The sequence below is a fragment of the Pedobacter nyackensis genome, from assembly GCF_900176505.1.
GTDB classification, from domain to species: domain Bacteria; phylum Bacteroidota; class Bacteroidia; order Sphingobacteriales; family Sphingobacteriaceae; genus Pedobacter; species Pedobacter nyackensis.
In genome coordinates, this window is record NZ_FWYB01000001.1 from 270,414 (window position 1) to 501,099 (window position 230,686).

Annotated in this window: 173 protein-coding genes, 3 tRNA genes and 1 pseudogene (2 of these 177 only partly in view); 117 read left to right on the forward strand and 60 right to left on the reverse strand. The window is 39.4% G+C overall.

The genetic code is table 11. The features are described from left to right. Positions 1–446, forward strand: the end of a protein-coding gene (locus B9A18_RS01180; protein WP_084286838.1) for a quinone-dependent dihydroorotate dehydrogenase. It extends 589 nt beyond the left edge of the window; the window shows 446 of its 1,035 coding nt (coding positions 590–1,035); its start codon lies beyond the left edge, outside the window; it ends in the stop codon at positions 444–446. A 403-nt stretch (positions 447–849) separates the two neighbouring features. Here the strand turns inward: B9A18_RS01180 and B9A18_RS01185 are convergent, their stop codons facing one another. The 3 genes from B9A18_RS01185 to B9A18_RS01195 all read right to left on the reverse strand — a co-directional run bounded on the left by B9A18_RS01185 (position 850) and on the right by B9A18_RS01195 (position 1,927). Further along, positions 850–1,026: a spore protein gene (locus B9A18_RS01185; protein ID WP_084286839.1), complete on the reverse strand. Its 177-nt coding sequence runs from the start codon at positions 1,024–1,026 to the stop codon at positions 850–852. A gap of 28 nt (positions 1,027–1,054) precedes the next feature. After that, positions 1,055–1,128: transfer RNA gene (locus B9A18_RS01190), tRNA-Cys, on the reverse strand. 49 nt (positions 1,129–1,177) lie between these two features. After that, complete coding sequence (locus tag B9A18_RS01195; protein WP_084286840.1) at positions 1,178–1,927, reverse strand: TrmH family RNA methyltransferase; 750 nt, start codon at positions 1,925–1,927, stop codon at positions 1,178–1,180. Between the two features lie 23 nt (positions 1,928–1,950). Here B9A18_RS01195 and tamL point away from each other — a divergent pair, with 23 nt between their 5' ends. Then, positions 1,951–4,317, forward strand: a complete 2,367-nt coding sequence (tamL, locus tag B9A18_RS01200; protein ID WP_449415907.1) for a translocation and assembly module lipoprotein TamL — start codon at positions 1,951–1,953, stop codon at positions 4,315–4,317. Here the strand turns inward: tamL and B9A18_RS01205 are convergent. The 4 genes from B9A18_RS01205 to B9A18_RS01220 form a co-directional block, all read right to left on the reverse strand. Beyond that, complete coding sequence (locus tag B9A18_RS01205; protein WP_084286842.1) at positions 4,314–4,844, reverse strand: hypothetical protein; 531 nt, start codon at positions 4,842–4,844, stop codon at positions 4,314–4,316. The two genes, tamL and B9A18_RS01205, sit on opposite strands and share 4 nt — an antisense overlap. A gap of 26 nt (positions 4,845–4,870) precedes the next feature. Continuing rightward, a complete protein-coding gene (locus B9A18_RS01210) occupies positions 4,871–5,344 on the reverse strand; it encodes a TspO/MBR family protein (protein ID WP_084286843.1) in 474 nt (157 codons plus the stop codon). 18 nt (positions 5,345–5,362) lie between these two features. Next, on the reverse strand, positions 5,363–6,109 hold the full coding sequence (locus B9A18_RS01215; protein ID WP_084286844.1) for a glycoside hydrolase domain-containing protein: 747 nt from the start codon (positions 6,107–6,109) through the stop codon (positions 5,363–5,365). A 61-nt stretch (positions 6,110–6,170) separates the two neighbouring features. Continuing rightward, on the reverse strand, positions 6,171–7,475 hold the full coding sequence (locus B9A18_RS01220) for a response regulator (protein ID WP_084286845.1): 1,305 nt from the start codon (positions 7,473–7,475) through the stop codon (positions 6,171–6,173). A gap of 156 nt (positions 7,476–7,631) precedes the next feature. On the opposite strand from B9A18_RS01220, the gene B9A18_RS01225 reads away from it, so the two are divergent. Continuing rightward, entirely contained in the window at positions 7,632–8,147 is a 516-nt protein-coding gene (locus tag B9A18_RS01225) for a DUF2911 domain-containing protein (protein WP_084286846.1), read from the forward strand. Between the two features lie 45 nt (positions 8,148–8,192). Continuing rightward, positions 8,193–8,264, forward strand: a tRNA-Arg gene (locus B9A18_RS01230). Positions 8,265–9,003: 739 nt separating this feature from the next. On the opposite strand, the pseudogene B9A18_RS25345 reads toward B9A18_RS01230, so the two are convergent. Continuing rightward, positions 9,004–9,786, reverse strand: a pseudogene (locus tag B9A18_RS25345) (recombinase family protein); the annotation flags it as partial. 478 nt (positions 9,787–10,264) lie between these two features. On the opposite strand from B9A18_RS25345, the gene B9A18_RS01240 reads away from it, so the two are divergent. Beyond that, a complete protein-coding gene (locus tag B9A18_RS01240; protein ID WP_159452566.1) occupies positions 10,265–10,882 on the forward strand; it encodes a GIY-YIG nuclease family protein in 618 nt (205 codons plus the stop codon). A 46-nt stretch (positions 10,883–10,928) separates the two neighbouring features. On the opposite strand, the gene B9A18_RS01245 is transcribed toward B9A18_RS01240, so the two are convergent. Then, positions 10,929–11,372, reverse strand: coding sequence for a GNAT family N-acetyltransferase (locus B9A18_RS01245; RefSeq protein WP_084286848.1), 444 nt, complete (start codon positions 11,370–11,372; stop codon positions 10,929–10,931). A 65-nt stretch (positions 11,373–11,437) separates the two neighbouring features. Next, complete coding sequence (locus tag B9A18_RS01250) at positions 11,438–11,671, reverse strand: putative quinol monooxygenase (protein WP_144009361.1); 234 nt, start codon at positions 11,669–11,671, stop codon at positions 11,438–11,440. Between the two features lie 70 nt (positions 11,672–11,741). Here B9A18_RS01250 and B9A18_RS01255 point away from each other — a divergent pair, with 70 nt between their 5' ends. Continuing rightward, positions 11,742–12,071 carry a hypothetical protein gene (locus tag B9A18_RS01255; protein ID WP_084286850.1) on the forward strand — a complete coding sequence of 110 codons (330 nt, stop codon included), beginning with the start codon at positions 11,742–11,744 and terminating at the stop codon, positions 12,069–12,071. A gap of 121 nt (positions 12,072–12,192) precedes the next feature. Here B9A18_RS01255 and B9A18_RS25105 read toward each other — a convergent pair whose 3' ends face one another. From B9A18_RS25105 to B9A18_RS01295, 9 genes are all read right to left on the reverse strand, one after another. After that, a complete protein-coding gene (locus B9A18_RS25105; RefSeq protein WP_159452568.1) occupies positions 12,193–12,345 on the reverse strand; it encodes a hypothetical protein in 153 nt (50 codons plus the stop codon). A gap of 154 nt (positions 12,346–12,499) precedes the next feature. Continuing rightward, positions 12,500–13,219: a DUF4397 domain-containing protein gene (locus B9A18_RS01260; protein WP_084286851.1), complete on the reverse strand. Its 720-nt coding sequence runs from the start codon at positions 13,217–13,219 to the stop codon at positions 12,500–12,502. Position 13,220: 1 nt separating this feature from the next. Beyond that, positions 13,221–13,736: a hypothetical protein gene (locus B9A18_RS01265; RefSeq protein ID WP_084286852.1), complete on the reverse strand. Its 516-nt coding sequence runs from the start codon at positions 13,734–13,736 to the stop codon at positions 13,221–13,223. A gap of 3 nt (positions 13,737–13,739) precedes the next feature. Continuing rightward, a complete protein-coding gene (locus tag B9A18_RS01270) occupies positions 13,740–15,278 on the reverse strand; it encodes a TlpA family protein disulfide reductase (protein ID WP_084286853.1) in 1,539 nt (512 codons plus the stop codon). A gap of 20 nt (positions 15,279–15,298) precedes the next feature. Beyond that, positions 15,299–16,684, reverse strand: a complete 1,386-nt coding sequence (locus tag B9A18_RS01275) for a RagB/SusD family nutrient uptake outer membrane protein (protein WP_084286854.1) — start codon at positions 16,682–16,684, stop codon at positions 15,299–15,301. Between the two features lie 9 nt (positions 16,685–16,693). Then, on the reverse strand, positions 16,694–20,200 hold the full coding sequence (locus B9A18_RS01280; RefSeq protein ID WP_084286855.1) for a SusC/RagA family TonB-linked outer membrane protein: 3,507 nt from the start codon (positions 20,198–20,200) through the stop codon (positions 16,694–16,696). Between the two features lie 142 nt (positions 20,201–20,342). Next, positions 20,343–21,512, reverse strand: coding sequence for a FecR family protein (locus tag B9A18_RS01285; protein ID WP_084286856.1), 1,170 nt, complete (start codon positions 21,510–21,512; stop codon positions 20,343–20,345). Between the two features lie 128 nt (positions 21,513–21,640). Beyond that, complete coding sequence (locus B9A18_RS01290; RefSeq protein ID WP_084286857.1) at positions 21,641–22,234, reverse strand: RNA polymerase sigma factor; 594 nt, start codon at positions 22,232–22,234, stop codon at positions 21,641–21,643. A 69-nt stretch (positions 22,235–22,303) separates the two neighbouring features. Further along, a complete protein-coding gene (locus tag B9A18_RS01295; protein WP_084286858.1) occupies positions 22,304–22,684 on the reverse strand; it encodes a hypothetical protein in 381 nt (126 codons plus the stop codon). Positions 22,685–22,914: 230 nt separating this feature from the next. Between B9A18_RS01295 and B9A18_RS01300 the strand changes: the two genes are divergently transcribed. From B9A18_RS01300 to B9A18_RS01370, 16 genes are all read left to right on the forward strand, one after another. Continuing rightward, a complete protein-coding gene (locus B9A18_RS01300) occupies positions 22,915–23,112 on the forward strand; it encodes a hypothetical protein (RefSeq protein ID WP_084286859.1) in 198 nt (65 codons plus the stop codon). A gap of 10 nt (positions 23,113–23,122) precedes the next feature. Beyond that, entirely contained in the window at positions 23,123–23,293 is a 171-nt protein-coding gene (locus tag B9A18_RS25110; RefSeq protein ID WP_159452569.1) for a hypothetical protein, read from the forward strand. Further along, entirely contained in the window at positions 23,293–23,703 is a 411-nt protein-coding gene (gene mobC / locus B9A18_RS01305; protein ID WP_084286860.1) for a plasmid mobilization relaxosome protein MobC, read from the forward strand. The genes B9A18_RS25110 and mobC (B9A18_RS01305) overlap by 1 nt, the downstream gene beginning before the upstream one ends. Next, entirely contained in the window at positions 23,685–24,944 is a 1,260-nt protein-coding gene (locus tag B9A18_RS01310; RefSeq protein ID WP_084286861.1) for a relaxase/mobilization nuclease domain-containing protein, read from the forward strand. The genes mobC (B9A18_RS01305) and B9A18_RS01310 overlap by 19 nt, the downstream gene beginning before the upstream one ends. Positions 24,945–24,954: 10 nt before the next feature. Then, complete coding sequence (mobC, locus tag B9A18_RS01315; protein WP_084286862.1) at positions 24,955–26,997, forward strand: conjugal transfer protein MobC; 2,043 nt, start codon at positions 24,955–24,957, stop codon at positions 26,995–26,997. A 142-nt stretch (positions 26,998–27,139) separates the two neighbouring features. Beyond that, positions 27,140–27,742, forward strand: coding sequence for an RNA polymerase sigma factor (locus tag B9A18_RS01320; RefSeq protein WP_084286863.1), 603 nt, complete (start codon positions 27,140–27,142; stop codon positions 27,740–27,742). A 96-nt stretch (positions 27,743–27,838) separates the two neighbouring features. Then, positions 27,839–29,086 carry a FecR family protein gene (locus B9A18_RS01325; protein WP_084286864.1) on the forward strand — a complete coding sequence of 416 codons (1,248 nt, stop codon included), beginning with the start codon at positions 27,839–27,841 and terminating at the stop codon, positions 29,084–29,086. Between the two features lie 137 nt (positions 29,087–29,223). Beyond that, a complete protein-coding gene (locus B9A18_RS01330) occupies positions 29,224–32,739 on the forward strand; it encodes a SusC/RagA family TonB-linked outer membrane protein (protein ID WP_084286865.1) in 3,516 nt (1,171 codons plus the stop codon). A gap of 10 nt (positions 32,740–32,749) precedes the next feature. Further along, positions 32,750–34,138, forward strand: coding sequence for a RagB/SusD family nutrient uptake outer membrane protein (locus tag B9A18_RS01335; protein ID WP_159452570.1), 1,389 nt, complete (start codon positions 32,750–32,752; stop codon positions 34,136–34,138). A gap of 11 nt (positions 34,139–34,149) precedes the next feature. Then, positions 34,150–35,616, forward strand: coding sequence for a TlpA family protein disulfide reductase (locus tag B9A18_RS01340; RefSeq protein WP_084286867.1), 1,467 nt, complete (start codon positions 34,150–34,152; stop codon positions 35,614–35,616). A 167-nt stretch (positions 35,617–35,783) separates the two neighbouring features. Beyond that, positions 35,784–36,380 carry an RNA polymerase sigma factor gene (locus B9A18_RS01345; protein WP_084286868.1) on the forward strand — a complete coding sequence of 199 codons (597 nt, stop codon included), beginning with the start codon at positions 35,784–35,786 and terminating at the stop codon, positions 36,378–36,380. 84 nt (positions 36,381–36,464) lie between these two features. Next, positions 36,465–37,628 carry a FecR family protein gene (locus B9A18_RS01350; protein WP_084286869.1) on the forward strand — a complete coding sequence of 388 codons (1,164 nt, stop codon included), beginning with the start codon at positions 36,465–36,467 and terminating at the stop codon, positions 37,626–37,628. A 241-nt stretch (positions 37,629–37,869) separates the two neighbouring features. Next, complete coding sequence (locus B9A18_RS01355; RefSeq protein ID WP_084286870.1) at positions 37,870–41,379, forward strand: SusC/RagA family TonB-linked outer membrane protein; 3,510 nt, start codon at positions 37,870–37,872, stop codon at positions 41,377–41,379. Next, the gene (locus tag B9A18_RS01360; protein WP_084286871.1) at positions 41,376–42,728 is read left to right on the forward strand and encodes a RagB/SusD family nutrient uptake outer membrane protein; all 1,353 of its coding nucleotides are present in this window, start codon (positions 41,376–41,378) and stop codon (positions 42,726–42,728) included. Before B9A18_RS01355 ends, B9A18_RS01360 begins: the two co-directional genes overlap by 4 nt. 6 nt (positions 42,729–42,734) lie before the next feature. Further along, positions 42,735–44,252, forward strand: a complete 1,518-nt coding sequence (locus B9A18_RS01365; protein ID WP_084286872.1) for a TlpA family protein disulfide reductase — start codon at positions 42,735–42,737, stop codon at positions 44,250–44,252. Between the two features lie 624 nt (positions 44,253–44,876). Next, positions 44,877–45,986: a Fic family protein gene (locus tag B9A18_RS01370; RefSeq protein ID WP_084286873.1), complete on the forward strand. Its 1,110-nt coding sequence runs from the start codon at positions 44,877–44,879 to the stop codon at positions 45,984–45,986. 275 nt (positions 45,987–46,261) lie between these two features. On the opposite strand, the gene B9A18_RS01375 is transcribed toward B9A18_RS01370, so the two are convergent. Next, a complete protein-coding gene (locus B9A18_RS01375; protein WP_084286874.1) occupies positions 46,262–47,284 on the reverse strand; it encodes a PDDEXK nuclease domain-containing protein in 1,023 nt (340 codons plus the stop codon). Positions 47,285–48,128: 844 nt separating this feature from the next. Here B9A18_RS01375 and B9A18_RS01380 point away from each other — a divergent pair. From B9A18_RS01380 to B9A18_RS01390, 3 genes are read left to right on the forward strand one after another with little or no spacing between them, the layout of a single operon-like run. Continuing rightward, positions 48,129–49,568 (forward strand): ATP-binding protein, encoded by a 1,440-nt coding sequence (locus B9A18_RS01380; protein ID WP_159452572.1) that lies wholly within the window; start codon positions 48,129–48,131, stop codon positions 49,566–49,568. Between the two features lie 51 nt (positions 49,569–49,619). Next, complete coding sequence (locus tag B9A18_RS01385; RefSeq protein WP_084286876.1) at positions 49,620–51,185, forward strand: FAD-dependent oxidoreductase; 1,566 nt, start codon at positions 49,620–49,622, stop codon at positions 51,183–51,185. A gap of 31 nt (positions 51,186–51,216) precedes the next feature. Then, the gene (locus B9A18_RS01390) at positions 51,217–51,510 is read left to right on the forward strand and encodes a hypothetical protein (RefSeq protein WP_159452573.1); all 294 of its coding nucleotides are present in this window, start codon (positions 51,217–51,219) and stop codon (positions 51,508–51,510) included. Positions 51,511–51,937: 427 nt separating this feature from the next. Here B9A18_RS01390 and B9A18_RS25595 read toward each other — a convergent pair whose 3' ends face one another. The 3 genes from B9A18_RS25595 to B9A18_RS01400 all read right to left on the reverse strand — a co-directional run bounded on the left by B9A18_RS25595 (position 51,938) and on the right by B9A18_RS01400 (position 55,406). Continuing rightward, positions 51,938–52,195, reverse strand: a complete 258-nt coding sequence (locus B9A18_RS25595) for a recombinase family protein (protein WP_317048216.1) — start codon at positions 52,193–52,195, stop codon at positions 51,938–51,940. 190 nt (positions 52,196–52,385) lie between these two features. Further along, a complete protein-coding gene (locus tag B9A18_RS01395) occupies positions 52,386–53,288 on the reverse strand; it encodes a prohibitin family protein (protein WP_084286878.1) in 903 nt (300 codons plus the stop codon). Between the two features lie 180 nt (positions 53,289–53,468). After that, on the reverse strand, positions 53,469–55,406 hold the full coding sequence (locus B9A18_RS01400) for a KUP/HAK/KT family potassium transporter (protein WP_084286879.1): 1,938 nt from the start codon (positions 55,404–55,406) through the stop codon (positions 53,469–53,471). A gap of 160 nt (positions 55,407–55,566) precedes the next feature. Between B9A18_RS01400 and B9A18_RS01405 the strand changes: the two genes are divergently transcribed. The 4 genes from B9A18_RS01405 (at position 55,567) to B9A18_RS01420 (ending at position 59,925) form a co-directional block, all read left to right on the forward strand. Beyond that, complete coding sequence (locus B9A18_RS01405) at positions 55,567–55,956, forward strand: MCP four helix bundle domain-containing protein (protein WP_084286880.1); 390 nt, start codon at positions 55,567–55,569, stop codon at positions 55,954–55,956. Between the two features lie 125 nt (positions 55,957–56,081). Then, positions 56,082–56,765, forward strand: coding sequence for a potassium channel family protein (locus B9A18_RS01410; protein WP_084286881.1), 684 nt, complete (start codon positions 56,082–56,084; stop codon positions 56,763–56,765). Between the two features lie 219 nt (positions 56,766–56,984). Further along, complete coding sequence (locus B9A18_RS01415; protein WP_084286882.1) at positions 56,985–59,492, forward strand: cation-translocating P-type ATPase; 2,508 nt, start codon at positions 56,985–56,987, stop codon at positions 59,490–59,492. Between the two features lie 76 nt (positions 59,493–59,568). Further along, the gene (locus tag B9A18_RS01420) at positions 59,569–59,925 is read left to right on the forward strand and encodes a hypothetical protein (RefSeq protein WP_235005207.1); all 357 of its coding nucleotides are present in this window, start codon (positions 59,569–59,571) and stop codon (positions 59,923–59,925) included. Here the strand turns inward: B9A18_RS01420 and B9A18_RS01425 are convergent. The 4 genes from B9A18_RS01425 to B9A18_RS01440 all read right to left on the reverse strand — a co-directional run bounded on the left by B9A18_RS01425 (position 59,842) and on the right by B9A18_RS01440 (position 65,527). Further along, on the reverse strand, positions 59,842–60,807 hold the full coding sequence (locus tag B9A18_RS01425) for a 2-hydroxyacid dehydrogenase (protein WP_084287418.1): 966 nt from the start codon (positions 60,805–60,807) through the stop codon (positions 59,842–59,844). The two genes, B9A18_RS01420 and B9A18_RS01425, sit on opposite strands and share 84 nt — an antisense overlap. A gap of 130 nt (positions 60,808–60,937) precedes the next feature. Next, positions 60,938–61,879 carry a 1-phosphofructokinase family hexose kinase gene (locus B9A18_RS01430; RefSeq protein WP_084287419.1) on the reverse strand — a complete coding sequence of 314 codons (942 nt, stop codon included), beginning with the start codon at positions 61,877–61,879 and terminating at the stop codon, positions 60,938–60,940. Positions 61,880–61,914: 35 nt separating this feature from the next. Beyond that, positions 61,915–64,473: a cation-translocating P-type ATPase gene (locus tag B9A18_RS01435; RefSeq protein WP_084286884.1), complete on the reverse strand. Its 2,559-nt coding sequence runs from the start codon at positions 64,471–64,473 to the stop codon at positions 61,915–61,917. A gap of 214 nt (positions 64,474–64,687) precedes the next feature. After that, on the reverse strand, positions 64,688–65,527 hold the full coding sequence (locus B9A18_RS01440; protein ID WP_084286885.1) for a universal stress protein: 840 nt from the start codon (positions 65,525–65,527) through the stop codon (positions 64,688–64,690). A gap of 991 nt (positions 65,528–66,518) precedes the next feature. Between B9A18_RS01440 and B9A18_RS01450 the strand changes: the two genes are divergently transcribed. From B9A18_RS01450 to B9A18_RS01475, 6 genes are all read left to right on the forward strand, one after another. Next, positions 66,519–66,962: an HYC_CC_PP family protein gene (locus tag B9A18_RS01450; RefSeq protein WP_084286887.1), complete on the forward strand. Its 444-nt coding sequence runs from the start codon at positions 66,519–66,521 to the stop codon at positions 66,960–66,962. Between the two features lie 74 nt (positions 66,963–67,036). After that, positions 67,037–67,516, forward strand: a complete 480-nt coding sequence (locus B9A18_RS01455; RefSeq protein WP_084286888.1) for a DUF3347 domain-containing protein — start codon at positions 67,037–67,039, stop codon at positions 67,514–67,516. A gap of 62 nt (positions 67,517–67,578) precedes the next feature. After that, positions 67,579–68,154 carry a DUF3347 domain-containing protein gene (locus B9A18_RS01460; RefSeq protein WP_084286889.1) on the forward strand — a complete coding sequence of 192 codons (576 nt, stop codon included), beginning with the start codon at positions 67,579–67,581 and terminating at the stop codon, positions 68,152–68,154. 4 nt (positions 68,155–68,158) lie between these two features. Beyond that, positions 68,159–68,623, forward strand: a complete 465-nt coding sequence (locus tag B9A18_RS01465; protein ID WP_084286890.1) for a heme-binding domain-containing protein — start codon at positions 68,159–68,161, stop codon at positions 68,621–68,623. A 3-nt stretch (positions 68,624–68,626) separates the two neighbouring features. Beyond that, entirely contained in the window at positions 68,627–71,113 is a 2,487-nt protein-coding gene (locus tag B9A18_RS01470) for a multicopper oxidase domain-containing protein (protein ID WP_084286891.1), read from the forward strand. A gap of 14 nt (positions 71,114–71,127) precedes the next feature. Continuing rightward, the gene (locus tag B9A18_RS01475; protein WP_084286892.1) at positions 71,128–73,650 is read left to right on the forward strand and encodes a heavy metal translocating P-type ATPase; all 2,523 of its coding nucleotides are present in this window, start codon (positions 71,128–71,130) and stop codon (positions 73,648–73,650) included. A gap of 126 nt (positions 73,651–73,776) precedes the next feature. Here the strand turns inward: B9A18_RS01475 and B9A18_RS01480 are convergent, their stop codons facing one another. After that, positions 73,777–74,082, reverse strand: coding sequence for a hypothetical protein (locus B9A18_RS01480; protein ID WP_084286893.1), 306 nt, complete (start codon positions 74,080–74,082; stop codon positions 73,777–73,779). 40 nt (positions 74,083–74,122) lie between these two features. On the opposite strand from B9A18_RS01480, the gene B9A18_RS01485 reads away from it, so the two are divergent. The 16 genes from B9A18_RS01485 (at position 74,123) to B9A18_RS01565 (ending at position 95,903) form a co-directional block, all read left to right on the forward strand. Continuing rightward, on the forward strand, positions 74,123–74,803 hold the full coding sequence (locus tag B9A18_RS01485; RefSeq protein ID WP_084286894.1) for a GntR family transcriptional regulator: 681 nt from the start codon (positions 74,123–74,125) through the stop codon (positions 74,801–74,803). A gap of 70 nt (positions 74,804–74,873) precedes the next feature. Next, on the forward strand, positions 74,874–75,179 hold the full coding sequence (locus B9A18_RS01490) for an SDR family oxidoreductase (RefSeq protein ID WP_262497645.1): 306 nt from the start codon (positions 74,874–74,876) through the stop codon (positions 75,177–75,179). A 222-nt stretch (positions 75,180–75,401) separates the two neighbouring features. Beyond that, positions 75,402–78,557, forward strand: a complete 3,156-nt coding sequence (locus tag B9A18_RS01495; RefSeq protein ID WP_084286895.1) for a SusC/RagA family TonB-linked outer membrane protein — start codon at positions 75,402–75,404, stop codon at positions 78,555–78,557. Positions 78,558–78,576: 19 nt separating this feature from the next. Next, positions 78,577–80,433 carry a RagB/SusD family nutrient uptake outer membrane protein gene (locus B9A18_RS01500; protein WP_084286896.1) on the forward strand — a complete coding sequence of 619 codons (1,857 nt, stop codon included), beginning with the start codon at positions 78,577–78,579 and terminating at the stop codon, positions 80,431–80,433. Between the two features lie 10 nt (positions 80,434–80,443). Next, positions 80,444–81,337 (forward strand): DUF5017 domain-containing protein, encoded by an 894-nt coding sequence (locus B9A18_RS01505; RefSeq protein WP_084286897.1) that lies wholly within the window; start codon positions 80,444–80,446, stop codon positions 81,335–81,337. An 11-nt stretch (positions 81,338–81,348) separates the two neighbouring features. Further along, positions 81,349–83,268, forward strand: a complete 1,920-nt coding sequence (locus B9A18_RS01510) for a heparinase II/III family protein (RefSeq protein ID WP_084286898.1) — start codon at positions 81,349–81,351, stop codon at positions 83,266–83,268. Positions 83,269–83,271: 3 nt separating this feature from the next. Further along, positions 83,272–84,456 (forward strand): glycoside hydrolase family 88 protein, encoded by a 1,185-nt coding sequence (locus B9A18_RS01515; protein WP_084286899.1) that lies wholly within the window; start codon positions 83,272–83,274, stop codon positions 84,454–84,456. Between the two features lie 10 nt (positions 84,457–84,466). Then, positions 84,467–88,354, forward strand: a complete 3,888-nt coding sequence (locus B9A18_RS01520; protein WP_084286900.1) for a right-handed parallel beta-helix repeat-containing protein — start codon at positions 84,467–84,469, stop codon at positions 88,352–88,354. 14 nt (positions 88,355–88,368) lie between these two features. Beyond that, positions 88,369–88,521: a hypothetical protein gene (locus tag B9A18_RS25115; protein ID WP_159452574.1), complete on the forward strand. Its 153-nt coding sequence runs from the start codon at positions 88,369–88,371 to the stop codon at positions 88,519–88,521. 75 nt (positions 88,522–88,596) lie between these two features. Beyond that, positions 88,597–89,970 (forward strand): SGNH/GDSL hydrolase family protein, encoded by a 1,374-nt coding sequence (locus tag B9A18_RS01525; protein ID WP_159452575.1) that lies wholly within the window; start codon positions 88,597–88,599, stop codon positions 89,968–89,970. Between the two features lie 16 nt (positions 89,971–89,986). After that, complete coding sequence (locus tag B9A18_RS01530) at positions 89,987–91,258, forward strand: polysaccharide pyruvyl transferase family protein (RefSeq protein ID WP_084287420.1); 1,272 nt, start codon at positions 89,987–89,989, stop codon at positions 91,256–91,258. Between the two features lie 851 nt (positions 91,259–92,109). Continuing rightward, positions 92,110–92,403, forward strand: coding sequence for a hypothetical protein (locus B9A18_RS01540; protein ID WP_084286903.1), 294 nt, complete (start codon positions 92,110–92,112; stop codon positions 92,401–92,403). Between the two features lie 331 nt (positions 92,404–92,734). After that, the gene (locus tag B9A18_RS01545; RefSeq protein WP_084286904.1) at positions 92,735–93,112 is read left to right on the forward strand and encodes a nuclear transport factor 2 family protein; all 378 of its coding nucleotides are present in this window, start codon (positions 92,735–92,737) and stop codon (positions 93,110–93,112) included. Positions 93,113–93,273: 161 nt separating this feature from the next. Beyond that, positions 93,274–93,792: a GNAT family N-acetyltransferase gene (locus tag B9A18_RS01550; RefSeq protein WP_084286905.1), complete on the forward strand. Its 519-nt coding sequence runs from the start codon at positions 93,274–93,276 to the stop codon at positions 93,790–93,792. A gap of 164 nt (positions 93,793–93,956) precedes the next feature. Next, on the forward strand, positions 93,957–94,937 hold the full coding sequence (locus tag B9A18_RS01555; RefSeq protein WP_084286906.1) for a PAS domain-containing protein: 981 nt from the start codon (positions 93,957–93,959) through the stop codon (positions 94,935–94,937). A 441-nt stretch (positions 94,938–95,378) separates the two neighbouring features. Then, positions 95,379–95,903 carry an inorganic phosphate transporter gene (locus tag B9A18_RS01565; protein WP_084286908.1) on the forward strand — a complete coding sequence of 175 codons (525 nt, stop codon included), beginning with the start codon at positions 95,379–95,381 and terminating at the stop codon, positions 95,901–95,903. A 306-nt stretch (positions 95,904–96,209) separates the two neighbouring features. On the opposite strand, the gene B9A18_RS01570 is transcribed toward B9A18_RS01565, so the two are convergent. Beyond that, positions 96,210–96,548, reverse strand: coding sequence for a hypothetical protein (locus B9A18_RS01570; RefSeq protein WP_084286909.1), 339 nt, complete (start codon positions 96,546–96,548; stop codon positions 96,210–96,212). A 116-nt stretch (positions 96,549–96,664) separates the two neighbouring features. Here B9A18_RS01570 and B9A18_RS01575 point away from each other — a divergent pair, with 116 nt between their 5' ends. Then, positions 96,665–96,985: a nucleotidyltransferase family protein gene (locus B9A18_RS01575; protein WP_084286910.1), complete on the forward strand. Its 321-nt coding sequence runs from the start codon at positions 96,665–96,667 to the stop codon at positions 96,983–96,985. Between the two features lie 108 nt (positions 96,986–97,093). On the opposite strand, the gene B9A18_RS01580 is transcribed toward B9A18_RS01575, so the two are convergent. The 7 genes from B9A18_RS01580 to B9A18_RS01610 all read right to left on the reverse strand — a co-directional run bounded on the left by B9A18_RS01580 (position 97,094) and on the right by B9A18_RS01610 (position 107,623). After that, positions 97,094–98,236 carry a TlpA disulfide reductase family protein gene (locus tag B9A18_RS01580; RefSeq protein WP_159452576.1) on the reverse strand — a complete coding sequence of 381 codons (1,143 nt, stop codon included), beginning with the start codon at positions 98,234–98,236 and terminating at the stop codon, positions 97,094–97,096. A 114-nt stretch (positions 98,237–98,350) separates the two neighbouring features. Continuing rightward, a complete protein-coding gene (locus B9A18_RS01585; protein ID WP_084286912.1) occupies positions 98,351–99,814 on the reverse strand; it encodes a RagB/SusD family nutrient uptake outer membrane protein in 1,464 nt (487 codons plus the stop codon). An 18-nt stretch (positions 99,815–99,832) separates the two neighbouring features. Then, a complete protein-coding gene (locus B9A18_RS01590) occupies positions 99,833–103,192 on the reverse strand; it encodes a SusC/RagA family TonB-linked outer membrane protein (RefSeq protein ID WP_144009363.1) in 3,360 nt (1,119 codons plus the stop codon). A gap of 144 nt (positions 103,193–103,336) precedes the next feature. Next, positions 103,337–104,083, reverse strand: coding sequence for a FecR family protein (locus B9A18_RS01595; protein WP_084286914.1), 747 nt, complete (start codon positions 104,081–104,083; stop codon positions 103,337–103,339). A 147-nt stretch (positions 104,084–104,230) separates the two neighbouring features. Continuing rightward, on the reverse strand, positions 104,231–104,455 hold the full coding sequence (locus tag B9A18_RS01600; RefSeq protein ID WP_144009364.1) for a hypothetical protein: 225 nt from the start codon (positions 104,453–104,455) through the stop codon (positions 104,231–104,233). A gap of 184 nt (positions 104,456–104,639) precedes the next feature. After that, positions 104,640–105,239 (reverse strand): RNA polymerase sigma factor, encoded by a 600-nt coding sequence (locus tag B9A18_RS01605; protein WP_084286916.1) that lies wholly within the window; start codon positions 105,237–105,239, stop codon positions 104,640–104,642. Between the two features lie 83 nt (positions 105,240–105,322). Continuing rightward, on the reverse strand, positions 105,323–107,623 hold the full coding sequence (locus B9A18_RS01610) for a S9 family peptidase (RefSeq protein ID WP_235005209.1): 2,301 nt from the start codon (positions 107,621–107,623) through the stop codon (positions 105,323–105,325). A 189-nt stretch (positions 107,624–107,812) separates the two neighbouring features. Here B9A18_RS01610 and B9A18_RS01615 point away from each other — a divergent pair, with 189 nt between their 5' ends. The 18 genes from B9A18_RS01615 (at position 107,813) to B9A18_RS01700 (ending at position 133,647) form a co-directional block, all read left to right on the forward strand. Beyond that, positions 107,813–108,406, forward strand: a complete 594-nt coding sequence (locus B9A18_RS01615; protein WP_084286917.1) for an RNA polymerase sigma factor — start codon at positions 107,813–107,815, stop codon at positions 108,404–108,406. A 78-nt stretch (positions 108,407–108,484) separates the two neighbouring features. Next, positions 108,485–109,636: a FecR family protein gene (locus B9A18_RS01620; RefSeq protein WP_084286918.1), complete on the forward strand. Its 1,152-nt coding sequence runs from the start codon at positions 108,485–108,487 to the stop codon at positions 109,634–109,636. A gap of 348 nt (positions 109,637–109,984) precedes the next feature. Continuing rightward, positions 109,985–113,440, forward strand: a complete 3,456-nt coding sequence (locus B9A18_RS01625; protein ID WP_235005210.1) for a TonB-dependent receptor — start codon at positions 109,985–109,987, stop codon at positions 113,438–113,440. A 59-nt stretch (positions 113,441–113,499) separates the two neighbouring features. Then, positions 113,500–114,936 carry a RagB/SusD family nutrient uptake outer membrane protein gene (locus tag B9A18_RS01630; protein WP_084286919.1) on the forward strand — a complete coding sequence of 479 codons (1,437 nt, stop codon included), beginning with the start codon at positions 113,500–113,502 and terminating at the stop codon, positions 114,934–114,936. A gap of 77 nt (positions 114,937–115,013) precedes the next feature. After that, positions 115,014–115,469, forward strand: a complete 456-nt coding sequence (locus B9A18_RS01635) for a hypothetical protein (RefSeq protein ID WP_144009365.1) — start codon at positions 115,014–115,016, stop codon at positions 115,467–115,469. Between the two features lie 13 nt (positions 115,470–115,482). Beyond that, positions 115,483–116,181, forward strand: a complete 699-nt coding sequence (locus B9A18_RS01640; RefSeq protein WP_084286921.1) for a hypothetical protein — start codon at positions 115,483–115,485, stop codon at positions 116,179–116,181. A gap of 6 nt (positions 116,182–116,187) precedes the next feature. Continuing rightward, the gene (locus tag B9A18_RS01645) at positions 116,188–116,901 is read left to right on the forward strand and encodes a DUF1266 domain-containing protein (RefSeq protein ID WP_084286922.1); all 714 of its coding nucleotides are present in this window, start codon (positions 116,188–116,190) and stop codon (positions 116,899–116,901) included. Positions 116,902–117,000: 99 nt separating this feature from the next. Then, positions 117,001–117,564 carry a hypothetical protein gene (locus B9A18_RS01650; protein WP_084286923.1) on the forward strand — a complete coding sequence of 188 codons (564 nt, stop codon included), beginning with the start codon at positions 117,001–117,003 and terminating at the stop codon, positions 117,562–117,564. A gap of 11 nt (positions 117,565–117,575) precedes the next feature. Further along, a complete protein-coding gene (locus B9A18_RS01655; RefSeq protein WP_084286924.1) occupies positions 117,576–119,108 on the forward strand; it encodes a DUF2931 family protein in 1,533 nt (510 codons plus the stop codon). Between the two features lie 452 nt (positions 119,109–119,560). Continuing rightward, positions 119,561–121,117: a discoidin domain-containing protein gene (locus B9A18_RS01660; protein ID WP_084286925.1), complete on the forward strand. Its 1,557-nt coding sequence runs from the start codon at positions 119,561–119,563 to the stop codon at positions 121,115–121,117. Positions 121,118–121,305: 188 nt separating this feature from the next. Continuing rightward, positions 121,306–121,905, forward strand: coding sequence for an RNA polymerase sigma factor (locus B9A18_RS01665; RefSeq protein WP_084286926.1), 600 nt, complete (start codon positions 121,306–121,308; stop codon positions 121,903–121,905). 105 nt (positions 121,906–122,010) lie between these two features. Then, positions 122,011–123,204 (forward strand): FecR family protein, encoded by a 1,194-nt coding sequence (locus B9A18_RS01670; protein WP_084286927.1) that lies wholly within the window; start codon positions 122,011–122,013, stop codon positions 123,202–123,204. Between the two features lie 197 nt (positions 123,205–123,401). Further along, on the forward strand, positions 123,402–126,836 hold the full coding sequence (locus tag B9A18_RS01675) for a TonB-dependent receptor (protein ID WP_084286928.1): 3,435 nt from the start codon (positions 123,402–123,404) through the stop codon (positions 126,834–126,836). Between the two features lie 11 nt (positions 126,837–126,847). Next, positions 126,848–128,752 carry a RagB/SusD family nutrient uptake outer membrane protein gene (locus B9A18_RS01680; RefSeq protein WP_084286929.1) on the forward strand — a complete coding sequence of 635 codons (1,905 nt, stop codon included), beginning with the start codon at positions 126,848–126,850 and terminating at the stop codon, positions 128,750–128,752. 25 nt (positions 128,753–128,777) lie between these two features. Next, entirely contained in the window at positions 128,778–130,010 is a 1,233-nt protein-coding gene (locus tag B9A18_RS01685) for a DUF5000 domain-containing lipoprotein (RefSeq protein ID WP_084286930.1), read from the forward strand. Between the two features lie 19 nt (positions 130,011–130,029). Then, positions 130,030–130,731, forward strand: a complete 702-nt coding sequence (locus tag B9A18_RS01690) for a DUF4998 domain-containing protein (RefSeq protein WP_159452578.1) — start codon at positions 130,030–130,032, stop codon at positions 130,729–130,731. Between the two features lie 83 nt (positions 130,732–130,814). Next, the gene (locus B9A18_RS01695) at positions 130,815–132,176 is read left to right on the forward strand and encodes a 3-keto-disaccharide hydrolase (RefSeq protein ID WP_084286932.1); all 1,362 of its coding nucleotides are present in this window, start codon (positions 130,815–130,817) and stop codon (positions 132,174–132,176) included. Between the two features lie 43 nt (positions 132,177–132,219). Next, complete coding sequence (locus B9A18_RS01700) at positions 132,220–133,647, forward strand: Gfo/Idh/MocA family protein (protein ID WP_084286933.1); 1,428 nt, start codon at positions 132,220–132,222, stop codon at positions 133,645–133,647. Between the two features lie 362 nt (positions 133,648–134,009). Here B9A18_RS01700 and B9A18_RS01705 read toward each other — a convergent pair whose 3' ends face one another. Continuing rightward, entirely contained in the window at positions 134,010–134,363 is a 354-nt protein-coding gene (locus tag B9A18_RS01705; RefSeq protein ID WP_084286934.1) for a hypothetical protein, read from the reverse strand. Positions 134,364–134,480: 117 nt separating this feature from the next. On the opposite strand from B9A18_RS01705, the gene B9A18_RS01710 reads away from it, so the two are divergent. Continuing rightward, complete coding sequence (locus B9A18_RS01710; RefSeq protein ID WP_084286935.1) at positions 134,481–134,699, forward strand: hypothetical protein; 219 nt, start codon at positions 134,481–134,483, stop codon at positions 134,697–134,699. A gap of 430 nt (positions 134,700–135,129) precedes the next feature. Here the strand turns inward: B9A18_RS01710 and B9A18_RS01715 are convergent, their stop codons facing one another. Then, complete coding sequence (locus B9A18_RS01715) at positions 135,130–135,408, reverse strand: hypothetical protein (protein WP_084286936.1); 279 nt, start codon at positions 135,406–135,408, stop codon at positions 135,130–135,132. Between the two features lie 241 nt (positions 135,409–135,649). Here B9A18_RS01715 and B9A18_RS01720 point away from each other — a divergent pair, with 241 nt between their 5' ends. Both B9A18_RS01720 and B9A18_RS01725 read left to right on the forward strand, forming a co-directional pair. Further along, positions 135,650–137,278, forward strand: a complete 1,629-nt coding sequence (locus B9A18_RS01720) for a glycoside hydrolase family 28 protein (RefSeq protein ID WP_084286937.1) — start codon at positions 135,650–135,652, stop codon at positions 137,276–137,278. Positions 137,279–137,379: 101 nt separating this feature from the next. Beyond that, positions 137,380–137,739 (forward strand): hypothetical protein, encoded by a 360-nt coding sequence (locus B9A18_RS01725; RefSeq protein ID WP_084286938.1) that lies wholly within the window; start codon positions 137,380–137,382, stop codon positions 137,737–137,739. A gap of 16 nt (positions 137,740–137,755) precedes the next feature. On the opposite strand, the gene B9A18_RS01730 is transcribed toward B9A18_RS01725, so the two are convergent. From B9A18_RS01730 to B9A18_RS01755, 6 genes are all read right to left on the reverse strand, one after another. Next, complete coding sequence (locus B9A18_RS01730) at positions 137,756–139,672, reverse strand: glycoside hydrolase family 127 protein (protein WP_200816290.1); 1,917 nt, start codon at positions 139,670–139,672, stop codon at positions 137,756–137,758. Positions 139,673–139,698: 26 nt separating this feature from the next. Next, a complete protein-coding gene (locus B9A18_RS01735; RefSeq protein WP_084286939.1) occupies positions 139,699–141,168 on the reverse strand; it encodes a RagB/SusD family nutrient uptake outer membrane protein in 1,470 nt (489 codons plus the stop codon). Between the two features lie 26 nt (positions 141,169–141,194). Further along, positions 141,195–144,638: a TonB-dependent receptor gene (locus B9A18_RS01740; RefSeq protein WP_084286940.1), complete on the reverse strand. Its 3,444-nt coding sequence runs from the start codon at positions 144,636–144,638 to the stop codon at positions 141,195–141,197. A 98-nt stretch (positions 144,639–144,736) separates the two neighbouring features. Then, a complete protein-coding gene (locus B9A18_RS01745; RefSeq protein WP_084286941.1) occupies positions 144,737–145,873 on the reverse strand; it encodes a FecR family protein in 1,137 nt (378 codons plus the stop codon). Between the two features lie 30 nt (positions 145,874–145,903). After that, entirely contained in the window at positions 145,904–146,488 is a 585-nt protein-coding gene (locus B9A18_RS01750; protein WP_084286942.1) for a sigma-70 family RNA polymerase sigma factor, read from the reverse strand. A gap of 141 nt (positions 146,489–146,629) precedes the next feature. Continuing rightward, entirely contained in the window at positions 146,630–148,345 is a 1,716-nt protein-coding gene (locus B9A18_RS01755) for a hypothetical protein (RefSeq protein WP_144009366.1), read from the reverse strand. Positions 148,346–148,516: 171 nt separating this feature from the next. On the opposite strand from B9A18_RS01755, the gene B9A18_RS01760 reads away from it, so the two are divergent. Next, the gene (locus tag B9A18_RS01760; protein WP_084286944.1) at positions 148,517–149,731 is read left to right on the forward strand and encodes a glycoside hydrolase family 88 protein; all 1,215 of its coding nucleotides are present in this window, start codon (positions 148,517–148,519) and stop codon (positions 149,729–149,731) included. Positions 149,732–149,807: 76 nt separating this feature from the next. After that, positions 149,808–151,202 carry a BNR repeat-containing protein gene (locus tag B9A18_RS01765; RefSeq protein ID WP_159452579.1) on the forward strand — a complete coding sequence of 465 codons (1,395 nt, stop codon included), beginning with the start codon at positions 149,808–149,810 and terminating at the stop codon, positions 151,200–151,202. 108 nt (positions 151,203–151,310) lie between these two features. On the opposite strand, the gene B9A18_RS01770 is transcribed toward B9A18_RS01765, so the two are convergent. Beyond that, positions 151,311–152,843 (reverse strand): RagB/SusD family nutrient uptake outer membrane protein, encoded by a 1,533-nt coding sequence (locus B9A18_RS01770; RefSeq protein WP_084286946.1) that lies wholly within the window; start codon positions 152,841–152,843, stop codon positions 151,311–151,313. A gap of 10 nt (positions 152,844–152,853) precedes the next feature. Then, the gene (locus tag B9A18_RS01775) at positions 152,854–156,129 is read right to left on the reverse strand and encodes a SusC/RagA family TonB-linked outer membrane protein (RefSeq protein ID WP_084286947.1); all 3,276 of its coding nucleotides are present in this window, start codon (positions 156,127–156,129) and stop codon (positions 152,854–152,856) included. 291 nt (positions 156,130–156,420) lie between these two features. Here B9A18_RS01775 and B9A18_RS01780 point away from each other — a divergent pair, with 291 nt between their 5' ends. The 23 genes from B9A18_RS01780 (at position 156,421) to B9A18_RS01890 (ending at position 190,415) form a co-directional block, all read left to right on the forward strand. After that, complete coding sequence (locus B9A18_RS01780; protein WP_084286948.1) at positions 156,421–157,296, forward strand: hypothetical protein; 876 nt, start codon at positions 156,421–156,423, stop codon at positions 157,294–157,296. A 221-nt stretch (positions 157,297–157,517) separates the two neighbouring features. Further along, positions 157,518–158,273 carry an SDR family oxidoreductase gene (locus B9A18_RS01785; protein ID WP_200816291.1) on the forward strand — a complete coding sequence of 252 codons (756 nt, stop codon included), beginning with the start codon at positions 157,518–157,520 and terminating at the stop codon, positions 158,271–158,273. A gap of 206 nt (positions 158,274–158,479) precedes the next feature. Beyond that, positions 158,480–159,595 carry a helix-turn-helix domain-containing protein gene (locus tag B9A18_RS01790; RefSeq protein ID WP_084286950.1) on the forward strand — a complete coding sequence of 372 codons (1,116 nt, stop codon included), beginning with the start codon at positions 158,480–158,482 and terminating at the stop codon, positions 159,593–159,595. Between the two features lie 73 nt (positions 159,596–159,668). Then, entirely contained in the window at positions 159,669–160,664 is a 996-nt protein-coding gene (locus tag B9A18_RS01795; RefSeq protein ID WP_084286951.1) for an alpha/beta fold hydrolase, read from the forward strand. Between the two features lie 22 nt (positions 160,665–160,686). Then, positions 160,687–161,358 (forward strand): hypothetical protein, encoded by a 672-nt coding sequence (locus B9A18_RS01800; protein ID WP_084286952.1) that lies wholly within the window; start codon positions 160,687–160,689, stop codon positions 161,356–161,358. 101 nt (positions 161,359–161,459) lie between these two features. After that, complete coding sequence (locus B9A18_RS01805; RefSeq protein WP_144009367.1) at positions 161,460–162,095, forward strand: RNA polymerase sigma-70 factor; 636 nt, start codon at positions 161,460–161,462, stop codon at positions 162,093–162,095. Positions 162,096–162,175: 80 nt separating this feature from the next. Continuing rightward, complete coding sequence (locus tag B9A18_RS01810; RefSeq protein ID WP_084286954.1) at positions 162,176–163,168, forward strand: FecR family protein; 993 nt, start codon at positions 162,176–162,178, stop codon at positions 163,166–163,168. A gap of 172 nt (positions 163,169–163,340) precedes the next feature. Next, positions 163,341–166,745: a TonB-dependent receptor gene (locus B9A18_RS01815; RefSeq protein WP_159452580.1), complete on the forward strand. Its 3,405-nt coding sequence runs from the start codon at positions 163,341–163,343 to the stop codon at positions 166,743–166,745. Between the two features lie 19 nt (positions 166,746–166,764). Continuing rightward, entirely contained in the window at positions 166,765–168,444 is a 1,680-nt protein-coding gene (locus B9A18_RS01820) for a RagB/SusD family nutrient uptake outer membrane protein (protein WP_084286956.1), read from the forward strand. 400 nt (positions 168,445–168,844) lie between these two features. Next, positions 168,845–169,381 (forward strand): RNA polymerase sigma-70 factor, encoded by a 537-nt coding sequence (locus tag B9A18_RS01825; protein ID WP_084286957.1) that lies wholly within the window; start codon positions 168,845–168,847, stop codon positions 169,379–169,381. Between the two features lie 64 nt (positions 169,382–169,445). Then, positions 169,446–170,513, forward strand: a complete 1,068-nt coding sequence (locus tag B9A18_RS01830; RefSeq protein WP_084286958.1) for a FecR family protein — start codon at positions 169,446–169,448, stop codon at positions 170,511–170,513. A gap of 20 nt (positions 170,514–170,533) precedes the next feature. Continuing rightward, positions 170,534–173,848 carry a SusC/RagA family TonB-linked outer membrane protein gene (locus tag B9A18_RS01835; protein WP_084286959.1) on the forward strand — a complete coding sequence of 1,105 codons (3,315 nt, stop codon included), beginning with the start codon at positions 170,534–170,536 and terminating at the stop codon, positions 173,846–173,848. Positions 173,849–173,870: 22 nt separating this feature from the next. Continuing rightward, positions 173,871–175,388, forward strand: a complete 1,518-nt coding sequence (locus B9A18_RS01840) for a SusD/RagB family nutrient-binding outer membrane lipoprotein (protein ID WP_084287424.1) — start codon at positions 173,871–173,873, stop codon at positions 175,386–175,388. Positions 175,389–175,604: 216 nt separating this feature from the next. Next, positions 175,605–176,273: a GntR family transcriptional regulator gene (locus B9A18_RS01845; RefSeq protein WP_159452581.1), complete on the forward strand. Its 669-nt coding sequence runs from the start codon at positions 175,605–175,607 to the stop codon at positions 176,271–176,273. A 120-nt stretch (positions 176,274–176,393) separates the two neighbouring features. Continuing rightward, the gene (locus tag B9A18_RS01850) at positions 176,394–177,725 is read left to right on the forward strand and encodes a right-handed parallel beta-helix repeat-containing protein (RefSeq protein ID WP_084286961.1); all 1,332 of its coding nucleotides are present in this window, start codon (positions 176,394–176,396) and stop codon (positions 177,723–177,725) included. Positions 177,726–177,785: 60 nt separating this feature from the next. After that, positions 177,786–180,839, forward strand: a complete 3,054-nt coding sequence (locus B9A18_RS01855) for a SusC/RagA family TonB-linked outer membrane protein (RefSeq protein WP_084286962.1) — start codon at positions 177,786–177,788, stop codon at positions 180,837–180,839. Positions 180,840–180,859: 20 nt separating this feature from the next. After that, the gene (locus tag B9A18_RS01860; RefSeq protein ID WP_084286963.1) at positions 180,860–182,347 is read left to right on the forward strand and encodes a RagB/SusD family nutrient uptake outer membrane protein; all 1,488 of its coding nucleotides are present in this window, start codon (positions 180,860–180,862) and stop codon (positions 182,345–182,347) included. Between the two features lie 37 nt (positions 182,348–182,384). Beyond that, complete coding sequence (locus B9A18_RS01865) at positions 182,385–184,511, forward strand: DUF6259 domain-containing protein (RefSeq protein ID WP_084287425.1); 2,127 nt, start codon at positions 182,385–182,387, stop codon at positions 184,509–184,511. Next, entirely contained in the window at positions 184,508–185,257 is a 750-nt protein-coding gene (locus tag B9A18_RS01870) for an SDR family NAD(P)-dependent oxidoreductase (protein WP_084286964.1), read from the forward strand. Before B9A18_RS01865 ends, B9A18_RS01870 begins: the two co-directional genes overlap by 4 nt. 5 nt (positions 185,258–185,262) lie before the next feature. Further along, the gene (locus tag B9A18_RS01875; protein ID WP_084286965.1) at positions 185,263–186,516 is read left to right on the forward strand and encodes an MFS transporter; all 1,254 of its coding nucleotides are present in this window, start codon (positions 185,263–185,265) and stop codon (positions 186,514–186,516) included. Between the two features lie 72 nt (positions 186,517–186,588). Then, positions 186,589–187,755: a galactonate dehydratase gene (gene dgoD / locus B9A18_RS01880; RefSeq protein ID WP_084286966.1), complete on the forward strand. Its 1,167-nt coding sequence runs from the start codon at positions 186,589–186,591 to the stop codon at positions 187,753–187,755. A gap of 34 nt (positions 187,756–187,789) precedes the next feature. Then, the gene (locus B9A18_RS01885; protein WP_394335609.1) at positions 187,790–189,661 is read left to right on the forward strand and encodes a beta-L-arabinofuranosidase domain-containing protein; all 1,872 of its coding nucleotides are present in this window, start codon (positions 187,790–187,792) and stop codon (positions 189,659–189,661) included. Positions 189,662–189,683: 22 nt separating this feature from the next. Beyond that, positions 189,684–190,415, forward strand: a complete 732-nt coding sequence (locus B9A18_RS01890) for an MBL fold metallo-hydrolase (protein WP_159452582.1) — start codon at positions 189,684–189,686, stop codon at positions 190,413–190,415. A gap of 73 nt (positions 190,416–190,488) precedes the next feature. Here B9A18_RS01890 and B9A18_RS01895 read toward each other — a convergent pair whose 3' ends face one another. The 7 genes from B9A18_RS01895 to B9A18_RS01925 form a co-directional block, all read right to left on the reverse strand. Next, entirely contained in the window at positions 190,489–191,805 is a 1,317-nt protein-coding gene (locus B9A18_RS01895; protein ID WP_200816293.1) for a DUF5690 family protein, read from the reverse strand. After that, positions 191,802–192,962 carry a TIGR03364 family FAD-dependent oxidoreductase gene (locus B9A18_RS01900; protein ID WP_084286968.1) on the reverse strand — a complete coding sequence of 387 codons (1,161 nt, stop codon included), beginning with the start codon at positions 192,960–192,962 and terminating at the stop codon, positions 191,802–191,804. The genes B9A18_RS01895 and B9A18_RS01900 overlap by 4 nt, the downstream gene beginning before the upstream one ends. 2 nt (positions 192,963–192,964) lie before the next feature. Continuing rightward, complete coding sequence (phnY, locus tag B9A18_RS01905; protein WP_084286969.1) at positions 192,965–194,413, reverse strand: phosphonoacetaldehyde dehydrogenase; 1,449 nt, start codon at positions 194,411–194,413, stop codon at positions 192,965–192,967. Positions 194,414–194,435: 22 nt separating this feature from the next. Continuing rightward, positions 194,436–195,677, reverse strand: coding sequence for a phosphonoacetate hydrolase (gene phnA / locus B9A18_RS01910; RefSeq protein ID WP_084286970.1), 1,242 nt, complete (start codon positions 195,675–195,677; stop codon positions 194,436–194,438). Positions 195,678–195,824: 147 nt separating this feature from the next. Then, on the reverse strand, positions 195,825–197,315 hold the full coding sequence (locus B9A18_RS01915; protein ID WP_084286971.1) for a SusD/RagB family nutrient-binding outer membrane lipoprotein: 1,491 nt from the start codon (positions 197,313–197,315) through the stop codon (positions 195,825–195,827). A gap of 11 nt (positions 197,316–197,326) precedes the next feature. Beyond that, positions 197,327–200,497: a SusC/RagA family TonB-linked outer membrane protein gene (locus tag B9A18_RS01920; RefSeq protein WP_084286972.1), complete on the reverse strand. Its 3,171-nt coding sequence runs from the start codon at positions 200,495–200,497 to the stop codon at positions 197,327–197,329. 252 nt (positions 200,498–200,749) lie between these two features. Beyond that, complete coding sequence (locus tag B9A18_RS01925) at positions 200,750–201,331, reverse strand: helix-turn-helix domain-containing protein (RefSeq protein ID WP_084286973.1); 582 nt, start codon at positions 201,329–201,331, stop codon at positions 200,750–200,752. 191 nt (positions 201,332–201,522) lie between these two features. Between B9A18_RS01925 and B9A18_RS01930 the strand changes: the two genes are divergently transcribed. Genes B9A18_RS01930 through B9A18_RS01945 form a run of 4 tightly spaced genes read left to right on the forward strand, consistent with a single transcriptional unit; the run spans position 201,523 to position 206,154 of the window. Continuing rightward, positions 201,523–202,614 carry an alkaline phosphatase family protein gene (locus B9A18_RS01930; RefSeq protein ID WP_084286974.1) on the forward strand — a complete coding sequence of 364 codons (1,092 nt, stop codon included), beginning with the start codon at positions 201,523–201,525 and terminating at the stop codon, positions 202,612–202,614. Positions 202,615–202,625: 11 nt separating this feature from the next. After that, positions 202,626–204,224 carry an endonuclease/exonuclease/phosphatase family protein gene (locus tag B9A18_RS01935; RefSeq protein ID WP_084286975.1) on the forward strand — a complete coding sequence of 533 codons (1,599 nt, stop codon included), beginning with the start codon at positions 202,626–202,628 and terminating at the stop codon, positions 204,222–204,224. Positions 204,225–204,226: 2 nt separating this feature from the next. Beyond that, positions 204,227–205,195 carry a metallophosphoesterase family protein gene (locus tag B9A18_RS01940; protein WP_084286976.1) on the forward strand — a complete coding sequence of 323 codons (969 nt, stop codon included), beginning with the start codon at positions 204,227–204,229 and terminating at the stop codon, positions 205,193–205,195. 23 nt (positions 205,196–205,218) lie between these two features. After that, entirely contained in the window at positions 205,219–206,154 is a 936-nt protein-coding gene (locus tag B9A18_RS01945) for a metallophosphoesterase family protein (RefSeq protein ID WP_084286977.1), read from the forward strand. A gap of 73 nt (positions 206,155–206,227) precedes the next feature. On the opposite strand, the gene B9A18_RS01950 is transcribed toward B9A18_RS01945, so the two are convergent. Beyond that, positions 206,228–208,162, reverse strand: a complete 1,935-nt coding sequence (locus tag B9A18_RS01950) for an OmpA family protein (RefSeq protein WP_084286978.1) — start codon at positions 208,160–208,162, stop codon at positions 206,228–206,230. Between the two features lie 27 nt (positions 208,163–208,189). Further along, positions 208,190–210,238 (reverse strand): ice-binding family protein, encoded by a 2,049-nt coding sequence (locus B9A18_RS01955; protein ID WP_144009369.1) that lies wholly within the window; start codon positions 210,236–210,238, stop codon positions 208,190–208,192. A 435-nt stretch (positions 210,239–210,673) separates the two neighbouring features. Between B9A18_RS01955 and B9A18_RS01960 the strand changes: the two genes are divergently transcribed. From B9A18_RS01960 to B9A18_RS01980, 5 genes are all read left to right on the forward strand, one after another. Beyond that, on the forward strand, positions 210,674–211,684 hold the full coding sequence (locus tag B9A18_RS01960) for a ligase-associated DNA damage response exonuclease (protein ID WP_084286979.1): 1,011 nt from the start codon (positions 210,674–210,676) through the stop codon (positions 211,682–211,684). After that, entirely contained in the window at positions 211,685–213,289 is a 1,605-nt protein-coding gene (locus tag B9A18_RS01965) for an ATP-dependent DNA ligase (protein ID WP_084286980.1), read from the forward strand. Between the two features lie 35 nt (positions 213,290–213,324). Further along, a complete protein-coding gene (locus B9A18_RS01970; protein ID WP_084286981.1) occupies positions 213,325–215,886 on the forward strand; it encodes a ligase-associated DNA damage response DEXH box helicase in 2,562 nt (853 codons plus the stop codon). Then, the gene (gene pdeM / locus B9A18_RS01975; protein WP_084286982.1) at positions 215,876–216,523 is read left to right on the forward strand and encodes a ligase-associated DNA damage response endonuclease PdeM; all 648 of its coding nucleotides are present in this window, start codon (positions 215,876–215,878) and stop codon (positions 216,521–216,523) included. Before B9A18_RS01970 ends, pdeM begins: the two co-directional genes overlap by 11 nt. A 72-nt stretch (positions 216,524–216,595) precedes the next feature. Continuing rightward, positions 216,596–217,537, forward strand: coding sequence for a YihY/virulence factor BrkB family protein (locus B9A18_RS01980; RefSeq protein ID WP_084286983.1), 942 nt, complete (start codon positions 216,596–216,598; stop codon positions 217,535–217,537). An 8-nt stretch (positions 217,538–217,545) separates the two neighbouring features. Here the strand turns inward: B9A18_RS01980 and B9A18_RS01985 are convergent, their stop codons facing one another. Then, positions 217,546–217,986: a GNAT family N-acetyltransferase gene (locus tag B9A18_RS01985; RefSeq protein ID WP_084286984.1), complete on the reverse strand. Its 441-nt coding sequence runs from the start codon at positions 217,984–217,986 to the stop codon at positions 217,546–217,548. A 246-nt stretch (positions 217,987–218,232) separates the two neighbouring features. Here B9A18_RS01985 and B9A18_RS01990 point away from each other — a divergent pair, with 246 nt between their 5' ends. Beyond that, a complete protein-coding gene (locus tag B9A18_RS01990; RefSeq protein ID WP_084286985.1) occupies positions 218,233–218,550 on the forward strand; it encodes a YtxH domain-containing protein in 318 nt (105 codons plus the stop codon). Positions 218,551–218,680: 130 nt separating this feature from the next. On the opposite strand, the gene B9A18_RS01995 is transcribed toward B9A18_RS01990, so the two are convergent. Further along, a tRNA-OTHER gene (locus B9A18_RS01995) sits at positions 218,681–218,751 on the reverse strand. A gap of 336 nt (positions 218,752–219,087) precedes the next feature. Here B9A18_RS01995 and B9A18_RS02000 point away from each other — a divergent pair. Continuing rightward, positions 219,088–219,537, forward strand: coding sequence for a DoxX family protein (locus B9A18_RS02000; RefSeq protein ID WP_084286986.1), 450 nt, complete (start codon positions 219,088–219,090; stop codon positions 219,535–219,537). Here the strand turns inward: B9A18_RS02000 and B9A18_RS02005 are convergent. From B9A18_RS02005 to B9A18_RS02015, 3 genes are read right to left on the reverse strand one after another with little or no spacing between them, the layout of a single operon-like run. Continuing rightward, the gene (locus B9A18_RS02005) at positions 219,527–220,765 is read right to left on the reverse strand and encodes an RNA polymerase sigma factor (RefSeq protein ID WP_084286987.1); all 1,239 of its coding nucleotides are present in this window, start codon (positions 220,763–220,765) and stop codon (positions 219,527–219,529) included. The two genes, B9A18_RS02000 and B9A18_RS02005, sit on opposite strands and share 11 nt — an antisense overlap. A gap of 50 nt (positions 220,766–220,815) precedes the next feature. Next, positions 220,816–221,154 (reverse strand): YciI family protein, encoded by a 339-nt coding sequence (locus B9A18_RS02010; RefSeq protein WP_084286988.1) that lies wholly within the window; start codon positions 221,152–221,154, stop codon positions 220,816–220,818. Positions 221,155–221,202: 48 nt separating this feature from the next. Next, positions 221,203–221,682: a carboxymuconolactone decarboxylase family protein gene (locus B9A18_RS02015; protein ID WP_084286989.1), complete on the reverse strand. Its 480-nt coding sequence runs from the start codon at positions 221,680–221,682 to the stop codon at positions 221,203–221,205. Between the two features lie 39 nt (positions 221,683–221,721). On the opposite strand from B9A18_RS02015, the gene B9A18_RS02020 reads away from it, so the two are divergent. The 8 genes from B9A18_RS02020 to B9A18_RS02055 all read left to right on the forward strand — a co-directional run. After that, entirely contained in the window at positions 221,722–222,354 is a 633-nt protein-coding gene (locus tag B9A18_RS02020) for a Crp/Fnr family transcriptional regulator (RefSeq protein WP_235005211.1), read from the forward strand. Between the two features lie 84 nt (positions 222,355–222,438). Further along, a complete protein-coding gene (locus B9A18_RS02025) occupies positions 222,439–223,455 on the forward strand; it encodes an NAD-dependent epimerase/dehydratase family protein (RefSeq protein ID WP_084286990.1) in 1,017 nt (338 codons plus the stop codon). Positions 223,456–223,518: 63 nt separating this feature from the next. After that, positions 223,519–224,406, forward strand: a complete 888-nt coding sequence (locus tag B9A18_RS02030; RefSeq protein WP_084286991.1) for a dienelactone hydrolase family protein — start codon at positions 223,519–223,521, stop codon at positions 224,404–224,406. Positions 224,407–224,489: 83 nt separating this feature from the next. Beyond that, entirely contained in the window at positions 224,490–226,568 is a 2,079-nt protein-coding gene (locus B9A18_RS02035) for a carboxy terminal-processing peptidase (RefSeq protein ID WP_084286992.1), read from the forward strand. Positions 226,569–226,593: 25 nt separating this feature from the next. Then, the gene (locus tag B9A18_RS02040) at positions 226,594–227,142 is read left to right on the forward strand and encodes a sigma-70 family RNA polymerase sigma factor (protein WP_084286993.1); all 549 of its coding nucleotides are present in this window, start codon (positions 226,594–226,596) and stop codon (positions 227,140–227,142) included. 6 nt (positions 227,143–227,148) lie between these two features. Beyond that, a complete protein-coding gene (locus tag B9A18_RS02045) occupies positions 227,149–228,300 on the forward strand; it encodes a FecR family protein (protein ID WP_084286994.1) in 1,152 nt (383 codons plus the stop codon). A gap of 99 nt (positions 228,301–228,399) precedes the next feature. Further along, on the forward strand, positions 228,400–229,800 hold the full coding sequence (locus tag B9A18_RS02050) for a TlpA family protein disulfide reductase (protein ID WP_084286995.1): 1,401 nt from the start codon (positions 228,400–228,402) through the stop codon (positions 229,798–229,800). Continuing rightward, positions 229,779–230,686: the beginning of a M1 family metallopeptidase gene (locus B9A18_RS02055; RefSeq protein ID WP_084286996.1), read on the forward strand. It continues 1,675 nt past the right edge of the window; 908 of the gene's 2,583 nt are visible here — the first part of the coding sequence; it begins with the start codon at positions 229,779–229,781; its stop codon lies beyond the right edge, outside the window. The genes B9A18_RS02050 and B9A18_RS02055 overlap by 22 nt, the downstream gene beginning before the upstream one ends.

Below are 230,686 nucleotides of genomic sequence, written 5' to 3' on the forward strand. Positions count from 1 at the left end.
CATTGATGAATCTTTTAAATACGTTGCAACAACGTAATAGTAAAAACGGAGTATCCAGACCTATACTATTAAAAATTGCTCCTGACTTAACCAATGAGCAGCTGGATGATATTGTAGAGATTGTATTGGAGACCAAAATAGCGGGTGTTATAGCAACGAATACGACGATAGACAAAAACGGTCTGTATAGTCCGGAAAAGGTGACTAATGAAGCTGGTGGTTTAAGTGGTAAGCCTTTAACGGTACGCTCAACAGAAGTGATTAAATACATATCTGATAAATCGAATAAAGCTTTCCCTATCATTGGGGTTGGTGGAATTCATACTCCTCAGGATGCTAAAGATAAGCTGGAAGCAGGTGCATCTTTAGTTCAATTGTATACCGGCTTTATTTATGAAGGTCCTGGTATCGTGAAAAGAATCTGTAAAGAATTAGTGAAGTCTTAGTCTATGGCTGAATGCCGTTCGGCATGGGCTTAAAAAAGAACACCCAGAAGTGCTAAAAGCGCTCCTGGGTGTATATGGCCTCAATATGTAATAGTATCGAAATTAATCAGCAAGCGTTCAATGATTTGAAGCTTAAACGTTTGCTTAACCATGGTGCAAATGTAAGAAAAATATTCGAATAAGCACCATCTGTCCTTCATGTATACTAATAAAAATGCTTTTTCATTGCTTATGCCCTGATTACGAGGAGTGTTTTTTTTGTGAATGTAGTGTTTGAAGGTAGTAGTATAGCGAGCAGTACGAAGACTAAGCTGTTTCCAGGAATTGAAAGGTGGAGTTTTTGAGCATAAAAAAAGCACCTCTGTTTTGCAGAGATGCTTTAATGTTTTTAGTTAAAGAGAACTTATGCTTTAGCAGTAAGTTGAGCTAAAACAGCGTTGTTTTTAGCTAACTGATCTTTACTAGATTGTCTTGATCTGCTACCCAATTCGATGTTAGTAGCTAATTTTAAAAATTTCACATCTAATTTTGCGAAAGTTTTATTTCTTCTGTCTTTTCTTTTTAATCTGGTAACTGCCATGTCAATCTTTTTTATTTATTAATAAATCTGGAGGTCGAGAGCGGATTCGAACCGCTGTAGGAGGTTTTGCAGACCTCTGCCTAGCCACTCGGCCACTCGACCTGTTTTAAATTCAGGTTGCAAAAGTAATGATTTAAAATTAGGATGCAATTTATTTTTGAAAATTTCTGCAGATATCTGCACATAATATGGCGGCAGAGATCGCAACGTTCAAAGACTCAGCGCCTCCGGTGCGTGGAATAGTTACCGGATTTGTAATTAATTTCATCACCTCAGGAGTAATTCCTTGTCCTTCGTTACCTAAAATCACCAATCCTTCCTTGCCCCAGTCTGTTTTATACATGCTTTTTCCGTCTAAAACAGCACCAAATATGGGCATTTTAGTGTTTTTTAAGACTGAAGGCAGGTCTTCGTAGTAAATATTTACCCTGCTTAAGGATCCCATTGTTGCCTGGACTGTTTTTGGATTGTAGACCTCTACACAGTTGTTTGAGCAGATGATTTGCTTAAAGCCAAACCAATCCGCTGTGCGGATAATGGTACCCATGTTTCCTGGATCCTGTATACCGTCGAGCACCAAAGAAAAAGTATTTTTTAGAATTTCTGTATTAAATACCGGAGGCTTGGGGATGTTTACCAAAGCCAATATTCCCTGAGGGGTTTGTAAAGTACTAATCTTGTCCAGTTCCGCGTTGTTTACTTCAAATAACTTTATATTTGCCGGTAGCGCAGGGAGTAACGCATGATATTGGGGCAGGTAATAGATGCTGTGTACCTGAAAATTGGATTGAATAAATTCTTCAATGGATTTTATACCTTCAATAATAAATATCCCGTTTTCTTTGCGGTACTTTTTTTGATGTAACGATTTTATAAAACTTATCTGAGATTTTGAAAGCATACCACGATTATAAAAAAAATGTCTTGTTTCGTGCAATATTACTATTTATTATTGTTTTTGTTACAGCATGTTCATCAACAAAGTACATTGCGAATAACCAGTCGATCGTGAAAAAGGTAGTCATTGACAGCGTCAATAAACAGTTCGAAGAGGAAGTTTACAATTATATTCAAAAAGATATTCGTCCTACGGCCAAGTTCAGTATCAACGTGCTAATCTATAATATGTTCAATACTAAAGATGGACGTTATAAAACAAGTAACATCAGACCTTTGGGTACGCCTCCTCCGATTCTGGACAGTACGTTAGTTGAAATTTCGCGCAATCAGATTGAAAAATACCTGAAGAGCAAGGGCTATTTCAATGCAACTGTTGAGTCGGATATAAAAGTTAAGAATAAAAGGGCTGAAGTTTTTTTTAAAGCGCATCCCGGAACGGCTTTTTCGGTTAACAAGGTGACCTTTGAAATTCCGGATGAACAGGTTAAGTCACTATATTTTTCCAATAAAGGCGTATTCACCCACTTGAAGGAAGGAATGCGGTATGATGACGATTCTTTAGCCTATGAGCGGGATCAGATTCACCAGTTGCTGAGGCAACATGGGTATTTTGATTTCTCTCGTCCTTATGTTAAGTTTTCGGTAGATTCTAATCTAAATGTAAGCAAGGCCAATGTAACATTGATTATTGATAACCCCCTCGATAAACCTAAACACGAGCAGTTTAAAATAGGAGAAATTAATATTTTGGTTGCGCCTAATTCAGATGGTTTCCCTCCGGATTCCACCTATAAAATGAACGAGCGGATTTTTAGGGGACTAAGGTATACTGACCTTTCGAAGAAGTTCCGGAGAAATCCGATTACCAGGTATAATTATTTGCAACAGGGGCAATTGTATGATGTCAGAAATGAGAATTTAACATACGATCGCCTATATGAACTTAACGTTTTTAAAAACGTTAAAATTGATTACAACAGGCCTGCCGACAGTTTGAATGTGGTAAATCCGGTAATTCAACTGATTCCTCAAAAGATCATGAGCAACAGGATTGAAGGAGAGGTGCCTTTTAATGCTGGTACCGTCGGTTTTACGTTGAGTAATACTTATACCAACAATAACCTTTTTAGGGGAGCAGAGCGGTTTGAATTTCAAATTAAGGGAGGTTTGCAGGCGAGACTGGGGCAAGGTAATTCTGTTTTCAGTGAAATTTACCAGCGGGATTTTTCTGTAAGTACAAATCTTAAGGTACCGCGTTTGATGATCCCTTTTATGCGGGCCAGACCGAGTAGAGGAGGAATGCCACATACCGTATTCTCGGCCAGTTATGTTTACGCGTTGCAAAAAGATCTTTTCCAGCGTAAAGTAGTCCTTACTTCTGTGGCCTATGAATTTATGGAAACAAGGTCTAAATTTCACTCCATCACACCTATAAATTTCGAATACAGGGTTGGTGGCTTGTTGTTTGATCCTGAGGATCCGACGAACCCAAATTACGAAATCGTTAATAATAATCTGTACAATCTGGCCTTGTTAACCAGAAGGAATGTGACTTTCGGTATTAAGTATACCTATTCAATGAATGCCGAGAAATTACTTACCACTGGAAATTTCCTATATTTTAGGGGTGATATGGATATGGCAGGTAATATGCTGCAGGGTTTTACGCGTCTTTTAGGGCGTAAGCACTATCCTGAAAATGATGATTTTGCAGAGGTCTTTGGTTTGCCATTTAACCAGTATGTACGACCTGAAGTTGATGTGCGCTGGTATAAAGGGTTGGGTGGAGAACAGCAATTTGTGGCCAGGTTAAATGCCGGTATTGGTTATGCATATGGCAATTCTGTGGAAGTGCCTTTTGAGAAAAAGTTTTACGCGGGTGGATCAAGTGGCGTACGTGCCTGGCAGGCCAGAACCCTTGGCCCTGGAAACTATAACAGAGGGGAAACCATTACAAGTGAAGTGGCAAGAAGAGCGCTTTTTGGTCTCGATCAGATTGGAGAGCTTCATATCGAGTCCAACCTGGAATACCGGTACAAATTGCTGAATAAATTTTTTGGTGCAAAGCTTAAAGGTGCAGTCTTTTTAGATGCAGGAAACATTTGGAATGTCCAAAATGGTTCATCGGAAACAAGATTCAATCTTAAGTCTTTAGGTAATCAGATCGCCATTGGGGCAGGTACAGGATTCAGGTACGATGTTCAGTATTTTGTATTCAGGTTTGACGTTGGTTTAAAGCTTAAAGATCCTCAGTTTAGGGGCTCTGATCAGTGGGTAATCAGTAAGTTCCTGGGGGGCGGAAAAGCCTTTAGGGATGCTTATGATGCAGCCAATACGCCAGATAGTTATCGCTTTGTACAATACAACTTTGGTATTGGCATGCCCTTTTAAAACATCGTCTTTAAACCATCGAATATAGTTTCGAAAAAGGTAGATAAGTTTAGTCCGTTGCTGTGGTTGAAGTAGATGTAAACAATCAGAATAATCACTGCAACAATGATAAACTTTCTGAATGCAAAGGCAAAAAACACAATAAGGGCAGGGAAAATAATGAGCCACATGCTATTGATGGCATAAGGGTTTAATGTACCATCTTTTTTATACACATAAAGTAGTTTGCTATGCGTGCCGGTATCATTTTGGTGTTTGATATAAACAAATGCCGAGCGTTCCAGCTGTAAGGGTAGTATAGCTATCCCATCGTGAAAAGTTACCGGTTGCGTAAAGCCGCTTACACTAAACGTATAAGTGCCATTTATCTTTTCCTGAGGGTTATCTAATGAATCGGCAGCTATGATGGCCAGTTTGCTATTTTTAAGTAGACTCTCCTTAACCACAAAATTATTAATGGCTGCTTTTTGTGCAAAGGCCGAACCACTGATTGTTAAAAGCAGGAACAGGAAATAAATTTGTCTCATTCTATGTAATCGTTTATGATAAGAAATTAGTTCAGTGTATAAATGCTGTAAGTTAATACGGTTGCAAAACTTACCCATAAAATATAGGGTATGAAAAGCAAGCCTGCGCGCTTATCAATTTTGTAGAATGTGATTGCATTTACAATGACTACAAACAGCAGGAATACCGATTCAAAAACAGCTACGCCGATTTGATGGGCATAAAAGAAAATAAAGGACCACATGACATTCAGCATCAGTTGGATGAAATAAATGGCTATGGTGCGGGGAAAACGCGTAATGGTATGTCTCTTTTGCCATACCAGATAAGCTGCTATCCCGATAGTGATGAATATAGCTGTCCACACCGGTGCGAAAATAGAGTTGGGTGGATTGAATGAAGGTTTTGCCAGACTAACATACCAGGTGTTTACAGAACTGGCTGTAAAAAAGGCGCCTAGTGCTCCAATAGCAAGAGGGATGGCAATGTTAATGGCGAAGGCAATGGGATTGAATTTCATGGTAGGTAGATGTTAGCGCTAGTTTGGTGTTGAGGTAATCAGCATATTGAAATTATAATACAATATGTCTCCTTTTTTCATATGGTGTTCGCCGCTATAGTTATCAGCCAGAATGGCTTTCCCTTTTTGTTCGATATGAATACCGCCCTGACCTTCGTTAGACCATGATACAGGCCTATTTTTGTGCTGCTGGTCAGTCAGTTTATATTGCAGGCCGCCGCTTACATTACCAACCCAAACTTCATCCTGATTTACATTGCCTGCATTCCATTTCCAGTCTACCACTTCTGGTCTCAAGCCTTCCTTAATACCTAGTCCTTTAATTGACTTTGCTGCTTCTGTTGTAAAGGGGATATGCAGACGGATGTTTTCGAGGTTTATATCATTTAAAGCCGTGATCTTAACCGTATATGTTAACATGCCATCAGCTTTAATAACACCATTAATGTCCATGTTTAAGCTGTCGGAAGTATTTTTAACTGTCCAGCTTACTTGTCCTTTTTTTGTGCTTTTGAAGTCGGACTCCCCATTTTTCCACTTTATATCTTTATGAGTGGATGCATTTACAACGTGAAAATGAATGGGTTCGGTAACCAGGTTAAACGAGGTTTTGATCATTGCGGGTAATCCATCTGTATTTATATCCAGTTGTTTTCCGGACATTGATATGCTTTTGTCTTTTAAAACAAGCGCGGTAGAAACATTTTGTGCGGCCGCACTTTTAGCCAGCAGTATGAATAGGAATAGGGCAATTGTTCGGTTCATCAGAAATAGCTTGATTAATAAAGTTCTTAAAAGTAGAACTTTTTAGGCATAATTCTATTTTTCAGGATTCAAGTTTACGGGTCAGGTATACGATTTCCTGGATAGATTCGTCCATTTGTATAGCGGTATGCTTCACTCTGGCAAGTAATTCAAGGTTACCAGGGTCATTGGGCTGTTTGATATTAAAGAGCTCTACAAGACCAAGTAGGTTAGATACCGGACCACGAATCTGGTGGGCCTGTACCCAGGCAATTTCTTTAAACTGTCTGTTCTGACTTTCTATTTTTTGCTGATAGCTCTTTTGGTCGGTATTGTCGATAAAGTATATGGCAAGCCCGGTATCAGTAGGGTAGGCATTTACGGAGAGCCAGCGGGAAATAACAGGGTTGTATTCTTCGAAATGAACGGATATATTTTCGTTCATAGCTTTATGGTACTGCGTATAGAAATCCAGGTCGATGACTTCGGGAAAAGCATCCCATAGATTTTTTCCAAGTAATTCTTCTCTGGTATGTTTTAGTATTCTTTCAAACTCTTTATTGATATAAGTAAACTCCCACTGTTTATTAACCGTGAAAAAGCCATCTGTAATACTTTCCAGGATGTTTTCTATTTCTCTGGCTTTTTCCTTTACTGCTTGTTCGGATTTAACACTGCTGTCGATATCAATAGCCATCACCAATTTACAATTTCTGTTTCCGAACATGATCTGGTGGGTGAAAACATGCACATAAAATAGTTCTCCATTTTTGCGTTTATGCTGCCAGATACCGGCATTTGAATACTCGGGCGGTAGTTCACTATTGATTTTATAAAATGCTCCAAGCTCAGTTTCCGGGCGAATATCTTCAGCTGTTAATTGAATAAATTCTGTTCTGGCATAACCATATTGCTTTAAAGCGGCCATATTGACTTCCATAAAACGATAAGTATCCTTTTCGTAAATGTACATAGGGCTTGGATTTTCCCTAAAGATATTGAGATAGTTGTGTGTGTTTTTTTTTCGGTTAATGGACAGTAGAATGGTTTTTTTTAAGAGTATTGGGTCTGTCCAGGATTTTAGTAGCCAATCATCGGCTCCGGCAGGTAGTATTTGCTGTTCCGAAATTGTTGAAGTCACGATAATTATAGGAATCTCAGGAAAACAGGTGTTTATTTTCAATATAGTGGTGGAGGCATCTTCCATATTTTCTGTAACAAACAGAATTACTTCATAACCTGGGTCGGGCTTCTTTTTACATGCGGATGCCAGGCGTGTAAAAAGTTGATCTTTTCGGTATCCAATGTTTAATAGCTGGATGTTGAGCGAATCATCAAAAATGTCGTGATGGTCCTCCTTAACGATTAATACATTTTGATTGAACATGATAGGTTATGTTAACACTAGTTGAGCATCCTACATACGGGTTATGAATTTATCGAAATTAATGTTGAGATCAAAATATGATTATGTAAAATATTCTGGCTCAGATAGTAGATTTTTTTGCAGGGGTTTAGTATCTTGGAAGAAAAAAACTAGATTATGAAGAAAATACTTGTATTGGCATTGGTTGCAGGGATGTTTGCAACCTCAACGGTTTCGGCACAACAGGATAAAAGTAAAAGAGCTAGTCCACCGGCCGTAGTAAAAGAAACCCTTAATTCGGGTACAGTAGTAACGATTGATTATAGCCAGCCTTCTGTTAAGGGCAGGACCATTGGAAAAGAAATTGCTCCATTTGGAAAAGTATGGCGTACAGGTGCTAATGAGGCTACTATATTTGAAGTAAGCAAAGCCGTGAAAGTTGATGGTAAAGCATTGGCTGCCGGTAAGTATAGCCTGCATTCTATTCCTGGTGAAAAAGAATGGACGCTTATTTTTAACAAAAAATGGCAGAAGCCGGGTACTGAGTACAGCGAAGCAGAAGATGCTTTAAAGATTAAAGTTAAACCGGTAAAAGCAGCTTCTTTTACGGAGAAAATGACCTTTACTGTGAATAAATCGGGGAAAGTAGCTTTAGTATGGGGTGATATTTCTGTTCCTTTTACAGTAAAGTAATTTGATGTGGATTTTAATTAAATGAATCCATATATTTGCGCTCCTGTCTCCGTAGTTCAATGGATAGAATTTTGGTTTCCGGTACCAACGATATGAGTTCGAATCTCGTCGGGGACACCCCACGATACAGCGTCTGAAGATCAGGCGCTGTATCTATTTTTATAGCACTCAATTTACTATTAATCAGCCATATAGCTTTGACGATAATGTTGACTCTAGGAGTTCGATGTTCGGTTCCATCAAAGTCGATTTTTTCGGGGAAGAGTGAACTTAATATGTGTCTTTGTTTCATTATCTCGGCATTTTCAAAGATTTTATCAAGCTTCGAAAAGCTGGAAATGATTTTTTCAGCCAATTTATCGATGTCAAGCCGGATCACTTTCTGATCTGATAATTCGTGTAATTTGGCCTCCAAACGGGCTATACTCGCCTCACAGTCCATTTTTATCTCTTTATAGTCGGCAGAGTCAATCTCTTCATCTAGCAACAAACGCCTGGCTCTGACCATTTTTTCATTCTGTTTAGTCAAATCTTTCATCACCAGATCTTTTGCGTTAAAATCGCTTTTAGTTCGATTTCTGTATACTGAGGAAATTGCCAATTTTAACAGCTCCACACCCGCCGGAGTAATCATCCAAGTGCGCAATAAATCCGAAAACAGCTTGTTTGTTTCAACTGCATTATAGCGTACCCCACAAGTGGAGCTGCAATGGTAATAATAGTAATGTTGGTACTTACCTTTTGAAGAGCTGCCGGATAGCATCCTATTGCATTTGTTGCATTTAATAAAGTTCCTTAGCGGCAATTTCTCCAGACATACCATCTTTGCGGCTGGAATGCGCTTTCTTCCCTGCAAAATATCCTGCACATCATAAAAAAGAGATTCAGAAATCAAAGGCTCATGCGCGGCATCAACCGTATAGGCTTCTTCATCTTTATGCTTTTTTATGATCAGTTTTCCACAGTAGACGGGATTTCTTATATTTCTCCAAAAGGTCATTCTTGTGCACTTCAGCCCTAATTTATTCGCTTTTTGCCGGATTTGATCAGGAGCAAAAACATCCCTTGAAATTTCCATAAATATCCATTTCATAATTCCTGCTTCCGGCTCGTAGGGAGCAATGTACTTTCTGCCATCTGGCATTGATAGGTTTTGGTAACCGAGTGGTGCAGTCCCCATAAATCGGCCTTCCTTCTTTGCCCTACGCATACCATAGAAAACATTTAATGCCCTGCGGTCATTGTCTACCTCACCAGCAGCAAGATAGATCGCCAGCATCATTTTACTTTCCGGGATAGTCATATCCAAAGGCTGTTCGATAGATATGGGTTGAACACCGATTTTCGCCAGTATACCAATCATCTGATAGGATTCGCTGACATTCCTGCTAAACCTATCCCATTTGGTAAAGAGAATGGCATCTGGTTTGGATTTAGTCTTGCGAACATCTGCAAGCATCCTACTCCACTGGGGACGGCTGAATGTTTTGGCCGAATGGTCTTCGAAGATCACTTTTAAAATAACAATAGAATTTTGCTCACAATGACGTTGCAGACGTTCGTGTTGATCACGTTGGGAGTACCCCTTGTCTGCTTGCTCATCGGTGCTTACACGGATGTATAAAATTGCTTTTTCCATAAAAAAATAATTAAGTAAACGGATAATGAAAATGTGCCTTTTAAGCTTTGAATCAATGATTTTTATCCTGATCAACTATCTGATCTACAGATAAGTTAGTCAAAAAAAACAAGAAGTCCAAGATGTTTTTTGCTTCATCAATGGTTACTTCTAGACCGTGTTTCTTAAGTATTCGTTGGGCTGTTTCGGGTTTGATTGACCCTGTGTTATAGTGTTCTATTTCCATAGGCGGGCTTATATTGAGTATAGAAGCAAATTTGCGAAGCCTATACAAGAGGTCTTCCCCCTAGGGATAATAATGGGATAGACCTAAGCTTTTTGACAATGGGAAGAAGCTTGATCTTGAACGTATTGAGTCTGGATCGAAAACATCTGAAAGCCCCCTAAGGTAACTGGTGTTTTTCTCCTTATGACTATGAAAGTGTCCTTTAAGAAAACCAAACATCCAACTTTTACGTTTTATGTAAAACACATTCAAATGGAAGAAAGGTACAGCCCGTGGAAAGCCGCATACCCATTAAAGATGCCCGAAAAATTTGAGCTCGAAGCCTATCTTTCGCTCTCCGCAGAAGAACTTTTTAATCTGCTAAATAGTACGTCAACCACACAAGTATTTCGGGCGCTTGCTGCCTTATCACTCAGAAATTTAGGAGATGACATTTTCCGGTCACCTGAAAACCAGGAATTATTGAGGCATGTTGCAGCCCATGGCGTAACCTTTAAAAACAGAAAACTGGCTTACAATCTTTATTGCCAGCTTTATCCAGATCAATTGGAACAAATCGCCCTGGGAGAAAGCAAACAGATCGGCTACATCTATTTCCTGCAAGAAAAAAAATACGGGAGTATAAAAATTGGCCGGTCATTAAACCTCGACCTGAGATTGAGCAGTTTCGTCACTGATCTACCTTACCGTGTTGAGCTAGTCGGTTATATTCGTTCTATTAACTACGAGACGATAGAACTTACATTTCACAAGCATTTTCGACATAAACGACTGGGTGGTGAATGGTTTGAATTGAGTGCAGAGGAGATCACGGATCTTAAACACCATAAATTTCCAAAAGAAATAGAGGAACTGATCATTAGGGATTAATAATAGCCAGGTATTGCACAATCGAATGGAAATCAAGTTATAATAATTAAGCTCTCCTATTTGTCCAATCTTTAAAGGTCAATTCAAATTTAGTTTCGCCATTGGAGTAGCTCCCAAGATTTTTCCAACCCTGAAGCGCATAAAATCTTTCAGCACGGGTATTGGGAGCGGTGCCCAATACAATAGTATCATCGGTCTGGCTGAAGTACCATTCTATCATTAACCGGTGCAATTCCTTTCCAATTCCTTTTTCTGCATGGACAGGATCGACGAATAATGCCCAAACACTTTTATCTTGCAGGTCTAAAATAGAAAAACCTACAATCGTACCGTCGATTTCAGCCACCCATCCCTTTCCTTTTTCGGTGATGTAATAAGCAACATCCTTATCGGGAACCAAATTGGGATCACTTAACGTGTTTTCTTTTACCAGGTGCCTGACCACTTGCATTTGTGCGATATCGGATAAGTCCGCTATTCTAAATTTCATATTTAAAATTAGTGAATAATCTACTAGTACGAACGAAAGAAAATCCGGACATCAAGAATCCTTACTTATTTTGTTGGCTTTAGTGCGATTCCAATTAGGTCCACATCTTCAAGCTTCAGTTTTTTAACCATATGCTCCACTGTCTTTTTATATTTTAGAAAATGAGGCGTTAAGATGTGAGCTTGATATGCTGCTGAATCTGCATAGATTTCAAGAATGGTTATACTGGCTGGCTTTTTCTTATCCGCAACAGCATAGTAAGTCAACACTCCCGGCTCCAGGCGAACCGCAGTCTTCATCTGTTCTTTCAAAGCTGCGTTGCTATCGGGTATGGACTGGCACAAGCGTGTCAAAACTGACTTTCAAGTAATGGGAGATTCTTTCGACATTTTTCCTTATTTTAAAGTACTAATTGAGTGCGTCACTAGAATTCACAATGTGGCTATCAATAATATAGATGTAATCAAATTATTATTATGTGCACAAAGAATGAATACTCATAAAAAATATAGAGATATCGAGGACAAAGAGTTAGTTCTGTTAGGATATTCGGGAGTTAATCAATTAGGTGAGCCAACGAATCTCAATTTTGAACAGTTTCGTTTTAATCTGGCTGATTACCTCATCAAACAGATTAAACCATCTGAATCCAACGAAATAAACGATGTTGCAATAGCGCCAACAGAATCAGGGAATTAGACTAATTCTCCATGCTGGACATCATCAATCCTATTGATCAACTTCCGCATCGCCATGCGTTGCGAATAAAATGTAAATTCGCAGGTGTTCTTCTTCGAATCGCAGCTGATATTGCATTCCATTAAATTTCCATCTCGCTGAGCATCAGCTTTTCCAGCCGTTTCACTTTCTTGGACAAAGAAACAAATTCTGTCTTGTTATTATGATCAGCGGTAATTTCGGCATTAATGATACTTCTTACAAACAGTTCTAAAGATTCAAGTACATATTTCATATTAGTAGATATTTAAGTTAGTCAACAGTAGGATGGGATTCGGATAAAAGGGAGTGGTTATGTTTTCATATTCATTTTTTAATTAAACAAAAAAGCATTGCAGGAAATCCATCCTGCAATGCTTATCATTATTAACTATTTACCTAAATGCTCATTAAAAATAATTCACCGGAAAAACCCCAAAGGCATTTGTTCCTGTTCCACCAACTAAACCTTTAATGACCAACGCTACGTTTTTAAATTTATTTGTTGCGCTAGCGCCAAATGTATAAGTCAACAATAAGGCGTTCGTAGATGCATTCCTGATTTCAAAAATGGTCGTTGTTGCAGCTTTGTTCATATACCGTTTCCATTCACTAATTGACTTATAGCTGAAGTTATCCACTTCGTTCGTCGTACTGTTCCTAATGTTAATCTTTAAGGCAGGACTGTTAGGCGATAGGTTAACAAATCGCAGAGTAGTTACATTATCCTCAATTGCAGGTGTAGTCACGTCAGTTTTGATGAATGGAAAGTTGACTTCACGTCTAAATAGTGTATCTATGTTAGGAGCTTGACCAGCAAGATATAAGGTGTGAAATCCGCCTTCGGAATTGAAATTGTTACTAAACAAAACTTTTGTAGTATCCGCTGTAGAAACCGCAGTCAGTGTTTGTTGCCCGAGCTCTGAGAAATAAAATTTGCTTGTGCCATAAGCCACCACATCTGTTGTTTTAGCGTAGTTAATGGATTTATTTGATGGGTTGACCTTGATAGCTGTTATATCGATTGCAGCATTAACTACATTAATTGAACTGGATGTCTTAAATGTTACCTCATCTTTTTTGCATCCTACAAAAAATAATAAAAATAGGTATATATATAAACTCTTCATGTTAATTAGCTATTTGTTTGTTAAAAACTCCAGTTACTACATAAGTATTAGCAGGATCGTTTTGACTTTTTCTATTATGAATCAAGGTCAATCTCGTCCCATCTTCAGAGATGGTCCATGATTCTTCAACAGTAGTGAGAATTTTGGATTCCGCATCATTTGTTACCAATATTTGTTTCTTAATCAGTCTATTTTTGCTGTCGTCCCAGGCAAAAGAACTAATAAGCTTTTCTTTTTCAGAAATTACTTTTTCTCTTTTGGCACCGGATAGCGCACTTGAGGTTGTTTTTGTCTTAACAAGTTTATCACCTTGGTTAATCACGGAATATTGGAATACTGAATCTTTTGTAAGAGCTAGATTTATAGCTTCTGGGAATTTAAAATCAGGTGATGTTTTAATATCACTTTTTTCTTTATTTAAGACCCAATTCCCAGAATATTTATCATTTGGAGCTGTTCGCCAAGAAATAGCAGTCGCACATATTATCGTTATAACGATTAGTTTAAATATCTTCATGATTTAATTTTTAAGTAGCGCCTTATCAAGCATGTTTATAAACTCTTTTCCGATTGGTGTTTCAAGTAAACCTGATGCCAGAAGTTCTCCATTGTCATTTTTTTGTGCCACCAGAACTAAATTGGGAGGTCTTGATGAAATTAAACTTCCGTCCTTACCTATAATGAGTTGATTGGGTCCACCAATAAAACCATAATAAGTCCAAATGGGATCATCAAAACCTTTTCCATTAGTATATAAATTAACTGTTCCTGGTGATGTATACCTTTCAGTCGGAATGCTTTTAAGCCACTGTTCTTTATTGGTGTCTGCGCTGACGGTTAAAAAGACGATATCCTTATTATCTTTATATTTTTCAACTATTTGTCGCATAGCAGTGTTTAGCCAGATACAACCGCCACATCCTGTAAACCAAAGATCCATCACCACTACTTTGCCTTTGTAGTCACTTAAATTGTGAATAAGGCCGTTTTGATCACTTAAAGCAAATGGATACGCAGAAGAAAATTCCTTTGCTTTCCATGTTGAAAAAGCCTTTTTATTCAAGGGATCAATCGAAATGCTCATTAAGTCATTTATGAATGGCCTTACAAAATCTGAAGGCGCTCTTTTACTTGCAACCAATAATAAGTCCTCTCGGAAAGGGCCAGTGTATTTTCTCTTCAAGATCGGGTATAGGCCTTTGAAGTAATTTTCCTTACGATTAACTGCATTTTTAGCTCCATAAGAATTAAGTTCTCTCAGAAAAATCAAGTCTGTATAAAATGCAGATAGATTTATATATTTTGCATTGAAAGATTCGGGCTGCTTTAGTCTAACGGCATTAGATAACTCATCAGCAAATTCGACGCCGCTTGTGAAATACAGATTTTCTGTAATTTCGATTTCAGTCCTGGACAATGCATCAATCAGTAATATCTGATAAACATCTTCTGGAAGTTCCCCTTTATAGGTTGCAATCAGATTTTTTCTAATGCTATTATCTGTATGTAAGGCGGCAACAAAAGATGGCAAAAGCTCACCAAACTTCTTCTGATTTCTTAAATCGACATACCGTTGGCTTAGACTCTCATATGTATGGGGAAGATTATAAAGGTAGCTTTGTAGCTTGAGTTTTTCAGAACCCTTACCAGTAAAAGACATCTTCCCATCTTTCCATATATTTAATTTTAAGCTATCTCCCCGCTCAAATAGATATAATTCTTCATATTTATCGGCAAACCGAGTTTGACCTTGGATAGGAGTAAAAGCATTTTTACGATTCTTTCCTAATGCCCAAAATGATAAATATACAAGTTTAGAATTAGCAGGAATTTCTGCTTTAAACTTTCTGTCAGGGGTAACGGGCACAGTAATAACTTGCTCATCATTTGTAAGTTTTGACGCGCGATCAAATATTTTAATCTTTATTTCATTTAGTTCAAAATATTTGACGATCGTTGAGTCTATTCTTCCAGAAATTATGATATTTTTTGTCTGAGCCATTGTCGCTCCCGAGCATAGGAAACCAATAGCTGCTATAAAAGAAAGTAATTTTTTCATGTAATATCAATGATGGTTAGTTATCTTATATTTTGTTGTATTCCACTTTGTGCGATTTCATCATTAGGGATTGGTAGCACATATCTTGGATTGTTAGGTTCCAGCGAATAGATTGTTCCTGCAACATTTCTTGTAATTGTAATGTTACGCCCCTCTAAATTGAGCCGTTTTAAGTCAGTCCATCTAACACTCCGCCAGATCAGAGACTTTCTGCGCTCCAATAAAACCTGATCTAAAGCATTTTCAGGAGAAGTAGCGGTAATATTTTGATACGGTTTGGAAGGAACAGTTGCGGTAGCTCCCCAGCGTGTAGAAATCAGTTGGTTTAGTACATCCATGGAGGGCTGCGTTTGACCTTTTCTGGCTAAGCATTCTGCCTTGATTAAAAATAGTTCATCGGTTCCCAAACCAGTAAAGGATTGAACCGCTCCTCCGCTATTAATTGGCTTTGTATTGTAATTTCCTAAGCTGTTTTTTTGAAAATAAATTGGAAATCTTAGATCATTAGGACTATATAAGTTAATAATATCAGGGTTTACACCATATGTTGTGCTTTGGCTACTTATTGTAAACTCACTATAAGAACCGTCTAGTCTGGTGTAGTAAATAATTTCATCACTTTTAAAATTGAATGCATTTGTCGATGTTTTACTTAAGGTAGTGTAGTCTGTCAATTTCGAATAAATACTAAGGGCCTTCTCAGCATTTAACCCCGCTTCATCATATTTTCGCATACCCAGGTAGACTCTAGCAAGCATAGCATAAACCGCCGCCTTAGACGGTCGCGTTCTTTTATCTAGGTTGATATCCTTTTGCAGTAGCTCGCCTGCTTCATTCAGATCAGCTAATATCTGATCATAAGTTTCTTTTACCGTACTTCGTTGTAAAATAACATCGACTCCCGAACTTAATCGTAAAGGAAGACCCAGGTCGGTGGAGGCGGTTGTTTCATCAAAGCCTTTCGAAAATATACTTACCAAATTGTAATAAGAATATGCTCTGGTAAACAAAGCCCAGCCTTTTATACGCTTCAATTCTAAATCGGCATCAATATTCTTGGATTTAATGACATCCAATATGCTATTACAATAAAAGATATTCTGAAACGGAATATTCCAATCTAAAGTTGTCCGTTCGCCATGATATATATCTTTATCCCAAATAGCTGCAGATCTTGTGGTTACGAGAAACGTTGACTGCCAGTCTTGAAGTGATGGAATAAAATAATCATCGGCTGAAACTTGTAAGAATCCAGGAGTGACATTCATGTAGTCATAACTTAAGATTTTTTCGAAATCAGCAATGGTTTCTGGTAGAACAATAGCGGTGTTGGGCTTTAGGTCTAATTTTTTAGTACAGCCATATGAACAACAAATGGCCAGTAGCATAGTAATTATCTTTTTCATTTTATAGAATTAAAAATTAAGATTTAATCCTACAGATCCCGTGAAGGGTGCAGGAATAGCATTGGTTCGAAAGTCTGGATCTATATTTAGTTTATTGGCTCTCCATAAAATACCCACATTTCGTGCGTATAAAAAAATGCTAGCTGATTTGAATTTTAACAGAGAATTATTTTTTAAGTAATATGATAATCGAATATCCTGTAATCGCAAATGATCACCCTTTTCAACTAGGTTCTCACTGTAGGTATTGAAATCAGTCCTAACGGCACTGTTGGGATAAACTAATGCGGGCGTGTTAGTTGTAAACTCGTCTCCAGGTTTCTGCCATCTTTTATTATAATCGGCAAATATATATGCAGGACTCAGTGCAGATCCATAGCTGCTGCCTCCAAACACATTCTCCCGTCTAAAGAAATAACCGAATTTATAAGTGAGGTTGAAGCTTAATTCAAAGTTTTCAAAACCAAATGTATTAATGACGCTTCCATAGTGCTTTGGTGATGCTGAACCATGAAACTTAAGCTGACTAGGGTCAAATACCGAGGTAATTGTAGTATAATCTTTACTGATTTTTCCGTTCAAATAACCTTGAGGTGCTCCTGTTGCATCCAATCCTGCAGTAGGAAAGCTAAAAATTGAATAATAAGGATAGCCCTCAAGTGGGTTTGTTGTATTATTAGAAACAGTTTGTAAATTCGTACTCTGTTTAACCTCATACTTTGTTACTTTGTCTGTATTGTAATTGTAGAGTACCGTGGTGTTCCAAGACAATTTACCTATCAGATTATCGCTTCGAATTAGTACATCAATACCTTTAGTCTGCAAATCGGCCCCGTTTCCTCTGAATTGTGATACCCCCGTTTGGGGTGCGTTAATTAAATTTCCAATTAGATCGTTTGCATTTTTCTGATAAAAATCTAGACTGCCGGTAATGATATTGTTTTTGGAACTGAAGTCAATTCCAAAATTCCAAGTTTTCACTTTCTCCCATCTTAGTGAGGGATTGGGTGGGTTCTGTATTTCAGCTGTAGGATCCCCATAGATGTTGTTTAGTTGTGTCAAACGAGCTGTGAGGTAGGCTGAAACCGATCTATCAACATTGCCGTTATATCCGAATGTAGCTCGAGTCTTTAATTTTGGGAGCCAATCAAAGCTATAAAATGATTCTTTATCCACATTCCATGCTAATCCTGCCGACCACAACGGAACTCCTTTCTGATTTGTTTTAACTCCAAAAATATTAGATTCGTCTCTTCTGGCACTCCCTGAAGCGATATATTTTCCTTTGTACGTATATGAAAAATTACCATAATAAGATTGATTTATGGCAATTGCCCCCACTAAGATTGGAGTGGTATCGATCATTCCAGATAGCCCTCCGTAATAAAATGGGTAGTTGAATTGTGGGTTAATTGTTCCATTTACGCTTGTCATATTCTCGGAATTATACCCATACAATGTCTGAGTAACATTAGTTGTTCTGTTGTCGCTTGCTTCATAACCAAGTATTGCATTGATCTCATGATCACCAGATACTAATTTGTTGAAATTCAACTGTGTCCTGAGTATTTTGGAGTAGTTTGTTCCTGTATTCTGACCAAGGATATCACCAATTGGGATCACCCTATTCACAACCCCATTTGAAATGGTTGAATATTGATTTACGGTGCTCCTAGCTAAGTAGCTTGTAGCCTTTAAATTACTTGGTCTTTCTGAGTTTTCTGCTAAATATTGATAGTTTGCAGAAACAATTAGTCCATCAATTATTTTATAATCAACCCCTGCTTTTATTCTATATTGATTCAGCTTTGCTATAACTGTAGGAGCAAGCTCATCTTTTGGTCTATAATGCCAATCAAGTAGTTTACCATTTCCCACTGTATCTACGTATGACATACGAAATCCTGAGCGAAACACGGTAGGAAGAGAATTTCCATTTTCATCCGCCATGCGCTCGTATGGACTAAATGGGGAATACGTCTGGCCTGCTTTACTAGTGCTTGAAACATAATTAATGTCAGTGTTAACAGAAAGCTTGTTTTTAAACATCGAGTAGTCATTACTAGCATTAAGTGTAATCCTATCATATCTGTCGGAAACTTTACTCTCCAAATTTCTATCAAATCCTCCAGAGAGATAATAGGTATGGTTATCCGTTCCTCCACTTATGTTTACCTGATATTGTTGTTGCACCTTGTTCCGGTAAACATATTTTTCAATATCTTTTCGAACGTCATATCCTTTTAAAGCGTCGATCTTTGAGGCTGAATCGGCTGCCGTTATAATGCCATTTTTGCGCTGATTGAAAATCTCCACAGCGGGGGAAACCGGATTATATGCATTATTAAACCTTGAGTTGTAAAAGCCTTTGGCAAACAAGAATTGTTCAAGATCAATCGTTTCTACAGATGATAGCTGCGGAATATAATATAAGTCCGGTTTATCTGATATTGTCAACGTTGAATTAATTCCAACAGTCAATTTCTGATTTTTACGACCGCTTTTGGTAGTGATGACAATGACCCCGTTGCCCGACCTCGTTCCCCATATTGATGCTGCAGCAGCATCCTTCAATACGTTTATTGATTCGATATCGGCCGGATTTATTTGGTCAATTGTACCATCATAAGGAAAGCCGTTTAGTACAATTAATGGTGCAGCATTGGCAAACAGAGTGCTTCTTCCGTGTATCGTAACTTTAGATGAGTTGCCTGTTAGATTACGTGGATAAAGAAGTAGTCCGCTTGTAACTCCTTCTAATCTATCAAGAATATTCGTTCCAACACCTCTGTTAATTGTCTTATCGTCTACAATAGTAAATGACCCTGTAGCCCTTTCCTTTGGCAAGGTTTGATAACCAGTTGAAACCACATTAACTTCATCTAATTTTCCAGTAGAAATGCTGAGCGCAATCGTTCCTAATTCTTTAAGTACTTTAATTTCCTTATCCTGATAGCCTAAATAGGAAATCACCAATACAGCATTTTTATCCACATTGGACAAGAGAAACTCTCCCTTTTCATTAGTTCTGGTTACCCTGTCCGTGCCTTTTATTTTTACACTTGCACCAATTAATGGTTGGCTATTTTCATCCACAATCTTCCCAGTGATATCAATTGCTTGAAATCGGGCTATCATATTTTCGAAAAAACCTTTCTCTTTTTCCTTTATCATCACCACTTTATCGCCAATTTTATAGGTCAAAGGCTGGTTGACAAAGCACTTGTCAAGTACCTCTTCCAAAGAGGCATCCTTAACATTGATACTTACAGGATTCGTATTTTTAATTAGTTTCAGGTCGTAAAAGAAGTCATAGCCACTTTGCTGGCGTATCTCTTTCATTACCTTTTCCAAAGGCATATTGGTTTTGTTCAGGGTAATTTTCTGTGCGTAGGTGCTTGCACTTACCTGAAGAATAGCTGTAGTTATCAAAAGTACAATAAGCTTCATAACCAGCAGAAATTTATGTAAAGCATGGCGGTTGCCTCCATACTTATAATGTAAGTTTAAATTCATAAATTTGAATTGTTTGGGTTTAGTCTATAAATGTTTGTGTCAACTGATATTTAATCCGATTATCGGAAACGGGTATTCCCAAACACCAGCCAGAGGTGCTAGTAACACCTTTGGCTTCTTTTTGGAATACCGGACTGGGTAATTATTTCTTCACTAAAATCCTCCTTCCCTCGATCTTAAAGTGAATCTTGCCTGTATATTCCATAATGTTCAGCACATCTCTGATATTTCTTGTTCTTGAAACTTCACCACCAAAAGACAATGAATTGTCCGGTTTATCTTCATACACCACTTCCACATCGTACCAACGGGCAATCTTGTTCATTGTACTTTCCAAGTTGTCAGCGAATTTGAAATAGCCATTCTTCCAAGCCACCACATCTTCAATATCTACATCATTGGTAACTTTGATATTGTTAGCGCTAACCTGTGCCTGTTCGCCCGGCTTCAGCAACTGCGTTCTGCCACCATCAGATATTTTAACAGAACCTTCCAGCAAAGTGGTCTTGATTACCTTTTCGTCTGCATACGCCATTACATTGAAATGCGTTCCAAGAACTTCTACCGTCTGACCTAAACTGGAAACCCTGAAAGGCATGGCCTTATTGTGTGCAATTTCAAAATAAGCTTCCCCCTTGATTTCCACACGTCTTTCCTTTCCGGTAAAGGCGGTAGGAAAGGTAATGCTGGACAAAGCGTTTAACCAAACACGGGAACCATCTGCTAAAATGGCCTGCCACTGACCGCCAACCGGAACCTCTATGGTATTGTATTGTGGAGTAGTTTCCGATGAACCGTCCTTAGCCACCTCATAAACCAATTGTCCGTTTGCGGTCTTGGTAATCCGCATACCTGACTGTGTTGCCAATTGGCCGTTAAGCGCATCGTTCAGATTGATTTTTTGGCCGTTAGCTAAGGTTAGGATTGCTTTATTTCCGCCTGGTGCAATCTTATTCGCAAGTATTTGCTGATCTGATTTTGATTGCCTGTTCTGCTGATAAAAGAATATGCTTCCGCTCGCAATCACCAAAAGGACAGCGGCCAATGCCATTTTCCTCAAATTTTGATGGGTGTTGATCTTTCTTAGAGGAACAGCTTCTTGATAAATTCTACTGTTGATGCGTTGGAGCATTTTAGCCTTTGCCTGCAACTTTTCAGAATTTGACATTCCATCGGCATACTTTTCATCAGACGCCGATCCTTCATACCATTGGTCTATTTCACGAAGTTCTGCTTCGGTAGCTTCCCCGCTTTTTAACCTGGTCATGATCTCCAGTAAATGTTTTTTGTATTCTTCCTGATTACTGCTCATATAACTGTACTCGGAGCAGCGGGCAAAAGGTTCTAGTGAAAAACCATTATTTTTGAAAATTTAATGTAATCTATTGATTAACAGAACAATAAATTTTAGTTAATTTTTCAGAAGGAGCAGGTTTCACTTTATTTAGCAAGGAGCAGGAAGCACAAAAGCATCAAGTCGAAATGGTTGCCCTTGAACTCCTCACGTAAAATCTGCATGGCTTTGTGCAGGTGTTTTTTTACCGTACTGGTGGTAATTCCGGTGCGGTCGGCAATTTCCTGATGTGAAAGCTGTTCATAGCGGCTCATCATAAAAACCTCCCTGCATTTTTCCGGCAGTTTATCTGCTGCCTCACGAACACGTCTTTTCAGTTCCTTGATGTCCAACTGGTCATCAGCCGACAACGGGGGCAAGCTTGCTTCCTGTATCAGATTGTCGATGTGGTTATAGTGCAACTGCTGTGCGCGGTAGGCATCAATTACCTTGAACTTCAAGGCTGTTTTTAAATAGGCTTCGATGGTTGATTTTGGATTCACTTCTTCCCTGCGGATGTAGAGGCTGACAAACACTTCCTGTACCACTTCCTCGGCATCTTCACGGGAACGAAGTCGCTGAAAGGCGGCATCGGCCAATTTTTCCCAGTAACGGTTGTAAATTTCCGTGAACGCCGCATGGTCGCCAGACCGCAAAAATGCAATCAGTTGCTCTCCATTGTATGTATGATATACCGACATGTGCGTGCTCCCTGAGAGCTAAGATAAGCAAATGTTAAGATAAAATGAATAAATGGGCCTGATTACCAATTACATTGACATCGCCTGCTGATCATCTTTAGCTTGTTCGGTGGTTTTATCATAGTTCTTCTTTCTTGAAGACGGAACCGACTTTCTTTGGGTACGTGGTTTTATCTCCCTTTGCTTAGTCCTTTGTACCTTATCAGTCCGTTTCTTTTTAGCTTGCTCAATTTCTTCCAGTTTTTTAAGTTCATCTGCTATAATATTGGCGGCTTCCTTTTTGATTTGATTGTAATTCTCCTGCATATCTTCATAGGTCACTTTTCTGATCTCAGGAAGCGGTACATAGCTTGCTTCTTCCTTTGCTATTGCTTCATGATCGTTCTGTATCTCCCCATGAAATATTTTTAAGCTGATCCTTTCACTCGGACTATCGGCGACAATACCCACAAACTCCCCAGAAGATAACGTAGCGATCTTGGATGCAGGAATAGCGGATGATATTTCATTTGCCCAATTTCATTTGACATTTATTTTCTTATTTCCATGTAGATAATTCAAATTTGATTTCAATACTATGGCAATTGTCCCATCATCCCTCATCGAATTCCCTATCCGTTCCCAGCATGGGAATGCAGACCTGCTGCTACTTCAATCTTTGTCGATCACAAATTATTGCCATGAGAACAACAGCAAAACTTAAAGCAGAGGAGCCGTTACCAAGACCGGCTTACATCCAGCGATTACCCAAAAAGAAGATCGTTCAGGAACGAAAGAAAATCCGGCAATTGCTCCGCTCCATGCTCCCGATGGAAGACGAACAACGCCAACTCCAGGAAGAACAAAAACTTTATCACAAACCCGGAAAGGCTCACTAAATCCAGGCAGATGATGATGACTACAAACAGGATTTCTCCGCAGAAGCCCGGGGTAAAATCAGTCTCGTTTGAGCCCAGCAAAGATGTATTTTCGTCTACGAAAATCTCTTCGCCTGCTCCCGCAGGAAACGAAGGGGCTGCGGAACTTGCCCCTTCTAGAACCGGTAAAAGATCAATGTAATGGCGAGGAAAAAATCTGCTGACCCGGAGAAAATACTGAACCGTGTGTTAAGAATTCGCTTAACTGATGCCGCATTTAAAAGGCTCGAAAAGATCAGTAAAAGCAGCGATTGCCGCACGGTGGGAGAAGCGGCACGCAAGATCCTGAGCAAAGAAAAGATAACCCTTTTCTACAAGGACCTCACACTCAATTCCGCTATGGAAGAGCTGGCATTAATTAGAAAAGAGTTACGGGCAATTGGCATCAATATCAACCAGATCACCAAAGCTTTTCACATTGACAAACGGGAAACTTCTCAGATCATCCAGGTCTCAAAAGTAATGCAGCTATACGAAAAGGTAGAATTGAAAACTGATACACTACTCAAAATAATTAATAGGCTCGCGGAGAAATGGTTGCCAGGATCATAACAGGGAAAAAGTTGAGAGGCGTACTGAATTACAATGAAAACAAGGTGCTGGAAGGAAAGGCCGAGCTAATACTGGCCAGCGGATTTGCCGGGGACATCGACCGAATGAACTTCAGCCAAAAACTACAACGGTTTGAGAACTTACTCATGCTAAATCCCAAAGTAAAGACGAACACCCTGCATATCTCCTTAAATTTTGATTCATCCGAAAAACTGAAAGATGAAACCTTGCAACAAATTGCAGTAACCTATATGGAGAAAATCGGTTTTGGCGATCAGCCGTTTTTAGCATACCGACACAACGATGCCGGTCATGACCACATTCATTTAGTGACGACAAATATTCAAGCAACCGGAGAACGGATCGACCTGCATAATATTGGTGCAATCCATTCTGAAAAAGCACGGAAAGAAATCGAGATCGAGTACAGCCTTGTTAAGGCAGAAAGCAAGCAATACAAACCGGAACCGGGAATTAAAGCCATCGACATCACGAAAATAAAATACGGGAGGTTGCCCACTAAACGTGTAATCAGCAACACCGTAAATGCCGTTATCAACGCCTATAAATTTACCTCACTGGCAGAATTAAACGCCGTACTGAGACAATTCAATGTCACTGCCGATAGGGGTGCAGAAGACACCCTGATGTTCCGGAAAAAAGGATTGATGTATAGCCTGCTGGATGAAAAGGGAAACAAAATCGGAATACCCATCAAATCCAGCTCACTATATACTAAACCCACTTTACCTTCATTGGAAAAGCAGTTTGTAAAACATGAACAGGGCAGGCTACAATTCAAACGAGGTTTAAAGGAGACAATTGACAAAGCAATAAAACCAAAAGGAACCAAAGACGAATTTTTACAGGCTTTAAAAGCGCAGGGAATTGCAGCCATTTTTAGGATTGGTGCAAATGGTCAAGCATTTGGAATCACCTATGTTGATCACAAGAACAAAACGGTGTTTAATGGAAGTGATCTGGGAAAGGCCTACAGCGCCAAAGCTATCCTGGATGCTATCGGTCAATCGAAAACTTCACAAAAAGCAAGCGATCATTTACAAAAGTTAATGAAAACCACTCGAATGTCAACTGAATCCGTTGAAAAAACCGAAACAAACCCTATAAAAACTGACACCCCGGAAATCAATTCAAAACTGCTGGAAACTCTAATGAAAGACCATTTCGACCCCTCCGGCCAGCCGCCTAAGAAAAAGAAACGAAAGAAATTAAGAATTTAAACCCTTCACTATGCAAACAGGAGAAAACATACAGGCCTTACGCAAGATCACCGATTTTACAAGACTACTCAGCCTGGTCATTCTTGCCATACATTTTTACATCTTTTGTTACCCAGCCTTTCAACAATGGCAATTGACAGCAGAACCCGCAGATAACATTCTGAAAAAGATCATGCCAATGGCTGTGTTCAAAACGGAACTCCTGTCTAAATCAGCTGCTTTACTTTTACTGATTGTCTCACTAATGGCTGCCAAAGGAAAGAAAGATGAAAAGATCAGAAAGCAGACCATCATTACCTACCTGGTAACCGGCCTGCTGCTTTACTCAATTAGCCACTTCTTCTTAAGCCTAAAATCAACCGAAGACACGATTGCACTTTTATACATGGGCGTAACAAGTACCGGTTACCTGCTGATCTTAGCCGGGGGAAATTTGCTATCCAGATTAATAAAAGTCAATCTCAGTGGTGACACGTTCAATAAGGACAATGAAACCTTTCCGCAGGAAGAGCGGCTGCTGGAGAATGAGTACAGCATTAACCTGCCAACCAAATACTGGTTAAAGGGTAAACAGAGGCATGGCTGGATCAATATCATCAACCCTTTCAGAAGCACTTTGTTGTCGGGATCTGCCGGTGCCGGGAAAACCTATTTTTATATTCGCCACGTAATCGATCAGCACCTGAAGAAAGGTTTTTCCATGCTGGTCTATGATTTCAAATACAGTGATTTAAGTACGCTCACCTATAACAAACTACTCAAGTATGCCAAGAACTATAAAGTTAAACCCTCATTTTATGTGATCAATTTCGATGAGATCATGCATCGCTGCAATCCACTAGAGCCGCAAGGGATGACAGATATTACGGATGCAACAGAGTCATCACGGACGATCATGTTGGGGCTAAACCGGGAATGGCTGAAAAAGCAGGGTGATTTTTTTGTGGAATCGGCCATTAGTTTTGTGACGGCATTGATCTGGTTCCTGAAGAAATATGATAACGGAAGGTATTGTACGCTGCCACATGTCATTGAACTCATGATGATTGATTACAAAAGGCTTTTCACCATCCTCACAACAGAAGAGGAAATTCAGGCTTTACTGAACCCTTTCATTTCCGCCTGGGAGAAAGAAGAATGGGGCCAGCTAGAGGGGCAGATTGGAAGTGCCAAGATTAGTATGGCAAGGCTGGTATCCCCGAAATTGTATTATGTGTTGAGCGGGAATGATTTTACGCTGGACATCAACAATCCCCAGGAACCTAAGATTGTGTGTTTAGGCAATAATCCGCAGAAGTTGCAAACCTATGGTGCGGTACTTTCACTATATGTGACCAGAATTCTAAAGCTGGTGAACCAAAAGGATAAACTCAAATGCAGCTTGATCTTCGATGAATATCCCACATTAACAGCAGATTTAGTACCCACCATCACAACAGCAAGGAGCAATTTGGTCAGCTGTACCATTGGAATCCAGTCCGTAGAACAGCTAAAAAAGGAATATGGTGCGGAACAGGCCAATATCATTGCCGGAATTTCCGGTAACATCATCAGTGGTCAGGTGAGTGGTGATGGTGCAGAGAAGTTATCGAAGACTTTTGGAAAGATCGTTCAGGACAGGGAAAGTTTGAGTATCAACAGCAGTGATACCTCGTTAAGTAAATCCACGCAGATGGATTCAGCGATTCCGGCCAGCAAGATTGCTTCGCTTTCTTCGGGACAGTTTGTAGGAATGGTGGCCGATAATCCGGATCAGAAAATAGAGCTTAAAATGTTTCATGCAGAGATTGTCAATGACCATGTGGCGATAAAGGCAGAGGGAGATAACTACTGGGATTTGCCAAAAATCAGAACAGTAACCGATGAAGAAATTCAGGAGAACTATAAGCAGATCAAGGCGGATATTCAGGAACTGATCAGTTTGGAACTGGAAAAACTGTTGCTTGTAAAACCTGAAACCGAGAAAAAATCACCTACTGTAAATGAGAAACCGAAAGGTAAATCAAAAAATGCACTAAAAAATAATAAGGAAAAAAGGAGCCTGTCTTTATAATTATGGTCGTTTTTTAATCATTTGAATAAAGTTGTCGAAATCTTAATGCCCATAATTTGAGGCTATTGTTGAAATAATTTTACAGCTTTGTGGTCTATTCTCGGTAAATTTAACTAACAAATAAAAGAGTGAATTATTCATAATGGGAAAAACGATTCATAAACTGATTAATGAGGCTGAACTCTTTGCAGGACTTGCGAAAGGGAATGAAAAGGCTTTTGAGATCATTTATCACCATTACAATAAACGTCTGTCTCCTTTTGTTCAAAAAACCGTTAAATTTCCAGAACTTACTGAAGAAATCATTCAGGATATTTTTGTCCAGCTTTGGATTAACCGTCATTTGCTTGCACAGGTCGAGCATCCTACAGCTTATCTTTTTAACATTGCCAAGAACAGAACTTTAAAATATCTAAAAAAGATTGCAAACGACGCAAGGTTATTGGATAAATTAACCTCATCAAGCCCCACATTTAGCAATGATACCGAAGAGCGGGTTATATTTCGGGAAAGTGCCGAGATCATAGAGCTTGCAGTTGCTGGATTGCCAGGACAAAGAAAACTGATTTGGGAGCTGAGCAGAAATGAGGGATTGTCCCACGAACAGATTGCAGAACGGTTGAATATTTCCCGCAATACGGTTAAAAATCAAATGGTTCATGCCTCAAGGCATGTGCGCAGTTTCTTGGATAACAGAGCAAGTCTGCTATCTGTTTCAATTTTTTTCTTACTGAATAACAGTTAGTTATGTTTTTGTTGGTTTTTTGAGTAGTCCTGTTTTGCCTTTGGGAGATCACATCCTTTAAAAGCAGAAATATTCGACCCAACAAAAATCAAGAAAATGAATACTGATCCATCCCGTGTTAAATCACTCTTTCGGAAACATTTGGAGGGTACTGCCTCACCAGAGGAAGTGCGTGAACTATTCAGTCTTATCGGTCAGGACAAGATTGATGAAGAAATACTTTCTTCTTTGGATTCAGAACTCAGTGAGACAGATTCACTAAATCCTTATGATAAGGAGAGATGGGATTTGATTTTTGATAAGATCAAAGATGATTCTGCTGTAATTGAAGAAGATGTGATTCCAGTAAAGAAAAGAACATACAGTTTTCTAAGAACCGGTATTGCTGCGGCGATTGTTTTAGTTGTTGGTGCCGGAGTGCTATTGTATAATCAATCTAACAAGGTTGTACAAACTATGGTTTATGTGAATGATGTAGCTCCGGGATCAAGTGGTGCCACTTTAACTTTGGCTAGTGGTGAACGGATTGCTTTGTCTGATGCGGTGAATGGGGAACTGGCGAAAGAGGCGGGGCTGAGTATTTCTAAAACTGCTGATGGGCAGTTGGTTTATGAAGTTAAAGATCAGGCTAAGGCTGGAGAAAATAAAATCAATACTTTATCTACTGCAAAAGGGGAAACTTACCGGGTGCGTTTGCCGGATGGCTCGTTGGTATGGCTGAACGCCGCTTCAAGTTTGACCTATGCTACCTCTCTAAATGAGCATGGAGAGCGAAGGGTCACACTAAGCGGTGAAGCGTATTTCGAGATTTTTAAGGATAAAAAGCATCCTTTTATTGTGGAAAGTAAGGGGCAGGAGGTGGAGGTATTGGGTACACATTTTAATGTCAATGCATATGGGGATGAAGCAAGCATTAAAACAACTTTGTTAGAAGGTTCTGTGCAGATTACATTGCTTCCTCTATCAACTTCTGGAGGAAAGAGGGATGTAAGACAGAGAGGTGGTGGTGGAGCTGAAAAGGGGAATTGGAATACAATCCTCAAGCCTAATCAGCAAGCAGTTGTAAATGGAGACAAGCTTGATGTTTTTACTGCTAACATAGAACAAACCATAGCCTGGAAAAACGGGTCTTTTGCATTTCATAAACAAAGTCTTAAGGATATCATGCGTAACCTTGCTCGCTGGTACGATGTGGAGGTTGTATACGATCCGGGCTTTAAAGATGCGCTGTTTACAGGTTCGGTATCTAGATTCAAAAGTATGTCAACCATATTGCATATTCTTGAAATAACAGGGAAAGTTCATTTTAAAGTAGAAGGAAGGAAGGTCATTGTAATGGAATAAGAACCAAAATCTCATAATCTATATTAAGGTTCCTTATAAAAAACCAATCCCGATTCGCGGTCGGGACTGGCGGATGGTTTGGAACCAATAAAAGTGCTTTAGACAATTCAATTAAACAACCAAACCAAAACAAAAGTATGAAATTTTTAGATCATATTGGGCTGTTGCATGTTGCATGGCTACCCAATCAATTCGTACGAATTATGAGGCTAACCATCATAATGATTACCATGGCACTGATGCAGGTATCTGCAGCAGGACTTGCTCAAAAGGTAAGTTTACACTTCAAAAATGTACCCTTAGAACAGGTGTTGATCGCCGTAAAACAGCAAACAGCGTATAATTTTGTATATACGGAAGATGTTATTGCAAAAGCAAAAAGAGTAAGTATTAACCTTAAAGATGCAGATCTTAAAGATGCACTTATGCTGTGTTTTGAAAACCAACCTTTAAATTTTACTATTGAACAAGGTACTATCGTGATTAAAGCGAAAGAGCCTTCCTTTCTTGATAAGGTGGTTAAGCGCTTGACTGCTATTGATGTGCGGGGGATTGTGGTGGATGAGAAAGGAGCGCCACTGGTAGGGGCAACGGTGAAAGTGAAAGGGACGGAAAAGAAAGTGGTGACCAATGGGAGAGGAGAGTTTTACTTGCAGTATGTTGAGGAGAAGGTGGTGTTGGTGATTAGTTATCTGGGATATGAAAGTATTGAAATGACTGCAGCCAAAGATTTGGGTACGATTAGGCTAAAGTTGGTTGAAGGTAAGTTGGATGAGGTAGAAGTAGTGAGTACAGGTTACCAAAATATCCCAAAAGAAAGAGCTACTGGTAGCTTTACCTTACTAGATAATGAACTTCTAAATCGTAGAGTTAGTACAAATATTTTAGACAGAATTGACGGAATAGCCAGTGGAGTAATTTTTAACAAGGGTATCATTGATGGGTCAAATAAATCCGATATAACCATACACGGGCGTAGTACCATATTTGCAAATCCTAACCCCCTCATTGTATTAGATAATTTTCCTTATGATGGTGACCTTAGTAATATAAATCCGAATGATATAGAATCTGTAACTATTTTAAAAGATGCTGCTGCTGCATCTATTTGGGGTGTTAGAGCTGGAAATGGAGTAATTGTTTTGACCACCAAAAAAGGAAAAAGAGACAGCAAGCCAATTTTAGATTTCAATTCTAATTTGTCAGTGACAGAAAAACCAGATTTGTGGTATCCTTACCAGATGACTTCCAGTGAATATATAGAGCTAGAGAAGTTTCTATACGATAAAGGAAGATATAAAAATGCCTTATTGAACAATACCGTTGTCGTTTCCCCGGCTGTTACATTAATGGATAAATTGAAAAAAAATCTATTAACAACAGACCAATACAATGAAGAAATATCAAAACTCCAACAACATGATGTAAAGCGTGATTTGAATAAATATTTCTACAGAAATCCATTCCGTCAGCAGTATAATTTAAATATAAGTGGTGGAAACGCTACCCAAAAATACTATTTGTCGGGTGGCTTTGACAGAAATAACAACAGCCAGGTGGCAAATAACTATAATCGCTATACTATAAATGCTAATAACACTTTCAATTTTTTTAAGGATAAACTAGAACTGTTTACAGGCTTGACCTTAACGAAAAGTAAATCAGAAAATATGATCGCAGGTGCTGTTTATACGCCATATACACCGTACGATCAATTGGCTGATAAGAATGGAAATGCATTGGCAATTGTAAATGTAGCTACATTAGGGGTTGGTTATACTGACGCTTTAGGAACTGACCAATTATTAGATTGGCATTATAGGCCTATGGATGAAAGAACACCCAATAACGTTACCAATGCTATCAATTATCGGTTGCTGACGGGAATTTCTTATAAGGTTTTACCATCACTTAAAGCTGAGCTAAATTACCAACATGAAGAAGGCTCTACCGATAGAACTTTGACAAATTCAAAAAACAGTTATTATACGAGGGATATGATTAACCGTTTTACTTCTGTAAATCAGGCTACAGGGGTGGTGACAAGGATTATCCCACATAATGATATTGTGAACCAATGGCTGGATAATTATAGATCGCAGTATATGCGCTTACAACTTAATTTTCAGAAAAAAATAGCAGGCAGACATGACGTTAATGCCATCGCAGGGTATGAATTTAAAGATTATTCGTTAGACAATACCAATCAGACCTATTATGGCTATGATCCTGTAACTAAAAGTAACGTTAACGGCACAATCGATCCTTTAAAATCATACCCTTTGTACTATAATACTTCATTAACCCAAAGGATAGGTACCTCACCTAGTCAATCTGGCAGTATTGACAGGGCTATATCTTTTTATGCAAATGCTTCTTATGGTTATGATCGGAAATACATTCTCAGTCTAAGCGCCAGAAAGGACGAAACCAATATTTTTGGCGTAAAATCGAATCAAAAAGGTGTACCATTATGGTCTGCTGGGCTAAGTTGGATTATAAGTAATGAAGCTTTTTATCATCTGGATTATTTTTCCGATCTCAAACTTCGCGCAACCTATGGATATAATGGCAATGTGGACAAAACATTATCCGCTTATTTAACTTCCCAGATTGCAGGATCGACTTTAATTGGTACAGATTTTTCTCAGGTAGTTAACCCTCCAAATCCTTCTTTGGGTTGGGAAAAGGTGAAGAACATTAATTTTGGGTTAGATTTTTCCACAAAAGGAAATTGGTTAAGAGGAAGTATAGATTATTATGTGAAAAATGGTGAGGATTTGATTGGTGAAAGTCCCATAGCACCTCAAACAGGCGTTTTAGTTTTCAAAGGTAATTCTGCCAATACCCAAACACGTGGAATTGATTTTACAGCGAATATCAAAGCACTTTCCGTGGCGCAATTTAGATGGGACATAAACGCACTCTATTCGTACTCCAGAGATAAAGTGACAGAATACAAAAAACTTCCAGCTATTAATGGAGATCTGGTTTTTGAGAATTATCGAAATCCTTTGGTTGGTTATCCTTACTATTCTGTATTTGCATTTAAATATGCCGGATTGAATAATTCCGGAAATCCATTAGGCTATCTAGATGGTGAAACCAGTACAGATTATGCATCAATATATAACTCTTTAAATCGAGATGATGTTAAATTTATGGGATCTGGAACTCCCACATCTTTTGGCTCAATAAGAAATACTTTTTTTTATAAAGATTGGTCGTTGTCTCTAAATATTATATTTAAACTGGGGTATTACTTCCAAAGAACAAATGTATTTACTGGGGATGTTTATAGTTATAGGCAAGGAGACTATGGCTTAAGATGGAAAAATCCTGGGGATGAATCGAGAACCCGAATTCCTTCACTGGTCTATCCAGCAGATGGTTTAAGAGGGATTTTGTATCAAGGATCAGATGATCTGGTAGAAAAAGGGGATCATATCAGATTGCAGGATATAAGGATTAGCTATAAATTAACAAACAACCTAGCCAAATATCTGCCTTTTAAAAGCCTTGAAGCTTACAGCTATGTAAATAATATAGGAATACTTTGGAGGGCAAATAAGAAAGGCATAGATCCTGATGCCGGCACTCAATTGATCCCATCTGCTAAATCAATTTCAGTTGGTCTTAATGCTACATTTTAATATTAAAAAGATGAAATCAAACGATATAAAATATAGAAATTTAATATTGATATGCATTTGTTTAGTGGGTTTTGCTTCCTGCAAAAAAGATTTTCTTGAAGCAAAACCCAGTACAAGTCTGCTTCTGTTAAGAAGTATTACAGACTATCAATTTTTATTAAATAACACGACTGTTTTTAACCAAACCGGGTCTTTACCATTTGCTTCAACCGATGAAATTGATGTTCCTGACTATGCTACTTATTTAAGTTTTGAAGCGCAAACAACGCGAAACTCTTACATCTGGTCTAAAGACTTATATGGAAGCGATTTAAAAATTGAAGATTGGAATAGACCATACAAGGCAATATTCTTTTCAAACAGCGTTCTTGAAGCACTTCCTAATGATGAACAAGTAGGGAGTAGTGAATGGAGGCGTACAAAAGGGTGGGCTTTATTTGGAAGAGCATTTGCGTACTATGACCTTGTTGGCAATTTTTGTAAGCCATATGATTCTCAGACAGCTCAGAGCGATAAAGGGCTGCCTTTAAGATTGAAGCCGGGAATTGACGATCTTTTGCCCAGAAGTAATTTAAAGGATACCTATGCATTGATTTTAAGTGACCTAATCCAGTCAAAAGAATTATTAACAAATGATTTGTCTGTTAACTTTAGAAACGAACCTTCAAAGGCGGCCGTTTTCGCTTTGCTGGCAAGAATACACTTGAGTATGAGGGATTATAATAAAGCCGAAAGCTATGCTGATAGTTGTATGTTAATTTACAAAAAGTTAATAGATTACAATACAGTAACAGCCAATGTAACGACTCCCTTTAATTTTTTTAATGATGAAACTATTTATCAATCTACACAGATAAATGGCTATAATGAAGTGATTACAACCACTACTGGCCAGTATACGATAAGGACTGAATTATTGGATTCCTATGATGACAATGATTTGAGGAGAACAGTTTTTTTTGTTACCCATGCTAACGGACGTGTTTATAAACGTAGAGGATACAGCGGGAGGGCAAATCATTTTACGGGTTTAGCCACAAATGAAATTTATTTGATTAAAGCGGAATGTGCTGCCAGACGATCTAACGTTACTATTGCTTTGAAGTACTTAAATGATTTGTTAATTAACAGATACAAAACAGATAGTTTCATTCCTCGTGTAGGAACTATCCCTGCCGAAGTGCTCCAGATCGTTTTAACGGAACGAAAAAAAGAATTGGTACGTACAGGACTTCGATGGTCAGATTTAAAACGTTATAACAAAGAGGGTGCTAATATTAAATTAACCCGTGTACTAAATGGGGTGACCTATACTTTGGAGCCAAATGATCCTCGCTATATATATCCAATTCCAAATGATGAAATCGCTTACAGTGGTATTGAACAAAATGCACGATAAAAAACCAAATTATGAAATACTTTAAAAGAATAACTCTTATAAATATATTTTGCGTCCTGATTTATACTGTTCCATTATGTGCTCAGGAAAGAATAAGGAAAGAAATTACGATTACTGGAACGCTTAATGATTCTTTAATTAATGAAATAAAAGGAACACCTATTATTCAGGCATGGACTGGAGAAGATTACTTAACTTATACGAGTGGGCATCCTGTAACTTTTAAAGCTAACAGTTTTACACTAAAGATCAATCCCACTTCTGATTTCATGTATTTTAGGTTTCAGTTTGGATTAAATGACTTACTATATCAAAACTATCTGATCAAGCCGGGTGATTCTATAGCCTTTAAATTACATAACAGCGCTATTAATTACGATTCAAACTCCAGTTTATTTAATTGTCAGTTTGAAATGCAAAAGGTAATCCAGACAATGAATAAATTAAATCGGAATTTTTCACTAATAAAGCAACAAGAATCTTATAACAATAAAATTGACAGCATTCTTTTAATACATGGTAAACAATTAGATGCGACAACAGTAAATCTAATCAGAACCAATTTTCGTAGTAAAATTATATCCTCAATTTGTCAAATATCACGATCTGCACTTTATGCACTTGCAAATAAAACGGATAAACTATTAATTGACACTAATAACTCAAATATCAATGACTTTTGTAATCATGCCAGGTATGCCAATTTTAAACCAGATGATTTTATAATAAGGAATTCTGCCCATTACGTTGATAGCTTTTATAATATTGAAATCTTAAAAATGCTGCTTCAAATGGGGATTTATGAAAATAAAGACAGGACAGATTATGGAAATAAAAAATTCAAGTTTATTCATGACTCGATCCTTAAAAATTATTCGGGCTTGTTAAAGGATAAACTACTAACAATGTTTTATTTAGAGTCCTTTAGGATGTCTCCTAAAGCAATAGATTATTTAAATGCAAATATTTCCAGCATCCATGATAGCAAATGTATTCAAATGCTTAAGGCCTTACAAAGTTCTAAAAGTAGCGGGAATCCTGCTTTTGCATTTGATTTAGCAAGCGATAATGGAAAACGGTATACACTAAATGACCTTAAAGGAAAAGTTATAGTTGCTACCTTTTATTCGACAGGATGTTCACCTTGCAAGGCCTTACATGCCTTTTTGAAAGACTGGAAGAAGCCCTTGCATAACAACCCAAACATAGCATTTGTAAACATAAGCATAGATGCGTATAGGCAAAAATGGATAGATGATTTGAGATTAAACATTTATACCTCTCCTAATGAAATTAATCTCTGGCTGGGTGAATCAAGTATAAGACACCCTATATTTAAGTTTTATAATTATAATGGTGGAGTTCCTGAGATGCTTTTAATTGATAAACAGGGTAATATCATAAGTTCTAGTCCCGTTCGTCCGATAGACCAACAAACACTGGTAAATTTTGATGCATTAATTAGAAAATATCTTTAAATAGAATTAATAGCTTGCCTTGTATGATCATCATATTATTCCCGGTTTTTATTTTTATCTGAACGCATTATACTTTATTGCTGCATTTTAATTAATATTGTCGTAACACTTTGTTAAATTAGTGATAATCAATCACTACACTTTTACTGAATTGAACTAACGATAATATGGAAAAGTATGGTAACCTTACGGATACAGAAATTCTACCCTTATTGAGGGCAGCAGACCGTGATGTTTTTCATATTGTTTACAATCGTTACCGTAACAAAGTCTATTCTGTTGCATTGAACGTACTACGAGATGAATTGGATGCAGAAGAGGTAATGCAGGAAGTAATGCTTAAACTCTGGCTTTCGGTGGGTACATTAAAAGATGACTCTAATTTAGAGGCTTATCTTAAAACGCTGACACGAAATTTAAGTTATAATGTTTTGAGGAGGCAAGCTTTGGTGGCAAAAACTGCAATCTCCAGGGGGCTTAACTGGAAAGACTATCACAATGAGACGGAAGAGCAAATAATACTGAGCGAAACTAAAAGAGTTTTGCAAGATGCAATTGAAAGGTTACCGCCTCAACAAAAAGTGGTTTATCAACTTTGTCAGCAGGATGGCTTAAAATATGAGGAAGCAGCTAAACAACTCAATCTATCCGCTCATACAGTACAAGGTTATATGAAGCTGGCGTTGCGCTCGGTACGTACTTACGTTTCGGTACATACGGATGTGGCAGTTGTGCTGGTTATTTTTGGATTACTTAAAAAATAATTTTTTTCATCTTCAATACCCCCGATCCCTGGGGGTTGGGGGTTTATATAATAAAGGGGGTATAAACACCCACCGGAATTGTATATGGATGAAAACAGATTAAGATATTTATACCAGAGGTTCAATGAAAGAACAGCTTCTGATACCGAAGTCGAAGAATTCTATCTTGCCCTTTTAGAACCGGAAGCCGAGAGGTTGATCAAATCTATTATTAACAAGGAATGGGATAATAGCTCAGTTGTTTATGAGACTGAAGTTGCTCAGTATAAAGCTGAAGAAATTTACCAGCATATCATTTCTAAAACTCCACTAGCAACTAAAACTAAACAGCTATGGCCTCGTATTGCAGCAGCAGCTGCTATTATACTTGCTATTGGTGTGGGTGTATTCTTTTATATGAACCAGTCGGTAAAGGAGACTGTTCAATCTGCAGCTTATGTCAATGATATTGATCCGGGCAAGCAAGGTGCCACCCTTACATTAGCTAACGGTAAAAAGATCAAATTAGCTGATGCAGCAAATGGCGAAATTGCTCAAGAAGCTGGCATCACTGTCACTAAAACAGCAGACGGGCAGCTTGTCTATGCTATTAAGGAAACTAATAACGACCTCAATAAAATCAACACCTTATCAACTGCCAAAGGAGAAACGTACAAGTTGCGTTTGCCGGATGGATCTTTGGTATGGTTAAACGCCGCTTCAAGTTTAACTTACTCTGCTAACCTAAAAGAGCGTGGGAAACGTAGAGTAAGACTTGACGGTGAGGCTTATTTTGAAATAGCCAGGGATAATGCACATCCTTTTGTTGTGGAAAGTAAGGGGCAGCAGGTGGAAGTACTGGGTACGCATTTTAATGTTAATGCCTACAAAGATGAAGTAATTGCTAGAACAACGCTATTGGAGGGAAGTGTAAATATAAATGGTAAAATACTCAAACCTAATCAGCAAGCGGAGCTTTCTGCTATAGGTATAAAAATAAGAGATGTGGATGCACAAGATGCTATCGCATGGAAAGAGGGTTACTTTACTTACAATGGTGAAACCTTATCTGAAATTATGAAACAAGTTGCCCGCTGGTATGATGTTGAAGTGATTTTTGAAGATGCTGGTCTTAAGGAAAAAACATTCCTTGGAAGCATTGGCCGATTTGAGCAAATATCAAAGGTATTGAATATGCTTTCCAGAACTGAAGTCGCATCATTTACAATAGAGGGAAAAACTATAAAAATTAAGAAAAAGAATAAATAGGACTAACCATCCACAGGGACTAATCAATTCCAATTGATTTAATAAATTATCAACTTAACTAAACGAAATATGAAAAATCTGAAAGATATTCCTTAGCATAGACAGCAACAATAAAGGGCTCCGATTTGCCGTCGAAACCCTTTCCTATCTGCTTTCCTGAAAACATTGAATTAACAATATTTTGTAACCTGGTGATTGCTCATCCTTCTAAAAACTTGCAATCATCATAACAGATGTACGAATGTATATAATTTTTACCAGATATGATATGCCGCCAGGCTACATCATAAAACTGCTTGTAATTATGAAACTAACTGTATTCATATTAATTACTACGCTAATGCAGGTAAGTGCCGCTACTTTTGGTCAAAAAGTAATCCTGAAAGAGAATAACCTCACTATCGAAAGGGTATTTAAAGAAATTCATAAGCAAACAGGATACTATGTGCTGATGGAGAATTCGGAGTTTAAGTCCACGAGAGTAAACACAAAGTTTCAAAATACGCCATTGAATGAGGTAATGGATTTCCTGGTGAAAGAAACTGATCTGACTTATACGATTGAAGAAAATACGGTGGTCATTAAGAAGAAAGTGCCTTCCTTTCTGGAGCGCCTGGTTGAGCGCTGGGCTAGTATTGATGTGCGTGGCATTGTGGTGGATGAGAAAGGCCTGCCTTTAGTAGGAGCCACAGTGAAGGTGAAAGGAACAGAGAAGAGAGTGGTGACTGGCGAAAAGGGAGAATTTTATTTGCAGAGTGTGGAGGAAAGAGCCGTGTTAGTGATCAGCTATTTGGGCTATGAATCTAAAGAAATTACTGCCAATAAAGATATTGGAGCGGTTAGGCTGATCTTGAGTGAAGGGAAACTTGATGAAGTGACCATAGTCAGCACAGGATACCAGGAGATTCCAAAAGAACGGGCTACTGGTTCATTTACCGTAATCAATAATCAGCTGATCAATCGTGCTGTTTCAACAAATATAATGGACAGGCTGGTTGGTGTTTCAAGTGGTCTGTTGCAAAATGATGGAACCGGTAACAATTTGGGAATTAGTATCAGGGGAAGAAGTACCATTTTTGCCAATACCCAGCCCTTAATTGTGGTAGATAATTTCCCCTATGATGGGGACATCAACAATATTAATCCCAATGACATTGAGAATGTAACGTTGCTGAAAGATGCTGCGGCAGCATCCATCTGGGGGGCCAGATCGGGAAATGGGGTAATCGTAATTACAACCAAAAAGGGAAGCTACAACGGAAAAACTCAAGTTTCCTTGAATAGCAATGTTACCATCGGGGGTTTGCCGAAATTGAGTTATGTACCTAATATCTCTACTTCCGGGTATATCGAAATGGAAAAACTGCTGTTTTCAAATGGGTTTTATGCTCAGATAGGGGGGTACAATCAACCGGCATTAACGCCAATAGTCGAAATTCTAATTCGCCAAAGGAATAATGAAATAACAGAAGGGGAAGCGAATACCTTGATCGCAAAGTTTAACCATGACTCGCGGGACGATTTTAAAAGGTACCTATACCGAAAACCCGTTAATCAACAGTATGCCCTTAATCTAAACGGAGGGACGCAAAATCAAAAATATTACCTCTCCGCTGGACTGGATAAAAACTTAAATAGCTTAAAAGGAAACGGTTTAGAACGTCTAACGCTCAATGCAAATAACACTTATTCCTTTTTGAACAATAAGTTAGAGATCACTACCGGTATAATGTATATGTATTCAAATGTTCAAAATAATGGAATTTCTCCCGGAAGTATTAAGTATGGGAGTTATAATACCTTGTATCCGTATGCCCGCTTAAGTGATGATCAGGGAAATCACCTTTCCATTCCAAAATACAGACAGATTTATCTGGATACTGCCGGTGGAGGGAAATTGCTGGATTGGAATTACAGGCCTTTGGATGAGCTTGCGCTATCTGATAACACAACAACTCAGAATGATGTTCAGGCTAGTTTTATCACACGCTATAAATTCAGTAAACAACTCTCTTTTGATCTCAAATACCTCTATGGAAGAGGGAACTCCAAAGCTGATAATGTAAATGCACCTGATAGCTATTATACCAGGAATTTAATAAACCGGTACAGCAGCATTTCTGGTGATGTGGTAACACGGCCCATCCCATTAGGCGCTATTCTGAATCGTACTTCAGTAGATTACAAGTCCCAGAACCTGCGTGCACAGGCTAATTACAGTAATGCCTGGGATAATAATAATCTAGACTTCATAGCCGGGGCCGAAATCAAAGATTTGGTTTCTAAAATAGGTGACGATATCATCTATGGGTATGATAAAAAACATACAAACGGCAGTCCGGTAGACAATGTGAGTTTGTTCCCGAATTACGTTACGGGCAACAGTATGCAAATTCCTTATGGTTCATTTGAACAAAATAAGATTGACCGTTACGTTTCTTTCTTTGGCAATATTGCTTATACCTACAAGAAACGCTATATCATTTCCGCTAGTGCCAGACAAGATGCTTCAAACTTGATTGGTGTCAACAGTAACCAGAAATGGGTGCCATTATGGTCGGTAGGAGGGAGCTGGATCCTAAGCGATGAAAAGTTTTATCAGGTAAACTGGCTGAATTATTTAAAGATCAGAGCAACCTATGGCTACAATGGAAATGTAGATAAATCTGTGGCCGCATACCTGGTCACTCAGCAATTGACTAATAATGTTTACGGTAATCCTACTTCATACATCCAAAATTCTCCAAACCCAGACTTGCGTTGGGAACGAATAGGGATGTTAAATCTGGCGCTGGACTACTCCTTATTCAATAACAGGTTATCCGGGAGCTTTGACTATTATTTTAAATCGGGCTTTGACCTGATGGGCTTCTCCTCATTGGCTCCTTCAACTGGACTTACTGTATTCAAGGGCAATACCTCAAATATGAAAGGAAGGGGAGTGGACATCGTGATAAATTCAAAAAACATGGACAATGCCTTTAAGTGGAGTACTTCCTTATTGCTAAGCACCGCCAGGGATAAGGTGACTGCTTACAATGTAAATCCGACAACGATCTCCGATTACATCAGAGGCAGCAGTCCAATTGTAGGGAAAACGGTTTATCCGGTTTTTAGTTATCGCGCTGCGGGGCTGGATGCACAGACTGGTGACCCGATAGGGTATTTAAATGGAGCAGTTTCTAAGGAATATGGTGCCATCCTGCTTTCTGCAAATCATGAGGATATGGTTTATAATGGGAGTTTGTTGCCTACCATTTTTGGGAGTGTGCAGAATGCTTTTACCTATAAAAACTTCAGTCTTTCTTTTTTATTGACCTATAAACTGGGCTACTTCTTTAGAAAGTCTTCGGTTAATTATGACAACCTGTTGAATGGTTTTGGATATGGGCATGTTGATTTCGATAAACGCTGGAAAAAACCAGGTGATGAGCGGATTACATCTGTTCCTTCCCTGATTTATCCTAACTCGACTGAAAGGGATGAGTTCTATAGTTTTTCAGAATCCCTGGTGGAAAAAGGGGACCATCTGAGGTTAAAAGACATTCAGATTGCTTACAGTTTAAATGGTAAGTTCAAAAACACCTCCCTGTTCAACAGCGCCCATATTTATGTATACCTCAATAACCTGGGCATAATCTGGAAAGCCAATAAATCAGGGATAGATCCTGACATGATTCCCACTCCCGGACAATATAGCAGTATACCATTGGCAAAAACCATTGCCTTAGGACTAAAAATAGACTTATGAAAACTTTTAAACTATTAATAATAGCGATTTGTGTATTGCTGAGTACAGCATGTAAAAAGTATCTCGATGCAGTACCCAATAATAAATTAACTGTGCCTTCCAGTTTAGGTGATTATGAAAAATTACTGGACAACCTGGAGGTAATGAACCAAGGTGTAGGTCCAAATTTGCTGGAAATTGGCACTGATGATTATCATATAGGCTTTGATGAGTGGCAATCAGCAAATGCTAAAGTTCGTGCCAGCTATGTCTGGAACAAGGATATTTTTGAGGGTAGCTCAGGTACGGATTGGATCAGCATGTATCGGGCTATTTATTATGCCAATATAGTGCTGGAAGGATTAAATGCGCTGAAAGTTGATCCCTCCCAGATTCAGCAGTATAACCGGATTAAAGGAAGTGCTTTGTTTTTTAGGGCGTTCTATTTTTATCTATTAGAGGAGGTGTACGGTATGCCCTTTAATCCTGAAACGATAGCCCATGAATTGGGCATTCCTTTAAAAATGACTACAAAATTAGAAGAGAAGCTTCCACGCTCGACTGTAAAAACTGTTTATCAGCAGATTGAAAAAGACCTATTGGAGGCCAAAGAGTTGTTGCCGCTTTCTTTGGATTTCTCCATTCCAAACAGACCATCCCGTTTAGTGGTGTACGCTTTTCTTTCCCGCATGTATTTAACGATGCAAAACTATCAGCAGGCTTTTGATTATTCCAATACCTGTTTAAATACCTATGGTGTCCTCACGGATTATAATGAGAAGAATTTAAACTCCAATGTACCATTTCGTGTCAGGATTAAGGAGGTCATGTTTGATTGCTCATCCTCAACTTACGGGCCGTACCCGGTTGATTCTATATTTTACGATGCTTATCAAACTGCTGATCTCCGTAAAATGGCCTACTTCAGACCGCTAAGTGGCAGGTTGGTGTTTAAAGGTACCTATTCAAGATCCGGGACCTCGGCTTTCCTTGGTTTCGCTACCGATGAGCTTTATCTGATCCGTGCAGAATGTGGTTCAAGATTAGGCAATCAGCAATCAGCTGTTGATGATTTGAACACACTGCTCGTAAAAAGATATAAGATTGGAGAGTACATCCCTTATGGCGTGGGAGCTCCAGATGAAGTGTTGAAAAATGTGCTCCTGGAAAGGCGGAAGGAGCTTGTCTTTAGAGGCATGAGGTGGATTGACCTGCGACGTTTAAATCAGGACCCTCAAACGAAGGTGACTTTATCAAGGGAGTTAAATGGACAAACTTATACCCTGGAACCTAATTCCCCAAGATATACCTATCCAATTCCACCCGATGAATTGGTCAATAATCCTAATATTATTCAAACAGAAAGATAAATTAAAATGAAAACAAAATTTTTATACTTGCTTGCACTGATGTTGCTGTCATCAATACTAAGTGTAGCCCAAGCTGGCACCAAAACCAATTTGATCAGTGATGATGCTGATAATTTTATCACCATTACAATCCAAACCGACCACCAATTGAGCTGGAACACCTTAACATTAAGTTATTGGAGTTCTTTAATGGATTACGATTATATCTCCTATCAGGTTAAAGCCCATAGGACAAAGGATAACCAGTTTAATTTTAAAATTCCGGTGTCTGATAACAATAAACTAGGTTATGTAAGTATTGTGAATGAAGAACCGCCCGAAACCCAATTTCAACGTTTTGTGCTCAGTTATTATCTGGTTGAAAAGGGCGATCGTGTAAGGCTACTTATGAAATCAGATTCTCCGGATGGAAAACAGAAGGAAATTCAACAAAATCAGCTTGTTTACGTTTTTTCTGGTGCAGGTTCCGAAAAGTACACGTTTAGGAAAGAAATGGAAAACATAGACAGTGATTCTCCAGCTGATATTATTGCCGCTAATTATGAATATAACGTTGAAAATAAATTTGACAAAGTCTTGACTGAGCAAATGCGTTTACTTGAAAGTTACAGAAGCAAGATTGGAGATCAGGCTTATTGGGTCTTAAAAGCTGATTTAATAGGGGGAAATGAAGCAAACAAATTGTCCTTTATTTCTACCACGCTCAGAGGCGGGGGTGGATTGGATTCTGCTAAAATAAAATATGTGTACGAGAAATATTTAACCAACAGTCCAGGTCAGAATTTGCCATTATTTGCAAAAGGCTCTTCCATGAATTACTGCAATTTCCTATTTGATTACGAGCGCTTGTTTTATCAATTGAGAAAGAAATCAAGGCGGATAAATTATGGCTATGAATTTTATGATTTGATAAAGCGCAAATATACAGGCACTTTAAGAGACAAGTTGATTGCCATGCTATGTGTTAACAATTATGCCCGGTTATCGGAAAACAAGTCTGTTGTAGACGATGCTTTAAAAACTGTTGAGCATCCAGATTTACTGCTGATTTTAAATAAACTTGCATCTAAAAATAAGGCCGTTCTCGCTTATAATTTCAAACTACCGGATAAAAATGGGAGCTTAGTCTCCTTAGCTCAATTTAAAGGGAAAGTGGTGTTCATGGACTATTGGTTTACCGGATGTTCGGGATGCACCAATTATTACAAGAATGTGCTTAAAGCGGTTGAGAAACATTATGAAAATTCAAAAGATGTTGTGTTTATCAGCATTTCCTCAGATGTTAAACGAGCGGAATGGATGAGTAGCATAAAACAAAATTTATATACTTCTCCCAATGCCATTAACTTATTTACTGCAGGAAAGGGGATGGATCACCCGGTAATTAAGGAATATAACATAAGATCGGGACCGACTCCAATGTTAATCAGCAGGGAAGGAAAAATGATCAGCTATAAAGGGCCAGAATTATATAATAAAGAAAGCCTAATTAAGGCTATTGAAGCTGCCAAATCAAATTTATGAGGCGTTAAAAAAGCCATTTTTAGACGAGATAAAGGTTTTAAGGTTTAGGTAATTAATAATAGAAGGGCTATTGACGGATGTCAATGCCCTTTTTGGAAGATTTCTTGAAATAGGTCGTGAATAAAAGATTAATACATAAACTCTCCACATAATCATGCTAATTTAATTTTATACTTACCAACTTTTTTGTTCTAAATCTTGAGTTTAAAGGTGTGTTTTTCGTTATATTAAAAAGTGAAACCGCCTTGGAAATCTTTTAATTATATAAATCCCTTGTTCTTTAAATCGTCAATTATTGGCCCTAAGATCTTACAGAAGCGGTCTAGATGTTCGAAGTATTCATGTGAGTGGACACTTAACTTCCCACCTTGGGAACAACATGGGAAGATTATCCGAAAATTTTTATATCGGATAATAAATTTAAATGAAGGCCTTTGGATTAATTTCTGAGGGCCTTATTTATTTCAAAATCTGGACATATAGAGAATTGGACATTAAAAACTGGACACATATGTGTAACGTGTCCAATTTTTATAAGAATATGAACATGTGTAGTTAATATGTTCATATTTATGCTTTAATTTGCATATATGTCCAGTTTTTAACCATAAAGTGAACACATGTATGGCCTACGATAGAGCTAAACCTTTTAATGATCTTCCATTGCTTCCTCCATCTAAGGACGTAGAGGATATAGAAATTCTAAAAAAACTCGTAACTGCATCGCGGACACTTGCTGCGGCAAACAGCACAGTAAAAAGATTACCAAATCCTTATATGCTGATAAATACGATAGCTTTGCAGGAGGCGAAAGCATCAACGGCTATAGAGAATATTTTTACGACTGAAGACGAGTTGTATAAGGCGGTGTCAGATTCAGTGAAAGAAAGTGATGCTAATGTCGGTACGAAAGAAGTGCTAAGATATAGAGAGGCATTGTGGCAAGGATATGATTTGCTGCATGATAAAGCAACAATTGATCTGGATTGTATTACGGGGATTTTCAGGAAAATCAAAAATTCTACAGATGGTTTACGCGCTCCTCAATCGTTAACAGTAATCAATCGCGGACAAAGCGAATTTCGGGCAGGTGAGGTTATTTACACTCCACCAAGAGGTGTGGGAGTTCTTGAGCCTTTACTGGAAAATCTATTGGAGTATTTAAATGATGATCGAAAACATTCCTCCGACCCTTTGATTAAAATGTGTATCGCTCATTATCAATTTGAGGCTATACACCCCTTTCGTGACGGAAATGGGAGAACTGGTCGAATATTAAACCTGTTGTATCTGGTGCATAAGGGATTGTTGGATCAACCAGTCTTGTACTTATCGAAATACATCATTGCAAATAAAGACGAATATTACTATAATTTGAGTATTGTCACTCAAAGAGGATTATGGAAGCCGTGGATACTTTATATGCTAGAGGCTATAGAGAAGACGTCACTATTAACAAGTCAATTAATCGTTAGTATTCTGGACCAGATGGAAGCTACCCTTGAACATGCAAGGGGGCGAATAAAATGGTACAATAAAGAGGTTAATGAGGCGATTTTTAGTCAGCCTTACATTAAACCTAAGTTTATTGGCGATTTGCTGGGGATTACCTCAAGGACAACCCTTACTAAATATTTTGCCGAACTTGTTGATGCAGGTATTCTGCAACCCGCAAAAGAAGGAAAAGAAGTCTTTTATATTAACGGAGATCTGATCTCCATTTTAGAAGGCTAGTTAGCGGCTCTATCGGCTCACGCAGAGGTTGGTAGGAAATGAAAAGCCAGCAAAAAGAGTGCTGGATTTTAAAGGTTTATGGAGTTAAAGCCCTGTTGAACCGGGAGGAAGCGGGTTAAATGATTCATCCTCTAACCCAGCGGCATTCTGCAAGTCCTCTATAAAAAAGTTCAAGTTCTGTATCTCCGAGAACACAGCAAGTTTAGAAAACCGTCTTTATTTTAATAGAGATGGTTTTTTATTTTAACCTATTTTCCATAGGCATTTAAATGTTACTAATTCACATTTAGGACAATTTCAACTTCTTCTATTAATTGCTGCTTATTAGGTAGTATGGTTGTATATTTTGATGCAAAAACGGTGTTGTCAAATCCACCTAGGATATATTCAGCAGTAATTTCGTCTTTTTCTGCACATAGGATGATTCCAATAGGGGGATTATCATTTTCATCATTGATTTCTGTTTTATAGTAGTTAAGGTAGGTGTTCAATTGTCCCGCATCAGAAATGTTAAGTTTAGTCGTTTTGAGCTCTATAAGAATGTAGCTCCTAAGAATTTTATTGTAGAAAACCATATCTACATAATAATGGGTGTTATTTATGGTTATTCGTTGTTGAGAGCCTACAAACATGAATCCTTTTCCTAGTTCCAACAAGAAGTCTTCTATATGTCGGATGAGTTTTGCTTCCAAATCTTTCTCTAGGAAGGGTTTGTTTTCAGGCATTCCAAGGAATTCAAATACATATGGATTTTTCAACAGGTCTTCAGCTTTAGAAATTTCTTGTCCATTTTGTGCCAATTCCAATACCTTTTCTTTATTTACCTTTCCTGATGAAAGTAATAATCTTTCAAATAATGAACTGTCAATCTGTCTTTTCATTTCACGGATTGACCAGGCAGAATTGATGGTTTCTTTTTCATAAAAGCTCCTTTTCTCTTTGTTCTCAATTATTAATAATTCACAAATATGCGACCAACTGAGTTGTCCAGACAGCGTCTGGACATTAGGGTATTCTATATGAAATTTCCGCATATTAAAAAGGTTGGATCTGGAAAAGCCCCTTCCAATCTCCTTTGTAAGAATTTTTGAAAGATTAAGAATAATTTGTCTTGAGGTTTGGCTATCAATTTTATTTTGATGCTCTGCATTTACAATCTCTTCGCCGATCTTCCAGTAAGTTGAAATGAGCTCACGATTAATGTTTTGGTATACACGTTTACGTGAATCATTAACAATCGATTTAATGGCTTCAAAAAGAACTTTATTAATATTTGTTACCTGGTTTTCATTATTCATCTTAAAACAAATCTAACGATTTTTCATAAGAGGCTGTTAACCATGGTCGGTGAAATTAGGAAGCATTTGACTTTCCCTTTCAGCCTTCCCTAAACGAAGAATGAATGATTTCTCTAAGTTAATGAATGAAGAAATTTAGTAACCTCCTTCATCATTCGAAATCAGTTCACCTAAAGCTACTATACGCTTCAAATCTGCCACAAAAGTGTTCGAGATTTTGACGATAGGGGACACACATAAATCCCACCTTGGGAACAACATGGGAAGATTATTCGAATATTTATATCGGATAATAAATTTACTGAAACTTGCTGACTCGGTACATATACCGGATAGTCATCAATGGATGGAAATTCTAAGTAGATCGACATATTGTTTACAGTAGGGTGTTTACCTCTAATAAGTCATAATTGCTACAAATTGTTTGGACGGAGGAAAATAATTGCTGACAACTTCTTTTACGTGAACAAAACAAGTTGGTTTGATGTTGTAGCTGAAATACAGGACAATGTTTAACTTCTTTGTTAATAGGTATTATGATATTCTTGAAATGGAGGACGGCCTGCTTAACAGGTCAAGGATAGCCATATTAATACACTTGCTTTGTGCATTTTCGGTGCTAAGCATCTTCTTGTTTTGCTTATATTTTTTTCAGGAGCAGAATATTTTGCTTTATCGAATTAGCTTATTGATGGTCCTTTTCATTTTAGGATTAATTATGCTCTTAAGTAAGATGCCCTGGAAAAGAGTTGGACATTATTTCATATTATGCTTAACGTGTTTTATTTGGTCTAACTTACTGATTTTAAAAAACGGTATAAATATCGTTACAGTGCAATACGTGATGATGATTGTTACAGGGGGATACTACATCCTTGGAGCACGTTGGGGGCTGGTTTATTCATTGTTGAATACCATGCCTGTAATGTTGCTAATTGCTATTCAGGAATTTTATAGCGTTGTTCTCCTTTCGGCAACACAAAATGTAAATATATATGCCTATAACTCCTCCATTGTCATAAATTTTCTCCTCCTCATTTTTATCCATTATTATTTTTTTGAGGCATTTAAAAGATCCAGTCAGAAGGAACAACGTTTAACTACTAGTTTAAAACGTTCCCTTTTATCAGCGACAAAGATAGCAGAAGACAAAACCAATTTCCTTTCGACCATGTCACATGAACTACGTACACCTTTAAACGCAGTAATTGGTATGACAAACATTTTATTAGAAAGTGATCCCAAACCCCAACAAAAGGAAAATTTGGAAATACTCCATTTTTCTGCTGAAAACCTAATGGTTACAATTAATGATATCTTAAGTTTTAACAGGCTGGATGCAGGAATGGAAAAACTGGAGTACACTGCCTTTCGACTAGATAAGTTACTTCTGAATGTTTATGGGGCACTAAAGCTCAGAGCTTCTACAAAGGGAATTAAATTTTTTCTGGAAATGGACGATCGTCTAACTGGGGTAACTGTTCGAGGCGATCAAAGTCGGCTAACCCAAATTTTTTTTAATCTTGTCGGAAATGCTATTAAATTTACCTCAGAAGGATTTGTCAAAATCGAAGCGAGCGTAATCCAGGAAGAAAACGAGGCGGTTACAATTAAATTTGAAGTCTCAGATTCCGGTATTGGAATTCCGGAGGATCAGACTGCAAGTATATTTGAACCTTATTTCCGTGCAGTAAACCACAACGAAAGGCAATATCATGGTACCGGTCTTGGATTAAGTATCGCGCGAAGATTAGTGGATTTGCATGGCGGAAAGTTAACATTCAATAGTAAGGAAGGTATTGGTACAACTTTCAATTTTGAACTAACACTTATTACAGTGGAGCCTCCTAAAGAGAACTTAGCTTTAAGTACTGAGGAATCATCTGTTCAGATTGACCACTTACGTATTTTAATAGCCGAAGACAACGCAGTGAACGTTATGGTATTACAAAAAACATTGAAACGCTTTGGCTTGACCGCTGATGTTGCAGAAAATGGTCAGATCGCCATAGAAGCTTTAGAGGCGAAAAACTATGATGTCATTTTTATGGATATCAACATGCCTGTTATGGATGGTTTTGAGGCTTCCAGATTGATTCGACAGATGACGCAAGTAGAAAGGAGGAATGTTTATATTATAGCTTTAACTGCCTCAATTGATATGTCGATCGAACAGCATCCTGAATTTCAGTATCTGGACGATTTATTATTGAAACCTTTTTATCCTGCAGAACTGAAAGAAAAGCTTGAACAGATAGCAAGTAGAAAAATTCCCCCAAGATGATATTTGGGCCTATGCGACCGCTCTTCAAATTCTTTCTAAACTAAATTGATTATGGAAAATAGCAAACAGAATGCTTCATTAAGAGACAGTTGCAGTGTAAGTCCCTGGCAGAACTTTGTGGTTGATTCTTCCGAGAAATTGATCGTAGCGGAGGTTGACCTTGATAAGATGTATGATTGTCTGATTATTGGAGCTGGCATTACTGGCATCACAACTGCGTTGCTATTACAGCGATCTGGACAAGCCTGTATCATTGCTGAGGCGCAACAACCTGGATTCGGAACAACAGGAGGGACTTCAGCACATCTGAATACATTTTTTGATGCTACTTATGCGGAGGTTGAAAGTGATTTTGGAAGAGACTCAGCTACATTGTTGGCTCAGGCAGGAAAAGAGGCTTTAAGTATCATTAAGGGTTTTGTTAAGGATTTGAGTATCGACTGTGACCTGGAATCTAAGTCTGCATGGCTATATGCCGAGAATGAAAAGGAAAGTAAACAACTTAAGGAAATTCTGGAAGCCTCAAAAAGGGCAGGGGTTGAGGTAGAAGCTGATGATAAAAATATAGTACCGGTGCCCTTTGATTCTGTAATCCGGTATGATCAGCAGGGACAGTTTCATCCTTTGAAATATATTCATGGCTTACTGGCGGAATTTATTGCGTTGGGTGGTTTGCTTCTAGAGAATGCCCGGATCAGGGAAAACATTATTGAAGATGGTATACACACCGCAATATCTAATGATTTAACTATTAAGGCGAAAAATCTGGTTTATGCAACACATATTCCTCCTGGAGTAAATCTGATGAGTTTCAGAAATGCACCTTACCGGAGTTATGTACTTGGCCTGAAATTGAAAGACGAAAATTATCCGGACGGGCTGGCTTATGATTTACAGGAACCTTATCATTATTTCCGAACCCATATAATTGACGGACAAAAATACCTGATTGTCGGTGGAGAAGACCATAAAACCGGTCATGAAGATCCGGAACGGGCATTCCAGAACTTAAAGGAGTATGCAAGCCAGTATTATGAAGTGGAATCGGTGGCCTACCAGTGGTCGGCGCAATATTATGTGCCCGTTGATGGTTTGCCTTATATCGGGCAGTTGCCAGGCGTCGCTGATGGGATTTATGTAGCTACTGGTTTTAATGGAAATGGGATGATGTACGGAACGCTTTCCGGAAAGATCATTTCTGATTTGGTTTTAGGGAAGGAAAACGAATATACCAGTTTGTTTAGCCCCTCCAGGCTGAAACCTGTCGCTGGTTTTACAGATTTTGTGAAAGAAACTGCGGATGTGGTCTGGCATTTTTTTTCTGATCGTTTTTCCTCGGAGGAACTTCAGGAGCTAAATGACCTTAAACCAGGTGAGGGAAAGTTAGCGAAATTTGAAGGAAGACAACTGGCAATTTATAAGGATGATTGTGGTAAGGTAACGGCTTTGAATCCCATCTGTACCCATGCCGGATGTACAGTTCAGTTTAATGCTGCGGAGCAGAGCTGGGATTGTCCATGTCACGGTGGTAGGTATGATGTTTCCGGTAAGGTGTTGAATGCCCCCCCGACAAAAGGTTTAGATGCTGTATTAATTAGTTATGATGTCCGGCCGTGAAAATCAGGATGAGTTTTTAATTTATCAGTAAATGTGCTTTTCAATAGGATATATGTGCACGACTGCGTTTTTGACGAAACTGGAAGTGGAATTCGCTTTAAAACCCGTAGGCCTCATGGTGGTGGCGCCGAAAATGGATTTAAAGGACGCAACAACGGAAAAGAATCCTGCGGTCTCCTTATTTGGTGTTGCTGGAATTCCTGCAAAGTTTGTGATCGATGGGAGTGGTCATATTCGTTTCAAAATGAGTGGATTTGGAGGAACTAATGATAGTGCAGTAGCTGAACTTTCAGCAATGATTGAGTTATCACGAAAATCAATTTAGGCTTCGCCAGTCACCCCATCTTCTTCGTCTGAAGTCAGATGATCCAAAGCCACTATACGCTTCAAATCTGACGCAAAAGTGTTCGAGATTTTGACGATAGGGGACACTTTGGAAAGAGGGAATTTCAGCGAGGAGACTCCCTCTTTTTTTTATTTATATATCTGATATTCAGGTTTTTGTGATTTCTGTGGGTTGGTTGATTTTTGACATCTAAAATCGTAGTGTTTTTAGAGATTTTTAAGTGTGATTTTGTTTAATGTACTGATATATAGTTGTTTGATTTGTTTTTTTATCAAAATTCTAAAAAAGGGTTCGATGTCCGGAAGGGTATACTGAGGATATTACCAATTTTAACAGCTCCACACCCGCCGGAGTAATCATCCAAGTGCGCAACAAATCCGAAAACAGCTTGTTCGTTTTAACTGCATTAGCGCAGCCCACAAGTGGAGCTGCAATGGTAATAATAGTAGTGTTGGTACTTACCTTTTGAAGAACTGCCGGACAGCATCCTATTGCATCTGTTGCATTTAATAAAGTTCCTTAGCGGTAGTTTCTCCAGACATATGATCTTTGCAGCCGGAATACGCTTTTTTCCCTGCAAAATGTCCTGCACATCATAAAAAAGGGATTCAGAAATCAAAGGCTCATGCGTAGCATCTACTGTATAGGCTTCTTCGTCTTTTATGCTTTTTTATTTCCGTTTTTTTGTTTTTCAGCAGCATATCGGTAACTCCTGAAAATGCGGATACGACAAAAACCCTGTTGTATAAATCATCATCATTACACTCAAATAAAATGATATTTTTTATGACATCCTGAGGGCACTCATTGAAGTGCCTCCGATCTTTTCTACTGTTAACATGTAGGTATTATTTTCAGTTTCCGCCTAAAATTATGGGGTTTTTCCCATTTCCCATCATTATGATCTTGGCATTTGGGGAAAGTGCTATGGCTTTCTGTGCCTGTATGGATTCGTATTGCAGCTGTTTGTCGCTCAATCCCGTCGACAGGATGCGTTGGTAGTCGGCAATGCCCTGTGCTTCTACACGTTTTCGTTCAGCTTCCTGCTTCTCTTTCTGTAAGACAAATTGCATCTTCTGGGCATCTTGCTCTGCATTGATTTTAGATTCAATTGTTTTTTTGACCGATTCGGGCAGGGTAACATTTCTGATCAGGAGTTGTTCGAGTTGCAAGCCGCGTTTGGCAAAACTTTGGTTAATGGTTGTAAAGATCTTATTTTGAAATTCCTGGCGTTTGGTTGAGTATAGCGCTACTGCCTCATAGGAAACTGCATTGTCGCGTATAGCCGTGCGTGCGATCGGGCGGACAATCTTGTCCAGATAATCATCGCCGATTTCTTTAAGAATCCTGGGCGCATCCTTAGGTTTTACACTAAACAGTACAGAGAGGTCTATAGTTACTTCCAGTCCATCAGAAGTTAAGATACGAATGGCGTCATCGCCTGACTTACTGCCTTCATCGTGGACTGCAGACATGGTGTAATTCTGGGTTTTAACATCAAAAGGGGTGACCTCTACCAGGGGATTAATGAAATTCAGACCGCTGTAAAGTACATCATTATCCACTTTTCCGTATAAGGTCTTTACTCCGACCTGGCCTACACCAACTACTTTAAACATGGAGAGAGCGGCACCCGCTAAAATTATAACTATACCGCCTGCACGGATAAGTGTACTGAACCTGGTTAGCGGACTGTCCCCGCGACCAATGAAATAACTTAAGATGGTGATGAGTACACCTAAGATGATAAGGAACATAAGAGTTGTTTTTATTTGTACCAAGGGCACAGCAAAGCAAGTGCCTGAACCAGTCATCTTCTTAAAACAATAGCTTAAGTGTTCATAATAGCTATTTTTTTCTTGTTGATATCATATGTAAAATAATGAAATCCTTTCAAAATGGAGTGCTTCTTTTCATTTCGAAAAAGTTTTATAAGCTTATTTGATCCTTTTCATTTGAATCGGATCCGGAACATCAACGATCAGGGGAACTTGTTCAATGCTAACAAAACTTGAATCTAGTCCAAAGCCTCTTCTTTCAGAAATACTCAAGAATTTAAGTATTTTATGATAAGAAACGGTTAATCTTTCAATAAAACTAAGACTGCTGGAGTTGGAAAGGATTTTCTCGATGACAACAAAACGAAAATCGCCTGGTATTTTTTGTGCCTTTAAAGACTCATACTTACTGGTGATGTCAATTTCTCCACTTTTTACCAGTTCTTCTACTACTTTTCTGAACAGGACATTTATCCGCTGTTCCACCCTGAAACCTAGTCTGAAATCTATTCTGATAAGCTTTTCCGGAATCATATGGTCTACTTCGTACTCCATTGTATAAGGCTCATCTGTTACATCTACGTGTAACAACCAATATACATCTGCTCTTTTAGGATGCTTTTGAATAATGGAATAGATAACAGAAGATTCAACCTCACTGTTAAAATTGGCACTGGTAAGATAGACTAAGTTAGAGGCATATTTAGCAATAGAGTTATCAGTACTGATACTTTTAATCAAAGGGTAGAACTCTTCGATATCCACAAATTTCATATATCTGTTTCTGATTCTGCGGCCATTGTACCACGCCCACATCACTGAGAATAACACCATACCCAGAATTAAGGTAAACCAGCCTCCATGAAGTATTTTTGCTGCATTTCCCGCCAGGAACGTAAGCTCAATAATCCCATAAATCAAGAGGAATATCGCGATGATATATTTCGGAACTTTTTTCCTCATCAAGAATACAGATACCAGAATGGTAGTCATTAGCATGGCAACTGTTATAGACAGGCCATAGGCTGCCTCCATATTTACAGATTTCTCGAAGATTAGCACAACAATAATACACCCGGCCATTAAGATCCAGTTCATAGAAGGAACATAGAGCTGTCCTTTTTGCTCACTAGGATAATTGATTCTCACTTTTGGCCAAAGATTTAATCTAACGGCTTCAGCAATTAGTGTAAATGAACCGGAAATAAGAGCCTGACTAGCTATTGCAGCTGCAATAGTTGCTATGGTTATTCCATAGATCAGGAACCAGTTTGGCATTAATTGATAGAAAGGATTAACATCCCCCAAATGGGTGCCTTGCAGCTTCCAAAGCCATACACCCTGGCCCATATAGTTTAAGATCAGACATATCTTTACATAGATCCAGCTGGCTCTGATGTTAGAGCGTCCGCAATGACCTAAGTCTGAATACAAGGCTTCGGCTCCTGTGGTACATAAAAACACCGCTCCGATAATTAAAAACGCTTCAGGATTAGTGGTCAGTATGTGATAAGCATAATAAGGATTAATGGCTTTTAATATCTCTGGGAGCTCCATAACGTGTATCAACCCTAATAAAGCGATCATGGTAAACCAAAGCCACATGATAGGGCCGAAGGCCCTGCCCACGAGGGAAGTCCCAAATTGTTGTAAAATGAACAGGAAAATGATAATGGCCAGTACAATAGGTACGGTAGGCAAATCCTTATAGATCAATTGTAGCCCTTCAATAGCTGAAGAAACAGTTACGGCGGGAGTCATTATTCCATCAGCCAGTAATGCAGCCCCGCCAATCATGGCAGGTATAATCAACCATTTTGCTTTACGTTTAACTAAAGAGAATAAAGAAAAAATTCCACCCTCCCCTTTATTATCCGCTTGCAAAGTAATAATCACATACTTAATGGTTGTTTGTAGGGTGAGCGTCCAGAATATACAGGATAATCCTCCAAGTATAAGGTCCTGCGTAATTAGTCTGTTCCCAATTATAGCCTTAAAAACATAGAGCGGCGAAGTACCTATATCTCCATATATTATTCCCAAACTTATTAATAAACCGGCTGCGCTTAACTTTTGAATATTTTTATGATCACCCATGACATTTAATTACGGCGGCAAATGTATAAAATAATATGTTGTTTAGAATCAACAAGGTATAAGCCCGCGATAATTCGTACATTAATAATCGATTTAATAATGAACAGCATAGTTTTTGTGGGAAATATTATTTAGTTGGATAAAATTAATTCATAATGACATGAAAATAAAAACAAAATTGCGCCTTGCATTTGGATTATTGTTCATAATAGTCCTCTCTTTCGGAGGAGTTTCTCTGTACTATATGAATAAGATGGCCTCAAGTTCAAAAAACATTCTAAAGGATAATTACGAAAGTCTGAACTACTTGGGAAAGATGAGAAAGATACTCGACGATAAACAAATGCTTATTATGACCGTTAAAAATTTCATTGCATCTAAAATAAGAAAAATAATGAATACTAGCTATTTCCTTTGCAATATTAGGATTGACAAAATTGTAGAGGAAGATCCTTTTATAATCTCCACCTGTTGTAAATCTAGTGGGGCAATTTGTAATAGGCTTTGGGAATTTAGGCCAACTAAAAATTTAGGCTTTTTTAGTTTATGACAAAATGATTTGACAGTTTGATGTTAAGTTGCAGTAAATGTTTAATTTAGATTGTTTCAGATTTAATAAATATATAAGCTGTTACCTCTATTTTATTCAGTTCATTAATCTAAACCGTACTGCCATTGAAACGGATCATCAATAAAGTAAAGGAGTATTGGCATTCAGACACCAGCTTTATCACGTTATTGGTAATGCTATTTTTTATGGTATTTATTATGCCCGTTTTGTTAGAGGGAGCTGTAGTAAACATTTTGTTATTAAATATTTTATTCTTGACGCTGTATTTTATTGGCATTTTTTCAAGCGAAGACAACTGGAATATATATGTATCGTTATTTCTATTCTTAGTGCATTTGATTTTGCTGATGATTCGATTTAACGATACGCCTAAAGAATACTATTTGATAGAGCGGTTAGTTGGTCTTGTTAATATGGGGCTCTTCGTCTTTATTAATTTAAGGTTGTTATTTCGAAATGCAGAGCGTAATATTTATAGAGTGATAGGGGCGGTAAATGTTTATCTTTTATTTGCCTTAATGGGGGCTTTTGCTTTTGAGATTTTAAAAATTCAAACCGGTAAATCGATAGCCGGAAATATTAGCTTGCAAAATAACGATACTGATTATGCTGTTTATGTTTATTATAGCTTGGTATCTTTAACTACTGTGGGCTATGGCGATATTTATCCCAATGGAATGGCTTCACGCATGCTTTCAGTTTTGCTTTCTGCTGTTGGTATTTTATATCCTGCTGTTGTTATTGCTAGGTTGGTTACAAATAGCATTGTAAGTAACAAAGAACTTTAATCTTAGTTTCCAAAGTTATAATGAGACTTCTACCTTTTCTATATACTTTTTTCAGCTAAACGGGCTATAGAAACGAGCGCTCCGTTGTAGGATCAATAGCTGATTGTAACTCATAATAATAGCTTTGTTGAGAAGTTGGGGAGAATTATCGAAATGGATGACAGCTGGGTTGTGAATTAATATTTGTTTAAATTAGTTATATCTAAACCGTTGTATGCGATGCAATCAAATGAAATAGAAGGCTTAAATGAAAATCAAGTTGATGAATCCAGGAAAAAGCATGGCAGGAATTCATTTACGCATAAAACTGAATATAGTTTTTTAAAAAAAATCATAACGCTACTGACCGAACCAATGGTTATTCTGTTGTTAATAGCCTCGGTTATATACTTCATTACCGGGAGCATTGGTGATGGGCTTTTCTTAGCGATAGCTATAGTTTTAATAACTGCTATTTCATTGTATCAGGATTCAAGGAGCAGGAATGCCTTAGCCGCGCTTCGGGCATTAACTGAACCCAATTGTAAGGTAATGAGGGAGGGGCAAACCATTCAGATTAAAAGTAAAGAGCTTGTTGTTGGTGATATTTTAATCATAGAAGAGGGGGTATTTATTGCAGCGGACGGCCTAATCGTTCGGTCAAACGATTTTTCTGTAAATGAATCCTTACTTACCGGGGAGTCTTTACCTGTCTATAAGGATGCCAACCAGGCAGATAACCTGGTGTATTCGGGTACTACTGTGGCTAGTGGTTTGGCTATTGTAAGGGTTAGTGCTATTGGAAATGAAACAAAACTTGGAAAAATAGGAAAAAGCCTGGACAGTATCAGCGAAGAGAAAACGCCATTGGAATTGCAAATCAACAATTTTGTTAAGAAAATGGTGTTTGCGGGTACTATTGTTTTCTTTATCGTTTGGGCAATTAACTTTTATAACTCAAGAGATGCATTAGATAGTTTAATGAAAGCCCTTACCCTTGCGATGAGTATTTTGCCGGAAGAGATTCCGGTCGCTTTTACCACTTTTATGGCTTTAGGGGCCTGGAGGTTAATGAAAATGGGAATCGTGGTGAAACAAATGAAAACTGTTGAGACGCTGGGTAGTGCTACGGTGATATGTACAGACAAGACAGGAACCATTACCGAAAATAAAATGAGTCTGGCAGGTCTTTATGAGGCAACGCAACAAAAAATTACAAATCCGGAGGACGAACTTAGTTTAGAAGAGAAAGAGCTGGTCAGAATGGCAATGTGGGCAAGTGAGCCTATTCCCTTTGATCCAATGGAGATTGCACTGCATACTGCCTATGCAAAGATGTTTGCTGTAGATGAAAGGCCTCTGTATAAAATGAGACACGAATATCCTTTGGGAGGGAAACCTCCTATGATGACACATATATTTCAAAGCAATGCCGGGGATCGTATTGTAGCAGCGAAAGGAGCTCCGGAAGCCCTATTAAATGTCTCCGATTTAAGTGCTGATTCGAAGGAAGAAGTGGAAAATGCAATTACGCTTTTGGCAAGTAAAGGCTATCGTATCCTGGGGGTGGGGGAAGCGATTTTTTCAAGTGATGATTTTCCTGCCAAACAACAGGACTTTAAATTTGAGTTTAAAGGATTAGTGGCATTTTACGATCCTCCGAAATCCAATATTCAATCTGTTTTTGATTGCTTCTATACCGCGGGAATTGCAGTGAAAATTGTGACCGGTGACAATGCGACTACAACGGGTGCCATTGCCCGTCAGGTGGGGTTTAGGGGGGCGGAAAACAGCATAAGTGGTGATGAGCTGATGAAACTCACGGACCGTGAATTAAGACTAAAGGTAACCGAAGTATCCATTTTTACACGGATGTTTCCCGAAGCCAAACTTAAGATCATTAACGCCTTAAAAGCAAACAACGAAATTGTTGCCATGACTGGAGACGGCGTTAACGACGGACCGGCACTAAAAGCTGCACACATTGGTATTGCTATGGGAAAAAAAGGAACCGAGATTGCCAAACAGGCAGCTTCTTTGATACTTGTTGATGATGATCTGGAGAAAATGGCGCTTGCTGTAGCTGTAGGAAGAAGGATCTATGCCAATCTCAAAAAGGCTATTCAGTACATTATATCTATCCATATACCGATCATTCTTATCGTATTTATTCCTTTGGTGTTAAGATGGGTGTATCCAAATATATTTTCACCAGTTCATGTTATCTTTCTTGAGCTGATTATGGGACCCACCTGTTCCATCATTTATGAAAATGAACCTATTGAGAAAAATACGATGCTGCAAAAGCCCAGGCCGTTTAGCAGTACGTTTTTTAATGGGAAGGAGTTGTTTACCAGTATAATTCAGGGTTTAGCTATTGCCATGGCCACACTTTTTACATACAGGTATACAGTTGATTTGAATTATACTGAGGCCGTGACCAGAACAATGGTATTTACCGTATTGATCACAGCAAATATTTTTTTAACCTTGGTGAACCGGTCATTTTATTACAGCATTTTCACTACATTGAAATACAAGAATAATCTGGTTTTGGGAGTCATTGCCGTAACTGTTTTCATATCAGGTTTTCTGATCTATAATAACACATCATCACGCCTATTTAGATTTGAATCACTTAGTTTCATGCAACTGGGCTTGAGTATGGGAATTGGATTTTTAAGTGTAATTTGGTATGAACTGGTTAAATGGAGCAAGAGGAACAGGATGGAAGGAAATAGTATTTAATGTAGCTTTAGTTATATAAAATGGAATCAAAAATTATTCAAGCTGTTGAGGCTGCCCAATTTTTCGTAGAAATATTTTGCCGATCGATGTAGCACTTGTGCAGGTATCTCCTCCCGACATTCATGGATATTGCTCATTAGGTACTTCAGTTGATATAGCGAGATCTGCTGTAGATACAGCCAGAATGGTGATTGCCCAGGTAAATAAGCGAATGCCCAGAACGCATGGTGAAAGTTTTATTCATGTCGACAAGTTTAGTGCCATGGTTTATCATGATGCAGAATTGCCAGTAGTGGATTATTCCTCAGATGTTGATGATGAATCATCTGCTACTACCATACTGCAAGTATTAGATTTTGATGCTTACACGATCCCAACGGTTCAGAATTTTTATGGTTTGAGTAACGATCTCATGAAGCGCTTCATTGGTTAGAAAGGCCTGATGCGGGCTGATCAGAACATTCGGATATTTTAATAATTCTGAAAGTATTGGATCTCTGACTTCGTCTGCTTCATGGTCTTCAAAGAACAGACCCTTTTCAAATTCGTATACATCTATTCCTAAATAACCTATTTTACCACTTTTCAGACCTTCTAATGTGGCTGTAGTTTTAATTAAATCTCCGCGACCTGTATTGATGATCATTACACCTTTTTTCATTTTACGGATTGTGTTTTCATTAATCATATACCTGGTTTCGGAATTTAGCGGGACATGAAGTGAAATTACATCTGATTTTCGGTAAAGTGTATCGAGGCTAACCCATTCCACATTTTTGATATCTTTTGTTTGGGTGTCATAGCCTAATATTTTACAGCCTAATCCATGGAATATAGGAACTGTTGCTGCCCCAATGTGTCCAAGTCCTATTAAGCCAACTGTCTTTCCGTAAAAATTAAAACCTGTCAATTTATCCAGACAAAAGTTAAATACCCGGCATTGCTGATCTGCCTGAATCAAATGACGACTTAAGGCTAAAGCCAAGGCTACTGCATGCTCAGCAATCGCCTGCGGAGAGTAAGCAGGAATATTAGCAACCTTAATTCCTTGTTTCTTAGCGGCCTCTAAGTTGATATGGTCCATTCCAACAGATCGGGTAACTATATACTTTATTCCAAGAGCAGCTAGTTTGTTGATAACGGGAGCAGTTACATCATCATTTGTAAAAACGATTACAGCATCTTTTTCCTTTGCATATTTACATGTATCTGTATTTAATGTCTCAGAGAGGAATGTAATATCATGTTTTCCTCTGTTAGCCTTGATTAATAGATTTTTTTCAACAAGTTTGGTACTGTAAAATATAGCTTTCATGAATTTTGAATTATAAAGGGTAGCACTCCATTCAAAACTAGCCAATTGGTTGTGCATTCGGAATGATGATCATCACACTGCAAATTGATTAGGCTCATATTTCTAAAGGACAATAGTCTATTTTTAATGATTATATAGCATGTGGTGGTTCCATATTTTGGTATATTTTTTTTACATCATTGAGGTGGCATAGTTCAGTACCTTGATTCATAGTGGCGGCAGTTCCACATGCTACTCCAAACCGAGCGGATTCAACCAGGTCTTTATGGTTTTGAAGACCATATACTATCCCTGCCAGCATACTATCTCCGGCTCCAACTGTACTTTGAACATTTACATTCGGTGGCGTAATCTGGTAGCAGCTGTTTTTTGTAACCAGTATTGCCCCTTGCGCTCCTAATGATACAACGATAACTTCACATTTAAATTTGTTGATAATCTCTTTTGCGGCTTCTTTCACCTGATCAATCCCGAGGATTTCCTTCCCGGTCAACGTAGCCAGTTCTTTCAAATTTGGTTTAATGAGGTAAACACCAGATGCTATCGCCTGGCTCAGTGCTTCACCAGAAGTATCAACAATTAGTTTAGCATTTTTTGATTTGGCAATCCGGGCAATTTTTACAAAAATATCAGCAGGTACTCCAGGGGGGACACTGCCACTAACTACTATATATGCTATGTCCGGTATATTATCCAGCGCTAACAAACATTTTTGATATGCCCTACCAGTTAATCTAACACCTGGCATTCCAAAGCGAAACTGTCGGTTCGTCTCAATTTCTTTTACCACAAGATTTTCTCTGGTGGCTCCTGACGTTTTTATGGGGATGATGTCTATACTTTCTTTATGAAGGAGCTTCGTGAATACATTTCCTGTACAGCCACCTTCAAAGTATATGGCTGTTGCATACCCATCAAGTCTTTTGATCGCTCTTGCTACATTAATTCCACCGCCACCTGGCTCATAAACAGGATCCGAGCATTTCAATTTCTTTTCTGGAATCAATAATGGGACGGAGGTACTTTTATCGATGGCCGGACTGAAGGTTAGCGTTATAATTCTACTATGCATATCGTGATTATTAAATCCAATTGTATAAGTTGAGTTCATCTCTTAAACATAGCCTTCTCGATTTCAACAGCAAAAAAAACTAACGAGGATGAGCCTGCAACTAAAAGAAATTCTTTCATACTCAAAGCCTCAGTTTGAAAAATGGTTTGAAAGAATGGAGTGTAAGTAATTACAAACTGTAAAAATAAAACTATTAATACAGATCCAATAAGTGGTTTATTAGAGAATATACTTCCTTTAAAAAAGGATTGATGTTCAGAGCGAATAGCTAATAGATGGCCCATTTGACTTAGACTTAACACATTGAAAACAATGGTTTGCCAATGTAATCCATTGTTTATAGCCCAACCTTGCATGGTTAAGGTAACACCAGCCATAAGAATACCAACCCATACCATATGAATACCTCTTCCGTTGTCAAAAACGGTCTCCTGAGGGGATCTTGGTGGTCTGTTCATGATGTTTCCTTCTTCTTTTTCGAAGGATAATGAAATAGCTGGTAAACCATCAGATACAAGATTTATCCAAAGAATGTGTATGGGAAGGAGCGCGATAGGCATTCCAAGCATAGGGCCTAACAATAAAACCAAAAGCTCACTTAGATTCGTTGTCATAAGATACTTAATGAATTTAAGGATATTGTCATAAATCCTTCTTCCTTCCCTTACCGCTTTTATAATGGTTGAGAAGTTGTCGTCGAGCAAAATCATGTGTGCTGCTTCTTTAGCAACATCAGTCCCGGTAACACCCATTGCTATTCCAATATTTGCCCGTTTTAGAGAAGGTGCATCATTTATACCATCCCCTGTCATTGCTACATAATAACCTTTCTTTTGTAGCATTTTTACGATTCTTAACTTTTGTTCAGGTGAAACCCTTGCATAAACTTTTATCTTATGGACTTTGGCTAAAAAACTATCCTCATCCAATGCCGTCAGCTGTTGTCCTGTTATAATCAAATCATCCTTATCATCCATTATACCAATACGCAGTGCAATTGTTTTTGCCGTAACGAGATGATCGCCTGTAACCATAATAGGCACAATTCCTGCGGCTTTGCATTCCGTTATTGCCGCTAAAACCTCTTCCCTTGGCGGATCAATAATTCCTGTTAGTCCTAAGAAAAGCAACTCGTTCTCTTGAATTTTGTCGTCTATTTTTAGGGGGAATTCGTCCCAATAGCGATAAGCAAAGCCTAAAATTCGCTGGCCTGTTGCTCCCAGCTTATCTACCTCACGGAGCATGATATCCTGATCTACGTCTATACATCGAGGCAGAAGAATTTCAGGCGCTCCTTTTGTAAAGGAAATTATTCTATCCCTGTGACGATGAAAAGTGGTCATTAGTTTCCTGTCAGCATCAAATGGAATTTCAGCCAATCTGGGCCAGTTTTCAATATTTATGTGATTTTCTTTTGCCACTTCACTTAAGGCAACTTCTGTACTATCTCTTTTTGTATAATCACAATCTAATCCGACATCGTTATTCAGTGCAAATGAATGCAACAGTAAATTTATTTTTTCCTCATGTCTATTGGTATACAGGTCCTTTCGATTATATAGCTTATTATTTATGAAGACTTCCTCAACATTCATTTTGTTTTCAGTCAACGTACCCGTTTTGTCCGTACAGATGTAATTAACAGAACCTAATGTTTCTACGGCAGGCAGTTTTCTGATAAGTACATTAAATCGTATCATTCTCTTTGCAGCAAGGGCTAATGCAATAGTTGTTACAGCCGGCAATGCTTCGGGTAAAGCCGCGACCGCAAGTGAAATGGTTGTGAGTATCATTTTAATTAAGTCTTCACCACGAAGCCATCCTGCAATAAAAAATATAATGCTTAAAAATAAAATCAGGATGGATAGACGTTTCCCAAGAGCGGCTAAACGTTTCTGCAGGGGTGTTAATGTCTCTTTTTCCTGGAGCATCCTCGCTATCAAGCCTAATTCAGTTTGCATACCCGTAGTTGTTACAACTCCCATGCCTCTCCCATATGTAACAAAAGTGCCTTTAAAAGCCATGTTCTTCCTATCACCAATTGGTAATTCGTCAGTTTCTAATGAGTCAGAGATTTTATCGATAGCATTAGATTCACCTGTCAATGCCGCTTCCTCGATTCTTAGATTGATGGATTCAATAATCCGTAAGTCTGCTGGTACTTCATTTCCAGCCTCTAATAGAAGAATATCACCAGGAACTAATACTGTTGCAGGTGCCCACATGATGTTTCCGTTGCGAATCACTCTGACCTGGGTGATTGATGTCTGTTTTAAAGCCTCCATTGCCTTTTCAGCACGGTATTCCTGGAAAAAACCTATAATAGCATTGAGGAAAACAATAATTAAAATAACAATAGTATCAGCAAAGTCTCCAATGATCCCGGAAAAAATTGCCGCAGCCAATAAAATTAAAATCATTAAGTCTTTAAACTGCGCCAATAGCATAAAAAGAATATTATTCGCTTTTTTACTATTCAGTTCATTAGGTCCAATTTGAAGTAGTATTTCGTCAGCCACATTTGAGCTTAATCCGTTCCTATCTGTTCCCAACAATTCAAAAACCTCAGTTATGTCTAATCTATGCCAGTTCATACTGTTTCTATATTTACAATAATAAATTGTACTCAGGTTAATCCTTTAGTGTATGATGACTACAGATGCAAGCTCATTAATTTTTCCAAAGGTCAGACAGGATGGTACTGCCAGTACAATCAAGCCGAGAATCAGAACCGATGCTAATGACTGTTTTTCTTAACAAATTCGAAAAGAAAACCGCAATTAGTCCTATACAATGGATAACTTGTTTTTAATGATGGGCAATAAATAATGGCACATTCAAATTATTCATTAATACATCTGCCAAGCTAGGTTTAAACCATCTTGAGAATTTACTTCTTCTATAGGCACCCAACACAATAAAATCATTTTTTCCAGATTCAGTTAAGTAAGCCAGTATTTTTTCATCAGCGTTTCCATGGAGAAGTTTATAGTTTGAATTTGGGAAATGTCTGCTTATAAAATCTGTCATTAATATAGTGCCAGGTAAATATCCGTTTTCAATATTTCCTTCATTAACACTTAGAATTTCAATGGGAAGATCTCTCCAATCAGTAAACAGATAATTAAACATTTTTATTGCGTAGATGGAAGATGGACTCCCATCATATAGCAATACTATTTTTTCAGGTGCTTTAAAAGTATTAGGGCTTACAACTACAGGACATTGTACATCCGCCAATAACTCTTTTATGAAATTGGTTGGTTTTTGATCATCATGCCAGGTAAATTTCTCACATTCGTTAATGATGATAAGATCTGCAAATATACTTTCATATTGCAGTTCAACTAATGCAAGACTATTATCCCTATGGACGGCATATTCGATTTTAGCCTCTTCACATAATCGTTGAAATTGATGCACTGACTCGTCTCTTTGCAATTGATCTTTTTCATTCAACTCTTTCATATCTTTTTCAGGCTCTGAGGATACTTTTAGTACCTTGGTGAGGTTATAGTTGTGATAAAAAAAAGCATCCAGAAAAACACCCGTTAAGCGACTGCCAGACTTTTTTGCTAATAGCAAAGCATATTCAAAGGTGCTTTTACTTAGGTTGTATCCGTCAAAAATTGCCAGGAAATTTTTCATAATCTATAAGTAAATATTTGATCTCATAGTTCAGGTTAAAATTGGGGAAGCTAAAGTGTTTTTCTCTTGAGTTTAGTAAACTTCTCTGATGTTCCTGCTCTGAAAGTTTGATATTTTGTAAATGAATTTCCATAATGATTGGAATATGTTCACTAATTCTTGTTTTTATTCCATGGAACTGAATAATGAACAAATAATCAGTAAAAAGGTTTGATTACTACATGTCCTGATTTTAAAAAGAGTTAAAGCATATTGCTGAAAAAAACAAATTAGTTTTTCTTTGGCAAGGCCTTGGTTAAAGAGAACCATCTATCTGCTTAGTCTGATTTATTTGCATTGTTTCATGCTGTCTTTCAGATAAGATTTTTCGCTCTGGAAATACGTCAATGTCTTTTTGATAGTATAACTGGGGAGTGGGGTTACGATACTTTATTGCCTTTGCTGGTCATGATTTAATATTTCCTGAACTCAATGATTATATAAAAATTATTTACTAAGTGGCGGGTATTAGTAGGACTGGAAGACCTATCTCAAGAAATACGGCTGTAAGCTATTACGCTAAGCTGAGACATATTTTAAGAATTGCCAATAAAGCTATCCTGACTGGACCTACAATTTGTTACGGGAAGTACGAGGAAGGGAATTTAAGTCGGAAGATCTGAGCGCTAGGTGCTTGGTCAAGGGAAGGACACATATTTACCAAGCCCGGCAGCCAGTTTTGCGACTACTTTGCCTCAAAAGGAGGTCCACACTTTTGACGAAATGTACATACTAGAGATAAACTCTTTTTTTAGCACATCTCTAGTAGAGATAAATGTGTTTTTTTTGTATTTAGAGTTATGAAGGATGGTTCGAATTACGGGAAGGGTGAGTTAACGGGAGTCGAACTAAATAATATTATCTCTGTTGCTCTTATTGCACCATAATTATATAAGAAAATAACACAATTATGTAAATTTAATAAATATAACTTGATGTAATTTTGATATCAATGAAGAGAAGACTGTCCATCCCATTAAAAGCAATGTTTTTACTGGTCGTGTTTTTATTAAACACAGTGGTTGGTTTTGCCTGCGCCGTTGGTATGGAAGATAGAAATACGTCGAATCTAGACTATCATACGGTTAAAGATACGCATACACATGAACATAATGGTCCAGATCATAAGGATCTAACGGATCATCACAGGTCTAAAAAGGAAAAAGATCATTGTTGTAAGGACGAAGTCACAAAACTGTTAAAGGAAGACAAGGTTTCGCCTTCCAAAATAACATTCAGTATACAACCAGTTACCTTTTTCACGCTGCTTCCTACTTATTGTCAGTTAGATGTTTTGGCATCCTCTGTATATCAACCTAGTACTAAATCTTTCGTAAGAAGCTATCATCCACCCATACGGGATATACGGATAAGCATTCAAAGTTTTCAGATTTGATTTAATGATTTCATAGTTTTAACATGAAGGCGCAGTCTTTATGCCTATATTTTCATATAAAAATCAAATCAATCATGAAAAGGATATTTTTTTTAGTTGCATTCTTTGTAACCTCACTTGTGCAATATAGCATTGCCCAAGACCATTCTGGTCACACCCAATCGGGCGACCTATTAAATCTTTACTATAACATTAAAGATGCCCTTGTAGCAGGAAATGCCAGTCTTGCAGCCTCAAAATCAGGTGAGTTGGTCAAGGCACTGAATACTTCTAGTGAAAAAACAGTAAGCAAAACAAACAAAGCTTCATTGTCGGAACACGCAGGTATGATTGCTCAAAGCAAAGACCTGAAAAGTCAACGTGAACATTTTGCAAGTCTTTCGGACGGAATGATTGTGCTTGCTAAATCTACGAAGCTATCTGCTGAACCTCTTTACCAGCAATATTGCCCGATGAAAAAGGCCAACTGGTTAAGCCCCGAGAAAGCAATTAAAAACCCATATTATGGCAGCTCGATGCTGACATGCGGAAAAATTGTAGAAACTATCAAATAAATCATTTTATACTTTGCCCCAAGCTTTTTGCCTTGGGGCTTTACCCACTATAAAAAAACATCATGAAAAATATCATATTAAGCATGGCTACGTCGATCCTTTTTTTAGCCGCTTGTAACAATGAAACAAAGAAAACCGAGGCGACTTCCGGTGCTGACAGTACATCAATAACCGCTGTAGATACTACTTTAAAATCACAAAAGGAATCACCGATCCAGAACATCCTTAGTGCTTATTTACAATTAAAAAATGCACTTGCAAAAGACAACGATAAAGATGCCGCATCTTCAGGTAAGGCATTGGAGACTGCGTTTGCAGACTTTGATAAATCAGCGCTGCCAGGAGACAAGGCTAAATTATATGATGATATAGCTGCCGATGCAAAGGAACATGCGGAGCATATAGGTGCGAATGTTGGTAACATTAAGCATCAGCGTGAGCATTTTGAAACTTTAAGCCAGGATGTTTACGATTTGGTGAATGCATTCGGTGCAGGACAGAAACTCTATGTTGACCATTGCCCAATGTACAATGAGAACAAAGGTGCAAATTGGATTAGTGAATCAAAAGAAATCAGCAATCCTTATCTGGGACAGTCTATGCCAACATGTGGCACTGTGAGGGAAGAGTTAAATTAAAAACATGAAAAGGATCAAAGCTGTAGCGCTGGCCTTTCTGATCATTATCCTTGCCATTCAGTTCTTGCAGCCTGCCCGGAATAAAAACGGGCAAGCTGTAAGTAAGGATTTCAGTAAGGTATTCACAGTACCCGGAAATGTACAAGGGATACTTAAAAAATCCTGTTTTGATTGTCATAGCAATCAAACGGAGTACCCCTGGTATACTTATATCCAGCCTGTAGGTTGGTGGATGGACTCACATATCCGGAAGGGAAAAGAAGAACTCAACTTCAGTGAATTTGGGAGTTATTCTAAAAGAAGACAAATGAGTAAACTGAAGTCAATTGGTGAAAGCATTGAGAATGAGACCATGCCTTTGCCGTCATATACACTCATTCACAAGAAAGCAAGGCTCTCGAACGAAGAAAAAGATCTAATTTTAAATTGGGTCAAAAATACAAGGAACAGTTTATCACTAAAGCCTTAGACCATGAAAAAGATATTAATAATCTTTTTAATTTTTTGCTTCGGTCAGCTGTCATTTGCTCAGCACGAGGGCCATGCACCCTCACAACAAAAGCAACAGCCCGTCATCTATACTTGTCCGATGCACCCCGAGGTTCAGCAATCGAAGCCTGGTACCTGTCCAAAGTGTGGAATGGCATTGGTCAGGAAAAACAAAGCTGATCAATCTAAAACTCCTGTCGAAAATCCAGAGGTTCAAAATGAGCGTATACAAAAGGCAGGACACAAAATCGAAAGCTCAGGTCTGAAAGCCAATCCAAAAACAGTTAGGTATGATCTTTATGTAAAGGATACCACCGTTAACTACTCCGGCAAAACAAAAAAGGCCATTGCCATTAATGGTAGTATTCCTGCTCCAACATTGACCTTTACAGAGGGAGATACCGCAGAAGTTCACGTTCACAACATGATGCACATGGAAACCTCGATACATTGGCATGGGGTATTCCTGCCAAATAAAATGGATGGTGTTCCTTACTTAACCCAAATGCCAATCAAGCCCCATAGCACTTATATCTACAAATTTCCTGTTATTCAAAACGGAACATATTGGTATCATAGCCATACCAAACTACAGGAGCAAAGCGGAATGTATGGGGCGCTAATTTTCAATAAGGTAAATGAGCCAAAAATACCAGCTATCCCCGTAGTATTGAGCGATTGGACAGACATGAACCCACATGAAGTAGAAAGGTTCCTGCATACGGCTAATGACTGGTTTGCCATTCTAAAAGGGACAACTCAAAGCTATGCGGAAGCAATTGGAAAAGGTTATTTTAACGTGAAAGTTAAAAATGAGTGGAAAAGAATGAATGCGATGGACGTTAGTGATGTGTATTATGAAAGGTTCCTTAGCAATGGTAAACCCACTATAGCATATCCTAAGTATAAGGCAGGAGATAAGGTCAAATTACGCGTGGTAAACGGAGGCGCTTCCACTTATTTCTGGTTAACCTGGTCAGGTGGTAAGATCACTGTCGTGGGGAATGACGGGAATGACCTAGAACCTGTTGAAGTTGACCGTCTGATCATAGCGACAGCAGAAACCTATGATGTGATTGTCACTATTCCCAAAGACATGCAGTATGAATTTCTTGCTACGGCAGAAGACCGGACAAAATCTACTTCTCTATGGTTGGGTAGCGGAATGAAAATGCCAGCGAAGCCATTGGGCAAACTGAAGTATTTTGAGGGGATGAAGATGATGAACGGAATGATGAAAATGAACGGGGATATGGAACCAATGGGCATGGAAATGAGCAATCAGCAAATGGATATGAACAATGTTATGTACCCGGAAATTACCGGAACCGATTACGGCAGATCCAAAGCAAAATCCGGAAAGAACAAGAGTATGGACATGAAGGGGCATGAAGGGCATGACATGTCAGCGATGGATACCAAAAGCATGCCTGGAATGGATACGGGGGCAGATGATGCTGACATAGTAACGCTGAATTATGGCATGCTGCGTGCTACAGAAAAAACAACTTTGAGAAAAGGGCCGGAAAAGCTGCTCCATTTTGAGTTGACGGGGAACATGGATCGTTATGTATGGGCATTAGACAACAAAACAGTTTCAGAATCTGATAAAATACTCATCAAAAAAGGTGAAAACGTAAAGATCATACTGTTTAATAATTCAATGATGCGCCATCCCATGCACCTGCATGGCCATGATTTCAGGGTATTGAACGGACAGGGAGAATATGCTCCATTAAAGAATACACTGGACATTATGCCCATGGAAACAGATACACTGGAGTTTGCAGCAACAGAAAGTGGGGACTGGTTTTTTCACTGCCATATTTTATATCACATGATGAGTGGAATGGGGCGGATATTAAGTTACGAAAACTCGCCGCCAAACCCCGAAATACCCAATCCTAAACTCGCACAGCGAAAACTTTTTAGTGATGACAGAATGTTCCATCCTATGTTAACTTTAGGATTGGAAAGCAACGGAAGTGACGGTGAATTTATGTTAGGCAATACCCGTTACCGCTTTTCTACAGAATGGCGTATTGGGCTAAAAAGACATCATGGAAATGAAAGTGAAACCTATTTTGGGCGTTACATAGGAAAAATGCAATGGCTATTCCCTTTTATTGGTTTTGACTACCATTACAATCCTGTCAGGGATGAAAGCGAGGAGAATATGTTTGGACAGCTCAGTAACCAGAAAAACAGAAAGACATTTGTTGCTGGGCTGCAGTATACCTTGCCGATGCTAGTTGTTGCCGAAGCAAGAGTAGACAGTAAAGGGAAACTTCGTTTTCAATTAAAACGAGAAGATGTACCGATTACCAGCAGGCTGCGGTTAAACTTCAGTGCAAATACCGATAAGGAATATATGGCGGGTTTCCGTTATATCGCTGCTAAGTATATTTCCTTATCCACACATTACGATAGCGACATGGGATATGGAGGAGGAATTACTTTAACCTACTAAAGAAATCGAGCATCATGAAACATACTTATAAAATTACAGGAATGACCTGCCAGGGCTGTCGAACCAAGGTAGAAAATGCATTGAATAGTATTAGTGGAGTTTCCGCAGAGGTTACGCTGGAGCCTGCTGAAGCCACGATCACAATGGACAAACACATTTCAACTGAAAAATTACAGGGAGCAATATCCGCAGTGGGAAACTATACCATTGAAATGATTAACCATGCAGTGAAAACAGAAAATCAGCACTCGCATGGGCATGCAACACCAGTTGAAGTTAAGCCACCATATCACTCTGATCTCGGGGATAAATATTATTGTCCTATGCATTGTGAGGGAGAAAAAACATACGATAAGCCAGGCAATTGCCCGGTCTGCGGAATGGATTTACTAAAACAACCCTCGTTAAAAAAGGATGTAAAATATACCTGTCCAATGCATCCTGAAATTATTAAGGATGGGCCTGGTTCCTGCCCGATATGCGGAATGGACTTAGTGCCTATGGCTGGGAATCTTACGGAGGAAGAGGATGAAACTTACGGAAAACTACTTCGGAAGTTTAAGATAGCTGCTTTTTTTACCGCCCCAATTTTCGTCATTGCAATGACAGAAATGATACCTGGTAATCCTCTGTTTAAACTGATGGATTTGCAATACTGGAACTGGGTTCAACTGGGACTTTCAATACCTGTAGTTTTTTATGCAACATGGATGTTTTTCGAGCGTGCATGGCGGTCTGTAGTCACATGGAACTTAAATATGTTTACCTTGATCGGAATTGGTGCGGGGGTGGCCTGGCTCTTTAGCCTTGTCGCCCTACTTTTTCCTGATGTTTTTCCTGACCAGTTCAAAACACATCATGGTACGGTTTACGTTTATTTCGAGGCAGCAACAGTTATCCTCACCCTCGTGTTACTTGGACAGCTTCTTGAGGCCAAAGCACACGGAAGAACCAATAGTGCAATTAAAGAGTTGCTCAAGCTTGCGCCTAATAATGCAACCAAGGTTGTCGGTGACAAGGAAGTTCTGGTATCAATTGATGACATACAAAAAGGCGATATGTTACGGGTAAAACCCGGTGAAAAAATTCCCGTAGATGGAAGTATTAAAATCGGGGAAGGAACGATTGATGAATCCATGATTTCCGGCGAGCCCATTCCAGTAGAAAAGAAGCCCGGTGATAAAGTCAGTTCAGGCACTATTAATGGCAATAGAACTTTTGTCATGTTGGCCGAAAAAGTAGGCTCAGAAACCCTACTTTCCCAGATCATTGAAATGGTCAATTCTGCAAGCCGTTCAAAAGCACCTATTCAAAAGATGGCAGATAAAATTTCCGGTTATTTTGTACCTGTTGTTGTTTTGATTGCCATCGCCACATTTGCAATATGGGCAATTTATGGCCCAGAGCCTGCCTATGTTTATGCTTTTGTAAATGCCATTGCGGTATTGATCATCGCCTGTCCATGCGCACTTGGACTTGCCACCCCAATGTCGGTAATGGTTGGTGTTGGAAAAGGGGCTCAATCAGGCGTGTTGATAAAAAATGCAGAATCTTTAGAGAAAATGAACGCAATAGAGGTGCTTGTTATTGATAAAACAGGGACTGTGACAGAAGGCAAACCTTCAGTGGAAAAGGTGGTCAGTGTAAACCCTGATTATTCTGAAAAGGACATTCTACAGAGAATTGTAGCTTTAAATGGTAGTAGTGAGCATCCTTTGGCACAGGCAACATTAAAATATGGCGAAGAAAACAAAATTGGTATTAGGCCAATTTCAAATTTTGAAGCCGTAACGGGAAAAGGAGTTACCGGGGTATTAGGTGATGAGCATTTAGCTCTTGGTAACCAAAGGTTAATGGAACACGTTAAGGCCGAAATTACATCTGAATTGGAGGGGCAGGTTAAGGAGGCTCAAAAACAGGGTAAGACCGTTTCCTATTTATCTGTAGGCAATAAGGCAGTAGGATTTGTAGTGATTTCTGACAAAATAAAAGAGTCGAGTGCAGCAGCTATTCATAAACTTCAACAGGAAGGCTTAAAGGTTATAATGTTCACAGGAGATAATGAAGATACAGCGAGAGCAGTTAGCGGAACCTTGAATTTGGATGGCTTCAAAGCCGGGATGCTCCCAGAGGATAAGTTGAATGAAATAAAAAAACTACAGGCCGAAGGTAAAAAGGTTGCTATGGCAGGTGATGGAATAAACGATGCTCCTGCATTGTCACAGGCAGACATAGGCATAGCGATGGGCACCGGAACAGATGTGGCAATCGAGAGCGCAGCAATAACGCTCGTTAAAGGCGACCTTAACGGGATTGCTAAAGCTCGCCAGTTAAGTCATAAGGTCATGGGGAATATTAAGGGCAACCTCTTTTTTGCTTTGGGGTATAATGTATTGGGTATTCCTGTCGCCACAGGCATTCTATATCCTGTTTTTGGTATTTTACTTTCCCCAATGATCGCAGCACTGGCTATGAGCTTCAGTTCAGTATCCGTTATACTAAACTCGTTAAGACTTAGAGGTGCGAAAATTGATTAATAATTCTAATAAATTGAATGCTATGGAAGACGATAGAAATTTTAATATAACTATTTTAGCTTAAAGTCTCTACTAAGGGGTTCCTGGGCAACCAGCTCACTAATCCGAGCAATTTTGGTTAAATCATCAATAATTTTTTTTGAGTTCAGTCCGTGGAGGAACCTCACCGGAGTAAAAATCTGCTCCGGTTTTTTTTTGCCTTAAATTTCTGTTAATGTGGTAGATAAGCTGGGCGGCTTCATTGATTTCAGGGGTTCGATGTTTTCCATTCCAAAAAGTCCACTTCTCATAAAATATCGAACTCAATATTGCTCTTTTCCCCTCGATATCTGCGTTTAAATACAAAATATCCAGCTTTTTAAGATTTCCAAGTGCTCTGTAAATTAAGCCCGAAATATCGACCTCGGTCTGTTCCTCTCTGATTGTATACAATATATATTGTATATTCGATGTTTATTTAAAAACTGCGAAATTGAAAGACAAATTACAATCTGATTTAAGCGAACTGGCGAATCCTACTTATTCCAGGGTAAGAGAAAAACTTCGGGAAGATATTCTTTCAGGATATTTTATTTCAGGAGAAAGATTAAAAATAGCAGAGTTGGTTGAGCGGTATAAGGTAAGCCAAATGCCAATTCGGGAAGCTTTGCAACAATTGCAGGGTGAAGGTTTGTTAATTATTGAGCCCAATAAAGGAGCTCATGTGAGAAAGGTAGATAGACAGTTTTTAGAAAGTATCTACGAAATCAGGCAGTTAATCGAGGTATACCTCACTGTAAAATGTATTGAAAATTTAAAAGAGAAAGACCTTAAGCTGCTGAATCAGATCCAAAAAAGTTATGAAGCTGCAGCTTCAAAAGAAGATTATACCACCTGTTTACAATTAAACAGAAGATTCCATTCTACTATCTACGAATTGGCAAATAACAGTGAAGGTTTGCAAATTTTGGAAAAACATTGGCAACTGATTAATACATTACGTCTTACTTATGGCTTTGGTTCGAGGCGGACAACTGAGGTTATAGAGGAGCACAGGGCTATCCTCGAAGCTTTGGAAAGCAGAAATCCGGCAGCCGTGGAAGCTGCAGCGGCAATACACTGTGTGAATGCTAAAGCAGATCTATTAGCTCAGATGAGTGATAAGTTTAAATAGCGTTTCTTGCTGCGGGTATTAAGTTAGTCATAGATCCATATCTAAGTAATTCAATAGAGGAAATCCAAGGATTGAAACGGATGTTGCACATTATTCGGCCAGTAAAAGTGCCATTTTGGGGCTAACCAAAACATTAGCTAGGACAGGCGCACCATTTGGGATAAGGGTAAATTGTATTGCCCCCGGAATTATTGAAACTGATCTGTTAAATAAAACACATGGTATTGATGGGGTCGCTAAAATAGCCGAAGGAGTACCGCTTGGTATTGGACAACCTCGTGACATTGGACTTGCGGTTGCATTTCTGGCAGGAGAGGGTGGTAACTATATTACAGGAGCCACAATCGACATTAATGGCGGTCTATATTTTCGCTAAAAGTTTGAATGTGAAATGCGATAGTTGTTTGTGTTTTTTATTTAAACTGCAAAATATTCAATTTAACATTAGTAAACTCATCTATTTATCGAGTATTTATTAAAATATTCCTATTTATTCAATTATATATTGTATACAATATATAATTTATTAGGTTTGTATAGCGCGCTCTAAGAATGTTGATCAGAGATTGATTTTATTTCAAACTAACCAAATATAAATATGTTCCTTAAACCCCTAAAGCTTTGCGGCGTTATTACTTTCAGGGTACTGTTTTCCTGGATATTGTTAATGGCTTTATCAACCCAAAGTAGTGCACAAAGCAAGAAGATTTCAGGTAAAGTGACTTCTGATGACAATGAGCCGCTCTTTGGTGTCACTGTATTTGAAATGGGTACTAAAACCGGAGCCTCTACTGATGCTGATGGTAAATTTGTACTCACTGTTTCAAATGCAAATGCTACATTATCTTTCAGATATGTCGGCTACCAATCCAGAGATATTCCTTTAAACAATAGGAACACCATCACGCTTGCGCTTAAATCTCTGGACAATGCATTGAATGAAATTGTTGTGATCGGCTATGGTACAACCACAAGGAAAGACCTTACAGGATCAGTTGGCCAGGTAAAAATGAGCGATTTTGAAAAGGCCCCAGTAAGATCATTTGACGAAGCACTTGCCGGTAGAGTTGCTGGTGTGCTGGTCTCAGGATCTGATGGCCAGCCAGGTCAAACGAACAACATCGTGATTCGTGGCGCAGGTTCTATAACACAGGATAACTCCCCTTTATACGTTGTGGATGGTTTTCCTTTGGAAGATCCTAACAGCAATTCTATAAGTCCGGCCGATATTGAGTCTATTGATGTTTTAAAAGATGCATCTGCGACGGCCATTTATGGTGCAAGAGGGGCGAATGGCGTAATTATTATCACGACCAAAAGAGGAAAATCGGGTGAACCTGTGATTGCCTATAGTGGTTATTATGGTTTTCAGAAAAATACTAAGACCATTGATTTAATGAGCCCTTATGAGTTTGTAAAATATCAATTGGAGCTTGATCCAACGGCTGCGGCTGTTGCTTATCTGAAAGATGGAAAAATACTTGAAGATTATCGAAACGTAAAGGGACTTAATTTCCAGGATCAGATTTATAGAACTGCGGGCATGCAGAATCACGACATCTCTATAAGGGGTGGATCAGATAAAACACGTTACTCGATTTCGGGTAACATCATCGACCAGGATGGAGTAATTTTAAATTCAGGCTTCAAACGTTACCAGGGGCGTATTACCTTGGATCAGAATGTAAATCCTAAGCTGAAAATTGGTGCAAATGTGAATTACAGCTACAGTGTTTCTAGTGGAACCATAGTAAAAGATGCTTCTGCCTCACAGTCGGCGAGTACCAATCTTCTTTATGCGGTATGGGGCTATCGTCCGGTAACAGGCAACGATAATAACCTGGACGATGAACTGTTTGATCCTGGTTTTGATTACAACGTAATTGCTGATTACCGCGTCAATCCAGTGATTTCCGCCAAAAATGAACTTCGCAGGAATCTAACCACCGTATTCATTGCCAATGCTTATGCCGAGTATAAAATTATACCATCTTTAACCTTGAGGGTTACAGGTGGTGTTACCAATACTGTACTGAGAAATGAAACATTCAATAACTCTTTAACACAAGCTGGTAATTTCAGAAATTCTAGTGGTGTCAATGGATCAATATATGATAATCCTAGCACAATTTTATTGAATGAAAATACGCTTACCTATAAAAAAGTATTTAATAAAGTCCATAATCTTACCGTTTTAGGGGGATATACCGTGCAAGGAAGCAAAATGGCAAGAAGAGGTTTTAATGCCCTCAATGTTCCAAATGAATCCCTGGGACTTGACGGACTGGATGAGTCTCCTTCTCAGATCGGTACTTCTTTAAGCTCAAGATCGGGTTTGGTATCTTACCTGGGACGTTTAAATTATAATTATAAATCAAAATATTACTTTACTACCTCCTTCCGTTCCGATGGATCTTCAAAATTTGCCCCTGGAAATCGCTGGGGATATTTCCCTTCAGGAGCAATATCATGGCGTATGAGTGCCGAGAATTTTATGAAGAAATTGAAATTTGTGTCTGATGCAAAATTGCGTTTAAGTTACGGGGAAACTGGTAACAACCGCGTTGGAGACTTTCCGTATCTGGATCAGATTACCCAACCAAATTCAGCAGGATATTCTTATGGTAATGGTTCTCCCTCAAAAGGAGCGATATTAACTGCCTTTGGAAATGGTAGTCTGAAATGGGAAACCACAAAGCAGTTAAATATTGGTTATGATTTAAGTCTATTTAAACAACGGGTAGATTTAACGGTAGATCTATATAGAAAAACTACCCACGACCTATTGTTATTGGCCTTATTGCCTTATACAACGGGATTGTCAGATGCTTATAAGAACATAGGCAAAATGCAAAATCAAGGGCTTGAGATTTCGCTGAACACCGTTAATATCAGCAGTAAAGAATTTAGCTGGAGCTCAAACTTTAACATTAGTTTCAATCAAAATAAAGTGCTGGAACTCGCTGAAAACCAGACTTCAATAACCAGTCCGGTAAGTTTTGATCAGAAATGGAACGCACTTTCTCCTTACATCGCTGTCGTAGGGCAACCAGTAGGACAATTGTATGGAGCCATCTGGGACGGGGTTTACCAATACGAAGATTTTGATAAAAGCCCTGCAGGCACTTATACGCTTAAGGCCAATCTCCCAAGAAATGGAAACCCTACGGTACAGCCTGGCCACATTAAGTATAAAGACGTCAATGGAGATGGAAATGTTAATGCATCAGATTTCACTGTAATCGGCCGCGGACTTCCTATTCATACTGGGGGCTTGTCAAATAACTTCACGTATAAAGGCTTTGATCTGAACGTGTTTTTGCAATGGTCATATGGAAATGACATTGTCAATGCCAACCGTATGCTGTTTGATGGTAATGGAAAACAATCCAGATTTTTTAATCAGTATGCAAGTTATGCAGATAGATGGCAGCCTGATAATCCTAGTAATACTTTGTTCCGGACAGGTGGACAGGGACCATTCTATTACTCGAGCAGGGTGGTTGAAGACGGCTCATATCTTAGGTTAAAAACGATTTCGCTGGGGTATAACTTTCCGGCAAAAATATTCAAAAAGGCCAATCTTAAAAGCTTAAGGGTCTATGCTTCTGCTCAGAATATTGCCACCTGGACAAACTACTCTGGACCAGATCCTGAAGTCTCTGTTAGAAATTCAACACTTACACCTGGATTCGATTTTTCTGCCTATCCACGTGCAAGTACACTCATATTCGGATTAAATGTATCGCTCTAACCTATTTAACTATAAAAGTATGAAACAGATAAAATATTTTTACCTCATCATACTGGCAGCGATGACTATTTCCTGTCAGAAAGCTCTGGACACTAGTCCAACTGATTTTATCGATCCGAACGCTTTTTACAAAACACCAGAGCAGCTGCAAAGTGCACTCAATGGAGTTTATAATGCCTTGGGTACAATTGAGGTATATGGAAACAATTACCTGTATATGTTTAATACCAATACAGACGAGTCTTATGGAAAGACAGTAGAGCTAACCCCTTCCTACCAGTACGATGCTGCAGATGCAAAGAACGAACAGTTCTGGAAAGGTCTTTACACGGGTATTCAACGGGCCAATTTATTGCTTTCCAAGGTTGATAATGTGGATATGAACCAGACTGCAAAAAACGTAATTAAAGGGCAGGCCTTGTTTCTGCGCGGTTTTCAGTATTTCATGCTGGTTAGCAATTATGGAGATGTTCCACTGATCCTAACGCCTACAGCATCTGTAACCGAAGTTAATATTGCAAGAACTCCAATGAAGGCAGTATACACACAAATTACCAAGGATATGATCGATGCCGAATCCTTATTGCAAACGCAAACCGCTACAGCATTAGGTATGGGTGGCAAAGTTACTCGCACAGCTGTGCAGGGAATGCTGGCTCGAGTTTATCTTTATATGGCCGGCTTTCCTTTAAACGATACAGAAAAATATAAGGATGCCTTGTTTTGGGCGGATAAGGTGGTACATCCTACAGGGAATGCACCTGAACATGCACTAAATCCTGATTACAGAGATATATTCTTAAAATATGCAAAAGAACAGTACGATGTGAAGGAAAGCATGTGGGAACTGGAATTTTGGGGCAACAATACTGGAGGTGTCAATTTTGGAAATACCTATACAGGCAGGTTTTGCGGAATTACCTGCAATGACGCAAATAAAGGATTCAGCTCCGGATCCGTAAATGCAACCCGGAAATTGTATAACTCTTATCAATTAAACCCATTAAGCACTGTCTCACCAAACAAAGCCTCATTCGACTGGAGGAGGGATTGGAATTGTGCCAATTATACTTGGGGATCAGGGGCAACCGCTGTAAAAACGAATGTTACAAATACATGGCTTATGAATGCAGGGAAATGGCGTAGGGAATACGAACTTGTGGAGCCAAAAGACAAAAACTACACTTCCCAGAATTTCGCATTCCTACGTTATTCAGATGTTTTGCTGATGCTTGCCGAAGCTGAAAACGAAGTTAACGGGCCTGCTAATGCCTATCAATATGTGAATATGGTTCGTAAAAGAGCATATGGTATATTATATGGAAATGTTGTAAAACACATTGCAGTAACTAAAGGGGGAACAGGATATACGAGCGTGCCAACAGTAACAATTACTGGCGGTGGCGGCAGCGGGGCTACTGCTGAGGCAACCATTTCTGCTGGTGTCGTTACTGGTATCATCATTACCTCGCCTGGAACTTTAACCACTGCAGGGCCGTATTATACAACGGTACCTACGGTTACGATTACTGGTGGTGGCGGATCAGGTGCGACCGCTACCGCCACAATCAGCCAATCTACGGATGCAGACCTGTCGACATTAGAGATTTCCAGTAAAACAGCACTGCTTGATGCGATCAAGGAAGAAAGATCAAGGGAGCTTTGCTTTGAAGGCTTAAGAAGAAATGATTTGATCCGTTGGGGAAAATTTGTGGAGGATATGAAAGCTTTCCTGACCTATGCAAATGCCAATGCAGGAACGGCAACGAATATTACCACGGCTGCGACCAAGGTTTCATCCAGGAACATTTTCATGCCTATTCCAATCCATGATATTCAATTAAATAATTTATTAGTACAAAACCCGGGATATTAATCTTCAAATTATGAAATGTATATATATGCTGTTTTTTGCTGGGCTGCTATTTGTTTCCTGCAAAAAAATGGATGTGGCCCAACCTGAGTTCGAAGTCCAGTTGAGCAAGCTTCAATATAAAGTTGATGATACGGTGAGGTTTAACTTCTCTGGCGAAGTAGAAAATATTGTTTTCTATTCCGGGGAACGTGGTTTCAGGTACGCAAATAAAGATGCGGTGACGATTGAGCGTGGAATTCCACAGCTACAGTTTACAACTGCGCTTGCGGGAGTAGCACAAGCCAATTCCCTTAAAGTTTTGGTTACCAAAAATCTGCTGGGAAATACCCCCGAAAATTTAGTGGCTAGCAATTGGACGGATATCAGCGATCAGGTAACCCTGGCTGTCAATTCCACCAGTACTGTATCAGGAATCGTTGATCTGAGTACATATGCTACAGAAGGTACTCCCTTTGCATTGGCATTTAAGTATGAAGCGGTAATGAAACCTACGGTAGCCCAGCCAACCTGGGTTGTCCGTGCCTTTTCCATTAGTAATTTGTTTCCCGACAAGTCATCAGTGCCGCTTGTTTCATTAGCTTCTGGACCATGGACATCCTATAACTTTAAAAATCCTGCTGCGGGCTGGGCTGTTTCAGCAACAGAATTAAGAATGAATGGTGGTGCTGCAAACTCACCAGATAATGAAGATTGGCTGGTTACAGGGCCTTTAAATTTAAATGCAACAAAAGAAGTTGCTGATTTCGGATTATCAATACAGAATATCGCAGGACGCAGATTAACCAATTATAGTTATGTGTATAAAAACCCTGGTGTTTATAAAGTAACTTTAGTTGGCTTTAATAATAATATTGATGGTAATAAACAAGTTGTCAGGGAATTTGAAATTACAATAACCCAATAAAAAAATTGAGGATGAAATTATTCAAGAAAGCTACGCTCTTTTTGCTCCTGATTGGAGGTGGTATGGTAAAAGGGCAAGCCCCTAAAAATGATGTTTATGACAATTCTAAGCCAGTAGTACTACTGCAGCCCCTGGATATGCAAAGGGTTAAGCAAATTGCAGCGATGTTGCCGGAAAAACCTTCTGGTTTTGGGGAAACGTATAAAAATCGTAAAGAGTGGGACAGACTATTTAAGACTGGGAAATACGCTAAACTCCTCAAAACTGCCGATAGTTCATTAAAGGAACCTTTTCCGGCTTGGAGCGATTCAGACTACCTCGCTTATTGGACAAAAGGGACATCTGTTCCCGGAAAGAACATGCTTCAAAAGAGATTACTATGGCTAACGCAGTATGTATTTGCAGAATGCCTTACCGATCAGGGAAAATATACCAAAGCAGCTGAAAATGCAATACTGGAACTATGCCGTCAGAAATCATGGGTAAATCCAACACATGATTATGATAAAGTAAACTTTGAGGGGAAAAAATATCTGGTTGAGCTATCTGCCGTAAGTTATGCCCACCATATTGCGCAGGCTTTATATTTACTGGACGACAAGATCGATCCAAAAGTTAAAGCAGAAGCGATCAAAGCCCTGCAGCTGCGGGTCTTCGATCCTGTCTTAAACTCAGTGGCAACCGGCAACAAGGATAATTTCTTTTTAACGAACACCAACAACTTTAATGCAGTTTGTCTTTCCGGTACGGTTGGCGCTGCCGAAACAGTGATTGATGATAAGACTGAAAGGGCTAAATTTATCGCCATTGCAGAGCGCTATCATAAGAACGGCATTCATGGTTTTCTGCCTGACGGTTATTGTACTGAAGGTTTGGGCTATTACAATTATGGTTTCGGGCACTTTGTGCTTTTACGTGAAACAGTATACAAAAGCACCAATGGTCAGATTGACCTGTTTGCAGATCCCAAGGTAAAATTGATTGCAGAATTTCTTCCTAAAACAGTAATTATCCATGACGTTTTTCCTTCAATTGGTGATTGCCGTCCATATACCCAACCTTCCGCATTTATTCTTTATTACGTAAATCGGAATCTTGGAATAGATATTTCAAGCTTTAAGAAAAGTACTTTCGAAGGACGTACCACAGATCTGGCTGAAAGTATCCTTGCCGTTTTTCCCGAAACAATATCTTCTGCGGAAGTGACCGTAAATACCAAGGGCACTGAACTTAGATCTTACTTTGACCAGGCGGGGGTACTCACCGTGCGCCCAGGGAAAAACTCAGATTTGGATATGGGTGTTGCCATTAAAGGCGGCAACAACAATGAGCACCATAACCACAATGATATTGGCTCCTTCTCTATCGTGATTGGAGATGAAGTGCTGATGGGAGATCCTGGAATTATACCTTATACCTCCAAAACTTTTGGGCCGGAAAGGTATACTTATAAGACCATTGCTTCCTATGGACATCCGGTGCCACTCGTTGCAGGTAAGGAGCAAATACCCGGCGCTATGGCAAAAGCCAATGTTATCAGTACTAGCTTTAGTGATGATCAGGATAAACTCGTGATGGATATTGCTTCTGCTTACCAGGTAAAGGAATTGAAAAAACTGGTGAGGGAATTTACATACAACCGCAAGCCAGGAGGATTTTTGACAGTTAAAGATAATTTCATCTTTGATAGCAATCAAACCTATGAGACGGCCTTAATAACGAGGGGCAACTGGAAGCAGATCAATCCTCGTCAAATCGAAATTACTGGTAAGAAAGATAAGTTATTAGTTACCATAGAGAGTAAAAATGATTTTGAAATTAAAAGTGAAGAGTTGTCTGAAGGAGGGAAGCCTTATACCCGACTGGCCATCCGCTTAATCAACTCAGTTAAGGCGGGTACAATTTCGATGATTTTTAAACCAGTTAGATAAATTATGAGACCATTGAAATCCCTGTTTTATACCTGTGTACTGTTTTTAGGCCTCTGCTTAAGTGCGAGGGCACAAAACAAAATAGATGTAAAAAATGAATTTGAGCTTGCGGCCATGCACTATGAGCTGATGCTTAAAGCCCATCAGGACGTGCAAAAAAGTCCTTTTTCTGTTCATCCTGATGGCACTTTGAAAGATATGCCATCGTCCTGGTGGTGTAGTGGTTTCTTTCCAGGTTCGTTATGGTACCTCTACCAATTTACCAAAGATGACAAGTGGAAAAAAGCCGCTGAGGTCTGGACAGGGGCCTTAACAAAGGAACAATTTAATGTAAGCACGCATGACTTGGGCTTTATGTTGTATTGCTCCTTTGGGAATGGATACAGGTTAACCGAAAACGAGCTTTATAAAAAAACGCTGCTTCAGGGTGCTTCCTCCCTGAGCAGCAGATTTAATCCGAAAACAGGGCTGATCAAATCATGGGATAGTTTTGAGACCATTTATAAATACCCCGTTATCATTGACAATATGATGAACCTGGAGTACTTGTTCTGGGCGGCGAAGGTTTCCCGAAATAAAACATTTTTTGACATTGCGATTTCGCATGCGGACAAAACTTTAAAAAATCACTTCAGAACAGACCACAGCTGTTACCATGTGGTCTGTTACGACAGCACAGGCAAGGTTCTCGCTAGAAAAAACCACCAGGGCTATAATGATGCCTCTGCCTGGTCACGCGGACAAGCCTGGGCATTATACGGTTATACAGTGATGTACAGAGAAACGCGAAATAAGCAATACCTGGAAAAGGCGGAAAAAATTGCGGATTACTACTTACACCATCCTAACCTTCCTACCGACAAAATTCCTTATTGGGATTTCAATGCACCAAATATCCCCTCAGAAGAAAAGGATGCCTCAGCAGCTGCAGTTGTCGCGTCTGCCTTGCTGGAACTGCAGCAATATTCAAAAAAAAACAGGGAAGTTTACATTCAATCTGCAGAAGCCATGTTGGTTTCACTTTCCCTCCCCCCTTATAAAGCTGAGCCGGGGAGCAACAACAATTTTATATTGAAGCACAGCATGGGTTCAAAGACACTGGGCAAAGAAGTAGACCAACCATTAATTTATGCTGATTATTACTACCTAGAAGCACTTTTAAGGTATCAGGGATTAGCCTCTAAATAAACGGACTGTTATGAAAAATCCATATCTGTTATTCGTTATCGTTTTTTTGCTATGGAGTAACTACGCAAAACCAGCTGTTGTGAGCTCAACTTCAAGCGGAGGAAACTGGAACGCCCTATCGAGCTGGGCAGGAGGAATTGTGCCCTTAAGTACCGACAGTGTACAAATCGTTGCTGGAAGTACCATAACCATAAACCTGAGCGGGATTGTCACAGTAAAAAGCCTTGAGATTACAGGAACATTAAATTTTGCTTCCGGATCCGGAGCATTGGTGATCAACGGCTACCTGCTCATCAACAGCGGTGGAAAACTGGATGCTTTTAACGGCACAACCGGCAAAAGTGTAACTGTAAACGGGCATTTGACCAATAACGGATCTATTGAATTTTCAAGGACCGGAAGCATCCTGAAACTCGGGAGCGCGGCTGCTCAAACCAGCATCAGCGGTTCAGGGAACTTTAACATTATCCGTCAATTAACCATAGACAATACAAATGGTGTTGTTCTAAACGCCGCGGTCAGCATCTCCAATACGCTTCTGCTCAATGACGGCACCTTTACCAATGGCACCAATTTAACGCTGAACAATACAGTCATAGGAAATGGCACAGCATCGGCACAATGTATCATCCAGCGGTCCCAGAGTGCAGCACTTGCCAGTACTTACACCCTTGGCGCAACAGCCTCGCTTTATCTTTCCTATGTACACAACCCCTTAATAAGCCCGGCAAGCATTTCAGAGGGAAATGAAATGCCTGTATCCAGGTCCTTATTCCGGATAACCATCAACAATGCCGCCGGACTCCTTCTCAATGATAATGTAACTTTACGTTCCTCCAGTTCTGCTTTGGTACTCACTTTAGGTGTCATCAATTTGCCTGCGAGTAAAACCATCATCTGTAACCATGTGAACAATACGAATACTACTGGTAGCGCAACCAGCTACATAAATGGCGGACTGGCGATGGCCGTCGGAACAACCGCAACCACACGGGTGTTCCCTGTAGGTGCAAACGGTCAAAACCGGAAAGTGACTTTAACAGGTCTCTCCGCTTCATCGGGCACATTAATCGTTAGGTTTGCCATAGCCGCTCCGGGCAGCCCCCTAACCGGATCTGGCCTTACTGTACTTTCAAACCAAAGGGTATGGGAAGGGAGTGTGTTCAGTGGCACAATGAACAACTACACAAAAATAACGATTGACACACAAACAGATGATTCCATTCCCGGATCGGTAGTTGACGCCAGGATAGCCAAATCAGCATCATTAAATGGAACCTATAACAGTCTCGGGGCAGGTTCAAACACATTCACAAGTATAAACTCCCCAGCAGGCAGCTATATCACCCTGGGCTGGTTTGCCCTGGGCACACTGTTGCCAGCCAGCAGCACCTATTATATTGCCGCAGACGGGAGTGACATCGCCGACGGGAAAACAATGGCAACAGCCTGGAAAACCCTGAACAAAGTAAATGGCCAGGTTTTCAATACTGGAGACTCCATTCTGTTCAGAAGAGGAGATACCTTTAACGGCAAATTACTGATCAAGCATACCGCCAACCTTTATATTGATGCTTACGGAACAGGCGCAAAACCTGTAATCAGTGGTTCGGCGCCGATAAATACCGCCTGGACACTTTACGGCGGCAATATTTGGCAAACTACATTTAGCCCGGCGCCTCCGGCTGAAATAAGGTCGCTGATAAAAGGAAACGACTTGCTCCCCATAAGCCGTTACCCCAATCCTGATGTAAACAACGGATACTTAAACTTCGAATCATTTTCCGGAAATACACAGATCACAGATAATGAACTTTCAGGCTCACCGAACTGGACCGGCGCTGAATTCGTTTTAAGGTCGCACCCTTTCCGGCTGATCCGCAGTATTGTAACCACGCATAGTGGAACTACGATAACCTTTCCTGATCCGGTTGACATCAGCATTAAAAACGGTTTCGGCTATTTTTTTGTAAACGATCTGAAAGCTATAGACCAGGAAGGGGAATGGGCATACAAACCATCAACCGGTACAGTTTATGTATATGCCACTTCCGACCCAAACCTGAACAGTTATTCGTATGCCAGGGAAGATATAGTTATACAGACCGACACCGTCAATCAGCTTGTACTCAAAAACCTGGACATTCAATACGCCGGCAAACTGGCGTTACTGTTAAACAAAACGACTGGCGCAATGATAGACGGTATAGACATTTCCTATTCCGGTGGCGACGGAATTATACTGGGCAACAGCAGCCAGGCAAGCATACAAAACTCAAGCATATCCCATGTAAACTGGAGCGGGATCTATAGCCAGGCAAACAGCGACCAGATTACCATCAGTCACAATGACATAACAAACATCGGAAACGCGGCCTACGGGAAGGGGAAAACTTTCGCAGGCATAGATTGCAATTCCACCAACTCTACCGTTTCCTATAATAAAGTAGCTAAAACAGGCTATTCAGGGATCATCTCCGCCGGGGTCAATAACCTCATCCAGAGAAATGTAATCGACAGTGTTGTATTGTTGCTCAACGATAACGGCGGGATCTATACCAATTACAACATTAATAAGACGAACGGAACTATAATTGAAGAAAACATCATCACAAACAGCATTGGTGAGTATCTGGGTGCTCCTGTAGCGAGCCTGTCCAGTGGTATATACCTGGATAACTTATCCGAAGGTATTACTGTCAGAAACAATACAGTCGCGTATGTGAACGGCTATGGCCTTTACGGACATTTGCTGCAGGGGGGCAATAAATTTTACGAAAACACCTCTTTCCAGAGTGCCCTTTCCGAAATGCGCCTTCATGTTCCTGCCAGCATACCAGAAACTGATGTCCGGGGAAATATATTGGTCACCAATGATCCTGCAGTCACCCACAATGTACTGCTGGGCAACTGTCCTGACTATACCTATGCTGAAATTGGTATGTTCAAAGATAATTACGTTGTAAATCCATTTAACGACAAAACCATCCGCTTTAATTATAAAGAAGGTAGCAGCAGTCCAAATATCCGCTACAATTCGGTATATGAATGGGAAGTTGCAGCACCGCAGATCAGTGGTACAACTGCTTCGCCTTTAAAATATCCATCGGGCACTATCCCCTCAGATGTCATTAAGTTTTACTACAATCCGACCAATACTAATCAAAATTTTAGCTTACCTACGGGCTCATTCATAGACGTTAAAAACCAGGCTTATTGCGGAACTTTAACTTTAGCACCCTATACCTCCGTCATACTTTTAAAAGCCAGTCCCGTTAACTGCCTTAGTCCTGATTCCTGTGGAATACCGACAAATATTGTAGTTACTTCCAGCTCCGACACTACAACAACACTTAGCTGGGATGCCGCCGCTAGCGCCATCAATTATGACGTACGCTATAAAGGTACGGGTGATGCCGACTGGAAGTACAACCATAACATTTTTGGCACCTCAGCTTTACTGATCAATCTGGATCCTGAGAAAACTTATGAGCACCAGGTAAGGTGTAGTTGTTACGGAACAGAAAGCGATTGGGTTGCACTGGAAGACAGTACCGCCCGTGCTGCAACTACAGCAGCATCAGCAAAACAAATTCAGGCTACCAATCTAAAAAATACGCCTGTGGTTTTGCAGAAAGCAAACCTGACAGCCTACCCTAATCCCTTTAAAAACCAAACAATAGTGGCTTTTAACCTTCCTTTAACGCAGGACAAAGTAACTTTAGAAGTTTATAATATAATTGGAAACAGGGTGCAAAGGTTATTTGAAGGCAAAGCTAATGGCCAGCAATCCTATGCTTTTGAGTTTGACAGAAAACTCTTACCTGCCGGCATCTATTTTATCCGGCTTATTACTTCACAAAGCATAAAACATTTTAAAATAGTAATCACAGATTAATGACAGCAATATAAATGGAAAGACCAGAAAATAGCCGAAAACATATATTTTACATCGCATTGGCCATGTCGTTATTCCTGATGACGATTAGCAGTAATAACTTTGCTCAAACCTATCAGCCAGAATGGCAATCGCTGGATAAAAGAGCATACAAGTGCCCGCTTTAAATCCGGAAACAATGCCATGCGAATATGTATGGGTATTTAAAGTAGAGAATTTTAATTAGCCTATTGTCAATGTGTATGAAATATAAAATAATTCTGACTCTTGGACTGTTTATCCAAACCCTAAACGGATTTACTCAAGAGGCCAATAAAGCACTTTTCCCTAATGGTAGTAAGGTTTGCTTTGTGGGTAATAGCATCACCAATAACGGGGAATATTACAATGATCTGTGGATGTATTATGCTACACGGTTCCCGAATGAAAAAATCCATTTTTTCAATTGTGGCATTTCTGGAGATGTTGCTGCTGGAATCTTAAAAAGGATGGATAAGGATATTCTCATCCACGAGCCTACTCATGCCGTGATGATGATCGGCATGAACGATGTGAAGCGCGATCTTTATGGGAAGAAAGATGCTAACTATGAATTAAAGCAAAAGGTATTGATGGATTACAACAATAATACAGATGCCGCAGTAAGCATTTTAAAAAAACGTGTAGGAAATGTGATTCTTCTTAAACCTTCAGTTTATGATCAGACAGCAGTTCTAGAAACACCGAATCTGTATGGCGTTAATGATGCTTTGCAACGTTGTGCTGAACAAATGCATTCCCTCTCGGAAAAGTACCAAACTGGCTTGGTAGACTTTCAGACTATTTTGCTCCGTATCAATAAAGAAGAACAGCAAAAAGATTCTGCATTTACCATTATCGGTAAAGATAGGGTGCATCCATTGTCCGCTGGTCATTTTGTAATGGCTTACCAGTTTCTTAAGGACACAAATGCCCCTCAGTATGTCTCGAAACTAGTGATTGGGAACGACCTAGCGGCATCGCAAAAGGCCAGTTTTAACGTAGAAATAAAAAAGCAATCCAATAAAAGTAAGGCGCTGACTTTTGAATGTCTTGAAAAAAGTCTGCCATGTCCGGTCAAAGAATCTGCAAAGAAAGCCCTTAAATGGGTACCCTTTAATGACGAATTTAATACTTCATTGCTGCAGGTAAAAAGTTTAGAATCGGGAAACTACAATCTTTTTATTGACGATGTTTTAATCGCTTCCTTTACTGATGAAGCACTTAAAACGGGAATTAATCTTTCTCTATATCAAAACACACCCCAATATCAGCAGGCTACAAAAGTGATGTATGCCTGTGTAAAATATAGGGATGCAGAATCAGCGATTCGCAATCTTCGGTTTGTTGAATTTAATCAGCTTTCTGGTCTTAAAGACCAATCAGATCTGACTGTGGTGGAGCAATATCTGAATAAAAGACTAGAATCTTTAAAGGATGGGGGACATTATGAATATTATCAAAAGCAGTTTAAAAACTATATTTTAAAGAAGAATGAGGAAGCAGAAGTCTTGAAAAAATTACCTGTGCTTGCTGCGGCTATTTACGAAGTAAACCAGCCAAAGCCCCATGTTTTTAAAATTGAGAAAAAGCCCTAGACCAATACGATTGAAAATGGAAAGAAGGAAATTTATAAAAGATTTGGCGGCCTTTGCTGCGCTTCCTATTGCCGCTCCGCTTATGGGAGCTATCAGTAGTGGTACAATTAAACCTAATGCCAAAATCTTATTACGCTCGTCATGGCAAACGGTAAATATCGGCGATATTGGTCACACTTTTGGGATTATGGAATTGTTTAACACCTATCTGCCAGGGGCAGAGGTCACATTGTGGCCAAATAATCTGGAGAACGGAGTGGATGAGTTGCTAAAGAAGAGTTTTAGTAAGTTAAAACTTGCTCCTGGGAAAATTGATACCACTGGCAAACCAACTACCCCGGAACTGAGGCAGGCATTTGAAACATGCGACATTATGGTGCATGGTTCTGGGCCCTGGATTGTAGTTCCTCAGGACCTAGCTGCATGGCATAAACAAACTGGTAAGCCTTTCGGTATGTACGGTATTTCGTTGGTGGATGGTGATGCAGCATCTTTAGACTTAATCAACAAGTCTTCATTTATATATTGTAGAGATACCGCTTCGTTGGATTATTTGAAATCTTTAAAGTCAAAATGTCCGGTAACTGAGTTTGCTCCAGATGCAACTTTTGCGATTAACCTTAGAAATGATCAGCTTGCAACTGATTATCTGAATCGGGTAGGTCTGAAAAAAGGAGAGTTTATTTGTGTGATTCCTCGACTTCGGTATACGCCATACTGGAAAATGAAGGGGACAAAGCCAACTGAAGAGGATGAAAAGAAATATATGATTTCACAGTATTATAATGAAATGGATCATGTAAAACTTCGTGAGGTCATGATCAGGTGGGTACGGGAAACCGGATTAAAGGTTTTGGCTTGTCCTGAAGTCATTTACCAGGTTGGACTGGCCAAAGAAATACTGGTAGATCCACTTCCTGAAGATGTAAAAAAACAGGTAGTGTGGCGAGATACTTACTGGATTCCCGACGAAGCACAATCGGTTTATGGCCAGGCAAGAGCATTGATCAGTTTCGAAATGCACTCACCAATCATTGCCTTTTCATCAAATGTCCCTGCCATTCACCTCAGACAGCCAACTGATACCCGAAAGGGACAAATGTGGGCAGATATTGGCTTGGCAGAATGGCTTTTTGAAATAGATTTTACCAGTGGGAACCAGATTGGGGATGCACTGATGGAAATTCATGGAGATTATCCCAAAGCGCTCAAGAAATTGGCTAAGGCAAAGGAATTTGTAACTAAGAGGCAAAAAGACTCGATACATAAAATTATAGATTCTATTTGACGATTTAAAGATTGGATCATATTTAACTAACTTTTTTAAACTACTTATGGCGTGATATGTATGTTTATAAACCGCCATAACTCTTGACGTCATTTCCTTGTCTCGTGATATTTGCCGATCAATTCCGATCGTAAGCTATGTTGGAATTCGGAGTATAAAAGCCAGCAAATTTTGCTGGCCTTTCACATGTCTTAACTAAGCAAGGCCTATTAAACCGGGAGGAAGTGGGTTAAATGATTCATCCTCTAACCCAGCGGCATTCTGCAAGTCCTCTATAAAAAAGTTCGAGTTCTGTATCTCCGAGAACACCTCACCGGAGTAAAAATCTGTTAAAGATTTTACTCCGGTTTTTTTATGTCTTAACGTTTTGTTAATGTGGTAGATAAGCTGAGCGGCTTCGCGCTCTTTTCTGATCCGCTGATTATTCGCCCTTGGGTAATACTTGAATCTTCTTAGACCTTATGCAGTAAAACAATGCAATTAAACACCAGATAATTACAAGAATTTTATCGAAGTTATAACCACCTTTAAGTAATTCAAGTGCCTTAATTATGATTGTTGCGATAACACTTAACGAGATTATTATTAAGTAAACTTTATCTTTCATAAGGCTAATTTAAAATTACTAATTGACTATTATCTTATAAACTAAAACCATTTGCGACATTTAGTGTTTAACCACAAACGATAACGTTTAAACGGGAGACAGTCGAGAGACAGCCTCCTTTTTTGTTTAAGATTTAAGTGTCAATTCTGATGATATAAAGTCTTAAAATATGTGCAACATTTTGTACATAAGTTGTAAATCACATGGACACTTCTTAAAGTTAAATTTGAAAAAAAACAACTTTATGAATAAAATCTCTACACATGCCGAAGGAAATGGAACTATTAAAGTGTCAATTTTAAAAATTGAGGATGAATTTATTGTGATTAATATGATTTCTGGAATTATTCCTCCTCCATCATATAGTATTGTCCATGCTTTATTTGAAATAAACCCCAAAATATATGAAAAGAGTTTTGGGCCTGACACTTATGTTGCCTGTAGACAATTTTTAAAAGAAAACTCAGTTGATAAATCCCCTTATATACTTGAATTTAGAAGTGTTGGTGGTAGACATGCCCTAAGAGGATTACTTTAAGTATGTAGACAGACCAACCCTTCGACGGGATCATATGCTATAGATACACGAGAGTGCACCATCACTGGTTTCTTGATCTGGTTAACATTTAGGTCGCAAACTAAGGTTCAAATTATGCAGCAATCCACTTCATTTATAATGATTCCCCATGAAGGAAGTTATTTTTTCTACTTGCTGAATTTTAGTGATTCACTAGGAAACAGATATAGTCAATTATTTACCACAACCATACAAAATGACTTTTTTTCTTACACCTATATATCTAATTAAAAAGTTTGGTATATTAATTTGGCCCACTATGGAGATCTATAGTGGTATAAACAGATAAATTATGGATAATAGACTAACAGAAAACAACATCCTGGAACAGGAAAACAAACTTTACAGCGCAATCAAAGATGGCAATATCACCGCGCTGGACCAGTTGCTGCATGATGACCTGTTGTTCATTCTCCCAAGCGGGGAAACAATAACCAAGGAGATCGATCTGGATACTTATCGCGATGGAGCATTAAAGGTTGACGAACTTCTACCAGAAATTGAAAACCTAAATATTATCGATGATATGGCGGTGATCACATTGACAATGAAATTGAACGGAAAGTTTAATGACGTACCGTTTGAAGCTAACTATCGCTATATCAGGTTTTGGAAAAAATTCGGTGATGGGATTAAAGTAGTAGGCGGAAGCGGAATAGCTACCGTATGACAAGAAACATCCAAAATCTCAGAAACATGGCTCTGGTTATCAAATTCTAGCCAATTTACAGTCAATTTTAGATTACGGTGTAAAACGTGCTACAAACATTGCAATAACTGGATATTATGCTACCAGCAAAAGCAAATTTGTAAGCCAAAATAAATTAGACAATGGAATACTTACAAATTAGAAAAGCTACGACCAAGGATTTAGGTACAGTTCAGCTCATTGGCAGAGAAACTTTCTTTGAAACATTTGCCGATAGTAATACCGAGGAAGACATGAAAAAGTACCTTGAAGACAGCTTTAATGATGACCAATTGAGTGTTGAATTAAGTAATCCAGACTCATTGTTCTATATTGCCTGGGAAGATGAAAGTCCGGTTGGCTACCTAAAATTAAATAAGGGGAATGCACAAACAGAGACACTGGATGAAATGGCTTTAGAAATAGAGCGTATTTATGTGAAAACAAGCCATCATGGTAAAAAAGTTGGTCAGCTTCTCTATGAAAAAGCTTTAGAGGTGGCCCAACAACAGCATAATTCTTATCTATGGTTGGGCGTTTGGGAAAAAAATCCGCGCGCAATAAAATTCTATGAAAAAAATGGATTTAAAGCATTTGACAAGCATATATTCAAGATGGGCAACGACGAGCAGGTTGACATTATGATGAAGAAAGAATTGTAGTAGTGGTATCCTCAGGCAAGCCCGGGAACAGTCTGAGCAGCTGAAAAGGGTGTATGAAACCCTCAGGTACGCCTGATCTGAAGTACGTTTTAGTCTTGACGAAAAGAGCGATGCTTAAATCATATTTTTTTATTAAATTGATTTCCCCTATTTAGTAAAAAATCATGATTAATACCCCTGTTAAGATCAATCCGACGGATGCAGAATCGGCCAGTTTCAGACAAATTTTTGAGGGAAACCCGGCGCCAATGTACATCTTTGATCTCCATACTTATGAATTTCTGGCAGTCAATGCTGCTGCTTTAAATCAGTACGGATACCAAAAAGAAGAGTTCCTCTCTATGAGTGCCTTACAAATCAGGTCGGCGGAAGAAGCTAAACGCTTCAAAAAGGCTATTCAAGAAATAAAGGCTACTTATTACGATTATGGAGTTTGGAAACACATCCGCAAAAACGGTGAACAATTCTTTGTTCATATCTACGGGCAATGTAACATTTTCCAAAACAGGGTGGCTAGGGTAGTCATGGCAATTGACATTGATGAAAAAGTAAAGAACGAAAACGAGCTAAAAGAAAAGAATGAGGAGATTGCCGATATCCTGGAAAGTATCACCGATGGATTTTATGCCATGAACGAAAATTGGGAAGTCACTTATATCAACAAAGAGGCAGAACGGATCTTAAACTGTAAAAGAGCGGATTTGTTAGGAAAAAACCTCTGGGAATTCTTTCCTGGATCTAAAGAAGGAAAGTTTTATCAAGAATACGAACGGGCACTAAAGGAAAAAATAAGCGTACATTTTGAAGAATGCTATACAGCACTTGGCGTTTGGGGATCAATTCATGTGTATCCCAAAAAAGACGGCTTGGCTGTTTATTTTGTTGACATTACTGAGCAGAAAAAAAATCAAATTGAGCAATTGATGCAAATGAAAATGATTGAAAAACAGAATGAACAACTGAAAAAGATATCGTGGATACAATCGCACGAAGTAAGGGCTCCACTCTCCAGCATATTGGGCCTCGTAGAATTGATCAAAGAAAACCAAGACACCCCATGTAATGCCGATGTCATAGATATGCTGGCAAAAGCAGCTCAGAACCTTGATGAGGTGGTGCGAAATATAACTAACCAGGCGCAATAACTAGTTTTGCTTTCAATATCAAAGTAATGCGGGTTAAAAATTATTTTTGTTTTGCTGGCTGCTGATGTTGGCATTTTCTAACACCCTGGAGAAATAAGCCTTCCTATGGACTGATTGCAACTGAGGATAAGAGCATCAATCCGGATATTCAGAGAGAGATGTACAGTCGTTCAAATACAATAGTAGAAGAGGTTAAAGGAAGCCACGTTATTTTCATGTCGCAACCCAAAATTGTTGCAGAAATGATCGTTAAGGCAGCCGAAAGCGTATATGCATAAAATCCAAAATGTTTGCCCGTATACCGGTAAACCGGTATACGTTTTTTTTTGAACGCGAAACTGTAATGTTTTTTGTACATTGGTTTAATGCCCTTATTCATTTTGTTAACTGTTAAGGGGTGTACTATGGCGCCGGACAAATCAAGGATAAACTCAAAGATTTATGAGGAAAAATTCTAATTGGGGAACAGCAAGCAGACATTTTAAGAAGCTCCAGTTGCTTTCTGCAGCTGCTTTTAGCATTGGACACGGTGCGAATGACGCGCAAAAAATTATGGGTATTATTGCTGTAGCCTTGATTGCTTCCGGAGAATTGGAACAGAGTGCATCGATACCATTTTGGGTGGTTATATCTTGCCATACCGCAATGGCAGTAGGTACATTACTCGGTGGCTGGCGTATCGTTAAAACACTGGGTTCAAAAATAACACACTTGAAGCCATTTGAAGGTTTCAGTGCGGAAACTTCAGGAGCGATTACTCTTTTTTCTACAAGCTTATTAGGGATTCCGGTGAGCACAACTCACACCATTACCGGCGCCATAGTAGGGGTGGGGGCTGTCAGGAGGATTTCGGCTGTGCGTTGGGGTGTGACTATCCCTATATTGTATGCATGGATATTGACCATCCCCGCCACAGGATTACTGGCTGTTCTGATATATTACATTTTAACATGGATAGTTTTTTAGTAATCCAGTCGTTAATGCAAGTTGGTGACCTTTTTATGTGCAGATACAATATGTGATAGTTTGCAAATTCATCTTCAAAGATAGAATGAGTCGTAGAAATACTAGTAGAGATAATATTTGATTCAATGAAGGAACTGATAGAATAAGCTCTTAATCCTTAATATTCCAGATTTTAGTCCAGATATAATACAAAAAGCAACAAAGTATATCGATTAATACTATCATAATTAACAAGATACAAAAACCAAACCAAATAGCAATCGTAAAATTAGGGCAACCTATTTATTGCCCTAATTTGATTAAATACTAATCGTCAATCGTGATGTCAACACCTGGAGCGTTACCAGCAATTCCGCCTCCTGTTATATCTTCGCCTACACGTGGAGTAATCCTAAAAGTACAAAACTCGATCCCACCTGGAAGATGCAAAATTTCCTCTGAAGTACTGTTTGCTGAAATTAATCCAAAGTAAGCCGTGTCATGCTGATTCGATTCTGTGTCTTTAACTGAAACTTCAGCTTTCACAAAGTCCATTGAACTCCTATTAATTATACGAATACTAATCGGGTACGCGTCGCCTGATTTGCTTGCCGATTTTTTAGCGCTAATTGAAGCGCTAATTTTAAATGCTGTTTGTACTTCCATAGTATTATTGGTTTGATTGATTTAAAGTAACTCCATAAAATACTGAAAGTCAATACCTATTAATTGGTATTTTTATAACATTTGTTATCTATGCTTTCACTGGGTATCTTTGTGATATGCACACTGCGGTACAAAATAAACGGGCATTAATTTCATTGCTTAAGGCTAATGGTCAGAAGTTGAGGTCGTATGGTGTTTCCAGTCTCAGTGTTTTTGGCTCGTTTATTACGGGTAAATACAATGCTGATAGTGATGTTGATCTTTTAGTAGATTTTGATCCAAAGCAAAAAAGTTATGATAATTTCATGGACTTATCTTTCTTTTTAGAAGATTTGCTTGGTAGAAAAGTGGAAAACGATAGGGGACACATAACCTCCCACCTTGGGAACAACATGGGAAGATTATTCGAATATTTTATATTGGATAGTCAAATTTAAAAGAAGGCCTTTAATTTCTAAAGGCCTTCTTTATTTAGCCTTAGTGGAGAACGTCACTCCAATCTCGAAAATTCATCACTGTATTTTGCCTTTATATGCTGGATTGAATTATGGCTTGCTTAATATTTTTTCCAGTTGCTCTTGTAGATCATTGCCCTTAAGATTTCTTGCAAGAATCTTGCCTGCAGGATCGATCAGTAAGTTATACGGGATGGCTTTTATGCCGAACAATTGGATGATATCATTATCTTTCCAGTTTTTAAGGTTAGATATATTAGTCCAAGGCAAGCCATCCTGAACGACGGCTTCCGACCAGTCAATTCTTTTTGAGTCTAATGATACACTTAAAATAGTAAAGTTTTTATCTTTAAAATTATGATATGCTTTCACCAAACCAGGGTTCTCCGCGCGGCAGGGACCACACCAAGACGCCCAAAAATCAAGCAATACATATTTGCCTCTATATGATGCCAAGCTTATTACTTTGCCGCTCGTATCAGGCGCCGAAAATTCAGGCACAGAACTGAATAATGCAACTGTTTTTAATTTGTTAAGATATTTCTGGTAAGCTAAACCGGCAGTACTTGCACGCAAACCTGGTGAAAGTTTTAAAAACTCGGGTTGTAGCTCGTTAAAATCGGGATATAGTCCTTCTAAACCTTTAAGCGCATCGAAACTAACATAAGAATTTGTGTGTGCTGCTAAGAATTGTTTGTTCAATGCTTTATCTTGCGAATCAAGTTCACTATGCTTTTTAAGGTAGGTATCTATAAATTCTTTTGACTCTCTTTTTTCTTTCGACGCAGCGTTAAAATCTTTATTTAATTGCCATCTAGCAGTACCTGTCGGTCTCAACATTGCTGTATGCTGCAACTTATCCTCAATTATAACAGTTCCACTTCCACTTATCTTTGCATTTTTTAATGAATCGGTACCTGACATACTTGTAGTACCATTTACCAGATATACATATCTATAGTCTGGAAATTCCCTATCCATTTTCCTGATACCTACGCCTTTGTAATCAAGATATAGAGTAGCGTATGTGATGTCCTGTATCTGGCCGCTAAACATAAAAGCACCATTGCTTATGGTCAATGAATCTTCTATGAGTTTGCCATTGTTCATATAAACTAAAAAAACTTTTGAAGGCGATCCTATTTGACTCATTTGGCCTTTTATCGTATAGTTTTCCTGGGCCAACAATACCGATGGCAATAGAGCAAGCAGCAATAAAAGTAGTTTTTTCATACTAATGTGGATTTTATCCATGATGATTTAATTAATGTAATTTATTTTTTATGAGTTATGCCAGCGTCCGAATGTATGCTGCCCCAATGTCAGGGCAACATACATTCGGGATATTTAATACCCGGCATTTTGATTCAATCGAGGAGCAGCTTGTATTTGCGCTAAGGGTATTGGGTATAAGGCCTGGTTAGGATCCCAACTTATGCCCCCTTTTTTCGGGGTCACTACGCTCATGACAGCATTTATAATTTTTGTCCTTTTCAGGTCAAACCAGCGGTGCCCGAATTCAGTAAAAAATTCAATCTGGCGCTCATGTTGAATGGCGGCCAGCATTTCAGACTGAGTCGAGGCGGTAGTATTTGGCAGACCCGCACGAGTTCGAACCTTATTTAGATTTGTAGCGGCATTAACCAGATCACCTTGCACTGCTTTCGCTTCCGCCAAGATCAGGTATTGCTCCGCCAAACGAAACACTGTTACATATTCGGTCGTCGATGATACATCATTCTTGTTGTCTTTATACTTGGAAGCGAAATAATTAATGGTACCGCTGATTTTCACGCTATCAATCCATTTGACCCGACGCTGGTCACCAGGTTCGAAAGCACTTAATAAGAAGGGGCTAACGCCAACCGGACTAAACTGACTTGGCCCTCCAGCCGGAATTATAAAAAAGGCTGCTTCTCGGGTATCTACGCCTCCATTTGAACTACTTGGAGGCTGTGACTGCAATTGCCAGATTGCCTCATTGTTATTGGTTAGGAATGCGTTATTTAAAGAAACAAGGCTGAAGGGCGACGAACTTTGAAGGATCGTAGATGCCTGATCTGCCGCATTTTTGTAGTTAGTAGCATCTCCAGAGAGATTCCCGTAATATAAATACGCCCGTGCCAGCAGTGCAGTAGCTGCCCACTTTGTTGGCCGTACTCGTTCGGTAGTTTTATTTAACAACGTTACATCAAGAAAATCGGCGCTGAGCCGGGTTTGAGCATCAATCAGATCCGCGATGATTTGCTGATATACCTGTGTGGCCGGTCTTCTTTCAAGACTGGCATTAATTTTATAATCGGGTGTAAGTGCCAGGGGTACATCTCCGTATAAGTTAACCAGGTAAAAGTAACACCATGCCCTGATAAACACGGCTTCGCCTAATAGTTGCTGTTTCACCGCAGGGGTTAGGGTAGTGGACTGATTCAAGCCCTCAATAGCAGCATTAGCTACATAGATTAGATTGTAAAACGGAGACCAAAAATCGTAGTTTCCTCCACCAACCGCATCTGAATTTAAGTTATTGGCGTAGGCCATGTTGAGCGCGACACTGTAACTATTGTTCAATAAAGTAAGCTCATCCGCGGAGCAGCTGGTAAATGCAGGTAAGTGTGGGTTGATCGTCATTTTAACGTAAATGCCACTTAATACCCCTATGGCTGTATTATCCAGACTATAAATATTTTGTGAACTGATCGAATTGGCCGGCGCCGGGATCTGTAAGTATTTTTTACAGCCAGTTATACTTAAAAGCATTATCGGAATACAGATGCCGATAATCATCCTATGTGAATATTTCCTTAGTTTCATTTTCTTGGTTTTAAATGATCATAAACTTACCTTAATACCCAGCACTAATACTGTTAGTGGTGGAGTTGAAGGAACGCCCTTCTGACGAGTTTCTGGGTCTGCGCCTTCGTAATTACCAAAGGTGAACAGGTTCTGGCCATTGGCGAAAAGCCGGATACTCTGGAGTGCCAATTTCTGCGACCATGTTTTTGGTATCTGCCAGGAAAGCGATGCGTTATTCAGACGGAAATAAGTAACGTTTGTATAGCCTGCATCAGAATTACCTACATTTAAGAATCCCTGAAATACGGTAAAGCCATTGGCATATTTTTGAACCGTCGCAATATCCCCAGGTTTATGCCAGGCGTTAAGCACAGTAATAGGCTGATTTCCAGATTGCCTTAGCCCAGGACCAAAGCTATAACCAAAGTCAATATTTGGAACATTTTGCTTTGTGAAGTTGACAGAGATATCGAGATCAAAGCCTTTGTACCTAAAGCTATTTTGGAAGCCGCCATAAAATTCAGGGTATCTAGTATTTTCTATTGCATAGTTATCTGTTCCAGATTTCGGAGCGGTGGTAGGCTTTCCGTCCTTGCCTAGAAAAGTGTAAAGGCCATTAGCGGGATCTACACCTACATAATGAAACAGTTTCGATATGCCCGTAGAATACCCAACAACCAGAGATGCGTTGTAAGGGCTTTGAGCAAGGTTAGGAAAAGCGACCAGTTTATTATGGGGAGCGGTAAAATTAAATGACGAGGTCCAGCTGAAGTCTTTTGTTTCCATATTCCTGGTGTTTAAACTCAATTCTAATCCTGAATTTTGAACAATCGCAGGAAAATTAGCGGCTATACTTCCGAAACCGGTAGTACTTGGCTCGGTATAAGATAACAACTGATTTGAGGTACGATTGACGAAATAATTTGCGGACAAAACAATTCTATCTTTAAGAAACCCTAGATCCAAACCTAGATTTATTTTCTTAGTGAGTTCCCACTCCAGGTAAGGATTTTCCAGGTTTGCAGGATAAAATCCGCTCAGCCCCTGATAAGTGGTGGTAGTAGGGAGATATGAACTCAATACCGCGTAATTGCCTATTTGATCATTCCCAGTAGTTCCGTAGCTGGCTTTGAGTTTCCCAAAACTTAAGAATGAAAGGTTATCTTTTATAAGGCCTTCATTGGAAAAGATCCACGCAGCGCCTACCGACGCAAAATCATGGAACTGGTTAGCCGAACCAAATCGACTGCTACCGTCCCTGCGGGCCGATAGGTTCAGTAAATACTTTTCACCCCAGTTATAATTCAGACGTGCAAATAGAGCTGCGTATTTATATAGATATTCATTGGAAGATTTACTAGCAATTCGAGATGCCGCACCGAGATCGGCCAGATTCAGATCGCTCGAGTAACCAGCGCCTACTACAGTTCGATTCATTCCGCTCTCCTGATGAAAGGTAATTCCGGCTAAAGCTTCCAGTGCTCCTTTAAACAATATTCGTTTATAATTAATTTTAGGCTCGATGTTAGTAGAATTGATCTGGCTATTTATAAAACCGGAACTACTTTGGTTATTGGCTCTCTGTTGCGGTTCAAAGGTAGATGATGGTATAAATTCGAACTCGTCAGTTTGCTGATAGGTGTAGCCGAAAGTACTTGAAATATCCAGGCCCGACAGGATGTTATAGCTGATGTTACCACTACCTACCAGGTTTTTCGTTTTGGCATTATACTTAGCCAATGTGGAAGACAGTGGGTGTCCTCCGGGTAACCAGGTGCTCGCCCCTGCGGAATTAAGCGCCCAGTTTAAGCTGCCGTCAGCATTATAAAGTGATGGCGCATTGGGGGGAATTCGAATAGCAAGATTGAGTAGATCGACAGCGGGTAAACTGTTGTCATTATTTGAAAAGCTCACTGAAAAGTTTGTTTTTAGTTTTTTATTCTGCGAAGTATTATACAAATTCATGTGCACAGCGGTATTCTTATTGCTGAAATCTCCCGAATAGATACTTTTTACTTTATTAAAAGTACCACTAACAAGGAACTGGGTATTTTCACTACCCCCACTTAAAGTAGCTGAAGTGTTTATATTTTGCCCTAGACCGCCGCCTAAAACTTTTTGCCAGTTGGTGTAACGGTTGGTATCATAAATTTTAAGGTCGGGTGCATATCCCGGATCGCTGGGGTTAGCGCTTGGTATCCGGCCGTCGTTTCGCATAGCTTCTTCCCGTATGGCCACATATTGTTGGGTATTTAAAGTCGGAATAAAACGTGTATTCCAGGAAAAACCATCCTGAAAATTAAAATCAACACGGGTTTTGCCTGCAATGCCCTTTTTGGTAGTGATCAGGATGGCACCGTTCGCGGCCCTCGAGCCATAGATCGATGTCGCTTCGCCATCTTTCAATACTGAGATACTTTCAATATCGCCTGGGTTGATATAGTTCAAAGGATTGCTGGCGCCGACAAAAGATCCCCGGCTCATCACTTCAGAATTAAAAAAGACTCCATCTATCACATATAACGGCAGATTACCTTTACCAATACTGTTTGCGCCTTGTATCTGGATGGTTATAGGCGCTCCCGGAACGCCGCTGTTTTGAGCCACAAAAAGTCCAGGGACTTTTCCAATGAGTGCAAGCAATGGATTGGTTACTGGCTGCAGTTCAATCTCTGCGGCTGAAACCGACGTAACATTGCCCGTATTCAGCCGTGCCGAAGTAGTACCATAAGCGATTACCTGAACAGCATCTAATTTATTAGCGGCAAGAACCATATTTATTTTACCCAGGTTAGGTCTGGCGTTAAGTTCCTGTTTTTGATATCCTGTAAAGGAAATAACTATTGTGGAGCCCTCCGGCACATTTTTAAGTGTAAACTGGCCTTGGGCATCTGTAATAATAGCTTTGCCACTTTTCTTTACTATAGCAGTAGCGCCGGGCAGGGATCTGCCTTGCTCATCAAGCACAATACCTGTAACATCAATGTTGGTAAGATTTAGCGCATTTATTATCTTTTCGAGTATCCCTTCAGTTTTTTTGGAGATGACGACCGATTTGTTTTCGATAGAAAAGTCAAGGGGCTGGCCACGGAAAATTCTTTGAAGAACGGTATTCAATTCCTCGTTTCTAGCTTGGATGGTCACGGTTTTGGCGTCTTTTAAAATGTCAGCACTGAAGAGGAAATCGTAGCCGGTTTGGCTATTGATCTGATTAAATATCTCTACAAGTGTGGCGTTCTTAGCGGACAACGTGACCTTTTGCGCAAGCGTTTTTGCGCTAACGTGCAGCATGATAGTGATCATTATGAGTACGGTTATTTTCATGATCATCAACAGTTTGCGGATACAACCACGTGAATGTGGACGTACAATCCTTTTAAAATAAATATAGTACATTTGGTTAGTTTGGATTTTAGCGCTTGCCTTGTGTTTTCCAAGACCCTGGGGCCAGCGCGATGACAATTTTAAGTTAATTATTGATCCATTCTAAAGTCATTCCGGCTATGCTGGAGTGGCTTTTTTTAATGGCTAAAGTAGAGCTTATGGTATAACGGTGATCCTCCTTCCCTGCATTTTAAAATGAACTGTTTTTGTTTTTTCGAGCATTGCAAGCACTTCGCTTATATTTTTAGAGCGGGAAATTTTACCGTAAAATCCGTTATTCGTTATCCTTCCTGTGTAGGCAACTTCGATATTGTACCAGCGGGAGAGCTGCCGCATGATGGCGGGCAGATCTTCGCCATTAAAACGGAAATAGCCATTTTTCCAGGCAATAACTTCCTCAATGTCAGCTTTCTGTATACTCATTTTTTTGTTGAACGTTACAGCTTTTTCACTGGGTAGCAGCACTTTCGAGGTAGTGCCAGAACTAACCTTAATTGATCCTTCGAGCAGTGTAGTTTGGGTAATGGGCTCGTCAGCATAGGCGCTGATGTTAAATACTGTGCCAATCTCCTCGGTTATCTGCGTTGGGGTGATTACCCTTAAAGTTGATTTGGGGTTATGTATGATGTCACAATATATTTCGCCTGAAATTAATTCTATTTCATTGCCCTTGTTGTTATGTAGATTTTCCGGGAAACGGAGAGTAGTGGCGGTGTTTAGCACGATCTTACTGCCATCGGACAAGATCAGCGCTTGCGGTCTACCACCTGCGGGCACCTCGATGGTATCATAAAGAGGGGCCGTTGTATTTTCCGAAGCGCTATAGACGAGCTGCTGACCGTCAATTTTACGGATCATGGTACTGTCTTGCTGGAGAATAGCATCATTTCCTGTATCACTCAAAACAAAACTTTTGCCGCTGGCAGTCTTTAATATTGTTTTTTGAGAATACGGTTCGATGTCGGCGGTATAGATGTCAACCTTAGGATGACGGATGCTAATAAATGTCCCAACTCCGAGTAAAATCAGAATTGAAGCAGCTGCGATATTTCACCACAATTTCCAGGTTCTTTTCTCAGGAATCAATCGTTTTTGTATTCGCTCATAAACCCGGTCAATGTTTTGATGATAGTCAATGTCATTATTTTCATCGGGCCGTTCCAGGTCAGTGCGTATCAGTTGGTTGAGTTGTCCAATTTCGTCAGCATGAAAATATTGCATTAATTGCTTTACTTCCGCCGGTGTACAGTGGCCATCCACGTAGCGTTCAAACAAATTCTTTATAGCATCCACATCAAACATAGTAAGACTCTTTTATATATATACGAATGAGATGCCACCTGACCTCTGCTCTGCTTAAAATAAAAATGATAAATAACTAAATTCTTGAGGTGCTTGAATTGGCCCGATTATTTAATGAATTCGAATTAACGGTAAAATGAGGTATGGACGCAACTAATTATGTTAGGTCGCAAATGAGCAATGTTGCTAGCAAGACAATGGAAATTTTCCGATTGACAGCATAAATTGCTAAAGCTTTGTTAGCTTTTACAATATGATCACTAATTGTAGAAACAGACATGCCCAATAATTGGCTGGCTTCAACATAGGTTTTGCCTTCTAATTTACAAAGTATATATACTTTTCGTCGCTGTGTGGGCAATGTATCAATAGCTTGCTGCAATAAATGTTTGACTTCTGCCCCATGTTCGCTTTCCTCAACAGGGTTATAAAGTTCCGTCATCCCCTCGATAAGATAATCTAGCAATTGCTTTTCATAGGCTGCTCTGCGAAATAGATCGGTAACCAGATTTTGCGCTATGCGATACAAGTAAGCGCCGAATGGCTTTTCCAAATCGATGTTTTCCAAATTCTCCCATATACGCATAAAGACATCTTGAAGCAGTTCTTCAGCAATAGACTCGTGTTTAACAAGTCGTATCAAACGTTTAAAAATTTGTTCAGCGTATAATTTATATAAAGTAGCAAAAGCTTTCTTGTCGCCTGATTTAAGGCGAACCATCAGGTCCTGGTCGTTTTGAAGAAATTGACCATTCATGATGATTTGTATAAATTTAAGTTTATGAAATTATTAATAAATCTACAAAAAAAATAGTTAGAATGCATGAATTTGGAGGTGTGTTAATTCCTTGCACCCCTAATTTGGTAATCTTTAGGAGGCGTAGCGTTTAACAGATTGGTTACAAAATAATCCCATCTTCTTCGCATCATGTAAAGCATGGAAGCTCCAAAACTATGTCCACTATTAGGGAACAATAGTAAGTCGAATGTTTTATTTGCTTTAATTAAAGCATCAACAACCAACATCGTGTTAGATGGAGGTACGTTATTATCCATCATACCATGAACTAATAACAATTTACCCTTTAAGTTTTTAGCGTAATTTTGATTAGCCTGTGCTTCATAGTTAGCATTTTCAACCAGTCCATTATAGCGTTCGCCCCAATCGTCCTCATAATTACGGTTGTCATGGTTTCCTGATTCGGCTATACCAACTTTAAAGAAGTCGGGGTAACGAAACATTGCTGCTGCGGTGGCAAAACCACCACCCGAGTGACCCCAAATTCCAACTTTACTTGTATCGATAGGGAAACGTTGCGACAGTTGTTTAATAGCGGTAATTTGATCAGGAAGCGTATTGTCGGCCATGTTACCGTAACTCATATCATGATAGCTTTTAGAACGGAGAGGGTTACTAGTCCCCTCAATCATCACCACTATAAACCCTAGCTCAGCTAAAGCTTGATTATCTCCTCTAGAAGCTGAAAACGACCAGCTTGCTACACTACCCCCTTGTGGACCGGGGTAGATATAATCGATAACTGGATATTTTTTCTGTGGATCCATATTTGTTGGCGTAAATACCAAACCATATATATCCGTAGTACCATCATGTGCTTTTACCGAAACAGGAGTTGGCGCTTTCCATCCAGTAGCCTGTAAACGTGATACATCAGTTTTTTCCAATTCAGTAACCAGTTTGCGGTTCATACTGCGATAGGTCATTACCGGTGGCACATTAGGTTGAGAATAGGTATCGATAAAATAATTCCCAGTTGGTGAGAATGAAATTTGGTGGTTTCCTTCCTCTGGTGTAAGTGAAACTAAATTTTTGCCATCAAAACCTATTTTATAAAGGTGAGCGAAATACGGATTACCAGGCTCGCGGCCAACGGCCATAAATATAAGCTGACGATTCTTTTCATCAACTTTTAACAAACGCTTTACTACCCATTCGCCTTTAGTTATTTGGTTTTTAAGCTTCCCGGTTGTTGCATCATATAAATACATATGCCCCCAATTATCACGTTCCGAATACCAAAGTATCTCATTCGATTTTGGTAAATAACGCCAATTGATAGCGCCAATACCCGATTCGAATTGTGTTTTTACAACCTCTTCGAAAACCTCTCTAACTTCGCCCGTAGTAGCATTTGCAATACGGAATTTTTCTTCTTTATGGTCTCTGGAAGTCGATAAAAACGCCATTTCAGAACCATCGGCTTTCCAATCAATATCATCTAAGGCATTACCACTAGCAATATCGTCTCTTAAAGAGGCCCGGTGTGGATCTGGTGCAATTTTTAAATTTACTACCGTACCGGCTTCTACATCAATAATCACTCTTCTAATTGTTGGAATTTCTTTATCACCAGGTAAAGGGTATTTCCATGCTTTTAATACTGGTGTTCCTACATTTGTGGTAACCAGGTACATATCCCTACTCATGCGCTGATCTTGTTGAAAAGTCGCTACTTTTTTCGAGTCGGGCGACCATCTAACAATTGCTAGGTCGCTCGATTTCCACCCAGCATTATCAGTAGCATAGCCATAATCTTTAATTCCATCTTTAGTAAGCTGTTTTTTTTCGTTTGTGGCTACATCACGCACCCATAAATTGTAGTCTTTTATAAATACAGCTTTTGTGCCATCCGGCGATCCGCCAGCTACCGCACCACTACCTTCAGGAGCGGTGGCGATCTGAGTAGTAGGAGTAGAGTTATCAACGCTAGCTTTATAGGATGGTAATTCTACTTTCCATCTCTTGCCAGCTGCTGTAATAGCAATTGACTTTCCGTCGGCCGCATAATTAATCGCTGTAATTGGCAACTTGTTAGCCTCATAGGTTGTTCCAGTTACAGTAGAAAGAGCAGTTGCCATTTTCTGATGGTCGAACGCTGGAGATTTACCCTTTTTAGCAGGGTCTACTAAAATAAATTCAGTCCTTTGTGTAGTTGCAATCGAATACCAAAAGCGATCTCCGGTAAGCCAATTAGGGCTCAAATTATCCTTGTCTATATTATAGTACATGAATTTCTCGGCACGCTCATAATCTTTATCGGTTAGTGACTTGCCTTGTTGGGCCATTGCACTCAAAGTAAGTGCAAAACCCGTAACCACGAGTAAATATTTTTTTATCATGTTTATTAAAAAATAAGCTAAAGATCAAGCATAGCATGGCTTTTTTATACTAATACGAATGAGCACTAAGCAAACCTCTGCTCTGAAAAAAATAAAAACTATAAATGGATGAATTTCAAAATAAAAACTAAAAGCCCGAGTTGTTATTTATGATAGAATTATAGAATGGATTTTTAACTTAGCGGCTAAATGCCAGGACACACAGAAACTGAGGGAAGAAAGATTATCCTTGCTTTAAAAGCAGGGGATGAACTGGCATTCAGAAAGGTATTTGATCTGCATTTTCACAAGCTCTATATATTTTGCTTCCGCTTTTTAAAAAACAAGCAACATGCCGAGGAGATTGTTCATGACGCACTGCTAAACGTTTGGACAAATAGAGACAGGCTGGACGAAGAGCGTTCTATTTTACCTTATTTGTACACGATCACAAGGCGATTGGCATTAAATGCATTGAGGGATATTGCTACTTCCCAAAAAGCGATGGATGAGCTTTGGTTAAATATAGAAAGATTGAGTAATGAAACCGAGGAAATGGTTTTATTGAATGATCTGAGGCAATTTACAGAGCGTGCAGTGATTCATTTACCGGCACAGCAACAGCTTGTTTTTAGGATGAGTCGTTACGAAGAACTTAATTATGATGAGATCGCAGAACGGTTAAATCTATCCAGAAATACAGTAAAAAACCACCTGGTGGCTGCTTTGAAAACCTTGCGTACTAATTTTAATCAGTCGGATGCTGTCTATTTTTTATTCCTTTCTGTTGTGCTACTAAAATAAATTTCATTTCAACTAGTCCGAATTTGATTTTGCCGTGTAATACCCTATATCAACCCAATTGGGCAGGTAACAAATCCTATGGCAAACCAGGAACATTTAAATACTTTAATTAAACGATTTACTGATGGGACCATTAGTAAAGAGGACTATATTGAACTGATGGCCCATTTGAATAGTGCTAAAGATACTGATGAAGTTTTTTTAGCAATGGATAAGGTATGGGCGCCAGAAAGCATTGAGAAAGCGCATAGTCCGGAAGAAATGGATGCGCTTTATGATAAACTAATTAGTGATAAAGGATTTAAAAAGACAAGTAAGGTTAAGCTATGGCCAAAAATTGCCATAGCGGCTTCAGTAACAATTGCAATCAGCGCGGGACTCTGGTTTTATGTAGCTCATCAGCGCATGATTAATATCCAATCGCAAACGACCAATAAAAATGATATTTCACCTGGTCGCAATACGGCTACTTTGACGCTATCCAATGGCAAGCACATCAATCTTAGTGATGCTAAAAAAGGCCTTGTGATAGAGGCTGCCAAATTGAGTTATAATGATGGCACAGAAATTAAAGAAAGTAAGCCTACCTCGCTTTTAACGATAACAACGCCGAATGGAGGGATGTATCAGGTACGCTTGTCGGACGGGACAAAAGTATGGCTAAATGCAACCTCAATACTTAAGTTCCCTTCAAATTTCACTAAATCAAAATATAGAAAAGTTGAGCTGACTGGGGAAGCTTATTTTGAAGTAGAAAAGGATAAAACGATGCCGTTTATTGTGGCGAGTAGAGGACAAGAAGTTGAAGTACTTGGAACACATTTTAATGTGAATAGTTACGCAGACGAAGGTAGCATAAGGACTACGCTACTTGAGGGGGCGGTAAAGGTTACGAATCTTAAATCTAAAGCATCAAATTTTTTAAGACCTAATCAGCAAGCAATTTTAACTGGTGCTAATCAAATAGAAGTGAGAGATCTGGATGCGGAAGCATCAATATCATGGAAGAAGGGGGAATTTACGTTTGACAGGGAAGAGATCAGTAGTATTATGCGAAAGGTAGCCAGGTGGTATAACGTACAGATAGTTTATAAGGACAATTTAAATGGCGTTAAATTAACCGGAAGTGTATCCAGATTTGAAAATATTTCTAAGCTTTTAAAAGTTCTGGAAAATACGCAGGAAGTGAATTTTAAGATCGATGGCAATAAGGTCATTGTGACGAGATAAGAACCAACGAACATGAGAGAACCTTACGAAAGATGAATTAAATATTAAAGGGAGACTTAAAGCATGTTGCTTTTGCAGCATAATAATGAAAAACCGTAAAGTGGTTCGAAGCACTTTACGGCTAATAATTTGAGTCAACCCTTCCGGAGTTACCGGAAAAAACAATTAGCTATCAACTTACCGTCTTAACCCAAACTAAACAAAAGTATGAATTTAAATGCTTTTTACCTAGGTATGCCACGTCAGTGGCTTCCGCCAAAATCGTTGATTATGAATTCGGCTTTTCGTCTAATCAGCGATACCGATAAAAGAAAACTGTTTATGCGAGTTAAATTGATCATAGTTCTTATGACCAGTTGCTTATTGCAAGTGGGGGCAGCTGGTTTTGCCCAAACCATCACTTTGTCTGCAAAAAATACTTCCCTGGAGCAGGTGATGAAGAAAATTAAACTGCAAAGTGGTCTGGCTGTACTTTACGGCAGCGATTTGTTGGACCAGGCTAAAGTTGTGAATGTGAATTTTAAGAATGTTCAATTAACGGCGGCGCTTGATGAGATTTTTAAAGGTCAGTCGTTAGCCTATGAGATTCATGAGAAGACCATTGTTATTACACGAAAAAAGCCTTCTTATATAGATCGGATTTTGGCTGCCTTTAATGCTATAGATATTAAAGGACATGTAACCAATGTACAGAACTACAGCCTTGCATCTGTTAATGTAAGTATAAAGGGGAGTAAGAAAAGTACGGTTACTGGCCAGAAGGGTGAGTTTTCGTTAAATGTGCCCAATGAAGGAGTTACCCTTGTGTTTTCTTGTGTGGGTTACGTGACTCGTGAGCTGCCGGCAAAAGGAAATATGCAGGTGATATTGGAGGTGGAAACCAACAAGTTAAATGAAATGGTGGTAGTTGGATATGGGAGTGTTCGTAGAAAAGACTTGACTGGTTCTGTTGCTTCAGTAGATGTTTCTGAATTTAAAAATGTCCCTTTTGCTACCATAGATCAGGCTTTAACTGGTAAAGCCGCAGGTGTACAGGTTGTACAAGCTGATGGATCACCTGGTGGAGCCGCTAAGATCAGAATCAGGGGTGGAACCTCTTTACTGGGCGGAAATGACCCACTATACATTATCGATGGGGTACAAATGCAGGTTCAGAATAGATACCTGAAAAGTGCTGCAGAGATTGTGAGTCCTGTTGAGAATTTTGGTGGCGCTTATGCTGGTGATAATCCCGCAAATACAGTATCAGGTTCTTTCGCCAGGGGATTAAATAGTCTGGGGGGCTTAAATATCAATGATATTGAAAGTATCGACATCTTAAAAGACGCCTCTGCCACAGCGATCTACGGATCAAAAGCCGCCAATGGTGTAGTAATTATTAATACAAAAAAAGGCAAACTGAATCAAAAGCCTGTTTTTGAAGCCAATTATTATACCGGGGTAAGTAAACCTATCAAAGAAAAGCTTTTAAATAGGGATCAATACATCATGATTATAAAAGAAGCAGCTAAAAATCTGAATGATGTTAGGGCAGCTTTAAATGATCCGGTTACTTATCCACCAGATCCGGTAGCCACGGATATTTTAACGAATCCGGATTTTATGGGAACGGCCAATACCGATTGGCTTGATCTTGTGCTACGTAATGGTGTAAATACAAATGCTGATATTTCTGTAAGAGGTGGTGGCGCTGGTTCGCGTTATTATACTTCCTTATCCTATAACAAAAACAATGGGGTAGTTTTAGGGACTGATTTCAGTAGAATAGCGGGTAAAATAAATCTCGACAATGAGATAACGAGTAGACTCCGCATCAATACCAATTTGGATTATGGAGTAACGACCAATAACATTTCAAACGGGGTGTATACACAGGCACTTTTTGCTCCACCAACAATTAACCCATATAATGCAGATGGAAGTCCAAGGATTATAGTGGCGTCGGACAATGGTACAATGGATTTTGAAGGGTTTCAGAATCCATTATTACTGCTTAAAGGAGTGAACCGGGCAAATACCCTTTCTTTAATAGGATCGTTAGCTTTGGAATATGATATTCTGAAAGATTTAAAATTCAGAAGTACGGTTTCTGCGAACTATAACAACTACCGTCAGAACAATTATGTGCCAAGTACAGTTTTGATCAGTGACCAAAAAGGTGGGGGTCTTCCTGGAAGTTCTAACAATGGTATCGCTACCCAGGCGCAATCGCAGCATACCGATATCTTTTATGAAAATACGATTACCTGGAATAAACAATTTAATGAAAATAACAGGTTAAGTTTATTAGCAGGTACTTCATGGCAAATTACCAAAAGCAATTCTTTTTCGGCAAGTGGGCAGGGCTTTCCTGATGACGAATACTTAAATAACCTTTCTTCAGCTGCTTTAACATTGCCTGCCACAGGTGTTTCTGGTCAAAATTCTTTACTCAGTTTTTACTTGCGTGCGAATTACAGCTTGTTTGAAAAATATCTATTCACGTTTACCGGGCGTTCTGATGCTTCTTCTAAATTTCCGAAGAAAAATAGGGTTGGCTATTTCCCATCTGGAGGTGTAGGCTGGCGTATTTCCCAGGAAAACTTTTTAAAAGATGTAAAATGGATTGATGAGATCAAATTAAGGGCAAGTGCAGGTTATACCGGTACGCAAAATATTGCTGATAATCTTTTTTATACGCTCTATTCACCGGTATCTTACAATGGATTAAACGGGTTGGTGCCATCGCAATTGGGCAATGAAGGGCTCAAATGGGAATCAACATTACAGAAAGACGCAGGCATAGATTTCCAGTTCTTTAATTCGCGCTTGAGTGGTGGGATTGGTTATTACGAAAAATCAACAACGGGGGTATTGTTTCCTACAACAGTAGATAGAACTTCAGGTTTTTCGGGGGTAACGGCCAATATCGCTGACATCAGAAACCGTGGATTAGAAGTTACGCTAAGGGCTGAATTTATTCGCAACAAAAATGTGCAGTGGTCTGGTACTTTTAACATTTCGGGGAACAGATCTAAAGTGCTTGCGCTCTCAAATGATTTCGCGGATCCATCTAACCCAAAAGTATATAGATATGGCAATACGGTGCTAAAAGTAGGAGAGCCATTGGGCTTGCTTTATGGGAATGTTTTTGAGGGCTTGTTTAGAACACAACAGGAAGTAGATGATTTCAAAGATAAATATCCTAATTATATGAGTTTAATGTACTCTCTAGGTGTTGGCGATGCTCGATACGCATTGGATCCTACTAAAAATCCAAACTTTATTTTTAATAAAACAGATATTATTGGTCATGCGGAGCCTAAATATTATGGGGGATATACCAATAGCATTACCTACAAGGATTTTAGCCTCATTGCTTTGGCTACCTTTTCTTATGGAGGGGATATTTTTTATCTAGCGGATATACAGAATCAGAATACACTTTTAAGGACGAATAAAGGCGTTAAAATTTTAGAAAGGTGGACACCGGAAAACCCTAACACAAACAGGCCGAGACTAATTTTAGGTGAATCAGATTTTACCACCGCAGAATCGGCAAGTAATAATGTTTATGATGCTTCTTATATCAAGTTAAAGTCGGTTACCCTAAATTACCAATTTCCAAAAGTGTTGATGGATAAGCTAAAACTGACCAATGCCTCGGTGTATGTTTCTGCTACGAATCTTTTTACGATTACAAATTATCCAGGCGCTGATCCGGAGGTGAGTAATGATCCGTATAGCTTAATCGGTGGATATAGCGACAGTGGTAGTTATCCTACGGTAAGGCAGTTAAGTTTAGGGCTTCGTTTTGGATTTTAACTGTGGAGCATTAAGCAATGCGAATAAAAGAAATGGGAAATAATGAATAATAGAAGATCATGATATATATATATAAATATTTAGTGTTGGGCGTGGTCCTTACAACCTTTTGTGCCTGTGAAAAAGAACTGGGTGCTTTACCCAAAAATGATAAAGTTGAGGCCAATACAATTCTTGATCAGGGGACTGCTCAAATTGCATTGAATGGCGCCTATTACTATTTTGCGAATGCAGTTATGGCTAAAACCAGGTGGCAGTCGCACCAGGTAGCGCCAGCCGAATTAGCGGGGTATATGGGCTATGGCTATGGTGGTTTCGGAATGGAATGGAGCAATAAAAACACCAATATACAAAGCTACTACTGGGAGGAGTCTTATAAGTTAATTAATGCAGTAAATGGAGTGGTAACCGGGGTAAATAAATTGGCGGAAAATAAATTTACTGGTGCACGAAAAAAGGAAATCATTGCTGAAGCCCGTTTTTTAAGAGCTTATGGACATTTTAAAATATTAACGTTTTATGGAGAATGGTATAAAGCGGACAGTCCGTATGGAGTCTTGCTTAGAGATAAACTATCTACAATTAGTAATATCGCTAAACCAAGAAGTACTGTAAAAGATAGTTATGATTTTATTTTGGCGGATCTGGATGATGCTATTGCAAACGGCTCAGAAGAAAAGTCTGGTGTTTATGCAACTAAATGGGCAGCCATGGCCTTAAAAATGCGTGTTTTAATGAGTCGTGGTAAAGCCGCAGACTATACCATGTTAATTGGATTGGCAGATGAAATTGTAGCAGAGGGACCTTTTACTTTAGAGCCTAAAGCCAGGGATATTTTTCAGAAAAATGGGTTAAGTAGTAGCGAAGTTATTTTGGGAATTAAACCACAGGCTGGACAAGAGTTGGATTACAATGCCAAAAGCTGGCAATATTGGCCCGGACATTCGGTTTTGTATGTTGCGACACCCATGCTGAAAGATCTTTACAATAACGATCCTCGTCAGGCTTGGGTAATAGGGCCTAAAAGGGGGACTACTACTGTAAGTTATTTTCTAAATAAGTACATGGTCGTAGGTGGAATTCCTACATTAGTTTCAGAAACAGATTATGCCCTACGCTTAACAGAGGTTTATTTGTTAAAAGCCGAAGCAATTGTTCGATCGGGGGGCAGTTTAGCTGATGCTAAGACCGTAGTTCACGAGGTACAAGAAAAGGCCGGAATTACCAATTCAGTAAATTTCATTCCTTACAATGCTGTCGAAGATGCAAATACACCTTCGGATCTATTGATGGAGATTTACAAGGAGACCGTGAAAAGTTTGATTGCAGAAGATGGTATGGAATGGATGGCGCTGCTTAGATTGCCTTTTGCTACGGTAAAGCAAATAAAACCAACTATTATCAGTCAACAGTTGTATATACTACCAATACCCAAAGATGTGTTTGTGTACAATCCTTTATTTGGTGATCAAAATCCAGGTTACATTAAAAATTAAATCATGATAAAGAAATTAAAATGTATAACGCTACTATATTGAAATCACAGAAAATTAAAAATTTAACAAAAACAGATATGACAAAAAAAATCCTTTTAACAACAATCATCGCGCTTTCTTCAATGCATTTTGTATCGGCAAAAGCAAAAATTCCAGTGTGTTTTCCTTGTGAAACATTACAAACTATTCAAGAATTACCCACAGATTCTGAAATTCAAAAATTGGCTGGACAAAAAGTAAACCTATCGTATATCAATAATGAATATGGAATTCTTTGGATGTCGATTTGGAACACTAATGGAAGATATATATTGAGTGATATTTCAAATAATACATACTTTGAAATTGATCCTCAAGCAGCAAAAATTCTAAAAGAGAAACATAACTTTGATGTAGAAACAGCACAAAGTCCTTTGTCTTTTTGGAAAACAATAGGCGGAAAGCTTGTTTTTTCAATTATTCTGGGGCTATTGATTTGGGGAAGTATTCCTTCGAAAAACAAAAATAGAGACGTAAAACCAGTTAACATTTAAAATAAAAAAAACTATGAATCCCTTATTTTTAATTCCAGTAGTATTAGTAATCGCAGGTGTGTGTTTTATGATATATATGAATAAAAAACACCAAGAGGCAAAAACAGAAATTGACCTCGATGTTGAAAGAACTAAGTATGAAACTTACAAACAAGAACTATTAAATGAAGACTTTTCGCAATTGAAACAATGGATGAAAGGAAAAACTATTGACGCATTTACCTCTGCGTCTGTTCCACAATCAACAACCAATAAAGTTCAGGAAATCCTAAGTGATGGAATGAAAAACGTAGCATTATCTGCAATTGGTGTAAAGCTAAAAAGAATAGAAACAGATTGCTTTTGGGCTTTAAGTGGAAGCGATTTACATTTTTTTAGTACCGATACAGTTGGTGAACTGGATGAGCATATCGTATTTGATAATTTTCGAATTGAAGAAGCAAAACTTCAATATGGAGGTATATTAAAATCGCAATTGGGTGTGTATTCAAAATCTTCCGAAGAATATTTACCTAAAACACATATCATTACGTTCAATATTGATGGTAGTCCTTTATCGCTGGAAATTCACGATAGACTAAACTATGTGCCAGACCCAACAGATATTTTGAACTTGAAAAAACAATTAATGACAAGAGCCAAATATCAAGTAGCAGGCGAAAAATTTGTAAATATATTGCAAGACAAATTTCCAAATTTAAACTTAGCATAAGTTTCTATGAGCCTGTTTTCAAAAATATTTAACGCTTTTAAAAGCATAAGATTAAATGATAAAAATATATTGACTGGTCATTCTTTAGACTGCTTGCTCATTAGTTCAATGTACGCAGAACAACAATATGCGTACTTAAATTCCTATGAAACAGGTTTAAATAAATCAGTTTTAAAAACAATAGTTGAAACATATTGGGATATATATAATCGAGATAAGGCAATAGAAATTCTTCAGGATTTGCATGAAAGAAATCAAGATTTGAACGTAGACATAGTTTATGATGCTTTTGAAAGTAGCGAAAATTATGTTGAAATTTTGAAATCAAACTTGCCAAAAGAGGAAGGTGTTTTTGAATATTATTTAGATTTATATAGAAAATTAAGCAACATAGTGCCTGAAATTATAGAACAAAATGTAATTACTAACTTTTCACAGATAAAAAAGACAAAAGATATTGCCTGGAATTATGGAAGAGGTGCGTTTTTATCACGTTGTTGTTATGAGTTAGGCTATCTTTCTGAAATAGAATTGAAAGATTATTTAGAAAAATCATACAGAGAATTAAAACACCATTGTGCTACCTGGAAAGAATATACAACCAGTTATATTTTTGGAAGAGCAATTTGGGGAGGTTCTAATAACGAAGGAATGATACAAATTGCAGATGATTTACTAAACAACGAAAAAAGTCCGTTAAAAAGTAAAAACTATTTGTAAAAATGCCTACCGCACAATAGTCGTTTGAAAAAAAAGCGGGTTCCGGGCAGACAGATAGTCTGGTGGCTCGGAATCCGCTAAAATCCATAATCTATACTAATGAAAATTAGATTTATACTTTTTCTTGTAGTTGCTTTTAGTTGTAAAAACAGAAATACCTCTTCCAAATATGCTGGAAATGATAAAGTTGTAGAAACAATAGTTGCGGGAAAAAGTAAAACGTTTTTTGTTGGTGATGTCAATAATGACAAAATAAATGATACAGCGTATATAAATCTGCAACTAAGTGGATCAGCGGACGAAATTGGATGTGATGAGAAAAACGGTTACATCAATGTTGAATTTAATGAAAATATCCCCAAAATAAGTTTGAACCAAAGTTTAGGCGTTTTTATATCAAGAACTGAAGACTTGAATAATGACAATGCGAATGAAATGCTAATTTTTTCTCGAACAAATGCAGGTTGGTGGAACGATGTTTCTGTTTGGTCTTTTAAAAACAAAAGCTGGACAATAATCGCGATAACTAAAGCATTTATTTCGGATGACGAGGATTTTGAAAATAGAATAATAAAAGAGAATGGCAGTTATTATTTGATTGGACAGAATCCCTGGGAAGAAGATGAAAATGGAGACTTTAAAAAAATAAGCGTAAAAATATAAAATCGAATCCAATGACTTTCAAATCTATCATCTCCGCTATCCTGGTTGCCATATTGGGTTTGTTCTTTATGCTAAGTACGCAAAATGCCGATTTAAACTTGGTGTATGCAACCTTATGCTGTTCGCCATATGTTATTTTAATGACGATTTTCTATTTTCATTTTAACTACATCCGTAGAAAGCTAAATCTGCTTCATGAGCCAGATATCTTCTTCGAACTTGCTTATGGTTTTGTATTTTATCTTGCTTTCTGTGTGCTTTTGCCAGTGCTGTTATTTGTCGGTTCAATCGGCGATGCTTATGAACACAAGCTGTATGCGGATTTAGGTGATCTCATTTTCGAAATGTTCCCCATATTTTTAATCCTGAGTAGTTTTCTCGCAGTTTTTAGCAGTTTAATAATAGGTTGGGCTATTAAGTCATATAAAACATTGGTTGCCGTTATTATCATATGTGTAATTTCAATACCGATAACATACAGCATTGCCCTGGATACCCATCAATATAATAGGGCAAAACAAAAGGCCGAAACCATTGCAAATAATATAAAAGAAGGCTACTATGAATGGCATGGCTCCATGAGCAACCCAACGGCCTATCCTGTGCAATTGTATAAGGGTTATTTTATTTTTCCTAAAGGTGAAAAGTATGAATTTACTTTTAGTGAAGGCAACACCGTAAATTACGAAGCGCAATGGGGAGAAGATGGGGGAGATACTGGTAAACAAACAATGTCACTGCCCAAAGCGCTGGATATTACCTGGTATTCTTTTGCTGAAGATATTTTTTACCGGGTGAATAGCCCTATCGATTATAATAAATTGCAAATGCTTTTCAGCAAGCCTTATGCTGATAAAAGAGGTGCCCGGAATTTTGAGGAAAACTATGACAAGATTATTATAGGTTTTGCGCCCGGTGGCCTGATGGTGATTTGGGCGGATGGAACTGGTCGTCGCCGAATAGAAATTGGACATTTCCAAGCCGAAAAAGTAACCATTTCTACACCAGTTTCCAACAAAGGGAAGCTAGAATATGGCAATTTATTTAACCTCGAATGGCGCAAAAAAGTATTAACGGATACTATGATTGTACCTTTAAAAATACAGCAACTTACAAAAAATAAGCCCATTCCTTATGGTTATTGGGATAAACTGCGAACAAGTTACAACTGGCGTCCAACGTTTGTAATATCCCCGGAAATAAAAATCCATGACGCCGATTTTAGCTTTTATAACGCCGAACGTTTTGTGTTTTTGGATGAAAGCCTGCAAAACAATGTGCATGAAAAACGGGGTATTCCAGAAAATGTATACATAAAATGGTACGACAAAAATGGCAATCGCTGCGCTGTAGATTTTGAGTTTAACGAAGAGAAAACCTTTAAGAAATTTGATACTTTTTTTAACCTCCGAAAAAACACTCGTGCTGAATTGGAATTTAATATCAACCAAATAAGTAAAACGGCAACTGCAACCCTAAAAAATGGCAAAGAACAACTCGTGCTTTTAGAGAGTGAAATTATAGAATATGGAAAAAAATATTAATTAATTATGGGATAGGGAAAATTTCATGTCAATGGCTGATAGTGTGTGTCGGATAGTCAAATTTAACCGAAGGCCTTTAGATTAATCTCTGAAGGCCTTTTGCTTTTGTTCTGAAAATTTTCAATTGAAAGGTAAGCCCCCTTCAGGCAAGCAAAGCCTATATTTCTTGTTGTCGTTAATATGGGTTTAAAATATCGTTATGGGTATAAAAATGACTTAAAATACAAAATATTCCTACATATTAAACAGGATTGTCGGCATAATTTGTCGATTGATCGCCTCAAATTTACCCTATACTATTGTACCATAGTAGCCAATATCTAACCTAACCAAATTCTCGCATGAACAGAAGATGTTTGATCTCTATTAGCCTAATTATTAGTAGCGTCGCCTCTCCCCACAATGGATCGAGTGCAATCAACCCATCAATATAAACCAATAAACTAATCAAAATGAAAAAAACATCCCTATTGTTGTGCCTGCCGCTTTTTTTTGCAGCTTGTACGAAAAATGTTCCGGTAGAAATCGTTGAAGCAACACCCCCGGTAGTTGTAGATACTGGCTTTACAAGTGATCATACTTATAATTTAAATGTGGTTTATTTTGTCCCTACCGATAACCCGGCTAAAGCAGAATATGAACGCCGCTTGAGTGATATTATGCTATCTGCACAGACTTATTATGGCAATCAGATGCAGGCTAATGGCTATGGATTTAAAACTTTTGGTTTATTGACCAATCCCAGCAAAACAAGAATTAAAATAATCACCATACCGGCAAAATATACCTGTGACAAGTATACTGATGCTAATTTAGCTGGTATACTTGCTGAAGTAGAAGACTATTTTACAGCCCACCCTGGTGAAAAAACAGGTGACCACAATCTTATCATCAGTCCCTCGCAGCCAAGTGGCATCGGTAACCCTTACGTTGGTTATGGAAGAAGCTGTTTTTGGCCGGACAGAGGAGAAGAGGTTACCAGCACTACTGGGATCGGGGGCTTAATGCATGAATTAGGACACGGTATAAATTTACCCCACAACAGACAACGGGAGTCAAGGATAAATGACCCGAACTACGGGACTTCCTTAATGGGGAGTGGTAATGGAACTTACGGAAAATCCCCTACCTTTCTTACTGAAGCCGATTGTGCTATTTTAAATACCAATCAGGTTTTCCAAAAGAATACTTCCATCACTTATTATGGAGCGGTAACAGCTAAGATCAAAAGAATGTATGCCTCTTATTCAGTTGCTAAAGGAGTCATTATTGCCTCGGGAAGATTTACCAGCAGCGTACCGGTTACCGATGTGACCTATTATCTGGATCCTAATCATAATAATGAAGGAGTTGGAGTGAATAAAGACTATAATGCAGTAACCTGGAGCACGAAAGTAATAGGGACTGATAGTTTTTATGTGGAATTACCGATGACTGAAATGAGTGATACTTATAAAGCTAATAATCCTGCAGAATTAAAAGTAAAACTGGTTCACGAAAATGGAAAGATCACGAACACTACCTTTAATTTTAACTTTTTAAATAACATTCCGGTTATCAATATTGCTCCATCTGGTTTTGATAAAAGTGAATGGACGGTAATTGATTTTAGTTCGCAGGAAACTGTAGCAGAGAACAAACCCGCCAGTTACATGATAGATGATGATAAAAATACTTTTTGGTTCGCCAAGTATTCCTCTCCGGCAGCAGTTTTACCTCACTATGTTACCATCGACATTTCTCATAGTGTTACTGCTGATGGTTTTACAATCCTCCTACGATCGGGCGCATACCGTGCTGTAAAAGATGTGGAGATCCTGACCAGTTCCGATAATCTAACCTGGACCTCTGCTGGTAATTTTGTCGTACCAAAGGTTGACACGGAATCTAAAATTCCTTTCGGTTCTTCTAAAACGTTCAGGTATTTTAAAATTATTGTAAAGTCAAATTATGATACCGTTGAACCAAATAAGTCATGTATTGTAGAACTAGGATTATATAAAAATTAGTCGAATGGGATCAGAGTAGTGTAAATTCTGATCCCAATCTTCCAGCACAATGCGAATGAATTGCTGATTCGGGAATACGGATTTCCTTTAAAAAAATATACATGATAAATATTAATCAATAGAATAGTGTTATAGAAGATGAGATTTTAAATACATTTGCATCGTAAGTATGTACATGGAAATAATTGATGGCTACCATTACTAAAACTGATGAGAAAACTCTGCTACTTCAGCTGAAGCAGGGAGACGAACTCGCTTTTGAGATTTTGTACAATAATTATAAGTTTAGACTGGCGGGGAACCTGTTTAAACTACTCAAGTCTGATGATCTGGTGAAGGAAATCTTACAGGAACTCTTCTTTAAAATATGGGAGGGGAGAGCTCAGATAGATCCTGAGAAATCTTTTAAATCATACTTATTTCGTATTGGAGAAAATCTTGTGTATGATTATTTCCGAAAAGCTGCCAAAGATAAAAGATTGATGAATAAGATAATGGATACTAGTTCTGAGATTTACTTGCATATTGAGGAAGATATACTCAGTAAGGAAAATGCCGAATTGCTTCAAAAGGTTGTTGACCTAATGCCACCACAACGGAAACAAGTGTTTACGCTTTGTAAACTGGAAGGTAAGTCTTATAAAGAGGTCGAACAGATTCTGGGTATTAATGCCAAAACGATCAGTAGTCACATGTTGCAGGCCAATAGGTTCTTGAGAAATCACTTTAAGCCTTCAGCAGGGATAGTTGTTCCAATTTTTTTGGGCCTTTTATTGAAAGGCTTCTAACTTCATTCTGGTGTTATTTACTGTTCTGAGATTTATTTATTAATATTTTCTTAACAGACTAAGGACTTTTTCCCGCAGCTCCGTATTAGCTGTAAAAATTGAATCTTGAAAAATTCCGAACAACTCAAATTACGCTTTGAAAAGTATCTGGCTGGACACTGCACTTTAGAAGAAACGCAGAGTCTGATGGATCATTTTCACCTTGATGAAGATAGCGCTCTGTTGAGAGAAATGATTGTAGAGACTTTAGATGTACAGGATGAAAGTTATCCGTTCAACCCTATGATTGTTGAACTTGTTGCTAAAGTTGATACCGATTTGTTCTTGCAAATTCATGCTGAGGATGGAGGAAGGTCAATGTACAAACATAGAGCGCTAAAGCTATGGTATCGTATTGTGGCAGTTGCTGCAATAGCAGCTTTAGTATTTTTTGGTGTTCATTTCTTCAAAACTAATGATGGAACTGGCATACACCCGATCCGGTTAACTGCTAAAGAGATTGTGCCTGGAAGTGTTGGTGCGACCCTTACACTTGCAGATGGTAAAACGATTGAGTTATCAAATGCGGTAAATGGGGAGCTGGCCAGAGAATCTGGTGTGGTCATCACAAAATCTTCCGATGGTAGTCTGGTGTATGAAATCGAGCAGTCTTCTGTTGAACTAAACAGATTAAACACCTTGTCTACTGCTAAGGGGCAAACTTACCAGGTTCGCTTACCAGATGGATCTTTAGTCTATTTAAATGCAGCTTCAAGTTTAACCTATAAGACGTCATTGATTGAGAATGGAAAGCGGATTGTCAGTCTTCAAGGTGAGGGGTATTTTGAAATTGTTAAAGATAAAGCGCACCCTTTTATTGTAAAAACACACAACCAGGAGGTAGAAGTTTTAGGTACACATTTTAACATCAGTAGTTACCAGGATGATGCTGTAGAAAAAACCACCTTACTTGAGGGAAGTGTTAAACTGAGCGCCTTTGGTAATTTTAGGATTTTAAAGCCGGGTCAACAGGCGAAACTTATTGACGGTAAAATGAGCGTTGAGGAAACAGATACTGATTTAGCCATAGCCTGGAAGGACAATAAGTTTGTATTTGAAAGTGAACCGATAGAAAGGGTAATGAAATTGGTTGAACGCTGGTACAATGTAGAAGTCGTGTATGTCGGAGATAAAACACTTGAAAAATTCACTGGAAATATCTCCAGGTTCGACAATATATCAAAAGTGCTTCAGGTTGTAGAATTGACAAAAACAGTACATTTTAAGATTGAGGGAAGAAAAATTTACGTATCGAAATAAATCAACAAGATTATTCACAATTAGCTTAAAAATATGAAAGTAAAACTACGATAGTATAAAAATAGAAAACGAACCAGAAGTGCTTTGTGGCACTCCTGGTTGTAGTTTGGAACATTTAATTAAAAACAAACTGTTAAAACTACAGATACCTGGCCCGTCGAAAGAAAAGGTATCTGCCTAAACCAAACCAACCACTAATGTATAAAAATACTAGGAAACTGGGTATGCCTAAACGGCTATACCTTAAAATATTGCTAACTATGCGCTTAACCATCGTAATATTAATAGCATCTCTAATGCAGGTGAGCGCGTCGAGCTTCGCCCAAAAAATAACACTGTCGAGATCGAATACGCCTCTTAAGTCTATTTTAAAGGACTTGAAGGAACAAAGTGGGTACGATTTTTTTTACACTGATAACTTGCTTAAAAATGCCAGACCGGTAACTGTTGATGTTAAAAACGCAGAATTTGTAGATGTGCTTCAACTTATTTTTTCCGGTCAGCAGATTAGTTATGCGATCCAAAATAAAACTGTAGTCATTACGGAAAATAAGGTTGCCCAAAGGCAAGAAATTCAGGGTAGGGTAATGGATAAGAAAGACGGAAAGCCGATTCCAGCGGTTACTATATCAATTAAGGGTACTAAGTCCTCAGTTCAAACTAATAAGGATGGCCGTTTTACCATCAATATACCTCCAGGTGCAGAAGCATTGGAGTTTAGATATGTCGGCTACAAAACAGTATCCCATCAAATTGCTCCTAATGCAAATTATACGATATTTATGGAAGAGGATGATGCCGGGCTTGATGAAGTTGTCGTTACAGCATTCGGTCAAAGGCAAAGAAAGGAGGCGATAGTGGGATCTGTTACCACGATTACACCTTCAACTTTGAGGGTCCCTTCGAGTAATCTTACTACAGCTTTAGCTGGCCGTATAGCTGGTGTTATCGCTTATCAAAGGACCGGTGAACCGGGTATGGATGATGCCCAGTTTTTTATCCGTGGAGTAACAACTTTTGGAACAGGAAAGGCAAACCCATTGATTTTGATTGATGGGGTAGAAATGACAAGTGGAGATTTATCTCGTTTGATTGTTGATGATATCGCTAGTTTTTCAATTATGAAAGATGCTAATGCCACAGCACTTTATGGAGCAAGGGGAGCAAACGGTGTCATTTTAGTGACAACTAAGGAGGGCCAGGACGGTGTGGCGAAGATTCAATTTCGCGCGGAAACTTCTTCTTCTTCTCCAACCGAGAATGTGCGCTTTGCAGACCCTGTAACATTTATGAAATTGCAGAATGAAGGGGTAAGAACAAGAATGCCGGGAACAAGGTTGCCTAATAATGAAGCCGACATATATTATACCGAATTGGGAAAAGATCCTATGAGATATCCTGCCATTGACTGGCAAGATGTATTGTTGGATAAAATGACCATAAATCAACGCTATAATTTAAATGTTAGCGGTGGTGGAAAAGTTGCCCGATACTACATAGCAGCTTCTAATGCTTTAGATAACGGTATTATTAAAATGGATAAAAGACAGAATTTTAATAATAATATTAAGATCAATAAATATTCCCTACGATCCAATGTTAATGTAAATTTAACAAGTACAACTGAAGCTATCGTACGATTGAGCGGAACGTTTGATAATTATAATGGACCCTTAGATGGAGGAACAAGCCTATACAATAAGGCTGTTTTAGCTAATCCCGTTAAATTTTTACCATTTTATGCGCCAGATGCGGGTAGTATTTACACAAATCATATTCTTTTTGGGAATAATGAAAATGGAGAGTATCTGAATCCCTATGCTGAGATGATGAAGGGGTACAAATCTCAAGACCGTTCATCCATGTATGTTCAATTTGGATTGAAGCAAAATTTGGATTTCCTTGTCAAGGGATTGGGCTTTAGAGGTATGTATAATGTGAATCGATTTGCTGACTTGAGTGTTAGCAGACGGTATAACCCTTTTTTCTATGCCCTAACTCCATTATTGATGGGAGCTACAGATTATAAATTGAATGCTTTGAATCCTAATGCGGGCACTGACTTTTTAGATTATATACCTTCGGATAGAGTTGTGACCAATACCATGTATCTGGAAACAGCTTTAGATTATAATACTGTAATTAAAGAAAAAAGTACGGTTTCAGCAATGCTGGTTTTTACTTCCAGGGAAAATAAGGATGGATCTTATAATGATTTGCAAAGTTCTCTTCCTCAACGTAATGCTGGTCTGGCAGGTAGACTTACTTATGGTTATGACAATCGTTATTTTGCGGAAGCTAATTTTGGATACAATGGCTCTGAAAGATTTGCTAAGCGCGAAAGATGGGGGTTTTTCCCTTCAGCTGGTGTAGGATGGGTGGTGTCTAATGAGAAATTCTGGCAACCGCTAAAAAATGTGGTTTCGAAATTAAAATTGAAAGCAACTTATGGCTTAGTGGGGAATGATGCCATTGGAGAGACAGTAGATAGATTCTATTATCTTTCTAATGTGAATATGGCTAATTCCGCACGTGGATTTACCTTTGGTGAAAACTTCGGATATAATGTTCCTGGGATTTCAATTTCACGATATTCAGATCCATTTATTACCTGGGAAGTAAGTAGAAAAGGTAATTTTGGCCTGGAACTTAACTTGAAGAATAGCGTAAATATTCAAGTTGACTATTTTACAGAACAAAGGAGTAAAATTTTACAAACAAGATCTGATATCCCAAGTACAATGGGATTGCAAGCTACGCCAAAATCAAATATTGGAAAAGCTAAAGGTAGTGGTGTTGATTTTTCATTCGATTACAATAAAACATTCTCTTCTGGTCTATGGGCTATTATTAGAGGTAATTTCACTTATGCTTCTAGTAGATTTGAATTATATGAAGAACCAGACTATGCTACCACTCCATGGAGAGTTCATGCGAATCAAAAAATTTCTCAACGCTGGGGATATATAGCAGAAAGATACTTTTTGGATGATGAGGAAATTAAAAGTTCTCCAGTACAAACTTTTGGAGAATATAAACCCGGCGACCTAAAATACAAGGATATTAATAAAGATGGGCGTGTTGACGAAAGTGATATGGTGCCAATTGGATATCCAACTACTCCTGAAATTATTTATGGATTCGGGATGTCTCTTGGTTATAAGAATTTTGACATCAACTGTTTTTTCCAGGGCTCTGCGCTTTCTTCGTTTTGGATAAGTCCTAATGCAATTGCGCCTTTTGCAAACGTAAATAACGCATCTACCAATAATATGAACACGAATAGAGCTTTATTACAGGTAATCGCGGATAGTCATTGGTCAGAAGATACAAGGGATTTATTTGCATTTTATCCTCGTTTATCCCCAGAGAATGTTTCTAATAATAGCGTTTCCAGTACATGGTGGATGAGAAACGGAGCTTTTTTAAGGCTAAAGACAGTTGAGGTCGGTTATAATATTTCAAAGGATTTTGCAAAAAAAGTTCATTTGAAAAATATTCGTCTATACGGTTCAGGTAATAATTTACTGCAAATAAGAAGTTTTAAACTTTGGGATCCTGAACAAGCGGGTAACGCGTTTAATTACCCAATTCAGCGTGTATTTAACTTTGGAGTTAATTTAGAGTTTTAATTATAAAGAATATGAAAACTATAATAAGGAATTGTAAGCTAGGTTTTCTGGTACTATTGATTGTAAATTTCTTTGGTTGTTCAAAGTTTTTGGATGTAGTTCCGGATGGTGTAGCAACTTTAGATAATGCTTTTAGTAATCGAAATAGTGCAGAGAAGTTTCTGTTTACTTGTTTTAACATGATGCCTAATCAAAACTCTCCATTTGATTATCCGGGTAATGTTGGATCCGATGAAATATGGTGGGATATTGATTATTCTGCAATGAATGATTTTAGCGGATCACAAATAGCGCGCGGGAATCAAAATATTACTAATCCTTTTCAAAACTATTGGGATGGAGGAAATGGAGGGAAAAGTTTATGGATCGGAATTCGGGATTGCAATATTTTTTTAGAAAATATTGGGAGGATTCGTGATATATCAGAATATGAACGAGCCCGTTGGATATCTGAAGTCAAATTTGTGAAAGCGTATTTACACTATTTTCTTTTTCAAATGTATGGGCCTATTCCAATTATTGATAAAAATCTGCCGGTAAATGTCGAGCCGTCTGCAGTTAAGGTTTACCGTGATCCTGTGGATAAGGTAATTGACTTTATAGTTAATACTTTGGACGAATCCATGACTAACTTACCAGATATGATCGATGACCCTGCGAAGGAGATGGGGCGACCTACAAAAGCCGCTGCCGCTGCGCTAAAAGCTAAAGTTTTAGTTTGGGCAGCTAGTCCTTTACTGAACGGTAATCCAGATTACGCCAACATTACTGATAAGCAGGGCACCAAATTATTTCCAGCTAATGTAGATCCGGAAAAATGGTCGCGGGCATTAAACGCAGTAAAATTTGCGATTGAGCTGGCGGAAGAAAATGGTCATAAACTCTATGACTATAAGAATCCACTATTTAATATTACAGGTGAAATAGCCATGAATTTTACGCTGCGGGGAGCAGTAACTGAAAGGGCCACCCAAAACCCTGAAATTATTTTTGCACCTACTACATCAGCAAATGGTTTCCAAAATTATTGTACACCAAATTTTTACAATGCTTTGGTAGTAGGGGTTCAAGAGTTATCAGCTCCAATGAAAATTGCAGAACAGTATTATACGGATCGTGGAGTTCCAATAGATGAAGATTTATCATGGGACTATGCTAATCGATTCAGTACGCAAAGAAATGCGGACCAAACACATAAATATTATATAGCTGCTGGTGAAACTACTGCAAAATTGAATTATAAACGTGAGGCACGCTTTTATGCACACTTAGGTTTTGATAGAGGGCTTTATGATGTCCAATCCCAATCGGGAATTACAACCGGTACGGTTAAGAATAGAGCTGGTGAGGCAATGGCAGCTACTTTTAGTGCACAACATATTCAAACCGGGTATTTTATTAAGAAATTGGTTAGTTTCCGTTCTTCAATTACGGGTACAGGTCCGAGTGCTTATAATTATACGATACCGGTAATCAGATTAAGTGATCTTTATTTGCTATATGCAGAAGTGCTTAATGAAGTGAAGAATGTCCCTGATAACGAAGTGTACCAATGGATCGACAAAATCAGGAATCGGGCGGGACTAGAAGGAGTGCTCGCATCCTGGAATAAATATTCTTCTATACCAGGTAAACCTACGACCAAAGAAGGTATGCGTGAAATCATTAAGCATGAGCGTATGATCGAATTCGCATTTGAAGGTCAGCGGGCCTTTGATTTAAGAAGGTGGAAAGATGCAGTGAAATATTTAAATCAACCCATTGAGGGCTGGAATTTTCAAGGCAAAGATTTGAATTATTATTCTTTAACAACCTATTTTCAAAAACGTAATTATACCTATAAAGATTACTTATGGCCGTTAAACCAGACCGCTATTATTAAGAACTCTAGTTTAATGCAAAACCCGGGTTGGTAATTTTTTATGCTTAATAAATTAATATATGAAGATATTTAGAAATGACCTTCAAGGTCCGGTTTTAAGAAAACTGAAAACAGCAGTATTATTGGTTATTTTCTTTAGTGCCTGCAAGGAGGAACCAATTGGTCAGCGTCCGAATGATAAAAAAGCACCCGCATCAGTCACCGATATAAAAGCAGAACCTACCGCAGGTGGGGCTGTTATTAGCTATAATTTGCCAAATGAAAATGATATATCTTATGTTTTATGCGAGTATACTTCCAGTTCAGGAGAAAAAAAGGTAACACGATCATCTATATATCAAAATTTTATTACAATAGAGGGATTAGTGCAGGTTAAACCAACGGATTTTTCTCTTTTCCTTGTGGATCATAGCGAAAACAAATCCCAACCTTTTAAAGGAAGTTTTTTACCAAAGGAACCTAATTTTAAGGCTGTATTTGAAACGATAGAAATGGAAGCTGATTTTAGCGGTGTCCTTTTCAAATGGAAAAATGAAAATAAGGACTTATTGGGTTTTTTTCTGTATGCACTTAGCGATGAAGGAAAATGGGAAGAGAAAAGTTTGACATTTTCAAGTAAACCGATAGATAAGCGTTCCTTAAGAGGGTTTGATACAAAAAATCGAAAGTTTGGGATACAAATTATGGATCGTTTTGGGAATAAAACGGATACTTTAATTCTGGAAGCTACCCCGTTATTTGAAAAAATATTTGATAAGAAGAAATTTAAAGATGGATACCTGTTGGGGGATAATAATTCAATTAATGGTGGCAGACCATTGGCAAATGTTTGGGATGGGAATGTCAACGTGATATGGCACACTGATGCAACGAAACCATTTATCATGCCGGAAACGTTTACAATCGATCTTGGCGTGAATGCGCTACTCAGTCGGCTGGTTTTGTGGAATAGGTTAGATTATTCTTATGCGCAACACAACCCACGCTATTTTGAAGTATGGGGAAGTAATAGCATGAGTCACGATCGACTTGACCCCTATTGGCAAACGCAGGATTGGAAAAATGAATGGACGCTTCTAGGTGATTTTGAAGAAGTTAAACCTTCAGGTTTACCTGTTGGACAAAGTACTAATGAAGATAAGGCTGTTGAGCAGGCAGGGTTTGAATATATCCTTGAACCTGGAGTAGGGAAGATGCGTTATTTAAGGTTTGTGATAAAGGAAACCTGGCAGAAAACAAACGCAATTCATTTTGCTGAATTGTCAATATTTGGAGATGATGGTACACGATAGATTAAAATTGATTCATATTATGAAAATAAAATGTAAAACACTGATAGTTTCTTTTGTTACGTTTCTTGTTGTAAGTGTGCTTACTTCATGTGACAAGGGTATGTATGATGTTTCCGGTGAGTTTTATCATCGTGGCGAAGATTTATATCTAGGAGTTGTAGATTCTATTAAGGTAAAACCCGGGTATAATAGAGCTAAGTTATCATGGGAAATTAAAGCCGATCCTCGCATTACCAAAACAGTAATTTATTGGAATAAAAGACAGGATTCTACTGTTGTTGATGTAGTTCGGAATAATAATGGAAGGGTTCCTATGGAAATCGAATTGAAAAATTTAAACGAGAAAGACTATATTTTTGAATTCATCGCGAAAAATGATAAAGGTCTTTTCTCGATACCGAAACAAATATCCATATCGGTTTTTGGAGATGTCTTTATAAAGGGCTTAAAAAATAGAGCTGTTGCTTCCATTACCAAACAACAAAATGGAGATCTTTCGATTGTGTGGAATCCAATAGCCAGTTCAAGTATTTTATATACAACATTAAAATATGAAGGGATTGGGGGAAGTCAGGAGGTTAGAGTTGAAAATATCAGTAACCAAACTATTTTAAAGGGAGTGAAACCAGGAAGCAACATCAAAGTGTCAACATCTTTTTTTCTTCCTGGAACATTAGACGTTATGAATGTGCTTGATCAATTAATATTCATTTTTTCTTGATAATTTTTGGGGCTTAGGGTGAATCGTTGTATAAGAACATTCTGAAAGCCCCGAATTAACTTAAATAAACAATTAACACACAAATGAAACAAAACTTAACCATCTTCTTTTTACTAATTGTATTTAACGCTGGTGCCCAGTCAAATAACTGGCAATCGTTGTTTGATGGTAAAACACTTAACGGCTGGAAACAGATGACCGGTTCTGCCAGCTATACTGTGAAAGACGGTATGATAGTCGGGACCACAGCTGCAAAGTCGCCCAATTCGTTTTTGGCAAATGAGCAGCGTTTTAGTGGCGATTTTGTGCTGGAACTGGAAGCAATGATGAGCGATACCAGCACCAATTCAGGTGTGCAGTTCAAAAGTAATTTTGATGCGGCGGTGAACAAAGGACAGGGAAGAATATATGGCTATCAATACGAATTTGATCCTTCATCTCGTAAATGGACTGGTGGTATTTATGAGGAAGGCAGGAGAAGCTGGTTATATCCTGTGTCGAACAATCCAAAAGGCCAGAAATTTTTCGCACCTAACGTTTTTCACAAGATCCGTATAGAATGTATCGGTAATACCGTGAAGACCTGGCTGGATGGTACACCTGTTTCTTATCTGGTGGATTCCTTGAAAGATAACCAGGGTATTATTGCCCTGCAGGTGCATTCAATTGGCAGACCGGAACATGCCGGTATTAACATATACTGGAAGAATATCCGTATTCAGACAAAAAACATAAAGCCGCTTGCTTTTCCAAAAGGCCTTTACGTTGTTAACCTGGTTGCCAATAACCTTACGGATTATGAGCAGGAGAGCGGCTGGAAATTATTGTTTGATGGCAGGAGTACAAAAGGCTGGGTTGGCGCCTATAAACCAACTTTTCCGGATAAGGGCTGGGCAGTAAAAAATGGCCTGTTGAACGTATTGCCATCAAATGGTGACGAATCAGCAAATGGAGGTGATATTGTGACCAAACATCAGTTTGCAGCATTCGACTTGTCGTTCGATTTTAAATTAACAAAGGGCGCAAACAGCGGTTTGAAATATTTTGTGACATTGAAGGAAAAGAACGATGGTTCGGCCATAGGATTGGAATATCAATTACTCGATGACAACTTACATCCGGATGCAAAACTGGGCAGAGACGGTAACCGTACGCTTGGCTCATTATACGATCTGATCAAAGCAAAAAAAGGTTCCTTCCGCCAGCCTGGTAACTGGAATACGGCAAGGGTTGTTGTTTATCCGGACAACCACGTTGAGCATTATTTGAATGGCGTAAAAATATTGTCTTACGAACGTGGCTCACAGGCTTTCCGTGATCTTGTTGCCATCAGCAAATACAAGGCGTGGCCGGGTTTTGGCGAAGCACAAAAGGGCCATATTTTAATACAAGACCATGGCAATGAAGTAAGCTTCAGAAGTATCAAAATCAGGGAGTTAAAATAAACAAAAGCTGATACTGCATTTACTAACATAACAATCCTTTGAAATGACTAATCATAATAATTCAAGAAGAAAATTTTTAACACAGGCCTTAATGGCCTCTGCAGCAGCTGCAACTCCCGGTTTTTTATTTGCGAATGGGAAAAACCCATTGCGTTTTGGAGCTGCCGAAAAAGTAAACCTTGCCTGCGTTGGTATTGGAAACCGCGGGGGTGAAATTATTCGTGAACTCTACAACACCGGACTGGCTAATATTGTAGCTTTATGTGATGTGGATATGGAAGCTCCACACACACTGGCTATATTAAAACAGTTTCCGAATGTACCGCGGTTTAAAGATTTTCGGCAGATGTTCGATAAAATGGGTAACCAGATTGAAGCGGTTTCCATTGGTACGCCCGATTTCTCCCATTTCCCAATTACCATGATGGCCATTGGCCTTGGCAAGCATGTGTATGTTGAAAAACCAATGGCCCGTACGTTCCAAGAAGTAGAACTGATGATGAAAGCGGCAAAGAAAAACCGGAAAGTGGTAACCCAAATGGGTAATCAGGGGCATTCGGAAGCCAATTATTTCCAGTTTAAATCCTGGACAGATGCTGGGATTATTAAAGATGTAACAGCGATTACCGCACATATGAATATGGGAAGGCGCTGGCATCGATGGGATACCAAAATCACTTCATTCCCGGTTGCACAACCTATTCCGGCTACGCTCGATTGGGATATCTGGCAGATGCAAACCAAGGGACATCAGTTTAACAAAGATTTTGTGAATGGTCAATGGCGTTGCTGGTTCGACTTTGGCATGGGTGCTTTGGGAGATTGGGGTGCGCACATCCTTGATACTTCCCACCAGTTCCTGGACCTTGGTCTTCCTTACGAAGTAAACCCCATAAAATTAGAAGGGCACAATGACTTTTTCTATCCAACGTCTACAACACTCTCCTTTAAATTTCCGAAACGTGGCAGCATGCCGCCAGTAGAAGTTAAATGGTACGATGGAATTGACAATCTTCCGCCTATACCAGCTGGATACGGTGTGCAAGGTCTAGATCCTAACATTCCACCGCCTAGCAATGGCCCTATTAGTACAGCCCAGTTAAATCCGGGTAAGATAATTTACAGCAAAGATTTAACTTTTAAAGGTGGTTCGCACAACAGCACCCTATCTGTTATCCCCGTTGAAAAAGCAAAAGAAATGGCTTCCCGTTTGCCGGTTGTACCCCAAAGTCCGTCAAATCACTTCGCTAATTTCCTGAAAGCATGCAAGGGCGAGGAGCAAACACGCTCATCTTTCGACATCGCAGGACCATTAAGCCAGGTATTCTGTCTTGGCGTACTGGCGCAGTGGACAGGAGAAAAAATTGTTTTCGACAGAAAAAAGAAAATAATTACCAGTAGTAAAAATGCGAATGAATTACTGATAGGCCCACCGCCGCGTAAAGGATGGGAACAGTATTATAAAGTATAAGCCGCTTTCATCATCCGAAATAAAGTTCATCTAAAGTCACTATACGTTTCAAACCTGCCACAAAAGTGTTCGAGATTTTGACGAAAGGGGATACCCAACCTCCCACCTTGGGAACAACATGGGAAGATTATCCGAAAGTTTTTTATATCGGATAATCAAGTTTCAACGAAGGCCTTTAGATTAATCTCTGAAGGCCTTCATTTATTTGGTAGTGGATAGTTTCTTCACACCATTTACCTGTAGCTTAGTTACGATCTTGCGACTATAATTAGCCATAAGTCTATGTTTTTTGTAGTTATGGCTGATTATCAAAACGTTGGAGCGATGGTGTTTGGATACCAGCGTGTTGATCGGTTGATTTCTTACAGAATCATGTTTGCACTGAGGTAGTTGTTCACAGCTGTAAGGTAATATTGGGGAATATCTTCACAGTTTTTATGTTCCAGGTGGTGCAAGTCTTTAGCTGCAGCTTCGATAAAAACTCCGGATGCCACTTCATATTTCAGAAATCCGAGATCGAAGAACCGCTCCTGTATAGAGGAAGAACTATCCTGAGTTTTGAGTAGCATTTTTTTTATGGAAAGGTTCCCCTTATTTATCAGCAGCCATTCATAATGTGTTTGTTCATCATTTTCATCTGATAAGGAGATCTCCAGAATGCACAGGTTTGTATTGTCAAAAAAGTCGTGGCAGTCGAAATTTGTCTGTCCATTCATACCTAAAATAAATTTGAAATTATACCCCAGTGAATATGCATCAATTGTGCCAATAATTTCGCTTTTCCGGTTAAACCTTTTTAGCAGGTACTTGTTATTTCAGCAAATAGGAAAACAATGGGATTCATTAAAAATGCCTTAATTGGTATCGCACTTTATGAAGCGCTGAAGTATATATTGACAAAGGAACAGCCCAGTGTAACTCATCTGGATTCTGGTGACGAATTGATGGGAGGTACCGATCCTGAAGCTCCGCTGATAGGAAAAGCCACCGATAAAGATGATCCCTGGAAGAAATCGCTGGCCAACGATGATCTGAGGTCTCCAGATTCATAAGCTGCAAACTATTCTATTCGCCCTATGTTTAGCCTTAATATCCATCCAGAGGAGGCAGGTACTTTTAAAATAATATTTCATGGAGCATTGCTTGGCGAAATCTTTATGGGAAATGGCGTGAAAACTGCGAGGTCTTAACCGCTGAAGAGTTGGTGCCTGGAGGATATCCGGTATATGAATAACTAGAGCTCAGTTCTGACGTTGAAGCAGTTCACTTTTTCCAAACAGTGAAGAAGCGTTTGCTAGATGTTAACCGCTGGGCTGAAATTGCTGGCGAAGGCATGTCTGACTTTTTTTCTTACAGATGCAGGCGGCAACCATAGCATTAGTGAAAGGTTTTTTGAACCATGATAACCCGTATTAGGCAGCATAAAAAAGGGGCTATCTTTCGATAAACCCCTAAATTAACGCTCTCTTGTATCTATCAGGCCTAAAGTAATCCTCTTGGAGCACCGCTGCCAGCACCACCGCTAAATTCAAGTACAAAAGGGTTTTTAGCAACTGTGTTTTCTTTTACAAATTGTTTACATGCAACATAAGTATCAGGCCCAAAACTCTTTTCATATATTTTCGGGTTTATTTCAAATAAAGCAGGGACAATACTATATGAAGGAGGAGGAATAATCCCAGAAATCATATTAATCACGATAAATTCGTCTTCAATTTTTGAAATTGGCACTTTAATAGTTCCATTTCCTTCTATAATCACTTCAACTTCTGAATGAGAGTCATCATGAATTTCCTTTGAGATTGAAGTGTCACCATGATTTACAACTTCTGTACAAAATATTGCACATACTTTACAGAAAAACGTTCGCAGGTAGAAATGTAATCTGAACTTTAAATTTATCAGTAAATGTGTTTTACAATAGGAAACATAGGAAGGGAAAACGTACTTTGCGATAATATCTTCGGTATTTAATTTGTTAGCACATTTAAATAAATTTAGAATGCATAATTCCGCTTGCAGAAATTTAAAACACTATTTAGGACTTGCATTCCTTTCAGTTTTTTTTATTTCCTGTTCCTTTAGAAAAGAAAAAATATCTTCAAATCAGTTAAACCTGGTTCCGTTCAAACATCAGGTCGGAGCGCTAAATCTTCCTGATCATATTGCGCCAATTAACGCACCTTTTCAAATGCCGCAATTGAAGAAGCTTTCGTTTCCAGCGCTAAGTGCAAGTATTGTAGCTAATGGAGCCAGGGATGGAACGAAAGTGACCAGACAAATTCAGCAAACTATTGACGATTTAAATGCTAAGGGGGGTGGTACAGCCATTATTCCAAAAGGGAAATGGTTAACTGGTCGTATAACTTTAAAGAGTAATGTAAACCTACATCTGGAAGATGGAGCCGAATTGCATTTTAGCGGAGAGATCGCAGACTATCTGCCAGCAGTTTTTACCAGAAATGAAGGGATAGAGGTCATGTCGCTCGGCGCTTGTATCTATGCCAACGGACAAGAGCATATTGCACTAACAGGGAAAGGACGCCTGATAGGCCCGGTAAAAGGTGGCTCAGTCCGCACACGTACAATGACTACCCAGGTTATTGAAGAGTTTGTGGATCTTAGTAAGCCCGTTTCACAGCGCATTTATGAAGGACAAAATGGTAGTCCAATTCTTCCGCCAATGTTCATCTCACCCATAAACTGTAAAAACGTGCTGATCGAAGGTGTGTCATTAGAGAACACTGCATTCTGGAATATCGTTCCTGTTTATTGTGACAGGGTGATTATTCGCGGTGTGACCGTGAATTCTGTAGGTATTCCACGTGGTGACGGCATCGATATAGAGTCCTCAAAAAATGTATTGATCGAATACAGTACGCTGAGTAGCGGGGATGATTGCTTTACCATCAAAGCTGGACGTGGTGAAGATGGGATTCGCGTAAACAAAGCTTCAGAAAATATTGTAATGCGATATTGTCTGGCCAGAGAAGGGCATGGAGCGGTTACGGTGGGGAGTGAAACGGCAGGAATGATTCGGAATTTATACGTGCACGACTGCGTTTTTGACGAAACTGGAACTGGAATTCGCTTTAAAACCCGTAGGCCTCGTGGTGGTGGAGCCGAAAATATATACTATGATAGAATTAGAATGACTATTAATGGTACAGCTTTTAACTGGGATATGCTAGGAAGTGCACAACATGTTGGTGACTTGGCTAACAGGCTCCCAACCAGAGTAATCAATTCACTTACCCCAGTGTTCAAAAATATTGTAGCACGGAATATTGTAGTGGAACGTTCAAGTCAGTTTGTGAAGATTAATGGTATCCCTGAAAGCCCATTAAGTAATGTGCAAATAGAGCAGGTGAAAGTTAAATCAGATAAGTTATTTACAGCAGCGGATGTAAATGGTTTTTCCGTAAAAAATGCTACAATTGAGACAAAAGATTCCAAAATCAGTTTACTTGGCGTACGAAAACTAACTTTCGAGAATGTACAATTTCTGGTACCTGGTGATAGTTTAAATATAGTAGCCTCTTCTGATGAAGATGTGAAGTTTATCAAGTGTAAACCAAAAACGAAGAAAGAAAATTGTTTGGTTGCGAAACCCATATCAGACCAACTGTAAAGTAAAACACGTTACCTTTAGCTATCATGACGAAAACCAGTTATAAAAACTACTTATCCTTTCTATGTATTTCCCTTTTCGCATTTTTGCCTCAAAAAACGATGGCACAAACTTTTCGTTATCCAGGGATATTTGATTTTTGGGATGGACCTGGCAAACTGCATCCACAAATGTTAAAGAAAAAAGGTTTTTCGGAAGTGTATGGTGGCCCTAAAAAACAAGGCGGTTTTATCTATTTATACCATAACAAAAAGGCACAGGAATATCTGTTTATAAATTATACAGATTCCGGTAAAATGTCTACCATCACCTATTATTTACCAACGAAAGCAAAATATTTAAACCTTCAGGTGGACAAGAAAACGCTGAATGTAGGCGAAGAGATAACTCCCCATGGAACCACTTTATATAATGATGGCAAAAAATATTATCAAGTTAGTTTTATGCGCTCAACCTTTTAATAATTATCACCATATTCTATAATTTCGGTTTCTTTTTAATAGAATTTTCTTTGGGGTTAACCAGCTGAGGCATCCATACTTTGTAAAAAGAACTTTCCTGTCCGTTTCCTGCCGAAGCATAATCACATAGCGATACGGCTACCGGCCCCTTGGGATACTCCGTATAGGATTCAGGAATAAAGTTGGCCTCAAATGTCATAAAAGGCCCTCCAGAACGGCCAGATAATCTTGTAAGGCCTATATAGCCGTCCTGATCAACAACGGGTTTTAAAACAGCTTCGATACCTCCGTCTTCAAGTCTGGCGTCTCTGACCAAAACAATTGGGCCACTCATAATAGCAACATTTTGGGGGAAGCCACCGCTTTCAATAACACGACCACGCATATCCAGTTTTAAAGAAATCTGATCTCCTGATCTCCAAATACGCTTAATTTTGGCCAATTGGCCCGATTGCAAACTATCAATATTTTTACCATTTATAGTTAAAGTAGTTCGTTTACTCCATTCTGGTATGCGAATAGTGATTTCAAATGCCTCTGGTTGAATCCTATCAAGACTGATGTGAATGAGTCCTGATTGTGGGTAATCTGTATGCTGTAAGATCGTGACCTTTTGGTTGGTTGGACTTTTCGCATGGTATATGCCTTCAGCAAAGTAATTAATTTGTAGACCCTTATTCCGCTCCGTTACAATATAAGGTGGTAAGTTAAATAATCCTCTGGGGCCACTGGCTTCACAGCAGTTCAACCCCATTCCACATTGTTCACTTCCTTGCAGCCTTTGGCCATTCAACGGCGTATATTTTGCCCAGACTACACCATCTGCACTCATGGCGCCTAATAAGGCATTATAATAGGTTCTCTCTGCTTCATCTGCATATTTAACTTCTCCCGTTAGCCGGAGTAACTGATGAGTTAATTTGAGCCAGGTTACGGTAACACAAGTTTCCTGGTAATGATTAATAGGGAAACTCTGCATGGCCTTACCTCCAAACCACATTTCGGTTGAGGCGCCTGAACCCGCAATATTAATTTCAGTTTTTCGGATATTTTCCCAGGTATCTTCCACTGCATATTTATAGGCAACGTCTCCTGTCAACCGGTAAAGTTCCAAAAGCCCTTCATAACATGACATCATCTCGTAGGCCTTTTGTCCCTGCGCATAACTATACCAACTCTTTGGTTTTGGAAATCGTTCACTTACATTTGTCTTCGATTTACTTAATAACTGAGGACCTTGTACTGTCTCCCATTGTCTGACAATCTCTTTCGCAAAATCCAGATACTTTTTATCATTGGTATATTTATACAACAAGCAAATGGGTTCAAGTACCGAAGAAGCAGCCATTCCCCGGTAATTGCCTTTTGTAACAATTAATCCTCCTTGTCGATTCAACTCAGCAATCAGATAGTCTGCTAGATGTACAGCCCCAGTTAGTACCTTTTTATTTTTAGTAAGGTCATAATAAGCGAGCAAGCCTAGCATACAATATTTCTGGCCCCAAATATCCCATTGTTGCAGACGCTTATCCTTCGCATAATTCCCAATGTAGCCATCTCCGCTTTGTGTGGCTAATAAACCTTCCGCAGCATATTCAAGGGCTTTTTTTAGCCTCTTATCGGGTTTGTATCTATAAGCCAGAACTGCCGAAGTAAACCATTTACCCCAAAACTCGCTCTGCCATAAGCTGCTTTCCTTTCTGTTTTCAAGTTTAAACGGTTCAATTAGTCGATCTATATCCTGAGCTAGAATACGGTTATTTATAGATTCATCTAATTTATCAGCCAAATATCCACCCATATTTACTTTTTCCGTTGGACGTAAAATATCTCTGATCGGGAAGTTAGTTTGAGCTTGTGCTAATAGTGTTGCTTTGAAGAATATCAAAGTTAAACCTAAGCAGGCAATTTTAATTTTCAGGGTATTCATCATGCGATACTCACAATTATCTGTTATACTTAGTATCCGGTATTTTGAGTAATCTTATCAGGATTAGTATCAATCTGCTGTTGAGGTACCGGGAATACAGTATTATGATCATCTATCTGAACAAGTACGCCTTGATTTTTTATTCCATTCTTCAAAAAATAAGCATTCATTACTGGGATAAGACGATTAGTCCTTACCAAATCAAAAAAATGCAATCCTTCAAAGGCAAATTCAATTCTCCTTTCCTTTTCTATTGCAACGCGCAAGTCTTGTTGGTTAATTGTTAATAGTTTAGGGGGTAAATTTGTTCTGGCAGTAGTTCGTACCTTATTTAAGTATAGAACCCCATCCCCGGTTGCTCCAGTTTCGTTTTGACATTCCGCATACATTAAAAGAATATCTGAATACCTAAGAATCGGAAAATCCACACTGATATCGAATCCTTGAATTATACCCTGGTCTAAAAACTTTCTCACATGAGGTCTGCTGGTTATTGTGGTACCTACTGTTATTGTTAAGGCCATTGTGCTACTCTTCCTCGCATCACCGGTTTCAAATTCGTCATATAAATCAGTCGTCGGTATATTATATCCAGCACCACCAACTGGTTGCACGAAATTTCCTGTAGGTGCAAAATAGGCATGAGCGGCATTGCCTTGACTTGGAGATAAGCCCCTGGTATATTGAATTGCAAAAATGATTTCCTTATTATTTCCATTATTATATCTAAACACATCAGAATAGTTGGGTAGAAATCCGTAAAGAGAAGTGGTATTGTCAATTATATCCTTAAGATAAGGTTTTGCTTCACTAAATTTCCGCTGAAACATAAGAACCCGTGCCAGTAAACCTTCAGCAGCCCATTTCGTTGCTCTACCGATATCAGCAGCGGCATAGGTAGAAGGTAGCAATTCAAAGGCCTCTTTTAAGTCAGTTTCAATTTGCTCATATATTTTTACTTTAGGTGCTCGCGCATATTCATAAGTTTCTTCCGGACTTTGTAACTCTTTGGTAATTAATGGCACATCACCAAATGTAGTTACTAAGGAATAATAGAAATAGGCACGTAAAAATTTAGCCTCACCCTTCATTCTGTTTTTTACAATGTCATTTCCAAAGGCGACAGGATCAATTCGGCTAAGAACAATGTTGGCCCGGCTAATGCCCTTATATAAGGCTGTCCACCGTGTATTTAAGACTCCTGCCGATGTAGTTCCGACCGGTATAACATTAAATAAATCAAAATCGCAATGGCCTACAAGGCAGCTGGCAGCATCTGCAAAGGAGTCGTCTGTCGGAATATCTCCCACAATGTAATCAGAAGAGCTAGCAGTTTGCAAACTCGCATAAGTAGCATTAACGGCATTGGTTATGTCTTGGACTGTTTTATAAAAATCATTTGTCGAACCTGAGGTAATTGGGTTTAATTCAATAAAATTTTTCCCACAGCCTAAGGAAAACAAACAGCATATTGTGATTATAGATAAAGTCTTTTTCATAATGTAATTATCGAAATGTTAAAATGTTAAAATGATAAATTGGCCCCGAAAATAAATGAGCGATTGAGTGGATATGATCCATAATCGATCCCTATACTGGTAACACTTTCGCCAAATTGATTAACTTCAGGATTGTAACCAATGTATTTAGTGAATGTAAACAGGTTTTGTCCGGTTGCATAAATTCTAGCACTTCTAAAACCGAACTTTTTAAGTAACTCGGGCTTTACAGTATACCCAAGTGATACATTTCTGATCCGAAGATAACTGCCGTCATATAAGTAACGCTGAATATTGGAAGGAACCAGACCAATTGATGGTGTTGTTCCCGTTCTTGGATAATTTCCATTGCCGGGATCCGAAGGAGATTTCCATCGATTTAGAATTGCTCCTTCAAGTTGATTTTGCGCAAGGCTTTGTGTCCCTATAAAGCGTGACCCTAAAAAATAAATATCACCACCTTGGACACCCTGAATTTGAATGCTTAAATCAAAAGCCTTGTATGAAAAATCATTGGTGATGCCATAAGAAAAGTTCGGGGTTGGATTACCTAAAATCACCCTATCAGCGTCTGTTATTACACCATCGTGATTAGTATCAACAAACTTAGTATCCCCGGGACCTGATGCGGATGAAAATTTCTGATCAGGATGCGCAGCAACATCATTTTGATCTTTGAAAATACCATCCGTTTTATACCCATAAAAAACGGCAAATGGTTGACCAACCTGGATAAGTTGAGTAATCGTATTTTCCCTTGTAGTTAGAATAGGCTCATTTTTATCCCCTAGTTTTAGTACTTTGTTTCTGTTAACAGATAAGTTGAAATTCGTATTCCATTTAAATTTGTTAACCAGATTTTGGGTCCGTATTTCAAACTCTATTCCTTTATTTTCAATATTGCCAATGTTTCCTAAATATTGATTGAAACCTGAAAGACCAGGTATTGGGCGATTGTATAGTAAATCTTTGGTTAGTCTTCTGTAGAGATCTGTCACAAAATACAACCTGTTTTTAAATAAGCCTATTTCTAGTCCCATACCTGATTGCCTGTTCGTTTCCCAGGTTAAGTTGTCATTTTGAAAATTATTTATTGCGTATCCGGTCGCAATGGCTCCATCGCCAGCTCCAAAGTTATAATTCGCCCTTGTTAAAAGACTTTGCCAGCCATAGTTTCCAATACTAAAGTTACCCGTTGAGCCATAGCTTGACCTTATTTTTAACTCTGAAATAGCGGGAATCTTTTTCATAAACTTTTCTTCTGAAACACGCCATCCAAATGATATAGAAGGAAAAGTTCCCCACTTCTTGTTAGATGCAAAACGACTTGCACCATCTGTTCTGATAGATGTTGCTAACAGGTATTTCTTTTTATAATCATAATTAATACGTGCCAGATAACTTAACAGTGTCCATTGTTGAACTCCATAAGTGCCATTGATTACTGCAGCACCTTGAACATTTTGAATTAAATCGTTATCAAAGCGTCCACTTTGTCCGGTAAGATTTAGCGAGTTGCTACTACTTTTCTGAACGGAGTAAACACCAGTGAGATTAATAGTATGTCCCCCTTTAAATGCTCTGGCATAGTTTACTTGATTTTCCCAACTGAAATTATAACCGTAACTGCCTGAACCTGTACTTGCAATGTTAGCAATATTGGGGTCTTTTCTATCAGGTGTTAAAACGGCCGTCGAGCTTGTACTTACAGTAGAGGGTCTATAAAATGTTGTTCCATTGATACGATAATCACCCCCAAAACTAAGTCTATATGTTAGATATTTAAAGGGTTTAAAATTTAAGAAACTAATGCCCTGAACACGAAATATGCTTCTATTATTTATGTAATTGGGATCATCTAATGGCTGTAAAGGTGAAACAATTGCCGAATTACCCGGAGCAAAAATATTGCTTTGCAGCGTCATTCCATAAGTGCCGTCAGGATACCTTGCCGGCACTGTTGGGGGCATCATTAATGCAGCTAAAATTGTGGCTCCATCTCCTAAAGAACCATTAAAATGCCCATCAGTTCCCCTCAGGTTTTCAAGGCTATAACTTGGTGTAATATTTAGCCCTATTTCTAAATAGTTATTTAATTTTGAGTTGATGTTTGCCCTCATATTGTATTTACTGATATCAGTTGACTTTATTATACCTTGTTGTGTAAAATAATTTCCCGAGATATAATAGTTAAACTTATCACTACCACCTTGTGCTCCAAGCTGATAATTAGAGATGGGAGCAGATCTCATTATTTCACTTTGCCAATCGGTGTTGGGAAAATTTTCGGGGTGATCATATTGCACTAAATATCGATATGCAGCGGGCCTGGAGGCATTAGGAACATTAGGGTCGCCACCACTTTGTATCCAGCTACTTTGATAACCTTCAATTTGATATTTAATGTATTCATCCCTGTCAAGAACCTTTATTCTTTTTGACGCAGAATTAATGCCAGTATAGGCTGAAAAATCAAATTTCGCCTGTCCGGCCTTTCCCTTTTTTGTTGTGACAATAACAACACCATTACCGCCTCTTGAACCATAAATAGCTGCTGCTGCGGCATCTTTAAGAACATCAATTGTGGCAATATCATTGGGATTTAAGGAATTAATATCGCTTGCATCTTCCAATGGTAATCCATCTACCACATAAAGAGGGGCGTTGCTCGCATTAATTGAGCCAGACCCCCTGATCCTAATTGTAGGATTATCACCTGGTCTACCAGATCCTTGTCTTACTTCAACGCCAGACATTTGACCTGCCATCGTGTTTAAGACATTTCCGGTAACCTGTTTTTCAATTTGACTGGAAGACATAGACGAGACCGAATTACTGACATCTGATTTTCGTTGTGTCCCATATCCCACAACAACCACTTCATTTAATGCACTATTCGTTTTTACCAATTCAATATTGATGTTTTTTGAGGTATTAACGCCCAGCTCAACAGTTTGATAGCCAATTGAACTAAACGTAATTACTCCGGGCTCGTCAGCAGCAATGCTATAAAAACCATTAGCACCTGTAATGGTGGTGCTAATACTATTTTTCACTTTAACGGTAACTCCTGGTATACCAGAATGATCATCTTTGTCCATCACGGTTCCGATAATTTTGATCTTGGTATTTTGTTTGGTATCCGTAATTGTTTTACCGTTTGTTTCTTGATTTTTTTTTAAAATAATCAATCGGTCATTCACAGTCCAGGTAATATTTTTACCTTGTAATATGGTTGATAATGCAACTTTAAGGTCAGATTTCGAAAAGTTGACTTTTATTTTATCCTGGTCATTTATTAAACTGTTATTATAAAAGACCGTATAACCTGTCTGCTTTTTAATGGCATTAAAAATATCCTGAAGGCTAACACTCGCACCAGACATTGTTAGCTTTCCCAGTTCCTGTGCTTGTACGTTTGAAATTAACAAGCCAGTGAAAAACATAACAATAAATAGAAATTTCTTCATAATTTAATTCGGTTTATAGTAATTTGGTTATTTATAAGACTGATTAAATAATGCGATGGGTGAAGCAATTTCTGAGAGAAGGCAAATTTAAACCGTAATTAATAAAAAATATGAACGGTATTGTTCTTGATTTCGGTTTTTATTTCGGAAGAAGTTTCGAGGCTATTTAAAAACAGTTCGATAGGTTTATTTTTAAAAATAACACCAGATAATTTAAAATTTGAAATTTCCTGCTGCTCAAAAAATACTTTAACACCATAGCATCGCTTTAAAATTTCGCCTATATCTGTTAATGATAAATTGTTGAAATATTCCTCACCATCCATCCAACCTAGTACCCGTTGCTGATTAAAAAGTTGATCATTAAAACCCTGGTCTGTTAAAACAGCTTGATGACCTGGATTAAGAACATGGTTCTTCCCTTTAGCATGCAATGATACTTTGCCTTCTAATAAGGAGACAACCATGGATTGTGGATGATATGTATTTACATTGAATGTTGTTCCCAGAACCTGTACTTTGGAGTTGGGAGTATGGACAATAAATGGACAGTTTTTATTCTTTGCTACCTTAAAGAAACCTTCCCCCTCCAAATAAACCTCTCTGGATTCTTTTGCGAAAATTGTTGGAAATTTAAGTGTGGAAACTGAATTTAGCCATACTTCTGTTCCATCGGCCAATGTAATCTTATAATCGAATTTAGCGGGGACAGATAAGGTCATCCAGTCCATCGCCTGATTTTGAGTTCTGCTATAGGATAAAGCCTTATTATTATTTAAAACCTTTATGTCTCCAATATTTATGATTTGTTTATTACCAGTCAGGCTTATGGTTTCCCCTGTTGAAATACTTAGTCTTACCTTATCCTGATTAATTGACGAAGCAAGATGTGGTTTAGCAATATGCTCAGCCGATTTAAAATAACGCAAGGCAACAAACCCGACAATAATTAAGATTGCGGCTGCTGAAATTATTTTTGCAGTACTAATTTTAAAAATTGATTTCTTTGCATTTAATTTTTCGCTTACGATGAGCCATTCTTTTTTACTATCAATATTGTCTATATATGTTTTTGCTCGTGTAGATGAAAATTTTTGCTTTAAAGATTCCCATTCCTTTTGAACTTCAGGATCATTATCGAGCATCAGATTTAACCGCAGATCATCCTCAGGACTAATCATTCCTGTAATCTTGTCAATCAATAAATTTGAAATATGCTCTTTACTACTTTCCATAACACTCCAAAAATTTATAAATGAGAGAATTTATCTAAAACTTTGTAATTTAATCCTAAGCACTTTAACAGCGAGCTTCAGATGTGTTTTTAACGAATTTACTGTAATCCCCATTTCTGTGGCGGCCTCTTTATATGGCTTGCCTTGCATGTAAACTAAATCAAATGCATGTAAACGCTGGCTGGGAAGCTCGTTAATAGATGCAGTCATTCCCCTGTTTAATTCGTTCCGTTCCATATAATCCTCTGCAATTTGTTCTTCAAAATTTAAATGATAGATATCCTGGAGCTTCCTTTTTGTACTATTTTTTGAAATTTTACTCAAGCACTTATTTCGTACTGCAATTCTTAAATAAGATTTAATGGATAAGTTAATGTTCAAATAAAGCTTTTTGTCCCAAATCTCTATAAACAAGACCTGAACAATGTCATCAGACTCCATTTCATCTCCCAATAAATTGAAAGCCTCAGTACATAGAAATTTATGATATTTTAAAAATATCTGCTGATATGCGGCCATACTGCCACGATTAAGCTCGCTTAATAATACATCATCATCACTCACATGATCATATATTAATTTATTCTGACTAATAATTTGAGTTAATCGTTTCAAAAAATCGCGAGCTTACTATTTGGTTAAAATAAAAATACAGTATTAGTTTCTATTTTATGGAAAGAAACCAGTCTATCTATATTAAGAAAGACTGGTTTTCTTTGCACATGGGTGAATGTGAAAAAAAATAATTTTAATTAATTATTCTGTGAGGATTAAATCACCTTGGGATTTGGCGTAGAAATAGAATGTTCCACTCGTACTATTGATCGGAGTTGCAAGTAATTTATTACCCGATATCGAAAATGAAAAAGAGGGAGAGCTGGCGCCTGCACCTGTCAAGAGCCCTAAGCTGGAAATTACAGCAACCAATGGACTTGAACCTGAACTGGCTTTATTTACCAAAAGGTAATAGGTAGATGTATTGGCATTAGAAAACGCTGCGTTCTTTACTGTAATTAAAATTGTACCACTAAAAGTTAGAGGTGAAAAGCCTGTATCCAATATTCCTAATAAATCCACAGCACTAGCACCACTGGTTACGAGGGTTTTATTTACATAGGCATCAGCTGCGAAAGTACCCCATTCGTCATACTTTGAAACTACGCCACTTTTATAAATGCTTTTTAAATTGACAATATTGTTATACTTGTTTTTTTCTGAAAGCTTATTGAATGAACTACCGGCTTTGATAATGTAATGATCTATCAAGGCGAGATTCTGGGTGCCAAAATAATTTGTAAATGTATTGGCATAATTGATGTTATTTCCCGAAACATTAATTATCCCGTATGTAGTACTATCAATTTCCATTACGCTTCCGGAGAAGTTGTCAATAATATTTCCAGTGATATTGATAATTGGATCGGTAATGGTTCCGGCAGCTCTAATTACACTGTAAACACCTTTTTGGCCCGTCCAGGCAAAGTTATTGCCTGATACATTCAGTGCCTTACAATTTTCCACATAAATTGATTCTTCCCCAGATTCGAAAAAATTATTATTAGATACGATTACCCAATCCGATTGCTTATCTATTCTAAGGTGGTGTTTTTTGTTTACTCTTCTGGCTGCATCCGAGGGAAAGAATAAAACATTGTTATTGTATTTCAATCCATCTATCCCATTACAATATACTGCTGTTATCAATGTATTGTTGGATACATTTCCCGAAAAAGTGCAATCACTTGTGGCCATCCATGTGGCAGTAGCAAGCCTGTCTACATAAAAACAATAGTTAACATCATTAAAAATATTTCCATTACTAATCTCAATCATGGCATTCGCATGAGTTGCTGTAATTTCGGGTTTAACATAAATAGATTTATCACATCCATTAAAAACATTACCTGTTATCAATAGCTTTCTACAATTTTTAATCTGGATCGCATTTCCGGCAAGTGTAAATGTTAAACCACTTATGGTAGATGTGTAGGTGCGTAAAGTGTCGTCGCCAATGTTAATCGTGCCTAGTAAGTTGGCTTTATTACCTATAATACTTACATCAGTTTTTGAAAGATTAACTGCTGTGTATTTATAAGTCCCTTTTTCAAACATTATAGTTTGGAATTTTTGAGCCCGGTCAAAGCAACTTTGAATTGCAGTGCCGTCATCAGTAATCCCATCACCCTTCGCACCAAACCAATTCACACTAATTGGTCCGGTAAAAATTCGCTTCCACCTGTTCCCGTCAGCGTCTACTAGAATTGTCCCTGTATTGTCGGCTGATGTATGATCTGATAGATCTCTGTACCAATTACCTGTTCCATAATCTGTTGATGATGCATGTTGATAGGGCTTTCCGCTAATATTTCTGATTTGATTTATTGTTCCGGTAAAGGCAGCAAGAGAATCTGTTTGTGCTTTTACCATGAACACAAATAGCATCAACGTCATTGTAATTAAGAGTTTTCTCATTGTATTTGGTTTAGTTAGAATTAAAAATCGGTCAATTATGGTTGTATCTCTAAAGGACTCATTTTTAGTGTTAAAGGGTTAAGTCCGGATGTCAATTTTTTAATTTCCTCAACCGTTCACCCAAATGTTTTCTCTTTCAGTCCTAATGTTAACCACCCTAATTCCAAAAAAATGATATATCAACCGATCACCTCATTCTTTAAAGCCACACTTGCATTAATTGTACTTTTATCTTTATCGCAGTTCTGCTTTTCGCAGAAACTAAATTATATCCCCAAAAAAAAGGTGTTGAGCGCAATAAATAGAAATATTGAAGATGCTACTACTCAATATAAATTTTTGAAGAACACCATCCCTAAAAATAAATTGCCACGAACTTTTGAGAATGGGAGACTTATTACCAGCAATTCTGATTGGTGGTGTAGTGGGTTTTACCCGGGAACGTTATTTTACCTTTTTGAACTAACAAGGGACTCTGTTTTGAAAACAGAGGGATTGAGAAATCTGATCCTTTTGGAGAAAGAACAATACAACAAGGGGACACATGATCTGGGGTTTATGATTAATAATAGTTTTGGAATCGCAAATCAACTATTCCCAAATAAATCATATCAAAATATATTAATTACCAGTGCTCAATCACTGGCAAGTCGATTCGACCCTAAAGTGGGCTGTATACGATCATGGAATAATAAAAAACCCGGAGACTTTTTAGTAATCATAGACAATATGATGAATTTAGAGCTTTTATTTAATGCAACTAAACTTTCAGGAGACTCGACATATTATAAAATTGCTATTAAGCATGCAAATACAACCATGAGCAATCATTTTAGATCGGATTATAGTTCCTATCACGTGCTTGAATATAATACCGAGACAGGTAAACCATTGCTAAAGCGTACAGATCAAGGCTTTGGTAACGAATCAGCATGGGCAAGAGGTCAAGCATGGGGCTTATATGGTTTTACCATGATGTATACCGAGACAAAAAATAAAAAATACCTCGATTTTGCAAATCACATCGCTAACTTCATTATCACTAACCCTAATTTACCAGCCGATCAGATTCCGTATTGGGATTTTGATGTACCTAAAAATCCACAGACTTATCGCGATGCCTCAGCAGCAGCAATTATTGCCTCTGCATTAATCGAGTTAGCTAAATTTAACAAAGCTGGTTTGGCCACAAAATACCTAACCGTTGCCGAAAAAATCATCCTTCAGTTTTCAACCCATCAATATAAAAGTGCAAACGGACAAAATGGGGGATTCCTTTTAAAGCATAGTGTAGGTAGTTTGCCCCATAATTCAGAAGTGGATGTGCCATTAACTTATGCTGACTACTATTATGTAGAAGCAATGAAAAGATATTTAAACCTTTAATAATTTTAATTCTTAATATCCTAAAATGAAAAAGTCATTTTTACATAAATTGTTGTGCCTATTTTTTATCCTATGTATGTGTTTGGTAAAACAATCGTATAGTCAGGGCAAGCTTAAAAATAAACTTAAGTCATCAATATCTATTATTGATTCTAGTGGTTTAAGTTTAGCAAATGGCACCTATGGAAATATCATCAACGGACAAAGTTTCCAGCAAGATGCGCTAACAAGTGCTAATGGCTGGCAGTATATTACTTATTATGATGCCGAGAGACATGTTTGCGTGGGTAGGAGAAAATTACCATCATCGAAGTGGGAAATAGTTAGATTAACAGATTATCGCTTTTCTAAAAATAAAAGCCAACAGAATGATGCCCACAACACAATTAGTATAGGCCTTTGTGAAAAGGATGGTACGATCCATTTATCATTTGACCAGCATGGTGGAGGATTAAATTATCGCGTTTCCAAAACAGGAATACTGGGGCATCCAGAAAAAGTGCAATGGGAATCCACATTATTTACTCCTGTGATCAATTATCTGGAAAAGGGTAAGCCTATTTTGGCAATTTCGTATCCTGCGTTTATAAGTACCCCGCAGGGAAATTTGCTCTTTGTATTTAGGAATGGATATAGTGGAAATGGCGATTGCATACTTGTAAGTTACGATGGCAGTAAAAGCAAATGGTATAACTCACGCACTTTTATATCTGGAAAAGGGATATATGTAGATCCACAGGCTGGTGCAAGTAAAGCCCGCAATGCATACTTAAACAATATTTGCTTTGATCGGGTTGGACGTTTACACATTTCATGGACATGGCGAGAAATTGTAGCATCAGTAGGTAACCGCGATATTTGTTATGCCTATAGTACTGACAATGGAGATTCCTGGCTTGATCAAAAAAATGTAAGGATTACCGCACCAACATCAGCTGCAACAACAGAAAGTATAGATACTCAAACACCTAACATTCTTGTAAGAAGATTAGACCGTGGCTGGGGTATGATCAATCAGCAATCTCAAGTAATAGATCATAATTTAACTCCTCATATCGTGATGTCACATAGAAAAAAAGAAGGACTACCTGGATGGTCCAAAATGGATGATGCCCTATATTTTCATTATTATAAAACGGGAGATAACTGGATAGCACAACAAATACCTTTTATAGGAAACAGGCCAAAATTATTAGCGGATAAAAACAATAATCTATACTTAATTTTCATTCGTAAAGGCAATTTTGACTTTATAAATCAGGGAGCACCCTTGGTAATTGTTAAAGCAAAATCAAAAAATAACTGGGCAGACTGGACAAGTGTTTATGAATCAAAAGAGCATTATTTTAATGAGGTTCAACTTGACGTAAAAAGATGGACTGCGGACAATGTGCTATCAATTATGGGGCAGGCCCTTCCAATCAACATAGGAGCTGCATCAGCAATTAAAGTAATTGACATCAAGCTTTAATCCATCTTCTTCATCCAAAATAAGGTTCTCTAAAGCAATTATACTAACTAAAGAGATGGCGACTTTAATTATAGTCGCCATCTCTTTAGTTAGTATAAAAACGTTCCGTTAATTATAGCCTGGATTCTGATACATCTTTACAGGATCTAATTTAACCTCATCAAAGGGAATTGGATAATACCTGTCTTTTAAAGTTACATTGGTTAATTTAGCAATTCCATAAGATGCTTGTGGTTTTGCTTTTAGATAAGTGACCAACTCTGCTTCCGTAAAATTCCTAATTAAATCAAACCATCTTTGGTGTTCAAAGGCAAATTCAACACGACGTTCATGCAAAATGGCAAGTTTTAACGTTGGGAATTTTGTAGCATAGTCTGGATTTAATGTAGAAACAGCATATGCCGGCATTGCTGCGCGGGTTCTAACCTTATCTAAATACTGGATAGCAGTTGCATTATTTCCTTGTAACATGTTTACTTCTGCCAACATTAAGATGACATCTGCGTAACGCATTAAAATCCAATCATTTCCTCCATAGCCATTATTTGTTGCATTGGCACTTGCATCACGAAACTTGGTGATGAACCAATCTTTAACAATCGGGTCGTTTGCATACTTTACGGAGTAGTCTTTTCTTAAATCGGCGACTTCATATTCGTTGATCAAATCCAGTTTAACATTAGCGCCACTGCCAGTCGATACTTTTAGTGAGTTGATAGTCTCGCCTTTTGCCTGATTATTCGCGGCAATACTTGAGCTATAAGTAATATCGCCCTGCTTATTTGCAATAACGAATATTGACTCTTTGTTTGTTGTCTTTTTTGCAACGTCAAAAACATCAGGATAAGGTATTTCAGATAATTCGCCAAAAGTCTTCATGTTATATGCTGCTAACAGATAAGTATTGGCATTGGCCAGGTTTTCTTGCTTATTATTTGGAAGTGTAGAAGCCATTGTTAAGTAAGCCTTGCCCAGATAAGCATTTATGGCAGCTTTAGAGGTTCGGCCAATTCCGGAAGCTGCTTGAAGATTCGGTAAGGTACTATTCAAACCATCCTTTAAATCAGCGACGATCTGATTATAGACTTCTGCTTCAGGAACGCGAAATGTGTTTTTAGACACTTCATCAGGTGTATTTAAGGGCTTAGTTACCATAGGTACAGCACCCCATTTTCTAACCAGTTCGAAATACATCAGGGCCCTGATAAATTTAGCTTCCGCAGTATAGTTTGCCTTATTGGCTGCAATGGTAAATGTTACCTTATCAATATTTGCAAGAATAACATTGCATCTGGTGATAGATTGATATAATGCCAGCCAGTGACTTTTTAAATAAGAATTACTGGGTAGTAAGGAAAAATCATTAAACTGGAATGGTTCACCCGCATTACTTTGATTGTCGTTTCGACCAGCGTCATCGGAACGCTCATCGGTAAACAGACCACTATTTTCACCTACTGTGTTACTGCTTCTTAAGGATTGGTATGCACCATTAACAGCAAGCAAAACATCATTTTCCGTATTGAAATAATTCTCCACAGCAACCGCATTAGGATTGCGCTGATTCAAAAAATCTTTCTTACATGCACCTAAGCTCAAAACAATGCCTAATGCAAATACGTTATAAATATTTTTTTTCATTTCTTTAATTCTAAAAAGTAAGTTTAAGACCTAAATTGTATGCTCTGGCCAATGGATAGTTTCCATAATCTACGCCCGGCGCCAGGTTGTTTCCGGCACTGTAATCTACCTCGGGATTGTACCCCTTATAATCGGTAATTGTGAAGGCATTATCCACGCTTGCAAAAATTCGGATATTGCTTACCTTCATCGCATTAGCCAATGTTTTTGGAAAGCTATACCCTAGTGTGATATTGGTACACCTGAAGTATGAACCGTCTTGAATATAGAAACTCGAAAGACGTGTGCTATTGCTCTGGGTACCTGCTCTTGATGCACGATAAACCAATCCTGAACCGGGATTAGCCTCATTACGGTAACGATTTGCTACATCGGCATACTGATTGCCCGAACCTTCCATATTATACAGGTAATAATCCTGTCCATCTAAAACCTCGTTACCATACGAACCATTGAATGAAGCTCTAAAATCAAGCGTTTTGTAGGAAGTGTTTAATGCAAAGCCATAGGTGAACTTTGGATAAGGTGTGCCAATTACAGTTTTATCTGCATCGTTAACAATTCCATTTCCGTCTGTATCCTGAAAATATAAATCACCAACCTTTAATGGATTAGTTGATGCAGATGAAGGAGCAACTTTACTCAGATTATCTGCTGTCACTCTACCCAATACCTTGAAACCGTAAAACATTCCAATTGGCTGGCCTTCTTGCGTAATGTGTGTAATGTATGAGCGTTCTGCACCAGCAGTATAAATCGTACTTGCGCCACCCATATCCAACACCTCATTACGGTTAACGGCTATATTACCACTTAAACCAAGCGTGAAATTTTTATGCTGAATAATTCTTCCATCGACCTGAATATCAAACCCTTTGTTATGCACCTTGCTATCTGCAAGATTGGTTAAGATTGATGATGTGCCTGAAATAGCAGAGATTGGCTGATTAAACAAAAGATTATAAGAATAACTTAAATAATAATTGGCGATTACGAATAACCGGTTTTTGAATAAGCTGATATCTGTTCCGAAGTTGTATTGAGAGGTTGATTCCCAGCCCAAGCGCTGATCTTGTATGGCATTAGGCCAGATAGCAGTAGAAATGGCATTGCCAAAAACAACGCCTCCCGGAGCACTTAGTTCCTGAGCAGTTCTGTAATCTGGAATGTTATTGTTTCCGCTCAATCCCCAACTCGCTCTTATTTTGACTCTGGATTGTTCACCTAATAAGTTGTTGTAAAAGCTTTCGTCAGATAAATTCCAACCAGCGGCCACCGAAGGGAAATTTCCATATTTATTCAAAGGACCGAATCTTGATGAACCATCACGACGGAATGAACCTGTTAAAAAATATTTGCCCGCATAGTTGTAACTAAAACGACCAAAATAGGAAAGGAGCGTATTTACTGATTTACCCGTTTTGGAATTATCCAGTGTGAAAAATCCAGCATCAGCACCCTTATCAGTAATCTCACCTATATAATCGTTTTGGAAACCTGTTGCAGATACACGAATCAGATCACTTGTTGTCTTTTGTGCAGAATATCCTCCAAGAACATCCAGGCTGTGCTTACCAAAAGTCTTGTTATAATTCAAGGTGAATTCGGCCAGCTGATCAACCTGGCTCAAAGTCTGAGCGATAGCAGTTGCTGCCTTTAGTGATGCCGTAGAGAAGGGTGGGTTATTACCGTTACTCAAGCTTGTAGGTAAATAATAGTCGTACTTTTCGTTGTAGGTCTGTGTACCCAGATTCGCTTTGAAAGATAAACCTTCTAAAACTTTATACGTCGCATTGGCGTTGTAGTAACTTCTGTCGCCTTTTCTGGTGATTTTCATCTGTTCTACTGTTGATAAAGGGTTCTCTGGATTTTGTACGCCGAAAGCAGATGAGCGCTCACCCATCCCGAATTGAATGGGATTTCCGTTAGCATCTCTGGCTGGGAGAAAGGGAATATAGATAAGTGCCGACATCATTGGACTTAAATTATAACGACCTTCCTGCACTTCCCGATTGGTGTTCTGCGTATAGGCGAAATTACCACCCACACGTAAACGTTTAGTTACCTGACCATCAATGTTACCCCTAAAGTTGAGCACTTTCTGACCTGTATTAGTCACAATACCGTCGTTATCCTGATAACCACCACTTAGGAAATATTTAATGTCCTGACTTCCGCCTGAAAAGGAGAGGTTATGGCGTTGAAAAGTTGCATTTTTATAAAGCTCATCCTGCCAATCGGTATTATATGTGGCTGGAATAGCTTGCTGCGTGCTAAGGTTGTAAATATCTGTTGGAATACTTACACTAGCTCCATTGCCAACGTTTGCAATACGAGTGGCATTATTATCGCCAAACATAGCATCGTTCCAGGTTTTACCTGAGTTAACCCATAAATCCTTATAAGCATTATTCCTTCCATCGATCATGAGCTGAATGAACTGATTGGCATCAAGCAATTTCACTTTTTTAGCCAGCTGAGAGAAACCACCCTGCACATCATACTCAAAATGGCTTTGACCTTCCTTACCGCGTTTGGTTGTGATGAGTACAACACCACCAGATGCTCTGGAACCATAAATCGCTGCCGAGGCTGCATCCTTCAATATGTCAATCGTTTCGATATCCTCAGGATTTATAGAAATGTTGTTTCCTGCAGGATAGCCATCAATTACATATAGTGGGTCAGAACTTGCATTGATCGAACCTACTCCTCTTACTCTTATTTTGGTACCTGAATAGGGGGCACCACCGGTTTGAGAAACCTGAACACCTGCAACCTTGCCCACGAGAGCCTGTCCAACTGTTGGGGCACTTAGGTTTAACTCAGCTGCCTTGACGCTGCTAATGGCTCCGGTTAGATCAGATTTTCTAACTTTCTGATAACCAATTGCTACTACCTCATCCAGGGTGTTGTTGCTTTCTTTTAAAATAACATTTAAAGTACGGCTGCCAGTAACGATAACTTCTTCTGAATTATAGCCTATAAACGAAAAGACCAAAGTTGTTCCCCCATCTACAGCAATTGTATATTTACCGTTACTGTCAGTCACGGTAGTTTTTTTTGTTCTCTTATCATATATACTTACGCCAGGTATCGGTAGCTGTTTTTCGTCTTTAACAGTTCCACTTATACTGATGGCTGTTTTTTGGTTTGCAATAGGCAACCTATAGCTGTTGCTGCGCTCTGCCTTTAATGTGGTATTGCAAATTACCAGCAATCCTATTGGCAAAAGCAACTTACTGCAGGTACGTTTAACACCTGCGGTTAAAAAAAATGATGTCATCTTTTAATTGTTAGTAATGGTTTTGAATAACTTATTATTTTTTGAAATGATTTGTGGAGATATTGGATTTACATAAGCTTATGTTTTGAACCGTGTTTTTTTAAATTAACTTTCTCCAAAAGTATAAGTGTATTTTTAACACGATGTGTCTTTATTGTTAAGCCTGAGCGGCTGTTTTTTTAATGCATCCAGCTTGTATCCATTCAAAGCCTAAAAACTTTCATGAGAGATTAATATGCTATTGATCCTGGCTTAATGGTGCTTCTATATCTTGTAGAAATTTAATAGTGCATGAAAAGCTTACCATTATTATTAACAGCGGGGTTATTTGCTACACTTCTTTTCGTTAAACCACAAAATCAAGTAAATGGGAGGGTGGTAAAATCATTTACGGTAGATTCTTTGGGTGCTTGTCAGGGTATTTCTCGACAGCAGGAGCGCATATTCTTATATGGCGATCGCGATGTGGGCGTTGTGCGAGAGTATCGGTTTAAGAATGATTCACTGATCTATCAGAACAAGGAATATAAGTTTACCATGGACGGTATTAATACCATTAAGCACCCTACTGGTTTGGCTTATAGACCGGGACTACCAACCTTTATTGGAAACTCTATTCGTCAAAATGCGGAAGGTACCAGTTGGAAAGCCATAATTTATTCAATCGACTGGCATGGATTTTTAAAGAGTAGAACGTTAGATGGTAACTTGTTACAAACTATTGAGGACGATGCCTGCATTCAGGGAACAAGGCCTGAATATATAAAATTTGGGAATAAATGGTATATGGCTACCGCCGACTATGGTAACAGAGGTAATGAAGTTCGTTTGTATGACCCAATCAGATTATCTAAGGCTTTGAAAACAAGTGAAAAAGGTGTTTTATATAAAAAATTCACTTGTTCTCCTTGGGTACAAAATCTTCACTTTATCGAAAAAACAGGCGTCTTGGTGCTGATTCAAAATCAGATAGAGGGACGGAAATGGAGATTAACATTCCTTGACCTGGAAAAATCTCTGGAACGTGGTCACGAAGTTGTCTTGAAAGTGATTGATACGGATAAGGAGGATGAACTTGAAGGGTTTACGCTAACAAGCGACCCAAATATGGCTATCGCGGTTAGCTCGTCCAGAAAAAATAATGTGAGTTTGGTAAAAATTAGATAGTAAGTCCAGTTGCCCTTCCGGTATATGGATACCAGGGGCGCGCGCCTATTTTGTTTAATCGGCTCAATAGGTATAATTGGCTATATAAAGAATGGCCTCATTTTTCTTACTCGACAGAGGAACTTCAACCTATTGCAATTGCATTTGTAAATAGTTAGCAAGAAACGGATTTTATAAAATAGGAAACAGCTGCAGTTTTGCATCATAAATTTAAAAGATAAATGATGACAAAATTGAATAACAAAGTAGCCTTAATTACAGGCGGAACAAGTGGAATAGGTAAAGCCACAGCTATTGATTTTATAGAAAATGGCGCATCAGTAATTATTACTGGTCGATTTCAAAACACTATTGATGAAACAATAAATGAACTTGGAGAAAAAGCCAAAGGCATCGTTTCTGATGCAGGGAAAATGGCAGACCTTTTGGAATTAGGCGATAAAGTAAAATTAGTTTCCTCACAAATTGATATCTTATATGTAAATGCAGGTTTTGGAAAGTATGCTGCTATTGAACAAATAGATGAAAATCACTTTGACGAACAGTTTAATGTAATTGTAAAAGGAACATTATTTACTGTTCAACAAATTTTACCGTTAATGAAAGAAGGCGGTGCTATTATTTTAAATACTTCCATTGTAACTGAAATTGGGATGCAAAATTCTTCAGTTTATTCGGCAGCAAAAGCCGCAGTTCAATCATTTGTAAAAACGTTTGCATCAGAACTAGCTGCTAAAAAAATTAGAATTAATGCAGTTAGTCCAGGGCCAATTGCAACAAATTACTTTGACCGCTCTAATTTAACAGCAGAACAAATACAAGGTATTGCAGGTGCCGTATTGCCACAAGTTCCACTTGCCCGTTTCGGACAACCTTTTGAAGTAGCGAAAGCAATTACTTTTCTTGCATCAGAAGATGCATCTTTTATGCACGGGACAGAAATATTTGTTGATGGTGGATTTCCTAAAATCAAATAAAATCTGAGAATATTATCCTTTTCAAGGGACTTATATTTGGTGAAATGGCACCAGATATAAGTTTTAATCAATTTTCCTGCTGTGTTGAAACAGTTTACTTTGCATCCCGTATTTTTTGTAGTTTCGCGATCAAGAGCTTTACAGGTAGTACATCTAGACCATGTTTAAAAAAATGCAGAGCTGATTAAAATAAATCATACCATGATATGCTGCATTTAATAGGAATCATCATTTCCCTTTTTCTATCTGTCATCCTCTTTACTAAAAAAGGAAAATCACAAGCTGATGTAATTCTTTCTGTTTGGTTGTTCTTTATTGGTGCTCATCTTTCTGTATTCTACATTCACCTTACTGGTCAATATGTTAAATTTCCTTATTTCCTTGGCTTTGAAATTCCCCTGCCGTTAATCCACGGACCATTTTTGTATTTATACACTAGATCTTTAACCAGCCAAAATAACAGAAGAGAGCATTGGGCAATTCATTTTGTGCCACTTATTATGGCAGCTGGTCTATTGTATAGGTTCTTTATTCTTTCATATGATAAGAAAATTGGGGTTTATATAAATTCCGGTGCCGGATTTGAAAATGTGATGAGGTGGATATATCTGGCTACACTATTGTCGGGGGTGATGTATGTTATTTTATCATTGTCTTTGCTGAGAAAATACGCTGCATATATTGCTAATCAATTTTCTGACTTGGAAAGGATAAATCTAAATTGGTTAAGGTATTTGATCCTGGGAATTGGCATAACCTGGATATCTGTTTTTTTTGCCAATGATATTTTAACCTTTACAATAATCGATCTTTTTATTCTGTTCCTTGGGTATTTTGGAGTAAAGCAAGTTGGTGTTTTTACGAATAGAAATATCACAAATCAGACGATTAATGAGAAAATAGATGAGGCAGCCGTTGCCAATGCCACAGAAAAAATCAAATACCAAAAATCTCCTGCCGATGAGACTTTATTGTTAAAAATCCATCATGATCTTGAAGTTTTAATGCAAGGTGAAAAGTTATATAAGGATCCGGATCTAAACTTAGATGAATTGGCGCAAAGATTAAATGTTAACGCTAATATTTTGTCGCAGGTAATTAACGCTATTGAAAACAAAAACTTTTTCGATTATATCAATGAACAACGGATCGCTGAATTTATAGAGATCTCAGTCTTGCCAGAAAATCGAAAATTTACCTTTCTTGCTTTAGCTTACGAAGTGGGCTTCAATTCTAAAACCTCTTTTAACAGAAATTTCAAGAGCATAACAGGGCAAACCCCCACAATGTATTTAAAAGAACAAAAAATACAATTAAAATAAGTACCACCTTACCCGTTGGGACGATGGGGGAAGATGTTTAGATCATTTTTGCAGCATTATTTAAACTTAAAAAATGTATCGAAACAAATTACTTTCATCCATCCTCTTACTCTCAATTTTTGTATTTTCTTGTAAAAAGGAAATGAGAATTGATGAACCTGGCAACTTAGTCCCAAAAACAGTTGATCAAAATTCCTGTCTTCCTTCAATTGTTATAAATGGAGCAAAACTACATGCCGAAACTTTTGGAAATCCAAACGATCCGATTATTTTCGTTTTACATGGTGGGCCTGCATCAGATTATCGATACCTGCTCAACTGTAAAGAATTTGCAGACAACGGATATTTTGTAGTTTTTTATGATCAGCGTGGAACAGGTTTATCTCAACGATTTCCACGTTCGTATTACACAGGTATACAAACCTCTTTTGATGACCTGAATGGTGTAATTACACATTATAGAAAATCACCAACACAGAAAATTTTCTTATTGGGACACTCTTGGGGCGCGATGCTGGCTGGTGCCTACATTAACCAATACCCAACTGCCGTAAATGGAGCAGTACTGGCAGAACCTGGTGGTTTAAAGTGGAAGGACGTAGACGAATATGTAAAACGCTCCCGTAAGATGGACATTACTGGCGAAGCATTAAATAATGCAACCTATATGGATCAATTTCTGACGGGTAAAGAAGATGAACATGCCATTTTAGACTATAAGTATAAATTACTGGCTTCAACTGGTGACGAAAATGATAACGTAGGCAATGAAGGCCTTTTGCCTTTCTGGCGTCCTGGTTTTGTATTGCAGGATGTGTACTTTAACATTCTTAAAAAAGAAAATTCTGATTGGACCCCCCATTTAAAACAGTTTACCACAAAGATCTTATTCATTTACAGCGAGCGAAACAAACCCTATGGTCTGGACCATGCAAAACAAGTATCATCTGCATTTCCAAATGTTCAGTTGTTTGAAACAAAAGGAGCGGGACATGATATGCTTTCTTTTCCGACCGGTTGGAAAAACACTCATCCAACAATTCTCGACTACTTCAACACTTTAAAATAAGCTCTTCAAATAAAATATTCAAATGAAACATAAAATTATCATCGTTATAACGGTATTGTTGTATTCGTTATGCAATTATTGTCAGGCACAAAGTATAAACTGGAAGACATTAAAAGACGAAGACCGACACATAGTGAACCTAAATTTAGGAATTGACTATGGTATAATTTACGGAATTGGTTACGGCTATCACCTCAAGACAAAATTACCTGTAGTATTAAATGCAGAGTTTTCAATACCATCGGGCAATAAGCTTTTAGATGATTATAAAACTAAAGTCGGAGTCCATGCAAAATTGCTTGAAATGAATAATTTCGCAGTTAGCGTAAATGTTAACGGTGTTCTTAGGCGTTATGAGAATACCTTGGTGAGGCATTTAAACCTGGGCAGTACTGCAAATATTATGATTGGTTATTATGGCCCGAAATGGTATGTAAATGGAGAATTTGGTTTTGATAAGGCTATTGCTACTCATTTTAAACATAAAGATGCTTACAAAAGTAACTTTCCTGAAGTTAAAGATGGTTGGTATGAACCGACGGGTGGTAATGTCCAATATGGAATGCAGGTTGGTTACTCATTTAGTAAAAGCGATATCTTTTTAAAAGGAGGGAAAACTTCTGCAGAAGATTTTAAAACATCACCGACAATTCCAATCTACGTGCAATTGGGTTACAACCTTAAGCTTAAGTAATTTTAGAATGGACACTTTACGGGAGAGACTAGTGGAATCTAGTTCTCTCCCATTTTGAAATCCTTAAATCTTTATCTAATTTAGGCTTTAACCAAATATTTGTGACATTGGCAGTCCTGAAAGCGCGGGTGCCGGTTGCTGTTATAGTCATGCAGAATCTGAATAAAGTTGAGGACGAAATTTTGTTGCAGCTCTTGAAACAAGAGCATATGACTGCTTTTGAGGAAATTTATAACCGCTACTGGGACAAACTTTATGTGGCTGCATACAAACGTCTGCAATCAAAAGAAGTGGCAGAGGAGCTGGTCCAGGATCTTTTTACTTCCCTTTGGTTAAATAGAAAAAAGGTCGAGGTTCATACGGCCCTGTCTGCTTATCTTTTTACCTCGGTGCGATATATGGTGCTTAACCAGATCCAGAAGCAAATCGTGCGGAATAACTACAAAGAATCTCTGGATTTAAACCGTAGAGACAATTCTACTGAAGAGGCCGTATTGCTGAATGACCTTGTATTGAACCTCAATGCTGCCGTAGAGCAGTTGCCGCTAAAATGTAAATCAGTATTTAAACTGAGCCGTGGGGAATACAAAAGCAACAAAGAGATTGCTGCCGAACTGGGCATTTCTGAAAAGACGGTGGAAAATCAGCTGACAAAAGCTTTAAGACGTTTGCGAATGGGTTTAAACAGTTTGCTACTAAGTCTTGTACTACTGCTGCTCCTATTTTTATACAGCTAAATATTTTTTTTTTACACTCACGTAGGGGCTGGGCCATAGCAGGCTCACATACTATTATAACCTTATATAATAGACCTGCGATGAAGAATGACATTTCACCTGATCTGATCCGTAAATATATAGACGGGAGCTGTACTGCTGAGGAAGCTGAGGCTGTCCAAACCTGGTATGCATTGTTTGAAGATGAGCCGGCTCCGCTGATGGATTCGGAGCTGAAAATACGGATGCTTAACCAGGTTAGGGCAAACATTGGTGTAGTAAATGTGCAGCATAAAAAACGTCGTAATAAAGTTCTGCTGTACAGATGGGCAAGTGCTGCTGCCGTTTTAATTGTGGTACTCGGACTTATTTTTTACAGACCTGGAGTGATCTCAGAACAAACAGGTCGTAAAGCCGCCACCGGAAAGCATTCCGATCAGATACTGGTTCACAATACAACTTCCAGCCTCCATAAACATGTTTTATCTGATGGCAGTGTGGTTTGGCTCAATCCTTCGTCGTCCATTAGTTACAGTAAAAAGTTTAGCCCCGACAGCAGGAAGGTGTCGTTAACTGGCAATGCCTTTTTCGAGGTTACCAAAGATAAAAAGCGGCCTTTCATAATTTATGGTGAAGAGGTAATTACAAAAGTATGGGGCACCAGTTTCAGCATCAGTTATGATGCGGAAAGCAAGGCTACCGAGGTAGCTGTATTGACGGGCAAGGTGTCGGTGCGCCCGGATAAACATAATGGGCAGGAAGTGATGCTGCTGCCCAACCAGAAGGCCGTATACGCCAGAATTGAAAACAAGCTGAGCAAGAAGGAGATTGCTGAAGGATCGGCAATCAGTATGTGGAAAAAGGAGAGCGTAGTTTTTGAACACATTACGTTAAGTCAGATTACTAAGGTGCTCAATACAACGTTTGACGTAAATATAGAAGTGGCCGACACTGGGTTGAACGCCTATGTGCTGAAGGCCGATTTTACCGGGCAGAGCCTGCCCGAGATATTACTCATCCTGGAGAAGTCCCTCAACATCCGGTACACCATTGATGGGAAAAACATTACCCTATACAAGCAACAACCACAATAACCAAATTTAAACCAATAACATGAACAGGAAAACAGCGAAGATCATTTATTAAAAGAGATCAGGAGTGCTTGCTACACCCCTGATCGTAAAGAATCGTAATTGAACACCTATGTTGGGCATAGGTGAACGGTTCTTATATGTCTCATTTTTAACCAACGAAACAATCAAATTTATGAATTTTTATTTACTAAAATCCATTGACTGGCGTACAATTATGAAGATCACACTGAGTCAGCTGATCATAGCTTTAGTCCTCACGAGTATGTCTTATGCCGAGAATATTAAAGCACAGGCCATTTTAAACCGGCCTGTAAAATGTAAGATCGACCATTCCAGTTTAGGACAAGCGCTACGGCAAATTGAAAGGTTTGCCAATGTGAAATTTGTTTACAGCAGGGATATCATTCAAACAGATCAGGAAGTATCTGTAGTTGCGAATGATGAGCGGCTGGAGAACATCCTGAATAAGCTGCTAAAGCCTATTGGTATTGCCTATGAGGTGATCAATGACAGGATCATTTTAAGCAAGGCGGTTGTACCAACGGTTACACCGACAACGAGTAATGCGGAGCTGCAAGCTGTAATTAAGGGGCAGGTAACAACGGCTAATGGACAGCCTGTTCCGGGTGTAAGTATAAAATTTAAAGGAAGCGAGGTTGGTACCACGAGTGATACCAATGGAAAATACAGCATTAATGCGCCTTCAGCCGAGGGGGTGCTGGTGTTTACCTATGTTGGATTTAAAACCAGGGAGGTGATCATCAACGGCCGGCAAACCATCAATGTACAGTTGGAAGAGCAGTCTGAAGATCTTTCGGAAGTAGTTGTGGTAGGTTATGGCACGATTAAGCGAACAGACCTCACTGGTGCTGTGGGTACAGTAAGCTCGGCCGATCTGAATAAGACCACTTCAACTAATCTTGGACAGGCTGTTCAGGGAAGGATGAGCGGAGTACAGGTTACGCAGACCTCTGGTCAGCCGGGTGCCGGTGCCGATATTAAAGTGCGTGGAGTTGGGTCGGTGAAGTCTGGAAACAGTCCCCTTATCCTTGTTGACGGTTTTGTAGGCAGTACGAACGATCTGGATGCAGATGATGTGGAATCGATTACTGTGTTAAAGGATGCTTCTGCGGCGGCTATCTATGGTTCAAGGGCTGCAAACGGTGTCTTGCTGGTAACTACAAAACGTGGTAAGGCGGGGAAAACCAATGTAGAGTTTAAATCCGAATATGGCTGGCAGTCGCTCACCAAGCAGCCCAATTACCTTAACGGACCCGATTGGGCCAGACACCAGAACGAAGCGAGGATATACAATGGGAAATCACCGTTCTGGGTGGGCAACCAGGCGCCTGAAACGATTACGCAATGGACAGACTGGTCGGATTATGTATTCAACACTGCGCCTATCCAGGATTATCACATTGGCGTAAATGGAGGTAATGATAAAACAAAATATGCGATAGGATTGGGTTATATTGACCAGAAAGGAACCATCATCGGTACAGATTTTAAAAGGGCCAATGTTCGGATCAATTTTCAGCAGGAGCTGAGCAAACACATTCGCGCAGGTGCAAACCTAAGCTATATCCGCTCGGGATATGCTACTACTATAACTCCTTTTTCTTCATCACAGCCAGCAGCGTTGAATGGGATTACAGCTGCGCCGCCAACTATTCCGGCTTATAACCCTGACGGATTTCCCGGCGCTCCCCGCCCGGGTTTCCCGGGAGAGGCTTTCATTACCAATACGACCTGGAAAACGCCTTCTATAGCCAACGATATGCTGGATAACTATTCGCGTACCAACCGCACCTTCGGGAACCTGTTTGCTGAGGCTGATATTCTACCCGGTTTGAAGTATAAACTGGCGCTTAACGGATCGGTGACCAATAATTTTACTGAAGAGTGGACTGGTAAATGGGCCATTTACTCGCCCACAGATCTGGAACACCTTACCCCGCTTGCGCAAGGTGCCACGGCTACCCTTCGCAATTTATCAAGGGAAAGTTATGTATGGGAGATACAGAACTTGCTGACCTACGATAAGGTTTTTGGTAAGCATAGTATTAATGCCTTATTGGGCTTTTCGGCCGAAAAAGGAGATGGTTACCAGTTTGACGCATCAAAAACGGACTTTCCCAACGAAGATCTCAGGGCATTGGATGCCGGAAATACATTGGGAGCGATAAATGGTGGTTTTGTAAGCCCTTATTCTCTGATCTCCCAGTTTGCAAGGATAAATTATTCATACAACAGCAGGTATCTTTTTCAGGCCAATGTACGCCGTGATGGTTCGTCTGTATTTGCTCCGGGGAGGCAATATGGGGTTTTCCCATCTTTTTCTGCCGGATGGAGAATCTCTGAAGAATCATTTATGAAGAACCTGAAGGTCATCAGTAATTTAAAGATCCGGGGCAGCTGGGGCCAGCTTGGAAACGCAAATATTCCGGCCTATTCCTGGATCAGTACGATAGATGTGCGGGGAGGTGCGATATTTGGTAATCCGCAAAGCCGTCAGCCCGCCTATTATACCAACCAGATGGCCAATGAAAAGGTAAAATGGGAAACCACAACGTCTACCGACCTGGGGATAGAAATCGGTTTATTTAAAGATCGACTGACTTTTGAAGCCGATATTTACGATAAACGTACTACAGATATGCTGCTGGATGCTACAATTCCTTTTACTGCAGGATTTACATCGGGGCCGGTAGTGAATATTGGTGAAGTGCAAAACAAGGGCTGGGAAATGATGCTAAGATACCAGGACAAAGCCGGCAATTTTACTTACAGCGGCTCTTTTAACCTGTCACACAATACGAACAAACTGGTTGATCTGGGAGGTGTTAAACCACTCTTAAGTGGCCCCTTAAAGTCTGATGTTGGCTTGCCTTTGTATTCATACTGGGGTTACGAAGCCGACGGCATCTGGAAAACTATAGCAGAGGTAGCCTCAAATCCTCATGTAACAGGCGATCGTCCGGGTATGGTTAGGTTTAAAGACCGTACCGGGGATGGACTGATTACGGAAGCTGATAAAATGGTTATTGGAAGCAACATTCCGAAGTATGTTTACGGATTTAACTTTGAGTTTGGCTGGAAAGGGATAGACTTGTCGGTATTACTACAGGGAGAAAAGGACAAAGACATGCTGGTTGAATCTGTTTTTGGTGGAAACGGTGAGGGAGAGAACAATAATATAGACAAGTATTACTGGGACAACAGAGCAATCCTTGACGGTGCTGGCAATGTGGTAAGTGGTACCACGCCAGCAGCAGGTGCGGTGAAAGGAGACATGATCTGGAGTAGTTTCCTGGTTCAGGATGCTTCATACTTAAGGGTAAAAAACCTGCAGCTGGGTTATACGTTCCCTAAAAAGCTAATGGCCCCCTTAAAAATTGAATCGCTGCGGTTGTATTTGAATGCTACTAATTTAATTACCTGGACAGATTTTATTGGCTACGACCCCGAAATGAAACCCTCAGAACCAACGGGTGTTGAGGCTTATTCGCGGGGAGGGGTAGATGCCTACCCGGTAGCAAAATCAATCACTGTAGGTGCCCGTCTGGTTTTTTAATCATTTAATCGTTAAAGACATGAACAAGTTAAAATATACAATAGTACTGGTTGTTCTTTTTATGGCAATGACCCAGCAGGGCTGCAAAAAAGGTTTCCTGGACTCCTATCCAAAAAATAGTCTTTCGGCAAGTACTTTCTATAAAACTGAAGCCGATTTTACCAATGCCGTGAATGGTATTTATGATGCGATGCAGGCCGACAGGGAACTGAGCTTTTTTCCTATGACCGATGTAGCTACACCTTTTGCAGGCTTTGGGGAGAACCGTTTTGGCCAGTACGACAATGGCATTTTTGGTGTCAATTCGGGCTGGATCATGGCCCAGACTTTCTGGTCGGCCTGGTATAAGGTGGTTTTTAGAGCAAATGTTGTGCTGGACCGTATTGATGCCGAAGGGGTGACAATGACCGCTAAGGCACACGATCGCTTAAAGGGAGAAGCCCTATTTTTGCGTTCGCTGGCTTATTTTTACCTGACTTACCTTTATGGTGATGTGCCCCTGGTACTGAAAGAGCAGAAATATGATGAGGTACTTGTTCCGCGCAATGCCAAAGCTGAAGTAGTTGCCCGTTTGATCACCGATCTTAAAGCAGCCGAAGTGCTTTTACCCTCAGTAACGGAATACCGCAATACCAAACCTTTACTGGGCCGTGCCAGCAGGGGAGCAGCCAAATCATTGCTGGGGAAGATTTATGTATATGAGAAGAAATGGCCGGAGGCTGAGGCTAAATTGAATGAGGTGATCAATGTAGACAAAGATTATGATCTGGAGCCTAAATTCCTGGATCTTTTCTGGCCTGCTACTGAGAATGGCAAAGAATCCATATTTGAAATACAATATCATGGGGGAGTGAAAGAAGGAAATTCCTATGTGCGTTTTGCTGCTCCAAATACGCTTTCACAGATTTCTACGGCGGGTTTTGGTTATGTGACACCAACCGAAACCTATACCGATCTTTTTGAAACCACAGCCGGTTACCCGGTAAGCAGCACTTTTGTGAGTCGTACGGCTACAGGAAGTGCCTACCGTTTTAAGTTTAATTACCAATCGGCCGATCCGGCGTTTAACCCAACAGCGCCTTATGTTAATCGTGATCCCAGGTTGGCATGGACGGTATGGTATGAAAATACACCCTATATTGCTGAATTTCAGTCGAGAGCCGGACAGACAGGTGTGAAATATCTGCAGGAATATTCTGGAGATAATGGCCATAACACAGTGAAATACATTATAGGAAAGCTAGATCTTACAGCCGGCGATAGTCCGGGTAACATGGTCTTGATTCGTTATGCGGATGTGCTGCTGCTGTATGCAGAAACATTGATTGAATTGAACAGGGGTACGGATGCGGCAGTTTACATCAATAAGGTAAGGCAGCGTCCAAGCGTGATGATGCCAACGTTGCAAACATTACAGACGGTGAGAGGAGAAACGATCATTTCCGACCAGATAAAGATGCGTAAGTTTTTAAGAGAAGAACGATACAGGGAGCTTGCCTTTGAATGGGGACACATGTACATGGATCAGATCAGGTGGGATGTATTTGCCGATGAGATGGTGAAATATTGGACGGCCAATAAGTTTGGCGGTATAAACCCCGCCTTGGGAACTTTTGATAAACGTCATTATTTATGGCCGATCCCCGGAGAGGAGCGGACAAGGAACCCTAAGCTGAGTCAGAATGACGGGTATAATTGAGTTTTCCTGAAATAAGTTGACGGACAAACAAAAATCCCGGTTACTTCAGTAGCCGGTAAAAAGGGAGGCCACTCCCTTTTTACTATCAATTCCTGCTTGATTGTTAGCGTTCAGTAATTTCGAATCAATAAGCTTCAGTGAGATCTGGTTGATTGCGATGGTGTTACTGGCATTAAACTTTGTATTATCCCTCCACATTAACCGCTCTGCCAACATTCCTATAATGCATTTGTAGCCACTACCGAAATTGTAATGACTAACCAATTGGGAGAATACTTGCTGCTAAAACTCGTTGACGTTTGTGGAATATTGTTTATCATGGGAATAAATTGTAAACAAATTTCGTTGTTGAAAGAATAAGTTGCAAATTAAGCCGTGTTCGCTTATTTATTTCAATTTAATGAACGAAGTCCTTTCTATTAAAAATGGCAGCGTAAAGTCCTTTGAGCAGGCATACTACTCATGGAGCGAAAAAATCTACACCTTCATATTCCGGCAATGCAACTCTGAGGAGATTGCCGATGAGGTGGTACAGCAGGTTTTTGTTCGTTTATGGGACAAAAGAGCAAACCTTTCTCTGGAACATAGTTTGAATGTTCAGCTCTTTAGGATGTCGAGAACTATTTTTATTGATGAACTGAGAAGGGCAGCATCTGCGCGGCGTTATCTGAATGAGCTACAGCAAAAGAAACTCAAAAATTTTACCGAGGATAATTTTGAGGACAAGGAAACCTTGCAATTGGTCAATATTGCCATAGAAAGCATGCCTTCAGTCAGGAAGCAGGTGTTTCTCATGAGCCGGGTTGAACATCTTTCTCATCAGGAGATTGCCGAAAAACTGGGCATTTCTCCAAAAACTGTCGAGAACCACATAGGTCTTGCATTAAAATATCTGCGTCGTTTTATGCTGTTGATGGCCTTTCTGGCTCTGTATTAAACATTCTGCTTAAAAAATAAAATCGCATTAGGGGATAGCCCATTCTTAAACGTATTATTAACAAATGACGATAGATAATATATTGATCAGTCGGTTCTTTAAGAACCTATGCACTGAGGAAGAAGCCCTGGCTGTTGCCAAATATTTAGAAGCGCATCCCGAAAAGCTGGATGAGTTGCTTCCGCATGGGCTATGGGATCATATGGAGGAACTGTCTTTCCCTTCTGCTTCCAAAAAAGAGGAATTGTTACAGGCTATCACCGCGCAAGCGGGAATTAAAGAGCGTAGGCCAGTTTTAATCTGGAGTCTTTCAATTGCAGCCTCTTTGCTAATGGTATTAGGCTTAGGTTGGTGGATGGGAATCGGTACCTATAAAACGCCAGATCATGAGAAAGAGACAGCTGCTACCACTTATACGCTGGTTAAAATCAATTTTGGCAAAGAAGAGATGAAGTTAGACATTGCCGATGGCTCAGTTATCTATTTAAAACCAGGGGGAGAAATTCGTTACCTGGAACAACTCAGTAAACAAAATAGAGATTTTAAACTCAAAGGAGCCGCAAGGTTTAAAGTAGCCGAAGATAAAACACGTCCCTTTAATGTCTACGCAGGGGGGACGGTGACTACCGCGCTAGGTACAGACTTTACGATTTCTTCAGAAGAGGACGACGATAACGTCAGCGTATTGTTGCATAGTGGTAAGGTTGTAGTCAGCGCTGATAGTAGTGTCCATGCCAATGGCATGAAAAAAACCTATCTGCTTCCCGGAAATAAATTGCTGATCAATAAAACAAACTTTAGTCTGGCCCTGATCAAAAACGGCGATCAGCCAGTGCTTAAGTCTGAGGTTATTGAACAAAACGGTCAAACTGAGCTTACCGCTACCGAAATTTCCTTCCGGAACCAATCCCTGGATAAAATTTTCAATGTTTTAGAAAGCAACTTTTCTGCGGACATCCAGTTTGAAAAAGTCCGTTTTAAAGGCATGTATTTTACCGGATCTTTTAAACGAAACGATGAAACTGTAGAAAACGTGATAAATGAAATTGCACTATTGAACCACTTAAATGTAGAGAGAAGGGATAGCACCTATATCCTTAAACCACAATCAAAAAAACAATCAACCAATTAATTCACCTAACCAACTAAACTATGGACCAACTTTTATTAAAAACCAGGCCTATTTATTACAGCATTATACTGTGCTGTTGTTTTTTGCTTCTATGTAATAGTACCGCCTTTGCACAAACGGGTGCAACAGCAACAGGAATTGTAAAAGATGCTACAGGTGTTTTATTGCCGGGGGTTTCTGTGAGAATAGAAAACAAGGCTACCAATTTCAGAGCCGGCACTAGTACCAATGCACAGGGAATGTTCTCTATCGGCGGCATACCTGCCGGTAAGGATTATATCATCACTTTTACTTCAGTTGGTTATAAATCAAAAGTGATTGATGGGTATACTATCAGTCTGACTGATAAATTATCCATCGCTGTGGTATTGGATGAAGATGCCGCTGCTTTAGGCGAAGTGGTGGTTACTGCACTTGGCATCAAGCGTAACAAAAAGGCGCTGGGCTATACTATTGCTGAATTAAAGGGAAACGAACTTACGCAGGGCGCAGAAGCCAATGTGGCCAATGCCTTATCCGGAAAAGTTTCAGGTGTACAGGTAAGCCGGGCCTCTTCAGGGGCTGGAGGGTCATCCAAAGTAATCATCAGGGGAAACAATTCCCTGATTGGAAATAGCCAGCCCTTGTATGTGGTAGATGGTGTTCCAATTGATAACCAAAATGTAGGGGCGGCCTCTAGTACTGGTGGTACCGATTACGGTGATGGAATTTCTAATATCAATCCCGACGATATCCAGAGCATTTCGGTATTGAAAGGGCCAAATGCTGCAGCTTTATACGGACAGCGTGGAAGTAATGGTGTTATTTTAATCACTACTAAATCCGGAACATCTGGAAAAGGAATGAATATTCAGTTCAACAGCGATTTTTCATTAGGCAATGCGCTGGTTGCGCCCGACTTTCAGAATGAATATGCACAGGGGCTGAACGGAAACTTCACACATTTGAGAAGAACCGATGGTAGCATCATTACCATGGCTCAGGCTATCGCGGGGGGCATCACAGGAACGCCCAAAATGAGCGCAGGTCGGGACCGTTTAACCCGTTCCAGTTGGGGGCCTAAAATGGAAGGACAAAGTTATGAAGATCAATGGGGAAACCTGCTTACCCTTACGCCGCAACCGGACACCTATTCGGCATTTTTTCAGACTGAAAAACAATATGTCAATAACATAAGTGTGGAGGGGGGCAATGAAAAGGTCAACTATAGGTTATCTTACGCCAATACCTATATTGATGGTTACGTGCCGACCAATGTAATTAACAGAAACAATTTTAACCTGCGTACACAAGCTAAAATCACTGATAAATTTAATCTGGATGCTAAGCTGAATTACATCATGCAGGACGGGACCAACAGACCTACCTTGTCCGATGCTTCAGATAACCCTGCTTACCTGTTGATCAGTCAGCCCAGGAGCATCCCTATGGACATCATGTCCCAATACAAATGGACGGCCAATGATGTAGCTAAACAATTGGGGTATACCAATGTTTTCGCGGGGCTGGAAAAAACCTATGCTACGAATAGTTCTACGGCCAATCCTTACTGGACCATCAATGAAACCAGGAATACCGACCGCAGAGATCGTGTTATTGGTTTATTGAGGTTGTCTTATGACTTTATGCCCTGGTTAAAACTGACCGCTACAGGAGGAACAGACTTTTATACCGATCAGCGCCTGCGTTATCGCGCAGTAAATACCTACCAGAGTTTGAACCGTAAGGGTGACATGAGCGAAACTGTTATCAGGGTTAGGGAAGACAATTATGATGCCTTGTTAAATAGCAACTTTAAGCTGGAGAATGGACTAGGCTTTACCCTAAACGTAGGCGCGAGTCATTTGAGCCGTTATCTACGCCAAACTGGTAACTCGGGGAGCCAATTTGTGGTACCGAACTTGTATGTGATCAATAATACCTTAACCAACTCCTATATTTTTGGTTTAACTGAGTCGGAAATCAATTCAGTATACAGTTCCGGACAAGTTTCCTATAAAGACTACCTGTACCTGGACCTTTCTGCACGTAATGACTGGTCTTCTACACTGTCAAAAGAGAATAATTCATTTTTCTATCCTTCTGTTAGTGCCAGCTTTATCGCTTCTGAAGCACTTAACTTTAAAAGCAACGTGATCCGTTACCTCAAACTGAGGGGCTCATGGGCACAAGCGGGCAGTTCAGGCAATCCTTACCAGTTAACCGGTACTTATAGCTTAGATCAGTTTACGCATGGTGGTGTGCCGCTAGGCTCGTTTACTTCTATTATTCCAGACAAAAACCTAACCAATGAGCTCACAACATCTATAGAATTTGGTTCTGATCTCGAATTATGGTCGGGCCGTGTGGGTTTGGGCTTTACCGTTTACCAGGCCTCTACTAAAGATCAGATTCTGGATGTTCCCATATCTCCATCCAGTTTGTTTACGGTGATGCGGATCAATGCCGGAGAGATCCGTAACCGAGGTATAGAGGTATCGCTAAACGCTACGCCAATTAAAACGGCATCAGGCTTTACCTGGAAAACAACTTTCAACTTCAATAAAAACGAAAACAAAGTATTGTCGCTACACCCTGGTGTTGAAACATTTTTGTTGGGATCAGACAGAGGTATCAATGTAGTGGCCGAAGTGGGTAAACCTTTCGGACAACTGATCGGAACCCAATTTGCCTGGTTAAAAGATGAGAACGGAAACCGTTTGATTGATCCAAATACCGGCTTGCCTTTAACTACCACCAGCAGGGTGCAGGAAACTATTGGGAATGCACAGCCGGACTGGTTGGGAGGTTTTTTCAACTCGTTTACTTATAAAGGGATAACTTTAAATGCTTTGATAGATATCCGTCAGGGCGGGATGATTTTCTCTCAAAGTAACCGGGAGGAGATCATTTACGGAACGAGCAATAAAACGGTAGCGGGTAGGGATGGTTCTTACCTTGCAAAAGGCGTGGTTGCCCAAAAAAATCCAGATGGCAGCTGGAGTGGTACCGGAGTAGCCAATACTAAAACAGTAAAAGCACAAGACTATTGGAATGTGGTAGCCAGTGATAAAGAAGTAATGGTGTCGGAAGAAATGCTAAACGATGGCAGTTATATCGCAATGCGTGAATTGAGCATGCGTTACCAGATTCCGGTCAAATATTTACCTACGAGTAAAATCCGGAATGCAACTGTTGGTGTGTACGGACGGAATCTGTTTTATTTTCAACGCAAAACAGATGGGTTCTCACCGGAGTCTGCATCCTTTAATACTTCCAACTCTTCCATCGGTATCGAGTCTACCTCTTTACCTATGCTTAGAAACATTGGATTTAACCTGAGTATTGGATTTTAACCTGACCATTAGCAAAGAAATTATGAAAACGAAAAATATCATCAAAATAAGCCTTTATAGTTTATCCATCGCCGTTGGTTTAAGCGCTTGTACCAAGGATTTTGAAAAGTTAAATACACCTCCTACTTCTATCACGGCCATCGATCCCGCCCTGGTTTTCTCCAGAGTGTTGAAAGACGGTGTCTTTGCTGAGGGAGGAGAATTGCCCAACAATAAATTTGGTTCATGGGTTCAGCATTGGGCCGGTGGGGCAGTAGTGCCCGTGTCCAGGTATATAGAATCTTCGGAAGATGTTATCTGGGAGCAGCACTACGGATTGATCCGTGATCTGCGACAAATTCGCGTGGAGTTGACCGGAAAAGAGAATGATCCATCAGGAAGGACCAAGCTGGCCATTGCCCAGATCTATGAAATCAGTATCTGGCAGCGTCTAACCGATCTTTTTGGTGATGTTCCTTACGCCCAGGTATCCAAGAATGCAACGTCCATTAATGTTACGCCAGCATTTGACACCCAGGAAAGTATCTACACTTCGCTGATCGCCGATCTGGATGCTGCCATGAACAACCTGAACGATGCAGACGAAAGTTATGGCACAGCCGATTTCTTTTATAAAGGTGCAACGGCTATTAACTCCTGGCGAAAATATGCCAATTCCTTAAAACTGAGACTAGGTTTAAGGTTGCGTTATGCCAACCCTACGTTGGCCAGAACTACAGTAGAAGCAGCGATGGCCAAACCAGCTTTGCTATTCAGTTCCAACGCCGACAATGCTGCAGTACCAACGTTTAATAATGTGCAACCGGTTAATACCAATCCTATGCTGCGCCAGTTCCTTACCGGAAGTTCTGATCTGAGGTATCTTGCGTCTGCTTTGGTGAGTAAGCTGAAAGCCTATAACGATCCACGCCTGCCATTGCTGGCACAGGCAACCGTGAGCAGTGTAACTGCCGGACAGCCAGATTATGTAGGTTTAGGCGTAGCATTAAACGATGCACAATTGGGTCAGGTGATCAGAAATAACTATTCGACTGCTTCTTTGAGTACATGGTTTAGTCAGAGTTTTGCGCCTATTCCAGTTTATTCGCTAACCTATTCGGAAGTCTGCTTTTTCAAAGCCGAAGCCGCATTGCTAGGTTGGGGCGCACAAACTACCGCAGCTGAAGGCTTTTTTAAAGCTGGGGTAGCTGCGGCGCTTCAATTGCCTCCATATAATATTAATACGGTTCCTCCAGCATACGATAGCGCTGTGTTGTCCTTTGCCGGACTTACCGATGATCAGAAGCTGGACAGGATCATGACCCAAAAGTGGATCCATCTATTTGGCAGAAATTATGAGGCCTTTGCAGAATGGAGAAGAAACGGATTGCCTGCCTTAACACCAGGCAGTAACCTTGGTTCTACCAGTGGGAAGATCCCACGCCGGGCAATTTACTCCACCCGCGAGTCGCAGTTGAATACGAGTAATTACAATACTGCTGTTGGGCGCCTAAGTAATGGTGATTCCTTTCTTTCTAAAGTTTGGTGGGATAAACGATAACCTTTACGGGAGAGACTAGTGAAACCTAGTTCTCTCCCGTTTTTTTATATTTCTGATAATCAAAAAAACAATGTTCTCTATCGGCGGCATATCTGCCGGTAAGGATTACATCATGATTAAATGGAGAAATTCATTTAAATAGTAGCTTATTAATTGTATACAATATCATATATTTTTGGATGTTTAATTTATATTTGCTACATCAAATCTAAGAAATTGAAAAATCAACTAAATAACAGTTCAGTGGTGCCTTTGGCTGATCCAACCTATTCAAGAGTACGTGAAAAATTACGTGAAGATATTGTTAGTGGATATTTTAGCGGAGGAACACGCTTGAAAATTGCGGAATTGGTGAACAGATATGGTGTAAGTCAAATGCCTATCCGAGAAGCATTGCAGCAACTGCAAGGGGAGGGACTGATTGTTATTGAACCCAATAAGGGAGCGCATGTTCGACAAATAGATCAAAGCTTTTTGGAGAATATGTATGATATCAGGCAATTAATCGAGGTGTATTTGACAGTGAGGAGCCTGAGGAATTTTCAGCCAAGGGACATTAAGGAATTAGAAACCTTGCATAGTAAATATGTAAAAGCTGCTAATAAAAGTGATTTTAATCAGTGTTTGACTTTGAATAAACAGTTTCATAGTGTAATATATAAATTGGCTGATAATCCCGAAGGCCAGCAAATTCTGGAAAAGCATTGGCAATTGATTAATACCCTTCGCTTGACGTTTGGATATAGTACAGAAAGGATACAGAAAGTGATACTGGAACATCAGGATATCATTACCGCAATAAAAGATAATGACCCAATTGCTTTGGAAATGGCTGCCAAAAATCACTGCATAAATGCAAAAATGGATTTAATTTTAAAGTTATAATAATATTATTTAGCTGTATATCAGTTACTTGGTTCTGTTTTATTATATATTGTATACAATATATAAAGTTTAATTTATATTTGTCTAACCAATATAAACCAAATAGTAAATTGAACTTTTATGATTAAACAAAGATTAGCATGTGTAGTAATCATTTTTCAATTGTTAAGCAGCTGTACTAAAGTTGATCAATTGAATGCAATAGATCTTGATTCTGAAAGCGCTCCCTCCACATCAAATGTGGTTTACATCAGTAGCAACGGGAATAATTCAAATTCTGGAGCTTCTCCAGAAGCTCCAAAGAAAAGTATTGATACAGTGATATCTGGAAAAACTTATTTATTGAAAAGAGGGGATACCCTTTATTTTAATATACCTAAAACACCAAATGCTACCAGTGCAATTGAAATTGCTGATTATGGAACTGGAATAGCTAAGCCCATCCTCAGTACTTTTAAAAAAGTAAAAAATACAGCATGGACCAACACTGGAAATGTTTGGAAAGTAAACCTTAAAGATACTTTGGCCTTTACCGGATTTATGAATATTAATCAGGTAGATGTAGGGTTTATTAAAGTTAATGAGGTGATTTATGGGCATAAGAAATTTAATCAGCAGACTCTGACCAGTCAATGGGATTATTTTTCTGATACCCAATATTTATATGTGTATTCTAACCAAAATCTGAATTCAGGAGGTTATAAGATTGAGGCGGCCTGCAAAAACAATATTATTGATCTGAGTAATAATATGACGGTTAAAAATATTGTACTTACGGGTAGCGGTGGACATGCCATTCAAGGCACACGGGTAAGTAATGTGACGCTGAAAAACCTGGATATTTCTGAAATAGGTGGCTCTATATTGGCGGGATATGGCAGTGGCACCACTAGGTATGGCAATGGAATTGAGTTTTGGATTGGTGCAAACAATTGTTTGGTGGAGGAGTGTAAAGTGAGTCAGGTATATGATGTTGCTTTTACCATGCAAGCCGATGCAAATTCGGTAGTGTCTCAGTTTAATAATGTGGTATTTAAAAATAATGAGGCTATTAACAACGAACAGTCTTTTGAGTTTTGGGTGAGCAGCCAAAAATCTGGTTTTGTGAATTGTAAGTTTATTAACAACAATTGCAAAAATGCAGGATATGGCTGGTCTCATGCAGTAAGGCCTAATAAAAATGTGGCCGTTCATCTTTTAAATTATGTTTGGCAGGTAAATGCTTCGGGATTATTGATAGACAATAATCTATTTGAAAAGGCGGTTTCAGGCTATATCTATATCAACGATACCTATTACCAAAGTCAACTATTTAAATCTGATAATAACCAAATAAAGCTAGATACGGGTGTTCCCATTGAAGCATTTAAACAGCAATTTTTTATCCCTGACGGAGGCGCCTTTTTCTTGGCCAAAGGACTGGACGAACATTCTGTATTTAGCGTTTTATAATACAATCCTGTTAGTATTAATCTCTAAAATTTATAGTGTAAATAACCAAACTTAAACAGTATGAAAATAAAAAATACTATTGTTATTCTTTTATTGACGTTTTTTTCTCCGCTCATTGCTGCTTCACAAGAAAAAGGAGTGCATGGACAGGTGAAATCGTCAAAAGGAGAAACAATTCCGAATATTACCGTAAAACTTAAAGGAACCAACACTTTAACCAGGACGGATATGGATGGCAAATTTAATTTAAATGTTGCTGCCGCTCAAAATGGAATACTGATATTTTCAGGAGTAAGCTGGACTACTCAAGAGGTTGCTGTTAATGGAAAAAGGCAAATAAATATAGTATTGCAAGAAAGTACCAGTGAGTTGGATGGAGTAGTGGTGATCGGTTATGGTACTAAACTTAGAAAGGATTTGACAGGAGCTGTAGCTTCAATTCCTCCAAAGGCAATTAAAGAAATGCCGGTCGTTTCGGCAGAACAGGCCTTGCAAGGTAGGCTTTCAGGTGTACAGGTTATACAAACAAATTCAGCACCCGGAGGTGCGATTAGTATTCGCATTAGAGGTGGAAACTCGGCCCTGGGGGGTAATGAACCGTTATATGTAATAGATGGATTTCCAGTATACAGTAATGTAGGAACCAATGATGGTAAAACTCAGGCTCAGAACCCACTGGCCTCTATAAATCCCAATGATATTGCTTCTATGGAAGTGTTAAAGGATGCATCGGCCACTGCTATTTATGGGGCCAGAGGTGCTAATGGGGTTGTAATTATCACGACCAATCGCGGAAAGGCCGGTAAAGCAAAACTTAATTTTGAATCGAACTTTGGCATTCAGACCATAAGACATAAAATTCCTATGCTGAATGGGAAGGAGTATATGTATATCGCCAATACGCGCGCCAAAAATCTGGGTACCAGTTTACCTTATCCAGATGCATCACTCTGGACAAGCAATAACGATTGGCAAGATCTGATTATGCGGGATGCTCCGTTTAATAATTATTCTTTATCCGCTTCTGGTGGTAACGAAAATAATCAATATAATATTTCAGGTAACTGGGCTGATCAGTCAGGGATTGTCAGGAATTCCGGATTCAAAAGAGGGGCTATCCGGATTAATTTAGATAATAAGATCAATGCAAAACTTAAATTGTCGACCAGTATAACGGCCTCTAAAACTGATAATCAACAGGCAAGAACCAGTCTCGATATTTATGGTGGAATTGTTTATGTAGGGCTTGTTGCTCCGCCAATTGCGCCGATTTATAAAGAGGACGGTAGTTATTATAAACTTGGAAATATTCCAACGGCTGATCCTGCATGGGACAATCCCATTGCGCTGCTCAAAGGGTATCAGTATAATGTGGGTGTAAACAGGTTTTTAGGTAATTCAAATTTAACTTATTCTATTATAGATGGATTGTCACTATCAGTAAGGGTTGGTATCGACAATCAGGACGTCAGAACAGATCGTTACGTTGGTCGTGATGTGATTGGCTCTCCTGGATCGGCATCTATTGCCAATTCTAATGCGGTAAGTTATTTGAATGAGAATATCCTTAATTATGCTACACAGTTTGGTGATAAGCATAAATTTGATGTCACTACCGGTTTTACTTTTCAGGAAGATATAGGTTTGTCTGTATTGGCAAGTTCGCAAAACTTTGATACTGATATTTATGGGACCAATAATCTCGGTGCAGGAAGTGTTAGTGGATCTCCAACTTCTGGAAAGAGCAAAAATACTTTGCTTTCATTTTTAGGAAGGGCAAACTACTCCTATGATAGTAAGTATTATTTGACTGTTTCCGCACGATCCGACGGTTCGTCGAGATTTGGATTTGGAAACAAATGGGGCTTTTTCCCATCAGCGGCCCTTGCATGGAGATTATCTGCTGAAGATTTTTTAAAAGAAGTATCCTGGGTGTCTGATTTTAAATTGCGTGCCAGTGTAGGGAAAACAGGGAATCAGGAAATAGGTAATTACAATTCACTAGCGCGATTAAGTTCTATAAGAACAATATTTGGCGCTGATCAGTCTTCTGTAATTGGTTATGCAATGACCAATATGCCCAACTCTCAGTTAAAATGGGAGACTACTACACAGTATGATGCAGGGATTGAACTTAGTCTGTTCAATTCGAGGCTTTCTATTTTAGTTGACTATTATGTTAAGCATACCAACGATTTGTTGGCGAACATACCTGTACCGCTATCAACGGGATTTGGCGGCCTGCTGGTTAACTCAGGTTCAATCAGAAACAAAGGTTTTGAATTTTCGGCGGATGCAACTGTGATTAAAAAAGATGATTTTAAATGGGATGTTCGTGCCAATTTCTCCAAAAATGTTGGGAAAGTTCATGAAGTCGCATTAAGCAGTGGGCAGTTCTTCGGAGGTAATATATTTTCCCCTATTGATGCTTCGGTAAACATTATCAAGGAAGGCTACCCCTTATCTTCCTTTTATGGATATGTTACCGATGGCCTTTGGGATGCAAATCAAGCTACAGGCAGTATCATGCCCAATGCCAAGGCAGGAGACCAGCGATATAAAGACTTAAATGGGGATGGCCGGATCACTGCGGATGATCGCATGGTTTTGGGACAACCTGATCCAAAAATGTTGTACGGTCTAAGCTCTACGCTTGCCTATAAGAACTTTGAATTTAATTTCCTACTGTATGGTGCTTATGGCGCTAAAGTGTTTAATGCCAATAAATTCAGTATCGGCGATGCATTTGCCCGTGGAGCAAACCAGATGAAGGAAGTGCTGGATTTTTGGACACCGGAGAATCTCGATGCAAAGTATCCAAGACCATCGAATGTTAACCCATTGGTGTCGGATCGTTTCTTTGAAGATGCTTCTTTCCTCAGACTTCGGAATGTACAGTTGAACTACAATTTCCCGGAAAAAACTTTTGGAATTAACTGGCTCTCTTCGCTAAGTATTTATGTGAGTGCTCAGAATTTGCTGACATGGACAAAATATAGCGGATTTGATCCTGAAGTGAGTTCAACTGGAGGCTCCGATTTAAGAAAAGGTATAGATGTAGGCGCTTATCCTGCTGCAAAAACGTTTAGTGCCGGTTTAAGATTTGGATTATAATTATTGATTAATTTATAAACATGGAAAAGAACAGATTCTTTTTGGGAAAATTATTTTATAGCTGTATTGTTGGTTTGTTATTGTTGGGTAGTGGATGTAAAGACGCATTACAGGAAGAGGTATTCAGCTTTTTGTCTACCGAGAATTTCTACAAAACACCAGCTGATGCGGAAGCTGCCGTGGTTGCAGCATATGCTCCTTTTGTTTCTACTGATTACTACCGTTATGGCTATTACAACTTAACACTCCTGGCCGATGATCAGGTTACTATTGGAAGAAATCCGCAGTTTCAGGCTATAGACAATTTTGATATTCCTGCGGACCATCCATTTGTTCGTGGTACCTGGCAGCAAATGTACAGCTGTATCAACCGGTCGAATACTGGTTTAGCCAGGATACCGGGGATCGCTATGAATGAAGAGCTAAAAAATGAACTCTTGGCCGAATGTTACTTTATCAGGGCATTTAATTATTTTAACCTGGTAAGGCTCTTTGGGGCAGTACCGCTTACTACTGATGAAATAAATAGCGCAGACAAGGTAAATTCGCCAAAGGCTTCAGTACAGCAAGTTTATAAGCAAATTACAGACGATTTGCTAAAGGCTGAAAGTGCTTTACCTGTGACCAGAGCTGGCGTTAAGGTTGGTCGGGCTACTAAAGGAGCAGCAAAAACTTTATTGGCTGATGTATACCTGACAATGGAGAACTGGGCTGGCGCGGCATCAAAAGCAAAGGAGGTTATCGATTTGAATAGCAATGTATTACTCGATAATTTCAATTCGGTATTCTCGGTAAGCAATGAAAATAATAAGGAGATTATCTTCTCTATTCAGTTTGATGGAGTAAATATTGGAAATAGTTTAGCTTCTTATGCTCACGCTGGCGGAACGGACAATCCAAATACCGGAAATGGTGTGCAGGTATGGTCTGTAGATCAAAAATCAGATATGTGGTTGAATTGGAATCTTAATGATAGCCGGAGAACTTTCTCTGTATATGATAAGTTCATTAACAGAGCGGGGAACGAAATTAGTGTATATAATACTTCCCGTCCTTTTCCAGCATTCGGGAAATATAATGCACCTAATGAGGTTTCTGGAATAAACTGTCCTTTTAACCCGATTGTTTACCGGTATGCAGATGTCTTACTAATATATGCAGAAGCTTTATCGCAAGAAAATGGCGGTCCAAACGCTGCTGCACTAGAGGCATTGAACCAGGTTAAACGTAGGGCCTATAAAAGGAATATCAATGTAATTTCTGATATTGATTATCCGGCAGGTTCAGATAAAGAAGCATTTAGAAAACTGGTGCTGTTGGAGAGAAGTTATGAATTTGTGGTGGAGAACAGGCGGATCTTTGATTTGATGCGAACCAGGCAATTTCCACAAATCATAAAACAGCTGGGAAAACCAACCAACCCGACGGCAACTTTGTTCCCAATTCCTTTGGCAGAAATAGAAACCAATAAAGCTTTGTCGCCTGCAGACCAGAATTTAGGATATTAATTCAAAATAGATACGAATGAAAATTAAACTAAAGCTTATGAAACCTGCCATAGCAGTGGTATCGTTTGTGGTATGCACTTTTATGATCAGCCTTGGCCTAAAGGCTCAGCATAGTTTTTCCCTTAAAAACGATCAGGTTGAACTTGTTGTTAACAATAAGGGGGAGTTGATTACTTTAAGGAACGCAGGGGCGGGGACAAACTATGCTTCGGGCAAGCCGATATGGAGGTTGTATTTTGATGAAGGCGAAATAAAAGACAATGAGGTTTGGGCCAAAGATAATGCCCCGGTTATTACCGCTACTGATGATCAGATATTGATTAAGTACGATAAAATACGATATAAAAACCGCCTGATTGCTATTGGCCTGGAGCTTAAAGTGAAGTTGAGCAGTGCTAATTACCTTATATTCTCTTCTAAAATCACTAATAATGAGGATAATATGGTGGTTAGGGAACTTCAGTATCCACTAGTTGCTGATTGTAATTTGCCTGCAGATTATGATTTGATCACTACAGAGATCGGTGGACAAAAATACAGTGACCCAAAAGAACGTATCAGAATAGCGAACAAAGCCATCGGAGGACCGTACATGGCCCCTTCGAATATATTCCTTCAGATGGAAAGCTTTTATCCGCATGGTCCGGCTGCAAACTGTTTTACTCTGGCTGGAGAAAAATCAGGACTCTATTTCGGCAGTCATGATCCTTCATTTGAAGATACTGGGCACGGCTATCGTTTGTATGGCAGCATAAAAGATGGCTTTAACAAGTTGGAGCTTGGGATTTATAAATATCCAAACTGTTTGCCAGGGGCAACCTGGGAGAATAATGCCAATGTTATTGCAGTGTATCAGGGAAGTTGGCGCAGAGCTGCAGATTTGTATCGCAATTGGGCGAATAGCTGGTGGAAACACCAGACTCCTCCACTTTGGGTGCAGAAGATGAAGGGCTGGCAGCGCATTATTATGAGGCATCAGTACGGGGAAACATTATTTACCTATGAGGATTTGGGAACAAGGGTTAAAAAGGTTGGAGAATCTGTGGGCTTAAACACCGTACTTACCCATGGCTGGTTTAACACGGGGCACGACAATATGTACCCGGATTATGTTTCAGATCCCAAACAGGGAGGAGATAAGAATTTAAAAAAACAGATCGCGGCATTTCAAAAGGATGGCGGAGCCGTTTTACTGTATTACAACGGGAAGCTGATTGATAAGGCGTCAGAATTTTATAAAAGTGGTCTTGGAAAGGAAGTTTCTATTAAGGACAATACAGGTTCTGAGGTAACGGAAGCTTATAAATTTAGAGGGCCGGGTACTTTTACCGGAACTTACAATTCCAGAACTTTTGTGGTGGCCGACGCAAGGCAACCGATATGGCAAAAAGAGTTGATTAAAATGGCCGACCAGGCAGTTGAACTGGGGGCGAAAAGTGTATTTTATGATCAGCTGGGAATGGCTGATAAGAGCAACTGGGATTTGAGCAAAAAGTTTCCGGTTCCCAGTATGAGTACCATTGCGGATAAAGGACTGGCGCTAAAAATGATTCATGAGCACCTGGATAAAAAGAATCCGGATATAGCTTTGGGAACTGAACATTTGTATGATGCGACTGCTCAGTATGTGGATTACATACACAGTTTGTATGGTGCCGCGAACCCGAATAATTTTATAGACTGGTTCCGTTACACTTTTCCGGAGATCATTTTGTCGGACAGGGAAATTCGTGATGATACAGACATTGAGAGACGGGTTAACCACGCTATTTTGAAGGGGTTGAGAAATGATGTGGAGATTTATCGTGCCAGGGCTTTGATCGACGAGGCGCCGAATTATCAGCAGTATTTAGGCAAGATCAATCAGCTCAAAAATAGATTTGAAGATCTCCTTTTGATAGGGAAGTATACCGATCAGGAACATTTTGAGATGAACAATCCGGTTGTCCAGGCCAGAAGTTTTGTCCGTGGTGATAAAATGGCCATAGTAGTAACCCAAAGTGAATTGGAATCTGCAAGTGCCGCAATTCATGTTGCTGATAACTATAGATATATGGAAAACGGTAGTGTAGGCGATGTGAAAATTTCGGGCTCGGGTAACCGTATAAATGTTGTTTTAGGGAAAAATGGAATAACTGTATTAATGTTTCAAGTTAAAAAATGACGATGAAGGAACTGGAAGGAAAAGTAGCATTAATTACCGGGAGCACGCAAGGCATCGGTAAAGGAATTGCCCATGTATTGGCAGAAAAAGGCGCGGATGTTATTCTAAATAGCCACGTGGAGCCAGATGTAGTCTCGCTTTTGTCTGAATTCGAAAAATACGAGGTGAGCGTGCAGTTTATTAAGGCAGATGTAAGCGATGAAAGTCAGGTGAAATTGCTTTTTCAAACCATAGAAAAGGAGTTTGGAAAGCTGGATATTTTGGTGAACAACGCAGGGACATCTCAGGCTAAGGATATTTTTGAGGTAGAATTGAGCGACTGGGATCGCATCATCAATACCAATTTAACTAGTTGCTTTCTATGTTGCAAAGCGGCTATGAGTATGATGAAAGTAGCAGGCGCTGGCCGTATTGTCAATATCAGTTCAGTAGTAGCCCATCGGGGTGCGCAATTTGGTCATTTACATTATGCTGCGACTAAAAGCGGTATGATAGGGATAACAAAAACCCTGGCCAAGACGGGTGCCCCATTGGGAATCCTCGTCAACGCTGTGGCACCCGGTATCATAGAAACTGAGCTGCTCTTAAAAACGCACCAGGGAGAAAAGCTTAAGGAATTAGCGGCAGCAGTGCCACTGGGCCTGGGCAAGGTGAGAAGTGTGGGATTGGCCGTGGCCTTTTTGTGCGGCGAAGGCGGCGACTATATCACCGGTACGGTGTTGGATGTTAACGGAGGTATGTATTGAGCACCATGGAGCAATTAAAGAAGGGGTTCTATAAATGGGAATTGCTGGTTTGGCTTTGGCTGGCTTTTTTTCTCAATCAAGCTGACAGACAGATTTTTAATGTAGTGCTACCTGCTATAAAAGATGATTTGGGATTATCTGATACACAACTCGGACTGGTTTCCTCGCTTTTTGTACTTACTATCGGTGTATTTATCCCGATAGCTGGCTTTGCGGGAGATATTTTCAGTCGTAAAAAGATCATTGTTATTAGTGTGTTCTTCTGGAGCTTATCAACGGTGTTTACTGGTATGAGTTATTCTTTGATCCATCTGATCCTTTTCAGAAGCTTGGCAGTAGGCGGTGGAGAGGCCTTTTATGCTCCTGCGGCAAATGCATTGATTGGTCAGTATCATCAAAAAACGAGGGCGCTGGCGATGTCTATTCATCAAACCTCTTTGTACTTTGGCGTAATTGTAAGTGGCTTGCTTGGTGGATTTATTGCCGAACGATATGGTTGGCATTATGCCTTTTTTATATTTGGATTCGCTGGTATTTTAATTGCTTTTTTAATTGCCTGGAGGTTGAAGAAAACTCCTGTTATGCAATATTCGGTAGCAAATACCAATAAATGGGGTTTTTTAAGAGAATCCAGTATCGCATTGTTTAAAAAGCCAACGGCCATTTTACTAGGTTTGGCATTCGCTTGTCTCGTATTTGTAAATGTGGGTTACCTTACCTGGATGCCAACTTTCTTGCATGAAAACTTTGGACTCAGTTTAACTGAAGCAGGTTTCTCATCGATGTTTTATCACCATATTTTTGCATTTTTTGGAATCATATGTGGAGGATTGCTTTCTGATAAGCTGGCCTTAAAGAATAAAAAGAAAAGATTGGTTATACAGAGTTTAGGTTTGTTATTGGGAGCGCCTTTTATCTATTTTTTAGGTGGCGCAACTACCGCTACAATGGCCTATGTGTTTCTTGGGGGATTTGGTTTTTTTCGGGGGATATATGAAGCCAATTTATATGCCTCATTATTTGATGTTATTGAGCCTGAATATCGGTCAACTTCGGTAGGGATTATTTCCATGTTTGCATTTGTAACAGGAGCCTTATCTCCGGTCATTCTAGGCTTTTTAAAGCCAACCGTTGGCCTTCAAGGTGGTATTTCTATATTGAGTATTGCTTATTTAGCCGGCGCTGTCTTTATTTATTTAGCCTTGAAATTTTTCTTTGACCGCGATAGTGCATTGAAACGCCAGGAAACAGCAGATTAAAAGAGAAGCTTTGGATAGCTTCAGGATCATTTTTTTTAAAAACATACTACTGAAAAATAAAACATACTACTGATGAAAATAACAGGTATTAAAACTTATATATGCCATGCCTACAGAACGAATTGGGTATTTATTAAAGTCTTTACAGATATAGATGGCTTATATGGTGTAGGTGAGGCCACATTAGAGTACAAGGAGCATACTGTAGCTAAGGCTTGCATGGAACTTGAAGAATTATTAATCGGACGTGATCCGCATCGTGTGGAGGAGTTCTGGCATTTGGCCTATCGAGATGCCTATTGGCGTGGGGGAGCAGTGTTAATGAGTGCAATTTCGGCAGTAGAGATGGCCTTATGGGATATTAAAGGGAAAGATCTGGGTGTTCCCGTGTACCAATTACTGGGTGGCAAGATAAGGGAGGCGATTCCTTGTTATGCCAATGGCTGGTTTGCTCCTGCTAAAACCCCGGAAGAGTTTGCGGAGAAGGCGCTTGTGGCTGTGAAACAAGGTTTTAAAGCGTTAAAGTGGGACCCTTTTGGTGCAAGTTACCTTCAGATTGAAAGGAAACAGCTTAACGAAGCCTTGGCCTGTATTGAAGCGGTTTCTGATGCAATTAAAGACCAGGCAGATATTATTATTGAGGCACATGGCAGGTTTGATATTCCTACGGCTGTAAGAATTGGCCAGCATTTAAAAGCTTTTGATGTACTCTGGTTTGAAGAGCCAATACCACCTCAAAATATAGAAGGGCTTGCTGAAGTTAAACGTCGTATTGATGTTCCTGTTTCGGCTGGGGAGCGGCTATACAACCGTTGGGAGTTCCGGTCGCTTTTTGAACAAAAGGCTGCTGATTTTATACAACCCGATGTCAGTCATGCAGGGGGTATAAGCGAGATCAAAAAAATCGCTGCGATGGCCGAGGCTTACCACTTGCCAATCTGTCCCCATAATCCAAGTGGGCCTGTAGCCAATGCGGCTACATTACAGTTGGCGGGATGTATCCCTAATTTTTATCTTCTTGAGACGATGAGTAGCGATGTGCCTTGGAGAAATGATATCTCCAATGAGAAAATTAAATTCAAAGATGGAGAAATGACCATTCCAGATGCACCAGGTTTGGGGATAGATATAAACGAACGTGAAATTGCAAAACACCCATACAAATCCTGCAAATTGAGGCATTATACAGGAACGCTTACTGATATCCGGCCTTCGGATGCAGTTACTTTTTTTTCATAGCACAATAGATTATTTAACTACTCATCAGTCTAAAATGAAACATATTTTCTTTCCTCTCTTATTTATTTTTGTTTTATCGCGGTATACCGCTCATAGTCAACAGCCGGTTAAGGATAAGCTTCATACATCGAAGCAAATCAAAATGGCAGGTTACTTAAACGATAGACTTCAATCGTCATATGCCCATAATATTCTCCATCAGGATATTGATCATTTGATTGCGCCATTTAAAAAAAGAACGGAAACAAGAATGTGGCAAAGTGAATTTTGGGGTAAATGGTTTACCTCAGCAATATTGGCATACCGTTATCAGCCAGGCCTGGCTTTGAGAGCGAAACTGGATTATGCAGTAAAAGAACTTATAGCTACGCAGAGCATTGATGGATATATTGGCAATTACGCTCAGGAAAACCGTTTACAGCAGTGGGATATTTGGGGAAGGAAATATTGTATGCTGGGCTTACTGGATTATTATGATCTGACCGGCGATGGTAAAATTTTAAAGGCTGCAAAAGGTGTTGCCGATAATCTCATGACCGATCTGGGCAAAGCCGGTGGCATCATAGTGACCAAAGGAAACTACCGTGGCATGGCGGCTTCATCTGTGCTGGAACCGATTTGCTTGCTGTACACCCGTACAAAGGAGAAAAAATATCTGAATTTTGCTGAAGAAATTGTAAGACAATGGGAAACATCGGATGGCCCGGGGTTGATTAGCAAGTCTAACATTGATGTCGCATCTCGTTTCCCAAAGCCAGAGAAGAACTGGTATAGCTGGGAACAAGGACAAAAGGCCTATGAAATGATGTCGTGTTATGAAGGTTTATTGGAGCTTTACCGTCTTACCGGTAAATCAGAATATAAAGAGGCGGTAGAGAAAACATGGGAAAACATTAGAAATAAAGAAATCAATTTGGCAGGTTCTGGCGCATCGGTAGAAATGTGGTTTGGAGGCGCTGCGCTGCAAACTGATCCTGTTTACCATTATCAGGAAACCTGTGTTACTGTAACCTGGATTAAATTGTGTCAGCAACTGCTAAGACTTACTGGCGAAGCTAAATATGCGGATGCTGTGGAGCAGGCTTACTATAATGCATTGCTAGGTTCATTAAGTTTGGACGGATTACATTGGGCAAAATATACACCCCTTGTGGGCGAACGCTTACCTGGAAGTGGACAATGCGGGATGGATTTGAATTGTTGTGAAGCCAGCGGTCCAAGAGGATTATTTAACCTTCCGAGTCATATCCTGATGCGATCTGCTGATGGTGCTAACCTGAATTATTTTGTACCTGGAACATACGCTTCGTTAACACCTTCTGGTAAAAAGTTCGATATGGCTGTTGAAACCAATTATCCGAAAAATGGATTGCTCCAACTGAAAGTCGGAGTACAAAAACAGGAACAATTTGTAATCCATATTAGAATTCCCGCCTGGAGCTTGAAAAATGAGGTCCGGGTTAATGGTGAACTTATTAACGTTAATCAGACAGGAAGTTACCTGGCTATTGATCGTAAATGGCAGCCAGGTGATCAAATTCAGGTAGAATTGGATATGCGTGGCCGTGTGATTAAAATGGGTGAAAAATTACAATATACAGCGATCATGCGGGGTCCTATATTATTGGCCAGAGATTCACGTGTGGGTGGGCCTGATTTGCTTACTACAGTTGCTCCATTGGCAGACAAATCCGGGTACATTGTTCTGGAAGAAGTTGCAAATAAAAATACAGAGCTTTGGATGCAGTTTAAAGCCACATTTATACCAGAAGGATATAAAGAAGAAAATCCTGTTCCTGTAAAAATAGATTTGTGTGATTATGCTTCTGCCGGAAATGGAACAGTTCATAGCATTTATAAAGTATGGATGCCTCAGTTATACAATCCAAGAGGACAGGAGAAGTAAATTTTATAAAATTGTTACCATTATGACGCACAAGAACGAAATCAAATGTGAAATTACCTGGCTTGGACAAGCGGGTTTTTTAATTCAGACGGATAAGGTGAGATTAGTTGTAGATCCTTATCTTTCAGATAGTTTAAGTGAAAAAGGAATTGAACGGTTATTTTCTGTGCCAGTAGCGATATCAGAATTGAATCCTGATATCGTCTGTTTTACACATGATCATGCTGATCACTTTGATGAACAGACGATCTTACCGCTTATTGCAATGTATCCTAGCTGTAGATTCATTGGCCCCACGAGTGTTTATGAACACTATTGTAGACTGAATCTTAATCCTGCAGCTTTTACGATTCTTGATTGTGAAGATGTCCATGCAGAAGATACATTACATGTTCATGCTGTAACTGCTTATCATACGGATAAATATGCGATTGGATTGGTCATTAAATTAGCAAACAGATGCATCTACATTAGTGGAGATACCTTGTTAGAAAACGGACTTCTTGAGTCAGTCTTAAAAACTGTTGATTGCCAGATTGATGTCGTGTTGATTTGTATTAATGGTAAACTAGGTAATATGAATGCTCATGATGCGGTTAAGGTTGTTGGCCAATTGAAACCAAAAATTGCCATCCCTATGCATTACGGACTTTTTGCTGATAATACTGTAGATCCGACAGTTTTTGTTGAATCTGTTGCCAGACTTGGAATTAAGTGTGTAACTATGGAGCCTGGAAAGCCTATGCAATTTTAACTTCGCTGGTGTTCGATAAACGATAACCTCTACGGGAGAGACTAAAAAAATCTAGTTCTCTCCCGTTTTTATTTTATTTACCCGTACTCAGAGGTATCTTATTCAGAATTCCTGCTATCGGTCTTTTAACACCTATTTTCCGGGTAAAGAAAACTGAGACCAGAACAAGAATAATAAGGCAAGTCACCGTAAGGATATAGCTAAACCTGATCAATACCTTACACCAGCTTAAATCCCTCATAAAAAATTCTTTGTAAAGCAGGAGGAACACACTGCCCAGATATCCTGCAGAATCGCAGATGTAAACAAAGAATCCTGCGTTGCCCTTTACCTTAAACAAAGCAATCATCCGGTCGAATATGACCACCTGGATGGGGGTATAAGCTAAAAACATGCCCATTCCGATCAGGAGCGTCCACCAAAACGGACTTAGTAAATTCAATTGAAAAAGTAAGGTGCTGCCGCCGCTAAGTATCAAACCTAATGCAATCAGGTACAGTGTAGCCCAAAAGCCACGGATGTTGTTACGGATGAGTGAAAGACTGCCGATCGAGACCAATACAATAATTCCCGAAATACTTTCTGTTAATGAAAGTACCCCTTTATCCCAGTGACTGTCTATCTCGTTCCAGATTTCGACAGAGAAATTGTCTCTAAAATCCCTCATGGTGGTAAGCATCATATAGATTAAACCCAAACCAAAAATTGCGAAACCATATTCGGCAATGACTATACGTTTATCTTTCTGGGTCATAGGCAGGCGTTCAGCCTTAAGTAATTTGTCGGCTTTTGAGGGTTCAGGAATTACCGAAAGCATCCATACAAAAGTGAAAAAGAATGGTAGGAACAGTAGACCAATGACGGCGGGCATCCAAAACTCAGATATAAAAGGCAGCCATTCATGTACGGTAAAGTATGTGGTTTTGAGTAAGCCGGAAGAGATAATCAGACTCACACTCAGACCCATCGCCAGCATTTCGGTAAACCGCCGGCCCTCAAGATAACTGAACACAATTCCCCAAACCATACCCAGAGGGAGCCCATTTAAAAACATAAAAAAGAAATTGTAGGGCTGGGGCACTGCTCCAAAAAGTAGTAGTGCCGCTTCTGCAAAAAGAATAAGACAGATAATTAGTTTTTTTCTCCCCGTTGCTTTAAGTTCTGAAATCACTTTAATGCCCACCATTTTTGAAAGCATATAACCCAAAACCTGAGAAATGATCAAAATTGCTTTATAGTCCAACTCAAAGAGCGTTAAATCGGTGTAGGTTCCGCTGGTGAATGGCTTTCTGAAAGCATACATGCAAAAATAAGTGCCAAAAGCAGCAAGCATGCACCAAATAATGAAGAAGAGCCTGGAGTTGGCCAATAAATGGTTTATGCGTTTCATCCGTAAATCTTTTTTATACTGGCTTCTGCGTATCCAGCTGATGAGGTCATGCCCTTTCCGCCAATGGCCGTTCGGATGTGTATGCGGTCTTGAATGTCATATTCAACAATATGCTTGCTATTGTGCTGGGGATAAAAACCTACCCAGGTAGATGCTATTTTACGTACATCAAAATTTACGATGCGTTGTGCCTCGCTGAGCATGAGCTCGTTAATAGAAGTGTTAATGCCAAAGCCCAGGTCCTCAGTATGGTTTACATCTGCATATTCATGTGAATCGCCGATGATAATGGAACCGTCAACCGCTTTTTTAAATAGCATATGTATACCCCATTTCTTTAATTCTGCGTAATGTTCAGGTAAGGAGATCTTGTTAAACGAAGGGCACTCCTGGAATGATTCGTATCTGCGGATGGATAAACCTGTCAGAATATTTCCTTCCAGTTGTACTTCGGGCATGGGATTGGTTCTCATCATCTGCAGTTTACAAAGTGTGATGCCACTTTCTTTAAACAGATCGGCAAATAAGAGTTTAAATTCGCCCCCGCTGCATAAAATTGCTTTATCAGCCATAAATGTCTGCCGGCTCGCAGTGGTAATTGACACATGATCTCCGGTAACTGAACAATCTAAAACTGCTGTAGAGGGCAGGTAAGTCAGGTTTGGATACTTGTTTTCTGCAAATTCAATTAAGCGATAAATCAGTTTATCTGGTTCAATGCTTACTTCCTGTGGAAAAAACAGGCCGCCTTTACAGTAATTCTTTTTAATAGCAGGCCACTTATCCTGGCAATTTTGTGTGGATAACAATTGCGAGTCATATCCTATCGTATCCATCCGTTCTTTTAGCTCATGAATCAATTGCAACTCATCCTGATCGGAAGGTATATAAACCGTCCCATTGTTTCTAACGCTAATGTCGAACTCTTGCTGGATCTCCTTATAGATTTCTGTCGACCGTGTCGCATAGGGCAGCCAATCTGACGACATACCCGAGGATACTGCCTGTCCAAAATTCCTTACTGAAGCGTTTATGGGGTATTGATCTTTTTCGATCAGTAATACCCTTTTGCCAATCCGGGCGGCATGTATAGCGTGAAATGTGCCCAATATACCGGCACCTATCACTATTAAATCGTATTGCGTGTTTTTTGTCATAACTACCAGGGCATTGAGAAAGTTTTCATATACGAGAAACATTTAATGGCTTCAATTACTCCTTCTTTTATACCTAATCCGGAATCCTTGATTCCACCAAAAGGAGAGTTTTCAATACGATAGCCAGGTACTTCATTGATGTTTACTGTGCCAACCTTCAGTTCCTTTACGAAGCGAATGGCATGGCCCATGTTGTTGGTGATAATTCCTGATGAAAGGCCGAACGCTGTAGAATTGGCAAGTTCAATGGCATCATCTATATCTTTAAACTTTAAAATAGGGGCAAGGGGGCCAAAGGATTCCTGCATTACCATTTGTGCATCTCTGGGTACAGCAGTAATTACTGTAGGTTCTAATAGTGCGCCCGTTCTTTTGCCGCCAAGCAGCACTTTTGCACCCTGATTAACTGCTTTTTGTATAACGTTTTCAAGGTATATCGCCGACTGCTCATCTATTACAGTGCCAACCTTTGTCTCGGGATCTGCAGGGTCGCCACATGTATATTCTTTTGCTTTTTCCACAAAACGGGTTGTGAATGCTTCAACGATACTTTCTTGTACCAGGATGCGTTTTACAGCAGTGCAGCGCTGACCGGAATTTCTGAATGATCCTTCAGCGGCCAGTTCAACTGCCAGTTCAAGATCTGCATCCTCCAGAACGATTAGCGGATCGTTTCCGCCAAGCTCAAGGATTATCTTTTTGTAGCCAGCTGTCTTAGCTATCATTTTGCCTACTGCAACGCTACCGGTAAAGGATACCACGTCAATTCTTGCGTCTTGCACTAATATTTCGGCAACCTCTTTGGTGTCCCCTAAAAGGACACTCAGCATGTGTGGAGGTAATCCTGCTTCGTACAATAGTTCAACAAAGCGGATGGCTGTTAAGGGCGTTTTTTCTGATGGTTTTAAAATCACGGGAGTCCCTGCAGCTAGAGCAGGGGCAATTTTGTGTGCCACTTGGTTTAGCGGATGATTGAAAGGGGTAATGGCAACAGCGAGTTTTAAAGGCTCGTAGGTCGTGAAAATCTTGCGCTGTTTGCCATTTGGCGAAATGTCGCAAGAATAGATTTGTCCATTGTCCTTCAGGCATTCAATCGCCGCGAATAGCAGCACGTCATGCGCTCTGCCAATTTCATAATTGCTTTCGGCGATACACAAGCCAGATTCTGCCGTAATGAGCTGAGCAAATTCTTCTTTTCTTTCCAGGAGCAAGGTTCTGGCCTTGTCAAGTATGGTATATCTTTCATAGCGGTTCGGTACGCTTCCGCCTTTTAGCGCCGTTTCAATAGCGGCATTGGTATGGCTTAATGTGGCGAGTTCCACCGTGCCTACCAAACGCCCATCATAAGGACTTTTAACATTTAGTTGTTGCCCTGAGGAAACAGGTTTCCCTGCAATCAGGGATGCTAGTTTTATGATATTTTCGGTAGCGATAATTTCTTCTTCTTTCATCTTCTCTGTTTAAATTGGATTACTAACGAGTGCCATTGACAGCAAAATCGAATATGTCGAAATTGCGGGGATCACATTGTGTTTTCATTTTATATACCCTATTTAATGGATGGGAAATAACCATTGGAACCATCTCTTCATATCTGCCGCCATGTGATCGAAGCGTGCCGTCTAAAGCTTTTAAATCATGATGCGCGGCTGTTTTGCCTACAACCACATCACGGGCCGACAGTACAAAAAGATCACCGGTTCTGTCTTCGGGTTGTTCCAGTATGCGGCATCCGGTTTCTTTATCATATACCTCAGTAACTCCAGGCTGTACAGCCAACCAGTTTTTTACTTCATTGATCTTTGAGGTTTCGTCCATATGAACAACCACATAAGACCCCAGCGCTCCATGGTGCTTCACATAAGGATCGGTAATGGGGCAGATCACACGGAAGCCGCTGCCAAATTTCTCTGTAAGCATGGTTTCGATAAATAATACATTAGGTGTGCCATCTTGTTTAACTTTAGCGTTCATCCCATGGTCAGCAGTGGCACCAATAACGGCACCTAGCTCAAGCATTTTGCCTAATTCAACATCCTGCGCTTCATAAAATGCCAATGATTCTTCTGTGTCAGGTGCATAAGTATGCTGCATGTAATCAGTTAATGAAAGGTATAAGAAATCGGCCATGCCATTTTTTATGAGTGCAACACCTGCCCGTAATACAAATAGGCTGGCTTCTGCACTGTAAATAGCAGGGGTTTTATGACCAATAACCGCTTCAGCATTTTCGATGCCATGTGTTTCCATTTTGGCTTGATCGGCTTTTTCCGCAGAGAATGCAATGCCATTCAATTTATAAGAGAGAATGTCGCGCAGTTTTTCTTTTGCAGTAACCACAGCGACTTTGCGACCTGCGTTTGCAGCTGCGGCCAGCAATGTTTCCGCTCTAAGGTATTCGGACGAATTCATCATGACTTCCTGGTCCTTTGCTGTATCGTAAAAGAAGTTGCCGCAAATGCCATGTACGGCCGGACTAACGCCTGTTACGATAGATGAATTGTTTACATTGGTAAAAGAAGGCAGTGCGCCACGTACCATTCCCCTGTAACCCTGTAGGGCCATTTTTTTAAGGTTGGGCATGCGGTCGTATGCCATGGTTGTATCCAGATACTCATCAGCCGAGCCATCCATGCAAATGACTACAATTGGTTTTGCAGGAGGGGAGTAGGATTTGCCATTAGCTGAAAAAGGTGTGGTTGAGATATTGTTCATTTTTGTGTTGTTAATATGTATTTAAGTTACTTAGAATTGCTTTTGCTTGTACATGTTCTTTAAAAGTGCTTGATGACTATTGTGTTTCATTTAGTTTGAGGAAGGAGCCGCATCACTGCGGCTCTCCATCCCACTATAAACCAACCTTTATTTTAAAAGCCACATGACCTGGTCTCTGTCGTCTACTTCAGCTCCGAATTGAGATCTGAGTGTAGCTCTGTAATTTTGTCTGTTGTCCGTGTCCTCAGCACTAGGATATGCCCAGCGAACAGGTATTTTAGTTACACTGTTTTCTGTTGAAAATTTATATGCTGGCACGCCGGTTCTTCGGGTCATGAAAAATGATTCCCAACCTGAATTTTCGGCAAGGGCCAGGTACATTTGCTGGTGTATTCTCGTTAGGCCAGCTGCACCTGTGATATACGGAGCTTTGTTGGTCACATAATCATTGGCTAAGTTGATATCAACCGTGTAAAAATCCATAGATGCTTTTACGCCATTATCGTAATGGGTTTTTGCTCCTGTGGCAATCCATCCCAAATGAGCAGCCTCTGCAATGTTCAATTCCTGTTCAATGTATCCGATCAAAATGGATGGCTGTCCAATAAAATTCCAGTAACGTTTTTCATTCGGAAGTGACAGATCTCCGTTTAGTTTGCGGGATACATTGGTTGCTCCGCTTGCGGAGATGTCTGCGCCTTTGTAAGAATTAAAGTCTTCCCTTACTGCAGTTTCATTGGTAGGGTTGGCTGCTAATGCTTTTGGGGTAGGATCTGCCACTTTTTGCAGTCTTGGATCCAAATAGCTTTTTAGCAAATCTACATAAGTGTCGGCCAATACTACGCTAGCCCTATAGGTGGCAGCACTTGGATTGTAGCTGGCTCTGAAACCTTCTTCATCTCTATGCGAGATTTGCATATTGTCGGTTGAACTGGCCATTAAAGGATATTGAGCAGGAGCGTTGACGATCGTGGCAAAGCGCTCTTTTACTTTTAAGTCTGCATCATCAGCCTTTTTAGTGAGGGATATCAGTACGCGTATGGTATAGGCATTGATCGCCTTTTGCCATTTTTTAAGATCTCCGCCATAGTAAAAATCACCGGGGATTGTCTCGCCTGGATGACTGCTGATATAAGCACCAAGCTCATTGTTGGCTTGGTTGAGCCAGTTTAGACATTGAAGGTATACTGATTTTTGTGTATCGTATTTAGGTTGCGGTATGGCAGCTCCTTTCATGGCTTCTGAAAGTGGGATATCTCCTAATCTTTTAGTCATTTCAACATAGTAGTAAGCCCGCAGAAACTTAGCCATGATGGCATATACAGGAGCATTTGTTACCACACTTTCCTGTTCCATTTTGTCGATGTTGCGGAGTGTCGCGTAACTGAAAGTAGTGCTGCCAAAACGGTAATTTACAGCTGCGGTATTGTCTGTAGACGACCATAGGTGGTATTGAGCGAAGATGTAATCATCAACAAAAGAAGACGTTGGTGTTGGTATTGCGCCAGTGAATAAAAGACTTGGTGGCACTTTATTTGGATTGTTGGGGTTTAATCTTAAATCATCAAAGTCCTTGCATCCGCTTGCCAGATTTATTGTGATCAATAGTACTATTGATTTTGCTATAAAAGTTTTCATCTTCAAAAGTTTTAGAAGTTAAAGTTTAGATTGAAACCATACGTGCGCTGGGCCGGATGCTGCAGAGCAGTGTCGCCAGTACTTAAAGTGTAAGTATCGAGATCACCAAAAGTTTCATCTTTGGTCCAGTAAAGTAGGTTTCGGCCAACCAGTGATATGGATGCTTTCTTAATAAATTTCTGTTTCAGGAAATTAGCCGGAAGGGTATAGGTGAATGTTACTTCCCTTAGCTTCACAAATGTTTTCTCAATCACATTACTTTCCCAGGCTCCTTTGTAGCCCTCGGCCCAGTTTTGATAAGCTACCTTATAGGTGTTTGGTTCAAAGGTTCTGGTGTCGGAAAGTACGTTTCCTTCCGGATCATAAGTGATGGAGCCACTGGTAATCTTTACTCCTGGTATTTGCATTGTTTTTGTGTTGCCGCCATTTGCGTAAGCGATATTTGAAAGCTCTCTTTCCGGATGTATGGCTTCCGGATGTGAACCCGATCGCCACAAATCTCTTTCATAAGCATCGTATGTTACGCCGCCAAACCTGCCGTCAACAAGGACATTAAGTGAAAAGTTCTTATAAGTAAATGTGTTGCCCATGCTCAACAGGAAATTTGCCTGGGTATTGCCAATTAAACGAACTACATCGGTTCTTCTTGGTAGTCCGTTAGCCTGGATTACCAATTGACCGTCAGGAGATCTTTCCCATTCGTTGTACCAGTAATTGTCTAAACGTTCACCTACTTTTGTTCTGCCTTCCTGTGTTTGTGGCGAACCGTCTGGCAGTGGAGGTAATGACGTAAGGTAGTTTCGCCCCATGTCAAAATTTACTAATGTTGACCAACTGAAGTTCTCTGCCCTTAGAGGAATGGCATTCAAAGAGAAGTCTACTCCTTTTCTTTGTGTTGTTCTTCCGTTGAGCTGAATACCAGTATATCCTGAGGTTTGTGAAAAGCGTTGTGTGAAAATCTGTGGGCCATAATTGTTCTCGTAGTAAGAGAAATCAAAACCAAACCTGTTGTTAAAAAAGCGTGCTTCTGCCCCATACTCATACGATTTGTTAAATTCAGGTGATATATCGGGGTTATCTAATGTGGCCGGGTAAGTTGCTGTCGGAAGGTTACGGTACCTGCTGCCGGTGGTGTAAGTATTGGTTGCGTTATAGAACTCGTAGGCCCCATCGCGAATATCAAAGTCGCCGCCAACTTTGGCATACGAGGCCCGCAGTTTTAAAAAATTGATGGCCTTGGGGAATGAGAATACATCTGTCAGTACTGTACTCAAAGATACTGATGGATAGAAAAATGAACTGTTCTTTTCGGGTAACGTAGATGATTTGTCCATCCTGCCAGTGAAACCAAGGAATGCCCAATTCTTGTAAGCCAAGTCAACTGAAGCGTAAGCACTGTATACTGCTTTCCTGTACTTTGAACTCGTTGGTGTCATCTTATCTACCGAATTACTCAATTTAAATATCCCCGGTACGACCAGTGCTGTAGTTGAAGCATCATAAAAATCGGCATTGTGGATACGCTGATTTGCACCTAAGGTGGCATCCAGGCTGAAGTTTTTGTTCAGGAAGCTATCACCATAACTCAGTAAAAAGTCAGTGTTGGATTCCAGCACTTTATCATGACTGTAGCGGTATCTTCCGCCCCGATCCGGAAAGTCGTAATTGTATATACTGACAGCGATTTTTTCTTCATCGGTTAATGAATAGGTGTTTAATGTTGTTCTGGCAAAGGCATTGAGTTTATCGCTGATTTTGAAATTTACCTTTAGGTTCCCCAGTATGTCGTTCTTTTGATAAGGTCTTTGCCATGCATGGGCTAATGCATAAGGGTTGTTGTATCTCCAGTTCTCAACAAAATATTGCTGAACTCCTTCTTTACCGGGAACCCAATAATCTTTAAAATCCCTGACGTCGAAGTGAGCTCCACCCCAGATAGAGAGGTTGTAGATGATAGAAGTTGGTCCATAAACTGCCCGTAAACGATTGTTGGAACTCTGATAATCATATTGCAGTGATCCTTCAAGGGATATCGCTTTAGATAGGTTCAAAGTTCCGTTTAATCTGGTGATGTTGATGTCCAGCTGTGAGCCTGGTTGGGAGGCTTTCGAATATTTATAAGTGTTTGAAATCACAAAGTGACCATGCTCTCCCTGGGTTTGCACGGAGAAGTTATTTGAAGTAACAATTCCGGTTTCCATAAAATTGCCGAGGTTGTCTGTTGATCTGGCTACCCAGGGTGTTGGAATCCTTTTTCCTGTGACTGCGTCGATGGGAGAATCATACTGAGCAATTAAACGTCCATCAAATTTTGGTCCCCATATGGAATAATCGTAATCGTTTACACCGCCACCGCCAGCAGCTCCGGTGCCAAAAGAATATTGTCCTGCATTTCCCGGACCGTACTCGCTTTGCGCTTTAGGAATCCGAATAAAATCGCCCTGAAAAGTAGTGGAGGAGTTGATGGAAACTGTTGTGCCGTTTTCAATTGATTTTCCTGATTTTAAGGTAATCTGTATAGCCCCATTAATTCCGCGGGAACCATAAAGTGCAGAAGCTGCAGCTGATTTCAATACTGTAACATTTTCTATATCATCAGAACTGATGTTCCACATGTCGGTATTGGCAGGTACACCATCTACAACCAGTAATGGCTTACGCCCTCTTAAATAGATTCCCGGATCTGAGAAAAAGTCGCCACCATTGTTGGTGATAGTCAGACCTGCGACCTTTCCGGTAAGCGATTCCAGCACGTTAGGAGCTATTGCCTTTTGTAAGGATTCACCTTTTACTTCCTGGACTGCATAACCAACGCGTTTTTTTTCCTTTTTAATACCTAATGCTGTTACAACCACTTCAGTTAGCGCGCTTGCATCTGAAGCGAGGGTTACATTGATTACGCTTTGATTAGCCACATTAACTTCTTTGGACTTGTGGCCTATAAAACTGAACACAAGGACTGCATTAGGCGCCGCGGTTAGACTGAATTTTCCTGATTCGTTTACTATAGTGCCGCTCGTATTGCCTTTGATTTTTACAGATGCACCCGGCAGAGGAAGGTTTTTTTCATCAGTCACTTTTCCGGTAACTGTGATGTTTTGGGCATAACCAAGCCCCAGAGTCAAAAGCCAGGTCACTACCGTGAGCAGGCTTGCTTTTTTAAAGGAGTAAAGAATTTTCATAATTTAAAAGTTTAACTTGGCTATACAATTGTTTAGTATTTGTACAAATATAAATACATTATGTAAACAATATGTTAAGAAATGCTAAACTCTTAAATTTATAATTTTAGGTAAATAATTATGTAAAATAGATTTATTTTGTTTTTATCGGCGTGCACGTTGTTTTTTAAGGAATATATTACATTAATAATTAATTTTTGAAAATTAATTATTTAGTATATGTAAACAAATTTAGTTTTGTGGGAGTTGTGGTTAGTCGTTTGTGATGAAGTAATAAACAACAAGCATAATTGCATCGGAATCTCCAATGTTAGAGAGGTTGTGTCCTAATCTTCCGTCAAAAAAGATGGAGTCACCTTCCTCCAGGATATAGTTTTTGTCTTCTATAAGGTAGTCGATTTTGCCTTTTACCAAATACTTATATTCAAAAGCATCTGTTACGACCATTTTATTGCGACGTGCTCCTTTTTTTAATTCCAGCAGTACAAAATCTACTGGTCCGCCGTGTATATTTCGTGTTAAGACCCGCTGATAACTAAATCCCTTTGCTGCTTCCTTTTTAAGCGGAGTGTATTCGCCAGCACGAATAACAAAAACTTTTTCGGGATGACTGGATGCAGATATATCTTTAAAAAATTCTGTCAGATCGATATTTAAGGAATGTACAATATTCATCAATACAGGGAGTGACGGGATGGTCCTGTTGTTCTCTATTTGTGAGATCAGTCCTTTGCTAACTCCAGCCCTGTCGGCTAGTTCCTGGATGGTGATGCTTTTTTCTTTTCTGATCTCTTTAATCCGGTAACTGATCTTTAAGATAATATCGTCTTCCATAAATTTGAATTTGGTCTAAAAGTAAGCAAAATTTTAGAGGGTAGTTGTTCCTTAAATGTAGAATTATTTGTGGTTTAGGTGAAGAAAGAGCGCCTGAAACTAAAATTAATAATATAGTAATACTAAACAATAGTTTAGTATTACTATATTTGGTTTGTGAATGTTAAAGCGAAATTCAAAATTATAATCATATGAAGAAGATAAATTTTCTGTACTTTTTATTATTAAGCTTAACACAATATTCTTTTGCACAGACAAATGTTAAGGCAGAGCACCTCATTATTGTTTCTATTGATGGGTTGCGGTGGCATGAGGTTTTCAAGGGTGCTGAAAAGGAACTGCTGTTAAGCAAAAAGTTCAATTCCCAGGATTCTGCTGAAAGAGTAAATAAGTATTGGTCGGAAGACGTACAGCAAAGAAGGATGAGATTAATGCCCTTTGTATGGAATACCGTTGCAAAAGAAGGTCAGATTTATGGAAACCGAGAGCTGGGTAATAAAGTGAATGTTAAGAATCCTTACTGGATTTCTTATCCTGGCCGAAGTGAAAATCTTACAGGCTATGCCGACCCTAAAGTAAAGTCCAACGGTCATCCTAATAATGAAAACAAGAATATTCTTGAATTCCTGGATCAACAAAAAAAATACAAGGGTAAAATTGTAAGCTTTGCTTCCTGGAATGCAGTTGGCCGGATTATCAATAGAGAACGCAATGGTTTGCTGGTGAACATCCCGGGAGAGAACATTTTGGGAAACCAGCTTAGTGAAAGCGAAAAACTGGCCAATGAAATCCAGCATTATGAACCGAAAATATGGGGCAATGGCGAACGTTTAGATGCTACAACTTATGCGCTGGCAAAATCCTATATTAGTGCAAGGCATCCAAAGGTGGTTTACCTGGACCTTGCAGACACAGATGAATACGGACATGAGGACAAATACGACTTCTACCTGGATGCGACTAAAAATATTGATGCTATGATTGGTAGTTTATGGAATTATCTGCAAAATGATCCATTTTATAAGGGTAAGACTGCTTTGGTGGTGATGACTGATCATGGCAGGGGTGAGGGCAATCAATGGACCAGTCATGGGGCCAGTATTCCGCATGCAAATGATACCTGGATGATAGCGATAGGCCCCGGTATAAAGCCATTGGGCGAGATGAAAAATTCAGGACAGATTTACCAGGACCAGTTTGCAAAAACAATGGTAAAATTGCTGGGATTTGATTTTATCTCTGTAAACCCCATTGGAGAGGCAATTGAAAGTGTTCTTAAATAATAGATTTTCTTATGAAATTAATTACAATCTCAGTTTTAGCATTGCTTGGGTGTCAAATCAACGCCTACGCTCAAAAACCGGTGTTTTATTTGAATTTTGATGATTTCAAGGTTAGGAAAAAAATTGTTCATAAAGACAGCGCTTATTATGTATCTGATCTTCAGCAATCCCAATATGCAAAAGGTTTAAGTGGGAGCGCATTAGATCTTTCTGCAAACGCGATTTTGAGAAGACCGGTTAAATTGAATAAAGGAGATTTGCCTGAGTTTTCTAAAAAATCTTCGTTTTCCGTGCAAATTTGGATAAAGACTATCCCTAATGCCCGTGTGGGAACCCCGATTATGGGCAATAAGATTGCTGAGGACTTTGCAACTGTGGGTTGGCAGATTTATACACAGGAAAATGGTGCCTGGGCACTTATCCTGAATGATGGCAAACATCGATATGATTATCGACCGACTGCAGAACGGCAAAGAATAAACGATGGTAAATGGCATCAGCTCGTCTTTACTGTTCAAAGGAACAAGCAGGAAATCTGGATGTACCTCGATGGAAAAAATACAGCTATTTATAATACTCCTGATCTCAGTGGTCTGGAAACTGCTTTCTCAACAGTTGTTGGCGGGTCTGACGAAAAATTTGAGTATGGCTCTAGTGGGCAATGGAATGCATTTAACGGTTTTGTTGATGAAGTAAAAGTATGGAATGAGGCCATCACACCTGTTGACGTGCAAAAGCAATATTTGCAATTTTTCCCAAATACGCTTACAAACGAAGAAGTAAATCATCCTGTTCATTTAAAAGTTCTTTCCTGGAACATCTGGCATGGGGGACATCGGTATGGGAAGGCTGTTGGACTGGAGCGTGTAATTGAAATCATTAAATCAAGTAATGCAGATGTTATTGGCTTGGTAGAAACTTATGGTTCTGGTGAGGTGATTGCCGATTCATTAGGCTATTATTTTTATCTGATCAGCTCCAATCTCTCTGTTATGAGCCGGTATCCGATTACTGAAACCATCCGGGAATTCCGTCCTTTTAATTTTGGTGGACTGAAACTAGCATTAAGTCCTGATAAGAAGCTTGTATATTTTAATACCTGGCTTAACTATTTACCCGATGTTGATGCTGGTATCCGGGTAGCGAATAAGTCTGCCGAAGAATTGATCAAGGATGAAGCTGCCACCCGACACGGAGAAATAAAGGAGATATTGAAGCGAATTGATCCTTATCTCAAAAACTCGGATAACATGCCTGTAATTATCGGCGGTGATTTCAATATGGGATCACACCTGGACTGGACGGAAGCAACGAAGGCAATCCATTTCAACCGGGTGGTGGAATGGCCCGAAAGTAAGGAAATGCTGAATGCTGGCTTTTCAGATAGTTTCAGACAACTCCACATCAATCCTTTACTGGACCCTGGTTTAACCTGGGGCATGAGAGCAGCCACGACCACGGATCTATATGGTGTGCGGGATAGAATTGACTTTATTTATTATAAAGGGAAGGATCTGAACCCAATAGAATCGAAGGTGATTGATTATCATCGCGTGATGTTTCCCTCAGATCATGCAGCAGTAATGACAATCTTTCAATTAAAAAAATAAAAATGGACAGAAAAGAGTTTTTAACAAAAACCGGATTGGCTGGAGGCGGCCTGTTTTTTGCCCGGTTCCCGGAGTTAAAGCCGGAAAGTAAAAAAGTCAGATTTGGGATGATCACGGATCTGCATCATGATATTATGCATGATGGGATAGACCGGCTGTCGGCTTTTATTAATGAGATGAATGAAGAAAAGCCTGATTTTATCATACAGGGCGGTGATTTTTGCATCCCTAAAAAAGGAAACGTTCCATTAATAGACACCTGGAATAAGTTTAAGGGAGCGAGGTATCATGTCATTGGTAACCATGATACAGATGGAGGATATACGCCTGAGCAGGTGGTTTCATTTTGGGATGCCAAAGCCAGATATTATTCATTTGATGTCAATGGTTTTCACTTTGTAGTGCTGGATGGTAACGAGCATAATGCAAGTGAATACCGGCCAAAAGGCTATGCGCGTTACATTTCCCGAGTACAACTGGACTGGCTTAAAAAAGACCTGGAAACAACGGCTTTGCCAACGGTTATCTTTTGCCATCAAGGGCTGGACAACGATTCGGGTGGATTGGAAAATGGCACCCAGCTGCGGTATGTGCTGGAGCAGGCAAACATAAAGGCAGGTAAGCAGAAAGTCATCCTGGTATTAACCGGTCATCATCACCAGGATTATTATAATCAGATCAACAAGATTCATTATGTACAGATCAACAGTGCCTCATATCAATGGCTTGGAGGCGAATATAAAGAAATCCGATATTCAGCAGATGTAGATAAAGCGCACCCAAATATTAAATATACGGTTCCTTATCAGGATCCGATATGGGCAATGGTTGAAATCGAAGGAAAAGGTAAGATTACCATTAAAGGTAAAAGAACAATTTTTGTTGGTTCTTCACCCGAAAAACTGGGTGTTAAAATGGAGAATTACATTTATCCTATTGTGCCGTACATTTCAGATAGAAAACTTGGCTAGTTAAACAGACAATAAATAACCAAATGAAAAGAAGAGATCTAATTAAATCACTTGGAGTTGCAGCCGGAACAATTGCATTGAGTAATGTTGCAGCATCAGAAGCAGTTTCTTCGGTAACTGAAAAGAAGAAAAGAGTTCTAAAGATTGCACACATTACCGACGTTCACATCAGACCAGAATACAATGCGGTTGCCCGTTTTAAAAAGTGTCTGGAAATGATTAAAAAAGATAAGGTAGATCTGATTCTGAATGGGGGTGATACCATTTACGCTGCCGATTATGAAAACATCACTAAAGACAGGGTGGAACAGCAATGGGCCTGCTGGAAAGAAAGTATTACTGTTGTCAAAGATATTCCTATGCATCATGTATTGGGGAACCATGATATGTGGTGGCAGGGTAAGGGAGATGAATTGTATGGCAAACCCGGAGTGATCAAAATGCTGGGTATCAAGAATAATTATTATAGCTTCGACCAAAACGGCTGGCATTTTATTATGCTGGATAGCAATCATCCCACAAGTCCCGGAATGCTGGATGATGAGCAATGGAACTGGTTTGTGCAGGATGTGCAAAAGAACAGTCAGGATAAGCCTACATTGATCATGTCTCACTACCCTTTATTGAGCTGTACTGGTATTACCGATAGTAAACCAGAGGCGAGAGGGCCGTTCAAAATCGGTGGAAGCTACAATCATCTGGATATCATGAAATTCATTGAGGTGTTTAATAAAAATAAGAACATCAAAATTTGTTTAAGCGGACACATTCATCTGCTGGATAAGGTCTGGTACAACGATGTCACTTATTTATGTAATGGGGCCACAAGCGGCTTTTGGTGGGAACCAGGTGATGATGGCAAAAGTGCCTACAAACAAACCGTTCCCGGATATGCTCTTCTAAACCTTTACAGTGATGGCAGTTTCGATCACGACTACATTAAATATGAAAGGGTTTAGATGATAAAGCATAATAAAAAAAGCGGCCCAGGCCGCTTTTTTTATTACGCTATTTGCGTTCTGGGGTATTAGTTTATTTCGAAACGATATCAATGATAACAGTTCTGTTGTAAAAACGTTCTTCAGGTAGGTTATTATTAAACGGTGCGCTTGCACTGTCCTCTCCTGAACCCAGCGTTTCAAAGCTCACATTACTTCTTCCTGCTTTGGCGGATGCCTGCTCAAGTATCTGTTGTGCCTGTTGGGCACGCTTTTGAGAAAGCTTATTGTTATAATCTTCACTGCCGATGATATCAGTATAGCCACGAATAGTAATAGTAGAACCATTACTGATCAAAGGTGCGACCACTTCCGTTAGAAATTGTTCGTAAGCTGCAGCGGTATTTGCTTTGTTGAAATTAAACAATACACTATACCTATTCCCGGTTTGAAGTATTTCTTGCTGGCTTTGTAACTGAACTGAACTTTCCTTTTGTGTCATAGTCCCTAATTTTGTTTCACCCAGCATCACCACTTTATAAACACCTTTTTCGTTGGTGCCAAGTATGCTTTTTGCAGCTATGCTTTCCTGGTTTTTAGTAAACGGTCCGAAACGCTGAACCTGTCCCTGCTGGTCCGTTAAATCTATTGTATAAGATTTGAGCAGTTCAGTTGCGCTGTTTACGTTAAATACAACATGACTGTCCATAGGGTCTGCCTGCGTTGTATTGATCTGCACCGGCTTCATCATTCCACCACCCACTTCCATCATCAATTTATCAGATGTACTTTGAATGTCCACCCTGCGGTCGCCGGCTCTTAACAATTCCAGTTCCTTTGTGCCACCGGGTTGCTCAGAAGGATCAACCGGCTTGGTACGGCCATTTATTGCAATTTTTGATGCTGGAATTTCAAATACCGTAGTCAGGTAGTTTTTTACAGCAGCCGCAAATTTCCTACCCTCCTCAGGACCAGCTTTTGAAGCCCCACTTAAAGTAATACTGATCTCAGGATTGGCTTTCATACGGGCACCGACAATGTTCAAGATATTATAATAAACAGATAACTGCCTTCCCGAACGTCCTGCCATATCTGCTACGACTTCGTTTTGAAGCTGGACTTCTTTAAAATCAACAGCCTGATTTTTTGAAAGTAGTGTGTAGCGGTCAGGCAAGGCAGTACTTCCTTCATCAAAAAAGACATAGTTGAGTAAGGGCAAAGTTTCACTAACGGCATGCTTTACCAGGATTTCTTTTGGTGCACGTACAGAGAAGCTCACTTCTTGCAGAGGAGCAACCGGAGCAGGTTCACTTGCGCGCACCGCTTTTCTGGCTTTCCCGAATTTTAATGCCACACCGGCACGTATTGTTGTTATCGACCAGCTTTCAATCTCTCTTACATCTTGTCCGAAGTAAGGATGATAGGAAACAAAGGGAGAAATCACAAACCTGGTGTTGCTTTCCGGAGCAGAAACAGGGATATCATATCCTATTCCTACCTGACCAGAAATTAAAGTTTTACGCACCTCCGAGAATTCGGCATTGGTATTGGGTTGTTTAAGCTGGGTGTAATTAAAATCTTTCTGTAAGTTCATGGCCACACGCGGACCGGCGAAGAGGTAGAAATTACCACCGCCAGGACTAAACTTAAGTGAAGGTTCTACTGTCAGGTAACTTACATTGGTTTTAAGATCTGCCGGACAATTACATGGGGCAATTACGCCATCAAACTTACCGCCGCGCCCGTCATACCCGAAATTAAGGGCAATGCCCCATTTGCTGCTTGGCTGGTATTCAGCCAGTATAGACCCAAAGGGACGGATTCCTTTTCCTTTATGAAACGCTGTCGGAACAATGAGCGAGGTACTGAGTCTTTGGGTTGTCCCGTCAAAGAAATTGCCATTGGCTGCTCCTGACACGCCGAACGACCATTTCGGTTTTTCGGTTTGTGCGCTTGCATTTGCGGTAATAAAAACGATTGCCAGTGAACAAATGAGGACTTTATTTAGGTTTTTATATATGGATAACATAACTGATTTTTTAGTTTGTTTGTATGACTAGGGTTGAATAACAGTACTGGCGTTTAAGGTAACAGCGGTTTGTGCCAATAACCTGCCCGTAACTTTTGCTCCTGTGTTTAAAGAGATCAGTGTTTTGCTCAGAATGATCCCGCTAAAATCAGTATTAGATCCAAGCGTAGCTTGTCCGGTAACCACCCAGAATATATTCTTGGCCTGTGCACCACCTAACAAAGTAATCTTTGCATCATTGTTAACGGTAAGGTCCTGCGCGATCTGGAATACCCAGGTATCATTAGGTCCACCTGTTAATGTAACACCTGCATTTGATATCAATACACCGGTAGACCATTTATAAAGCCCTGCGGTTAATATCCTGCCGCTGATATCTCCGGCATATAAGCCTACAATAGGTGCTGGGGTAACCAAGCCATTAGCGGTTGTAAATGCTGTTTCCATATCACTGACCGCTGTTGTCATATTAGCGGGAGTCGGAGCGGCATAATCAGATGCATATACTTTCCCGGTTACAATTGGCGTATGAGACGATTGACCATTAGTATCCATGATTAACCCGAAGCCTGTAATGGCTGTTGCAGCTGCCGGGCTTACACCTATATTACCAGTAACGGAAGTAATACCAGTGGTAGATATACCTGATTTTGTCAATATTCCAAAATCGCCTGCACCACCCAGGTTAATAGCACCTGGCCCTATTCCCACTACCGGGATTGCGGCAAAACTAGCGGTGATATTTTTATTTGAAGTCATGCTTATCGTCAATGGATTTGTAGAGCCTGTAGCATCTACACTCCAACCCGTAAACAAATAGCCTGCATTCGGAACAGCCGTAAGCGTAACCAGTGCTCCGGGGTTATAACTGGCTAGTGCCGGTGTTTTGGTTACCGTTCCATTAATCGCGGTAACAGTTAAGGTATAGGTATTTAGGGTAAAGTTTGCCACAAACGCCCTGTTGCCTGCCAAAGCAAACGTATAACTTGGACTTGTCGATACCGGCAGCCCCGTCGTTTTATCCGTCCAGTTGGTAAAAGTATAACCTGGATTTGTAGCAGATGTAATGGTAACCGAAGTGCCTGAAGGATATGATCCTTCGCCGTTGGTAGTACCGCCCGCAACAGGGTTGGAGGTTAAGGTTACTGCAAATTGAGCAGCCGGGATCGCCCTGTAATTGGCAACCAGGGTCCTGTTGGCAATAATTGTGAACTGATAACTTGAACTTGCAGATACCACGTTACCATTTTCTGTCCAGTTTACAAAAGTATATCCTGCATTGGCAGCCGCAACAACTGTAACAGAAGTACCGATGACATAAGCACCGGAGCCAGCGGTTGTACCACCTGCAGCAGGACTGGATGATAAGTTCACCGCAAAGTTGCCCGGAGGGATCACGGTGAAGTTTGCAATTAAATTTCTGTTGTTTGTAATGGTAAACTGGTAACTCGAACTGTTAGAAACTACGTTGCCATTCTCTGTCCAGCTGGTAAAAGTATAACCTGCATTAGGTACTGCAGTAACCGCAACGGATGAGTTCAGTGCAAATGTACCTGCCCCTAAAAGCGTACCGCCAATAGCTGGACTAGCCGTTAGGCTTACTGCAGGAATCGTTGTAAAGCTCCATAAATAGTCAGCCTCCATAGCGGTATGAAATACATCCTTGGCTCCTGTAGTAACGGTGCCTGAGTATAATACAAACGGGCTAAGCGGTACATTGGGCGTAAAAGTGAATACTTTCAAATTCGCTGTCGGCGAAATCTTACCGACAACGGCCGTTGTGCCCTGCTTTATGGTAAGTGTCTGGTTATTTATAGTTGTAGAATCCATATCCGTATTAAAGGTTATGGAAATCACCTTGTTCAAAGGTACATCAACAGCCTTGTCCATGGGGTCAGTTGAAACAACAACCGGACAAAGTCCAACGACTTCATCTTCGAAATCATCCTTTTTACAGGCACCAATAGAAGTGAGCAGCATTAAAATGCCCAAAAACAGCATTTGATAGATTTTTGAGTAGCGCGGGAGTTTGCGCACGGAATTGCTCCCCTGGATTTGAGTAAAGTTAGGTTTCATAATTATGTGATAAACTTGGATAAGAATCTTCCAACCGGGCTTGGTGATTTGAAAAATAGGAGGAGATGATTAGTCTTCAAGTACAGCGGCACTTGCAAAGGAAGTGCCTGTATATTTTTTGAAATGCCTAATTCAGCTTACTTTCAATAAACCCGCTAACAATAAGAAATAACGTTACACAGCTAGCGTGGTATTCCAATTAACGGTCTCGCAGGAAGATTAAATTAATTATTTAAGTAATTAATAAACTATTGGTGGCAATATTAAATTATTGATAAAATAATTTAATGATCTGTTTATAGGACTATAGTGTAAGAATCCAACTAGGTTTTTAATAATATGATTCCAATAATTGGCTGGAGGTAAGGTTTAAGATCAAACAGTTCGCAAACAGCATTGTTCTTAAAGAGCAATTGCTTTTCATATACGTACTGTATGGCATTGATCACATTTACAAATAAAGGTATTTACTGTAAGCAAGGTGATTTCTATATCGATCCCTGGCATCCGGTTAACCTTGCTGTCACCACCCATGGCCATGCCGATCATGTCAAATGGGGGAACAAAGCCTACCTTTGTCATGAATTGACTAAACCGATCCTGCAACATCGATTGGGTGAGCTCAATATTCAAACCCTGCCTTATCATAAAGAGATCAGTATTAATGGGGTTAAATTAACCCTTTATCCTGCCGGACACGTTATAGGTTCAGCCCAGATCAGACTGGAATACAAAGGAGAAATTTGTGTGGTATCTGGCGATTACAAAGTTGAATACGATGGCATCAGTACTGCTTTTGAACCTGTAAAATGCCATACTTTTGTATCTGAAAGCACATTTGGACTCCCTATTTACAAATGGCAACCCCAACAGGATATTTTTAATCAAATTAAAAACTGGATTTCTCTTAACCGCGATAAAAACCAAACTACTGTTCTTGTTGCTTACAGTTTGGGCAAAGCGCAAAGGCTGATGACAGGTCTGGCAGGTTACGGTGATATGTACGTACACAGTTCAATCGCCAGCTTAAACCAAGTTTTTTCTAAAGCAGGTGTAATCCTGCCAACTACCATTCCTATTACCCCCGAAACCAGCAAGGAAATGCTACAGAAAGGAATTGTAATTGTCCCGCCGGCAGTGGCTGAGGGGAAATGGATAAAGAGTTTAACTCATGCAGCGACAGGTATTTGCTCTGGATGGATGCAGGTTAGGGCAGGTAGAAGATGGCGCAGTGCAGATGCGGGATTTGCGTTAAGTGACCATGCCGATTGGCCCGGCTTATTGTCGGCAATTAAAGCTACAGAAGCAGAAAAGGTTTTCGTGACACATGGCTATAGTGCAATTTTTAGCAAATACCTAAATGAAATCGGGATTGAGGCAGAGGAGGTGAAAACACAATATGGAGACGAGGAAGAAGAGGATAATGTAGAGATCAATAAAGATTAAATGAAACGGTTTAGCCAATTGATACAGCAGCTGGAGATGAGCAACAAAACCAACGATAAAATGTTGGCTCTTGTTGATTATTTTAATGAGGCGGATGATATGGATAAGCCCTATGTAATTGCGATGTTTACCGGAAAGCGGCCGAAACGTCCGGTAAGTACGGCCTTAATTAAACAATGGGCCATAGAATTATGTAATTTACCAGAATGGCTTTTTGCCGAATGCTACCACAATGTGGGGGATCTGAGTGAAACGATAGCACTTATATTGCCGCCTGCAAAGTCAATCAGCAACCGTAAATTACATGAATGGATCGATGATCTCGCTTTACTAAACGACAAGGATGAAACCTTTAAAAAGCAATTCATTACAAAGGCCTGGAATAGCCTGGAAACCTCAGAGCGCTTTATTTTTAATAAACTGATATCAGGCAATTTTAGAATCGGAGTATCCAATAAAATCCTGGTAAATGCGCTTGCTAAACAAAGTGATACCGAAAGTTGCAAAATTATGCACAGTATTATGGGCAAATGGCTTCCTTCTGAGATCAACTATGCCGACTTAATTAGCGGCACACATGTAAACACAAACAATTCATGGCCATATCCCTTTTGCCTCGCTTATGCCTTGGAAGCAGTACCATCATCACTTGGAGAACCTCAGGAATGGCAAGCCGAATGGAAGTGGGATGGCATCAGAGGTCAGATTGTGAAACGCAACGGAGAGTTATTTATCTGGTCGAGAGGTGAGGAACTGGTCACCGAACAATTTCCTGAACTCCATTTTTTATTACAGGAATTAGCCGATGGTACTGTATTGGATGGTGAAATACTGTCTGTAAAAGATGGAAAAGTGCAGGCATTTAGCATATTACAACAACGGTTAAACAGAAAAACCATCCATAAAAATCAGTTAAATGATGCGCCAATAGGTTTCTATACCTACGACCTGCTGGAATATAAAGGACGTGATCTACGTGAAGAGCCATTGAGTAAACGCAGGCAATCGTTGGAAGCTGTTATTTCAAATTTGAAAACCAATAAGGTGGTCATGCTGTCGCCAATAGTTTCATTTACCCAGTGGGACGAACTGGCTAAACTTAGAGAAAGCTCCAGGGACCTCAACAGCGAGGGCATCATGTTAAAAAAACTAGATTCATCCTATCATACCGGAAGGAAGCGTGGAGATTGGTGGAAATGGAAAATAAATCCTTACACTGTGGATACGGTAATGATCTACGCTCAAAAAGGCAGCGGCAGAAGAGCAAATTTTTATACTGACTATACTTTTGCAGTTAGGGATGGAGATCAGCTCATCACCATAGCTAAAGCTTATTCGGGATTAACAGATAAAGAAATTAAGGAAGTAAATGCCTTTGTTGTAAAAAACGCCATTGAAAAATTTGGTCCCGTAAGAACCGTTAAACCGGAACTGGTATTTGAAATTGCTTTTGAGGGAATAGCAGAAAGTAAGCGACATAAAGCGGGTTTGGCTTTAAGATTCCCAAGGATTGCAAGATGGAGAAAAGATAAAAATGCAGATGAGATAAACACATTAGATGATTTACGTCAGCTATTACAAGCTACTTTATTACCTCCGGCGTAATGGTTTAAACCCAAAATTTCTGATATTATACAAACATGCAGCTGGAAAAAAGTAAAGGATACAAGAAGGTGATTAAATGGCTTAAACAGCATAAAAAGAAGCCGTTTAAATTTCAGACAGACGCCTGGCTCTATTACGCCGAAGGTTATTCTGGTCTTATAAATGCCCCGACAGGCTTTGGCAAAACTTTCTCTATTTTTCTGGCAGTTGTCATCGACGAATTAAATGCTGACCTATCTTCTGCTGCAAGCACAGCGGCGGTTAAGAAAAAAGGGAGCCAAATACAACAAAAACGGAAATCAGGTTTAAAACTAATCTGGATTACCCCACTACGTTCTCTTGCCAAAGATCTTGCACGTGCTATGCGTGAAGTTTGTGAACAGCTTGAATTGGATTGGCATATAGGCGTTCGCAACGGCGATACTCCTCAAAATGAAAAGCTGAAGCAAAAAAAACAGATGCCTGAGGTGCTTATCATTACTCCTGAAAGTATCCACCTCTTGCTTGCCCAAAAAAGTACCTTCAACTATTTTGATCAACTCCAATGTATTGTTGCCGATGAATGGCATGAACTGCTGGGCAGCAAAAGAGGGGTAATGACTGAACTTGCTATATCAAGAATCAGGGGATTGCTTATAGACCAACACCCCGAGCGTTTACTTAGAATATGGGGCATATCTGCAACCATAGGAAATCTGGAACAGGCAATGGACGTATTGGTACCTTATGATGAGGTACTGAAAACCATCATCAAATCCGATGTTGAAAAGAAAATAGAAATCCGTTCTATCTTGCCCGACCATATCGATATGTTGCCCTGGGCCGGACACCTGGGACATAAATTGGCTCATAAGCTTTTACCAATCATTCATAAGAGTAAAACAACACTCATATTTACCAATACCCGGGGCCAGGCCGAATTATGGTATCAAACCTTGCTGGCTCAGGATGAAAATCTGGCAGGTCAGCTCGCTATTCACCATGGATCAATAGATTATGAATTAAGAAACTGGATTGAAGAGGCTATTCATACGGGGGTATTGAAAGCGGTAGTCTGCACCTCATCCCTGGATCTGGGAGTTGATTTTAAGCCTGTAGATACCGTTATACAAATAGGTTCGCCAAAAGGTGTCGCTCGGTTTTTGCAACGGGCAGGTAGAAGTGGTCACTCTCCTTACGAGACTTCTAAAATATACTTTCTGCCTACCCATGCGCTCGAACTGGTAGAAGCTGCAGCAATTAAAGAAGCCGCTAGAACACAGGATATAGAAAGTCGGGAGCCTATAGTCATGTCTTTTGATGCGTTAATCCAATACCTCGTTACCTTGGCTGTTGGTGACGGTTTTGATGATGAAAAGATATTTTTTGAAATCAAACAAACGCATGCATTTAGAGAGTTATTGCCACAGGAATGGAAATGGATCATGCAATTTATCACTACAGGTGGTGATAGTTTAACAGCCTACAATGAGTTCAAAAAAGTAAGTAAAGATGAGGATGGCCTTTGGAAGGTGAAGAGCCGGCAGATTGCGATGCGTCATCGGCTCCATATTGGAACTATAGTGAGTGATGCAATGCTTAAAGTTAAATACTTAACCGGCGGTTATGTGGGTATGATTGAGGAATCTTTTATCTCGAGAATGAAGCCCGGAAGTAGTTTTACACTTGCCGGCAGAGTATTGGAATTTATAATGGTAAAAGAGATGATGGTGCTGGTTCGAAAAAGCAAAATGAAACAAGCCATTAGTCCAAGCTGGATGGGAGGTCGCATATCGCTAAGCGCTAACCTTGGTAGTATACTCAGGAAAAAATACAATGAAACCTTAAATAAAACCCATGGTGAAGAGGAACTGGATTTTATTTTACCCTTATTTGAACGTCAGGCAAAGGTTTCACACGTACCTAAAAGTGATGAGTTTCTTATTGAACTCATTAATACCAAAGATGGTTATCACTTTTTCGCCTATCCCTTTGAAGGTCGGCAGGTACATGAAATTATGGCTGCATTGATTGCATACCGCTTAGGGAGGATTAAGCCAATCAGCTTCTCTATCGCTATGAACGATTATGGCTTCGAACTATTAAGTGAACAGCCAATCCCCCTCGATGAAGCTCATATTAAAGCACTTTTTACTCCTGTAAACCTCAGCGAAGATATTGTTGCGAGCATTAATGCAACTGAAATGGCAAGGCGAAAATTCAGAGATATAGCTTGCATTTCCGGACTCGTATTTCAGGGCTATCCCGGTAAATACGTTGCGAACAAACACCTTCAATCTTCTGCAGGTCTATTTTTTAGTGTTTTTAGTGATTATGATAAACACAACTTGCTATTGCGTCAAGCTTATGATGAAGCATTTTACCAACAAATTGAGGAACCGAGGTTGGCAGCTGCCTTAAAACGTATTCAGGAGAGCAAAATAATTATTGTTAAAACAGATCGTTATACTCCTTTATGTTTCCCGATTAAGGTAGACAGCTTAAGAGATAGTATGAGTTCCGAAGAGTTAAGCCATCGCATTGAAAGGATGACCGCAGAATCAGAGAAAACAGCACAGGTGAAAAAGAAAAACAACCGACGAAAAGATGATCATTGATTGTAAAGGGGAACAGTTTATACTCAACAAGGAGCGGGCAATCTTTTGGGTGGCAAAAAAAATGCTCATCATCAGTGATTTGCATATTGGAAAATCTGCACATTTTAGAAGATCGGGTATCCAAGTACCCGACACCGTAGGTTTAACGGATCTTCACCGCTTAACTTCTTTGATGAAAGAATTTGAACCTGATACCTTACTCGTAACTGGCGACATGTTTCATAACAACATCAATAGTGATGCAAATGCTTTTGTGGATTGGAGAAGAGGTTATCCTCATTTAAAAATAGTGCTGATTAAAGGGAACCATGATGCTTTGAAAAACGAAGATTATGAGGCCTTAAATATAGAAGTACATACTAAAGAATTACTTTGTGCACCCTTCCGGTTTATACACGACCAACCCGTAGAAAGGGATGAATATTACAATATTTGTGGTCACATTCATCCTGGTGTCGTTTTGTATGGAAAGGCACGACAACAATTAAAGTTCCCATGCTTCTATTTTGGACAGCATTGTGCAATTTTACCCGCCTTCAGTGTTTTTACCGGATTAAAAATACTAAAACCACAAGAAGGTGATCGGTTTTACGCGCTTACCCTCCATAAAGTGATTGAAGTAAAGCGCATCAGGTAAACAATTTATTGTTGGGAGATGTTCTTCTTAAACGAGTTTTATGGACTTTAGAGTAGGATATGATGTAAACTTATGAAACACAAGCGAATTACATTTAAAGGCCTTTGGGGTTTGTTGAAAGCAACCTTTACCGGATTTGACGACCATAAGGTTACCAAACTGAGTGGATCTCTGGCTTACTATACCGTCTTTTCCATGGCACCACTATTGGTAGTGATCATTTCATTATGTGGAATATTTCTTGGGCAGGAAGCTGCCGAAGGTAAAATATACGAACAACTGGCTGGTTTTATGGGTAAAGAAACGGCATCGCAACTTCAGGAGATTGTTGCAAAAGCAGCCATCGGTGACAAGGGCGTTGTAGCATTTGTCATAGGAATTGTGACGCTACTTGTTGGGGCGACGACGGTGTTTGCAGACATTCAGGATTCCATCAATTTCATATGGGGACTTAAACCCAAGCCCAAACGAGGTTGGTTAAAAATTCTGCAAAACAGGTTTCTCTCTTTTTCGGTGATCATTAGCCTGGGTTTCATTTTACTGGTGTCATTGGCGGTTACAGCTTTGCTCGATGGTTTTAGTGTGCGCCTTCAGGCCAGGTTTTCTCAAGTTTCGGTAATCTTGTTTTATATACTGAACCAGTTGCTGACCCTGACGGTGATCTCGCTCATTTTTGGTGTAATTTTTAAAGTACTTCCAGATGCGGTAATCAAGTGGCGGGATGTGGTATTTGGGGCTATAGTTACAGCATTGCTGTTTATGCTAGGCAAATCCGGTATCTCCATTTATATTGGACAAAGCGATGTAGGCAGCACTTACGGAGCCGCAGGCTCACTAGTCATTTTATTATTGTGGACCTATTATTCTTCCATCATTTTGTATGTAGGTGCAGAGTTCACAAAAGCGTATGCCATTGCTTATGGATCAGAGATTCGGCCATCGTCCTACGCCGTGACTACTAAAGAAATTGAAGTAGAAACAGGTAGTAATTCTATTCAGGAAAATGCTTCATGAACCGGCTGCTATTCCAATTTCATCCATGACGCTTTAGTCATTTCGAATTTAATTTCTTTTTCGCCATTCCATCCAATCTCTTTCCATCCAGATTTTTCATAAAATCCGGCTGCTCTGGTATTGGGGACGGTTCCTAACCAAACACTATCCTTTCCATTAGAAAAATACCAATTCAGTATTAAATCCTGCAATCGCTTTCCAATGCCTTTTCCTTCGAATGCCGGCGATAAAAACAGCGCCCAGATGTTTTCTTCCTTTAAATCAACTATGGAGAATCCTACTATTTGACCATCAATTTCGCATACCCAACCTTTACCTCTTACAGTTAAAAATTCTACATAATCATCATATGTTATCAAATCTGGATTAGATAAAGTGTTTTCGGTCACCGAATTTCTGACAACATGAATCTGTTGTATATCTTCAATTTTTGCTTCTCTAAAATCCATGTGGTTTATAAAATTATTCTAGTTACACTTGTTTCGTTCCTGCATCAATTGTGCTACTTTGTGTCACCTAAAGTATGATTTTATTTCCTTTTCGGTTAAAAGAATATTTTGTAAACAATTTATATTGGAAGGTGTTCTGAGTTAAGAATCGTAACGATATGAAACCATCATGAGCAAACGCTCACAAATAGCGATGAATATTGCTCATGATAGCTTCATTACCATTGAAAACAAAATTATATTCCAATGAAAAATAAAAAATTGCATGCATTTTTTACGCAGGCCTCTTCAGGAAGAAAGCCTGTAGTTATTGCTTTATTGACTGGTTTGGCGGTTGTGACCGTGCTTGGTGTTTTACTTACATCTGAAAGAGGTCAGAAGCTTAGAGGAAGAGTTCGAGATTTGGCTGGAAGGGTAGAGAAGGACATGGCTGAGGAAACGGAACAAATTCAAAATAATCATCAGGGATATATTACCCATAAAAGGCCTAAATCGGATATTAGAAGCCTGATCCATCCAGGATACACAGAGGAAGCACATACTGAACAGGGCCTAAGTTTTTAATGTAAAAGGGCTGTCCATCCAGACAGCCCTTTACTAACCAAATATAAATTAAACGAGCAAAGTTTGTGCTTCTCAGCATGAAACTTTAATAAAGCAGGCTGCAATGAGTAGACAGCCGTGATTTGCTTTGACGTCATGAGCGGACTCGAACCGCTGTAGAAGGGTTATGAAATCTTCGCCTAGCCACTCAGCCACATGACTGTTTTTGATTGGTTTTTGCCAACCCATGGGACAAATGTAAATAAATACTACTAAAATAGTAGTATTTATTTTAAAAATTATTTTAATGGCCAATTCTATGGTAAAAGGTGGTTTACAATATCTAATTTTCAGTCAGTCACCAATACTTTTGAATTCGTTTGCTAAGTTGTATAATATAGCTTTCTAACTATGCCAACAGGAGGTTGGAGCCGGCGAGCTTCACATTTCTGTGAAGCTTTGTTTGTTTAAAATATTATGGAAATAACTTTTCCTGAAAAAAACTGATTAAATTGTCTTGTAAAGGTCGTACAAATAGAAAATTATTAAAAAAAAGAAATGAAACCATTAATCGTATTGCTTCTGGTATTTTGTATAGCTCTCCTAATAGTAAGAGCTATTAGCGGTAAATATGACATTGCATTTTCAGGAAGAATTGCAATGTCTTGTATGCTGGTATTCTCAGCGATCGGGCATTTTGCTTTTACCAAAGGAATGTCATTAATGATGCCCCAATTTATTCCCTTTAAATTACAAATCGTTTATTTGACTGGGGTTTTAGAAATCATTTTTGCAGCGGGACTTTTACTTCCCGATTTTCAGGTTTTAACTGCTTGGGTACTGGTGGTTTTTCTAATCTTAGTACTTCCTGCAAATATTTATGCTTCAATAAAAAATGTGAACTATCAAAAAGCAACATTTGATGGGAATGGATTAGCCTACCTATGGTTTAGGATTCCTTTGCAATTTCTTTTTATTAGTTGGATATATTTATCCGCTATGATCTGATTAGCAGTTGATCTATTTTCAGTTGCATGAGTTGTTGTTCCGCTGGAGTTTTTGCTAATGCCTTTGCCCTTTCAAAACACGCTATTGCCTTACTCTTATCTACATTTTTATTAAGTTCTCCTAGCAGAACAAAATAGAAATGATTATCCTCCAGTTTTAACTTTTCTGCTTCGGGCAGGGCCACTTCAGCTCCATTCGCTTTGTACAAGGCAAATGTTCTGTTGAGTGCAGCTGCGGGGGAGTAGTTGATCATTAAAAGCTGATTGTAAAGTTGTAAAATCTCTTCCCATTTTTCTGCGGTATCTTCCTTTATACAATGACAATAAGCAATCCTGGCTTCGAGGTGATAGGTGCTTAATTCTTCTCCTATGGCCGACAGGTTCAAAAAATGAATGCCCTGACTGATTAGTTCTTTATTCCAGATATCTTCGTCTTGCTGTTCGTATAAGATCAGTTCGCCTTCGCCACTTTGGCGGGCATCAAAACGTGAAGAGTGGAAACACATTAACGCAATCAACGCATTTGTTTTAGGCAGATTGGTTTTGTCGTATTCCGTAAGCATTACACCTAAACGTAAGGCCTCTATGCAGAGGTCCTTTCGCAGAATCTGGTTCTGGGTTTTAGAATAATAACCTTCGCTAAAAAGCAGGTAAATAATATGAAGCACATTATCCAGGCGCTTGGTAATTTCACGCTCGGCAGGAAATGCAAGTTGAATCTGCTCCGTGCGTAGCTTCTCTTTTGCCCTGAACAGTCTTTTGTTGATGGTTTCTTTGTTCGATAAGAAGGCTTCAGCTATTTCATCAATGCCAAAACCACAAAGGATGCGCAATGCAAGTCCGATTTGAGCCTCACTGGCAATAGCTGGTGTGCAAATGGCAAAGAGCATCTGCAGCTGACTATCCTTGATGTTTTGTTGTGAAAAGCTAAATTCATCAGTATTATCCTGCTGTTCTTGCTTTCGGTTAATTTCTGGAATCACCTTATCTTCAAAAATTTTATTTCTTCTGAAATATGAAAGGGTTTTTTGCTTGGCTACTGTATAAAGCCAGGCCTCCGGATTTACCGGTATCCCCTTTGTTTTCCAGGTCTCCGTAGCCAGCAGGAATGTTTCGCTAACAATATCTTCGGCTATTTCTATATGTTGCAGGCCAAAGCGTTTACTGATTACCGCAACCATCTTGGAAAATTCCTGTTGGAATAAATGCTTTAAATGATCCTGTTTCATAATTAATTAGGAGAGCAGCTATAGAAAATACAGCTGCTCTTGTTTTTATTTTAAGCAAATATGGGTCTTATTTCAACACTTCCATCTGCATCCAGCGCCGGACAACCATGTGCTAAAGTTGTTGCTTCTTCCAGACTATCGGCAGTAACCACAATAAAACCGCCTAATCTCTCTCTGATCTCTACAAAAGGACCATCAGTAACCACACCACCTGGCTTAAGCACTTTACCGGCTACCTCCAGACGGGCACCATGGTTTTTAAATTTTCCTTGTGCAGCTATTCCACCTATCCAATCATTCCATTTTTTGTTTATCGCCGCCATTTCTTCTGCTGAAGAATTGCTATAATCATAACTGGGCTGGCGAAATATGAATACGAAGTCTTTCATCTCAATTGCTTTTATAATTTTTGAATATAGGAATTTGATTGTATTGCGTTAATTTTTATTTGCCGGCACTTTGTGCTGACCAACGGTATAACTTCCGGCTACAGTACGGAAGGAGATATTGATGCGGTTGTAACTGTTGATAGTCGTGATGGCTAATGTCAGGTCGATCAATTCTTCTTCAGAAAACTGTGCGCTGGCAATTTCATAGCTCTCGGTGTCTACATTACCATCTTTAATCAAGGTAACGGCTTCTGCCCATTGTAGCGCAGCACGTTCACGTTCGCTAAACAAGGGTGCTTCGCGCCAGGCGTCAAGCAGAAAAAGACGTTGCGGCCTTTCGCCTATGGCAAGTAAGTCTTTCGAATGCATATCCAAACAATATGCACAACCATTAATTTGTGATACCCTGAAATAGATCAGGTGTAAAAGCTCTTGTTCAATTGAACATTTACCAAGATAGGCACCAATACCATACATTGCTCTCATTGCATTCTGGCCTTTTTCAAAGGCATTAATTCTCTGTTCCATTTTATTATTGTTTTATAGTTATTGATTTATACTACCATAATGCATGAGGTTAAAGAAATTGGACAGGACGAAGAATGTTTTTTTACATTTGTTACGATGATAGATAAGTTTTTAAATTTTGTTGCCACAAGAACTGCATTAACAGATACTGATATAGCCCTTTGTAAAAAGTATTTTGAACCGGTATTATTCCCTAAAAACAGGATTATTGAAGAGCAGGACAAAGTTCCTAAATATCTCTACTACATTGTCTCTGGATACTTACGCTTATTTCATTATAATCAAAACGGAGATGAGGTAACCACCCATATCAACTGCCCTCCTGGATTTTTTACATCTTACTCCAACTTCATCAACCAGACAAAGTCCGATGAAAATGTGGAGTGTATTACGGAATGCGAGTTGCTCCGGATTACTAAAAATGATCTGGATGAAATCACTTCCAAAAGTTCCTCAATAAAGGATTTCAGTATTTTTGTCTTTCAGCAATCTCTTACTTACAACGAAAAGAGATCCAGAGAGCTTGGAACCTTATCAGCTGAACAACGCTACCGCAAATTGATGGAAGAACATCCGGATATTTTACATAATGTGCCAATTTCATATATAGCCTCCTTCCTGGGGATGAAAGCTGAAAGCCTGAGTCGTATACGCAGGAAAATAACTAACTAATTTTCAAACCTCCATTAACTAACAAAAGTCAAGTAGATTCGAATACAGGCTCCCGAACTTTGTCTGGTATTAAAAGAATATATTATGACACAAAAAAGTTTAGCCTTAGTATCCGGAGCAAACGGACACTTGGGTAATAATTTAGTCCGCTTCCTGATTAAAAAAGGGATACCCGTAAGGGCTACTGTAAGAAACATAAAAAACAAAGCGCCTTTTGCAGGGCTGGATTGCGAAGTGGTTCAGGCAGATATTACAGATAAGGCATCATTTGTACGCGCATTACAAGGCGTCGAAACCTTTTATGCAGTGGGTGCCTCATTTAAACTTTGGGCAAAAGACCCCAAAAAGGAAATCTATGATGTCAATATTCAGGGGACAAGAAACACTATCGAAGCCGCAGCTGAAGCAGGCGTAAAGCGTATTGTGTATGTTAGCTCCATTGCCGCGTTGAATTACACTACACTGCCAACAAAGGAAAGTTACGGCTATAATACCGACCGTAGGGACATGTACTACAATTCAAAAAACGATGGCGAAATACTGGCATTTAGTCTGGCAAAAGAACTTGGAATTGAATTGGTATCGATTATGCCGGCTGCAATGATTGGCAGTGAAGCTTTTTTGCCCTTGAATGTTTCCTATGGTATACTAAAACTGATATTGAACAAGGAAATTCCCGTTGACACCAGGATCGCTCTGAACTGGATAGATGTAAAAGATGTGGCAGAAGGCTGTTATTTAGCCGCGATCAAAGGGCGGGACGGGGAACGTTATATTCTGGCTAATGAGCAATGTATGACCATTACCGACACTAGTTTACTTGCCAGTAAGCTATATCCCGAATTGAAATTGAAAGTGCCAGGAGCTGTTCCCAAACCTTTACTGTTCGCTATTGCGGGACTAATGGAACTCATATCGAAATTAAGCGGAAAAGCCCCTTTATTGACAAGAAAGGATATTGCAATGTTCTCTGGTCTGCAACAAAATTTCGACATTTCAAAGGCCAGAACCGAATTGGGCTTTAACCCGAAAACACCGGAACTGGCAGTTGAGGAAGCTCTGGTATATTTGATTGAAAACAAGCAATTGCTTGGAAAATAAAAGACTTCAGAGCCCTGTCTTTTTATTTTCTATTAATTACTATATTTAGGTAAAACAACAGCTATGAGCCAGATTAATAAGGAAGATATTAAGCAGGAAGTATTTGATCTTTATGATGATTATGCACATGAAAGGCTCGACCGCCGATCTTTTGTACAGAAGCTATCTTTTTATGCAGTTGGCGGACTTACCGTGCCCGCACTGATGAGTTTTTTGATGCCGGAATACCAGGACAATGTAGAGGTGAAGCCTGACGACCCTCGCCTGAAATCTGAATACATTAATTATTCCTCACCAAAAGGAGGTGAAACCATCAAGGGATTGTTATCTAAACCTGTAGCTGCCAAGAAGAAGCTGGGCGGTATTATCGTGGTGCATGAAAACCGTGGATTGAATCCTTACATTGAAGATGTTGCCAGAAGGGCTGCTCTAGCTGGATTTATTTCGCTGGCACCTGATGCGTTGTCGCCACTTGGAGGCTACCCCGGTAATGATGATGAAGGGCGTGCACTACAAAGTAAGAGGGACAAGGGGGAAATGGAAGAGGATTTTATAGCAGCATATGAGTATCTTAAAAAGCATAAAGACTGTAACGGTAAGGTTGGTGTGGTAGGTTTTTGTTTCGGTGGGGGCATAGCTAATATGATGGCTGTTCGGATACCGGAACTTGCTGCAGCTGTTCCTTTTTACGGCAGTCAGCCTGCGCTGGCTGACGTACCTAAAATTAAAGCACCTTTAATGCTGCATTACGCATCTCTGGATACAAGGATTACAGCAGGCTGGTCAGCTTACGAAGCCGCCTTAAAAGAGAATGGTAAAAAGTATCAAGGCTTTGTTTACGAAAATGTAAATCATGGTTTCCATAATAATAGCACACCTCGTTATGATAAAGCAGCCGCAGAGCTTGCCTGGAAGCGTACAATAGATTTTTTTAGTGAGCATTTGAAATAATGGATTAGTCCTGTTTTTTTTTGTTCCGGTTCACCCTTTTTTGGTTTCTGTTCGCCTTCATAAGGAATAAACCTTTATACTTTATGAACAAAACCAACTATTCCAACGTGTTGAGGTGTTTTGCTTATGCTGGAGTTATCTGTGTAAGTTCCCTGCAAACCATAAGGGCACAAGATCTGCAGCCGGACGCAGCCGCAATTCGGAAAGCTACGGTATTAAATGTGATCCGGAATCTGGAGCACAAACATGTGCGCCCAAAAGCCATCGATGATAATTTTTCAAAAATTATCTGGAAAAAGTACCTTGAAAACCTTGATCCCAATAAGGAAATATTGCTGCAAAGCGATTTACAGCAATTGAGGAGATATGAATTAAGCATTGACAACGAACTGAAAGAAGGACAAACTGCGTTTTTTACAGCTGCGTACCAAATTTATCAACAAAGGTTAAATGCTGCCGCCGCCACATATAAAAGGATATTGGAAAGTCCTTTTGATTTTAAGAAAGACGAGTCTATTCAGTTGAGTGGGGAGCTAAGGAATTTCGCTGACAGTCAGGCTGCATTGACACGGTTGTTGCAAAAGAAAGCTAAGTACCTGGTGTTGAAAAAAATGTCAGACCTGAGTAATGGTAAAACTAACAGTCCTGCGTTAGAAAAAGAAGCAAGGATAAAAGTAGACAAATGGGTTTCCAATACATTTAAAAATCTTACAGGCCAGTCGGCGTTAAATGAAAGATTTAGTCAATACATCAATACCATTACGCTTGAAGTTGATCCTCATACTTCTTATTTTCCCCCGGTGAAGGCCAGGAGTGTCAATGACCAGATGGCAAAACGATTCTATGGCTTGGGATTAGAACTTCAGGATAAAGAAGGTGATGTGTTTATTAAAGCGTTAAGACCAGGTGGTGTAGCCATAAAAAGTGGATTAATAGACGTCAATGATAGGATTTTGAGTATCAGTGATGCAAAAGGGACTATGCTTGATGTTGCGGGAATCTCAATCACTGATATCTCGGATATGATCCGAGGCGAAAAGGACACTGAAGTGTCCTTGGGGCTGTTGAAAAGTAGTGGACTGGAGAAAACCGTTGCACTGAAGCGAAGCGAAATAAAGGACGAGGAAGGGAGAGCCAGGAGCGCCATTATTGAAAAGAACGGTTACAAGATTGGCTACATTTACTTGCAGGAGTTTTACGTCGATATGGTAAATCCTGCTGGAATCCGTTCTGCTGATGATGTGCAAAGGGAGCTGATTAAATTAAAAGCGGAAAACGTGAACGGAATCATTTTTGATCTGCGCAATAATGGTGGCGGATCATTGGATGAAGTGGTCAAAATGAGTGGTTACTTTTTAGGGAAAGGGCCAAAAGTTCAAATTAAGGACGCCAATGAACTTAAAATACATACCACAAATGCAGCTCCATTGTACGAAGGCCCTCTTGTTGTTTTGGTGAACGAACAAAGTGCCTCGGCTTCCGAAATATTTGCCGCTGTAATTCAGGATTATAAACGTGGAATTATCATCGGTAGTCCATCAACCTATGGAAAGGGAACTGCACAAGCAACGCTCCCAATGGGAAAAATGGGAGATAAGGCCAAGGGAACGCCAAATATAAGTTATGGTTCTTTAAGGCTTACCCAGCACCAGTTTTATAGGGTTAATGGTGCTTCAACACAGTTAAGGGGTGTAAAGGCAGATGTAATCCTACCGGGAAAACTGGCTTATCTTAAGATCAGAGAAAAAGACAATGCAACAGCGCTGGCCTGGGATAGTATTCAGCCAGCGATTTATACAGAATTTAATAAAGCGACAGTCTGGAATAAGATCTTACATTTAGCAAAAGAATCAGTTGGGCAGGATGAAAAATTTAGTATTGTAGATGAAAATAGTAAATTGCTGATGCAAAACCAGCTAAATCCTGTAAGCCTGAACTTAGATAAATTTAGTAAGGAACAAGCCAGATTGTCTGCATTTATTCGGAATATTGACCAGGCAATACTGCTGCCTGAATTTAAAAAGAATAAAGTGAAGGGAACGCTGGATCAAAGTGTCGATCCAGGTAATGAATGGTACAAGAAATGGACAGAAGGTATTTCGGCAGACATATACCTTGACAAAAGTCTGGAAATTATAAATAAAATTATAACGGTTAAATAACCAAAAAATATAAAATGCAGAGCTAATGGCAGACCTTTCCAAAATAGAAACGCTCTTTAAAGAACATTATTCCTTCCTATGTGCGGTTGCATATAAGGTAGTAGAGGATGAGGAGGTTGCCAAAGATATAGTCCAGAATTTTTTTCTGTACTGCCTGGATAAAATTTCAACCATAGCCGTACAAGTCAGTTTTAAAAGTTATGCATTCCGGTCAGTAAGAAATGCTTCATTGAGCTATCGGAAAAAGTCGAAAAAGGTAGATTTTAACGATGACGTACTGCGGAAAAAGACTGCTAATATGGCCAGTTATTCAGACCAGGATGTACAGGAACATGAAACTGCGCGAGATCTGGTATTATGGGAAATTATTGGACAAATGCCTGAAAAGCGAAGGCATGTGTTTTTATTGAGTAACAAAGAAGGATTAAAATATACAGAAATCGCTGCACAGCTGGATATTTCGGTAAACACGGTCAAAACACATATTAAATTGTCGTATGAGTATTTACGTCGTGAGTGCCAGTCGTTGGTCAGAATAATGGTTTTAGTTGGTATATGGATTGGATTTTATTAACAGGATATGGATCAGGAAGAAAAATTAAACTGGGATAAGCTGTTGAAGCATATAGAAGGCAATTATGAAAACGATCAGGATGCCGAAGAATTGAATGAAGAGGAGCTTGAATTGCTATTACTGGCAGAAGAAACGAATATGAGGTTAAAGGAAGAAAATCCGGAGCACAAATTTCCGGTAGCGGCAGGCTGGGATGAATTACAGGCAAGGTATAAAGAAAAGGAACAGCTGAAAGTAGTTAAGCTTAATCGAAGTAAATTATATAGGACAATGGCTATTGCCGCCATACTCGCACTAGTACTGGCACCCGCATGGTGGTTGTTTTTAAAGCAGAATGATGCTGTTAAATCTTCCTCGAAGGGATCCGATGAAATTCACCTTACGCTAGCAAATGGCGAGACTGTTGAACTGGAAGCAAGCCAGGCAAATGTTTTAAAATCGGAAGGTGCCACTTTGAATGGTAGTACCCTTATTTATCAAAAAGAAACCAGTTTGCCTAAAGAAGAAGGGGCTGAATTACAAATGAATGTACTTGAAGTGCCTAATGGTAAGTATACTAAGTTGGAACTAAGTGATGGTACATTGGTATGGGTAAATTCGGGATCAAAATTGAGCTATCCTACAGTTTTTTCAGCGGCAAAAAGAGAGGTGATGTTAGAAGGAGAAGCTTATTTTGATGTGAGCCATAATGCTGCCAGGCCGTTTGTAGTGCATTTGAAAAGCCTGAATGTGAAGGTGCTGGGTACGGCATTCAGTATCAGTACCTTTGGAAATGTGATACATACTGCGCTTGAACGTGGAAAGGTTAGCCTGGAAACAGGAAATCAATCCATATATCTATTGCCAGGCGAACTGGGTAAATACAATAAGCAGGAAAAGCAATTGTCTAAAACCGAGTCGGATTTAAGAGCTTATACCGCTTGGAAAGATTCGGATATTTATTTCGACAACAGTACGCTGGAAGAAATTGCATCCCGCCTGCAACGCGAGTATAACCTGGCGTTTAGTTTTGAAAATGATGCACTTAAAAATCTGCATTTTACTATTGATATGCCTAAAACACAAGATGTAAGCAAGATTTTAAACAACATTAAATTTAGTAGTAACCAGGTTAATTTTATGGTTGATGGAAATAAAGTGCAGGTAAAACAACGATAAGTTTTATGGCTTATCACAAAAAGGGTGAAAATAATTTGTAATTGTTTTCACCCTTTTTTGTGCAAGTGTCGCCTATACTAAAAACCAACCTAAACTATAATGAAGTTAAAATTATTTTTGCATTGCTTTACGCTATTGATATTGGCGTCAAGCGGGCTTCGGGCTGTAGACAAGCCATCTGGAAAGATCAGGTTTAGTGTAACCATCAATTGTCCGGACCTACAATTTGTCGCGTTTTCTCATTTAAAAGATCAGGACGAAACTGTTTGGGAAACAGAGATGGTCATGCCTAAAGTATCAGGTCAGGTTTTAATTAAAAAAGATTTGCCATTTGCCTTACAGATTATATCCTTGAATCATATCCCGGTATTTATAAGCGGGCCTCAGGAGGTTAATCTGATGATCCATGCTAAAACATGGAAAGTTCGTCCTGTGGTCAATTTTAATAGCGTTGAGGGCTTCAGACAAAGTCTTCCTTATCAAATGGATAGCTTATACGTGATTTCAGCAGATAAGTTGGTTAAGATGAATGTAGCCGAGCTGATTGGTGGGCTTAAAAAGCTGGATGAAAGGGTAGATGCCTTGCTTAAGAAAGCAGGTGTAGTAAAGCCGGCGGAGTTGTCTTTGCTGCAACGTTATGCCGGTCTGCTTCGCATGAAGGTTAAACAAACTTATTTGAAACTCCATAAGGACAACAATACTTTGCCAGGTAATTTCCCCGACTGGTATTTAAAGGGGGAAGGTTTTAAAGGGACGGATTTGGGTAGGATTTGTAATGAGGTTATTGTTCAGAACTACCTCGTGGGGTTCGAAGAGGGGCGAGCACTGATAAATCCAGCCGCATCACGATTTGAAAGATGGGAGCCCATATTACAGGACAAGAATCAGTTTTTAATAAAAAGGAACATCATTCCAAATTATTATACACTTTTTCGTACAAAAGGATTAACTCCGGAACTCAATGAATTTTATTCGAAAATCAGAAGTGCATTAACAAATGCTGGAGATATCGAAGCGCTTGACCAATTTTATCATACTTATGAAAACTTGCAGATAGGTAAACCCGCTCCTGATTTTGCTTTGCCGGATACGGACGGAAAACTGGTTCGCTCATCTGATTTCAAAGGTAAAATGCTGGTCATAGATTGTTGGGGTACCTGGTGTGGGCCATGTAAGGAAACACTTCCGTTATTTAGGACCGTTGCGGCAAATTATAAGGACAGTACCGATATCGTCTTCATTACCGTTGCCCTGGAAACAAAGGATGGGATTGACTGGAGAGCATATCTAAAAGAACACAACATGGAGCAGGAAATCAATTTGCATCTTGTACGTAATTCAAAAGATGATGACTTCTTTAGAGATATCTATAAGATGAATACCTATCCCAGATATATTGTTTTAGATCGAAAAGGAAATTTCCTCGACTCACATTTAGAACACCCGAATCAAAAAGTATTTAAAGAGAAAATCGACCAATGGTACAAAGAGAAAAGATAAGCATAACACTTTGCTTATGGGTTGTGGCAATGGCTTTTTTCATTCAGCCATTGTATGCGCAACAACCGGTGCTATTTGATCCTCATGAAACTTTTAAGTCAATGAGTTATCCGCCAGACGATTTGTACAGAACTGCAAACGGCAGGCCGGGAGTGGGGTATTGGCAAAATAAAGCAGACTATAAAATAGTGGGGAGTTTTGATACTTTATCAAGAGTTTTCTCCGCTAAAATGATAGTCACATATACCAATAACAGCCCTCATGATCTGCATGAAATCTGGATCGGCCTTGCACAGAATCGTTTTAGGAAGGATTCACGGGCCTCGGCGCTCACTCCCATAAACGGGAGCCGTTTTGGTATTCAGGAGTATACCGAAGGCTTCGTATTTGATCGGGTCTCAGTCCCGGGTAAATCCCGGAGCCAATTAGCCAAGGCAGCTTATGAGCTAATGAACGATCAACTCAAAATCGATCTTCCAAATACCCTCAAACCTTCAAAAAGTGTTACGCTGAGCCTTAATTATCATTTTACACTACCTGTTAAAGGATCTGACTTTATGGGGGTGATGCCCTCTTTAAACGGATCAATTTATCAGATTTCGTCCTGGTTTCCCCGTGTAGTTGTTTATGATAACATCAAAGGCTGGAATACGAACGCAGGTTACTATGTGGAACCAGGTAAATTAGATTATTCGATAAATGTGCCTTCTGAAATGATAGTCCAGGGTACCGGCAGCCTCGTAAATCCCCGGGAGGTTTTAACAAAACTACAATATGATCGGCTGATGACGGCAGCTAAAAGCGATACGACCGTTCAGATTCGCAGGCCGGAAGAAATTAACCTGTCGACAGCAAAGTCTCCTGGTAGCCGCTCCATCTGGCACTT

Bases quoted from the DNA above. Each gene is read 5' to 3' on its own strand.
- B9A18_RS01185 (WP_084286839.1), bottom strand. From the start codon at position 1,026: ATGGCAGTTACCAGATTAAAAAGAAAAGACAGAAGAAATAAAACTTTC.
- B9A18_RS01195 (WP_084286840.1), bottom strand. From the start codon at position 1,927: ATGCTTTCAAAATCTCAGATAAGTTTTATAAAATCGTTACATCAAAAA.
- B9A18_RS01205 (WP_084286842.1), bottom strand. From the start codon at position 4,844: ATGAGACAAATTTATTTCCTGTTCCTGCTTTTAACAATCAGTGGTTCG.
- B9A18_RS01210 (WP_084286843.1), bottom strand. From the start codon at position 5,344: ATGAAATTCAATCCCATTGCCTTCGCCATTAACATTGCCATCCCTCTT.
- B9A18_RS01215 (WP_084286844.1), bottom strand. From the start codon at position 6,109: ATGAACCGAACAATTGCCCTATTCCTATTCATACTGCTGGCTAAAAGT.
- B9A18_RS01220 (WP_084286845.1), bottom strand. From the start codon at position 7,475: ATGTTCAATCAAAATGTATTAATCGTTAAGGAGGACCATCACGACATT.
- B9A18_RS01225 (WP_084286846.1), top strand. From the start codon at position 7,632: ATGAAGAAAATACTTGTATTGGCATTGGTTGCAGGGATGTTTGCAACC.
- B9A18_RS01240 (WP_159452566.1), top strand. From the start codon at position 10,265: ATGGAAGAAAGGTACAGCCCGTGGAAAGCCGCATACCCATTAAAGATG.
- B9A18_RS01245 (WP_084286848.1), bottom strand. From the start codon at position 11,372: ATGAAATTTAGAATAGCGGACTTATCCGATATCGCACAAATGCAAGTG.
- B9A18_RS01250 (WP_144009361.1), bottom strand. From the start codon at position 11,671: ATGAAGACTGCGGTTCGCCTGGAGCCGGGAGTGTTGACTTACTATGCT.
- B9A18_RS01255 (WP_084286850.1), top strand. From the start codon at position 11,742: ATGGGAGATTCTTTCGACATTTTTCCTTATTTTAAAGTACTAATTGAG.
- B9A18_RS25105 (WP_159452568.1), bottom strand. From the start codon at position 12,345: ATGAAATATGTACTTGAATCTTTAGAACTGTTTGTAAGAAGTATCATT.
- B9A18_RS01260 (WP_084286851.1), bottom strand. From the start codon at position 13,219: ATGAAGAGTTTATATATATACCTATTTTTATTATTTTTTGTAGGATGC.
- B9A18_RS01265 (WP_084286852.1), bottom strand. From the start codon at position 13,736: ATGAAGATATTTAAACTAATCGTTATAACGATAATATGTGCGACTGCT.
- B9A18_RS01270 (WP_084286853.1), bottom strand. From the start codon at position 15,278: ATGAAAAAATTACTTTCTTTTATAGCAGCTATTGGTTTCCTATGCTCG.
- B9A18_RS01275 (WP_084286854.1), bottom strand. From the start codon at position 16,684: ATGAAAAAGATAATTACTATGCTACTGGCCATTTGTTGTTCATATGGC.
- B9A18_RS01280 (WP_084286855.1), bottom strand. From the start codon at position 20,200: ATGAATTTAAACTTACATTATAAGTATGGAGGCAACCGCCATGCTTTA.
- B9A18_RS01285 (WP_084286856.1), bottom strand. From the start codon at position 21,512: ATGAGCAGTAATCAGGAAGAATACAAAAAACATTTACTGGAGATCATG.
- B9A18_RS01290 (WP_084286857.1), bottom strand. From the start codon at position 22,234: ATGTCGGTATATCATACATACAATGGAGAGCAACTGATTGCATTTTTG.
- B9A18_RS01300 (WP_084286859.1), top strand. From the start codon at position 22,915: ATGAGAACAACAGCAAAACTTAAAGCAGAGGAGCCGTTACCAAGACCG.
- B9A18_RS25110 (WP_159452569.1), top strand. From the start codon at position 23,123: ATGATGATGACTACAAACAGGATTTCTCCGCAGAAGCCCGGGGTAAAA.
- mobC (WP_084286860.1), top strand. From the start codon at position 23,293: ATGGCGAGGAAAAAATCTGCTGACCCGGAGAAAATACTGAACCGTGTG.
- B9A18_RS01310 (WP_084286861.1), top strand. From the start codon at position 23,685: ATGGTTGCCAGGATCATAACAGGGAAAAAGTTGAGAGGCGTACTGAAT.
- mobC (WP_084286862.1), top strand. From the start codon at position 24,955: ATGCAAACAGGAGAAAACATACAGGCCTTACGCAAGATCACCGATTTT.
- B9A18_RS01320 (WP_084286863.1), top strand. From the start codon at position 27,140: ATGGGAAAAACGATTCATAAACTGATTAATGAGGCTGAACTCTTTGCA.
- B9A18_RS01325 (WP_084286864.1), top strand. From the start codon at position 27,839: ATGAATACTGATCCATCCCGTGTTAAATCACTCTTTCGGAAACATTTG.
- B9A18_RS01330 (WP_084286865.1), top strand. From the start codon at position 29,224: ATGAAATTTTTAGATCATATTGGGCTGTTGCATGTTGCATGGCTACCC.
- B9A18_RS01335 (WP_159452570.1), top strand. From the start codon at position 32,750: ATGAAATCAAACGATATAAAATATAGAAATTTAATATTGATATGCATT.
- B9A18_RS01340 (WP_084286867.1), top strand. From the start codon at position 34,150: ATGAAATACTTTAAAAGAATAACTCTTATAAATATATTTTGCGTCCTG.
- B9A18_RS01345 (WP_084286868.1), top strand. From the start codon at position 35,784: ATGGAAAAGTATGGTAACCTTACGGATACAGAAATTCTACCCTTATTG.
- B9A18_RS01350 (WP_084286869.1), top strand. From the start codon at position 36,465: ATGGATGAAAACAGATTAAGATATTTATACCAGAGGTTCAATGAAAGA.
- B9A18_RS01355 (WP_084286870.1), top strand. From the start codon at position 37,870: ATGTATATAATTTTTACCAGATATGATATGCCGCCAGGCTACATCATA.
- B9A18_RS01360 (WP_084286871.1), top strand. From the start codon at position 41,376: ATGAAAACTTTTAAACTATTAATAATAGCGATTTGTGTATTGCTGAGT.
- B9A18_RS01365 (WP_084286872.1), top strand. From the start codon at position 42,735: ATGAAAACAAAATTTTTATACTTGCTTGCACTGATGTTGCTGTCATCA.
- B9A18_RS01370 (WP_084286873.1), top strand. From the start codon at position 44,877: ATGGCCTACGATAGAGCTAAACCTTTTAATGATCTTCCATTGCTTCCT.
- B9A18_RS01375 (WP_084286874.1), bottom strand. From the start codon at position 47,284: ATGAATAATGAAAACCAGGTAACAAATATTAATAAAGTTCTTTTTGAA.
- B9A18_RS01380 (WP_159452572.1), top strand. From the start codon at position 48,129: ATGATGATTGTTACAGGGGGATACTACATCCTTGGAGCACGTTGGGGG.
- B9A18_RS01385 (WP_084286876.1), top strand. From the start codon at position 49,620: ATGGAAAATAGCAAACAGAATGCTTCATTAAGAGACAGTTGCAGTGTA.
- B9A18_RS01390 (WP_159452573.1), top strand. From the start codon at position 51,217: ATGTGCTTTTCAATAGGATATATGTGCACGACTGCGTTTTTGACGAAA.
- B9A18_RS01395 (WP_084286878.1), bottom strand. From the start codon at position 53,288: ATGTTCCTTATCATCTTAGGTGTACTCATCACCATCTTAAGTTATTTC.
- B9A18_RS01400 (WP_084286879.1), bottom strand. From the start codon at position 55,406: ATGGGTGATCATAAAAATATTCAAAAGTTAAGCGCAGCCGGTTTATTA.
- B9A18_RS01405 (WP_084286880.1), top strand. From the start codon at position 55,567: ATGAAAATAAAAACAAAATTGCGCCTTGCATTTGGATTATTGTTCATA.
- B9A18_RS01415 (WP_084286882.1), top strand. From the start codon at position 56,985: ATGCAATCAAATGAAATAGAAGGCTTAAATGAAAATCAAGTTGATGAA.
- B9A18_RS01425 (WP_084287418.1), bottom strand. From the start codon at position 60,807: ATGAAAGCTATATTTTACAGTACCAAACTTGTTGAAAAAAATCTATTA.
- B9A18_RS01430 (WP_084287419.1), bottom strand. From the start codon at position 61,879: ATGCATAGTAGAATTATAACGCTAACCTTCAGTCCGGCCATCGATAAA.
- B9A18_RS01435 (WP_084286884.1), bottom strand. From the start codon at position 64,473: ATGAACTGGCATAGATTAGACATAACTGAGGTTTTTGAATTGTTGGGA.
- B9A18_RS01440 (WP_084286885.1), bottom strand. From the start codon at position 65,527: ATGAAAAATTTCCTGGCAATTTTTGACGGATACAACCTAAGTAAAAGC.
- B9A18_RS01450 (WP_084286887.1), top strand. From the start codon at position 66,519: ATGAAGAGAAGACTGTCCATCCCATTAAAAGCAATGTTTTTACTGGTC.
- B9A18_RS01455 (WP_084286888.1), top strand. From the start codon at position 67,037: ATGAAAAGGATATTTTTTTTAGTTGCATTCTTTGTAACCTCACTTGTG.
- B9A18_RS01460 (WP_084286889.1), top strand. From the start codon at position 67,579: ATGAAAAATATCATATTAAGCATGGCTACGTCGATCCTTTTTTTAGCC.
- B9A18_RS01465 (WP_084286890.1), top strand. From the start codon at position 68,159: ATGAAAAGGATCAAAGCTGTAGCGCTGGCCTTTCTGATCATTATCCTT.
- B9A18_RS01470 (WP_084286891.1), top strand. From the start codon at position 68,627: ATGAAAAAGATATTAATAATCTTTTTAATTTTTTGCTTCGGTCAGCTG.
- B9A18_RS01475 (WP_084286892.1), top strand. From the start codon at position 71,128: ATGAAACATACTTATAAAATTACAGGAATGACCTGCCAGGGCTGTCGA.
- B9A18_RS01495 (WP_084286895.1), top strand. From the start codon at position 75,402: ATGTTCCTTAAACCCCTAAAGCTTTGCGGCGTTATTACTTTCAGGGTA.
- B9A18_RS01500 (WP_084286896.1), top strand. From the start codon at position 78,577: ATGAAACAGATAAAATATTTTTACCTCATCATACTGGCAGCGATGACT.
- B9A18_RS01505 (WP_084286897.1), top strand. From the start codon at position 80,444: ATGAAATGTATATATATGCTGTTTTTTGCTGGGCTGCTATTTGTTTCC.
- B9A18_RS01510 (WP_084286898.1), top strand. From the start codon at position 81,349: ATGAAATTATTCAAGAAAGCTACGCTCTTTTTGCTCCTGATTGGAGGT.
- B9A18_RS01515 (WP_084286899.1), top strand. From the start codon at position 83,272: ATGAGACCATTGAAATCCCTGTTTTATACCTGTGTACTGTTTTTAGGC.
- B9A18_RS01520 (WP_084286900.1), top strand. From the start codon at position 84,467: ATGAAAAATCCATATCTGTTATTCGTTATCGTTTTTTTGCTATGGAGT.
- B9A18_RS25115 (WP_159452574.1), top strand. From the start codon at position 88,369: ATGGAAAGACCAGAAAATAGCCGAAAACATATATTTTACATCGCATTG.
- B9A18_RS01525 (WP_159452575.1), top strand. From the start codon at position 88,597: ATGAAATATAAAATAATTCTGACTCTTGGACTGTTTATCCAAACCCTA.
- B9A18_RS01530 (WP_084287420.1), top strand. From the start codon at position 89,987: ATGGAAAGAAGGAAATTTATAAAAGATTTGGCGGCCTTTGCTGCGCTT.
- B9A18_RS01540 (WP_084286903.1), top strand. From the start codon at position 92,110: ATGAATAAAATCTCTACACATGCCGAAGGAAATGGAACTATTAAAGTG.
- B9A18_RS01545 (WP_084286904.1), top strand. From the start codon at position 92,735: ATGGATAATAGACTAACAGAAAACAACATCCTGGAACAGGAAAACAAA.
- B9A18_RS01550 (WP_084286905.1), top strand. From the start codon at position 93,274: ATGGAATACTTACAAATTAGAAAAGCTACGACCAAGGATTTAGGTACA.
- B9A18_RS01555 (WP_084286906.1), top strand. From the start codon at position 93,957: ATGATTAATACCCCTGTTAAGATCAATCCGACGGATGCAGAATCGGCC.
- B9A18_RS01565 (WP_084286908.1), top strand. From the start codon at position 95,379: ATGAGGAAAAATTCTAATTGGGGAACAGCAAGCAGACATTTTAAGAAG.
- B9A18_RS01570 (WP_084286909.1), bottom strand. From the start codon at position 96,548: ATGGAAGTACAAACAGCATTTAAAATTAGCGCTTCAATTAGCGCTAAA.
- B9A18_RS01575 (WP_084286910.1), top strand. From the start codon at position 96,665: ATGCACACTGCGGTACAAAATAAACGGGCATTAATTTCATTGCTTAAG.
- B9A18_RS01580 (WP_159452576.1), bottom strand. From the start codon at position 98,236: ATGAAAAAACTACTTTTATTGCTGCTTGCTCTATTGCCATCGGTATTG.
- B9A18_RS01585 (WP_084286912.1), bottom strand. From the start codon at position 99,814: ATGAAACTAAGGAAATATTCACATAGGATGATTATCGGCATCTGTATT.
- B9A18_RS01590 (WP_144009363.1), bottom strand. From the start codon at position 103,192: ATGTACTATATTTATTTTAAAAGGATTGTACGTCCACATTCACGTGGT.
- B9A18_RS01605 (WP_084286916.1), bottom strand. From the start codon at position 105,239: ATGAATGGTCAATTTCTTCAAAACGACCAGGACCTGATGGTTCGCCTT.
- B9A18_RS01610 (WP_235005209.1), bottom strand. From the start codon at position 107,623: ATGATAAAAAAATATTTACTCGTGGTTACGGGTTTTGCACTTACTTTG.
- B9A18_RS01615 (WP_084286917.1), top strand. From the start codon at position 107,813: ATGCCAGGACACACAGAAACTGAGGGAAGAAAGATTATCCTTGCTTTA.
- B9A18_RS01620 (WP_084286918.1), top strand. From the start codon at position 108,485: ATGGCAAACCAGGAACATTTAAATACTTTAATTAAACGATTTACTGAT.
- B9A18_RS01625 (WP_235005210.1), top strand. From the start codon at position 109,985: ATGACCAGTTGCTTATTGCAAGTGGGGGCAGCTGGTTTTGCCCAAACC.
- B9A18_RS01630 (WP_084286919.1), top strand. From the start codon at position 113,500: ATGATATATATATATAAATATTTAGTGTTGGGCGTGGTCCTTACAACC.
- B9A18_RS01635 (WP_144009365.1), top strand. From the start codon at position 115,014: ATGACAAAAAAAATCCTTTTAACAACAATCATCGCGCTTTCTTCAATG.
- B9A18_RS01640 (WP_084286921.1), top strand. From the start codon at position 115,483: ATGAATCCCTTATTTTTAATTCCAGTAGTATTAGTAATCGCAGGTGTG.
- B9A18_RS01645 (WP_084286922.1), top strand. From the start codon at position 116,188: ATGAGCCTGTTTTCAAAAATATTTAACGCTTTTAAAAGCATAAGATTA.
- B9A18_RS01650 (WP_084286923.1), top strand. From the start codon at position 117,001: ATGAAAATTAGATTTATACTTTTTCTTGTAGTTGCTTTTAGTTGTAAA.
- B9A18_RS01655 (WP_084286924.1), top strand. From the start codon at position 117,576: ATGACTTTCAAATCTATCATCTCCGCTATCCTGGTTGCCATATTGGGT.
- B9A18_RS01660 (WP_084286925.1), top strand. From the start codon at position 119,561: ATGAAAAAAACATCCCTATTGTTGTGCCTGCCGCTTTTTTTTGCAGCT.
- B9A18_RS01665 (WP_084286926.1), top strand. From the start codon at position 121,306: ATGGCTACCATTACTAAAACTGATGAGAAAACTCTGCTACTTCAGCTG.
- B9A18_RS01675 (WP_084286928.1), top strand. From the start codon at position 123,402: ATGTATAAAAATACTAGGAAACTGGGTATGCCTAAACGGCTATACCTT.
- B9A18_RS01680 (WP_084286929.1), top strand. From the start codon at position 126,848: ATGAAAACTATAATAAGGAATTGTAAGCTAGGTTTTCTGGTACTATTG.
- B9A18_RS01685 (WP_084286930.1), top strand. From the start codon at position 128,778: ATGAAGATATTTAGAAATGACCTTCAAGGTCCGGTTTTAAGAAAACTG.
- B9A18_RS01690 (WP_159452578.1), top strand. From the start codon at position 130,030: ATGAAAATAAAATGTAAAACACTGATAGTTTCTTTTGTTACGTTTCTT.
- B9A18_RS01695 (WP_084286932.1), top strand. From the start codon at position 130,815: ATGAAACAAAACTTAACCATCTTCTTTTTACTAATTGTATTTAACGCT.
- B9A18_RS01700 (WP_084286933.1), top strand. From the start codon at position 132,220: ATGACTAATCATAATAATTCAAGAAGAAAATTTTTAACACAGGCCTTA.
- B9A18_RS01705 (WP_084286934.1), bottom strand. From the start codon at position 134,363: ATGAATGGACAGACAAATTTCGACTGCCACGACTTTTTTGACAATACA.
- B9A18_RS01710 (WP_084286935.1), top strand. From the start codon at position 134,481: ATGGGATTCATTAAAAATGCCTTAATTGGTATCGCACTTTATGAAGCG.
- B9A18_RS01720 (WP_084286937.1), top strand. From the start codon at position 135,650: ATGCATAATTCCGCTTGCAGAAATTTAAAACACTATTTAGGACTTGCA.
- B9A18_RS01725 (WP_084286938.1), top strand. From the start codon at position 137,380: ATGGCACAAACTTTTCGTTATCCAGGGATATTTGATTTTTGGGATGGA.
- B9A18_RS01730 (WP_200816290.1), bottom strand. From the start codon at position 139,672: ATGATGAATACCCTGAAAATTAAAATTGCCTGCTTAGGTTTAACTTTG.
- B9A18_RS01735 (WP_084286939.1), bottom strand. From the start codon at position 141,168: ATGAAAAAGACTTTATCTATAATCACAATATGCTGTTTGTTTTCCTTA.
- B9A18_RS01740 (WP_084286940.1), bottom strand. From the start codon at position 144,638: ATGAAGAAATTTCTATTTATTGTTATGTTTTTCACTGGCTTGTTAATT.
- B9A18_RS01745 (WP_084286941.1), bottom strand. From the start codon at position 145,873: ATGGAAAGTAGTAAAGAGCATATTTCAAATTTATTGATTGACAAGATT.
- B9A18_RS01755 (WP_144009366.1), bottom strand. From the start codon at position 148,345: ATGAGAAAACTCTTAATTACAATGACGTTGATGCTATTTGTGTTCATG.
- B9A18_RS01760 (WP_084286944.1), top strand. From the start codon at position 148,517: ATGATATATCAACCGATCACCTCATTCTTTAAAGCCACACTTGCATTA.
- B9A18_RS01765 (WP_159452579.1), top strand. From the start codon at position 149,808: ATGTGTTTGGTAAAACAATCGTATAGTCAGGGCAAGCTTAAAAATAAA.
- B9A18_RS01770 (WP_084286946.1), bottom strand. From the start codon at position 152,843: ATGAAAAAAAATATTTATAACGTATTTGCATTAGGCATTGTTTTGAGC.
- B9A18_RS01775 (WP_084286947.1), bottom strand. From the start codon at position 156,129: ATGACATCATTTTTTTTAACCGCAGGTGTTAAACGTACCTGCAGTAAG.
- B9A18_RS01780 (WP_084286948.1), top strand. From the start codon at position 156,421: ATGAAAAGCTTACCATTATTATTAACAGCGGGGTTATTTGCTACACTT.
- B9A18_RS01785 (WP_200816291.1), top strand. From the start codon at position 157,518: ATGATGACAAAATTGAATAACAAAGTAGCCTTAATTACAGGCGGAACA.
- B9A18_RS01790 (WP_084286950.1), top strand. From the start codon at position 158,480: ATGCTGCATTTAATAGGAATCATCATTTCCCTTTTTCTATCTGTCATC.
- B9A18_RS01795 (WP_084286951.1), top strand. From the start codon at position 159,669: ATGTATCGAAACAAATTACTTTCATCCATCCTCTTACTCTCAATTTTT.
- B9A18_RS01800 (WP_084286952.1), top strand. From the start codon at position 160,687: ATGAAACATAAAATTATCATCGTTATAACGGTATTGTTGTATTCGTTA.
- B9A18_RS01810 (WP_084286954.1), top strand. From the start codon at position 162,176: ATGAAGAATGACATTTCACCTGATCTGATCCGTAAATATATAGACGGG.
- B9A18_RS01815 (WP_159452580.1), top strand. From the start codon at position 163,341: ATGAATTTTTATTTACTAAAATCCATTGACTGGCGTACAATTATGAAG.
- B9A18_RS01820 (WP_084286956.1), top strand. From the start codon at position 166,765: ATGAACAAGTTAAAATATACAATAGTACTGGTTGTTCTTTTTATGGCA.
- B9A18_RS01825 (WP_084286957.1), top strand. From the start codon at position 168,845: ATGAACGAAGTCCTTTCTATTAAAAATGGCAGCGTAAAGTCCTTTGAG.
- B9A18_RS01830 (WP_084286958.1), top strand. From the start codon at position 169,446: ATGACGATAGATAATATATTGATCAGTCGGTTCTTTAAGAACCTATGC.
- B9A18_RS01835 (WP_084286959.1), top strand. From the start codon at position 170,534: ATGGACCAACTTTTATTAAAAACCAGGCCTATTTATTACAGCATTATA.
- B9A18_RS01840 (WP_084287424.1), top strand. From the start codon at position 173,871: ATGAAAACGAAAAATATCATCAAAATAAGCCTTTATAGTTTATCCATC.
- B9A18_RS01850 (WP_084286961.1), top strand. From the start codon at position 176,394: ATGATTAAACAAAGATTAGCATGTGTAGTAATCATTTTTCAATTGTTA.
- B9A18_RS01855 (WP_084286962.1), top strand. From the start codon at position 177,786: ATGAAAATAAAAAATACTATTGTTATTCTTTTATTGACGTTTTTTTCT.
- B9A18_RS01860 (WP_084286963.1), top strand. From the start codon at position 180,860: ATGGAAAAGAACAGATTCTTTTTGGGAAAATTATTTTATAGCTGTATT.
- B9A18_RS01865 (WP_084287425.1), top strand. From the start codon at position 182,385: ATGAAACCTGCCATAGCAGTGGTATCGTTTGTGGTATGCACTTTTATG.
- B9A18_RS01870 (WP_084286964.1), top strand. From the start codon at position 184,508: ATGACGATGAAGGAACTGGAAGGAAAAGTAGCATTAATTACCGGGAGC.
- B9A18_RS01875 (WP_084286965.1), top strand. From the start codon at position 185,263: ATGGAGCAATTAAAGAAGGGGTTCTATAAATGGGAATTGCTGGTTTGG.
- dgoD (WP_084286966.1), top strand. From the start codon at position 186,589: ATGAAAATAACAGGTATTAAAACTTATATATGCCATGCCTACAGAACG.
- B9A18_RS01885 (WP_394335609.1), top strand. From the start codon at position 187,790: ATGAAACATATTTTCTTTCCTCTCTTATTTATTTTTGTTTTATCGCGG.
- B9A18_RS01890 (WP_159452582.1), top strand. From the start codon at position 189,684: ATGACGCACAAGAACGAAATCAAATGTGAAATTACCTGGCTTGGACAA.
- B9A18_RS01895 (WP_200816293.1), bottom strand. From the start codon at position 191,805: ATGAAACGCATAAACCATTTATTGGCCAACTCCAGGCTCTTCTTCATT.
- B9A18_RS01900 (WP_084286968.1), bottom strand. From the start codon at position 192,962: ATGACAAAAAACACGCAATACGATTTAATAGTGATAGGTGCCGGTATA.
- phnY (WP_084286969.1), bottom strand. From the start codon at position 194,413: ATGAAAGAAGAAGAAATTATCGCTACCGAAAATATCATAAAACTAGCA.
- phnA (WP_084286970.1), bottom strand. From the start codon at position 195,677: ATGAACAATATCTCAACCACACCTTTTTCAGCTAATGGCAAATCCTAC.
- B9A18_RS01915 (WP_084286971.1), bottom strand. From the start codon at position 197,315: ATGAAAACTTTTATAGCAAAATCAATAGTACTATTGATCACAATAAAT.
- B9A18_RS01920 (WP_084286972.1), bottom strand. From the start codon at position 200,497: ATGAAAATTCTTTACTCCTTTAAAAAAGCAAGCCTGCTCACGGTAGTG.
- B9A18_RS01925 (WP_084286973.1), bottom strand. From the start codon at position 201,331: ATGGAAGACGATATTATCTTAAAGATCAGTTACCGGATTAAAGAGATC.
- B9A18_RS01930 (WP_084286974.1), top strand. From the start codon at position 201,523: ATGAAGAAGATAAATTTTCTGTACTTTTTATTATTAAGCTTAACACAA.
- B9A18_RS01935 (WP_084286975.1), top strand. From the start codon at position 202,626: ATGAAATTAATTACAATCTCAGTTTTAGCATTGCTTGGGTGTCAAATC.
- B9A18_RS01940 (WP_084286976.1), top strand. From the start codon at position 204,227: ATGGACAGAAAAGAGTTTTTAACAAAAACCGGATTGGCTGGAGGCGGC.
- B9A18_RS01945 (WP_084286977.1), top strand. From the start codon at position 205,219: ATGAAAAGAAGAGATCTAATTAAATCACTTGGAGTTGCAGCCGGAACA.
- B9A18_RS01950 (WP_084286978.1), bottom strand. From the start codon at position 208,162: ATGTTATCCATATATAAAAACCTAAATAAAGTCCTCATTTGTTCACTG.
- B9A18_RS01955 (WP_144009369.1), bottom strand. From the start codon at position 210,238: ATGAAACCTAACTTTACTCAAATCCAGGGGAGCAATTCCGTGCGCAAA.
- B9A18_RS01960 (WP_084286979.1), top strand. From the start codon at position 210,674: ATGGCATTGATCACATTTACAAATAAAGGTATTTACTGTAAGCAAGGT.
- B9A18_RS01965 (WP_084286980.1), top strand. From the start codon at position 211,685: ATGAAACGGTTTAGCCAATTGATACAGCAGCTGGAGATGAGCAACAAA.
- B9A18_RS01970 (WP_084286981.1), top strand. From the start codon at position 213,325: ATGCAGCTGGAAAAAAGTAAAGGATACAAGAAGGTGATTAAATGGCTT.
- pdeM (WP_084286982.1), top strand. From the start codon at position 215,876: ATGATCATTGATTGTAAAGGGGAACAGTTTATACTCAACAAGGAGCGG.
- B9A18_RS01980 (WP_084286983.1), top strand. From the start codon at position 216,596: ATGAAACACAAGCGAATTACATTTAAAGGCCTTTGGGGTTTGTTGAAA.
- B9A18_RS01985 (WP_084286984.1), bottom strand. From the start codon at position 217,986: ATGGATTTTAGAGAAGCAAAAATTGAAGATATACAACAGATTCATGTT.
- B9A18_RS01990 (WP_084286985.1), top strand. From the start codon at position 218,233: ATGAAAAATAAAAAATTGCATGCATTTTTTACGCAGGCCTCTTCAGGA.
- B9A18_RS02000 (WP_084286986.1), top strand. From the start codon at position 219,088: ATGAAACCATTAATCGTATTGCTTCTGGTATTTTGTATAGCTCTCCTA.
- B9A18_RS02005 (WP_084286987.1), bottom strand. From the start codon at position 220,765: ATGAAACAGGATCATTTAAAGCATTTATTCCAACAGGAATTTTCCAAG.
- B9A18_RS02010 (WP_084286988.1), bottom strand. From the start codon at position 221,154: ATGAAAGACTTCGTATTCATATTTCGCCAGCCCAGTTATGATTATAGC.
- B9A18_RS02015 (WP_084286989.1), bottom strand. From the start codon at position 221,682: ATGGAACAGAGAATTAATGCCTTTGAAAAAGGCCAGAATGCAATGAGA.
- B9A18_RS02020 (WP_235005211.1), top strand. From the start codon at position 221,722: ATGCATGAGGTTAAAGAAATTGGACAGGACGAAGAATGTTTTTTTACA.
- B9A18_RS02025 (WP_084286990.1), top strand. From the start codon at position 222,439: ATGACACAAAAAAGTTTAGCCTTAGTATCCGGAGCAAACGGACACTTG.
- B9A18_RS02030 (WP_084286991.1), top strand. From the start codon at position 223,519: ATGAGCCAGATTAATAAGGAAGATATTAAGCAGGAAGTATTTGATCTT.
- B9A18_RS02035 (WP_084286992.1), top strand. From the start codon at position 224,490: ATGAACAAAACCAACTATTCCAACGTGTTGAGGTGTTTTGCTTATGCT.
- B9A18_RS02040 (WP_084286993.1), top strand. From the start codon at position 226,594: ATGGCAGACCTTTCCAAAATAGAAACGCTCTTTAAAGAACATTATTCC.
- B9A18_RS02045 (WP_084286994.1), top strand. From the start codon at position 227,149: ATGGATCAGGAAGAAAAATTAAACTGGGATAAGCTGTTGAAGCATATA.
- B9A18_RS02050 (WP_084286995.1), top strand. From the start codon at position 228,400: ATGAAGTTAAAATTATTTTTGCATTGCTTTACGCTATTGATATTGGCG.